This window comes from Xanthobacter sp. DMC47 (genome assembly GCF_056313845.1).
Genome location: NZ_JBQUZM010000004.1, coordinates 846,501 through 1,072,012 on the forward strand (window position 1 = coordinate 846,501; position 225,512 = coordinate 1,072,012).

At 68.7% G+C, this 225,512-nt stretch carries 206 protein-coding genes, 2 pseudogenes and 2 riboswitches (2 of these 210 cut by a window edge); of the genes and pseudogenes, 122 read left to right on the forward strand and 86 right to left on the reverse strand.

The annotated features are described in order from the left end of the window. The 5 genes and pseudogenes from ACT54R_RS15760 to ACT54R_RS15780 form a co-directional block, all read right to left on the reverse strand. Positions 1–515 (reverse strand): annotated as a pseudogene (locus tag ACT54R_RS15760) (SDR family NAD(P)-dependent oxidoreductase) (it extends 290 nt beyond the left edge of the window). A gap of 77 nt (positions 516–592) precedes the next feature. After that, positions 593–1,843, reverse strand: coding sequence for an MFS transporter (locus tag ACT54R_RS15765; protein ID WP_476327787.1), 1,251 nt, complete (start codon positions 1,841–1,843; stop codon positions 593–595). 74 nt (positions 1,844–1,917) lie between these two features. After that, positions 1,918–2,886 (reverse strand): GlxA family transcriptional regulator, encoded by a 969-nt coding sequence (locus ACT54R_RS15770; protein ID WP_476327789.1) that lies wholly within the window; start codon positions 2,884–2,886, stop codon positions 1,918–1,920. A gap of 155 nt (positions 2,887–3,041) precedes the next feature. Continuing rightward, positions 3,042–5,279, reverse strand: a complete 2,238-nt coding sequence (locus ACT54R_RS15775; protein WP_476327791.1) for a xanthine dehydrogenase family protein molybdopterin-binding subunit — start codon at positions 5,277–5,279, stop codon at positions 3,042–3,044. 4 nt (positions 5,280–5,283) lie between these two features. After that, a complete protein-coding gene (locus tag ACT54R_RS15780) occupies positions 5,284–5,730 on the reverse strand; it encodes a (2Fe-2S)-binding protein (RefSeq protein WP_476327793.1) in 447 nt (148 codons plus the stop codon). Positions 5,731–5,895: 165 nt separating this feature from the next. Between ACT54R_RS15780 and ACT54R_RS15785 the strand changes: the two genes are divergently transcribed. From ACT54R_RS15785 to ACT54R_RS15810, 6 genes are all read left to right on the forward strand, one after another. Beyond that, positions 5,896–6,297, forward strand: a complete 402-nt coding sequence (locus ACT54R_RS15785; protein WP_476327795.1) for a MarR family winged helix-turn-helix transcriptional regulator — start codon at positions 5,896–5,898, stop codon at positions 6,295–6,297. A 107-nt stretch (positions 6,298–6,404) separates the two neighbouring features. Further along, positions 6,405–7,433: an aldo/keto reductase gene (locus tag ACT54R_RS15790; RefSeq protein WP_476327797.1), complete on the forward strand. Its 1,029-nt coding sequence runs from the start codon at positions 6,405–6,407 to the stop codon at positions 7,431–7,433. A gap of 46 nt (positions 7,434–7,479) precedes the next feature. Next, positions 7,480–8,661 carry a thiolase family protein gene (locus ACT54R_RS15795; protein WP_476327799.1) on the forward strand — a complete coding sequence of 394 codons (1,182 nt, stop codon included), beginning with the start codon at positions 7,480–7,482 and terminating at the stop codon, positions 8,659–8,661. A gap of 357 nt (positions 8,662–9,018) precedes the next feature. Then, complete coding sequence (locus ACT54R_RS15800; RefSeq protein ID WP_476327801.1) at positions 9,019–11,157, forward strand: acetate--CoA ligase family protein; 2,139 nt, start codon at positions 9,019–9,021, stop codon at positions 11,155–11,157. Positions 11,158–11,209: 52 nt separating this feature from the next. Further along, positions 11,210–11,995, forward strand: coding sequence for a crotonase/enoyl-CoA hydratase family protein (locus tag ACT54R_RS15805; RefSeq protein WP_476327803.1), 786 nt, complete (start codon positions 11,210–11,212; stop codon positions 11,993–11,995). A 49-nt stretch (positions 11,996–12,044) separates the two neighbouring features. Further along, positions 12,045–13,043 carry an ABC transporter substrate-binding protein gene (locus ACT54R_RS15810; RefSeq protein ID WP_476327805.1) on the forward strand — a complete coding sequence of 333 codons (999 nt, stop codon included), beginning with the start codon at positions 12,045–12,047 and terminating at the stop codon, positions 13,041–13,043. Here ACT54R_RS15810 and ACT54R_RS15815 read toward each other — a convergent pair. Continuing rightward, a complete protein-coding gene (locus ACT54R_RS15815; protein ID WP_476327807.1) occupies positions 13,030–14,001 on the reverse strand; it encodes a LysR family transcriptional regulator in 972 nt (323 codons plus the stop codon). The two genes, ACT54R_RS15810 and ACT54R_RS15815, sit on opposite strands and share 14 nt — an antisense overlap. 222 nt (positions 14,002–14,223) lie before the next feature. Here ACT54R_RS15815 and ACT54R_RS15820 point away from each other — a divergent pair, with 222 nt between their 5' ends. From ACT54R_RS15820 to ACT54R_RS15845, 6 genes are all read left to right on the forward strand, one after another. Beyond that, complete coding sequence (locus ACT54R_RS15820; RefSeq protein ID WP_476327809.1) at positions 14,224–15,051, forward strand: ABC transporter permease; 828 nt, start codon at positions 14,224–14,226, stop codon at positions 15,049–15,051. After that, complete coding sequence (locus tag ACT54R_RS15825; protein WP_476327811.1) at positions 15,024–15,845, forward strand: ABC transporter ATP-binding protein; 822 nt, start codon at positions 15,024–15,026, stop codon at positions 15,843–15,845. Before ACT54R_RS15820 ends, ACT54R_RS15825 begins: the two co-directional genes overlap by 28 nt. A 104-nt stretch (positions 15,846–15,949) precedes the next feature. Beyond that, positions 15,950–17,116 (forward strand): thiolase family protein, encoded by a 1,167-nt coding sequence (locus ACT54R_RS15830; RefSeq protein ID WP_476327813.1) that lies wholly within the window; start codon positions 15,950–15,952, stop codon positions 17,114–17,116. Between the two features lies 1 nt (position 17,117). Then, on the forward strand, positions 17,118–17,558 hold the full coding sequence (locus tag ACT54R_RS15835; protein WP_476327815.1) for a Zn-ribbon domain-containing OB-fold protein: 441 nt from the start codon (positions 17,118–17,120) through the stop codon (positions 17,556–17,558). Beyond that, complete coding sequence (locus tag ACT54R_RS15840; protein ID WP_476327817.1) at positions 17,545–18,699, forward strand: acyl-CoA dehydrogenase family protein; 1,155 nt, start codon at positions 17,545–17,547, stop codon at positions 18,697–18,699. Before ACT54R_RS15835 ends, ACT54R_RS15840 begins: the two co-directional genes overlap by 14 nt. Beyond that, positions 18,696–19,733, forward strand: coding sequence for an acyl-CoA dehydrogenase family protein (locus ACT54R_RS15845; protein WP_476327819.1), 1,038 nt, complete (start codon positions 18,696–18,698; stop codon positions 19,731–19,733). The genes ACT54R_RS15840 and ACT54R_RS15845 overlap by 4 nt, the downstream gene beginning before the upstream one ends. Before the next feature lie 109 nt (positions 19,734–19,842). Here the strand turns inward: ACT54R_RS15845 and ACT54R_RS15850 are convergent, their stop codons facing one another. After that, a complete protein-coding gene (locus ACT54R_RS15850; RefSeq protein ID WP_476327821.1) occupies positions 19,843–20,598 on the reverse strand; it encodes an SDR family NAD(P)-dependent oxidoreductase in 756 nt (251 codons plus the stop codon). 211 nt (positions 20,599–20,809) lie between these two features. On the opposite strand from ACT54R_RS15850, the gene ACT54R_RS15855 reads away from it, so the two are divergent. Next, complete coding sequence (locus ACT54R_RS15855; RefSeq protein ID WP_476327823.1) at positions 20,810–22,255, forward strand: MFS transporter; 1,446 nt, start codon at positions 20,810–20,812, stop codon at positions 22,253–22,255. 266 nt (positions 22,256–22,521) lie between these two features. Here ACT54R_RS15855 and ACT54R_RS15860 read toward each other — a convergent pair whose 3' ends face one another. Next, positions 22,522–23,757 carry a S1C family serine protease gene (locus ACT54R_RS15860; RefSeq protein WP_476327825.1) on the reverse strand — a complete coding sequence of 412 codons (1,236 nt, stop codon included), beginning with the start codon at positions 23,755–23,757 and terminating at the stop codon, positions 22,522–22,524. Between the two features lie 712 nt (positions 23,758–24,469). On the opposite strand from ACT54R_RS15860, the gene ACT54R_RS15865 reads away from it, so the two are divergent. Beyond that, positions 24,470–25,864 carry a cytochrome ubiquinol oxidase subunit I gene (locus ACT54R_RS15865; protein WP_476327827.1) on the forward strand — a complete coding sequence of 465 codons (1,395 nt, stop codon included), beginning with the start codon at positions 24,470–24,472 and terminating at the stop codon, positions 25,862–25,864. A gap of 27 nt (positions 25,865–25,891) precedes the next feature. Then, a complete protein-coding gene (cydB, locus tag ACT54R_RS15870; RefSeq protein ID WP_476327829.1) occupies positions 25,892–26,896 on the forward strand; it encodes a cytochrome d ubiquinol oxidase subunit II in 1,005 nt (334 codons plus the stop codon). Between the two features lie 21 nt (positions 26,897–26,917). On the opposite strand, the gene ACT54R_RS15875 is transcribed toward cydB, so the two are convergent. Next, positions 26,918–27,673, reverse strand: coding sequence for a ribonuclease HII (locus ACT54R_RS15875; RefSeq protein WP_476327831.1), 756 nt, complete (start codon positions 27,671–27,673; stop codon positions 26,918–26,920). A gap of 175 nt (positions 27,674–27,848) precedes the next feature. On the opposite strand from ACT54R_RS15875, the gene ypfJ reads away from it, so the two are divergent. From ypfJ to ACT54R_RS15955, 16 genes are all read left to right on the forward strand, one after another. Beyond that, positions 27,849–28,742 (forward strand): KPN_02809 family neutral zinc metallopeptidase, encoded by an 894-nt coding sequence (ypfJ, locus tag ACT54R_RS15880; RefSeq protein ID WP_168458864.1) that lies wholly within the window; start codon positions 27,849–27,851, stop codon positions 28,740–28,742. Between the two features lie 441 nt (positions 28,743–29,183). Beyond that, positions 29,184–29,465: an acyl carrier protein gene (locus tag ACT54R_RS15885; protein ID WP_012113283.1), complete on the forward strand. Its 282-nt coding sequence runs from the start codon at positions 29,184–29,186 to the stop codon at positions 29,463–29,465. A 15-nt stretch (positions 29,466–29,480) separates the two neighbouring features. Beyond that, positions 29,481–29,954 (forward strand): 3-hydroxyacyl-ACP dehydratase FabZ family protein, encoded by a 474-nt coding sequence (locus ACT54R_RS15890; RefSeq protein WP_168458865.1) that lies wholly within the window; start codon positions 29,481–29,483, stop codon positions 29,952–29,954. Continuing rightward, positions 29,947–31,140, forward strand: coding sequence for a beta-ketoacyl-ACP synthase (locus ACT54R_RS15895; RefSeq protein WP_476327833.1), 1,194 nt, complete (start codon positions 29,947–29,949; stop codon positions 31,138–31,140). The genes ACT54R_RS15890 and ACT54R_RS15895 overlap by 8 nt, the downstream gene beginning before the upstream one ends. A gap of 179 nt (positions 31,141–31,319) precedes the next feature. Further along, positions 31,320–32,603, forward strand: a complete 1,284-nt coding sequence (locus tag ACT54R_RS15900) for a beta-ketoacyl-ACP synthase (RefSeq protein ID WP_476327835.1) — start codon at positions 31,320–31,322, stop codon at positions 32,601–32,603. Between the two features lie 30 nt (positions 32,604–32,633). Further along, positions 32,634–33,386: an SDR family NAD(P)-dependent oxidoreductase gene (locus ACT54R_RS15905; RefSeq protein WP_476327837.1), complete on the forward strand. Its 753-nt coding sequence runs from the start codon at positions 32,634–32,636 to the stop codon at positions 33,384–33,386. Between the two features lie 21 nt (positions 33,387–33,407). After that, on the forward strand, positions 33,408–34,430 hold the full coding sequence (locus ACT54R_RS15910; RefSeq protein WP_168458869.1) for a zinc-binding dehydrogenase: 1,023 nt from the start codon (positions 33,408–33,410) through the stop codon (positions 34,428–34,430). A 22-nt stretch (positions 34,431–34,452) separates the two neighbouring features. After that, a complete protein-coding gene (locus tag ACT54R_RS15915) occupies positions 34,453–35,388 on the forward strand; it encodes a lipid A biosynthesis lauroyl acyltransferase (protein WP_476327839.1) in 936 nt (311 codons plus the stop codon). 78 nt (positions 35,389–35,466) lie between these two features. Beyond that, positions 35,467–35,949 carry a 5-(carboxyamino)imidazole ribonucleotide mutase gene (purE, locus tag ACT54R_RS15920; protein ID WP_476327841.1) on the forward strand — a complete coding sequence of 161 codons (483 nt, stop codon included), beginning with the start codon at positions 35,467–35,469 and terminating at the stop codon, positions 35,947–35,949. A gap of 2 nt (positions 35,950–35,951) precedes the next feature. Continuing rightward, entirely contained in the window at positions 35,952–37,064 is a 1,113-nt protein-coding gene (locus ACT54R_RS15925; protein ID WP_476329201.1) for a 5-(carboxyamino)imidazole ribonucleotide synthase, read from the forward strand. Between the two features lie 135 nt (positions 37,065–37,199). Continuing rightward, positions 37,200–37,475, forward strand: a complete 276-nt coding sequence (locus ACT54R_RS15930) for a hypothetical protein (protein WP_476327843.1) — start codon at positions 37,200–37,202, stop codon at positions 37,473–37,475. A 232-nt stretch (positions 37,476–37,707) separates the two neighbouring features. Next, positions 37,708–37,938, forward strand: a complete 231-nt coding sequence (gene rpsU / locus ACT54R_RS15935; protein ID WP_012113273.1) for a 30S ribosomal protein S21 — start codon at positions 37,708–37,710, stop codon at positions 37,936–37,938. Between the two features lie 361 nt (positions 37,939–38,299). Next, positions 38,300–39,775 (forward strand): glucose-6-phosphate dehydrogenase, encoded by a 1,476-nt coding sequence (gene zwf / locus ACT54R_RS15940; RefSeq protein ID WP_476327845.1) that lies wholly within the window; start codon positions 38,300–38,302, stop codon positions 39,773–39,775. Positions 39,776–39,783: 8 nt separating this feature from the next. Next, entirely contained in the window at positions 39,784–40,494 is a 711-nt protein-coding gene (gene pgl, locus ACT54R_RS15945; RefSeq protein ID WP_476327847.1) for a 6-phosphogluconolactonase, read from the forward strand. Positions 40,495–40,511: 17 nt separating this feature from the next. Next, positions 40,512–42,158 (forward strand): glucose-6-phosphate isomerase, encoded by a 1,647-nt coding sequence (pgi, locus tag ACT54R_RS15950; protein ID WP_476327849.1) that lies wholly within the window; start codon positions 40,512–40,514, stop codon positions 42,156–42,158. Between the two features lie 228 nt (positions 42,159–42,386). Continuing rightward, on the forward strand, positions 42,387–42,641 hold the full coding sequence (locus ACT54R_RS15955) for a hypothetical protein (protein ID WP_476327851.1): 255 nt from the start codon (positions 42,387–42,389) through the stop codon (positions 42,639–42,641). 75 nt (positions 42,642–42,716) lie between these two features. Here ACT54R_RS15955 and oxlT (ACT54R_RS15960) read toward each other — a convergent pair whose 3' ends face one another. From oxlT (ACT54R_RS15960) to ACT54R_RS15975, 4 genes are all read right to left on the reverse strand, one after another. Then, complete coding sequence (oxlT, locus tag ACT54R_RS15960) at positions 42,717–44,024, reverse strand: oxalate/formate MFS antiporter (protein ID WP_476327853.1); 1,308 nt, start codon at positions 44,022–44,024, stop codon at positions 42,717–42,719. A 653-nt stretch (positions 44,025–44,677) separates the two neighbouring features. After that, positions 44,678–45,976 carry an oxalate/formate MFS antiporter gene (oxlT, locus tag ACT54R_RS15965; RefSeq protein ID WP_476327855.1) on the reverse strand — a complete coding sequence of 433 codons (1,299 nt, stop codon included), beginning with the start codon at positions 45,974–45,976 and terminating at the stop codon, positions 44,678–44,680. Between the two features lie 112 nt (positions 45,977–46,088). Further along, a complete protein-coding gene (frc, locus tag ACT54R_RS15970) occupies positions 46,089–47,318 on the reverse strand; it encodes a formyl-CoA transferase (protein ID WP_476327857.1) in 1,230 nt (409 codons plus the stop codon). 247 nt (positions 47,319–47,565) lie between these two features. Beyond that, a complete protein-coding gene (locus tag ACT54R_RS15975) occupies positions 47,566–48,036 on the reverse strand; it encodes a CBS domain-containing protein (protein ID WP_476327859.1) in 471 nt (156 codons plus the stop codon). A 296-nt stretch (positions 48,037–48,332) separates the two neighbouring features. On the opposite strand from ACT54R_RS15975, the gene ACT54R_RS15980 reads away from it, so the two are divergent. Further along, the gene (locus ACT54R_RS15980; protein ID WP_168458880.1) at positions 48,333–49,022 is read left to right on the forward strand and encodes a GntR family transcriptional regulator; all 690 of its coding nucleotides are present in this window, start codon (positions 48,333–48,335) and stop codon (positions 49,020–49,022) included. Positions 49,023–49,101: 79 nt separating this feature from the next. Here the strand turns inward: ACT54R_RS15980 and carA are convergent, their stop codons facing one another. Beyond that, the gene (gene carA / locus ACT54R_RS15985) at positions 49,102–50,307 is read right to left on the reverse strand and encodes a glutamine-hydrolyzing carbamoyl-phosphate synthase small subunit (RefSeq protein ID WP_476327861.1); all 1,206 of its coding nucleotides are present in this window, start codon (positions 50,305–50,307) and stop codon (positions 49,102–49,104) included. Positions 50,308–50,444: 137 nt separating this feature from the next. On the opposite strand from carA, the gene ACT54R_RS15990 reads away from it, so the two are divergent. Further along, on the forward strand, positions 50,445–50,903 hold the full coding sequence (locus tag ACT54R_RS15990) for a GatB/YqeY domain-containing protein (protein WP_168459242.1): 459 nt from the start codon (positions 50,445–50,447) through the stop codon (positions 50,901–50,903). 114 nt (positions 50,904–51,017) lie between these two features. Here the strand turns inward: ACT54R_RS15990 and ACT54R_RS15995 are convergent, their stop codons facing one another. Beyond that, entirely contained in the window at positions 51,018–52,433 is a 1,416-nt protein-coding gene (locus ACT54R_RS15995; protein ID WP_476327864.1) for an alanine/glycine:cation symporter family protein, read from the reverse strand. A 534-nt stretch (positions 52,434–52,967) separates the two neighbouring features. Continuing rightward, positions 52,968–53,258, reverse strand: a complete 291-nt coding sequence (locus ACT54R_RS16000) for a GIY-YIG nuclease family protein (protein ID WP_476327866.1) — start codon at positions 53,256–53,258, stop codon at positions 52,968–52,970. A 397-nt stretch (positions 53,259–53,655) separates the two neighbouring features. Here ACT54R_RS16000 and dnaG point away from each other — a divergent pair, with 397 nt between their 5' ends. Next, on the forward strand, positions 53,656–55,599 hold the full coding sequence (gene dnaG / locus ACT54R_RS16005; protein ID WP_476327868.1) for a DNA primase: 1,944 nt from the start codon (positions 53,656–53,658) through the stop codon (positions 55,597–55,599). A 260-nt stretch (positions 55,600–55,859) separates the two neighbouring features. Then, positions 55,860–57,860 (forward strand): RNA polymerase sigma factor RpoD, encoded by a 2,001-nt coding sequence (rpoD, locus tag ACT54R_RS16010; protein WP_168458885.1) that lies wholly within the window; start codon positions 55,860–55,862, stop codon positions 57,858–57,860. Positions 57,861–57,918: 58 nt separating this feature from the next. Here rpoD and ACT54R_RS16015 read toward each other — a convergent pair whose 3' ends face one another. Beyond that, positions 57,919–58,191, reverse strand: coding sequence for a DUF2798 domain-containing protein (locus ACT54R_RS16015; protein WP_168458886.1), 273 nt, complete (start codon positions 58,189–58,191; stop codon positions 57,919–57,921). A 299-nt stretch (positions 58,192–58,490) separates the two neighbouring features. Here ACT54R_RS16015 and ACT54R_RS16020 point away from each other — a divergent pair, with 299 nt between their 5' ends. From ACT54R_RS16020 to ACT54R_RS16075, 12 genes are all read left to right on the forward strand, one after another. After that, positions 58,491–59,054: a type 1 glutamine amidotransferase domain-containing protein gene (locus tag ACT54R_RS16020; protein WP_476327870.1), complete on the forward strand. Its 564-nt coding sequence runs from the start codon at positions 58,491–58,493 to the stop codon at positions 59,052–59,054. A 133-nt stretch (positions 59,055–59,187) separates the two neighbouring features. After that, entirely contained in the window at positions 59,188–59,661 is a 474-nt protein-coding gene (locus ACT54R_RS16025; RefSeq protein ID WP_168458888.1) for a DUF2948 family protein, read from the forward strand. Between the two features lie 255 nt (positions 59,662–59,916). Further along, positions 59,917–61,434 carry a putative bifunctional diguanylate cyclase/phosphodiesterase gene (locus tag ACT54R_RS16030; RefSeq protein WP_476327873.1) on the forward strand — a complete coding sequence of 506 codons (1,518 nt, stop codon included), beginning with the start codon at positions 59,917–59,919 and terminating at the stop codon, positions 61,432–61,434. Between the two features lie 107 nt (positions 61,435–61,541). Next, positions 61,542–62,834 (forward strand): histidinol dehydrogenase, encoded by a 1,293-nt coding sequence (gene hisD / locus ACT54R_RS16035; RefSeq protein ID WP_476327875.1) that lies wholly within the window; start codon positions 61,542–61,544, stop codon positions 62,832–62,834. Between the two features lie 12 nt (positions 62,835–62,846). Next, positions 62,847–63,344, forward strand: a complete 498-nt coding sequence (locus ACT54R_RS16040) for a UPF0262 family protein (protein ID WP_168458891.1) — start codon at positions 62,847–62,849, stop codon at positions 63,342–63,344. A gap of 6 nt (positions 63,345–63,350) precedes the next feature. Next, a complete protein-coding gene (locus ACT54R_RS16045) occupies positions 63,351–63,812 on the forward strand; it encodes an arsenate reductase ArsC (protein ID WP_168458892.1) in 462 nt (153 codons plus the stop codon). 351 nt (positions 63,813–64,163) lie between these two features. Beyond that, complete coding sequence (locus ACT54R_RS16050) at positions 64,164–65,336, forward strand: ABC transporter substrate-binding protein (RefSeq protein WP_476327877.1); 1,173 nt, start codon at positions 64,164–64,166, stop codon at positions 65,334–65,336. A gap of 404 nt (positions 65,337–65,740) precedes the next feature. Beyond that, positions 65,741–66,661 carry a branched-chain amino acid ABC transporter permease gene (locus ACT54R_RS16055; RefSeq protein ID WP_476329203.1) on the forward strand — a complete coding sequence of 307 codons (921 nt, stop codon included), beginning with the start codon at positions 65,741–65,743 and terminating at the stop codon, positions 66,659–66,661. Beyond that, positions 66,658–67,575 carry a branched-chain amino acid ABC transporter permease gene (locus tag ACT54R_RS16060; RefSeq protein WP_476327879.1) on the forward strand — a complete coding sequence of 306 codons (918 nt, stop codon included), beginning with the start codon at positions 66,658–66,660 and terminating at the stop codon, positions 67,573–67,575. The genes ACT54R_RS16055 and ACT54R_RS16060 overlap by 4 nt, the downstream gene beginning before the upstream one ends. Next, on the forward strand, positions 67,568–68,317 hold the full coding sequence (locus ACT54R_RS16065) for an ABC transporter ATP-binding protein (RefSeq protein WP_476327881.1): 750 nt from the start codon (positions 67,568–67,570) through the stop codon (positions 68,315–68,317). Before ACT54R_RS16060 ends, ACT54R_RS16065 begins: the two co-directional genes overlap by 8 nt. Next, a complete protein-coding gene (locus tag ACT54R_RS16070; RefSeq protein WP_476327883.1) occupies positions 68,314–69,027 on the forward strand; it encodes an ABC transporter ATP-binding protein in 714 nt (237 codons plus the stop codon). Before ACT54R_RS16065 ends, ACT54R_RS16070 begins: the two co-directional genes overlap by 4 nt. A gap of 70 nt (positions 69,028–69,097) precedes the next feature. Next, entirely contained in the window at positions 69,098–70,579 is a 1,482-nt protein-coding gene (locus ACT54R_RS16075) for an alpha/beta fold hydrolase (RefSeq protein ID WP_168458897.1), read from the forward strand. 189 nt (positions 70,580–70,768) lie between these two features. Here the strand turns inward: ACT54R_RS16075 and ACT54R_RS16080 are convergent, their stop codons facing one another. Both ACT54R_RS16080 and ACT54R_RS16085 read right to left on the reverse strand, forming a co-directional pair. Continuing rightward, positions 70,769–71,803 carry an AI-2E family transporter gene (locus ACT54R_RS16080; RefSeq protein ID WP_476327885.1) on the reverse strand — a complete coding sequence of 345 codons (1,035 nt, stop codon included), beginning with the start codon at positions 71,801–71,803 and terminating at the stop codon, positions 70,769–70,771. Between the two features lie 54 nt (positions 71,804–71,857). Further along, positions 71,858–73,018 (reverse strand): serine hydrolase domain-containing protein, encoded by a 1,161-nt coding sequence (locus ACT54R_RS16085; RefSeq protein WP_476327887.1) that lies wholly within the window; start codon positions 73,016–73,018, stop codon positions 71,858–71,860. Positions 73,019–73,226: 208 nt separating this feature from the next. Next, positions 73,227–73,336: riboswitch (guanidine-I (ykkC/yxkD leader) on the forward strand. Positions 73,337–73,405: 69 nt separating this feature from the next. Between ACT54R_RS16085 and ACT54R_RS16090 the strand changes: the two genes are divergently transcribed. From ACT54R_RS16090 to sciP, 8 genes and pseudogenes are all read left to right on the forward strand, one after another. After that, entirely contained in the window at positions 73,406–74,509 is a 1,104-nt protein-coding gene (locus ACT54R_RS16090; RefSeq protein ID WP_476327889.1) for a putative urea ABC transporter substrate-binding protein, read from the forward strand. 258 nt (positions 74,510–74,767) lie between these two features. Next, positions 74,768–75,580, forward strand: coding sequence for an ABC transporter permease (locus tag ACT54R_RS16095; protein ID WP_476327891.1), 813 nt, complete (start codon positions 74,768–74,770; stop codon positions 75,578–75,580). Continuing rightward, a complete protein-coding gene (locus ACT54R_RS16100; RefSeq protein ID WP_476327893.1) occupies positions 75,577–76,401 on the forward strand; it encodes an ABC transporter ATP-binding protein in 825 nt (274 codons plus the stop codon). Before ACT54R_RS16095 ends, ACT54R_RS16100 begins: the two co-directional genes overlap by 4 nt. Before the next feature lie 10 nt (positions 76,402–76,411). Next, positions 76,412–77,224, forward strand: a complete 813-nt coding sequence (locus ACT54R_RS16105) for an urea amidolyase associated protein UAAP1 (RefSeq protein WP_476327895.1) — start codon at positions 76,412–76,414, stop codon at positions 77,222–77,224. A gap of 11 nt (positions 77,225–77,235) precedes the next feature. Next, positions 77,236–77,883: an urea amidolyase associated protein UAAP2 gene (locus ACT54R_RS16110; RefSeq protein WP_476327897.1), complete on the forward strand. Its 648-nt coding sequence runs from the start codon at positions 77,236–77,238 to the stop codon at positions 77,881–77,883. Between the two features lies 1 nt (position 77,884). Next, a complete protein-coding gene (gene uca, locus ACT54R_RS16115; RefSeq protein ID WP_476327899.1) occupies positions 77,885–81,427 on the forward strand; it encodes an urea carboxylase in 3,543 nt (1,180 codons plus the stop codon). Between the two features lie 62 nt (positions 81,428–81,489). After that, positions 81,490–81,891: pseudogene (locus ACT54R_RS16120) on the forward strand (allophanate hydrolase-related protein); the annotation flags it as partial. Positions 81,892–82,709: 818 nt separating this feature from the next. Continuing rightward, positions 82,710–82,985: a CtrA inhibitor SciP gene (gene sciP / locus ACT54R_RS16125; RefSeq protein ID WP_012113328.1), complete on the forward strand. Its 276-nt coding sequence runs from the start codon at positions 82,710–82,712 to the stop codon at positions 82,983–82,985. A gap of 78 nt (positions 82,986–83,063) precedes the next feature. Here sciP and ACT54R_RS16130 read toward each other — a convergent pair whose 3' ends face one another. The 3 genes from ACT54R_RS16130 to ACT54R_RS16140 form a co-directional block, all read right to left on the reverse strand. Further along, positions 83,064–83,993 (reverse strand): histone deacetylase family protein, encoded by a 930-nt coding sequence (locus ACT54R_RS16130; protein WP_476327901.1) that lies wholly within the window; start codon positions 83,991–83,993, stop codon positions 83,064–83,066. A 161-nt stretch (positions 83,994–84,154) separates the two neighbouring features. Beyond that, on the reverse strand, positions 84,155–84,607 hold the full coding sequence (locus tag ACT54R_RS16135; protein ID WP_476327903.1) for a GNAT family acetyltransferase: 453 nt from the start codon (positions 84,605–84,607) through the stop codon (positions 84,155–84,157). Further along, on the reverse strand, positions 84,604–85,623 hold the full coding sequence (locus tag ACT54R_RS16140; protein WP_476327905.1) for an L-threonylcarbamoyladenylate synthase: 1,020 nt from the start codon (positions 85,621–85,623) through the stop codon (positions 84,604–84,606). The genes ACT54R_RS16135 and ACT54R_RS16140 overlap by 4 nt, the downstream gene beginning before the upstream one ends. A 155-nt stretch (positions 85,624–85,778) precedes the next feature. Here ACT54R_RS16140 and ACT54R_RS16145 point away from each other — a divergent pair, with 155 nt between their 5' ends. Next, positions 85,779–87,569, forward strand: a complete 1,791-nt coding sequence (locus ACT54R_RS16145; RefSeq protein ID WP_476327907.1) for an acyl-CoA dehydrogenase — start codon at positions 85,779–85,781, stop codon at positions 87,567–87,569. Positions 87,570–87,586: 17 nt separating this feature from the next. On the opposite strand, the gene ACT54R_RS16150 is transcribed toward ACT54R_RS16145, so the two are convergent. Together ACT54R_RS16150 and ACT54R_RS16155 are read right to left on the reverse strand one after the other, a co-directional pair. Next, the gene (locus tag ACT54R_RS16150) at positions 87,587–89,530 is read right to left on the reverse strand and encodes a diguanylate cyclase domain-containing protein (RefSeq protein WP_476327909.1); all 1,944 of its coding nucleotides are present in this window, start codon (positions 89,528–89,530) and stop codon (positions 87,587–87,589) included. A gap of 285 nt (positions 89,531–89,815) precedes the next feature. Next, complete coding sequence (locus ACT54R_RS16155) at positions 89,816–90,907, reverse strand: hypothetical protein (RefSeq protein WP_476327911.1); 1,092 nt, start codon at positions 90,905–90,907, stop codon at positions 89,816–89,818. Between the two features lie 258 nt (positions 90,908–91,165). Here ACT54R_RS16155 and ACT54R_RS16160 point away from each other — a divergent pair, with 258 nt between their 5' ends. From ACT54R_RS16160 to ACT54R_RS16175, 4 genes are all read left to right on the forward strand, one after another. Next, a complete protein-coding gene (locus ACT54R_RS16160; protein ID WP_476327913.1) occupies positions 91,166–92,191 on the forward strand; it encodes a Tim44 domain-containing protein in 1,026 nt (341 codons plus the stop codon). A gap of 99 nt (positions 92,192–92,290) precedes the next feature. Further along, complete coding sequence (locus ACT54R_RS16165) at positions 92,291–93,247, forward strand: ABC transporter ATP-binding protein (protein WP_168458912.1); 957 nt, start codon at positions 92,291–92,293, stop codon at positions 93,245–93,247. After that, positions 93,244–94,005 (forward strand): ABC transporter permease, encoded by a 762-nt coding sequence (locus ACT54R_RS16170; protein WP_029557637.1) that lies wholly within the window; start codon positions 93,244–93,246, stop codon positions 94,003–94,005. Before ACT54R_RS16165 ends, ACT54R_RS16170 begins: the two co-directional genes overlap by 4 nt. Positions 94,006–94,021: 16 nt before the next feature. Continuing rightward, positions 94,022–94,474 carry a carboxymuconolactone decarboxylase family protein gene (locus tag ACT54R_RS16175; RefSeq protein WP_476327915.1) on the forward strand — a complete coding sequence of 151 codons (453 nt, stop codon included), beginning with the start codon at positions 94,022–94,024 and terminating at the stop codon, positions 94,472–94,474. 168 nt (positions 94,475–94,642) lie between these two features. Here the strand turns inward: ACT54R_RS16175 and ACT54R_RS16180 are convergent, their stop codons facing one another. Together ACT54R_RS16180 and ACT54R_RS16185 are read right to left on the reverse strand one after the other, a co-directional pair. Continuing rightward, positions 94,643–96,121 (reverse strand): NAD-dependent succinate-semialdehyde dehydrogenase, encoded by a 1,479-nt coding sequence (locus ACT54R_RS16180; protein WP_476327917.1) that lies wholly within the window; start codon positions 96,119–96,121, stop codon positions 94,643–94,645. Positions 96,122–96,275: 154 nt separating this feature from the next. Further along, entirely contained in the window at positions 96,276–96,497 is a 222-nt protein-coding gene (locus ACT54R_RS16185; protein ID WP_168458914.1) for a hypothetical protein, read from the reverse strand. 199 nt (positions 96,498–96,696) lie between these two features. On the opposite strand from ACT54R_RS16185, the gene ACT54R_RS16190 reads away from it, so the two are divergent. Both ACT54R_RS16190 and ACT54R_RS16195 read left to right on the forward strand, forming a co-directional pair. After that, positions 96,697–96,903, forward strand: coding sequence for a hypothetical protein (locus tag ACT54R_RS16190; RefSeq protein WP_476327919.1), 207 nt, complete (start codon positions 96,697–96,699; stop codon positions 96,901–96,903). Positions 96,904–97,050: 147 nt separating this feature from the next. Continuing rightward, entirely contained in the window at positions 97,051–97,677 is a 627-nt protein-coding gene (locus ACT54R_RS16195; RefSeq protein WP_476329205.1) for a LysE family translocator, read from the forward strand. A 3-nt stretch (positions 97,678–97,680) separates the two neighbouring features. On the opposite strand, the gene ACT54R_RS16200 is transcribed toward ACT54R_RS16195, so the two are convergent. Continuing rightward, a complete protein-coding gene (locus ACT54R_RS16200) occupies positions 97,681–99,015 on the reverse strand; it encodes a cobyrinate a,c-diamide synthase (protein ID WP_476327921.1) in 1,335 nt (444 codons plus the stop codon). Positions 99,016–99,062: 47 nt separating this feature from the next. On the opposite strand from ACT54R_RS16200, the gene ACT54R_RS16205 reads away from it, so the two are divergent. Continuing rightward, a complete protein-coding gene (locus ACT54R_RS16205) occupies positions 99,063–100,184 on the forward strand; it encodes a cobalt-precorrin-5B (C(1))-methyltransferase (RefSeq protein ID WP_476327923.1) in 1,122 nt (373 codons plus the stop codon). Positions 100,185–100,192: 8 nt separating this feature from the next. Here ACT54R_RS16205 and cobM read toward each other — a convergent pair whose 3' ends face one another. The 3 genes from cobM to cbiE are packed head-to-tail and all read right to left on the reverse strand — an operon-like array spanning position 100,193 to position 102,608. After that, positions 100,193–100,954, reverse strand: coding sequence for a precorrin-4 C(11)-methyltransferase (gene cobM, locus ACT54R_RS16210; RefSeq protein WP_476327925.1), 762 nt, complete (start codon positions 100,952–100,954; stop codon positions 100,193–100,195). Beyond that, on the reverse strand, positions 100,951–101,337 hold the full coding sequence (locus tag ACT54R_RS16215) for a cobalamin biosynthesis protein (protein WP_476327927.1): 387 nt from the start codon (positions 101,335–101,337) through the stop codon (positions 100,951–100,953). Before ACT54R_RS16215 ends, cobM begins: the two co-directional genes overlap by 4 nt. Then, on the reverse strand, positions 101,334–102,608 hold the full coding sequence (gene cbiE, locus ACT54R_RS16220; RefSeq protein WP_476327929.1) for a precorrin-6y C5,15-methyltransferase (decarboxylating) subunit CbiE: 1,275 nt from the start codon (positions 102,606–102,608) through the stop codon (positions 101,334–101,336). Before cbiE ends, ACT54R_RS16215 begins: the two co-directional genes overlap by 4 nt. On the opposite strand from cbiE, the gene ACT54R_RS16225 reads away from it, so the two are divergent. Then, positions 102,607–103,380 carry a cobalt-precorrin-6A reductase gene (locus tag ACT54R_RS16225; RefSeq protein WP_476327931.1) on the forward strand — a complete coding sequence of 258 codons (774 nt, stop codon included), beginning with the start codon at positions 102,607–102,609 and terminating at the stop codon, positions 103,378–103,380. The two genes, cbiE and ACT54R_RS16225, sit on opposite strands and share 2 nt — an antisense overlap. Here the strand turns inward: ACT54R_RS16225 and ACT54R_RS16230 are convergent. The 11 genes from ACT54R_RS16230 to ACT54R_RS16280 all read right to left on the reverse strand — a co-directional run bounded on the left by ACT54R_RS16230 (position 103,350) and on the right by ACT54R_RS16280 (position 118,103). Continuing rightward, positions 103,350–104,108 carry a precorrin-3B C(17)-methyltransferase gene (locus ACT54R_RS16230; protein WP_476327933.1) on the reverse strand — a complete coding sequence of 253 codons (759 nt, stop codon included), beginning with the start codon at positions 104,106–104,108 and terminating at the stop codon, positions 103,350–103,352. The two genes, ACT54R_RS16225 and ACT54R_RS16230, sit on opposite strands and share 31 nt — an antisense overlap. After that, entirely contained in the window at positions 104,105–104,830 is a 726-nt protein-coding gene (locus ACT54R_RS16235; RefSeq protein ID WP_476327935.1) for a precorrin-2 C(20)-methyltransferase, read from the reverse strand. Before ACT54R_RS16235 ends, ACT54R_RS16230 begins: the two co-directional genes overlap by 4 nt. Then, a complete protein-coding gene (locus ACT54R_RS16240; protein ID WP_476327937.1) occupies positions 104,827–105,462 on the reverse strand; it encodes a precorrin-8X methylmutase in 636 nt (211 codons plus the stop codon). Before ACT54R_RS16240 ends, ACT54R_RS16235 begins: the two co-directional genes overlap by 4 nt. Next, the gene (gene cobG, locus ACT54R_RS16245) at positions 105,459–106,772 is read right to left on the reverse strand and encodes a precorrin-3B synthase (protein WP_476327939.1); all 1,314 of its coding nucleotides are present in this window, start codon (positions 106,770–106,772) and stop codon (positions 105,459–105,461) included. The genes ACT54R_RS16240 and cobG overlap by 4 nt, the downstream gene beginning before the upstream one ends. Further along, positions 106,769–110,101, reverse strand: a complete 3,333-nt coding sequence (gene cobN / locus ACT54R_RS16250) for a cobaltochelatase subunit CobN (protein ID WP_476327941.1) — start codon at positions 110,099–110,101, stop codon at positions 106,769–106,771. Before cobN ends, cobG begins: the two co-directional genes overlap by 4 nt. A gap of 3 nt (positions 110,102–110,104) precedes the next feature. Beyond that, positions 110,105–111,139 carry a cobalamin biosynthesis protein CobW gene (cobW, locus tag ACT54R_RS16255; protein WP_476327943.1) on the reverse strand — a complete coding sequence of 345 codons (1,035 nt, stop codon included), beginning with the start codon at positions 111,137–111,139 and terminating at the stop codon, positions 110,105–110,107. Next, complete coding sequence (locus ACT54R_RS16260; protein WP_476327945.1) at positions 111,136–111,615, reverse strand: DUF1636 family protein; 480 nt, start codon at positions 111,613–111,615, stop codon at positions 111,136–111,138. Before ACT54R_RS16260 ends, cobW begins: the two co-directional genes overlap by 4 nt. Before the next feature lie 59 nt (positions 111,616–111,674). After that, positions 111,675–111,870: riboswitch (cobalamin riboswitch) on the reverse strand. A 285-nt stretch (positions 111,871–112,155) separates the two neighbouring features. Beyond that, positions 112,156–114,345, reverse strand: coding sequence for a glycine--tRNA ligase subunit beta (gene glyS / locus ACT54R_RS16265; RefSeq protein WP_476327947.1), 2,190 nt, complete (start codon positions 114,343–114,345; stop codon positions 112,156–112,158). Between the two features lie 107 nt (positions 114,346–114,452). Beyond that, entirely contained in the window at positions 114,453–115,760 is a 1,308-nt protein-coding gene (locus tag ACT54R_RS16270; protein WP_476327950.1) for an MFS transporter, read from the reverse strand. A 33-nt stretch (positions 115,761–115,793) separates the two neighbouring features. Then, positions 115,794–117,116: an MFS transporter gene (locus ACT54R_RS16275; RefSeq protein WP_476327952.1), complete on the reverse strand. Its 1,323-nt coding sequence runs from the start codon at positions 117,114–117,116 to the stop codon at positions 115,794–115,796. Positions 117,117–117,197: 81 nt separating this feature from the next. Continuing rightward, on the reverse strand, positions 117,198–118,103 hold the full coding sequence (locus tag ACT54R_RS16280; RefSeq protein WP_210254527.1) for a glycine--tRNA ligase subunit alpha: 906 nt from the start codon (positions 118,101–118,103) through the stop codon (positions 117,198–117,200). 236 nt (positions 118,104–118,339) lie between these two features. On the opposite strand from ACT54R_RS16280, the gene ACT54R_RS16285 reads away from it, so the two are divergent. Next, the gene (locus tag ACT54R_RS16285) at positions 118,340–118,762 is read left to right on the forward strand and encodes a hypothetical protein (RefSeq protein WP_476327955.1); all 423 of its coding nucleotides are present in this window, start codon (positions 118,340–118,342) and stop codon (positions 118,760–118,762) included. Positions 118,763–118,837: 75 nt separating this feature from the next. Here ACT54R_RS16285 and ACT54R_RS16290 read toward each other — a convergent pair whose 3' ends face one another. Both ACT54R_RS16290 and ACT54R_RS16295 read right to left on the reverse strand, forming a co-directional pair. Continuing rightward, positions 118,838–119,929 carry a TRAP transporter substrate-binding protein gene (locus ACT54R_RS16290; RefSeq protein ID WP_168458933.1) on the reverse strand — a complete coding sequence of 364 codons (1,092 nt, stop codon included), beginning with the start codon at positions 119,927–119,929 and terminating at the stop codon, positions 118,838–118,840. A 180-nt stretch (positions 119,930–120,109) separates the two neighbouring features. Further along, a complete protein-coding gene (locus ACT54R_RS16295; protein ID WP_476327957.1) occupies positions 120,110–121,267 on the reverse strand; it encodes an Mrp/NBP35 family ATP-binding protein in 1,158 nt (385 codons plus the stop codon). 231 nt (positions 121,268–121,498) lie between these two features. Here ACT54R_RS16295 and ACT54R_RS16300 point away from each other — a divergent pair, with 231 nt between their 5' ends. From ACT54R_RS16300 to ACT54R_RS16315, 4 genes are all read left to right on the forward strand, one after another. Continuing rightward, on the forward strand, positions 121,499–121,861 hold the full coding sequence (locus tag ACT54R_RS16300; protein ID WP_476327959.1) for an ArsR/SmtB family transcription factor: 363 nt from the start codon (positions 121,499–121,501) through the stop codon (positions 121,859–121,861). Next, positions 121,858–122,577 carry an MIP/aquaporin family protein gene (locus ACT54R_RS16305; protein ID WP_476327961.1) on the forward strand — a complete coding sequence of 240 codons (720 nt, stop codon included), beginning with the start codon at positions 121,858–121,860 and terminating at the stop codon, positions 122,575–122,577. The genes ACT54R_RS16300 and ACT54R_RS16305 overlap by 4 nt, the downstream gene beginning before the upstream one ends. After that, entirely contained in the window at positions 122,574–122,987 is a 414-nt protein-coding gene (gene arsC / locus ACT54R_RS16310) for an arsenate reductase (glutaredoxin) (RefSeq protein WP_476327963.1), read from the forward strand. Before ACT54R_RS16305 ends, arsC begins: the two co-directional genes overlap by 4 nt. A 76-nt stretch (positions 122,988–123,063) precedes the next feature. Beyond that, positions 123,064–123,600 (forward strand): hypothetical protein, encoded by a 537-nt coding sequence (locus ACT54R_RS16315; RefSeq protein WP_476327965.1) that lies wholly within the window; start codon positions 123,064–123,066, stop codon positions 123,598–123,600. On the opposite strand, the gene ACT54R_RS16320 is transcribed toward ACT54R_RS16315, so the two are convergent. Together ACT54R_RS16320 and ACT54R_RS16325 are read right to left on the reverse strand one after the other, a co-directional pair. Then, the gene (locus tag ACT54R_RS16320; protein ID WP_476327967.1) at positions 123,566–124,900 is read right to left on the reverse strand and encodes an MFS transporter; all 1,335 of its coding nucleotides are present in this window, start codon (positions 124,898–124,900) and stop codon (positions 123,566–123,568) included. The two genes, ACT54R_RS16315 and ACT54R_RS16320, sit on opposite strands and share 35 nt — an antisense overlap. Positions 124,901–124,924: 24 nt before the next feature. Then, positions 124,925–125,608, reverse strand: a complete 684-nt coding sequence (locus tag ACT54R_RS16325) for a PRC-barrel domain-containing protein (protein WP_476327969.1) — start codon at positions 125,606–125,608, stop codon at positions 124,925–124,927. A 290-nt stretch (positions 125,609–125,898) separates the two neighbouring features. Between ACT54R_RS16325 and ACT54R_RS16330 the strand changes: the two genes are divergently transcribed. After that, a complete protein-coding gene (locus ACT54R_RS16330; RefSeq protein WP_476329207.1) occupies positions 125,899–127,665 on the forward strand; it encodes an ABC transporter ATP-binding protein in 1,767 nt (588 codons plus the stop codon). A gap of 13 nt (positions 127,666–127,678) precedes the next feature. On the opposite strand, the gene ACT54R_RS16335 is transcribed toward ACT54R_RS16330, so the two are convergent. Next, a complete protein-coding gene (locus ACT54R_RS16335; protein ID WP_476327971.1) occupies positions 127,679–128,068 on the reverse strand; it encodes a hypothetical protein in 390 nt (129 codons plus the stop codon). Between the two features lie 528 nt (positions 128,069–128,596). Here ACT54R_RS16335 and ACT54R_RS16340 point away from each other — a divergent pair. Further along, on the forward strand, positions 128,597–130,459 hold the full coding sequence (locus tag ACT54R_RS16340; RefSeq protein ID WP_476327973.1) for a TRAP transporter large permease: 1,863 nt from the start codon (positions 128,597–128,599) through the stop codon (positions 130,457–130,459). 12 nt (positions 130,460–130,471) lie between these two features. On the opposite strand, the gene ACT54R_RS16345 is transcribed toward ACT54R_RS16340, so the two are convergent. The 5 genes from ACT54R_RS16345 to ACT54R_RS16365 all read right to left on the reverse strand — a co-directional run bounded on the left by ACT54R_RS16345 (position 130,472) and on the right by ACT54R_RS16365 (position 135,726). Continuing rightward, complete coding sequence (locus ACT54R_RS16345) at positions 130,472–131,611, reverse strand: mandelate racemase/muconate lactonizing enzyme family protein (RefSeq protein ID WP_476327975.1); 1,140 nt, start codon at positions 131,609–131,611, stop codon at positions 130,472–130,474. 33 nt (positions 131,612–131,644) lie between these two features. Then, entirely contained in the window at positions 131,645–132,613 is a 969-nt protein-coding gene (locus ACT54R_RS16350) for a hydroxyacid dehydrogenase (RefSeq protein ID WP_476327977.1), read from the reverse strand. After that, positions 132,603–133,505: a fumarylacetoacetate hydrolase family protein gene (locus ACT54R_RS16355; RefSeq protein ID WP_476327979.1), complete on the reverse strand. Its 903-nt coding sequence runs from the start codon at positions 133,503–133,505 to the stop codon at positions 132,603–132,605. The genes ACT54R_RS16350 and ACT54R_RS16355 overlap by 11 nt, the downstream gene beginning before the upstream one ends. A 3-nt stretch (positions 133,506–133,508) precedes the next feature. Beyond that, the gene (locus ACT54R_RS16360) at positions 133,509–134,651 is read right to left on the reverse strand and encodes a mandelate racemase/muconate lactonizing enzyme family protein (RefSeq protein WP_476327981.1); all 1,143 of its coding nucleotides are present in this window, start codon (positions 134,649–134,651) and stop codon (positions 133,509–133,511) included. Positions 134,652–134,724: 73 nt separating this feature from the next. Further along, positions 134,725–135,726, reverse strand: a complete 1,002-nt coding sequence (locus ACT54R_RS16365; RefSeq protein ID WP_476327983.1) for a Bug family tripartite tricarboxylate transporter substrate binding protein — start codon at positions 135,724–135,726, stop codon at positions 134,725–134,727. Between the two features lie 85 nt (positions 135,727–135,811). On the opposite strand from ACT54R_RS16365, the gene ACT54R_RS16370 reads away from it, so the two are divergent. After that, entirely contained in the window at positions 135,812–136,525 is a 714-nt protein-coding gene (locus tag ACT54R_RS16370) for a GntR family transcriptional regulator (RefSeq protein WP_476327985.1), read from the forward strand. 72 nt (positions 136,526–136,597) lie between these two features. On the opposite strand, the gene ACT54R_RS16375 is transcribed toward ACT54R_RS16370, so the two are convergent. Further along, a complete protein-coding gene (locus tag ACT54R_RS16375; protein ID WP_476327987.1) occupies positions 136,598–137,827 on the reverse strand; it encodes an ABC transporter substrate-binding protein in 1,230 nt (409 codons plus the stop codon). Between the two features lie 47 nt (positions 137,828–137,874). Next, on the reverse strand, positions 137,875–139,158 hold the full coding sequence (locus ACT54R_RS16380) for a hydroxymethylglutaryl-CoA reductase, degradative (RefSeq protein WP_476327989.1): 1,284 nt from the start codon (positions 139,156–139,158) through the stop codon (positions 137,875–137,877). Positions 139,159–139,378: 220 nt separating this feature from the next. On the opposite strand from ACT54R_RS16380, the gene ACT54R_RS16385 reads away from it, so the two are divergent. Beyond that, a complete protein-coding gene (locus ACT54R_RS16385; protein WP_476327991.1) occupies positions 139,379–140,788 on the forward strand; it encodes an aminotransferase-like domain-containing protein in 1,410 nt (469 codons plus the stop codon). 2 nt (positions 140,789–140,790) lie between these two features. Here ACT54R_RS16385 and ACT54R_RS16390 read toward each other — a convergent pair whose 3' ends face one another. After that, on the reverse strand, positions 140,791–141,666 hold the full coding sequence (locus ACT54R_RS16390) for an amidohydrolase family protein (RefSeq protein ID WP_476327993.1): 876 nt from the start codon (positions 141,664–141,666) through the stop codon (positions 140,791–140,793). A gap of 11 nt (positions 141,667–141,677) precedes the next feature. Next, positions 141,678–143,375, reverse strand: coding sequence for an IlvD/Edd family dehydratase (locus ACT54R_RS16395; RefSeq protein WP_476327995.1), 1,698 nt, complete (start codon positions 143,373–143,375; stop codon positions 141,678–141,680). Positions 143,376–143,641: 266 nt separating this feature from the next. Here ACT54R_RS16395 and ACT54R_RS16400 point away from each other — a divergent pair, with 266 nt between their 5' ends. From ACT54R_RS16400 to ACT54R_RS16435, 8 genes are read left to right on the forward strand one after another with little or no spacing between them, the layout of a single operon-like run. Beyond that, positions 143,642–144,883 (forward strand): ABC transporter substrate-binding protein, encoded by a 1,242-nt coding sequence (locus ACT54R_RS16400; protein WP_476327997.1) that lies wholly within the window; start codon positions 143,642–143,644, stop codon positions 144,881–144,883. A 3-nt stretch (positions 144,884–144,886) separates the two neighbouring features. Beyond that, the gene (locus ACT54R_RS16405) at positions 144,887–145,846 is read left to right on the forward strand and encodes a carbohydrate ABC transporter permease (protein ID WP_168458953.1); all 960 of its coding nucleotides are present in this window, start codon (positions 144,887–144,889) and stop codon (positions 145,844–145,846) included. 1 nt (position 145,847) lies between these two features. Beyond that, the gene (locus tag ACT54R_RS16410) at positions 145,848–146,708 is read left to right on the forward strand and encodes a carbohydrate ABC transporter permease (RefSeq protein WP_476327999.1); all 861 of its coding nucleotides are present in this window, start codon (positions 145,848–145,850) and stop codon (positions 146,706–146,708) included. A 7-nt stretch (positions 146,709–146,715) separates the two neighbouring features. Beyond that, positions 146,716–147,873 (forward strand): ABC transporter ATP-binding protein, encoded by a 1,158-nt coding sequence (locus ACT54R_RS16415; protein WP_476328001.1) that lies wholly within the window; start codon positions 146,716–146,718, stop codon positions 147,871–147,873. Next, the gene (locus tag ACT54R_RS16420; protein ID WP_476328003.1) at positions 147,873–148,892 is read left to right on the forward strand and encodes a Gfo/Idh/MocA family protein; all 1,020 of its coding nucleotides are present in this window, start codon (positions 147,873–147,875) and stop codon (positions 148,890–148,892) included. The genes ACT54R_RS16415 and ACT54R_RS16420 overlap by 1 nt, the downstream gene beginning before the upstream one ends. Beyond that, entirely contained in the window at positions 148,889–149,596 is a 708-nt protein-coding gene (locus ACT54R_RS16425) for a GntR family transcriptional regulator (RefSeq protein WP_476328005.1), read from the forward strand. The genes ACT54R_RS16420 and ACT54R_RS16425 overlap by 4 nt, the downstream gene beginning before the upstream one ends. A gap of 34 nt (positions 149,597–149,630) precedes the next feature. Beyond that, complete coding sequence (locus ACT54R_RS16430; protein ID WP_209488515.1) at positions 149,631–150,416, forward strand: SDR family oxidoreductase; 786 nt, start codon at positions 149,631–149,633, stop codon at positions 150,414–150,416. 11 nt (positions 150,417–150,427) lie between these two features. Beyond that, positions 150,428–151,357, forward strand: a complete 930-nt coding sequence (locus ACT54R_RS16435; RefSeq protein WP_168458959.1) for a dihydrodipicolinate synthase family protein — start codon at positions 150,428–150,430, stop codon at positions 151,355–151,357. Between the two features lie 70 nt (positions 151,358–151,427). Here the strand turns inward: ACT54R_RS16435 and ACT54R_RS16440 are convergent, their stop codons facing one another. After that, positions 151,428–152,201 carry an IclR family transcriptional regulator gene (locus ACT54R_RS16440; protein ID WP_476328008.1) on the reverse strand — a complete coding sequence of 258 codons (774 nt, stop codon included), beginning with the start codon at positions 152,199–152,201 and terminating at the stop codon, positions 151,428–151,430. A 140-nt stretch (positions 152,202–152,341) separates the two neighbouring features. Between ACT54R_RS16440 and ACT54R_RS16445 the strand changes: the two genes are divergently transcribed. From ACT54R_RS16445 to ACT54R_RS16465, 5 genes are all read left to right on the forward strand, one after another. Continuing rightward, positions 152,342–153,316, forward strand: coding sequence for an ABC transporter substrate-binding protein (locus ACT54R_RS16445; protein ID WP_476328010.1), 975 nt, complete (start codon positions 152,342–152,344; stop codon positions 153,314–153,316). Between the two features lie 26 nt (positions 153,317–153,342). Next, on the forward strand, positions 153,343–154,371 hold the full coding sequence (locus ACT54R_RS16450; protein WP_476328012.1) for a CobW family GTP-binding protein: 1,029 nt from the start codon (positions 153,343–153,345) through the stop codon (positions 154,369–154,371). Between the two features lie 61 nt (positions 154,372–154,432). Continuing rightward, positions 154,433–155,839: a dihydroorotase gene (locus ACT54R_RS16455; protein WP_476328014.1), complete on the forward strand. Its 1,407-nt coding sequence runs from the start codon at positions 154,433–154,435 to the stop codon at positions 155,837–155,839. Continuing rightward, a complete protein-coding gene (locus tag ACT54R_RS16460; RefSeq protein WP_168458965.1) occupies positions 155,836–156,642 on the forward strand; it encodes an ABC transporter permease in 807 nt (268 codons plus the stop codon). Before ACT54R_RS16455 ends, ACT54R_RS16460 begins: the two co-directional genes overlap by 4 nt. A 5-nt stretch (positions 156,643–156,647) precedes the next feature. After that, the gene (locus tag ACT54R_RS16465) at positions 156,648–157,439 is read left to right on the forward strand and encodes an ABC transporter ATP-binding protein (RefSeq protein ID WP_250166791.1); all 792 of its coding nucleotides are present in this window, start codon (positions 156,648–156,650) and stop codon (positions 157,437–157,439) included. Between the two features lie 20 nt (positions 157,440–157,459). Here ACT54R_RS16465 and ACT54R_RS16470 read toward each other — a convergent pair whose 3' ends face one another. From ACT54R_RS16470 to ACT54R_RS16480, 3 genes are read right to left on the reverse strand one after another with little or no spacing between them, the layout of a single operon-like run. Continuing rightward, positions 157,460–158,491, reverse strand: a complete 1,032-nt coding sequence (locus tag ACT54R_RS16470; RefSeq protein ID WP_476328016.1) for a CobW family GTP-binding protein — start codon at positions 158,489–158,491, stop codon at positions 157,460–157,462. Continuing rightward, entirely contained in the window at positions 158,484–158,819 is a 336-nt protein-coding gene (locus ACT54R_RS16475; protein ID WP_476328018.1) for a hypothetical protein, read from the reverse strand. The genes ACT54R_RS16470 and ACT54R_RS16475 overlap by 8 nt, the downstream gene beginning before the upstream one ends. Before the next feature lie 21 nt (positions 158,820–158,840). Further along, positions 158,841–159,578 (reverse strand): GntR family transcriptional regulator, encoded by a 738-nt coding sequence (locus ACT54R_RS16480; RefSeq protein ID WP_476328020.1) that lies wholly within the window; start codon positions 159,576–159,578, stop codon positions 158,841–158,843. Positions 159,579–159,746: 168 nt separating this feature from the next. On the opposite strand from ACT54R_RS16480, the gene ACT54R_RS16485 reads away from it, so the two are divergent. The 7 genes from ACT54R_RS16485 to ACT54R_RS16515 are packed head-to-tail and all read left to right on the forward strand — an operon-like array spanning position 159,747 to position 166,694. Further along, the gene (locus tag ACT54R_RS16485) at positions 159,747–160,619 is read left to right on the forward strand and encodes a branched-chain amino acid ABC transporter permease (RefSeq protein ID WP_476328022.1); all 873 of its coding nucleotides are present in this window, start codon (positions 159,747–159,749) and stop codon (positions 160,617–160,619) included. Further along, on the forward strand, positions 160,616–161,596 hold the full coding sequence (locus tag ACT54R_RS16490) for a branched-chain amino acid ABC transporter permease (RefSeq protein WP_476328024.1): 981 nt from the start codon (positions 160,616–160,618) through the stop codon (positions 161,594–161,596). Before ACT54R_RS16485 ends, ACT54R_RS16490 begins: the two co-directional genes overlap by 4 nt. Beyond that, complete coding sequence (locus ACT54R_RS16495; protein WP_476328026.1) at positions 161,583–162,341, forward strand: ABC transporter ATP-binding protein; 759 nt, start codon at positions 161,583–161,585, stop codon at positions 162,339–162,341. The genes ACT54R_RS16490 and ACT54R_RS16495 overlap by 14 nt, the downstream gene beginning before the upstream one ends. Beyond that, positions 162,338–163,054, forward strand: coding sequence for an ABC transporter ATP-binding protein (locus ACT54R_RS16500; protein WP_476328028.1), 717 nt, complete (start codon positions 162,338–162,340; stop codon positions 163,052–163,054). The genes ACT54R_RS16495 and ACT54R_RS16500 overlap by 4 nt, the downstream gene beginning before the upstream one ends. 19 nt (positions 163,055–163,073) lie before the next feature. Further along, positions 163,074–164,465, forward strand: coding sequence for a dihydroorotase (locus tag ACT54R_RS16505; RefSeq protein WP_476328030.1), 1,392 nt, complete (start codon positions 163,074–163,076; stop codon positions 164,463–164,465). 46 nt (positions 164,466–164,511) lie between these two features. After that, positions 164,512–165,723, forward strand: a complete 1,212-nt coding sequence (locus ACT54R_RS16510; RefSeq protein ID WP_476328032.1) for an amino acid ABC transporter substrate-binding protein — start codon at positions 164,512–164,514, stop codon at positions 165,721–165,723. Then, on the forward strand, positions 165,720–166,694 hold the full coding sequence (locus ACT54R_RS16515) for an amidohydrolase family protein (protein WP_476328034.1): 975 nt from the start codon (positions 165,720–165,722) through the stop codon (positions 166,692–166,694). The genes ACT54R_RS16510 and ACT54R_RS16515 overlap by 4 nt, the downstream gene beginning before the upstream one ends. An 11-nt stretch (positions 166,695–166,705) precedes the next feature. On the opposite strand, the gene ACT54R_RS16520 is transcribed toward ACT54R_RS16515, so the two are convergent. Genes ACT54R_RS16520 through ACT54R_RS16535 form a run of 4 tightly spaced genes read right to left on the reverse strand, consistent with a single transcriptional unit; the run spans position 166,706 to position 170,328 of the window. Next, complete coding sequence (locus tag ACT54R_RS16520) at positions 166,706–167,671, reverse strand: DMT family transporter (protein WP_476328036.1); 966 nt, start codon at positions 167,669–167,671, stop codon at positions 166,706–166,708. Next, positions 167,652–168,515 carry an ABC transporter permease gene (locus tag ACT54R_RS16525; RefSeq protein WP_476328038.1) on the reverse strand — a complete coding sequence of 288 codons (864 nt, stop codon included), beginning with the start codon at positions 168,513–168,515 and terminating at the stop codon, positions 167,652–167,654. Before ACT54R_RS16525 ends, ACT54R_RS16520 begins: the two co-directional genes overlap by 20 nt. Further along, positions 168,512–169,291, reverse strand: coding sequence for an ABC transporter ATP-binding protein (locus tag ACT54R_RS16530; RefSeq protein WP_476328040.1), 780 nt, complete (start codon positions 169,289–169,291; stop codon positions 168,512–168,514). Before ACT54R_RS16530 ends, ACT54R_RS16525 begins: the two co-directional genes overlap by 4 nt. A gap of 35 nt (positions 169,292–169,326) precedes the next feature. Further along, the gene (locus ACT54R_RS16535) at positions 169,327–170,328 is read right to left on the reverse strand and encodes an ABC transporter substrate-binding protein (RefSeq protein WP_476328042.1); all 1,002 of its coding nucleotides are present in this window, start codon (positions 170,326–170,328) and stop codon (positions 169,327–169,329) included. Between the two features lie 162 nt (positions 170,329–170,490). Between ACT54R_RS16535 and ACT54R_RS16540 the strand changes: the two genes are divergently transcribed. From ACT54R_RS16540 to ACT54R_RS16565, 6 genes are read left to right on the forward strand one after another with little or no spacing between them, the layout of a single operon-like run. Continuing rightward, a complete protein-coding gene (locus ACT54R_RS16540; protein WP_476328044.1) occupies positions 170,491–172,584 on the forward strand; it encodes a hydantoinase/oxoprolinase family protein in 2,094 nt (697 codons plus the stop codon). A 12-nt stretch (positions 172,585–172,596) separates the two neighbouring features. Then, the gene (locus ACT54R_RS16545; RefSeq protein WP_476328046.1) at positions 172,597–174,339 is read left to right on the forward strand and encodes a hydantoinase B/oxoprolinase family protein; all 1,743 of its coding nucleotides are present in this window, start codon (positions 172,597–172,599) and stop codon (positions 174,337–174,339) included. Beyond that, positions 174,336–175,199, forward strand: coding sequence for a sugar phosphate isomerase/epimerase family protein (locus tag ACT54R_RS16550; RefSeq protein ID WP_476328048.1), 864 nt, complete (start codon positions 174,336–174,338; stop codon positions 175,197–175,199). The genes ACT54R_RS16545 and ACT54R_RS16550 overlap by 4 nt, the downstream gene beginning before the upstream one ends. A 55-nt stretch (positions 175,200–175,254) precedes the next feature. Beyond that, entirely contained in the window at positions 175,255–175,989 is a 735-nt protein-coding gene (locus tag ACT54R_RS16555) for a TetR family transcriptional regulator (protein WP_476328050.1), read from the forward strand. A 54-nt stretch (positions 175,990–176,043) separates the two neighbouring features. Continuing rightward, entirely contained in the window at positions 176,044–177,129 is a 1,086-nt protein-coding gene (locus ACT54R_RS16560; RefSeq protein WP_476328052.1) for a phosphotransferase, read from the forward strand. 15 nt (positions 177,130–177,144) lie between these two features. Beyond that, entirely contained in the window at positions 177,145–178,491 is a 1,347-nt protein-coding gene (locus ACT54R_RS16565; RefSeq protein WP_476328054.1) for an aspartate aminotransferase family protein, read from the forward strand. 45 nt (positions 178,492–178,536) lie between these two features. On the opposite strand, the gene aptA is transcribed toward ACT54R_RS16565, so the two are convergent. Continuing rightward, positions 178,537–179,871, reverse strand: a complete 1,335-nt coding sequence (gene aptA, locus ACT54R_RS16570; RefSeq protein WP_476328056.1) for an omega-aminotransferase AptA — start codon at positions 179,869–179,871, stop codon at positions 178,537–178,539. Between the two features lie 96 nt (positions 179,872–179,967). On the opposite strand from aptA, the gene ACT54R_RS16575 reads away from it, so the two are divergent. Next, on the forward strand, positions 179,968–180,558 hold the full coding sequence (locus tag ACT54R_RS16575; protein WP_476328058.1) for a cupin domain-containing protein: 591 nt from the start codon (positions 179,968–179,970) through the stop codon (positions 180,556–180,558). Positions 180,559–180,568: 10 nt separating this feature from the next. On the opposite strand, the gene ACT54R_RS16580 is transcribed toward ACT54R_RS16575, so the two are convergent. The 3 genes from ACT54R_RS16580 to ACT54R_RS16590 all read right to left on the reverse strand — a co-directional run bounded on the left by ACT54R_RS16580 (position 180,569) and on the right by ACT54R_RS16590 (position 183,104). Beyond that, the gene (locus ACT54R_RS16580; protein WP_210254496.1) at positions 180,569–181,228 is read right to left on the reverse strand and encodes a MarC family protein; all 660 of its coding nucleotides are present in this window, start codon (positions 181,226–181,228) and stop codon (positions 180,569–180,571) included. A gap of 104 nt (positions 181,229–181,332) precedes the next feature. Further along, complete coding sequence (gene acuI, locus ACT54R_RS16585) at positions 181,333–182,319, reverse strand: acrylyl-CoA reductase (NADPH) (protein WP_476328060.1); 987 nt, start codon at positions 182,317–182,319, stop codon at positions 181,333–181,335. 44 nt (positions 182,320–182,363) lie between these two features. Beyond that, complete coding sequence (locus ACT54R_RS16590; RefSeq protein WP_476328062.1) at positions 182,364–183,104, reverse strand: FadR/GntR family transcriptional regulator; 741 nt, start codon at positions 183,102–183,104, stop codon at positions 182,364–182,366. Between the two features lie 168 nt (positions 183,105–183,272). On the opposite strand from ACT54R_RS16590, the gene ACT54R_RS16595 reads away from it, so the two are divergent. From ACT54R_RS16595 to ACT54R_RS16655, 13 genes are all read left to right on the forward strand, one after another. Continuing rightward, positions 183,273–184,523 carry an ABC transporter substrate-binding protein gene (locus tag ACT54R_RS16595; protein ID WP_476328064.1) on the forward strand — a complete coding sequence of 417 codons (1,251 nt, stop codon included), beginning with the start codon at positions 183,273–183,275 and terminating at the stop codon, positions 184,521–184,523. 1 nt (position 184,524) lies between these two features. Beyond that, positions 184,525–185,754 carry an MFS transporter gene (locus tag ACT54R_RS16600; RefSeq protein WP_476328066.1) on the forward strand — a complete coding sequence of 410 codons (1,230 nt, stop codon included), beginning with the start codon at positions 184,525–184,527 and terminating at the stop codon, positions 185,752–185,754. Between the two features lie 20 nt (positions 185,755–185,774). Further along, positions 185,775–186,596 carry an enoyl-CoA hydratase/isomerase family protein gene (locus ACT54R_RS16605; protein ID WP_476328068.1) on the forward strand — a complete coding sequence of 274 codons (822 nt, stop codon included), beginning with the start codon at positions 185,775–185,777 and terminating at the stop codon, positions 186,594–186,596. Positions 186,597–186,606: 10 nt separating this feature from the next. Continuing rightward, positions 186,607–188,028: a class I adenylate-forming enzyme family protein gene (locus ACT54R_RS16610; RefSeq protein ID WP_476328070.1), complete on the forward strand. Its 1,422-nt coding sequence runs from the start codon at positions 186,607–186,609 to the stop codon at positions 188,026–188,028. A 143-nt stretch (positions 188,029–188,171) separates the two neighbouring features. Continuing rightward, complete coding sequence (locus ACT54R_RS16615) at positions 188,172–189,662, forward strand: glucan biosynthesis protein G (protein ID WP_476328072.1); 1,491 nt, start codon at positions 188,172–188,174, stop codon at positions 189,660–189,662. Continuing rightward, positions 189,650–191,785, forward strand: coding sequence for a glucans biosynthesis glucosyltransferase MdoH (mdoH, locus tag ACT54R_RS16620; protein ID WP_476328074.1), 2,136 nt, complete (start codon positions 189,650–189,652; stop codon positions 191,783–191,785). The genes ACT54R_RS16615 and mdoH overlap by 13 nt, the downstream gene beginning before the upstream one ends. 474 nt (positions 191,786–192,259) lie before the next feature. After that, on the forward strand, positions 192,260–193,564 hold the full coding sequence (locus tag ACT54R_RS16625) for an MFS transporter (protein ID WP_476328076.1): 1,305 nt from the start codon (positions 192,260–192,262) through the stop codon (positions 193,562–193,564). A gap of 47 nt (positions 193,565–193,611) precedes the next feature. Then, positions 193,612–194,580 (forward strand): VOC family protein, encoded by a 969-nt coding sequence (locus ACT54R_RS16630; RefSeq protein ID WP_476328078.1) that lies wholly within the window; start codon positions 193,612–193,614, stop codon positions 194,578–194,580. Between the two features lie 105 nt (positions 194,581–194,685). After that, complete coding sequence (mhpA, locus tag ACT54R_RS16635) at positions 194,686–196,215, forward strand: bifunctional 3-(3-hydroxy-phenyl)propionate/3-hydroxycinnamic acid hydroxylase MhpA (RefSeq protein ID WP_476328080.1); 1,530 nt, start codon at positions 194,686–194,688, stop codon at positions 196,213–196,215. Positions 196,216–196,257: 42 nt separating this feature from the next. After that, on the forward strand, positions 196,258–197,103 hold the full coding sequence (locus ACT54R_RS16640) for a fumarylacetoacetate hydrolase family protein (RefSeq protein ID WP_476328082.1): 846 nt from the start codon (positions 196,258–196,260) through the stop codon (positions 197,101–197,103). Between the two features lie 174 nt (positions 197,104–197,277). Beyond that, the gene (locus ACT54R_RS16645; protein WP_476328084.1) at positions 197,278–198,105 is read left to right on the forward strand and encodes a DNA-binding transcriptional regulator; all 828 of its coding nucleotides are present in this window, start codon (positions 197,278–197,280) and stop codon (positions 198,103–198,105) included. A gap of 91 nt (positions 198,106–198,196) precedes the next feature. Beyond that, a complete protein-coding gene (locus tag ACT54R_RS16650) occupies positions 198,197–198,670 on the forward strand; it encodes a MarR family winged helix-turn-helix transcriptional regulator (protein WP_476328086.1) in 474 nt (157 codons plus the stop codon). After that, entirely contained in the window at positions 198,667–199,794 is a 1,128-nt protein-coding gene (locus tag ACT54R_RS16655) for an FUSC family protein (RefSeq protein WP_476328088.1), read from the forward strand. The genes ACT54R_RS16650 and ACT54R_RS16655 overlap by 4 nt, the downstream gene beginning before the upstream one ends. Here the strand turns inward: ACT54R_RS16655 and ACT54R_RS16660 are convergent. The 6 genes from ACT54R_RS16660 to ACT54R_RS16685 all read right to left on the reverse strand — a co-directional run bounded on the left by ACT54R_RS16660 (position 199,770) and on the right by ACT54R_RS16685 (position 205,930). Beyond that, positions 199,770–200,759, reverse strand: a complete 990-nt coding sequence (locus ACT54R_RS16660; RefSeq protein ID WP_476328090.1) for an FAD:protein FMN transferase — start codon at positions 200,757–200,759, stop codon at positions 199,770–199,772. The genes ACT54R_RS16655 and ACT54R_RS16660 overlap by 25 nt on opposite strands. Continuing rightward, positions 200,740–202,947: a PepSY domain-containing protein gene (locus ACT54R_RS16665; protein WP_476328092.1), complete on the reverse strand. Its 2,208-nt coding sequence runs from the start codon at positions 202,945–202,947 to the stop codon at positions 200,740–200,742. Before ACT54R_RS16665 ends, ACT54R_RS16660 begins: the two co-directional genes overlap by 20 nt. 21 nt (positions 202,948–202,968) lie before the next feature. Beyond that, on the reverse strand, positions 202,969–203,439 hold the full coding sequence (locus ACT54R_RS16670) for a DUF2271 domain-containing protein (RefSeq protein ID WP_476328094.1): 471 nt from the start codon (positions 203,437–203,439) through the stop codon (positions 202,969–202,971). A gap of 42 nt (positions 203,440–203,481) precedes the next feature. Next, positions 203,482–203,832, reverse strand: a complete 351-nt coding sequence (locus tag ACT54R_RS16675; RefSeq protein ID WP_476328096.1) for a hypothetical protein — start codon at positions 203,830–203,832, stop codon at positions 203,482–203,484. Between the two features lie 80 nt (positions 203,833–203,912). Further along, complete coding sequence (locus tag ACT54R_RS16680; RefSeq protein WP_476328098.1) at positions 203,913–205,262, reverse strand: ATP-binding protein; 1,350 nt, start codon at positions 205,260–205,262, stop codon at positions 203,913–203,915. Continuing rightward, a complete protein-coding gene (locus tag ACT54R_RS16685; protein ID WP_168459005.1) occupies positions 205,259–205,930 on the reverse strand; it encodes a response regulator transcription factor in 672 nt (223 codons plus the stop codon). The genes ACT54R_RS16680 and ACT54R_RS16685 overlap by 4 nt, the downstream gene beginning before the upstream one ends. A gap of 133 nt (positions 205,931–206,063) precedes the next feature. Here ACT54R_RS16685 and ACT54R_RS16690 point away from each other — a divergent pair, with 133 nt between their 5' ends. The 7 genes from ACT54R_RS16690 to ACT54R_RS16720 all read left to right on the forward strand — a co-directional run bounded on the left by ACT54R_RS16690 (position 206,064) and on the right by ACT54R_RS16720 (position 211,509). Continuing rightward, positions 206,064–206,354, forward strand: a complete 291-nt coding sequence (locus ACT54R_RS16690) for a PepSY domain-containing protein (RefSeq protein ID WP_476328100.1) — start codon at positions 206,064–206,066, stop codon at positions 206,352–206,354. 246 nt (positions 206,355–206,600) lie between these two features. After that, positions 206,601–207,218, forward strand: a complete 618-nt coding sequence (locus ACT54R_RS16695) for a thermostable hemolysin (RefSeq protein WP_476328102.1) — start codon at positions 206,601–206,603, stop codon at positions 207,216–207,218. Then, the gene (locus tag ACT54R_RS16700) at positions 207,202–208,653 is read left to right on the forward strand and encodes an AMP-binding protein (RefSeq protein WP_476328104.1); all 1,452 of its coding nucleotides are present in this window, start codon (positions 207,202–207,204) and stop codon (positions 208,651–208,653) included. Before ACT54R_RS16695 ends, ACT54R_RS16700 begins: the two co-directional genes overlap by 17 nt. 37 nt (positions 208,654–208,690) lie before the next feature. Beyond that, positions 208,691–209,359, forward strand: a complete 669-nt coding sequence (locus ACT54R_RS16705) for a TenA family transcriptional regulator (RefSeq protein ID WP_476328106.1) — start codon at positions 208,691–208,693, stop codon at positions 209,357–209,359. Further along, complete coding sequence (locus ACT54R_RS16710; protein ID WP_476328108.1) at positions 209,349–210,131, forward strand: SDR family NAD(P)-dependent oxidoreductase; 783 nt, start codon at positions 209,349–209,351, stop codon at positions 210,129–210,131. The genes ACT54R_RS16705 and ACT54R_RS16710 overlap by 11 nt, the downstream gene beginning before the upstream one ends. Positions 210,132–210,163: 32 nt before the next feature. Then, the gene (locus tag ACT54R_RS16715; RefSeq protein WP_476328110.1) at positions 210,164–210,820 is read left to right on the forward strand and encodes a tetratricopeptide repeat protein; all 657 of its coding nucleotides are present in this window, start codon (positions 210,164–210,166) and stop codon (positions 210,818–210,820) included. Further along, a complete protein-coding gene (locus tag ACT54R_RS16720) occupies positions 210,820–211,509 on the forward strand; it encodes a class I SAM-dependent methyltransferase (RefSeq protein WP_476328112.1) in 690 nt (229 codons plus the stop codon). Before ACT54R_RS16715 ends, ACT54R_RS16720 begins: the two co-directional genes overlap by 1 nt. Positions 211,510–211,513: 4 nt before the next feature. On the opposite strand, the gene ACT54R_RS16725 is transcribed toward ACT54R_RS16720, so the two are convergent. The 11 genes from ACT54R_RS16725 to ACT54R_RS16775 form a co-directional block, all read right to left on the reverse strand. After that, positions 211,514–212,866, reverse strand: a complete 1,353-nt coding sequence (locus ACT54R_RS16725; RefSeq protein WP_476328114.1) for a sensor histidine kinase — start codon at positions 212,864–212,866, stop codon at positions 211,514–211,516. Then, on the reverse strand, positions 212,863–213,540 hold the full coding sequence (locus ACT54R_RS16730; RefSeq protein ID WP_168459013.1) for a response regulator transcription factor: 678 nt from the start codon (positions 213,538–213,540) through the stop codon (positions 212,863–212,865). The genes ACT54R_RS16725 and ACT54R_RS16730 overlap by 4 nt, the downstream gene beginning before the upstream one ends. 339 nt (positions 213,541–213,879) lie before the next feature. Beyond that, entirely contained in the window at positions 213,880–214,728 is an 849-nt protein-coding gene (locus ACT54R_RS16735) for a fumarylacetoacetate hydrolase family protein (RefSeq protein WP_476328116.1), read from the reverse strand. Between the two features lie 78 nt (positions 214,729–214,806). Next, positions 214,807–216,009 (reverse strand): MFS transporter, encoded by a 1,203-nt coding sequence (locus ACT54R_RS16740; protein WP_476328118.1) that lies wholly within the window; start codon positions 216,007–216,009, stop codon positions 214,807–214,809. Between the two features lie 139 nt (positions 216,010–216,148). Next, positions 216,149–217,180 carry a 4-hydroxy-2-oxovalerate aldolase gene (dmpG, locus tag ACT54R_RS16745; protein ID WP_476328120.1) on the reverse strand — a complete coding sequence of 344 codons (1,032 nt, stop codon included), beginning with the start codon at positions 217,178–217,180 and terminating at the stop codon, positions 216,149–216,151. Continuing rightward, positions 217,180–218,127 (reverse strand): acetaldehyde dehydrogenase (acetylating), encoded by a 948-nt coding sequence (locus ACT54R_RS16750; protein WP_476328122.1) that lies wholly within the window; start codon positions 218,125–218,127, stop codon positions 217,180–217,182. The genes dmpG and ACT54R_RS16750 overlap by 1 nt, the downstream gene beginning before the upstream one ends. Further along, complete coding sequence (locus ACT54R_RS16755; protein WP_476328124.1) at positions 218,124–218,930, reverse strand: 2-keto-4-pentenoate hydratase; 807 nt, start codon at positions 218,928–218,930, stop codon at positions 218,124–218,126. Before ACT54R_RS16755 ends, ACT54R_RS16750 begins: the two co-directional genes overlap by 4 nt. A 6-nt stretch (positions 218,931–218,936) precedes the next feature. After that, complete coding sequence (locus ACT54R_RS16760; protein WP_476328126.1) at positions 218,937–219,803, reverse strand: alpha/beta fold hydrolase; 867 nt, start codon at positions 219,801–219,803, stop codon at positions 218,937–218,939. Positions 219,804–219,805: 2 nt separating this feature from the next. Then, complete coding sequence (locus ACT54R_RS16765; RefSeq protein ID WP_476328128.1) at positions 219,806–220,381, reverse strand: flavin reductase family protein; 576 nt, start codon at positions 220,379–220,381, stop codon at positions 219,806–219,808. 10 nt (positions 220,382–220,391) lie between these two features. Then, positions 220,392–221,585, reverse strand: coding sequence for an acyl-CoA dehydrogenase family protein (locus tag ACT54R_RS16770; RefSeq protein ID WP_476328130.1), 1,194 nt, complete (start codon positions 221,583–221,585; stop codon positions 220,392–220,394). 43 nt (positions 221,586–221,628) lie between these two features. Continuing rightward, on the reverse strand, positions 221,629–222,570 hold the full coding sequence (locus tag ACT54R_RS16775; protein ID WP_476328132.1) for a 3-carboxyethylcatechol 2,3-dioxygenase: 942 nt from the start codon (positions 222,568–222,570) through the stop codon (positions 221,629–221,631). 336 nt (positions 222,571–222,906) lie between these two features. On the opposite strand from ACT54R_RS16775, the gene ACT54R_RS16780 reads away from it, so the two are divergent. Next, positions 222,907–223,701 carry a DNA-binding transcriptional regulator gene (locus ACT54R_RS16780; protein ID WP_476328134.1) on the forward strand — a complete coding sequence of 265 codons (795 nt, stop codon included), beginning with the start codon at positions 222,907–222,909 and terminating at the stop codon, positions 223,699–223,701. Between the two features lie 46 nt (positions 223,702–223,747). Here ACT54R_RS16780 and ACT54R_RS16785 read toward each other — a convergent pair whose 3' ends face one another. After that, complete coding sequence (locus ACT54R_RS16785; RefSeq protein ID WP_476328136.1) at positions 223,748–224,275, reverse strand: MarR family winged helix-turn-helix transcriptional regulator; 528 nt, start codon at positions 224,273–224,275, stop codon at positions 223,748–223,750. A gap of 2 nt (positions 224,276–224,277) precedes the next feature. On the opposite strand from ACT54R_RS16785, the gene ACT54R_RS16790 reads away from it, so the two are divergent. Then, a complete protein-coding gene (locus ACT54R_RS16790) occupies positions 224,278–224,676 on the forward strand; it encodes an ester cyclase (RefSeq protein WP_476328138.1) in 399 nt (132 codons plus the stop codon). A gap of 203 nt (positions 224,677–224,879) precedes the next feature. On the opposite strand, the gene ACT54R_RS16795 is transcribed toward ACT54R_RS16790, so the two are convergent. After that, positions 224,880–225,512, reverse strand: partial view of a sigma-54 interaction domain-containing protein gene (locus tag ACT54R_RS16795; RefSeq protein WP_476328140.1) — the final stretch only. Its footprint extends 753 nt past the window's final position; 633 of the gene's 1,386 nt are visible here — the last part of the coding sequence; its start codon lies beyond the right edge, outside the window; it ends in the stop codon at positions 224,880–224,882.

A 225,512-nucleotide genomic window follows, 5' to 3' on the forward strand; every position in this document is an offset into this window, starting at 1 on the left:
GCTGGAGCGACTGGGTGAGCGCCAGCACATACGCCTTGCTCGCCCCATAGACCCCGTTCAGCACCTCCGGCGCCAGCGCCACGATGGAGGAGATGTTGACAATGGTGCCGCCGCCCCGCGCCACGAAGGCCGGCGCCGCCGCGTAGGTCAGGCGGGTCAGGGCCGTGACGTTGAGGGCGATCATTTCCTCCATGCGCGCGGACGTCGCTGTCGAGCAGCGGCGTCGCGGCGCCGAAGCCGGCATTGTTCACCAGCAGGGAAATACTGGCGTCCTCGCGCAGCAGCGCCTCGATGCGGCGGAGGTCGGCTGCATCGTTCAGATCGGCGGGCACCGTCTTCACCGCGCGTCCGGTGGCGGCCGTGATGCGGGCCGCCACCTCATCCAGCCGCGCCGCGTTGCGGGCGACGAGGATGAGGTCATAGCCGCGGCGCGCCAGCCGCTCCGCATAGATGGCGCCGATGCCGCCGGAGGCGCCGGTGACCAGCGCGATGCTCTTGTTCTGTTCCGTGTTCATGGCCGATCCCCGGTCGTTCGTCATGCGGGGAGACTAGGCGTGAGGCGACATGTCTTGAATGTCAAAGAAGCGGCAAATCAGGACATGAGCGCGCGACGTCGGTCGAGTACAAGGGCGATGATCTCGGACGCGGCGGCGACTGCGCCGATGGCCCAGATGAGACCACCGGCGACAAGGCCCGCGCCCAGCGCCGAGCCGAGGGAAAAGCCCAGGTACATGGTGGAGGTGTTGAGCGCGAGGGCAACGGGCGCCTGCGCCGCCGGCCCGGCCGCGATGAGCCGTGCGAGTTGCGCGGGATAGAAGGACCACACGCTGAAGCCCCATCCCACCACGCCGGCCAGCACTGGCGCGAGGGCGAGCGCGGGGGGAAGCCGAGTCGCCAGCGCGAGCGTCAGGAAGGACAAAGCGAGCACCGCAAGGGAGCCCATCACCACCCGACGCGAGCCGAGCCGATCGTTGAGGCTGCCACCCGCCGAGACGCCTACCGCCGCAGCAAGGCCCCAGGCCGATACGCTGGCACTGATGCCGGCGGGCCCGAAGCCCAGCACCTCGGCGAGATAGGGCGCGATGTAGGGATAGGCGACGAAGGCGCCCACCGACCAGAACAGCGTGACGCCGAGCAGGCCAAGCACTGCCGGCTGGCGCACCACGCCCAGCCGCTCCGACAGGCTCGCCACCGCCACCTGTGCGCCCGCATCGCGCCGGATGCCCAGCAATATGCCAATGATGGCGACGAGCCCCATCCCTGCAACGCCGAGGAACGTGGCGCGCCAGCCGAAGGCGTGCCCCGCCAGCGCGCCAAGGGGCAGCCCGAGGGCGATGGCGAGGGTCATCCCGCCGCTGACGATGGCGAGCGCCCGCCCGCGCTTCACCGGCGCCACGATCACGCCCGCCAGCGCGTTGGCGCCGGGCACATACAGGCCCGAGGCGATAGCCATGGCCATCCGTGCGATGAGCAGCGCTGCGAAGGAGGAGGAGAAAGCCGCCGCGAGGTTCGCGGCCGTGAACAGCCCCATGGCGAGCAGCAGCGCGCTCCGCCGCCCGAGGCCCGCCGTCGCCACCGTGGTTATGGGCGAGGACACGGCCATCATCAGGGTAAACACCACGACCAGGGTCGCGGTGGCCGACAGGCTCATGCCGAGGTCCGCCGCGATGGTCGGCAGGAGCGGCGCGATCATGAAGCCCTCGGTGCCGATGGCGGCCGTCCCCAAAGCGAGGAAAACCGCAGGCATCAGCGACGAACTGGCCGCGAGGGGAACTGCCGGCGCCTTGGCCGGCGCAAAGGCGGCGGAAGCCGCCGGGGTGTCTTCCGAAATGAGATTGGCCATCACGGCCTCCAGACGCATCGTGCGATGGCTGGACCCTAGGCGCGGTCGGTCATGTCTCAAATGACGTGCAAACGTCAATTTCCGCCACGCGCCGTCTCCTCCTTATCGCCCTCGATGTAGCGCAGGCTGCGGCGCAGGCTCTGGGGCGGATGGCCGAAGTGGCGCAGGAAGGCGCGGCGCATGCGGTCGCGGTCGTCGAAGCCGGTGTCGCGGGCCACCACATCCATGGCGTAACGCCCCTCCTCCAGCATGGCCTTCGCCGCCTCGAGGCGCAGCCGTTCCACCGCCTTGGCGGGAGATTCCCCCGTCTCCTCGCGGAACACCCGGCTGAACTGCCGTGGGCTCAGGCTCGCGGCCTCGGCCAGCTCTTCCACGGTGAGCGGGTTGCGCAGGTGCTCCTTGGCATAGGTCAGAGCGCGGCGGACCCGATCGGAGCGCGGCTCCAGCTCCAGGAGCGCGGAAAACTGCGACTGCCCGCCCGGCCGGCGATGATAGACCACCAGCTTGCGGGCGATGGACCGCGCCAGCGCGGCGTCGTGGTCGTCCTCGATCAAAGCGAGGGCGAGATCGATGCCCGCGCTCATGCCGGCGGAGGTCCAGACATTGCCGTCGCGGATGAAGATGCGGTCGTCCTCCACACGGATGGAGGGATAGCGCTCCTGCAGGGCGCGGGCGTGCGCCCAATGAGTGGTCGCGGCCCTGCCCTCCAGCAAGCCGGCCTCGGCGAGGCGGAAGGCTCCGGTGCAGATGCCGGCGACACGACGCGACCGCTCGCCCGCTTGTGCGATGTAGGCGCGCAATGCCTCCGGCGTGGGGCCGGGCACCAGTTCCCCCAGCACCACCAGCGTGTCGGGATAGGCGCCGAGGGGCTGGGTGGTCACCGAGACCCCGAGGGACGAGGAGATGCCCCCGCCCTTTTGCGACATCAGCGTGAGGGAATAGCCCGGCTGCTCCAGCACCGTATTGGCAAGCTCGAAGGCCGAGACCGCAGCGAGCCCCATCATCTGGAACCCATCCTCGACCATGAAGCCGATGTGCCGCATGTCCCGCTCCGATGTCCTGTTTCGCCGCTTAAGGCAATCTGGGACATAGTATCGAGAATGCAAGCCACCCTGCCCCGTCGCAGTGGGCCAGACGGGGCCGATGACCGGAATCGCCGCGTTTTCGTCCGTCTGCGCGGGGTATCAAGCCCCGAGCCTCAGGCGCCGAGCTTGGTCTTTGCCAGCGGCAACGTGCGGATGCGGCGCCCCGTGAGCGCCGCGACCGCGTTCACCACGGCCGGCGGCACGCCGGGCAGGCCCGGCTCGCCGACGCCGCCCATGGGCGCGCCGCTCTCGACGATCTCCACGTTCACCTTCGGCATGTTGGCGCGCGACAGGATGGGATAGTCGTCGAAATTATGCGATTGCCGCACACCATCCGTGTAGGCCAGTTCCTCGAACAAGGTGGCTGAGAGGCCCAGAGCGGCGGCCGATTCGACCTGTGCCTTCACGATGGCCGGATTGACCACGCTGCCGGGATCAAAGGCGATCCACAGCTCGTGCACCTTCACCTCCCCGCCCTCCAGCGACACCTCGGCAATGGTCGCCGTCTCCGATCCGAACGGGGAGGCCATGGCGACGCCCCGCGCGCGCTTGCCGCCCGGCGCCTCGAACGGCCCCCGCTTCCAGCCGCCAGTCATGGCGGCCACCGTCTCCAGGAGCTTCAGGTGGCGAGCCTTCTCCTTCAGCAGCGCGCGGCGCAGCTCGAAGGGGTCCTGCCCGCCGGCCATGGCCATCTCGTCGAAGAAGCCTTCGTAGAAGAAGTCGTTCATGGAGTGTCCCACCGACCGCCAGAAGGCGATGGTGACGGGATGGGCCACCTTGGCGTAGTCCATCCGGCGGTGGGGGATGGCGTAAGGCTTCTCGATGATGCCCTCCACCGCCGAGGGGTCCACCCCGCCATTGGCGCCGAAGCCAAAATAGCGGCCGAGCGGCCCCTCCCCTACCGTGCGTACCTCGATGGCCTGCGGCTTGCCATCCGCCCCGATGGCCGCGCGGAAACGGCTGTAGCTGAGCGGGCGCAGCGCATCCCGCTTGAACTCCTCCTCCCGCGACCACAGCACCTTCACCGGCCGCCCCGTCTCCTTCGCCAGGATGATCGCCTGCGGGAAGGGATTGCCCGGGCCGTACATGAAATGCCGGCCGAAGAAGCCGCCGAGGATGGGCGAATGGAGGATCACCTTCTCGGGCGGCAGGCCGGAGACCTTCGCGGCCACCTGCTGGAACACCTCGGGCATCTGGTTCGGTATCCATAGTTCCAGCGTGCCGGCCGCGTTGAAGCGCGCCATGGAGGAGGCCGGCTCCAGCTGGCCGTGGACCAGGTAGGGGGCGTCGTAGTCGGCCTCGATCACCTTGGCGGCGGTGGCGAAAGCCGCCTCGGCCGTGCCGTCCTGCTCGGCCGGCACGGCAGGCGCCTTGCTCGCCTTCAGGACATCGAGGAAGCCGGCGGAGGAGAAATCCGCCGCCACCGCATCGAACCCCGTCGCTGGCGGGGCGGACCACGAGACCTCGGCCGCCTCCACCGCCTTCCGGGCGCGATACCAGCTGTCCGCCGTAACGGCGACGGCGCCGGGTAGGCGATGGATGCCATGAACGCCCGGCATCGCCTTCAGCGCGGCTTCGTTGGCGATGGCGGTGGGCTCGGTGCCAAGATGCGGGGCGTGCTGGACGGCGGCGTAGAGCATGCCGTCGAGCTTTTGGTCGATGGCATAGACCGCCTTGCCGGTGGACTTCGCCCGCACATCGATGCGCGGCACGGCCTTGCCGAGCCAGCGGAAGGTGGCCGGATCGCGCAGCTTCACCTCGGCCGGCGGATCGAGGGCCAGCGCCTCGCTGGCGAGCGCGCCGTAGGGAATGCGCCGGCCGGTGGCGGCGTGGATCACCTCGCCGTCACGGGTGGTGAGGCTGTCCGCCTTCACGCCCAGACGGGTCGCGGCGACGCGGATCAGCATTTCCCGCGCGCTCGCGCCCAGCCGGCGCATGACGGTGTAGCTGGAGCGGGTAGAGAAGCTTCCGCCGGTCATGCGCAGCCCGTCGATCACCGCATAGTCCGGACCGGGCGGGGCGCACTCCACCGTGAAGCGGGCGGGGTCCACGTCCAGCTCCTCGCCGATGGTCTGGGCGATGCCGGTGCTGATCCCTTGCCCGCCCTCGACGAAGGGGCTCAGGATCTTGAAGCTGTTGTCCGGGCCGATGACGAGGAACGCGGGCACGCGGGTGCCGGGCTTGATGGCGGCCGGCGCCTGCGCCCGGGCTGGCAGCGCCGGCATCAGCACGCCGAGTATCAGCGCGGCGCCGCCGAGGCCGAGCACGCCACGGCGGGACAGGTTGGCGATGCCCTCTGAGGGCATCAGCGGCACGGCGTCAGCCGGTCGGATTTTCGTCAGCGCTTCCATGGCCTCACCCCGCCGCCTGATGGATGGCCGCCGCAATGCGGTTGTAGGTGCCGCACCGGCAGAGATTGGTCATGGCGTCGCGAATGTCGGCGTCGGTGGGCCTCGGCGTCTGCTTGAGAAGTGCGGTCGCCGCCATCACCTGCCCGGACTGGCAGTAGCCGCATTGCGGCACCTGCTGCGCCACCCACGCCTCCACCACCTTCTGGCCAACGGCATCCTCGCCGATGGACTCGATGGTGCGGATGTCGGCGGTGCCGATGCTCTCCAGCGGCATCTGGCAGGAGCGCACGGCCTGCCCGTCCATCAGCACCGTGCAGGCGCCGCACTGGGCAATGCCGCAGCCGTATTTCGTGCCGGTGAGGCCGAGCGTGTCGCGCAGCACCCACAGGAGCGGGGTGTCCGGCTCGGCATCGACCCGGTGGGCCATGCCGTTGACGGTGATGGAGGTCATGCGCTGGTTCCGTGTGAAGGGGGTTCGCCCGAGCCTAGGGCGCCAGGCCGCCCCGCCGCAGGACGAAGACGAGGCGATTCCGGACAAGTTGCCGGCGATGCGCCGGGCCCGGGCCCCGTGCAGCGGAGGATGGACGGCGGTCAGTTACGGGTATATACACGAATTATGGATACCCCCTGCCACTCTGCTCAGCTGCGCCGGGCGACGCGCCGGATCAGCGCTATCTATGACGAGGGTTTCGTCCCACTCGGGATCAACGTCGCGCAGTATTCTCTGCTGCGCACCGTGCGGGACAAGGGCGAGGTCAGCATGACCGAGCTGGGCCGGATGCTCGAGCTCGACCGCTCCACCATCGGCCGGAACGTGCGCGTCCTGTCGAAGCACGGACTGCTGGAGACGCGGCGCGGCAAGGACGACCAGCGCGCGTCCTGCATCGCCCTCACCCCGCAGGGCACCGAACTCCTCAAGACCGCCGCCGTGGCCTGGAACCGGGGCCAGAAGACGATGGAGGAGCGGCTGGGCAAGGAAAGGCTCGAACAACTGCGGGATCTCCTCGCCGCCCTCTGAGGCTGAGGATGAACCTACAAATATATTCGCCTCATACGGGCATATGCCCGTAATTTACGATCGAAGGCGGCCGGACCTTTGCCGCCGCCCCAGAAGGAGTTGACCCGATGAAGTATCGACTGCTCGGCCGCACCGGCCTCAGGGTTTCCGAACTCGCCCTCGGCACCGCCAATTTCGGCGGACGCTGGGGCCATGGCGCGGATACGGACGAGAGCGCCACCATCTTCAACGCCTATGCCGAGGCCGGCGGCAATTTCATCGACACCGCCGACATCTACCAGTTCGGCCAGTCCGAGGAATTCCTGGCGCCCCTGCTGGACGGCCGGCGCGAGGATTTCCTCCTCGCCACCAAGTTCACCAACGGCGCCGCGCCCAACGCCAACCGCCTCGTCACCGGCAACAGCCGAAAGGCCATGGTGGCCTCGCTGGAGGCGAGCCTGAAGCGCCTGAAGACGGACCGCATCGATCTCTACTGGGTGCACCATCCAGATGACGTGACGCCGGCCGAGGAGATCGTGCGCGGCCTCGACGATCTCGCCCGCGCCGGCAAGATCCTCTATGCGGGCCTGTCCAACTTCCCGGCCTGGCGCCTCGCCCGCGCCGTCACGCTGGCGGAACTGACCCGCGCGGTGCCCATCGCCGCCGCGCAGTTCGAATACAGCCTGGTGCGCCGGGAGCCGGAAGGCGACCTATTGCCGGCCTGCGCGGCGCTGGGCCTCGGCGCCGTCACCTGGTCGCCCCTCGGCGGCGGCATGCTCACGGGCAAGTATCGCGGGGGTGAAAAGGGGCGCGCCGAGGCCTTGGGCGGCCGCGTGTTCCAGCCCGAGAATTCCCCCCGGCGCAGCGCCACGCTTGATGCCGTGCTCGCGGTAGCGGCCGAGCAGGGCGCGAGCCCCGATCAGGTGGCCATCGCCTGGGCAAAGCGGGACCGGGCCGGCAGCGCCGGCGCCATCCCCCTCATCGGCCCGCGCTCGCTCGCCCAGCTCACCAGCAATCTCGGTGCCGCCGCGCTGGTGCTGTCGCCCGACCAGATTGCCAGCCTTGATGCGGCCAGCGCGGAGGAAAAGGCCTCCACCGCTCCGGCCGTGGCGCAGACGGCGGGCGACACCGAACGCCCGGCCCTGCCGGTCGCCTGACATTCCCCGATGCCGGCCGCCGCATCGTCCGATTAAGGAGATCCTCATGACCACAGACATCATCATCGCCCATCCGGTGCGTACTGCCATCGGCACCTATAACGGCACGCTGAAGGGCACCCCGGCCACCGAACTCGGCGCCATCGCCGTGCGCGAGACCCTGCGCCGCTCCGGGCTCGATCCCGCCTCCATCGGCAGCGTGGTGATGGGCAACGTCATCCAGGCCGGAAACCGCATGAACCCGGCGCGGCAGGCGGCGATCCATGGCGGCCTGCCGGTGGAGGTGCCCGCCATGACCGTCAACCGCGTCTGCGGCTCCGGCGCGCAGGCGGTCGTCACCGCGGCGCTGGAGATCGCCGCCGGCGTCCACGACGTCGCCATCGCCGGCGGCATGGAGAACATGGACCGTGCGCCCTACCTGATGGATGGCGGGCGCTGGGGTTATCGCATGGGTCCGGCGCAGATCCTCGACAGCATGCTGACCGACGGGCTCGACGACGCGTTCTCCGGCAAGCATTCCGGCTGGCACACGGAAGATCTCGTCGAAAAGCTCCAGATCACCCGCGCCGAGCAGGACGCCTTCGCCGCCCGCTCCCAGCAGCGCTTTGCCGCCGCACAGGCGGACGGCCATTTCGTGGAGGAGATCATTCCGGTGGAGGTGAAGGGCAAGAAGGGGGTCGAATCCTTCTCAACCGATGAGGCGCCCCGCCCCGACACCACGGTGGAGACGCTGGCGAAGCTGCGCCCCGCCTTCCGGCCCGAAGGCACCATCACGGCCGGCAACGCGCCGGGGCTCAACAGCGCGGCCGCCGCCATGATCGTTGCCGAGCGTTCGTTCGCCGAGACGAAGGGCATCGCGCCCCTCGGCCGGCTCGCCGGCTTCGGCATCGCCGGGGTTGAACCGGGCCTGTTCGGCCTCGGCCCGGTGCCGGCCGTGCGCAAGGCGCTGGGGCGCGCCGGCTGGTCCCTCGGCGACATTGAGCGCATCGAGATCAACGAGGCGTTTGCCGCCGTGCCGATCGCCGTCGCGCGCGAACTGGGCCTGCCGGAGGACATCGTGAACGTGGAGGGCGGAGCGGTGGCGCATGGCCATCCCATCGGCGCCACCGGAGCCATCCTCATCACCCGCCTGCTCCACGCCATGCGGCGCGACGGGCTGAAGCGCGGCATGGTCACCCTTTGCATCGGCGGCGGACAGGGCATCGCCCTCGCGCTCGAAGCGATCTGAGGGCCGGGGTGGTCCTCGCCGTCGTGGGCTACCTGTTCATCGACCTACGCTGACCCTGATGCAGGCCGCTCGGGGTCGGCCAGGAGCGCCCTGCGCGGATCGAGGCCGACCCCACCGCATTTCCGTCGGCATCGACATGGAGCGTCGCAGGCGATAGCGCAGGCGCGACAGCGAGACCGGCCGGGCGGCCGGTTTTCCTCTCGGGCCATCGTCTCAATTTTGGAACGCGGCGGGCAGTCAATGCGCGCTTTCCGCTGACCGCGCCGGCTGATACCCCACCTCTGAGAACTGCCAAAACAGCCAATTGGCAGCCGGACTCTCCCACCTGTGGCGGGGTTTCCGACGGCGGAGGAACACATGGGAATGCCGATCAAGCTGGCGACCGAGGCGAAGCGAACCCACGGCCTGGACCGCCTGCTCGACGCGAAGTCGGTCGCCATCATCGGGATGTCCGCCAAGCCTCAGTCGGCGGGCCAGATCGTGCTGAGAAACTTGCGCGAGAACGGCTTTGCCGGGGCGATCCATCTCGTGGGGCGCACCCCCGGCCTCATCGACGGCCTCACCGTCATCACCGACATGGCCGAGCTGCCGCTCGGCGTGGACCTCGCCGTGCTGACCGTCCCGGCGGCGAGCGTCGAGGCGACACTGGAAGCGTGCATGGGGCGGCAGGTGGGCTCCGCCATCGTCTTCGCCTCGGGCTTTGCCGAGACGGGCGAGGAGGGGCGGCGGGAGCAGGAGCGCATCGGCGCCCGGGTGCGCTCGGGGGGCATGGTCGTCGTCGGACCGAACTGCCTCGGTTTCACCAACTACGCGGCCGGTTTCAGCATCACCTTCGTCGGCGTCAACAAGGTCCCGGTGATGCCGGAGGGGACGCGCGATGCGGTCGCGATCGTCTCCCAGTCCGGCGGTCTCGCCAATCACCTGCGGCACGGTCTGAACTCCCGCGGCGTGGCGGTTTCCTACAACATTTCCACGGGCAACGAGATGGATCTCGGCCTCGGCGATTTCGTCGATCATCTGGTGGGCGATCCGGCGACGCGGGTCATCATGATCTATGCGGAGGATATCCGGCGGCCGGACGTGTTCCTGGCCGCCGCGTCCCGCGCCCGCGCCATGGGCAAGCCGCTGGTGATGTTGTTTCCCGGCCGCAGCCCCCATGCGCAGGAGGCCGCCAAGTCGCACACCGGCGCGCTGGCCGGCGACTATGCGGTGATGAAGGCCATGGTGGAGCGCGCCGGCGTCCATCTGGTGGAGACCCTCGACGAATTCATGGACGTTGCCGAGATTCTCTCGCGCTATCCGGCGCCTTCGCGCGGTGGGCTCGGCATCCTCACCTTCTCCGGCGCCTTCTGCGGCATCGCCCATGATTTCTGCGCCGATATCGGCGTGGACATTCCGGCTCTCTCGCCGGCCACCGAAGCCGAGCTGAAGGCGTTGCTGCCAGCGTTCATCTCGCCGAAAAATCCCATCGATCTCGGCACCGAGGCGGTGTGGCGGCCGGAACTGGTGGGCGCGGGCGTCGCGGCGCTGCTGAAGGAGCCGGCCATCGGCGCCGTCGCCATCTCCATCCCAATTGTGTCTCCTGCTCATGCCAAGGCCTATGTGGAGCAAGTAGTCGAGGCGCGGGGCCAGAGCACGAAGCCGGTGGCGATGGCCATGCTGGGCGATCAACTGCCCCTGCCGCCCGAGTTTCTGGAGATCGCCCGCGCAAGCAAGGTGATCGTCTCCCGCTCGTCGGATAGGGTGCTGAAGGCGCTGGCCCGGATCGTCCGCCAGCCCGATCCGCGCCCGGCGCCCGCTGCCGCAGCATCGATCCGGGCGCGCGACCTGCCCAAGGGCACCCTGCCGGAATGGCTGGGCAAAAGTCTGCTGCAAGGCGAAGGCATAGCAATTCCCGGCGGGCGCCTCGTGCGGACCCTGGATGAGGCGCATGCGGCGGCCGAGGCCATCGGCTATCCCATCGTCATCAAGGCACAGGCCGGCGCGCTGGCCCACAAGACGGAGGCGGGCGGCGTCATCCTCAACCTCTCCGATGCCGATGCGCTCGCCGCCGCCTGGGCCACATTGCACGCGAACATCGCCCGCGCCCAGCCCGGCCTCGCGCTGGACGGGGTGCTGGTGGAGAAGATGTCGGCGAAGGGCCTGGAACTGGTGGTCGGCGGCCGGCGTGATCCGCGCTGGGGCCCGGTGGTGCTCATCGGCCTCGGCGGCATCATGATCGAGGCGCTGGGCGATGTCCGGCTCGTCGCGGCGGACGCCAGCCGCGAGGAGTTCGTGGCCGAGTTCGGCAAGCTGAAGGCGTCGAAGATGCTCTACGGCTTCCGCAACCAGCCGTCCGTCGATGTGGAGGCGGCAGCCGACGTGGCAGTCGCCATCGGCCGCCTTCTGCTCGCGACGCCTGAGATCACCGACGTCGAGATTAACCCGCTCATGGTCTACGAGCGCGGTCGCGGCGCCGTCGCGCTCGACGCTCTCATCATCAGCACCGGCAGCTAGAGCTTCCGGCGAAAGCAAAGCGACAGTAACGCACCAAGTATCGGAGCCTGACATGCCCGCGCTCGTGACCTACGAGGTCGAGGACAATATCGCGCTGATCGGCCTCAACCGGCCGGACAAGCGCAACGCCATGAACGACGCGCTGCTGATGGAGCTTCGCGACGTGCTCAACGACGCGGGCGACAAGATCGACGCCGCCGTGCTGTTCGGCCATGGTCAGAATTTCTCCGCCGGACTCGATCTCTCCGAACTGTCGAAGCGCCTGACGCCCGAGGGGCAGGCCCCGCGCAAGCGCAGGCCGCGCCACCTGTGGCACTCGACCTTCGACCTCCTCGCGCGGGGCAACTTTCCCGTGGTTTGCGCGCTCCATGGCGCCACCATAGGCGGCGGACTGGAGCTTGCCTCGGCCGCGCACATCCGCGTCGCCGACGAGACCACCTTCTTCGGCCTGCCCGAGGGCCAGCGCGGCATCTTCGTGGGCGGCGGCGGCAGCGTGCGCACCCAGCGCATCATCGGCTATCCTATGATGGCCGACATGATGCTGACCGGCCGCCTCCTCACCGCCGAGGAGGGTAGCCGCTGCGGCCTCGCGCAATATGTGGTGCCGGCCGGAGAAGCGCTGGCCAAGGCCAAGGCACTCGCCCGCGTCATCGCCTCCAACGTGCCCCAGACCAACTGGATGATCACTAACGTCCTGCCGCGCATCAACGACCTGTCGCACGACGACGGGCTGTTCATGGAATATCTCAACACGTCCATGACGCGGCCGCCCGAGGCCCTGAAGCGCCTGGAAGACTTCCTTGAAAAGCGCGCCCCCGCCCTCGCGCGGCCCGAATAGAGAAGAACCTGCAAATACAAATCAGCATCATAAAAACAGGGAGGACGAAATGGGCCGTCTCGTCGATCGGCGGACACTGCTGCGGGCTGGCCTCGGTGCCGGCGCGGGGGCTCTGGCGGGCTTCCCCATGCGGGGAGCATGGGCGCAGGGCGATGCCGTGCGCTGGGCCTATCTTGTGCCCGGCTTCACCGTGCTCATCGCACGCTACATGCAGCAGAAGAAGCTCGGCGACGCGCCCGGCGTCGGCCTCGCCGCACCGAGCGAATACGCCACCGTCTCCACGTATTACAACGATTTCGCCGCCGGCAATTACGATGTCTGCATCGGCAGCTGGGACGTCTTCGCCCAGCGCTTCGAGGCGGGCGTGCCCATCCGCATGCTGTGCACCATCACCACCGCGAGCATGATCTCCATCCTCACCGGCGAGCCGTCCATCAAGGGCATCCCGGAGCTGAAGGGCAAGACGCTGGCGGCGCCGCAATCCACCGGCACGTTCCGCATGGTGTCGAGCCTTATCAAGGAGCGCTACGGCCTGGAGCTGGGGCGTGACATCAATATCCAGGGCGTCGACAATCCGGCCTCGTCCATGACCATGGTTCTCGCCAACCGGGCGGACGCCGGCCTCTCCTGGGAGCCGAACATCAGCTCGGCGCTGGCGCGGCGGAAGGACCTCTCGCTCATCTTCAATGCCGGAAACGCCTATCGCGAGATCAGCGGCGGCGCGGAGCTGCCCTATTTCGGCATCGCGGTGCGGCGCGAGCTGGCGGAACGCGATCCCGAGCGGGTGCGCCGCATCCGCGCAGCGTTCGAGGCCGCCATCAACGGCATCATCGCCGATCCGAAGGAAGCGGTGAGCCTTGTCGCGGACTCGGCCGGCGCGCCGGCGCCCGTGCTTCTCGATGCGCTGACCTCAAAGCGGCTGAGCTTCCGCTTCGGCTCCATGGCCTCGGCGGAGGAGCGCGCCCAGATGACAAAGGCCGGCGACTTCCTGAAGCGGAACGGCCTGCTGAAGCAGTCCATCGATCCCGGCTTCTTCATCGCATCCTGACGTTCGCGGGGTCCTTGCGCGCGTCGCCCGCAGGGCGGCGGCGCACCGGTTCGGCCTGGTCACGCCGGTCGAGACGCGCCGGCCCGTCGGCGGCCAGGAAGGCCTCCACGTGGTCGAGAAAAACGCGGGTGCGCTGCGGCACGTGGCGGCCCGCAAAATAGGTTGCCGTTGCCTGGAGCGCCGGGATTTCCTCCTCCATCTCGAGCCGCACCAGACGGCCGTTGGCCACGTCGCCCCGGCACATCACATTGGGCAGCACGCCCGCGCCCAGGCCCGCGATCACCAGTTCGCGCGCGACGCCGATATTGTTGACGCGCACCGTTCCGTGGCGATCCGCCTCTCCGCGCGCCTCCTCCTGCCAGATCCCCTCTGCCACCTGCTGCTCCGTGAGCACGCCCTTGACGTCGGCAAGGCGTCGGGGTGCTGCGGCGAGCCGGGCCAGATATTTCGGGCTGGCGTAAATCCCGCGCGTGAGCGCCGTCAGCCGGCGCGACGGGACGCCCGGATTGACGTGGCTGCCGAGCTGGATGGCGATGTCGTAGGTCTCCTCCGTCACATCCACCCACCGGCCGTTGACGTGCACGTCAAGGTCGATCATCGCGTACTTTTCGGCGAAGGACGCGATGGCGCTGCTGATCCAGCCGGTGCCGAAATCGATGGGCATGCTCACCCTCAACTTGCCGCGCAGGCTGGTGCGCCGCTGCGTGGTCTGCAACCCCGCGCTCTCCAGCTCCGCGGCAATGCGGGAGCAGTGGTCGTGCAGGCGGCGCCTCTCGTCGGTGACCAGAATGCGCCGGCTGGTGCGCTTGAGCAGGGCCGCGCCGACCTGATCTTCCAGATGCTTGATCTTCCGGCTGACGGTCGACTTGGGCTGGCCAAGTAACCGCGCAGCTCGAGTAATGTTTTCTTGGTTGACCACCTCGAAAAACACCACCAGCGCGTTAAGGTCGAAGTTCATCTCTTCCTCCCGGGCGATGGTTTCTAGCATTGTCCCAATTTTGGAACAACGCGCTGTGCAAATCCGCGCTTTGTGCCGCTGGCGGGGGTGCTATGGTCCCCTCCAACGAAGGTGCTTCGGCCCCGGGCGCTCGGCGCCAAGGGCCGCAACGGCGCCAATCCGCCGGTCCCGCGCCCATGTGCGCGACCCGAAGGCGGGCAATGCGGGAGGAAAAGGCACACGATGAGCGACAACCTTGTTGCGACAGGGCGGCCGCCCCTGCGGCCTGCGCCCGCCCGCAAGGCTTCGAGGCGTGGCTCGGGACAAAGCGACGTCATAGCGACGCTGGTCGTGGTCGCGGCCATGGTCATCGCGATGCAGATCGCCAGCGGCCACGTCCCCGATTACATCATGCCCTCGCCAATGAGCGTGCTCCACGCCACCGGCGACATCCTCTTCGGCGACCGCATGCACGTGCTGGTGACACTGGCGCGCCTCGCCGCGGCGCTGGCCTTCTCGCTGGTCGCGGGGGTGATCGTCGGCGCCATCATGGGCATGGTGCCGCTGGTGCGCCCCTTCCTGCGCGCCATCATCGTCATCGACACCGGCATTCCGGCGCTGTCCTGGATGCTGATCGCAGTGTTCTGGTTCAAGGACACCGAGACGCGGATCTTCTTTATCCTCACGGTGATCCTGCTGCCCTTCTACGCCATGAACGTCTACGAGGGCATCCGCGCGCTTCCGAAGGATCTCGTGGACATGGTGGAGAGCTTCCGCCCGAGCCGCTGGCAGATGCTGCGCTACATGATCATGCCGCACATCGTCCCCTACATCTTCATCACCACCAAGTCGGTCGTGGGCTACGCCATCCGCATGGCGGTGTTCGCCGAGCTGGTCGCCTCGGCCATCGGCATCGGCTCGCGCATGAGCCTTGCCCAGTCGAGCTTCCGCATCGATCAGGTCTTCGCCTGGACCTTCCTGCTGGTCATCCTCAACATCGCCTTGCAGTGGGGCGTCTCGGCCATAGAGAAGCTGTTCCTGAAATGGCGGCCGGAAGTGGCGGTGCGGTGATGGGCACCATCGATCCGGTCATCGAGATCCGCAACATCCACAAGAGCTTCGGCGGCTTCGTCGCGGTGGACGACTTCAGCCTGCGCGTGGAGCCCGGCGAGATCGTCGCGCTCTTGGGACGCACCGGCGCCGGCAAGAGCACCGTGCTCAATCTGGTCATGGGCACCATCGGCCCCGATCAGGGCACGATCCGCGTCGCCGGCTTCGATCCCCATGCCCAGTTCCGCGAGCTGAAGGGGCGGATCGCCGTCTCCTTCCAGACCGACCGCCTGCTGCCGTGGCGCACGGCGGTGGAGAATGCCGAGCTCGGCCTCCTCATCCTCGGCGTGCCGAAGGCCGAAGCCCGCACGCGGGCGCTGGCCTGGCTGGAGCGGGTGAACCTCAAGGGTGCGCAGGACAAATATGTCCACGAGCTGTCCGGCGGCATGCGCCAGCGCGTGTCGCTGGCCCGCGCGCTCGCTGTGGACCCGGCCATCGTCTTCCTCGATGAATCCTTCAGCCAGCTCGATCACGCGACGGCGGGCAAGCTGCGGCGCGATTTCCATCGCATCGCCAAGGAGTTCGGCAAGACCTGCCTGTTCGTGACCCACCGCATCGAGGATGCCATCGAGATCGCGGACAGGGCCATCGTACTCAATCCGGGCGCACGCATCGTGCTGGCCGAGGAGATCACGCCGGAGCTCCGCGCCGATCCGGTCCGCGTACGCGCCTGCCACGCCCGCATCGCCGAAGCCATGGGCGGCGAGGGCGAGGCGGACGACGAGGAAAGCCTCGCCCCCCTCCCCGCCGGCTGATCCGCCTGCGCGTCACGCTTTCAGCATCGGCTGCCGCATCCTGCCGGTGATCGGTCGGCCATGCCCTGGCGCCGACCCCCGCTTCATCATCCGGAGGTGCCAGAATGGCACGGACAGACGTGGTCATCGCCGGCTATGCCGAGACCAAGGTGGTCTACCAGAGCGGCCGCTCGGCCTATGATTTCGCCGGGCTCGCGCTCAGCGAACTGCTTGAGAAGACCGGCATCGCCAAGGACGAGATCGACGGCCTCTCGGTAACCTTGGCCCTGAGCGAGGGCACCAACCCATTTTTCGCCGTCTACATGGCGGATGCCCTCGGCCTCACTCCCACCTGGCTGAATGCCGGCGGCATCGGCGGCTGCTCGGCCGCGGGCGGCGTTGCGCGGGCCATGTGGGCCATTCGCGAGGGCGCGTGCCGCATTGCGGTCGTCCTCTCCGCCGACGCGCCGAGTACGGCCTTCCGAGCGAACTACGGGGCCTACCGGCCGGAATTCCAGGACCCGCAGGGCGTGCAGGGGCCACCGGCCACCTTCGGCCTGCTCATGAGCCGCTACGATCACCAGTACGGGATCGATGCCCGTGCGCTCGGCAAGATCGCGATCACCCAGCGCGAGCACGCGCTGCGCAATCCCAACGCCCTCGACAAGTTCCGCAAGCCGCTGACGATGGACGATTATCTGGATTCGCGCCCGATCGCCGATCCGCTGCGTGTGCTCGATTGCGTGATGTATTGCGACGGCGCCAATGCCTTCCTCGTCATGAGCGAAGAGGAGGCCCGCGCCCGCGGCATCAAGAAGGTGGCCCATCCCACCGCCTATGCCGAGGTGACCAACCACAACGGCGCCGATCCGCTGGCGGACATCACCGACAGCGGCTTCTATCGCATCGCGCCGAAGGTCTTCGCCAAGGCTGGCCTCACCCCGGCCGGCGTCGGCACGTTCCAGCCCTATGACGACTTCACCATCGCCGTGCTGATGCAGCTCGAGGCATTCGGCTTCTGCGCCCCCGGCGAGGGCTCGGCTTTCGTGCGCGACACCGATCTCTCCTTCACCGGCACGCTGCCGCTCAACACCGGCGGCGGCCAGATCTCGGCCGGCCAGCCGGGCCTCGCCAGCGGCGGGCTGAACCTGGCCGAAGCCGTGCGCCAGCTCTTCGGCGAGGGCGGCGAACGGCAGGTGCCGGGCGTGCGCAACGCGCTGGTCACGGGCATCGGCGTCATCCCCTACGGCCGCAACTGGGGTTGCAGCGCCGCGATGATCCTGGAGGTGTGAGATGGCCGAAACCGAAGCAAGGCCGGTGCCGGCCGCCAACCGCTACGTGCAATCACAGCCGTTCTGGGACGGCGCCCGCGAGGGGCGGCTGATGCTGCAGATGTGCCTCGACACGGGCCGCTTCCAGCATCCGCCCCATCCGCTCAGTCTCTACACCGGCAGCCAGAATGTCGCGTGGCGACAAGTGAGCGGCCTCGGCATCATCTACGCCGTGACGGTGGTGCGCGTGCCGGGGCCGGGCCTTGCCGGCCGGCTGCCGCTGACCGTGGCCACGGTGGAACTGGCCGAGGGCGTTCGCCTCATCGCCAACATCATCGATAGCCCGCCCGAGCGCGCGTGCATCGGCGCCGCGGTGGAGCTGACATGGGACCATCTCGGCGACGGCACGCCCTACCCCGCCTTCCGGACGCTGGCGCAGGGGGCGGCCGATGCTCAGGATTGAGACCGAGGCAGAGCAGGCCTTCCGCCGCGAGGTGCGCGACTGGTACGCGGCCGAGCTTCCCCGTGACCTGCGCGACCTCACCTTCCGGCCCGAGCCGGCGCAGGCGCTTTCCTGGTATCGCCGCCTGTCACAGCGCGGATGGATCGCACCCCATTGGCCGAAGGCGTTCGGCGGCATGGGCGCCTCGCCGGTGGAGCAGGTGATCCTGATGGAGGAGGCCGCGCGCATCGGTGCGCCGGAGCTCCCCACCCAAGGCCTCAACCAGATCGGCCCCATCCTCCAGCGCTTCGGTACGCCGGAGCAGCAGGCGCGGCACCTGCCCGCGATCCTCAACGGGGATGTCATCTGGTGCCAGGGCTATTCGGAGCCCGGCGCAGGCTCCGACCTCGCGTCGCTTCGGACGCGCGGGCGCGTGGAAGGCGAAGAGATTGTCGTCACCGGCCACAAGATCTGGACCACCTGGGGCCATCATGCGGACTGGATCTACGCCCTCGTACGCACCAACGAGGAATTGCCGCGCCGACAGGGCATCACCTTCCTACTCATCGATCTGAAGTCGCCCGGCATCTCCCGCCGCCCCATCCGCACCCTCGCCGATGAGTGCGAGTTCTGCGAGGTGTTCTTCGATGAAGTTCGGGTACCCCGCGCGGACGTGGTGGGTCCGCTCGACGGCGGCTGGAACATTGTCACTGCACTTCTCGACGAGGAGCGCATCCAGCTCGGCGCACCCTCCCATGCCTTGCGAGCGCTGGAGCGCGTGCGCCGCATGGCGCGGGCCCTGGGGCCGGCGCTCGGGGAACACGGGCAGCTCAAGGTCGCGGAGGCGGAGATGGAGGTGGCGGCGCTGACTGCGGCCTTTCTCCAGATCCTGACCGCCGCCGCCAGTGGCAAAGCGGGGGATCCCTCCGGCCTCAAGATTCTCTCCACGGAGACAACCCAGCGCGTGCTCGACATCGCCCAGGAGCTGGCCGGCTCAGCCGCACCGTTGAAGCTGCCCGAGATGGTGGCCGGTGCCGTGATCGATTTCAGCGAGCTGTTCCTCCAGTCCCGCCGCCTGTCCATCTACGGGGGCACCAACGAGATCCAGCGCGGCCTCATTGCCGACCGCGTGCTGAAACTTCCAAAGGGGAAGCGGCCATGATCGAGCCCACGCCCGAGCAGGTTCTGATGCGCGACAGCCTGGTCCAGCTCCTCGGCGACGGGGTGGCGCGGACCCGCGCTGCCGGCGATGCGTGGCCACGCATCGACCGCGCCCGATGGGCGCAGATCAGTGGTGCCGGGTGGCCGGGCCTCCTCGTTCCGGAGGCTTCCGGCGGATGGGGCGGCACGGCCCTCGACATGGTGATGCTGCTCGAGGGCGCCGCCGCGACGCTGGCGCCCGAGCCGTTGCCGGCCGTATTGGCCATCGCGCCGCTTCTGGCCGATTGCAAAAGCGCGGCGGCGGCGGCTCTCCTGCGGCAGATGCTCGACGGAGAGGCGATCGTCCTGCTGGCGGAACCCGGCGCCTTCCCCATGTCGCCCGGGGCGGACCTGGTGCTGTTCGACGCGCATTGGGCCGACGAGATCATCTGCGCGGACGGCGAGGGCCAGTCCTTCCGGATCACCGCCATACGGACCGCCGAACTCGAAGTCGTACCGCTGCGCCGGACCATCGACGGCAGCGGGCAACGCGTCTTTTCCCTGCCGCGTGGCGCCGGCCGCGAACTGGCGCAAGGGCCCTGCGCGATGGCGGCGTTCAACATGGCCGTAGACCGGCTGCGCCTCGGCGCGGCCGCGAGCCTGATGGGGCTCGTGCGCAGCGCGCTCGCCCTCACGATGGACTATCTCCGCGTCCGCACCCAATTCGGCCAACCCATCGGCGCTTTCCAGGCGCTGCAACACCGGGCGGCATCGCTGCATGTCGCCCATATGGCGGCCTGGGCACTCGTCTGCGAGGCCGCCCTGAGCGTCGGCGGCGAGACGGAGCGCATGGCCTGCGCGATGGCAAAAACGAAGGCTTCGACGACCGCGCGCATGGTGCTGAAGGACTGCGTGCAGATGCACGGGGCCATCGGCTTCTCGGATGAATACGTTCTCGCCCCACTCTTCCGCCGGGTGGCGACCCTCGCCTCCACCTGCGGCACGCCGCAAACTTGCCTTGGCGAGGTCGCCAAGCTTGCCCGTCACAACGCCTGAATCCCAGCGAGAGGCCGAAACGCGCATCGTCGACGGGAGCCACCGGTATGGACCCCAGGGGCAGGCCGCCGAGACCGGACAACTGGTTCATGGCGAAGAATCCGCCCCCTCACTGCGCCAGGAAACCTCCGTCCACTGCCAGCACGTGGCCCGTCACCATGGCCGCCATGGGGCTCGCGAGGAACAGGATGGCGTCCGCCACCTCCTCCGGCTCGGCGATGCGGCCGAGCGGCATCAGCCTCTCGATGGCGGCGAGCTTGTCCGGATCGCGCATCAGGGGATCGATGAAGGGCGTGCGCACCCAGGTGGGCGCAACCGCATTGACGCGGATCTTCACCGGCGCCAGTTCAATGGCCAGCGCACGGGTGAAATTCACCACCGCGCCCTTGCTCGCCTGATAGGCCGGGTTGGGATAAGGCCCCCCGCCGCTCAGCCCCATGATGGACGTAACGTTCACGATGGCACCGCCGCCCCGGGCCGTCATCGATGGCACCGCAGCGCGCGCGCAGAGGAAGCCGCCGGTGACGTTCACCGCGAACACCTTCTCCCAGTCAGCGAGGTCCAGCTCCGTCAGCCCCTTGCGGATGGAGAGGCCGGCATTGTTCACGAGGATGTCGAGGCCGCCATGGCCGGCCACCACCTGCGCGAACGCAGCGGAGACCGCCGCCTCGTCGGTAACGTCGAGCGCGAGCGCTTCGGCGCCAGGGATGCCCGCCGCGGCGCGTCTGGCCGCGTCCCCGTCACGGTCGGCGAGGATGACGCGCGCGCCGGCCTCGGCCATGGCCGTTGCAGCAGCAAGGCCGATGCCGCTCGCCCCGCCCGTCACCACCGCCACCCGTCCCGTCAGATCGAGCCTTCGCGCCATATGCCGTCCCCGATTGCGCCGCGCCGTCCCGGCGGCAGAGTGGAGCGGTGATAGAAGATCGCCCGACCGATCTCCAGCACTGCGCAGCTCCCCCGCCCGCATGACAAGCCCCGCCGCCATCGACTAAAACATCCCCGGACACAGCGACGACGGATCGATGGACCAGAGATTTCCAGGCGGCTCCGCACCGGACGGGCCCGGGCGCAGTCCATTGAGGGCCCGCCTCACGCACGAACCGGCGCCCCTCGCAGCTCTTGAAACCCTGCCGTGGCATTCCTGGATCGTCGTCGGCCTCGTCTGCATCGGTGCCTTCGTCGGCCAGCTTGACGCGACCATCGTCCAGCTCGCGCTCCCGACGCTCGCAACCACGTTCGATGCCGGGCTGCATGCGGTGAGCTGGGTGTCGCTGGGTTATCTCGTCGCCTTCGCGTCCTTCCTGCCCATCTTCGGGCGCCTGTGCCAGATGTATGGCCGCAAGACGCTCTATCTCGTCGGCTATCTCATCTTCGTCGCGGCGAGCGCCCTGTGCGCGCTGGCGCCGGACCTGCCATCGCTGGTGGTGGCGCGGGTGGTGCAGGGCATAGGCGGGGCGCTGCTCGGCGCCAACAGCATCGCCATCCTCGTCGCCGCCGTGCCGGAGGAGAAGCGCGGCCGGGCGCTGGGCGTCTTCGCCGCGGCGCAGGCCATCGGCATGAGCGCGGGGCCGGCTGTCGGCGGCATCGTCCTCGGCGCGCTGGGATGGCCCTGGATCTTCTGGCTGACGGTTCCGTTCGGGCTACTCGCCGCCATCGCCGGCTGGATCGCCCTGCCCCGTTCCTCCGGCGCCCGGCCCGATGCGCGGTTCGACTGGGCAGGCGCGGTTCTCCTCGCGCCTGCGCTGGTCATTCTGGTGCGGGCGCTGAACCACGCGGCGGGCTGGGGACTGACATCACCGCAGACCATCGGCAGCGCCCTGCTCGCCGCGGGGCTGCTCTGGCTGCTCGTTCGGCAGGAACGGCGCACGGCGTTTCCGCTGGTGGACCTCAAGCTGTTCGCGAGCCCCGGATTCGCTCTCGGAGCGGTCGCCGTGGTCCTCGGCTACGCCATGCTCTACGCCATGTTCTTCCTGATGTCGTTCCTTCTGGAGCACGGCTATGGGGAGCAGGCGTGGGAGGCGGGGCTGCGCCTTGCCGTCATCCCGGTGATTCTCGGGCTGGTCGCGCCGTTCAGTGGCGGCCTTGCCGATCGCATGGGCATCCGCCGGCTCGGCGCCGGCGGCATGGGCATCTGCCTCCTCGGCCTGCTGCTCCTCGGCATCGGCACCGACGACCCGGCCGCGAGCCAGCTGATGAGCTTCATCGCCTTCGTGCTGTTCGGGGCCGGCCTCGGCCTGTTCATCGCCCCCAACAACCACGCCACCCTCAAGGCCGCGCCCGCGGACCTGGCGACGCAGGCCGGCGCCCTGCTCAACCTCATGCGCGTGCTGGGCACCAGCCTCGGCGTCGCGGGGGCGACGTCCACGCTGTCCCTCGGCCTGAAACAGGCGGGAGGGATGACGGACCGGATGAGGGATGTATCGGGTCCCGCGCTAATCAATGCCGTGGAATGGGGCATCATCCTGGTCGCCATCATGGCGCTCATTGCCGCACTCCTCTGCGTCCTGCGGCCGCGCTCCTAGCGGCTTTTGAACGGGGGTGCGGCATCCGGGCATCGGACCGGACGGGCATCGGGCTTCGATACACACATGCGCCAGACGACGGGCGTGCCCGCCGTCTGGCGCCACTCCAGCTCGACCTGGCCGGCATCGCCAAGGCCTTCGGTGTGTATGAGTTGGCCCGCGAGATTGTTCACCGCCGCCGTCTTCTTGCCTCGTAGGCCGGGTTGCGGACAGGGCCACCAACCGCTCGGCATCATGATGGACACGCCCTCGCGAGGGCGCCCGACTCAGCGGCATTGCACGAAAACGGTAAAGGCCCTCGCGCGTTCGGCGATGGCAGCGGGATCGAGCGGCGTGGTGGCCGCTGCCGGTCCGGGGGGTACCGAATTGCTGTCTAGAAAGGTGGTGGCAACGGATGCCTTAATGGCAAAGTTGACGTTCTGCGCGAGATCCTTGGTGACGGCCGCAATTCGCAGCGCGTTTAGCTTCGACACGACGACGCCCGCGATATTTCCGTATTGATCCATCAGCGGTCCCCCGCTGTTGCCTGGCTGCACCGGCGCCGAAACTTGGTATTCGCGGCTATCGTCATTGAGGCCGGATGTGGCGGTCACATTACCGACAGTGAAGTTGCCCGAGCTTGCCAGCAATCCCGCCAGCGGAAAGCCGTACACATAGACGCTATCGCCGATACGCGCGCGTGTCGACAGAGATGGAACGTTCGCAGGGGCCGCCCCTCCCGCCTTCAGCAAAGCGAGGTCGTTGGTGGGATCCCGGGCGATGACCTGCACCGGTTCGGGTACCGATCCGGCACGGGTGATCTGCACCGTTTTGCAACCTTCGACCACGTGATGGTTTGTAAGCAGGTGGCCGGCGGCGCTCACGAAAAAGGCGGTTCCGGAACTGCCGCCATCTCCATCCTTGCCCTTGCCGTCCCCCCCCTTGCTACCCGCGGTAGCGGGCGGTCGGCGGTCGCCCCTGCTCCCCAGATCCTTCTGGCAGTCCAGAACTGCGGTCAGTGCCGCCATGGAGCCTGAGAGTGATAACCGGGCTATAGTCTTGTCCTGATAGCGCACCTCGATGCCGCCGGCACGCGCGATGTCCACCATGAACGATTCCTTCAGGCTGGTCGCAAGAAGGGAATGTTCGTCGCCCACTGATCCGCCGCTGAACGTGCCGCGCCACCGTCCCGCGCCACGGGCGAGCAGGTTCAGCTCATAGGATTTGCCCTCTTCGAGGGAGCGCCAACGGGCATTTGACAAGGCGAAAAACCCCTTGCCGTTTTCACCGAAGCCCAACCAAACGGTGGTGCGGTCCTCGTAGCGGGCTTTGGCAATGCAACTGCCAGCATCCGTGTTGATGCCGATATCCCAGCCCCGAACCTGCCCCAGTTCCTGGTCCATAGCGAGCAGGCCTTCTGCCGCCGCCGCGCGCAGCGATCCGAAAGCAGCGATGCCGAGCAGCAATAGTGCGCCAGCACGTCGTAGCGCGCGCATCATCCCTAACAAGGCTCCGTCGCTCATAGGCGGGACTCCGACGCTCAGCTCAGGGCTTGGAGGAAACGGGCCGCGCCTCGCCAGAGGGTCCGGCAAACGGGTCGTCATTCGCGGCACTGGCAGATCCGCTATCTTGTTTCGGCGTCGAATTCTTCTTTGATGTCTTACGCGTTGCCGAAGACTTCGGTGCGCCGGCCCTCGGCGCAGCATGCGACTTCGCCATCGCCCCGAGTACAGCAGCCCCCAGCACGGCTCCCGCGACGACTCCGAGCGCCGCGCGGGAACCAGCCCATGCGGGCTGCGGAACCAACAATAGACCGGCGAGAATAACGACAGCAGGCGCCGATGGGCGCTCAAGTGAAGGTTGCTTCCCCATTATTCCCCCTGACCCGCAGCAGCCGGATACGGACCATCAACGGTTGCAAGCCCATGTACAGGTTACCTTTCGCAACCGTGGCGTTCAAGCATCACAACTGTCCAGGTTGCGACGGGCATTGTGCTGCGACACCCTGCAGCTGCGTCAACGCGGCACCGCCCGCGCAGGGCTTGGATGCGGTTGCGCGTATCGACGGGGCTGTGGTGTTTGGTTATTGTCCCGCCATCCTCTGGGGATTGCCTCTGGTCGACCTCCGGCCCCGCCGGCGTAAGTAGGTCGTCCGGAGCGCGGCTCGGCCGCAGCGACGGCCGCGTTCTCCGACCGGACGGTCGCGGCCGATACGGATGACAAGGAGCGGACGCCATGGATTTCGATCCCGTCACCCTCGCGCGGATGCAATTTGCCTTCACGGTCTCCTTTCACGTCATCTTTCCCGCCTTCACCATCGGCCTGTCCGCCTTCATCGCGACGCTGGAGCTGATCTGGCTGAAGACCGGCAAGGACGTGTTCCATCGCCTCGCGCGCTTCTGGACCAAGATCTTCGCCGTCTCCTTCGCCATGGGCGTGGTGTCGGGCATCGTCCTGTCCTACCAGTTCGGCACCAACTGGAGCCGCTATGCCGAGTTCGTCGGCTCGGTGATTGCGCCGCTCATCGGCTTCGAGGTGCTCACCGCCTTCTTCCTGGAGGCGACCTTCCTCGGCATCATGCTGTTCGGATGGAACCGGGTGCCGCCGTGGCTCCACGTTCTGTCCTGCTGCGTGGTGGCGTTCGGCACCTTCATGTCGGCCTTCTGGATCCTCGCCGCCAACAGCTGGATGCAGACGCCGGCCGGCTACGAAATCCGCAACGGCGTCGGCTATCCGCTCGACTGGCTTCAGATCATCTTCAACCCGAGCTTCCACTGGCGCCTGCCGCACATGCTGCTCGCGGCCTACCTCACCACCTCGCTGGTGGTGCTCTCGGTGGGCGCGCGCTACCTGCTCGCCGGCAAGTTCAAGGACGAATCGAAGGTGATGATGGTGATGGGCATCGGCATGCTCGCCATCGTCGGCCCCATCCAGGCCTTCGTCGGCGACAGCCACGGCCTCAACACCGCGCACTACCAGCCGGCCAAGATCGCTGCGGTGGAGGCGCACTGGGACAGCACGAAGCCCGCCCCTCTCGTGCTGTTCGCGTGGCCGGACGAGAAGGCCGAGAAGAACCTGTTCGAGATCTCGATCCCGCACGGCGCCTCGCTGATGATCACCCACAGCCTCGACGGCCTCTTCCCGGGCCTCAAGGACTTCCCGCCGCAGGATCGCCCGCCGGTGTTGGGCCCCTTCTTCGGCTTCCGCGCCATGGTGGGCGTGGGCGTCATCATGATCCTTCTCGGCTGGATCGGTGCATGGCTGATCTACAAGGGTCGTGAGACCACCACCCGCTGGTATCTGATCGTCACCTCCTGGGCATGGCCGCTGGGCTTCATCGCCATCCTCTCCGGCTGGATCGTCACCGAGCAGGGCCGCCAGCCCTGGGTGGTGGAGGGACTGCTGCGCACCGAGGATGCCATGTCGCCCCTCGCGGGCTGGACCGTGGGGCTGTCGCTGACGCTGTTCGTCATCATCTACGCGGTGATCTTCGCCACCGGCATTCACTTCATGAACCGCCTGATCGTGCGCGGCCCGGATCAATCCATGATCCAGCCGCCCGCTCGCGAGCGGCCCACGCGCCCCATCGCCGCCGCCCATGGCGAAGGCCAGATGACGCCCGGAACCTGACCCGCCGACGCGCAGGAGGACATGACCATGGAATGGTATCTCCCCGTCATCTGGGGGCTCATCATCGGCGTCGCGGTCATCATGTATGTGGTGCTCGACGGCTTCGACCTCGGCATCGGCATCCTCTTCCCCTTCGCCAAGGAGGAGAAGGAACGCGATGTCATGATGAACACCGTCGCCCCGTTCTGGGACGGCAACGAGACCTGGCTCATCCTCGGTGGCGGTGGCCTGTGGGTGGCCTTCCCCAAGGCTTATGCCGTGGTGATGCCCGCCCTCTACCTGCCGGTCATCATCATGCTGCTGGCTCTGGTGTTCCGAGGCGTCGCCTTCGAGTTCCGCTGGGTGGCGGCGTCCAGCCGGCGGCTGTGGAACTTCGCGTTCTCTGCCGGCTCGCTGGTGGCGGCCTTCTTCCAGGGCATCATCCTCGGCGGTCTGGTGCAGGGCATCACCGTGAAGGACGGCGCCTTCGCCGGGGGCCCGCTCGACTGGGCGACGCCGTTCGCTTTGCTATGCGGCATCGGCGTGGTCGTGGGCTATGCGCTGCTCGGCGCCACCTGGCTGCTGGTGAAGACCGAGGGCACCATCGCCGACCGCGCCCGCAGCCACGCCATCCCGCTGCTGATCGGCGTGATCGTGCTCATGGGCCTCGTGAGCCTGTGGACGCCGCTGGCGTTCGATCGCATCGCCACGCGCTGGTTCTCGCGGCCCAACATCTTTTTCCTGGCGCCCGTGCCTATCGTCACCGCCGTGCTCACCTATCTTGTCTGGCACTGGCTGAAGACGGGGCGGGAGATGCTGCCCTTTTTCGGCACCATCGGGCTGTTCGTGCTCGGCTTCGTAGGCCTCGCGATCTCCACCTTCCCCTACCTTGTGCCGCCGAGCCTCACCGTGTGGCAGACGGCCGCCGCCCCGCCCAGCCAAATCCTGATGCTGTTCGGCGTCATCTTCCTGCTGCCGGTGGTGCTGGGCTACATCGTCTTCGTCTACTGGATCTTCCGCGGCAAGGTGCGGGAAGGCGAAGGCTACCACTGAGCCGCCGAGACGCGACTGGCACTATTCCGCCGCATCCGGAACCGGTCCGCCGCCGAACAGGCCGAGCTGCTGCTCCCGCACCGGCGCGAAGGAGCGGCGGTGATGCAGGCAGGGGCCGTGGGTGACGAGCGCGGTGCTGTGCTCCGCCGTCGCATAGCCCATGTGCCGCTCGAAGCCATAGGCGGGAAAGGCGGCGCCCACCCCGGCCATCAGCCGGTCCCGGACCACCTTGGCGACGATGGAAGCCGCGGCGATGGAGGCGATGAGCCCGTCACCGCCGATGATCGCCTCGACCGCGCAGGGCACCTTGGGCGGGTCGTTGCCATCCACCAGCAGGAAGGCCGGCCGGCACGGCAACCCGCGCACCGCCTGCGCGAGCGCCCAAAGGGTCGCCTGCCGGATGTTGTCGCGGTCGATGCGCTCCGGCGGCGCCATGGCCACCGCCACCTCGGCCGTGGCGCAGATTTCCAGATAGAGCGCCTCGCGCTTGGCGCGCGTCAGCCGCTTGGAATCATCGAGGCCCTTGGGCACCCGTTCCGGATCGAGCACGACGGCGGCGGCAACCACCGGCCCGGCCAGCGGCCCGCGCCCCACCTCGTCGGCACCGGCGATGGGGGCATGCCCTTGGGCGTAGAGGCCGCGCTCCCGCGCGAAGTCGAGACCGGCCCACGCATCGGCGACAGGCACAGCGACCTTAGGCGGCCGGCCGCGCCGGCGCGCGGAGGGCTGCGGCTCAATGGCGATGCGGCTGGGGTTCGGCTCTCGGCGCGGCGGCATCGGTCCGGCGTGCGCCCGATGAGGCCCCGGCGACAGGCAGGCCGAGCGATTCGGCCACGCCGTCGTTGATAGCATGGAACCGGGGCGGGGGCCGGGGATTGCTCCTTGTGCCGTGTCAGCCCATGTTCAAGCTCAGGGTTCAGGCTGCCGGCGTTGGCGTCCGCGGGAGAAGAGCATGCGGTGGGAGGATTTCCGCTCCAGCGACAATGTGGAAGACCGGCGCGGCGATGGCGGTGGCGGCTTCCAGATGCCCGGCGGCCGCGGCGGCCTCGGCATCGGCACTATCATTGTCGTGGGGTTGATCGGCTGGGCGCTGGGAATCAATCCGGCGGTTCTGATCGGCGGGCTGGAAGCCATCAATGGCGGCGGATCGCCCCAGCAGGCTGCGCCCGCCCCGCAGCGCGGCCGGCCGACGGCCCCGCCCACCGACCAGCTCGGCCGTTTCGCCGCGAATGTGCTCGCCCAGACAGAAGACGTGTGGACCGAGCTGTTCCGCGCCGACGGCAAGACGTATCAGGATCCAAAGCTGGTGCTGTTCTCCGGCTCCACACGCTCGGCCTGCGGCGGCGCCCAGTCCGCCATGGGGCCGTTCTATTGCCCGCTGGACCAGAAGGTCTATCTCGATCTGACCTTCTTCCAGGAGATGAAGAACCGCTTCAAGGCGGGCGGCGATTTCGCTCAGGCCTATGTGATCGCCCACGAGGTCGGCCATCATGTGGAAAACCTCATCGGCATCCTGCCCAAGGTGCAGCAGGCCCAGGCCCGCGCCTCGTCCCGCGCGGAGGCCAACAACCTTTCCGTCCGTGTCGAACTGATGGCCGATTGCCTCGCCGGCGTATGGGCCTACCACGCCAATGCCCGCTATCGCATTCTGGAGCCCGGCGATGTGGAGCAGGCGCTCACCGCCGCCAGCGCCATCGGCGACGACACGCTTCAGAAACGCTCGCAGGGCTATGCAGTGCCGGACAGCTTCACCCACGGCACGTCCCAGCAGCGGGTGAACTGGTTTACCCGCGGGCTGAAGAGCGGCTCCATGCAGCAGTGCAATACCTTCTCCGGCGCGATCTGACGGAAAGCCAGGCATTAGCCCAAGCGAATCGCCATCTGCCGCTAGGGAACGACGTCGTCTGACGCAACGGATGCCTCCCTCCCGGGCGGGCAGCCGCACATCGCAGACTGGCGAAACGCCTGCCCGCGCCGGTTGCGTCGGCGAGTCGGGGCGCGGCTTGGGCGTGGCTTTGGCGCCCCCCGGCGGCCTCCCCCCCTTGCCTCCGGGCGGCTGGCGTGCGAAGCAGCATCAACGCACGGCGCCGCCGCGGGAGACCTCTCGCGCGGACCGTTCGGCGTCGGCCATTGAAACCTCTTGCAGCCTTCGCTATAGGGGCCGACAACTCATTCCGAAGGGGCCATGCGGCCATCCCTCGGCCCCGGTCGGTGCCTTGCACCATGCCTGCGCGCCACGCGGGCGGGCCGCGACCGCAAGGGCCGAGCATACGAGAGGCGTCAGTCCATGTCTTCGACGTTCGACACGGTGGCCAACATCATCGCGGAAACCTGCGACATTCCGCGCGACACCATCACGCCGGACAGCCACGCCATCGACGATCTTGGCATCGACAGCCTCGACTTCCTCGACATCGCGTTCGCCATCGACAAGGCGTTCGGCATCAAGCTTCCGCTGGAGCAGTGGACGCAGGAAGTGAACGACGGCAAGGCCACGACCGAGCAGTATTTCGTGCTCAAGAACCTCTGCGCCCGCATCGACGAGTTGGTCGCTGCGAAAGCCGCCTGAGGCCGGACGGGATAGATGCGTCCTGAAGTCTTCAAGATGATCGATCGGGTCGTCGCCATCGACCCGTCGCTGGAAAAGATCCACTGCCAGGGCATGGTGCCCGAGGAAAGCTCCATCTTCGAGGGGCACTTTCCCGGCTATCCCATCATGCCCGGCGTGCTGCTCATCGAGGCCATGGCCCAGACCACCGGCTGGCTGGTCCTGGCCCGCAACCGCTTCGACCGGATGCCCTTCCTCGCGACCGTAAAGGAAGCGAAACTGCGCACCTTCGTGCTGCCCGGGCAGAATCTCGATCTCTACTCGGAAATCCTGCACGAGGGCTCCGGCTTCGTCGTCGCCAAGACGAACGCCACTCTGGAGGGCAAGCCCATCTGCAGCGCCGAACTCACCTTCCGCGTGCTGCCCTGGCCCGAGGGCAAGATGAAGCCGGTGGTGATGAAGGTGGCCGAGTACGTCTCCTTCCCCCTTTCGGAATTTGCCGATGCCTGACGTGACTGAAGGCCGGAGCCGGAACCAGCGCGACGTCTGGATTACCGGCATCGGCCTCGTCTCCTCCCTTGGGGAGGGGCTCGATGCCCACTGGCAGGCGCTCACCGCCGGCACCGGTCCGGTGACGGACAGCACCACCTTCGCCCCCTACGTGGTTCATCCGCTGGTGAAGGTGAATTTCGACAGCCAGATCCCCAAGAAGGGCGACCAGCGGCAGATGGAGCCCTGGCAGCGCATAGGCACCTATGCGGCCGGCCTTGCGCTCGACGCCGCGGGCATCGCTAAGAATGCCGAGATCCTGTCGAACACCGACATGGTGGTCGCGGCGGGTGGTGGCGAGCGCGATTTCCAGGTGGATGCGGCGATCCTGAACGATCTTTCCGCCTCCAATGATGCCGGCCGGCTCCTGAACGAGCGCCTGCTGTCGGACCTGCGGCCGACCCTTTCGCTGGCCCAGCTCTCGAATCTGCTCGCCGGCAACATCTCCATCGTCCACGGCGTCACCGGCTCTTCCCGGACCTTCATGGGGGAGGAAAGCTCAGGCGTTGATGCTGCGCGCATCGCCTATGCGCGCATCGCGGCGGGTCAGAGCGAGATCGGCCTCGTGGGCGGCGCCTACAATGCCGAGCGCGAGGACACGCTGCTCCTCAACGATCTCGACGCCTTCTGCATGAAGGGCGAATTCAGCCCGGCCTTCACCGCTCCCGGCATCGCCTCCGGCTCCATGGGCGCCTTCCTGGTGCTCGAATCGCCGGAGCATGCCAAGGCGCGTGGCGCAACGCCCATCGCCAAGCTGTCGGGCGTCTGGTCGGAGCGCGCCAAGCGCGCCGTGGCGGGGGCCGTGACCGCCAAAGTGAAGGCGCTTCTGGACAAGGCCGGCACCGCGCCGGGCACCGCCGTCATCTCCGGCGTCACCGGCGCCCGCGAGGCGACCGAGGCCGAGGCCGAGGCGCTGGCCGCGAGCGGCCTGCCCGTGCGCGCTGTCGCGAACCGCATCGGCCACGGCTTCGAAGCCCAGTTCATCGCCGCCCTCGCCCTCGCGGCACTGGCGGTGTCCAAGGGCACCCTGTTCCCGCCGCTCGCCAGCGACCCGCTTGAAAAGGCGGCGGACGGCATCTCCCGCGCGATCGTGACCCAGGTGGGCCACTGGCGGGGCGAAGGCGCCGGCCTGGTGGAGAAGGCCTGACGGGCCTCCTCCCGCTCCCGCCAACGGAGACGAGGACAGGCGAGACGAGGCCGATTGTCCTTCGCGCCGGCTTCGGCGTATTTTCCGGCGCGAGTGCCGGGCCCTCCTACAGCGCGGGTCCCGGCGCGCCCTTCGAGCAGCGCCGGGGCGGGCGCGCTTCAACGACAGGAGCCGCGATCATGACGCAGGCGCATCTCGACAAGTTCGGCCGCCCCATCGTGGTGGTGACGGGTATCGGCGTCGTCACCTCCCTCGGCCAAGGCAAGGACGACAACTGGCGCCGCCTCACCGCGGGTGAATCCGGCATCCACACCATCACGCGCTTCCCCATCGAGGGCATGCGCACCACCATCGCCGGTACGGTGGACTTCCTGTTCGATGGCCGCGTGGCTGCGCCCAACCTCTCCGAGAAGCTGGCGACCCTCGCCGCCGAGGAAGCCATCGCCGAGTCCGGCATCGGCACCCCGGGCGAGTTCCCCGGCCCCCTGTTCGCTGCTGTTCCGCCGGTGGAGCTGGAGTGGCCTGAGCGCCAGCAGATAGCCGATGCGGTGGGCCACTACCCCATCGTCTATCACGACCTGCTCGGCGCCGCCGCGTCCGGCAAGTTCCGTCCGTGGCACGAGCGCTTCCTGTTCGGCTCGGTGGCGGATCGCCTCGCCGACAAGTTCGGCACGCAGGGCCAGCCCATTTCCCTGTCTACCGCCTGCGCCTCCGGCGCGACCGCCATCCAGCTCGGCGTCGAGGCGATCCGCCGCGGTGAGACCGAGGTGGCCCTGTCGCTCGGCACGGACGGTTCGGTGCATCCGGAAGCCCTCATCCGCTTCTCGCTGCTCTCCGCCCTCACCACCGCCAACGACAAGCCGGAGGAGGCCGCCCGCCCCTTCGCCAAGAACCGCGACGGCTTCGTCATGGCCGAAGGCGCCGCTGCGCTGGTGCTGGAAAGCTACGCCCACGCGGTCGCGCGCGGCGCGAAGATCCTCGGCGTGCTGGAAGGCTGCGGCGAGATGGCGGACAACTTCCACCGCACCCGTTCCAGCCCGGACGGCCGTCCCATCGTCGGCTGCATGAAGAATGCGCTGGCCGATGCCGGGGTGACGCCGGATGACGTGGACTACATCAACGCCCACGGCACCTCGACGCCCGAGAACGACCGCATGGAATATGTGGGCCTCAAGGGCGTGTTCAGCGAGGAGAAGCTGGCGGCGACGCCCATCTCCTCCAACAAGTCCATGATCGGCCACACGCTGACGGCGGCCGGCGCCATCGAGGCGGCCGTGTCGCTGCTCACCATCCTGAATGGCCGTATCCCGCCGACCATCAACTACAACATCCCCGATCCTGCCATTCCGCTGGACGTGGTGCCGAACGTCGCCCGCGACGCGCAGGTGAAGCGGGTGATTTCCAACTCGTTCGGCTTCGGCGGTCAGAACGTCTGCCTCGTGCTCGCGGCGGAGCCGGCGTGAGCGGGCTCACACCGGGACAGGCCTGATCCGATGACCGCTCCCATCCTCGTCACCGGCGGCGGCCGCGGGTTGGGCGCCGCCATCGTGCGGCGTCTGGCCGAAGCCGGCCACCCCGTCGTCTTCACCTATCGCTCGGCGGTCGCCGAGGCGGAAGCGCTGATCGCCGACATCCGCGCGCCAAAGCCGGACGCGGTCGTTTCCGCCCGACCCCTCGACCTTGCCGACCGCGCAGCGGTGGAGGCGTTCGCCGAGGAGCTGGAGGCCGGGGAAACCTTCTTCGGCTTCTGCCACAACGCGGGCGCCTCCTACGACACGCTCGCCGCCATGATCGACCAGGACAAGGCCGAGGAGGTGATGCAGGTGAACCACTTTGCCTTCGTCCGCCTGACCCGCGCGCTGGTGCGGCCGATGACCCGCGCACGGGCGGGGCGCATCGTCGCCATCGGCTCGGTGGCGGCGCTTCAGGCGAACCAGGGCAATGCTGCCTACGCCGCCTCCAAGGCAGCCCTGCTCGCCCACGTGCGCGGCCTCGCCATCGAGACGGCGCGGCGTGGCGTGACGGTGAATTATGTCGCCCCCGGCTTCATCGATACCGCCATGCTGGAGAAGTTCGCGGACTATCGGGCGAAGATGGAGGCGCAGATCCCCGCCGGCCGCTTCGCGACCCCCGACGACGTGGCGCAGGTGGTGGCCTTTCTCTTCTCCCCCGGCGCGGGCTATATGACCGGCGCCATTCTGCCGGTGGATGGCGGGCTCTCCGCCTCGCTCGCCGCCCACCGCTGACATCCATTCAAGAGAACAACAATGCGTGGCCTCCAGCTCGTCTCCGACCGCAAGCTCGAACTCGTCGAACTCCCCGAGGCGGAAGCCCCGGGCGCCGGAGAGGTGCAGATCCGCGTAAAGGCGCTGGCGCTCAACCACATCGACGTATGGGGCTGGCGCGGCATGGCCTTCGCCAAGCGCAAGATGCCCCTCGTGGTGGGCGCCGAGGCCGCCGGCGAGATCGTGGCGCTGGGCGCCGACGTGCGGGGCCTCAAGGTGGGGCAGACGGTCGCCATGTATGGCGCCATGACCTGCGGCCACTGCGCCAACTGCCTGAAGGGCCGCGACAACCTCTGCCAGAACGTGGGCGGCGTGCTCGGCTTCCACATCGACGGCTTCGCCCGCGACGTGCTGAACATGCCCGAGCGGCTGGTGATCCCCGCCCCCGAGGGCGTCTCCTTCGAGGAAGCGGCCTGCGCCGGCATCACCTTCTCTACCGTTGAGCACATGCTGTTCGACAATGCGAAGCTGGAAAAGGGCGAAACCGTGCTCGTCCATGCGGGCGGCTCGGGCATCGGCTCCGCCGCCATCCGCCTCGCCAAGGATGTGGGCGCCACCGTCATCACCACCGTGGGCGATGACGAAAAGATGGAAAAGGCGAAGGCGTTGGGCGCCGACCACGTCATCAATTATCGCAAGGACCGCTTCGAGCACGAGGTCCGCAAGATCACCAAGAAGGTGGGCGTGGACGTGGTGTTCGAGCATGTGGGCGCGGACACCTGGAACGCCTCGCTGCTTTCCATGAAGCCCGGCGCGCGCCTCGTCACCTGCGGCTCCACCTCGGGCGTCTCGGTCCAGATGAATCTGATGCAGCTGTTCCAACGCCAGTACAAGATCTTCGGCTCGTTCGGCGCCACCATCCGCAACGTGGCGGACGGCCTTGAGAAGATGGGCCGGGGCGTCATGCCGGTGATCGACACCGTGGTGCCCCTCGAAAACTTCAACGAGGGCCTGGAGCGGCTGGAAAGCCGCAAGGTGTTCGGCAAGATCGTGGTGAAGTTCTGAGGCGGGGGCGGCGCACGCGACCGTGGCCCGGCTCCCCCTCCCCGTCCGCAAGGCCATCCACCGGCTGAAGCTGGCGCTCGCGCCCGCCGTCGAGGTGCTAGTCGCGGGCTATGTGCGCTTTTCCGTCTGGTGGCTGCGCCTGTGGCCGCTGTGGCTCTCGGCGGGCGGTATGGCTTTCTGGGCCAAGTTGCTCGGGCCGTTCTTCGCGGTCAGCAAGGTGGCGCGACGCAATCTCGCCGCGGCGTACCCCGAGAAGAGCCAAGCGGAGATCAACGCCCTCGTCCGCGGCATCTGGGCCAACATGGGGCGCCTCGCCGCCGAGTTCGCCCAGCAGGATCGCCTGTGGGACTATGATCCCGCGCATCCGGACGCGGGCCGGATCGAGGTAAAGGGCGCGGAAATCTTTCAGCGCCTGCGTGACGACGGCCGCCCGGCGCTGTTCTTCACCGCTCACACCGGAAACTGGGAATTGTGCGCCATCGCCGGCGCCGCCTTCGACGTGCCCGGCGGCGTGCTCTATCGCGCGCCCAACAACAAGCGCGCCGCCGAGCTGATCGAGGAGATGCGCTCCGGTACCATGCCGGGCCTCATCCGCGCCGGTCGGGATGCGGGGCGCCAGATGGCGCGCATGCTGGCGGAGGGGCAGCATCTCGGCATGCTGGTGGACCAGTATTGGACCGGCGGCCCGGAGGTGATGTTCTTCGGCCGCCCCTGCGCTACCAACCCGACGCTCACCCGCCTTGCCCGCCAGTTCGATTGCCCGGTGCATGGCATGCGCGTCATCCGCCTGCCCGGGGCCCGCTTCCGGGTGGAGATAACCGAGGAAATCGCCCTCCCCCGAGATGCCGAGGGCAAGATCGATGTGGTTGGCGGCATGCAGGCCGTCACCTCGGTCATCGAGGGCTGGGTGCGCGAACATCCCGAACAATGGCTCTGGCTGCACCGCCGCTGGCGGTGAGGATTTCTTCCTCCCCCTTGCCGCGCCCCCGCCATTCCTATAAAGCCCGCGCTTTCCGTTTTCGCGAAGGTTCGAGGGATGAGCACGGCCGACGTTGCCGTCATCATGGGCAGCCAGTCCGATTGGGAGACCATGCGTCATGCGGCCGAGACGCTGGAGGCGCTCGGGATCACGCACGACTGCCGCATCGTCTCCGCCCACCGCACGCCCGACCGCATGTATGCCTTTGCCAAGAACGCGAAGGCGGACGGCTTCAAGGTCATCATCGCCGGTGCCGGCGGCGCGGCGCATCTGCCGGGCATGGTGGCGGCGCTGACGCCCCTGCCCGTGTTCGGGGTGCCGGTGCAGTCCAAGGCGCTCTCCGGCCTCGATAGTCTCTATTCCATCGTGCAGATGCCCGCCGGAATCCCGGTCGGTACGCTGGCCATTGGCGTCGCGGGGGCCACCAATGCGGCGCTGCTCGCCGCGGCCGTCCTCGCCATCTCCGATACCGCCCTCGCCGAACGGCTCGACGCCTGGCGCGCCGCGCGCACCGGAGCGGTGGCGGAACGGCCCGTGTGACCATGCTTCGTCCCGGCAGCGTCATTGGCATTCTCGGCGGCGGCCAGCTCGGTCGCATGATCGCACTCGCCGCGGCAGAACTCGGCCTGAAGGCGCATGTGCTGTGTCCGGACAAGGACAGTCCCGCCTTTCATGTGAGCGCCGCGCATGTCTGCGCCGCCTATGACGATTTCGACGCGCTGGAGACGTTTGCCGCGGGCGTCGACGTGGTGACCTACGAGTTCGAGAACGTGCCGCTGGCCACCGCCGAATTCCTCGCCGCGCGCGTGCCGCTGCGGCCCGGCGCCAAGGCGCTCGCCATCACGCAGGACCGACTTGCCGAGAAGAGCTTCGTGCGCGACCTCGGCATCGAGACCGCGCCCTTCGCGCCGGTGGACAGCCTCGCCGATCTCGAAGCCGCGGTTGCACAGCTTGGCCTTCCCGCCGTGCTGAAGACCCGCCGCTTCGGCTATGACGGCAAGGGGCAGGTGATGATCCGCCCCGGCGAGGATCTCACCGCCGCGTGGCATGCGCTCGGGCGGCAGAGCGCCATCCTCGAAGGCTTCGTCAGCTTCTCCCGCGAGGTCTCCGTGGTGGCGGCGCGGCGCGGCGATGGTGCCTTCTGCGCCTATGACGTGACCGAGAACGTCCATCGCGAGCACATCCTGCACACCTCCACGGTCCCCGCGACCCTCACCGCCGAGGCGGCGCGCAAGGCCCGGGCTATCGCCCGGGACATCGGCGACGCGCTCGATTACGAGGGGGTGTTCGCGGTCGAGCTGTTCGTGGTGTGCCAGGGCTCGAATGAGCGGGTGATCGTCAACGAGATCGCCCCCCGCGTGCACAATAGCGGGCACTGGACCCAGGACGGCGCCGTCACCTCCCAGTTTGAGCAGCACGTGCGGGCCATCGCCGGCTGGCCGCTCGGCGAGGTGTCCCGCGTCGGCCGGGCGCAGATGACCAACCTCATCGGTGCCGACGTGCATGACTGGCACGCCTTGCTCGCAGAGCCCGGCACGCACGTCCACTTGTACGGCAAGGAAGAGGCCCGCGCCGGTCGCAAGATGGGCCATATCGTGCGTGTCCAACGCGATCCCGAAGCCTGCGCCAACCTGCCCGATGGCGACGGCTGCTGAATTGTGAGCCGGCTCTTCCGCTAGGGACTGAGACGAATCGCCCTGATGACGCACCGCCGCGTTTGACGCATGACTCGGGCGTTCGCGGCGGTTTTTTTGTACCGTCGAAGCCATGACCCGAATTTGTGGTGGCAGATGTCTTTGTCCGACGATCGCATCAAGGACCGCTTCTCCGAATGGCTGCGCGACCTTGCACGGCACATGGCCCGGTCCGGCCGCTATTGCAGCTGGCGGGTGATCCAGATCGAGCTGCGCTTCATGCAGGGCATTCGCGAGGCAGCGACCTGCTTCTCCGACGCGGCCATCCGCAGCGAACTCGACGCCCTTTGCCGCGAGGCGCAGAAGCGTGGCGGGCCGATCTTCATTGTGCCGGCCAAGAGCGAATCCAGCCTCCCGGCCACCGGCTGCTGAGACTGGCGGGTCGCACCGCCGACTGCTGCCGGCACGCCGGAAAGTGAGCCGGCGCAAGGCGCCGCCTCCCGTTTCGACCGCAGCAAGGCGTGTGGACAAGCTCCCCCTCTTCTGGTAAGAGAGCGCTTCCTTCGGACAGGTCGAGGACAGGCGTACGCGCCATCTTCTGCGGTCCGGCGTTTCAGATCAGGTAAGGCTCCGGCTCGGCGCAACAGCTCGAAGAGGTAAACACGTGCAAGTTCTCGTCCGCGATAACAATGTCGATCAGGCCCTCAAGGCGCTCAAGAAGAAGATGCAGCGCGAGGGGATCTTCCGCGAGATGAAGCTGCGTGGCCACTACGAGAAGCCGTCCGAGAAGCGCGCCCGCGAGGAGGCCGAGGCCATCCGTCGCGCCCGCAAGCTGGCGCGCAAGCGCGCCCAGCGCGAAGGCCTGATCCCGTCCAAGCCGCGCCCCACCCGCTGAGACGCGAAGGTCGCTGAGGTCCGCAACGCCGGGCATTCGAGCTGACCGTCGAAAGCGCCCCCTCAGTCGGTTTTGAAGCTTTTCCATCCGCGCGACCCCGGTCGCGCGGATTTGCTTTTGTCCGGTCCGCGCTTCGCGTGCACCGCTTTTTTGCGTGCTCCGCCTGGCGCCGCCTCTCGCATGTCGCGCGCCTGTCTCCAAAGCCGTGGGAAGAGAAGATGTTGTTCGATCAGATTGCGGTGCAATCCGGTCGACGCCTGCTCTAGACTGCCGTTGCGCCGGCATGCCGGGCCTTGATCCGGCTGCGGGTCGGACGGCCGGCGCAGGGGGCGGAAGGCCCCCGACAAGGGAGAAAGGCCGAATGGTCGCACGCGTGGTCACTGTCGAGCCCTTCGATATCGTCGTCTTCGGCGCCACCGGCGATCTCGCCCGCCGCAAACTCCTCCCGGCGCTGTTCGAGCGCGACCTCGCCGGCCAGATGCCGGACGATGCGCGCATCATCGGCACCTCCCGCCGCCCCCTGCCCGATGAAGACTTCCGCGCTTTCGGACGCGATGCGCTCGGCGTGGCGGATGGCGTCGAGGACGTGGACCAGGCGGTGCTGGCCCGCTTCCTGAACCGGCTGACCTATGTGGCGGTCGATGCCCTCTCGGACGAGGGCTGGCCCGATCTCGCGGCGACCCTGAAGACGGGAGAAGATCGCGTTCGCGTCTTCTATCTGGCCGTTGGGCCTGACCTCTTCGATCCCATCTGCGCGCGTATCGGCGCGTTCGGTCTCGTCACCGACCTGTCCCGCGTGGTGGTGGAAAAGCCGGTCGGCAAGGACCTCGCCTCGGCCCAGAAGGTGAATGCCGCGGTCGGTCGCGTCTTCCGCGAGGAGGCGGTGTTCCGCATCGACCACTATCTCGGCAAGGAGACGGTGCAGAACCTGATGGCGCTGAGATTCGCCAACGCCTTGTTCGAGCCCGTGTGGAACAACGCGCACATCGACCATGTGCAGATCACCGTGGCCGAGAGCATCGGCACCGCCGGCCGCGCCGGCTATTACGACACGGCCGGCGCGCTGCGCGACATGGTGCAGAACCATATCCTTCAGCTCCTCTGCCTCGTCGCCATGGAGCCGCCAGTCTCGCTCGATGCGGACGCGGTGCGCGACGAGAAGCTGAAGGTGCTCAAGGCGCTGGAGCCCATCAACGAGAGCAATTTCGCGCAGATGACGGTGCGCGGCCAGTATCGTGCCGGAGCCTCGGCCGGCGGGGCAGTGCCCGGCTATCTGGAGGAACTCGGCTCCGGCGAGAGCAGCACCGAGACCTTCGTCGCCATCAAGGCGGAGATCGGCAACTGGCGCTGGTCCGGCGTGCCGTTCTATCTGCGCACGGGCAAGCGCCTCGCCTCGCGCGTCTCCGAGATCGTGGTGGCGTTCCGGCCTATTCCCCATTCGGTGTTCGACGATCACGCGGGCCCTATCATGGCGAACCGCCTCGTGATCCGACTGCAGCCGGACGAGGGCGTGAAGCTGTGGCTGATGATCAAGGACCCCGGCCCCGGCGGCATGCGTCTGCAGCATGTGCCGCTCGACATGAGCTTCGCCTCCGTGTTCGGGGTGCGGAACCCGGATGCCTACGAGCGGCTTATCATGGACGTGGTGCGTGGCAACCAAACCCTGTTCATGCGTCGCGACGAGGTGGAAGCCGCCTGGCGCTGGGTGGATCCCATCCTCGACGCCTGGCGGGCCTCGCGTGACCAGCCCAAGCCCTACACGGCCGGGACATGGGGGCCTTCCGCCGCCATCGCCCTGATCGAACGGGACGGGCGCACCTGGACCGATGACGCCTGAGGCTGCCCGTGACCCCGCCGACAACACCCATCGCCCTCAACGCCTATGACGATTCGGCCGGCCTCGCCCGGGCGCTGGCCGCCCATGTGGCCGAGGCCCTCCGCCGCCGCATCGCCCAGAACGGCACAGCGAGCCTCGCCGTGTCGGGCGGGCGCACTCCGGTCTCCTTTTTCGAGATCCTGTCCGGCGCGCCGATCGACTGGTCCCGCGTGGCGGTGACGCTGGTGGATGAGCGTTGGGTGCCGGAGACGTCGGACCGCTCCAACGCCGCCCTTGTCAGGCGTCACCTGCTCAAGGGACCGGCTGCCGCCGCCCGCTTCCTTCCGCTGTATACCGGTGCGCCGACACCGGAGGAGGGATTAGCGGAGGTTGCCGGGCGCGTCGCTGCCCTCCCCTCCCCCTTCGCCGCCGTAGTGCTGGGAATGGGAGACGACGGGCATACCGCCTCCTTCTTCCCCGGCGCCGAGACGCTTGCCGCAGCCATCGATCCGACGACGCCGGAAGCCCTCATGGCCGTGCACGCTGACGCGGCAGGAGAGCCGCGCATCACCTTCACCCTGCCCCGGCTGGTTTCGGCCGACACGCTCGTGCTCCACATCGAGGGCATGACCAAGCGCGCCGTGCTGGAGCGCGCCTGTGCCGGCGGCCCTGTCGATGAGTTGCCCGTCCGCTCCGTCCTCCGGGCGCGTGCGCCCCTCGACGTGATGTGGTGCCCCTGAGAAAAGAGGTCCGAGCCATGACTGATGACCAGCCGCGCGCGACCGACGCTGCCTTCGCCGCCCTCGATGCAGCCTGGAAAGGCCGGACCGGACGCATCGCCGAGCTGTTCTCGGCCTCTGACCGCTTCGAGCGATTCTCCACCAGCTACGGCGACCTGCTGCTCGATTTCTCCAAGACCGCGATGACCGAGGAGACTTTGGCGCGGCTGCTGGATCTCGCCCGGGCCGCGGGCGTGGAACAGCTGCGGGACGCCATGTTTGCTGGCGACCACATCAATCTCACCGAGGACCGAGCGGTGCTGCACACGGCGCTCCGCAACCGCTCGGACGAGAGCATCCCGGTCGACGGCATCGACGTGAAGACCGGGGTAGACGAGACCCTGCGCAATCTCGCCAGCTTCGCCTATGCGGTGCGCGAGGGGCGGATCGCCGGAGCGCGGGGCAATGCCTTCACCGACGTGGTGAACATCGGCATCGGGGGATCGGACCTCGGCCCGGCCATGGTGACCGGCGCACTCGCGCCCTATCACGACGGGCCACGCTGCCACTTCGTCTCCAACGTGGACGGCGCTCACATCGCTGACACCATCAAGGGGCTCAATCCCGCGACGACGCTGTTCATCGTCGCCTCCAAGACCTTCACCACCGTCGAGACCATGTGCAACGCGGGCACCGCCCGCGCCTTCATCGCGGATGCGCTGGGCGAAGCGGCGGTCGGCGACCATTTCGCCGCCGTCTCCACTGCGCTTGACCGGGTGGAAGCCTTCGGCATTTCGCGCGAGCGGACTTTCGGCTTCTGGGACTGGGTGGGTGGTCGCTATTCGGTTTGGTCCGCCATCGGCCTTCCGGTGATGATCGCCATCGGCCCGGACCGGTTCAGTGAGTTCCTCGCCGGCGCCGCGGCCATGGACGAGCATTTCCGCTCGGCGCCGCTGGACCAGAACATGCCGGTGCTGCTGGGCCTCGTCGGGATCTGGCACCGCAACGTCTGCGGCTTTCCCAGCCGCGCCATCATTCCCTACGACCAGCGGCTCGCGCGCCTGCCGGCCTATCTCCAGCAGCTCGACATGGAGAGCAACGGCAAGAGCGTCACGCGCGACGGCCGGCCGGCGGCCCGTGGGACGGGACCCCTCGTCTGGGGCGAGCCGGGCACCAATGCCCAGCACGCTTTTTTCCAGCTGCTGCACCAAGGCACCGATACCGTGCCGGTTGAGTTCCTGATTGCGGCTCAGGGGCACGAGGCGAATCTGACGAATCACCAGAAACTCCTGGTGGCCAATTGCCTCGCCCAGGCGGAGGCGCTGATGCGCGGCCGCACGCTGGAGGAGGCCGCGGCTCAGCTGGTGGAGAAGGGTTTCGATGCCGACAAGGTGGCGGCCATTGCGCCCCATCGCGTTTTTCCCGGAGACCGCCCGTCCGTCACCATCGCCTATGCCGAGCTGGACCCGTTCTCGCTCGGCCGCATCATCGCGCTCTATGAGCACCGCGTGTTCGTCGAGGCGGCGGTATGGGGAATCAACGCCTTCGACCAATGGGGCGTGGAACTGGGCAAGGAACTGGCGACCCAGTTCCTTCCGGCGGTCCAGGGCGGGCCGCTTCCCGCGGGTGCATCGGGCTCGACGGCGGGACTGCTCGCCCATCTCGGCGCGCTCCGACAGGGCTGAAACGCCTGTTCTTCTCCTAATCGCCCTGCGCGCTTGTGCGCGCTTGCCGACGGAAGCGGGCAATGCTGCTATGCAGCATTGCGGGTCTGCCTCTGCGTATTTTGTATACCACGAGTTTGGGCAAGCGCGGTACAAGGTGAGCGTACCGGGACGCGGAGGCGTCGGGCGAATTGGATCGAGCCCGACGAAACGCGCCGCATCCCTTCGGCATCATGCCGGGAGAGAGTTATGAACGCGCTTGAGCTTACGGCTTTCGGCCTTTTCGGGATCGTCCTCACCTTCGCCGCCAACGGCCTCACGGCCCAGAAGCCGTACATGACGGTTGCCGGCGGCCCTGGCATTCCGATCGAGGATGTCCTGCTGCAGACGCCCGAGCCTCGCTTTGCCCGCGTTGCCCCCTCCGCGGACTCCAAGGGCACCGCCTCGAACCTCGTCATGGTCCATGCGGGTCCCTTCACACCTTCGGCCCCGCGCGGCAACTGACCAAAAAGAAGGGAGCGGCAAGCCGCTCCCTCAGTTGGGCCCGGGGTAGGTGGGCCGAAAGTTTGAGGCAGAGCCTCAGCCGGTGACCTTGGCGCTCGCCGGCTGGGCAGCAGCCTCGGCGGCAGCGCCGGCGACGAAGCGGCTGCGCATCGGCTTCAGGACGAAGATGGCCATGAGGGCGGCGATCGCATTGACCGCAGCGGTAATCATGAACACCAGGTCCCAGTTGCCGAGGCTCGCCACAGCCACCGAGGCCATCGGCACCACCAGCGAGGCCGTGCCCTTGGCGGTGTAGAGAAGGCCGGCATTGGTGGTGGCGAACTTGCCGCCGAAGGTGTCGCCGCAAGTGGCGGGGAAAAGCGAGTAGATCTCACCCCAGGCGAAGAACACGAGGCCGGTGAGGATCACGAACAGCACCGGGTTGGAGCCGAAGTGCGCCAGGGCTAGCACGCCGACCGCCTCAAGGGCGAAGGCGATGAACATGGTGTTCTCACGGCCGATGTTGTCCGACACCCAGCCGAAGAAGGGACGGGTCAGGCCGTTCAGCACGCGGTCGATGGACAGCGCGAAGGTCAGCGCCGGCATCGTCAGGCCGAGGATGGAGACCGGCACGTCGGCGATCTTGAAGTCCTTGGCGATGGAGCCGAGCTGCGCGGTCGCCATGAGGCCACCAGCCGCCACCAGCACGAACATCAGGTACATCACCCAGAACACGGGGGCCTTTACCATTTCGCCGGGGCCGTAATTGCGACGGCTCTGGGTGGCCGAAGCCTTGACCGGGGGAAGCTGGCCTTCCTTCGGGGCCTGGAGCAGCAGCGAGAGCACCATCACCACGATGCCCTGGAGCAGGCCGAAGAAGAGAAAGGTGTGCTCATAGCCCTGCGACTTGATCATGGCCGCGATGGGCACGATCGTGAGGGCGGAGCCGGCGCCGAAGCCCGCAGCGGTGATGCCCGCGGCCAGACCGCGGCGATCGGGGAACCACTTCAGCGCGGAGCCGACGCAGGTACCATAGACCGCGCCCGCGCCGGTGCCACCGAGGGCTGCCGAGACATAGAGCATGGCGAGGCTGTCGGCCCGCGAATTGAGGAACCAGGACAGGGCGCACAGGATACCGCCGATGAACACGACGATCCGCGGGCCGAACTTGTCCACGAACCAGCCCTCAACGGGGACCAGCCAGGTTTCGAACAGCACGAAGATGGTGAAAGCGACCTGGATGGAGGCACGGCCCCACTGGTGCTTCTCGTTCATGGGCTCGACGAACAGCGTCCACCCATACTGAAGATTGGCGATCATCGACATGCAGATGACGCCGATGAGCAGTTGCAGCCAACGCCCTCCAATCGGGCCGCCGACAGGCGCTGCGGAGTTCTGAGCCATTTCCTTCCCTTTCTCACTGGGGATCATCGAGTGCGATGAACGGCCCGTGACGGTCGCCATTCTTGTTCGGGTCATTCATCGACCCGTTCGCGAACCACGACGGAAGATGCGGAAGGAATCTGGTATACAGAATGCCGTTACGGCTATGTAACTGTTACTTTCCCATGAAAACCAGACGTTAAAGGGCTATTTTGACAGGCCGGCACCAGAACCCGCCCACGAAAAGGGCGGGCCTACCAAGTTCCACATTGCGATCTCAGCAATCCAATGCAGAAGAGGGCTACGTATTCATCTTCTCATCTACTCGAGACATATGAACATGAGCCGAATCATTTTCCTTTTCTACATTGATGCGATGGCCCAGCCAAGCCCCGCCATTTAAGCAAGGCGATCCATTGGGCGGGGCCAGATTCGCCATCACCGGCACCAATTCGCCCTGCCATCTGCGGCTCAAACGAAAAAAACCCCGGCCGAAGCCGGGGCTTGAGGGACCGCCAGATGGCGGTGGAGGGACCCGTTGGCGCGCGCGCAGGTCGCGCGGATCGAGGTGTGACGTTCTTGGACGGGGCCTCGCCCCATTCTCGAACACCAGCGCCGTCCAAGCGGCGCGCGACATGTCGATCCGGGCGGCTTTTACCGCCCGGATCGGGGACTCAGGCCGTCGCCTGGCGCGTGGCCGTTGCCGCCGCAGCCGCCGCCTCGGCATTGAGCCGGTGATGGCGGGCGAGCATGGGCCGCAGGACGAACAGGGCGGCGAAGGCGGCGGTCAGATCCATGGCGGCGACCGTGTAGAGCACCGTGCTCCAGCTGCCGGTCGCTTCCATCAGCAGGTTGGCCAGCGGCACCAGCAGGGCGGCGAAGCCCTTCGCGGTGTAGAGCATGCCGTAGATCTTGCCGATGTGCTTGGAACCGAAGGTATCCGCCGCCGTGGCCGAGAACAGGGAGTAGACTTCACCCCAGGCCAGGAAGACGACGCCCGACAGGATCACGAACGCCCAGGGGTTTGTCCCGAACGTGCCCAGCGCCACGATGCCGATACCTTCCATGGCGAAGGCGAAGAACATGGTCTTCTCACGGCCGATATGGTCGGAGATCCAGCCGAAGAAGGGACGCGAGAAGCCGTTCAGGATGCGGTCCAGCATCAGGGCGAACGGCAGCGCGGCCATGGTGAAGAAGTACAGGTTCACGTCGATGTGCTTGACGCCAAGGTCTTCGGCGATCACGCCCAGCTGCGCCACCGCCATCAGGCCGCCCGAGACGGTGAGGACGAACATGGTCAGCATCACGTAGAACACCGGGGTGCGCAGGGCCTCACCGAGAGTGTAGTCCCGCCGGGACTGGGCCACCGTCGAGGAGAACGTCACCTCGCTCTTGCCCGGCGCCCGAAGGAAGCCGGCGGCGAGCATGATGACGGCGCCCTGCACGAGGCCGAAGGTGAAGAAGGTTTCCTGGTAGCCGCTCGACTTGATCATCGCGGCGATGGGCAGAATGGTCAGCACCGTGCCCGAGCCATAGCCGGCGGCGGTAAGGCCGACCGCGAGACCGCGGCGATCCGGAAACCACTTCAGCGCGGCATTCACGCAGGTGGCGTAGACGCAGCCGACGCCGATGCCGCCGATGGCCGCCGCCACGTAGAGGGCTGTGAGCGAACCGGCATAGGAGTTCATCACCCAGCTGAGGCCGGTGAAGAAGCCGCCGACCAGCACCATCACGCGCGGGCCGTACTTGTCGATGAAGTAGCCCTCGATGGGCGTGAGCCAGGTCTGCACCACGACGAACACGGTGAAAGCCACCTGGACGGATGCGCGGGTCCAACCGTGCGCCGAAACGATCTCGGGGACAAACAGCGTCCACGAATACTGGATGTTTGCTGCGGCCACCATGCAAACGACGCCGGCGACCAACTGGAGCCAGCGATTTGTCGCTGGCGCCTTCACTGCCATTTCGCTCATTTTTCCTACCCCTTAGACCATTTTTATATTTTTGATCTGATTGACCGCCCCACCCTCTTATTGTCCCTCGTGGCGCGGCGTTTCGTTTTTCGGACGGTTCGTTCCCTCCCCGTCAGACAGCACCGGCGGCACGCATGCCGGCGATCTCTTCGGCCGAGAAGCCCACGCTGGCGAGAACTTCCTCGGTATGCTCGCCGAGGAGCGGCGCACGCTCCACCGGCACGTGATTGGCGGACAGGCTGATGGGCGAGCCGACCGTCACATAGGTTCCACGCTCGGGGTGCGGCACCTCCACGAGGAAGCCGCGATCGTAGAGCGCGCGGTCCTCCATGATGTCCTTGGTGGAGAGCACCGGGCCGCAGGGCACATCGATGGCGTTGAGCGCCTCCATCACCTCGAACTTGGTGCGGCGTGCGGTCCAGCGCTCGATGATCTCAAAGCACTGATCCAGCCGTTGGGCGCGGGCCTCGTGGGAGGCGAATTTGGGGTCGTCGATCAGGTCCTTGCGGCCCACGAGGCGCATCAGCGGCGCCCAACCCTGGGGCTGGATGATGACGTAGCAATAATCGTTCTCGCCGCCGGGAGCGCATCGCAGCGCCGCGCCGGGCTGGCCGCCGCCGGAGCAGTTCCCGGCCCGCGGCACGCATTCGCCGGACGGGGCGCCGGGATATTCACCGAGCGCGCCCGCGTCGAGGCGCTGCTGGTCGCGCAGCTTCACCCGGAGCAGGTTGACCACGCAGTCCTGCATGGCCACGTCCACCTTCTGGCCCTCGCCCGTCACGGTGCGCTGGAACAGAGCGGCGAGGATGCCGGCGACGCAATGGATGCCGGTGCCGGTGTCGCCGATCTGGGCGCTGGAGGCCGTCGGCGGTCCGGAACGCCAGCCGGTCGTGCTCATGGCCCCGCCCATCGCCTGGGCAATGGTCTCGTAGGCCTTGGCGTCGACGCCCGAGGCTTCGGCGAAGCCACGGATGGAGGCATAGATCAGCCGCGGGTTGCGGACGCGCACCTGCTCATAGCCGAAGCCCTGGCGGTCGAGCACGCCAGGGCCAAAGTTCTCGACCAGCACATCGCAGGCTTCCACGAGGCGGTTCAGTACCTCCTGGCCGGCGGGGGTCTTGATGTTGAGAGTGACGCTCTTCTTGTTGGCGTTGAGCATGGTGAAATAGAGACTGTCCACGTTGGACTTGTCCCTGAGCTGCGACCGGGTGATATCCCCACGCCGCGGCATTTCCACCTTGATGACATCCGCGCCCAGCCACGCAAGAAGCTGCGTCGCCGAGGGGCCGGACTGAACGTGCGTCATGTCCAGGACGCGCACGCCGTCAAGCGCCTTGCCCATGCACCCACTCCCGGAAATTCCTGCCCTGTTTCGGTGCCGGTCTGCGCCGGCTTGGACGTGCCCCCAGAGATACGATCGGAGGGAACATTCCCTGGCATTTCAAGTTTTGAATTACGTATGCCAGATACAGAACTGTAACACTGCGTTCGCCCGTTCGCAAACGGGTTTTGAGTCATTCTTAGACCAAAGTCGGAAAAAACGTCGGGGCCGCAGCGGGATACAGGCGGCCCCGATGGCTGCCAGCACCTCAGCGCAGGGCGGCGAGGCCGGCTTCGATACCGCCCGAAACGGCCTCAAGTGCCGGCTGGGCCTCGGATTCCTTAAGGTAATGCCGCATGAGGTCGGTCGCGCTGATGACGCCGACCAGGGCGTAGCTCTCGATCACCGGCAGATGGCGCACCTGATGCTCCACCATCAGCCGGAGCACCGTCTCTATGGTGTCTTCAAGGGTGCAGGAGATGACCTCTCGCTTGAGCAGCGAGGCCAGCACCACCCTCGGCGTGTTGGCGCCATGCTCCAGAACCGCGCGGGTCACGTCCCGCTCGGAGAAGACGCCCACCACCGTGTTGCCCTCGGTGCGGCAGACGTCCTTGATGATGACGGAAGAAATGTTCTCCCGCTTCATCACGAGCACGGCGTCGGCCACCGTCTCGTGCATGCGCAGAGTGATGATGCGGGTGTCACGTTTTTCCCGCAGGATATCGTCCACGGTAATCATTCGCGTGTCCTCCCCTGGCGAATGCTCGCCCAATGCCACGGCGAAGTGCCGTCGGCAGGGTGGGGCATTGTTCGCCCATCTCCCCCGATCATCGTGGTATTCAAAATACATCCTGTCAACGCAAGAAGCGTCCCGCATCTGCGCAGAAGATGCTGCGTTGCCAAAAGACTAGGGAGAGGCTGCGGCATCGCTTGCCAGCGCGCTCTTCCTCGCATGTGATATGATGTATTTGGTGCGCAAGACGGGAATCACTTCAGGCCCGCCGGAACGCCGCAAGCCTAAGGCGAAGGGGTGCGATGACGTACCAGGATATCAACGTGAAGCCGATCGAGACGGAATCGAGCTTCCGGATGAAGGCCTACAAGGCGCTGAAGGCGGCCATCATGGAGATGGACATCTACAGCCACCCCGAGGAAATCCGCCTCGAAGAGCGCCAGCTTTCGGAGAAGCTCGGGGTGTCGCGCACCCCCATCCGCGAGGCAATGACCCTTCTTGAGCAGGAGGGCTTCGTGCGCTCCGTGCCGCGCCGGGGCATCTTCGTGGTGCGCAAGACCAAGCAGGAAATCATCGAGATGATTACCGTCTGGGCGGCTCTGGAGAGCATGGCGGCGCGGCTCGCCTGCGAGCGCGCCACCGAGGCGGAGATCCGCCAGTTGCGCGAGAACGTCCGCGCCTTCGCAAACCGGAACCCCGAGGAGTTCGTCTCCGAATATTCGGAAGCCAACCTCGCCTTCCACAAGCTCATCATCCGCATGTCCGGCTGCGCCCTGATCGCGGAGACGACGGAAAACCTGTTTCCCCACATGCGCGGCGTCCGGAAGGTCACCATCGGCCAGGCGCACCGGGCCCAGCGGTCCATCGTCGACCACACCCACATCGTCGAGGCCATCGAAAAGCGCGACCCGGACCTCGCCGAGCGTCTTGTCCGCGAACACACCCTCGGCCTCGCCAAGCACGTGGCGGAGCATGGCGAGTTCCTGAACTAGCCTTCTCCTTGCACGAACCGACAAAAGAAAAGGGCCGGCACCCGCGTGCCGGCCCTTCCTATTTACGCGCACAGACGGCTCAGGCCGCCTTATGCTTCTCGATCATCGTGACGAAGCGGTCGAACAGGTAGTGGCTGTCCTGGGGGCCGGGGCTCGCCTCGGGGTGGTACTGCACCGAGAACACCGGCTTGTCGGCCAGCGCAATGCCGGCGTTGGAGCCGTCGAACAGGGACACGTGGGTCTCCACCGCGTTCGTCGGCAGGCTGTCCCGATCCACGGCAAAGCCATGGTTCATGGAGGTGATCTCCACCTTGCCGGTGGTGAGGTCCTTCACCGGGTGGTTCGCGCCGTGATGGCCCTGGTGCATCTTCACCGTGCGGCCGCCGACGGCGAGGCCGATCATCTGGTGGCCGAGGCAGATGCCGAAGGTGGGCACGCCCTTCTCAATCACCTTCTGGATGACCGGCACCGCATATTCCCCCGTGGCCGCGGGATCGCCGGGGCCGTTGGACAGGAACACGCCGTCCGGCTGGAGCGCGAGGATGTCCTCGGCCGAGGTGGTGGCGGGCACCACGGTGACCTTGCAGCCGGCGCGGGCGAGCAGGCGCAGGATGTTGCGCTTCACGCCGTAGTCGATGGCGACCACATGATGACGCGGGGCCTCCTGCCGACCGTAGCCGGTCTCGGCGTCCCAGGTTGTCTCGTCCCAGCCGAACCGCTGCGCGGAGGTCACGCCGGGCACGAGGTCCATGCCGACGAGGCCGGGCCAGGCGCGGGCTTCCGCCTTCAGCGCCTCGATGTCGAACACGCCATCGGGGGCATGGGCGATGACCGCATTGGGCATGCCCGCCTCACGGATGAGGGCGGTGAGCGCGCGGGTGTCGATGCCGGTGATTCCCGGGATGCCGCGGGCCTTCAGCCAGTCGTCGAAATGACGCGTTGCGCGATAGTTGGACGGGTCCGTCACCGCGGTGCGCAGCACCACCCCGCGCACGCCGGAGGCCGAGGCCATGGACACCGTCTCGATGTCCTCCTCGTTGGTGCCGACGTTGCCGATGTGCGGGAAGGTGAAGGTGATGATCTGCCCGGCGTAGGATGGATCCGTGAGGATTTCCTCATAGCCGGTGATGGCGGTGTTGAAGCACACTTCGCCGGCGAGGTGGCCGGTGGCGCCGATGCCGAAGCCTTCGAGCACCGTTCCGTCGGCGAGCACGAGAAGGGCTGTGGGCCGGGGCTCGGCCCAGCCCTCGGTGGCGTTGGGGGCGTGGTCTTGTTCGCTGGTCATGGATCGCCTAGATAGAGGCTCGCGCGCCGCGTTTCCAGCGCCTCTCGCAGGAATTTGTGCGCCCTCAGCGCCGCCGGCCGGATGGCCGCGCGAACCTGCTGCCGGAACTGGCGCCACCCAACACAGGACGGACGATCGTGCTTCGCGACGACATCAACGCGGCTCTGAAAGAGGCGCTAAAGGCCCAGGATAAAAAGAGAACCGGGACGCTCCGCCTCATCAATGCGGCGCTCAAGGACCGGGATATCGAACAGCGGGGACATGGCAAGGACCCGCTCAATGACGACGAATTGCGCGCCTTGCTCGCCAAGATGGTGAAGCAGCGAGAAGAGAGCGCCAAGATCTATGACGAGGGCGGCCGCCCGGAGCTTGCCGCGCAGGAGCGCGAGGAAATTACCTACATCCAGGCCTTTCTGCCCAAACAGCTTTCCGAGGCCGACACGCGCGCCGCCATCGCCGCGGTGATCGCCGAGATCGATGCCAAGGGCATCAAGGATATGGGCCGCACCATGGCCGTCCTGAAGGAGCGCCACGCCGGCGCGCTGGATTTCGGCAAGGCGTCCGGCTGGGTCAAGGAAGCGCTGACAGCGGCCTGACCGGGCCGGTTCACACCGGGTTTCCGGGTGAGGTTCAGGGGCGGAATCGGTGACGTTCGGCAGATGCCGGTCCCGACTCCGCCCCTTTTTCGTCTGGCCGGCCCGGCACGCCCCTCATTTCCGGCTCCAGATCTGCCGGTCGACGCCGGGGGGCAGATCGGCCATCTCGTCGGCGACGAACACCGGCTCCTTCCCCGACTTCCGCTGCGTAAGATAGTCCTTCGTCAGCCGCACCACCGTGCCCGAGAGCAGGACGATGGCGACGAGGTTGATGGAGGCCATCAGACCCATGGAGGCGTCCGCCGCGTTGAACACGGTGGCGACGCTCTGCAGTGATCCCCACACCACCATGGCCAGCAACGCAAGGCGCAGGATGATGACGCCTGAGACATGGCCATGGCCGAGGAAGACCAGCGCATTCTCGGCATAGGAATAATTGCCGATGATGGAGGTGAAGGCGAAGAAGAAGATGGCGATGGCGATGAAGTAGCGCCCGAGATCGCCCACATGGACCTGCAGCGCGGCCTGGGTGAGCTGGGTTCCGGTGAGCTGGGCCGAGGGCTCCACCTCCGACAGGAGAATGAGCAGCGCGGTGGCGGTGCAGATGACGATGGTGTCGATGAACACGCCCAGCGACTGCACGAAGCCCTGGCTCACCGGATGGTGAGGGTCGGGGGTCGCCACGGCGGCAATGTTGGGGGCGCTGCCCATGCCCGCCTCGTTGGAGAAGAGGCCGCGCTTCACCCCGTTCATCATGGCCGCCGCCACCGAGCCGGCGACGCCCCCCGCCGCCGCGCCGACGCCGAAGGCGCTGCCGACGATATGGGCGAGCACGCTCGGCACCAGAGTGATGTGGGTGGCGAGCGCATAGACGGCGAGGGCCACATAGGCGAGGGCCATGAAGGGCACCACCAGCTCGGCGGTGCGGGCGATGGCGGCAATGCCGCCGAAGATGATGACGCCGGAGAGCACGGCGATCACCAGCCCGGTGCCGAGCTTCGGCACGCCGAAGGCGCCCTGCACCGCATCGGCGATGGAATTGGCCTGCACCGCATTGAACACCAGCCCGAACGACAGGATGAGGCAGACCGAGAACAGTCCGCCCGCCCAGGAGGCCTTGAGGCCATGGGCGATGTAGAAGGCCGGGCCGCCGCGATAGCGGCCCTCGTCGTCCTTCACCTTGTAGAGCTGGGCGAGCGTGCTCTCGGCGAAGGCGGTGGCCATGCCCAGCGCCGCCACCACCCACATCCAGAAGATGGCCCCCGGCCCGCCGAGGGTCAGCGCCACGGCGACGCCGGCGATGTTGCCGGTGCCGACGCGCGAGGCGAGCGAGGTACACAGGGCCTGGAACGGGGTGATGCCCGACTTGTCGGTGTCGTTGGAGCGCAGCACCGAGCGCAGCATCTCGGGGAAATGGACGATCTGCACGAAGCCCAGCCGCAGCGTGAAATACACGCCCACCGCCAGCAACCCGTAGATCAGGATGTAGCCCCAGAAGATGGTGTTGAGGAAATCGATCACCGCATCCATGTCAGCCAGCCCCCCGCTGAATGGCCAAGCTTATCAGCGTGACCTTGGCGGTCCATCCCTTCCGGCACCCCTCGCGCCACTTTCCGGACACATTTCGGCGACGGCGGAAGGGTGTGGATAAGGGGGATTGCGGGGGCGGACGCGTCCTCGCGCCCCGGACGCATGCAGCGACAGCGGAATGCGAGCCGGGGCCCAGCGCAACGCACCGCCGAAGGCGCTTCCGAAACCTAGCGCTCTGGGGCTTTGACCCGCTGCGCGGGCACTTTTGCGCTGGACCCCGGATCAGCGCTCCGGCTTTCGCCGTCGCTTGTCCGGGGAACGAGGCTTGCTCTGCACCGCCGCTTGCCCGGGTAACAGCTCTCGCGCCCCGGACGCATGCAGCGAAGCGGAATGCGAGCCGGGGCCCAGCGCAACAATCCGCCGGAGGCGCTTCCGAACCCCACCGCTCTCGGGCTTTGTCCCGCTGCGGGGGAGGTCTTGCGCCGGACCCCGGATCGGCGCTCCGGCTGCGCCGTCTCTTGTCCGGGGAACGGGTCAGGACAGCCAGTCTTCGGCAAGGTCACGCCACTCGCGATTGGTGCGTTCGATGAGCGCCAGCTTCCAATCCCGGTGCCATCTCTTCAACCGTCGCTCGTGAGCGCGGGCGGCCTCCAGTTCGTCGAACAGATCCACATGCACGAGGAGGTAGACGGCATATTTGCGGGTGAAGCCCGGGAGAGCGCCGGAGCGGTGCTCGAACATCCGTCGGGTCAGGTCGTTCGTGACGCCCACATAAAGCGTCCCATTGCGGGCACTCGCGAGGATGTAGACGGCGAAGCTTGGCATTTGCCCGAAGGTAACAGGATTTGGTCCGCTGCGCGGGACTCGTGCGCTGGGCCCCGGATCGGCGCTCCGGCGTTCGCCCTCGCTTGTCCGGGGAGCAAGTCTCGCGCCCCGGACGCATGCAGCGCAGCGGAATGCGAGCCGGGGCCCAGCGCAAGAGTTCGCCGCAGGCGCTTCAATGCCCCACCGCACCAAAGTTTTGCCCCGCTGCGCGGCACTTTTGCGCTGGACCCCGGATCAGCGCTCCGGCATTCGCCGTCGCTTGTCCGGGGAGCGAAGGCGGCTTTAGCTAAGCCATTGTTGGAGCCCCCTCCCCCCTCCCCCCATTCCCGGCTATACTGAAGGGCTGATCTTCCGGCGCCTGCCCGCGCCCCTAACAGACTGCCGGCCCCAATCGCCCATGCGCTTTTCGCCCGCCTTTCTTGACGAGATCCGCGCCCGGCTGCCGGTGTCGGAGGTGGTCGGCCGTCGGGTGAAGCTGAAGAAGCAGGGGCGCGAGTTTGCCGGGCTGTCGCCCTTCAATGCGGAGAAGTCGCCGTCCTTCTTCGTCAACGACCAGAAGGGCTTCTACCACTGCTTCTCCTCCGGCAAGCACGGCGACGTGTTCGATTTCCTGATGGAGACCGAGGGGGCTTCCTTCGGCGAGGCGGTGGAGCGGCTTGCCGCCATGGCCGGGCTGTCGCTGCCGCAGGAGACGCCGGAGGCTGCCGCCAAGGAGCAGCGGCGGCGCACGCTCCATGAGGTGATGACGCTGGCGGCCAGGCATTTCGAGGCCAATCTGCAATCGCGCCTCGGCGCCAAGGCGCGCGGCTATCTGGCGGACCGGGAGATCGGCCCCGCCACGCAGAAGAAATTCGGCCTCGGCTATGCGGCGGGCGAGCGCTTCAACCTGAAGGAGGCGCTTGGCAAGGAGGGCGTCTCCGTCGCCGACATGGTGGAGGCGGGCCTGCTGATCGCCGGGGAGGACATTCCCGTCCCCTACGACCGCTTCCGCGACCGGGTGATGTTTCCCATCACCGATCTCAAGGGCCGGGTGGTGGCCTTCGGCGGACGGGCGCTGGAGAAGGACGTTCCGGCGAAATACCTCAATTCCCCGGAGACCCCGCTCTTTCACAAGGGCTCCCTGCTTTATAATGGGTTTGCCGCCCGCGCCGCCGCCCAGTCCGGCGCCCGCGTCATCGCCGTGGAAGGCTATGTGGACGTGATCGCCATGGTGGAGGCGGGCTTTGGCGGTGCTGTGGCACCGCTCGGCACCGCCTTGACCGAGGACCAGCTGCAATTGCTCTGGCGCATGTCGGAGGAGCCGCTGCTGCTGTTCGACGGCGACAAGGCCGGCCGGCGGGCCGCCCACCGCGCCATCGACCTCGCGCTGCCGCATCTGAAGGCCGGGCGCAGCCTCTCCTTCGCCACCCTGCCCGACGGGCAGGACCCCGACGACCTGATTCGCCGCTCCGGCCGCGAGGCCATGGAGCAGGTGCTGGCGCAGGCGCGGCCTCTCGCTACGGAACTCTGGGCGCGCGAGAGCGAAAATGCCTCCCTCGAAACGCCCGAGCGTCGCGCGGGGCTGGAGGGCCGGCTGAACGAGGTGGTGAACGCCATCGGCGACGAGACGGTGCGCAAGCACTACCGAGCTGATTTGATGGGGCGGTTCAACGCCCTTGTCGCCCCCGCCGAGCGCGCGCGGGGCACCGGCCGCGGCGGCGGCAGCCGGGAAGGCTGGTCGCCGGGTTTCACCCCCGGACGGGGGCGCGGCGGCAAGTTTCCCGGGAAGCCCTCCGCCCCGCCATTGGCCCCGCGTGGACAGGAGATTGCAAGGAGCGCATTGGTGCGCGGGCCCATGGCCGCCCTGCCCCGCAACGAGGCGCTGCTGCTGTTCTGCCTCATCAACCACCCCTTCCTTCTGGACGAAGCGGGCGAGGAGGTTTCGAGCCTGCCCTTCGCCAATCCGGAGGCCGACCGGCTGCGCCGCGCCCTCATCGAGGCGCATCTGGAAGGGCTGGATGCGGACGCCCTCGCCGAGCATCTCGGCCGCTCCGATCTCGACGCCCTGACCCGCCGGGTAAAGGCCCTCGCCAACCCCCGGCACGACTGGCCAGCTTATTCAGATACCGCAGAAGCCGATGTCCGGCTCTGGTGGCATCAGCGCACGGCCTTGCATCGCAAGGCTCACGCGCTATCTAGAGAGTTGAAGGAAGCCGAGCGCACGCTGGGGGAGGACCCGAGCGAAGCCAATTTCGCCTGGCTCAGGGATGTCCGCGAGCGCCTGTCGGCGATCGACGGAACCGAGGCGCTGGTGGAAGGGTTCGGTGCATCTTCGGGCCGCTCGGCGGTCCGGTCGCTGTAGGAATTTGAAGCCGAAGCGGCACAATTTGGCCAAGAGCCTCTGGCATGGCCCGCGTGGCGGGTGCATGCGGAACGCTCCGGCCCACGGGACGGAAGGCAGCCTGCCGCCGACGACCATAGGGGTTGGAAGCGCGTTCAGGCTGGTTTAACGGGATGGCGTCAAAAAGGCCGCTCCCGGGTTCAAGGGCAAAAGGTGGCGAGGCCGAGGAGCCGCGCCGCCGTTCTGCTGTTGGAAATCGGCGGGATCAGCAGGAGAAGTCGATGGCGAAGCAATCTTCCGAAGCCACAGAGGCCCCGGAAAAGGAGACCGACGCCCCCGACGGGCCGTTGCTCGACCTGTCCGACGCCGCTGTGCGGAAGATGATCAAGAACGCCAAGCGGCGCGGGTACGTGACCTACGAGCAGCTCAACGAGGTGATGCCTTCCGAGGAAGTCACCTCCGAGCAGATCGAGGACACCCTCGCGATGCTCAACGACATGGGCATCAACGTCATCGAGGCCGAGGAAGCCGAGGCCGAAGAGGGCGCCGAGGAAACCGAGACGCCGGACGAGCCGGAAGAGGCCGAAGGCGGCGAGCTGACGGAGGCCGCCCCGCGCGCCGTCGCCCGCGCCGAGACCAAGTCCGAGCCCGCCGAGCGGACCGACGACCCGGTGCGCATGTACCTGCGCGAGATGGGCTCGGTGGAGCTGCTCTCCCGCGAGGGCGAAATTGCCATCGCCAAGCGCATCGAGGCGGGCCGCGAGGCCATGATCGCCGGCCTGTGCGAGAGCCCCCTCACCTTCCAGGCCATCATCATCTGGCGCGACGAGCTGACCGAAGGCCGCGTGCTGCTGCGCGACATCATCGATCTCGAAGCGACTTACGCCGGCCCCGAAGGCAAGAACCCGCCCGCCGCCCTCGGCGAGGAGGCGGCGCTCGCCCCCGAGGCGGGCGAGGACGGCCTGCTCGGCGACGGCGCCGGCCCCGAGGGCGAAGAGGACGACATGGAGAATTCCATGTCCCTCGCCGCCATGGAGGCGGAGATCAAGCCGAAGGTGGTGGAGACCTTCGACCGCATCCATTCCAGCTACACCAAGCTGCGCCGGCTGCAGGACCAGAACGTCGAGTCCAAGCTCAAGAACGAGACCCTCTCGCCCGCGCAGGAGCGCAAGGCGAAGAAGCTCAAGGAAGAGCTGGTCGGCGACGTGAAGAGCCTGTCGCTCAACCAGGCGCGCATCGACGCGCTGGTGGAGCAGCTCTACGAGATCAACAAGCGCCTCGTGGGCTACGAGGGCCGCCTGCTGCGTCTCGCCGACAGCTACGGCGTCTCCCGCGACGACTTCCTGAAGAACTACATGGGCGCGGAGCTGGACCCGAAATGGGTGCTGCGCGTCTCCAAGCTCGGCACCAAGGGCTGGAAGGGCTTCGTCGCCCACGAGAAGGACACCATCCACGAACTGCGCGGCGACATCCACGCGCTGGCCACCGAGACGGGGCTGGAGATCGCCGAGTTCCGCAAGATCGTGCAGATGGTGCAGAAGGGCGAGAAGGAAGCCCGCCAGGCGAAGAAGGAAATGGTGGAGGCGAACCTGCGCCTCGTCATCTCCATCGCCAAGAAGTACACCAACCGCGGCCTGCAGTTCCTGGACCTCATCCAGGAGGGTAACATCGGCCTGATGAAGGCGGTGGACAAGTTCGAGTACCGCCGCGGCTACAAGTTCTCCACCTACGCCACGTGGTGGATCCGGCAGGCCATCACCCGCTCGATCGCCGACCAGGCGCGGACCATCCGCATCCCGGTCCACATGATCGAGACGATCAACAAGATCGTCCGCACCTCGCGGCAGATGCTGCACGAGATCGGCCGCGAGCCCACCCCCGAGGAGCTGGCCGAGAAGCTCGGCATGCCCCTCGAGAAGGTGCGCAAGGTGCTGAAGATCGCCAAGGAGCCCATCTCCCTCGAAACGCCCATCGGCGACGAGGAGGATTCGCACCTCGGAGACTTCATCGAGGACAAGAACGCCATCCTGCCCATCGACGCCGCGATCCAGAGCAATCTGCGCGAGACGACGACCCGGGTTCTGGCCTCCCTCACCCCCCGCGAGGAGCGCGTGCTGCGCATGCGCTTCGGCATCGGCATGAACACGGACCACACGCTGGAGGAAGTCGGCCAGCAGTTCTCCGTGACGCGCGAGCGTATCCGCCAGATCGAGGCGAAGGCGCTGCGCAAGCTCAAGCACCCGAGCCGGTCGCGCAAGCTGCGCTCCTTCCTCGACAACTGAGCGGCGCTCATTCCCAACGAACAGACGGCAGGCCTCGGCCTGCCGTTTTCGTTTGGGCCTACCGCGCCGGCGCCTCCACCAGGAGCCCGACGATGCGCCGGACCACGGGCAGGACGAGCAGCAGGGTGGGGAACGCCACGAGCCAGGAGAGGCCCCACGCCACCGGCCAAGTGGCGAGGAAGTCCGGGCCGAAGCCGAGGCTGCGCCCGGTGGCGATGGCGGAGACCACGAAGGTCATCAGCACCGACAGCACCAGCGGCATGACGAAGCCGGCATAGCGCGCCGGCAGCTTGCGGAGAAATTTGCAGGAAGCAGGTTTTGAAGAGGCCATCGGGCCATCCTTCTTCGGATGGTCCCGGAGGTCCGGATCGCAACGCGCATCCGACCGGCCGGGACCGGGGTTGGATGCGTTGCCTGACGTCGGACGCTTACGGCGCAGCAGAAGCCGCACAGGCGGATAAAGCGCCGAACGGCCCGTGCCGTCAAGGGCGTGAAGGGCACCGCAGGCCGCAACCCGGAACGATCCCCCTCTCCCGTCATTGTCCCTGTAGCCGGCCCGCACGCAGCGCGCCGGAATCGCGGGCATGGGCCATGGGCCGCCCGCACCGATCACACATCATGGAGGCTCACATGCCCGGTCCTCTGGACGGCAAGCGCATTCTCATCCTCGCCACCAACGGCTTCGAGCAGTCCGAGCTGGAGGTGCCCCGCGACCGGCTCAAGGAGGCCGGCGCGCAGGTTCACGTCGTTTCGCCCGAGCGCGGCGAAATCAAGGGCTGGGACAAGAAGGACTGGGGCCGCGCGGTGCCCGTGGACAAGACCCTCGCCGAGGTGCGGGAGAGCGACTACGACGCCATCGTCCTGCCCGGCGGCCAGATCAATCCGGACCTGCTGCGGGTGGACCCGGCGGCCATCGGCCTCATCAAGTCCTTCTACGATGCCGGCAAGACGGTGGCCGCCATCTGCCACGCCCCGTGGCTGCTGGTGGAGGCGGGCCTGGTCAAGGGCAAGCGCATGACCTCCTACAAATCCATCCGCACGGACGTGGAGAATGCCGGCGCGCGCTGGGAGGATGCCTCCGTCGTCACCGACAATGGCCTCATCACCTCCCGCAACCCCGGCGATCTTGAAGATTTCAGCCGCAAGATCATCGAGGAAGTGCGCGAAGGCAGGCACGACCGCCGCGCGGCGTAGGCGCTGGCGCCGGCCGCGGCTCGAAACGCGGCCGGCGCACAACCGCCCTGCGCGTGCGCCCCTTGCGGCAGACGGGTGGCGTCGCTATCTGCGGTTCACGCCCCAAAGAGGCTGCCCAAGAGGCTGCGTTGCCATGGAAAACCTGAAACTCATCGCCCTCGACGAGGAAGACCTCGCCATTTTCTCCGCCCATCTTCAGGATGCGGTGGTGAAGACGGTGGACATGGGTTTCCTGCCCCGGCTCCAGCGCTTTGCCCTAGTGCTGAACCGCTTCGACTGGGACCAGAAGGTGCTCGCCAACGAGACGGTGCGGCGCCGCACCGGCCTGCATTTCGAGCGGGTGCGGGACGTGAAGTGCCGCGGCATGGAAGAGGCCCGGCGCACCGGCGTGCTCAATCTCCTCGCCGTCACCTTCATGGCCGGCGATGCGCCCTCGGGCTTCGTCTACCTCACCTTCTCCGGCGGTGCCGAAGTGCGGCTCGAAGTGGAGTGCATCGAGGCCGGCCTCAGGGATCTCGGTCCCGCCTGGGGCTGCACCCATGCGCCCAAGCATCCCGAGGTCGCCACACCTGCGGCCGGCGTCGGCGGTAGCACGGGACAGGGTTGAGCAGCGGTATTCCCCGCCTCCCGACACTGGAAGACGCAGGTGATCCGGCGACGGATCTCCGCCGTAAGCTGTTAAACAAGCAGCTGATGAGGCTTGCGAATTGCGACGCCAAGGCTAAGCTTGCTGAGACCTGCCCGCCGCGTGATGGAGTTCGGCTCCTGGCCTTCGATGGCAGGCCGGATACTGGCAGAGGATCGCATTCGCAGAACCATGTCCCCCCTGCCTCCAGACTCTCCATCCCGTCGTCGTTGGTTTTTGATCTACGGCAGCATCCTTCTCGCATCGATCGCGGCCTATCTTGTCCTCCTGCGCGCGCACCTCGTCCATTCCCTGTTCACCATGGGCGAGGCGCACGAAGAGTGGCATCTGGATGCGGTTTTCGCTGGCTGGACCGTGGCGACCCTCGCGCTCATCGCAATCCTGATCATTCGCGAGCACCAGTTGCGCCGGCTGGTGCTCCAGCAGCGGGAAACGCAGAAGCAGGCCGATGACGCCTCCGCGTTCGACAGCCTCACCGGCATCGCCAACCGCATTCAGTTCGAAGCGGATTTCAGCCGCGAGCTGAAGGACGCCCATGCCGGGGGCACGCGCCTCGCCCTCCTCGTGGTCGATGTGGACCTGCTGCGTTCGGTCAACGAGGCACACGGGCATGGTGCCGGCGATGATGTCCTGCGCCAGCTGGCGACGCGCCTCGTCTCGGTGCCCCACCGCAGCGGCATGGTCGCGCGCTTGGGCAGCGGCGAGTTTGCCGTCCTCTTTCCCATGGGCGCGGACGAGACCGACGAGTTGTTCCGCCTCGCAAGCCGCATCCTGTCGCGCCTGCGCGAGCCGTTCGATTGCAACGGCGCGCGTGTCGACATCACGGCGAGCATCGGCATCAGCAAATACCCGCGCGACGGGTCGTCGGTGACGGTGCTGCTGCAGGCGGCGGAGAAGGCCCTGCGGCAGGCCAAGGCTGCGGGCAAGGATTGCTACGCGCTCTATGATTCAAGCCTCGATGCCCGCGGCCGCGAGCGCCGGCTTCTGGAGATGGATTTCCGCCGCGCGCTGGAGACCGGCGAGATCGTGGCGCAATACCAGCCGGTGGTCGACCTGAAGAGCGGCGAGACGGTGGGGTGCGAGGCGCTGGCCCGCTGGCAGCACCCCAAGCGCGGCCTTCTCTCCCCCGCCGAGTTCATTCCCATCGCCGAGGACGAAGGCCTGATCGACCCTTTGTTCACCGCAATGCTCCGCCGGGTGGGGGAGGATATCGCGGCGTGCGGCACCGCCTTGCCGGTGGCGGTCAACCTCTCACCCGTCCAGCTCGTGGACCCGCACCTGCCGCGGCGCATCCTCGATCTGCTGAAGCAGCTGAACATACCTCCGGAGCAGATCGAACTCGAAATCACCGAGACGGGCCTGCTCCTGGACTTCCAGACCGCGCGCCGCTCGCTGGCCGCCCTCAAGGCCGCGGGGGTACGCATTTCCCTCGACGATTTCGGCACCGGCTTTTCCAGCCTGCGCCACCTCAACGAGCTGCCGATCGACAAGATCAAGATCGACCGCTCCTTCACGCGACGCATCGCCACAGAGGCGCAGAGCTGCAAGATCATCGCCGCCATCATCAGCCTCGGGCGCACGCTGGGCCTGATCACCGTCGCCGAGGGCGTGGAGACCGAGGCGGAGGCCGATTTCCTGCGCGGGCAGGGCTGCCAGCTCGGGCAGGGCTATCTGTTTTCCCGTCCGCTCTGGCCGAAGGATGCCTTCGCCACCGCGAGCCCCGCCCCGCACTGACGCCGACGCCGCGCGGATGGGCTCTTCGGCGCGGCACGGTTGCGCCGCCGGGCCTGCCGCACCGCTTGGGGCTTCCCTCGCGCGCGAACCTGCTCTAGCAAGGCGGCATGCCGATCCGCCTGACCATCAGCCAGCCTGATTTCCCCGAGCGTTTCATCGATTTCCTCGGCTCCAAGCGCGAGGCGTCCGTGGACGTGCAGGACAAGGTGTCCGCCATCATCGCCGACGTCCGCGCCCGCGGCGACCGGGCGCTGGTGGACCTCTCGCGCACCTTCGACCGGGTGGACCTCGACGCCCTCGGCATCAGGGTGAGCGACGCCGAGCTGGACGCGGCCCTCGCCTCCATCCCCGAAGAGACCCGCGCGGCGCTGGACTTCGCCAAGGCGCGCATCGAGGCGCACCACGCCCGCCAGAAGCCGGCGGACGAGACCTATGTGGACGCGGCCGGCGTCACCCTCGGCCATCGCTGGACCAGCGTGGATGCAGTCGGCCTCTACGTGCCCGGCGGCACCGCGGCCTATCCCTCCTCCGTGCTGATGAATGCGGTGCCCGCGCAGGTGGCCGGCGTGCCGCGCATCGTCATGGTGGTGCCCGCGCCCGACGGCGTGATCGCGCCTCTGGTGCTCGCGGCCGCGCGCCTTGCGGGCGTGCATGAGGTCTATCGCGTGGGCGGGGCGCAGGCGGTGGCCGCGCTGGCCTATGGCACGGAAACCATCCGCCCGGTGGACAAGATCGTCGGCCCGGGCAACGCCTTCGTCGCGGCGGCCAAGCGCCAGGTGTTCGGCAAGGTCGGCATCGACATGGTGGCCGGCCCCTCCGAGGTGCTGATCCTCGCCGATGGCGATGCGAGCGCGGACTTCATCGCCGCCGACCTCCTCGCCCAGGCGGAGCACGACACCGCCGCCCAGTCCATCCTCATCACCTCCTCGCCGGAGCTGGCGGATCGGGTGGAAAAGGCGGTGGAGGGCATGCTCGCCACCCTGCCGCGCGCGGAGATCGCCTCCGCCTCCTGGCGCGACCACGGCGCCATCTTCCTGGTGAACAGCCTCGCCGACGCCATCCCGCTGGTGGACCGCATCGCCCCCGAGCATCTGGAGATCCACGCGGCGGATGCCGACGCGCTCGCCGCGAAGGTGCGGCACGCGGGTGCCATCTTCATCGGCGCCTGGACCCCGGAGGCCATCGGCGACTATGTGGGCGGCACCAACCACGTGCTCCCCACCGCCCGCTCGGCCCGCTTCTCCTCCGGCCTCGGCGTGCTGGACTTCATGAAGCGCACGTCCATCCTCAAGCTCGATGCCGACGCGCTGGAAAAGCTCGGGCCGGCCGCCGTGCGCCTCGCCGCCGTGGAACGGCTGGACGCGCACGGGCGGTCGGTCTCCATCCGCAGCAACAGATGACGGGGGAATAGGATGAGCGACAAGCCGGAGAGGAGCCCCACGGCCCGCCTCTGCGCCGTGACCCTCGACGACGCCTCCATCGGCCACGCCGGCAGCCCGGACATCGAGCACGAGCGCGCCACCGCCATCTGGGACCTCATCGAGGACAACAGCTTCCTGCCCTGCGGCGATCCCGGCGAGGGGCCCTACCAGCTTCTCATCTCGCTCGCCGACAACCGCCTCGTGCTGGACATCAAGCGCGAGAGCGGCGACCAGGTGGTGCAGCACCACCTCTCGCTCACCCCCTTCCGCAAGGTGGTGAAGGACTATTTCCTGATCTGCGAGAGCTATTACAACGCCATCCGCACCGCCTCCCCGAGCCAGATCGAGGCCATCGACATGGGCCGGCGCGGCCTCCACAACGAGGGATCGACGCTGCTGCAGGAACGCCTCGACGGCAAGGTGGTGGTGGATTTCGACACCGCCCGCCGCCTGTTCACGCTCATCTGCGCCCTGCACTGGAAAGGCTGAGCGACGATGGAGCCCCCTGCGGCGCCCCAGCGCTCAGCGCGGCCGCAATCGGTTCTCTTCATGTGCGGACAGAACGTGGTGCGCTCGGTGATGGCGTCCGCGCTCGCCCGGCATTTGTTCGGCAAGTCCATCTATGTGGGCTCGGCCGGCGTGATCGCCGGTGATCCTGACCCCTTCGTCACGGCGGTGATGGAGGAGATCGGCCTCGACGTGAAGAAGCACCGGCCGCAGAGCGTCGAGGACCTCGAGGAATATGAGGGGCTGAACTTCGACCTCGCCATCTCGCTTTCGCCCGATGCCCACCACCGCGCGCTGGAGCTGACCCGCACCAACGCCCTCAAGGTGGAATACTGGCCCACCCCCGACCCTACCGGCGAAGGCGGCAACCGCGAGCAGCGGCTCGACGCCTATCGCGAGGTGCGCGACGAGCTGGAACGGCGGATCAGGGCAAGGTTCCGGCAGGCGTAGGAGACGTGCGGGGCCGTCGCCCGCCCGAGAACCGCCCTCGCGCCCCGGACGCGTGCAGCGCCAGCGGAATGCGAGCCAAATCCAGTTGAAGCACCAGCCGTGCTCCCTCTCCCCTTGCGGGAGAGGGCTGGGGTGAGGGGTGTTTCCCCTTTTGCCTGTGTGGCCGGGGATTGCGGCGCCAGCCCCCTCACCCCCAACCCCTCTCCCGCAAGGGGAGAGGGGAGGCCCGGCGTCCGATCCCGGAGAGCCCCCCACTCCCACATCCCGGCTTGTCTGCCGCGCGCGGCTCTGCAAGGGTGCCGCCACGTCAGACCAACGACGTCAGACCGAACGACTGGGGACTTCACCGCCATGGGTTTCAAGGGACTTCTCGCCTCCACCGCGCTCCTCGGCACCCTCGCATTGTCCGGCGCGGCCGCCGCCGATCCGGTGAAGGTGGGGCTGGTCTCGACCCTTTCCGGGCCGTCCGCCGTGCTCGGCCAGCACATGCGCGACGGCTTCCTGCTGGCGGTGAAGGAGCTTGGCGGCAAGCTCGGCGGGCAGGAGACCGAGGTGGTGGTGGTCGATGACGAGCTGAAGCCCGACATCGCCGTGCAGAAGGTGAAGGGCCTTCTGGAGCGCGACAAGGTGGACTTCGTGGCCGGCGTGGTCTTCTCCAACGTGATGGGCGCGGTGGCCAAGCCCGTGACGGCGAACGAGACCTTCCTCATCTCCGGCAATGCCGGCCCCTCCACCATCGCCGGCGCCGGCTGCAGCCCCTTCTTCTTCTCCGCCTCCTACCAGAACGACCAGAACCACGAGGTTCTCGGCAAGTATGCGCAGGACAAGGGATTCAAGAAGGTGGTGCTGATCGCCCCCAATTATCAGGCGGGCAAGGATTCGCTGGCCGGCTTCAAGCGCTATTACAAGGGCGAGGTGGCGGACGAGATCTACACCCAGCTCGGCCAGCTCGATTTCTCCGCCGAGCTCGCCAAGATCGCCGCCGCCAAGCCCGACGCCGTCTTCACCTTCATGCCCGGCGGCATGGGCGTGAACCTCGTGAAGCAGTACCGGCAGGCGGGCCTCGCCGACACCACGCCCTTCCTCTCCGCCTTCACCGTGGACGAGACGACGCTCCCCGCCACCGGCGAGGCGGCGCTGGGCTTCTTCTCCGGCGCGGCCTGGGCGCCGGACCTCGACACCCCCGCCAACAAGGCCTTCGTCGCCGCCTTCGAGAAGGAATATGGCTACATCCCCGCGCTCTATGCCGCGCAGGGCTATGATGCGGCCAAGCTCATCGACAGCGCCCTGAAGGCCACCAGCGGCAAGACCGCCGACAAGGCCGCCGTGCGCGCGGCGCTGAAGAAGGCCGACTTCCAAAGCGTGCGCGGCAACTTCAAGTTCAACACCAACCAGTTCCCCATCCAGGACTTCTACCTCGTGAAGGTGGGCAAGCGGCCGGACGGGAAGGTGGAGACCATGGTGCAGGAGAAGGTCTTCTCCAACTATGGCGACGCCTATGCGGAAAAGTGCGAGATGAAGTGAGGCCTCGCCTCCCTTCATCTCGCACCCCGGCCGAAGGTTGGTGGGTGCCCGGTTCCCCGGACGCATGCAGCGCCAGCGGAATGCGAGCCGGGGTCCAGCGCAAAGGTTCGCCGCAGGCGGCGTGACCTGACGCTGCGGGGGCTTTCGCAGGCTTCGCCGGCTTCTCTCCTGGACCCGGGATCAGCGCTGCACCTGCGGTGTCGCTTGTCCGGGGGACCGCCTCCTGATTAATAGCTGTCATGCCCCGGCTCGTCCGGGGCATCCACGCCACCGCTTCTCCGCTGCAAGCCAGCAGGGTCACCTGCCCGGCCGTGCCGTGGATCCCCCGGACAAGCCGGGGGATGACGGTCCTGAAGCGGTGGCGCATCCTCCTTGAGCCGTCCCGGTCCAGCCTCGCCCCGCTCATGACCCTCACCCTCTTCCTCGTCCAGATGCTCAACGGGCTCCAGCTCGGCATCCTGCTGTTCCTCGTGGCGGCGGGGCTGACGCTGGTGTTCGGGGTGATGGACGTCATCAATCTCGCCCACGGCGTGCAATACATGCTGGGCGCCTATCTGATGGTGACGATGACCGCGCTCACCGGCAGCTTCTGGCTGGGCCTGCCGCTGGCGCTCGCCGTCGCGCTGGTGCTGGGGCTGCTGCTGGAGCGCCTCGTCATCCGCCAGCTCTATGGGCGGGATCATCTGGACCAGGTGCTGGCCACATTCGGCATCATCCTGTTCGTGAGCGAGGCGGTGCGCATGGTGTGGGGCTCGGCGCCCCTCGCCATTCCCATGCCGGAGGCGCTGTCGGGCTCGGTGCGGCTGATGGATGGGCTGAACTATCCCGTCTACCGCCTCGTCCTCATCGGCGCGGGGCTCGGCGTGGCGGGGCTGCTCTATGTGCTCGTCACCCGCACCCGCGCGGGCATGCTGCTGCGGGCCGGGGCCACCAACGCGCCCATGGTCTCGGCGCTGGGGGTGGACATCAATGCCCTGTTCGCCCGCATCTTCGCCTTCGGCGCCATGCTCGCCGCTTTCGCCGGGGCCATGGCGGGGCCGATCCTCTCGGTGGAGCCGGGCATGGGGGACAATCTCCTCATCCTCGCCTTCGTGGTCATCGTCATCGGCGGCATCGGCTCCATGCGCGGGGCGTTCGTGGCGGCGCTGCTGGTTGGGCTCATCGACACGCTCGGCCGCTCCTTCCTCACTGATATCCTCAAGCTCGTCCTGTCCGCCTCTGCCGCCAGCGCGGCTGGGCCGGCGCTCGCCTCCATGAGCGTCTATGTGCTGATGGCGGCCATCCTCTTCTTCCGCCCGCGCGGCCTCTTCCCGGCGCCGGCATGACGCGCGCCCTCCTCGCCCTCGCATTGTTCGCGGCCCTCGCCGCCGTGCCGGCCTTCGCCGATACCGCGATGCTGACGCTGGTGGCGCGCGCCATGATCTTCGCGCTCGCCGCCACCAGCCTCGGCTTCATCCTCGGGCAGGGCGGGCTCGTCTCGTTCGGCCATGCGGCGACCATGGGCATCGGCGCCTATGCGGTCGGCATATTGATGGAGGAGGGCGTGCGCGACGCCCTCGTCGCCTTCCCCATGGCCATGGCGGCGGCGGGGCTGTTCGCGCTCGTCACCGGGGCGATCTCGCTGCGCACGCGTGGCGTCTATTTCATCATGATTACGCTGGCCTTCGGGCAGATGGCTTTCTTCGTCACCCAGAGCCTCTCGGCCTATGGCGGCGACGATGGCCTGACTTTGGCCGCCCGCTCCACCGTGGCGGGGGCGCGCTGGCTGAAGGACCCGAAGACCTTCCATTACGTGGTGCTGGGCCTCCTCGCGCTCACCGTGCTCGTTTCGACTGTGCTGGCGCGCTCCCCCTTCGGCCGGGTGCTGGCGGCAGGGCGGGACAATGAGCGGCGGCTGCGCGCGCTGGGGGTGGACCCCTATGCCTATCGGCTCGTCGCCTATGTCATCGCCGGCGCTTTCGCCGGGCTCGCGGGGGCGCTCTACGCCAATCTCACCGAGTTCGTGAGCCCCGCCTATCTCTCCTGGCACCGCTCGGCGGAATTCATCGTCATGGTGGTGGCGGGCGGGCCTTTGAGCGCCCTCGGCCCGGCGCTTGGCGCGCTGGGCGTGGTGCTGCTGGAGGATGGGCTCGCCCACCTCACCGAACACTGGCGCATCATCTTCGGCCCGCTCCTCGTGCTGCTGGTGCTGGCGCGGGGCGGGCTCAAAACCCTGCTCGGGGGGCGGCGCGATGGCTGAGCCGCTGCTCCACATCGCCGGCCTCGCCAAGGCCTATGGCGCGCTCCATGTGACGGCCGGGGTGGACCTCGCGGTCCTGCCCGGCGAGATCCACGCCCTCATCGGCCCCAACGGCGCCGGCAAGACCACCCTCGTCGGCCAGATCGCCGGGGAGGTGATGCCCGATGCCGGCACCATCCGCTTCGACGGCGCGGACATCACCCGCCTGCCCGTCCATCGCCGCGCCCGGCTCGGACTTGCTCGGGCGTTCCAGATCACCTCCATCTTCCCCCGCTTCACCGCGCTGGAGCACGCGGCCCTCGCCGTGATGGCGGCGCGCGGGCGCACCTTCCGCCTGCTGCGTCCCGCCGCCTCCGATCGCGCCGCGCGGGAGGAGGCAGCCGGGCTGCTCGATGAAGTGGGCCTCGCCGCCCGCGCCGAGGTGGCGGCATCCGCCCTCAGCCATGGCGAGAAGCGGGCGCTGGAGCTGGCCATGGCCCTCGCCGCCCGCCCGCGCCTGATGCTGCTGGACGAGCCCATGGCCGGCACGGGGCCAGCCGAATCCGCCGCCATGGTGGCGCTGCTCACCCGCCTCAAGGGCCGCTGCGCCATCCTGCTGGTGGAGCACGACATGGATGCGGTGTTCCGCCTCGCTGACCGCATCAGCGTGCTCGTCGCCGGGCGCATCATCGCCTGCGGCACGCCGGACGCTGTGCGCGCCGACGCCGCCGTCCGCGCCGCCTATCTCGGAGACGGCGCATGACCGCGCCGCTGCTCACCATCACCGGCCTCACCGCCGGCTATGGCGGCACGCCGGCTCTGTTCGGCGTGGACCTCACGGTGCCGCTGAGCGGCGCGCTGGCGCTGGTGGGGCGCAACGGCATGGGCAAGACCACCACCATCCGCGCCCTCATGGGGCTGCTTCCGCCCACCGGCGGCACGCTCACCTTCGACGGCGTGTCCCTGCGCGGGCTGAAGCCGCACAGGATCGCCCGCCTCGGCCTCGGCCTCGTGCCCGAGGGGCGGCAGATCTTCCCCACGCTCACGGTGGAGGAAAACCTCGTCGCCACCGCCGCCCCCGGCCGCTCCGGCCTGCCGCCGTGGACGCTGGAGCGCGCCTACGCCCTCTTCCCGCGCCTCGCCGAGCGGCGGCGCAACTACGGCAACCGCCTTTCCGGCGGCGAGCAGCAGATGCTCGCCATCGGCCGCGCGCTGATGACCAATCCGCGCCTGCTCATTCTGGATGAAGCCACCGAAGGCCTCGCCCCGCTCATCCGCGCGGAGATCTGGTCGGTGCTCTCCGTGCTGAAGGGCGAGGGCCTGTCGCTCATCGTCATCGACAAGCACGTCCCGGCGCTGGCGCAGGTGTGCGACCGGGTGGCGGTGATGGAAAAGGGGCGCGTGGTGCATTCCGGCCCGGCCGCGGACTTCGCGGGCGACGCGGCGCTGGTGGGCCGCTATCTCGGCGTCTGAAGGACGCCTGTTCCCCGGCGCCTGCGGCCTGTAGGGTCGCCGGGCCTGCGGCAAATGGGGGACGGAGCGGATGGGGGCATTCGGGCTGATGTGGCGGGGCGCGAAGCGCACGGCGAAGATTGTCGCGCTGCTCGTCTTCGCCGTGGTCGCCACGATCTTCGTGGTGCGGGCGGTGGATTCCCAGCGCGGCCCGCCGCTCGATGCCTGGCACACCTACCATCCGCCGGAGATGAGCCGCAGCGTCATGGCCACCGCGAACCTCGCCGCCTACATGGCCGCCGAGGACAAGGCCTTCGCCGGCGTGAAGGCCAACGTGACCGACAAGGTGGACCCGGAGGACCGCGTCCGCTTCAACCGCTATTTCGCCGCGAGCCCCATCTACCCGCCCCGCTTCGCGCAGGACTTCAACCGCACCTACGTGCTCCAGCCCAAGGGGGAGCCGGCGGGGGCGGCGGTGTTCCTGCACGGGCTCACGGATTCGCCCTACAGCCACCGCCATCTGGCGCAGCTTTACGCGGACCATGGCTTCATCGCCATCGTGCTACGCCTGCCCGGCCACGGCACGGTGCCGGGATCGCTGACTGAGATCGACCACGAGGATTGGATCGCCGCCACGCGCCTCGCCATGCGGGAGGCCCGCGCGCGGGTGGGGGCGGGCAAGCCGGTGCATATCGTCGGCTATTCCAACGGCGGCGCGCTGGCGCTGATGCACGCGCTCGACGCGCTGGACGACCCCGCCCTCGTGCGGCCGGACCGCATCGTGCTGATGTCGCCCATGGTCGGGGTGACCGAATTTGCCCGCTTCGCCGGCCTCGCCGGCCTGCCGGCCATCTTCCCGGCCTTCGCCAAGGCCGCGTGGCTGAACATCGTGCCCGAGTTCAACCCCTTCAAGTACAATTCATTCCCGGTCCATGCCGCGCGCCAGTCCTTCCTGCTCACGCAGGCGCTGCAGGCGAACATCGAGCGCCACGCCCGCTCCGGCCGCCTCACCGGCCTCGCGCCGGTGCTCACCTTCCAGTCGGTGCTGGACCACACGGTGAGCGCACGGGCGGTGATCGAGCAGTTGCACGCGCGGCTGGACGACAATGGCAGCGAGCTGGTGCTCATCGACATCAACCGGTCGGGCCAGTTCGAGGACCTGCTGACGCGCCAGTCCGACACCGCCATTACCTCTTTGCTGCCGCCGGCCCCCCGCCGCTTCCGCACCGCCGTCATCGGCAATTCGGCGCCCGGCTCGGCGGCGACCGTGGTGCGCGAGACCGCGGCCGGGGCCACCGAGGAAACGGTGCGGCCGCTCACCGCCATCTATCCGGACGATGTCTATTCCCTCTCCCACGTGGCGGTGCCCTTCCCCCTGACGGACGGGCTCTACGGGCTCGCGCCCGACCCGGCGGAAAAGTTCGGCATCCGCCTCGGCGACATCGCGGCGCGCGGGGAATATGGGGCGCTGGTGGTGGGCGTGGACATGCTGGTGCGCATGTCCTCCAATCCCTTCTTTCCGTATGTGGAGGAACGCGTCGCCGCGGGCCTGCCGCCGGCAAGTGGGAATTAGGGGACAGATCGGCCCTTGCGCCGCCCCGTCCGCGAACACCGTCATGCCCCGGCTTGTCCGGGGCATCCACTTCACCGCCGTGGCGGTGCCCGGAATCCCAAAGAGCCGCCGGGCGGAGGGGTGGATCCCCCGGACGCGCCGGGGGATGACAGAGAACAGCGGCTGCGCGTCATGCCCGAAGGCATGCGTTCACGACGCGGCCTTCTCCCCCTCCTCCGTCGCCACCCGGCCGGAGAACAGCTCCGCCACGAAGCGCGTGTCCGGGTGGTGGGCGCACAGGGTGAGCGCGGCGATCAGGATCGGCACTCCGATGAAGGCGCCCGCGATGCCCCACAGAAAGGCGAAGAAGAACACCGCCAGCAGCACCAGCACCGGCGACACCGCCAGCGCCTTGCCGGCGAGGCGCGGCTCCAGATAGCTGCCCGACAGGAACTGGATGATGTTGAGGCTCACGAACACGAACACCGCCATCTCCCAGCTCTCGAACTGGGCGAGGGCGAAGAGCGTGGGCAGCAGCGTCGCCACGAACGGGCCGATGAAGGGGATGTAGTTCAGCGCGAAGGCGATTGCGCCCCAGGCGAGGGCCAGCTCCAGCCCGGCGGTGAGGGTGAAGGCCCACACCACCGCGCCGGTGGCGATGCTCATGAGCGTGCGCACCGCCATGTAGGTCTGCATCTTGCGGGCGATGTCGGCGAGCGCGGGGGCGAGGAAGGGCGCCCGGCCGGAGCGGGAGAGCCGCTTGACCTGGCTCTTCATCGCCTCCACTTCCAGCAGGCCCAGCAGCACGTAGATGAAGGTGAAGACAAGGAAGCTCGCCATGCCCTGCAGGCGGCCGGAGAGATCCTGGAAGACGCGCAGCAGCCAGCGCACGTCGAAATGCTCGGCCCACAGGCCGGCGAGCACGAAGCCATGGCCCTCCAGCCACACCGCCGCCTCGCCATAGAGGCGCTGGAAGCGGGAGGCGTTCTGGAACACCCAGGTCGCCACATGGCTGAAGCCCCACACCACCACCGAGGACACCGCCCCCACCACCGCCAGCGTGATGAGGAGCGTGCCGAGCACGGCCACCATCTTCGGCAGCTTCGCCTCCAGCCGCGCCAGCAGCGGATGCACCACGGCGATGACGAACAGGGCGAACACCACGGGCGCCAGCAGCGCGTCCGTCACGTAGAGCGCCGCGAACACGACCACCGCCGCCGCCAGCCCCACCAATCCCCGCATCATTCCGCCTCCGGTTTCCCTGTGGCGATTACCTGAGGTGGAGCCGATTGGCGAGGCTTACGCGGACAAGATGCGCCGCATGGCCCTGAGCCCGAGGCCGGCGGCGCCCGGCCCGTTCACCAGCGCGAACACGCCGTAGGGCGAAGGCGCGCCCGTGCCCTGCCACGCGAGGAAGCCCATCCAGGCCGTGAAGCCCGCCACCGCGCCATCCTTGGTGACGAGGGCGACCGGGCCGGAGGCGTCGGCCACATCGTGCAGGATCCAGCCATAGGCGGTGCGCGGCGCCTTCCCGCCGCCGCAGCGGGGAGAGGCGAAGATGTTGCCCTGCTGATAGGCGAGCGCCGCATTCTCCATGCCGCCGTCGCCATGGCCCATGCTGCTCCTCAGGAAGGCCAGCATGTCGGTACCGGTGGAGACGATGCCGCCCGCGCCGACGCCGGTGAGGCGGGTGGGCGCATAGTCGGCGCGGGGCGGCAAGGGCTGCCAGTTTTTGCGATAGCCGATGGGCAGGCGCAGCTTCATCTGCGGCCGGAAGATCCCGGTGGCGGACATGCCCATGCCGGCGGCGTAGGCCTTCAGCGCACGGTCATAGCGCTCGGCCGCCTCCCCCATGCTGCCCTTCGCCGCGCCGGAGCCGGCCAGCGCCAGCAGCGACCAGCTGAGGTTGGAATAGGAATAGCAGGTGCCCGGCGGGAACGGCGGCTGGAGCGTCGCGAGATAGGGGAACAGGGTCTGGAAGCTCGCCATCACGCCGGGCGGATGCACCCCGCCCTGATTGTCCTGCGCCATGCCGGACTGGTAGCGCGCGAGATCCGCGAGGGGGATGCGCGCGAGCCCCGGCGACAGAGTGCGCGGCGCGAGCCAGTCGCCAAGATTGCCCTTGAAGGGCCCATGCGCCTGATAATGCAGGCAGGCGGTGAACACCTTGGAGATGGAGCCGATGGCGAAGGGCGTGCCGCCATCGAGCGTCAGGGGCCGCCCGCCGGGATGGGTGAGGTCCGGCGCCTGGGCGAGGAAGAGCTGCCCGTTGCCGCGCGGGTTCACCACCCCCAGGACCACCGCGAGTCGCGCCCCATGCGCGCGGGCGTTCGCCACCTCCGCGTCCGCCATCTGCTGCAATTCCTCGAACGGCAGGCGCGGATAGCCCGCGGCGAAGGCCGGGCGGGCGAGCAGCCCCGCCGCAAGGGCCCCCTTCAGAAATGCGCGCCGGTCGATCATCGTCCTGTCTCCTGCCCCTCAGAATGGCGCGGGGCGCAGTGGATGGCGAGGCCCGCCCATGTATGCAATGCACACCCAATCCGCCGCTTCTGCACAATATTTGGCCCATTGCTGCCCAGCCGAGGCGCAGGCGTTTCGCGAGCGCGTCCGTCAAGCCGTTGAAAACACACGAACCGCCTCTTGGCACGTCCGTTGCTTTTAACGATGTCGAGTTGGTGGCTAGGGTTCCGGCATCAAAGCGATGCGCTGGTCCGAGAGCTGCCACCGCGACGGGAGACATCCGGCGCGGGTGCACGGCGGGATAAAAGCCCGGGAGACCTCAGTGGCCAAGGAATTGGCGGCACTGGTCTCGCCAATTCCCAATCGTCGAAGCGAAGGGGAATTTGAATGCGCACTCCGGTTTCGTCCAAACTTCACCGTCTGAAATCCGCGCTTGCGGGCGCCCTCGGCCTCGCCGCGGTCGCCGGCCTCGCGCTCGGCGCCGGCCCGGCCGAGGCCGCGCCGAAGAAGGACTTCAAGGTCGCCTGGTCGATCTATGTGGGCTGGATGCCCTGGGGCTATGCCAACGACACCGGCATCGTGAAGAAGTGGGCCGACAAGTACGGCATCAAGATCGATGTGGTGCAGTTCAACGATTATGTGGAGAGCATCAACCAGTACACGGCCGGCGCCTTCGACGCCCTCACCGTGACCAATATGGATGCCCTCTCCGTGCCCGCCGCCGGCGGCGTGGACACCACCGCCGTCATCGTCGGCGACTTCTCCAACGGCAATGACGCCGTGATCCTGAAGGGCAAGAAGGACCTCGCCGCCATCAAGGGGCAGAAGGTCAACCTCGTCGAGTTCTCCGTCTCCCACTATCTGCTCGCCCGCGCGCTTGAGAGCATCAAGCTGAAGGAGCGCGACGTGAAGGTGGTGAACACCTCGGACGCCGACATGGTCGCCGCCTACAAGACCAAGGCGGTCACCGCGGTCGTCACCTGGAACCCGCTGGTGTCGGAAATCCTCACCGACAAGAACGCCCACGCGGTGTTCGATTCGTCCAAGATCCCCGGCGAGATCATGGACCTCCTCGTCGCCAACACCGCCGTGCTGAAGGACAACCCGGACTTCGCCAAGGCGCTGGTGGGCATCTGGTACGAGACGACCGCCCTCTTCACCGCCGACACTCCGGAAGGCAAGGCGGCGCGCGAGGCCATGGGCAAGGCCTCCGGCACCGACCTCGCCGGCTTCGACAGCCAGCTCGCCGCCACCAAGCTGTTCGCCAAGGCGCCCGATGCGGTGGCCTTCGTGCGCTCGCCGGATGTGGGCACCACCATGGACCGCGTGCGCAAGTTCCTGTTCGAGAAGGAACTGCTCGGCTCCGGCGCCAAGTCCGCCGACGCCATCGGCATCGAGCTGCCCGGCGGCAAGGTGCTCGGCGACGCCAAGAACGTGAAGCTGCGCTTCACCGACACCTGGATGGCGCTGGTCGCCGACGGAAAGCTGTGAGGGGCTCCCTCGTATCCCGGACAAGCGAAGGCGCAGCCTGAGCGCTGATCCGGGATCCAGGAGAAAGCCCTGCGCAGCAGGCGATACCCTGCCAGCGCGGCTGGCAGGAGCCGCCTTCGGCGAACCCGTGCGCTGGGCCCCGGCTCTCCTTGCGCTGGCGCTCCAGTCGGCCGGGGCGCGAGGCGCCTCTCCTTCATCACCGTCAAGGCCGGGCGGCCATCCCCGCCCGCCTCTTTCCACCCTCCAGGAGCAGCGCTGATGCGCCTCGTCAATGTCAGGCCGGATCGGGGAACGGCGCTGTTCCTTGCCGTCCTCCCGTTCGCCCTCGTCGTCCTCGCCTACATCCTCGGCTCGGCGCAGCGCCTTGCGGAGAACCCGGACGACAAGTTGCTGCCGAGCCTGCCCTCCCTCGGCAATGCCATCGTGAAGATGGCCTTCACCGCCGATGCGCGCACCGGCGACTACCTCTTGTGGACCGACACCTTCGCCAGCATGGAGCGGCTGCTCTCGGCGCTGGCCATCGCCACCGTCATCGCCCTCATCGTCGGCGTGCTGGTGGGCATGCTGCCCATCGTGCGGTCGCTGCTGGCGCCGTTCGTCGCCATGGTGTCCATGGTGCCGCCGCTGGCGCTGCTGCCCATCCTGTTCATCGTCATGGGGCTGGGCGAGGAATCCAAGATCGCCCTCATCACCATCGGCATCGCGCCCTACCTCATCCGCGACCTCGCCATGCGGGTGGAGGAACTTCCGCGCGAGCAGATGATCAAGGCGCAGACGCTCGGCGCCTCCACCTGGCAGATGATGGTCCGCGTGGTGCTGCCGCAGATATTGCCCCGCCTGATGGACGGGCTGCGCCTGTCGCTGGGCCCGGCCTTCCTCTTCCTCATCGCGGCGGAAGCCATCGCTTCGGATTCTGGCCTCGGCTATCGCATCTTCCTCGTGCGGCGCTATCTCGCCATGGATGTGATCCTGCCCTACGTGGCGTGGATCACCCTCATCGCAGTGGCCATGGATTTCGGCCTCGCCCGCGCCCGCCGCACCCTCTTCCCCTGGTTCGGAGGCGCGAAATGACCGCCATTTCCGTGCGCCATCTCTGGAAGGAATATGGCGAGCAGATCGTGCTTGAGGACATCTGCCTCGAATTCGCGCCGCGCTCCTTCATCGCCCTCGTCGGACCCTCCGGCTGCGGCAAGACCACCTTCCTGCGCATTCTCCTCTCCGAGGAGACCGCGACACGCGGCGAGGTGCTGATCGAGGGCCGGCCCATCGCCCCCGAGCCGGGCGCCGACCGGGGCGTCGTCTTCCAACGCTATTCGGTGTTCCCGCATCTGACCGTGCTGGGCAACGTGCTGCTCTCCGCCGAGATCGCCGAAGCCCCCCTCACCGGCCGGCTGTTCGGCGCCCGCCGCCGGCAGGCGCAGGACGAGGCCCGCGCCCTCATCGAGGAAGTCGGCCTCAAGGGCGCAGAGGACAAGTATCCCGCCGCGCTTTCCGGCGGCATGCAGCAGCGCCTCGCGCTGGCGCAGGCGATCATGAGGAAGCCCAAGATCCTGCTGCTGGACGAGCCCTTTGGCGCGCTCGATCCCGGCATCCGCGCCGACATCCACCAGCTGATGCTGAAGCTGTGGAACGAGTGCGAGATGACCGTGGTGATGGTGACGCACGACCTGAAGGAAGCCTTCACCCTCGCCACCCGCATCATCGCCTTCGAGCGCCGCCGCAACCGGCCGGAGGAAAAGGCCCGCTACGGCGCCACCATCGCCAAGGACATCGAGGTCTGGCCCAAGAGGATCGCGGGCCAGCTCAAGTTGAAATCCACCGCCCCCGGCCGGGACGACCCGGCCACTCCCTCGGGCACCGGCCGGGACGACCCGGCGCTGAAGACGGCTTGAGGAGACAGCCATGACCGTCAGCGTCGAAACCCAGAAGTTCATCGAAGAGAACCGCCGCCGCTACGAGGAATTGAAGGCGGCAGGCCAGCAGCATGCGCCCAAGGCCCTGCCCGGCCCCACCCTGCGCGGCTCGGCTTCCATCATGCCCGGCGCGGTGCTGCACACGGAGACCATCCCCGGCGGCTGGTACTGGTCCACGCCGCTGAAGGCGGGCGAGGCGCTGCGCATCCATCTGGCGCATGGGCCGGCCGCGGTCTCCATGATCGCCTGGTCGGCGGCGGACGCGTCCGAGCGGCTGAACTATGCCGATACGGTGAAGGTGCAGTGGACGTCCGCGCTGGGCAAGGGCCGCGTGCTGTTCTCCGACATGGGGCGGGTGATGTTCTCCCTCATCGAGGACACCACCGGCATGCACGACGCGCTGGTGGGCGGCTCCACCCCCGCCTCCAACCGCGCCCGCTATGGCGAGAAAGTGCTGCGCAACACGCGCGACAACTTCATTCTTGAAGCGCTGAAACTCGGCCTCGACAAGCGGGACATTCCCCCCGCTTTGACCTTCTTCGCCCCCGTGCGCACGGACGCGGAGGGCAACTTCCGCTGGATCGACGACGCCCGCCAGCAGGGCGATTTCGTGGACCTGCGCGCGGAGATGGACCTCATCGTCGCCCTCTCCAACTGCCCGCACCCCATGGACCCGGCGCCGGACTACGCCCCGCCCCCGGTGGAGGCCATCCGCCACCAGCCGCCCGCTCCCGCCGCAGACGATCTCTGCCGCACCGCCACCATCGAAGCCGTCCGCGGCTTCGAGAACACCACGCGCTGAGGGAGGCATCCATGAGCCAGTTCTTCGCCACCCCCGTGCGTGATGCGTCCTCCGCTTTGCGCGATTACTTCGTGCCCGCCAACGCGCCCTTCTCCTGCCTCGTGAAGAAGGGCGAGAGCGTGCGCATCGTCGATCTCGAAGGCCAGCAGGCGGTGGATACGCTGTTCTACAAGGCCGATGACTTCGCGGAGCGCTATTCCTCGCAGGATACGCTGCGCGTGCAGGGCTCGGCCTATGTCTCCACCGGCACCAAGCTGATCTCCACCGAAGGCAATGTGATGCTGACGGTGACCGCCGACACCTGCGGCCGGCACGACACCTCGGCGGGCGCCTGCTCGTGCGAGGCGAATACGGTGCGCTTCGGCCATCAGGTGAAGTATCTGCACGCCTGTCGCGAGAATTTCGTCATCGAAGTGGCGAAGCACGGCATGACGAAGCGGGACATCGTGCCCAACATCAACTTCTTCATGAACGTGCCGGTGGAGCCCACCGGGGAACTCGCCATCGTGGACGGCATATCCGCCCCCGGCGATTATGTGGAGCTGCGCGCGGAGATGGACGTGCTCCTCGTCATCTCCAACTGCCCGCAGATCAACAATCCCTGCAACGGCTTCAACCCGACGCCCATTCAGGTGCTCGTGTTCGGCGCGGAGGATTGAGATGTTCTCGAAAATCCTCATCGCCAACCGCGGCGAGATCGCGCGGCGGGTGATCCGCACCGCGCGAGCCATGGGCATCAGGTCCGTCGCCGTGCATTCGGATGCCGACCGCTTCACCCGCGGCGTGCTGGAGGCGGACGAGGCCGTGCGCCTCGGCCCGGCGCCCGCCGCCGAGAGCTATCTGAACGTCGATGCCGTAATCGCCGCCTGCAAGGCGACGGGGGCTGAGGCGGTGCATCCCGGCTACGGCTTCCTGTCCGAGAACGTGCGCTTCGCCCGGCGGCTGGCGGAAGAAGGCATCGCCTTCATCGGCCCGAAGCCGGAGCATCTGGAAGCCTTCGGCCTGAAGCACACGGCGCGCGAGCTGGCGAAAGCCTCCGGCGTGCCGCTGCTGCCGGGCACCGACCTCCTCGACAGCGCCGAGGAGGCGCTCAAGGCGGCGGAGGCCATCACCTTTCCGGTGATGCTGAAATCCACCGCCGGCGGCGGCGGCATCGGCATGCAGCTCTGCCACACGCCGGACGAGTTGCGTGACGTGTTCGAGCGCGTGCAGCGCACGGCCCGCGCCTCCTTCGGCGATGCCCGCGTCTATCTGGAGCGCTTCGTTTCCGAAGCCCGCCATGTGGAGGTGCAGATCTTCGGCGACGGCAAGGGCAAGGTCGTGGCGCTGGGCGAACGCGACTGCTCGCTCCAGCGGCGGAACCAGAAGGTGGTGGAGGAGACCCCCGCCCCCCTCCTCTCCGACGCCGTGCGCGCCCGCCTCCACGCTGCCGCCGTGCAACTCGGCGAGAGCGTGAAGTATGAGAGCGCCGGCACCGTGGAGTTCATCTACGACCCGGCGCGGCAGGAGTTCTACTTTCTCGAAGTGAACACCCGCCTGCAGGTGGAGCATCCCGTCACCGAGGCGGTGTTCGGCATCGACCTCGTGGAATGGATGATCCGGCAGGCGGCGGGCGAGGACCCCATCGGCACCGCCGGCCCGCTCACGCCGAAGGGCGCGGCCATGGAGGTGCGCGTCTATGCGGAAATCCCCCACGCCAATTTCCAGCCCTCCGCCGGCCTGCTGACGGAAGTGAAATTCCCCGCGTGGGCGCGCATCGACGGCTGGATCGAGACCGGCACGGAGGTGACGCCCTATTACGATCCCATGCTCGCCAAGGTGATCGTTAAGGCCGACGACCGGCCGGGCGCCATCGCCGCCTTGCAGAAGGCGCTCAGCGAGACCTCCATCTGCGGCATCGAGACGAACCTTCAGTATCTCTCCGCCATCGCCGCGTCCGACCTCCTCGCCTCCGGCAAGGTGGCGACCACCGCGCTGAAGGATTTCGCCTTCCGGCCCACCAGCGTGGAAGTGGTCGTCCCGGGCGCGCAATCCAGCCTTCAGGAGCTGCCCGGGCGGCTGAATTTGTGGCACGTGGGCGTGCCCCCGTCCGGCCCCATGGACGAACACTCCTTCCGCCGCGCCAATGCCCTCGTGGGCAATCCCGAGACCGCGTGCGCGCTGGAAATGACCGTCAACGGCCCCACCCTGCGCTTCCACGACGATGGGGTGGTGGCGATCTCCGGCGCCCATATGCCGGCGAAGCTCGATGGTGTGGCCGTGCCGCATGATGAAGCCTTCGCGGTGAAGGCGGGGCAGATGCTCGCCATCGGCACCATCGAGGGCGCCGGACAGCGGGCCTATCTGGCGGTGGCCGGGGCGTTCCAGGCGCCGGAAGTGCTGGGCTCGCGGGCGACCTTCGCCCTCGGCCAGTTCGGCGGCCATGCCACCGGCACGCTGAAGGCGGGCGATGCCCTCCACCTCGCCCCCGCATCCGCGCGTCCGACCACGCCGGCCGCCACGGTGCCCGCCCCCGCCCCGCTGACGCGGGATTGGGAGATCGGCGTGCTCTACGGCCCCCATGGCGCGCCGGACTTCTTCCAGCCGGACGACATCGCCGACCTGTTCTCGGCCACCTACGAGGTGCATTTCAACAGCGCCCGCACCGGCGTCCGCCTGATGGGGCCGACGCCCCGCTGGGCGCGCACGGACGGCGGGGAGGCGGGGCTCCACCCCTCCAACCTCCACGACAACGCCTATGCCATCGGCGCCATCGACTTCACCGGCGACATGCCCATCATCCTCGGCCCGGACGGCCCCTCACTCGGCGGCTTCGTCTGCCCGGCGGTGATCGCCCGGGACGAGCAATGGAAGATGGGACAGTTGAAGCCCGGCGACCGCGTGCGCTTCACCCCCCTGCCCAGGCCGGAAGACCCCATCGCCGGCCCGGCCATCGTCGGCGCGCCGGAGGAGACCTCCTCCCCCATCCTCGCCATCCATGAGGACGGCCCGGTGCGCGTGGTCTACCGCCGGCAGGGCGACGACAATCTCCTCGTCGAATTCGGCGACATGCACCTCGACGTGGCGCTGCGCCTGCGCGCGCATCTCATGGCCGAGGCGGTGCAACAGGCCAGGCTGCCGGGCCTCATCGACCTCACCCCCGCCATCCGCTCGCTCCAGATCCATTATGACGGCGCGAGCCTGCCCCGCACCAAGCTGCTCGACGCCCTCGCGGAGATCGAAAAGGGCCTCCCCGCAGCCGAGGACGTGGTGGTGCCGAGCCGCATCGTCCACCTGCCCCTTTCCTGGAACGACCCGCAGGCGCAGCTCGCCATGCGCAAGTATCAGGAGCTGGTGCGGGCGAACGCGCCGTGGTGCCCGGACAACATCGAGTTCATCCGCCGCATCAATGGGCTCGAGGACGAGCAGGCGGTGAAGGACATCATCTTCGGCGCCAGCTATCAGGTGCTGGGGCTGGGCGATGTCTATCTCGGCGCGCCGGTGGCGACCCCCATCGACCCGCGCCACCGCCTCGTCACCACCAAATACAACCCGGCCCGAACCTGGACGCCGGAGAACGCGGTGGGCATCGGCGGCGCCTACATGTGCATCTATGGCATGGAGGGGCCGGGCGGCTACCAGCTGTTCGGCCGCACCATCCAGATGTGGAACACGTGGCGGCGCACGCCTGCCTTCAAAGACAACCCGTGGCTGCTGCGCTTCTTCGACGAGATCCGCTTCTTCCCCGTCTCCCATCAGGAGCTGATGGAGGCGCGCGAGGCGTTTCCCCACGGCGCCTATCCGGTGCGCATCGAGGAGAGCCGCTTCTCCTATGCGGACTATGCCGCGAACCTCTCCGCCAATGCCGGTGCCATCGCCGCCGGCAAGGCCCGCCAGCAGGCGGCCTTCGAGGCCGAGCGCGCGCGCTGGAAGGCGGAGGGGCTGGACAGCTTCGTCGTCGAGGACGGCGCCGGGATGCTCGGCGAGGGCGAGATGCCGGACGGCTGCTTCGGCGTTTCCGCCAACGTGCCGGGCAATGTCTGGAAGGTGCTGGTGGAAGAGGAAGCGGTGGTCGCCGCAGGCGACACCATCGCCATCATCGAGAGCATGAAGATGGAGATTTCCATCACCGCCCACGCCGCCGGCCGCGTCCGCGAGATCCGCGCCGCCCCGGGCCGCACCGTCCGCTCGGGCGATGTGGTGGCCGTGCTCGAAACCGTGTGAGGACCAAGATGACCAACGAGACCCCGCTCAGCGGCCCTCGCGCCTCTCTCCCGCCGGATGCCGTGCCCATCGCCGTGGTGGGCGCGCATCTTTCGGGCATGCCCCTCAACGGCGAACTGACCGGCGCCGGCGGCGTGCTGGTGAAAAGCTGCCGCACCGCGCCCGACTATCGCCTCTTCGTCCTGCCCGACACCACGCCCCGCAAGCCCGGCGTGGTGCGCGCCCCCGGCTTCACCGGACCGGGGCTGGAGGTGGAGGTGTGGGCGCTGGCCCCCGCCGCCTTCGGCCGCTTCGTCGCCGCCATTCCCGCGCCGCTGGGCGTGGGCAAGCTCAGGCTGGAGGACGGCTCGGAAGTGCCCGGCTTCCTCTGCGAGGCCCATGCGGTGGAAGAGGCGGAGGAAATCACCGCGCTCGGCGGCTGGCGCGCCTATGTGACGGGCGGGAGGAGCGTGGCCCAGTCATAGGAGCGATAGGGCGGCCTTCACCGCCCTCGCGCCCCGGACGCATGCAGCGCCAGCGGAATGCGAGCCGGGGCCCGGCGCAATAGTCCGCCGCAGGCGCTTCCCGATCCCAACGCTCCCAGGTTTTGCCCCGCTTCGCGAGAACTCTTGCGCTGGACCCCGGCTCGGCGCTCCGGCTGTCGCCGTCGCTGGTCCGGGGAACCGACCGCCCCCAACCACCGTCATGGCCGGGCTTGTCCCGGCCATCCACACCTCTCACCACCGTCATGGCCGGGCTTGTCCCGGCCATCCACGTGGATCGGCCGGGAATCAGTCTCCGCCCACCGTCCCATCGGCCGGACGTGGATGCCCTGCACCCGCGTGTTCGCGGGTTCCGTTCTCGGGAGCGGAAGTCGGCAACAGCCGACTTCCGGCACAAGCCCGGGCATGACGGCGGTGAAAGAAAAGCGATGCCCCGAACCCGCCCGGCACACGCCAGGCCCACAAAACGCATATTGCAGCGCACGCGGCGCCCTCGCCCAGCGCCAATCATTACTTCGTGATCCATTAATAGAGCTGAACAAGTGCTGAATCCCCGGGCGCTCCGCGCGCCCGCGCAGCACCACGGCACCGCCCAAGCCGCCTTTCTTTTCAACATGCTGACCGGAAAACTTGGCCCCTTCGCAAATTGCGAAAGCGTGGCCGCGTGTTTACGCTTCGGGAAGAACCTGTTCAGCCCCCATTAAGACAAGTAAAAATCCTTTTATTTCCGTGCTTTAGCAAAGTCTTCATCGGCACCTGCCATCTTCATCGAAGTTGGTTTGAGTAACAGGTGCGTAGACATGACGGATGCCTATCGTCCGAGGGTCAAATATGTGATCGGGCCGGACGGGGGACCGCTGACCATCGCCGACCTGCCGCCGCCCGATACGCGGCGCTGGGTCATCCGCCGCAAGGCGGAGGTGGTGGCAGCCGTGCGCGGCGGGCTTCTCTCCCTTGAAGAGGCCTGCAAGCGCTACACCCTCACCGTGGACGAATTCCTCTCGTGGCAGGCCTCCATCGACCGCCACGGCCTGCCCGGCCTGCGCACCACGCGCATCCAGCACTACAGGCAATAGTTTTCAGCTTTGACCAAAGGCCCGCGAGCAAGTCTCCCGGGCCTTTGTCATGCGCCCCACAACTGGGACGCCCCGGCGTCAGCCGTGCATCAGCGCGGTGACGTGGGCGGCGGCGGAGGTGGCGAGGCCTTCGAGGTCGTAGCCGCCTTCGAGCAGCGAGACCACGCGGCCCTCGCACTTCTGGTCGGCGATCTCCATCAGCCGGCGCGTGATCCAGCCGAAATCCGTGTCCACGAGGCGCAGCGAGGCGAGCGGATCGCGCACGTGCGCGTCGAACCCGGCCGAGATCAGGATCAGGTCCGGCGCAAACGAGGTGATGCGCGGCAGGATGCGCGTCTCCATCGCCTCCTTGAACACCGTGCCGTCGTCGCCCGAGCGCAGCGGGGCGTTGACGATGGTGTTCACCGCCCCCGTCTCGCCCTGCGCCCCGGTGCCGGGATAGAGCGGCATCTCGTGGGTGGAGCAGTAGAGCACGCTGTCGTCGGCCCAGAAGATCTCCTGCGTGCCGTTTCCGTGGTGGACGTCGAAATCCACGATGGCGACGCGCTGGAGGCCGTATTTCGCCTGCGCGTGGCGCGCCGCGATGGCCACCTGGTTCATCAGGCAGAAGCCCATGGGCTTGCGCGTCTCGCAATGGTGGCCCGGCGGGCGCATGGCGACGAAAGCGTTGGAGACCTTGCCCTCCATCACCTCGTCCACCGCGAAGCAGGCGCCCCCCACCGCGCGCAGGGCCGCTTCCCAGCTGCCCGGCGAGAGGATGGTGTCGGAATCGATGCGCACCAGCCCGTCCTGCGGCACGGCCTCGCCCATGGCGTCCACGAAGTCCGCGGGATGCACGCGGATGATGTCCTCCCGCTCCCCGCGCGGCGCGAGATCGCGCACGAGATGGGAGAACTTCTCCTGCTCGAAGATGCGATCCAGCACGCGGAGCCGGTCGGCGCGCTCGGGATGACCGGCGGGCGTCGCGTGGCTGAGACCGGCGGGATGGGTGACGAGCAGCGTGGACATGGACAGGAACGCCCTCCCTTGGCGTAATCTTTACGTTCTTTATTGTGCCATACCATATTCCAGCAGCACCGGGAGGATGTTGCGCCGGATCAAGACTATTGCCGCCGAAGGCCCCAATGGCCTCATCCCTTTGGGTGCGGCAGCCCCAAAAACACCTTCGCTCAATTCCCGTCCAGGCGGCGGGAAAAGACGATGCGCGGCTCTTCCACATAGCCCTCGGCGGCATAGAAGCCGCGCACCTTCTCGTTGTCCGGGCGCACGAGCAGCATGAGCTTGGGGATGGCGCGGGCGCGCAGCCAGTCCTCCACCGCGCGCAGCAGCGCCCGGCCGAGGCCCCGGCCCTGCAGATCCGGCTCCACCGCGAGGTAATAGACCCAGCCCCGATGCCCGTCGTGGCCCACCATGGCCGAGCCCAGAATGCGCCCGCCCTCCCGCGCCACGAGGATGGTGGAATGCGGCCCGCGCCGGGCGAGGGCGATGTCGGCGTGGGGATCGTTCCACGGCCGGGTCAGCCCCGCCCGCTCCCACAGCGCGGCCAGCGCCTCGGTGTCGGCGTCGGAGGCGTGGCCGATGGCGATGGTGAGGCCGTCGACATCGAGCGTCTGGGTGGTCATTGCGGCAACTCGCTCTGGGAGGGTCGGGGTGCGGCGGCGCGGGCGAGGCGGTCGGCGATGGCTTCGCCGAGTCCTTCCCGCGGCAGGGGAACGACGGCGATGGCGGGAACGCCCGCCGCATCGAGGGCGCGCAGGGCGCCATAGAGCCGGGCGGCCGCCTCGGTGAGGCTGCCTGAGGGGCTGAGGTCGAGGGCGGTCGACGCCCCTTCGCTGCCCGGCGGCCGGGCGCCGGCGAAGGTCAGCAGCGCCTCGCCGGGCATCACCGCAACCGCATCGAGCCGCAGCGCGGCGCGGGGCGCGTAATGGGAGGCGAGACGGCCGGGCGCCAAGGGCGCGGCGTCGCTCTCCGAGACAGGCAGCCGCAGAGGCCGGCCCAGCGCCGCCTCGATCTCCTCCCGCGCGAGCCCGCCGGGGCGCAGAAGCACGGGATCGGCGCCGGTGCAGTCCACGATGGTCGATTCGACGCCCACCGGCGTCGGTCCGCCGTCCAGCACCGCATCGATGCGGCCGGAGAGGTCGTCCATCACATGGCCCGCCTCGGTGGGCGAGACATGGCCCGAGCGGTTGGCGCTGGGCGCCACCACCGCCCCGCCGAACGCCGCGAGCAGCGCCCGGGCATGGGGATCGGACGGCACCCGCAGGCCCACCGTGTCGAGCCCCGCGCGGGCGAGGTCGCACACGCCGTCGCCGCCGATGAACGGCACGATCAGCGTCAGCGGCCCCGGCCAGAAGCGCTGGGCCAGAAGCGCCGCATCCGCGTTGAAGGTGCCGAGGCGGCGGGTAGCGGCAGCATCCGCGGTATGGGCGATGAGCGGGTTGAAGGCCGGGCGGCCCTTGGCGGCATAGAGGGCGGCCACCGCATCCGGGTTCGCGGCATCGGCGCCGAGGCCGTAGACCGTCTCGGTCGGGAAAGCCACCAGCCCGCCCGCCGCCAACAGCTGCGCGGCCTCATCCACCGCGCCCGGCGCATGGGCGTCGAGGAGCCTCGTGGGGCGATCGGGAGCGGTCACGGCCATGGCTTGGAACCCGCGCCCCCCGACCAAAGGGTCAGGGCGCGCCTCTTGACGTCAGCGGCCGGCGCCGCGATGTGGGAGACCGGCAATCGCCGTGCTTAGAGCGTGCCCGTCGGGAGCGGTCAAGCCGGCGCCCCCAAACCTTAAGGGAGGGTTCCGTGAGCTATCGCGCGCCGGTGGAAGAGATCTCCTATTTCCTCAAGACCTCCACCTCACTCCCCGAGCTGATGGCCCAGGGCCTCGTCGATCTCTCCTTCGACGTGGTGGACCCCGTGCTGGAGGAAGCCGGCAAGTTCGCTGCCTCCGTCGTCGCCCCCTTCGATCGGGTGGCCGACAAGCAGGGCTGCACCATCAAGGACGGCGCGGTGACGACGCCGGAGGGCATGCGCGCCGCCTATGAGGCCTGGAGCGAGGCCGGCTGGAGCGGCGTCGCGGCGGAGGAGGAGTTCGGCGGCCAGAACCTGCCCACCTCGGTCACCTCGGCGCTCACCGAATTCTGGAATTCCGCCTCCCCGGCCTTCGGCATCTGCGGGGTGCTGACGCTCGGCGCCGTCGAGGCGCTCACCGCCCACGGCACGGCCGCGCTCCAGCACACCTTCCTGCCCAAGATGGTGGCCGGCACCTGGACCGGCACCATGAACCTCACCGAGCCGCAGGCCGGCTCGGACCTCGCCGCTTTGCGGGCCAAGGCGGTGAAGCAGGCGGACGGCACCTATCGCATCTTCGGCACCAAGATCTTCATCACCTACGGCGAGCACGACATCGCCGAGAACATCGTCCACCTCGTGCTCGCCCGCCTGCCGGACGCGCCCGCCGGCACCAAGGGCATTTCCCTCTTCGTGGTGCCGAAGTTCCTCGTCAACGAGGACGGCAGCCTCGGCGCGCGCAACGACGTGGTCTGCGCCGGCATCGAGCACAAGCTGGGCCTCCACGGCTCGCCCACCTGCACCATGGCGTTCGGCGAGAAGGGCGAGGGCGCCGTCGGCTACCTCGTGGGCGAGGAAAATCGCGGCCTCGCCTGCATGTTCACCATGATGAACAACGCCCGCCTCGCGGTGGGCGTGCAGGGCGTGGCGGTGGCCGAGCGCGCCACCCAGCGCGCCTTCGCCTATGCCCGCGACCGCAAGCAGGGCAAGGCGCCGGGGGTGGAGGGCTCCGCCCCCATCATCGCCCATCCGGACGTGAAGCGCATGCTGCTCACCATGCGCGCCGAGACCGACGCCGCCCGTGCGCTGTGCCTGAAGACCGCCGACGCGCTGGACCGCTCGCGCCTTCTGCCTGATCCCATCGCCCGCGCCGCCGCGCTGGCCGAGGCAAGCCTGCTGACCCCGGTGGCCAAGGCCTTCTCCACCGATGCCGGCATCGAGGTGTCGTCGCTGGGCATCCAGGTGCATGGCGGCATGGGCTATGTGGAGGAGACGGGCGCGGCCCAGCACCTGCGCGATGCCCGCATCTTCGCCATCTACGAGGGCACCAACGGCATCCAGGCCATCGATCTCGTCACCCGCAAGCTCACGCAGGAAGACGGCGACGTGGTGAACGCGCTCATCGCCGACTATCGCGAGACGGCGGAGGAGGTCTCCGCCCTCAACGCGCCGGACTTCGGCCATGCCGGCCTGCGCCTCGCGGAGGCGGTGGACGCCCTCGCCCGGGCGACGCGGGTGATGCTGGACCGGGTGGCGGACGAGCCGGCCAAGGCGCTCGCCGCCGCCACGCCCTATCTGCGCCTCTACGCCCGCGCGGCCGGCGGCGCCTTCCTCGCCCGCACGGCGCTTGCCGCCTATGCGGAGCGGGCGGGCGGGGCGACGGACCCGCGCCTTGCCGCCCGCATCGCCGTGGCCCGCTTCTTCGCGGAAAACCTCGCGGTGGAGGCGAAGGGGCTGGAGGAAGTCGTGACCGGCGGCGCCGGCGGCGTGCTGGACGCCGAGGCGGTGATGGCGATCGGCTGAGCGCGTAACGCCGCTCGCTATTGCGGCGGGCGGCGGTCGACGCGCAGGCCGGACTGGGGGGACCTCGCGCGGCGCGGGGTCTCGTGGGCGGCTTCCTCCGCGGTGCGGGCGGCAATGCCCACCGCGCGCCAGGTGCCACGGCCGGCATCCTTCGCCGCATAAAGGGCCGTGTCGGCCTCGGCGATGAGCGCGGCCGCATCCAGCGTCCGGTCGTCCGCCACCGCCATGCCGAGGGAGAAGGAGGACGGCAGCACCAGCCCCTCCACCTCCACCGGCCGCGACAGGTGCCGGTGCAGGCGCTCGGCCATGGCGGCGAACTCCTCCCGGCTCTTGCCGGCGGCGATGATGGCGAACTCATCGCCGCCATAGCGCGCCACGAGGTCGCCAGCACGGATCGCCGACTGCAGCCGCCGCGCGGCGGTGGTCAGCAGCAGATCGCCGGCCATGTGGCCGTGCTGGTCGTTGACCGACTTGAAATAATCGATGTCGATGAGCACCACCGCGAACAGCGCGCCGTCGCGCACGAGGCGGCGGCGCGCCTGCTCCAGCGCCCGGTCGAAGCCGGCCCGGTTGGAGAGGCCGGTGAGCGGGTCGTGGGAGGCGGCGTGCTCCAGCGCGGCTTCCAGATGCTTGCGCTGGGAGATGTCGGTGACGGTGCCCACCGCCCGGGTCGGCCGCCCCACCGGATCACGCTCGACGATCTTGCCGCGCACCAGCACCCACAGCCAGCTGCCGTTGCGATGCCGCGCCCGCATCTCCGCCTGGAACAGCAGGTGCCGGCCTTCCGCATGATCCTTCAGCGACTTGGCGACGGCGGGAAGATCCTCGGGGTGGATCATCTGTCCGTAATCGGAGAGCCGCTTCCGGGCATCGTCGGGCTCGAGGCCGAGCATCCGGTGGGCGCGGGCGCTGAAGAACACCGCGTCGGACGGCAGGTGCCAGTCCCAGATGCCGTCGTTGGCGCCTTCCAGCGCGTAGGCGAGGCGGCGGCGGTCTTCCTGCACCTCACGCTGCTGCCGACTGCGCTGGGCCATGATGGCGGCGATGAGCAGCGCCGGCATCATCGCCAGCACGAGGCGCGCCTGCAGGCGCAGCATGGCGGCGACGAGATCGGGAGCATCCTGCCCCCACGATTGCTGCGGCCACGCCTGGGCCATGCCCAGCCCCAGCACCACCAGCGCATAGACGCACGAGGCGACCGCCGTGGCGAACAGGCCCAGGCGGAAGGCGAACCACAGCAGGATGGCGCCGCCGAGGTCGCGCAGCAGCGGCTCGCCATAATAGGCGCTGGCCGCCAGCGTCGTGGCCAGCGCGAGGCTGGCGAAGCCCAGTTCCTCCTCTCGGGAGAATTTCGGGCGCACGCCCTCGGTGCCGCGCGTGGTGAGGTCTTCCTTGCGTCCGTGCCACAGCAGGAAGGGCGGCAGCAGCAGCACCACGCTCGCCATTTCCGGAATCCACCAGCGCAGCAGCAGCGGGACGAACGTGCCGTTGTTCTCGATGAACTGGACGAAGGCGGTGATGACCGCTCCCGGCAGGGTGCCCGCCACCGCGACCACGCCGAGGCTGACCACCATGGGCACGCTGCGCAGCGCGCCCCGCTCCATGCCGGCGCGCACGCAGCCCCAGCCCACCAGCGCGAAGGTCAGCCCGTTGGCGCAGCCGGCGGCCAGCGCCGAGCCGATGTCCTGTCCCAGCGCCGCCAGCTGGACAACGATGGAGACGAGGGCGACGACGGCGGACAGCCGCCCCACCGCATCCCGGAACATGAGGAAATAGACGCCCACCGCCAGCGCATTGGTGGGCCAGATCGCCGGATAGACCCCGAGGCGCCGCCCCATCTCGGTGAAGGCGATGACGACGCCGCCATAGAACAGGGCGAACAGGAGGAGATCGGCCAGAACGGAGACGGCGGAACCGCGCGGCGCGGTCGCCGCCGGCGGCACAGCGATCTCCTGCGGCACGGACGCGACGTCCGGTCCGGCGGGGCTGTCCTGTTGGGCCCCGGGGACCGGCGGCATCACCGTCGGCGGCCCCGCGGGCTGCATCGTGTGCGGGCGCATCTCACCTGCATGAGGGCCGGCCGCTCCCTGCCGGGACCGGCGCGCTGAACCGCGGCGGAAGATCCCTCCCATCCTCGCCACGGACGCGACTTACGCGTGAGCCGCCATGCCATTCAAGTTGCATCGCGCGTTATGGTTTTCGCATGAATCGCAAATTGCGACAAACCACGGTATCATAAGGTAGATTCAGCGTCCCGCAAAGCCGTCGAAGATGAAATCCGGCGCGCTGGTGTTGTGGCGCGAGGGCACGAGGCGGCCCGCCCACAGCATGGAGACGTTCTGCGCATCGGCGAAGGACAGCACCGGCGCCTCGCCCATGGTGCCGCCCGCTCCGTTCTTGCCGCTGCCGAGGCTGCGCCAGCTGACGCGGGCCACGTCGGCATTCCCCTCCGTCACATACATGGAGCGCAAGGCGGCGAAGGTGCCGGGCGGGGTGCCGTCGAGCTGCACCTCGAGGCGCACCTCGTCGGAACCCGCCTTGACCACCTGCATCCGCGCCTTGCCGCCGGCGGCAAAATGGAGGGTGAAGGTGCGGGTCTGCGGGGCGAAGTCCACCTCCTTCAGCCGCACGATGGGGCGTTCCGCCTGCTCCACCGGGCCTACGAGGAAGGACGAGCCATAGGCGGTATCGCGCATGTGCGCCGGCGACATGGGACGGGCGCGCATGTATCCGTCCGGCGGATAGATCACCAGCACCTCCTCGGCCTTGCCTTCCGCGCGCACCCAGAGCTGAATCATGTGCAGGCCCTGCGTGACGTCCCCGCCGATGCGGACCGGCACGGTCGCCGCCCGCCAGAAGGTGGGGAAGACGAAGCCGGTGACCCACATGTCCGGCGTCTCGAAGATGGTGATGCGCTTCGGCGCGGCGGTGGGCGGCTGCGGCGCCTTGGGATCGGCCGGTACGATGGGGTCGCCGGACATGTCGCAGGTTTCCCAATCCGGATCGGTATTGTCCACCAGCAGCATGCCGAGATAGGCCGGGTGCCGGACGCTGATGTTGAATTTCTGCACCTTGTCCGACACCAGCTTCAGCGTCACGTTGTCGGTCTCGGCGCAGGTGGCGTTGACGCTCTCGTTGCGCACGGTGACGCCCAGCGGCTCCGCCTTCGCGGGACGCGCGGCGAGGACGGTGCCAGCCAGAAGGGGAATGGCCAGCAGGGGAATGGCGAACAGCGCGGCGGCGAGGCTGTGACGGGCGCCGGGGCGCGAGACGCGCGATTCGCGGGCAGGCATCTCCGAGGCACGCTTCTCCGAGGCACGCATCTCCAAGGCAGGCATCACGATCTCCGCAACTCGGTCGTCCGGGGGCGGGCGGACCTTAGCAGTGCGATCCACCGGCGGGAAAGCACGACCTCACGCCGCGGCAGCATCGTCGCGGTCGGCAGGACGGGCGATATGACGTAAGGGAAATTCTCTCGCCGTCCCCCCTCGCAAATCCCCGCGCGGCTCCCTATCTCCGTCGGGAAACGCAGCGGTGCGGAAGTCGCCGCGCGGGAGGATCGAGGTCAGATGTCCAGCAACAGCAAGGGGTCTTGGATGGGTTCGCGCAAGGTTTCCGGGATTGCGGCGGTGGCGGTCGCGCTGGCCCTGAGCCTCGTCGTCGCCGATCAGGCGGATGCCCGTCAGGGCGGCTCCTTCGGCAGCCGCGGCACCCGGACTTACACGACCCCGGCGCCGACCCAGACCGCTCCGAGCACCGCCGCGCCCATCCAGCGCTCCACCACGCCGCAGCCCGGCCCGCAGGCGACCAATCCGGGCGCCCGGCCGCAGACGGCGGCGCGTCCCTCCATGTTCGGCAACGGCTTCGGCGGCGCGCTGATGCGCGGCCTGCTCATCGGCGGCCTCGTGGGCATGCTCTTCGGCGGCGGCCTCGGCGGCATGGCCGGCCTTCTGGGCCTGCTGCTGCAGGTGGCCCTCATCGCCGGCGTGATCTTCCTGGTGATGCGCCTGCTGCGCGGCCGGAACCCCACCCCCGCCGCCGCCGGCTACGGTCGCTCCATGGCGGGCGGCCCCACTCCCGGTGGTTCGATGAACAACGGCCCGATGCCCGGCTACGGCATGGGTGGCGGATTGGGTGGCGGGATGGCCGGCGGCTCGGTGCCGCCCCAGCCGTCCGCCGCGCCTCCGGCCCGTGGCGGCAAGACCGATGAGATCGGCGTGCTCCCCGCCGACCTCGACACGTTCGAGCGCCTGCTCTCCACCATCCAGACCGCCTTCTCCCGCGAGGATCAGGGCGAGCTGAAGGCCAACACCACGCCGGAAATGTTCGGCTTCCTGGGCGACGAGTTGCGCGCCAATGCGGAGAAGGGCCTGCGCAATCAGGTCTCCGACGTGAAGCTGCTGCAGGGCGACGTGGCCGAGGCCTGGCGCGAGGGCATGCGCGACTACGCCACCGTGGCCATGCGCTACGCCATCAAGGACCAGATGGTGGACCGCGCCACCGGCCGCGTCGTCTCCGGCAATCCCGGCGTCGGCGAGACCACGGAGATCTGGACCTTCGTGCGCGAGCGCGGTCCCTTCGGCGCCGGCCCGTGGCTGCTCAGCGCCATTCAGGAGACCTGAGCCGAGCCGTTTCACCGGAGCCGTTTCGGACGTCCCCGTGAATTTAGAATTTACATCCGCCCGGGTCCCCGCCCGGGCGGAACGCGCTATAAGGCGCCCATGCCGAACGCCATCCCCGTCTCAGACGTCATCAGCGTCTCAGGGCTCAGCAAGACCTACGCCACCGGCCACACGGCCCTCAACAATGTCTCGCTGGATATCCGGCGGGGCGAGATCTTCGCCCTTCTCGGCCCCAACGGGGCGGGCAAGACCACCCTCATCTCCATCGTCTGCGGCCTCGTGAAGCCCACCGCCGGCACGGTCACCGTCTCCGGCTTCGACATCGTCTCCCAGTATCGCGAGACCCGCTCGCGCATCGGCCTCGTGCCGCAGGAGCTGACCGCCGAGGCCTTCGAGAGCGTGTGGGCGACGGTGAGCTTCTCCCGCGGCCTGTTCGGCAAGAAGCCGGACCCCGCCTATGTGGAGAAGGTCATCCGCAGCCTGTCTCTCTGGGAGAAGCGCGATTCCCGCATCATGACCCTCTCGGGCGGCATGAAGCGGCGCGTGCTCATCGCCAAGGCGCTGGCCCACGAGCCGGAGGTACTGTTCCTCGACGAGCCCTCCGCCGGCGTGGACGTGGAGCTGCGCCGCGACATGTGGCGCCTCGTGCGCGAGCTGCGCGATTCCGGCGTCACCATCATCCTCACCACCCACTATCTGGAAGAGGCCGAGGAGATGGCCGACCGGGTGGGTGTCATCAATCGCGGCGAGCTGATCCTCGTGGAGGAGAAGGCCGCGCTGATGAAGACGCTCGGCAAGAAGAAGCTTTCCGTGGAATTGGCCGCGCCGCTGGCCACGATCCCGGAGCGCCTTGCCCCGTTCAACCTCACGCTGTCCGATGGCGGCGCCTGCCTGACGTACAGCTATGCGGCCAGCGTCGAGGGTACCGAGGATCGCGACCACGGCATCGCCGACCTTCTGGAAGCGCTGGCCGCCGAGGGCATCGCCTTCCGCGACCTGCACACGGAGCAAAGCTCGCTCGAGGACATCTTCGTCAGCCTGGTGAGGCGCTCGTGAACCTGCAAGCCATCCGCGCCATCTACACCTACGAGATGAACCGCACGCGCCGCACCATCGGCCAGAGCATCGTCTCGCCCGTGCTGTCCACCTCGCTTTATTTCGTCGTGTTCGGCTCGGCCATCGGCTCGCGCATGTCGGAGGTGGGGGGCGTGCCCTACGGCGCCTTCATCGTGCCCGGCCTGATGATGCTGACGCTGCTGACCCAATCCATCAGCAACGCGGCCTTCGCCATCTATTTCCCGCGCTTCACCGGCACCATCTACGAGCTGCTGTCGGCCCCGGTCTCGCCGTTCGAGATCGTCGCGGGCTATGTGGGGGCGGCGGCGACGAAATCGGTGCTGCTCGGGCTCATCATCCTCGCCACGGCCGCGCTGTTCGTGCCCATGGAGGTGCGGCACCCGTTCTGGATGCTCACCTTCCTGGTGCTCACCGCCGTCACCTTCTCGCTGTTCGGCTTCATCATCGGCATCTGGGCGGACGGGTTCGAGCGGCTGCAGCTCATCCCCATGCTGGTCATCACGCCCCTGACGTTCCTCGGTGGTACCTTCTATTCGCTGGAGATGCTGCCGCCGGTGTGGCGCACAATCACGTTGTTCAACCCGGTCGTCTATCTCGTCGCCGGCTTCCGCTGGAGCTTCTTCGGCACGTCCGACGTGCGGGTGGAGGTGAGCGCGGCCATGACCCTCGCCTTCCTCATCGCCTGCCTCCTCATCGTGCGCTGGATGTTCCGCACCGGCTACCGGCTCAAGAGCTGATCCCCAAGAGGTTCCCATGTCCGACGATTTCGCCCGCCCCACCTACAAGGCGTTCACCGAGCGCGCGCCGGATATCTATGCCGGCCTTGCCGCCCTCACCAAGGGCGTGGACGCCACCGGCCTCGACAAGGGGCTGACCGAGCTGGTGAAGGTGCGCGCCTCGCAGATCAACGGCTGCGCCTTCTGCCTGAAGTTCCATCTCGGCGTCGCCCGCAAGGCCGGCGTGGCGCAGGAGAAGCTGGACCTGCTCGCAGCGTGGGAGGAGGCCTCCGCCTTCTCCGAGCGGGAAAAGGCGGCGCTGGCCTGGACCGAGGAACTGACGCTGCTCGGCACCGGCGCGGCCTCGCAGGACGCCTGGGAGGCGGTGCTGGAGGAATTCTCGGCGGACGAGGCCCTGTTCCTCACCGTCGCGGTCGCCACCATCAACGCCTGGAACCGGATCGGCATCGCCTTCAATTTCGAGGCGTGAGGACACTTCTAAAAGCTGTCATGCCCCGGCTCGTCCGGGGCATCCACTACGCCGAACGTGGTGTATTGAAGGACCGACACCGACCCAGCCTCACCGTGGATCCCCCGGACAAGCCGGGGGATGACGGTTCCTTGCTGCTGCGAGCGCTGTTGCCGTAACTCTCCCCCCTCACACCCCGCCCATGCAGACGTACTTGATGTTCAGGTAGTCGTCGCAGCCGTACTTGGAGCCCTCGCGGCCGACGCCGCTCTCCTTGACGCCGCCGAAGGGCGCGACCTCGGTGGTGATGACGCCGGCATTCACGCCCACCTGCCCGTACTGCAGCTGCTCGGAGACGCGGAAGGCGCGGCCGAGGTCCTTGGTGAAGAAGTAGCAGGCGAGGCCGTATTCGGTGGCGTTGGCGTAGGAGACGGCCTCCTCCTCTGTCTCGAACTTGAACAGCGGCGCCAGCGGGCCGAAGATCTCGTCGCGAGCGAAGGCCATGTCCTGCGTGGCGTTGGCGAGCACGGTGGGCTCGAAGAAGGTGCCGCCCAGCGCCGGCTGCTTGCCGCCGGTGAGCACGGTGGCGCCCTTGTCCAGCGCGTCCTTCAGCAGCCGCTCCACCTTGGCCAGCGCCCGTTCGTCGATCAGCGGACCGGCGACCACGCCCGCGTCCACGCCGTTGCCCACCTTCAGCTTCTTGGACGCCTCGGCGAACTTCGCGGCAAAGGCGTCATAGATTCCCGCCTGCACATAGAAGCGGTTGGCGCAGACGCAGGTCTGGCCCACGTTGCGATACTTGGAGGCGATGGCCTGCTCCACGGCGAGGTCGAGGTCGGCATCGTCGAACACGAGGAAGGGCGCGTTGCCGCCCAGCTCCAGCGAGATCTTCTTCATGGTGTCGGCGGACTGCTTCATCAGCAGCTTGCCCACGGGGGTCGAGCCGGTGAACGTCACCTTCTTCACCGCCGGGTTGGAGGTCATCTCCCCGCCGATGGCCGGGGCATCGCCCACCACGATGTTGACGACGCCGGCCGGAATGCCCGCCATCTCCGCCAGCACGCCCCAGGCGAGGCCGGAATAGGGGGTCAGCTCGGAGGGCTTGCACACCACGGTGCAGCCGGCCGCCAAAGCCGCGCCGATCTTGCGCGAGAGCATGGAGGAGGGGAAATTCCACGGCGTCACCGCCGCGCACACGCCCACCGGCTCCTTGGTCACCAGGATGCGGCGGTTGGGCCACGGCGAGGGGATGACGTCGCCATAGAGCCGGCGGGCTTCCTCGGCGAACCAGCGCACATAGGCGGCGGAACCGCCCACCTCGCCCTTGGCCTCCGCCAGCGGCTTGCCCTGCTCGGTGGTGAGGATGAGCGCCAGCTCGTCGGCATTGGCGAGGATCAGGTCGGCGAGCTTGTGCAGCTTGGCCGCGCGCTCGGCCGCGGTGGTGGCGCGCCAGGTCTTGAAGGCCTCGGCGGCGGCCTCGATGGCGCGGCGCGTCTCGGCGGCGCCGGCCTTCGGAATGGTGCCGATGATTTCGCCGGTGGCCGGATTGTTGACCTCGATGGTCTCGCCGCCGTCGGCATCCACCCACGCCCCGCCGATCAGCATCTTGTCGCGTAGCAGGGTGAAGCGGTGGGGCTCGGAGGTGAAGGCGGGCTGGGTGGCGGCCATGGCGTGCTCCTTGGATCTCGTTCCTCCGGCCGTGGCAGGCCGAAGGGCGCGCGCTCGTGACGGGCGCGGCGGCGCCCGTGGGATATACGATCAGCCGTATCCGGGCCAGTGCCGAGGTATCAGCGCACGCAGAGGGCTCAGCGCACGCAAAAATTCAACGCACGCAAGTGATGGAGTGGAAGGGCACGATCTGCTCCTTCTGCCCGATTCCCGCCGCCACCTGGCAGCGCAGATAGTCCTTGCCGACGCTCAGGGGGGCAAAGCCGGTGATGGTGTTGCCGCCCACCACCTGGATGATGATGGCCTGGCCTTCCTTGTGGCCGACGATGTCGAGCACGGCCTGGCGGAAATCGTCTTCCTTGTTCTGGCACTGCATCGCGTCCCTCCCGTGGGGAACCGGGCGTGCTTGCGGCCCGGCGGACCGGCGCGCCTCTGGAGACTATAACGCTGCTTCGGCCAATCCGGTCATGCTCTGAACGCATGCGATATTCACCGGCCATCTTCTGTTGATCGGCATCAAAGGCGCCGCTGGGGAAGGGGCTAGAACTTGAGCGTCTGCCCGCGGGAGCTTTGTCATGCTCAAGATCGCGATTCTCGTCTGGCTCATGCTCGCGACCGTGTTTGCGGGTGCCGCGATTCTGGCCGTCCTGGCCCTTCCCTCTCTGGCCGGGCAGGACATGCGCCTCATCCCCATCGCCGCCGGTGTCGGCGCGGTCGTGGCCATCCCGTTCGCGGTGCTCGTCGCCAAGCGCATCCTGGCGCTGACCGCCAAGGGGGCGTAAGGCTCCGGAGCGCCGGAAGGCCATAAGCTCGGAGCCCCGCCCGGGGCCTGTTTCGAGCTGCGGAGGCGACGGTTGACCGTCGCCTTGCGCCCCGTTCATCCTTTGCGCCTCAGTCGCAGCGGAAGGGAGCGGGCCATGAGCCTTGATATGGCATTGGAAACGTGGACGGCCTTCGCCGCGGCGTCGGCCGTGCTCCTCGTCATCCCCGGCCCCACCGTGCTGCTGGTGGTGTCCTACGCCCTCGGGCAGGGATGGCGAACGGCCCTGCCCATGGCGGTGGGCGTCGCGCTCGGCGATTTCACGGCCATGACCCTCTCCATGCTGGGCGTAGGCGCGCTCTTGTCCGCTTCGGCGAGCCTGTTTCTCGCGGTGAAATGGGCGGGCGCAGCCTATCTCGTCTATCTCGGCCTCAAGCTGTGGCGCGCCGGCGGGACGCTGGATGCGGCGCCACGCACCGAACGCTCCGCGCCCGTCAAGATGATGGCCCATGCCTGGCTGGTCACGGCGCTGAACCCCAAGGGCATCACCTTCTTCGTGGCCTTCCTGCCCCAGTTCCTCGACCCCAGGGCGGACTTCCTGCCGCAATTGCTGCTGTTCCAGGCGACCTTCCTGACCCTCGCCTTCCTGAATGCGCTCGGCTATGCGCTCGCGGCCTCCCGCGCCCGCCGGGCGGTGCGCAGCCCGCGCGTCATCGGCGCCATCAACAAGGCGGGCGGCTCGCTGCTCATCGGGGCGGGCATCGCCACCGTGGCCGTGCGCACCGGCAATTCCTGAGCCTCACCCCCGCGCGATGGCGTGGAAGAAGCTGCCGGTGATGCTGCCCCGGCGGCTGCCCGCCGGGCCGAGGGGACGGCCTTCGGCATCCGAAAGGTCCGCCAGCGGCTGGTCGGAACCGCGATCGAGGACGGTCGCGTAATGAAATTCGTGGCCGCGCACCAAGGCGCCCTCCGGCCCCAGCGGCGACGGCGCGAGGAGGCGCGCCTGCCGGTAGCCGAGATTCATGCGGCGCTTGGCGAAGCTGGTTTCCAGCGCCAGCAGGCCGAGCATGGCATGGCGCACGCCCTCCGCATCCACCAGCCCGGCGCCCAGCGCCATATAGCCCCCGCACTCCCCATGCACCGGCTTGCCCGCCGCCACGAAGGTATGGACCCCGGCGCGGAAGCGCTCCGCCGCCGCAAGGCGACCCGCATGCAACTCCGGATAGCCTCCGGGCAGCCAGAGTGCGTCGCAGCTTGCATCCGGCGCCTCGTCCGCCAGCGGCGAGAAGGGCACGATCTCCGCCCCCTGCCCCCTCCAGCCGGCCAGCATGTGGGCATAGACGAAGCCGAAGGCCGCATCCTGCGCCAGCGCGATCCGCTGCCCCGGCGGCGGCAGCAGCGCCTTGCTGTTCCCTTGCCCCTCCCCCGTCCCGGCCTGAAGCGGCGCGGCGGCGGCGATGATGCCATCGAGGTCGAGATGCGCTTCCGCGAGATCGGCCAGCGCGGCGAGGCGGCCGGGCAGATCGTCGGTCTCCCCCGCCTGCACGAGGCCGAGATGGCGCTCCGGCAGCACGATGTCCGCGGTGCGCGGCAGCGTGCCGAGCACCGGCACGCCCAGCGGCGCCACCGCCTCCCGGATCATCCGCTCATGCCGCTCGCTGCCCAATTTGTTCAGCACAACACCTGCGACGCGCACGGCCGGATCATGCCCGATGAAGCCGCGCAGCACCGCCGCCGCCGTCTGCGACTGGCCGGAAACATCCAGCACCAGCAGCACCGGCAGGCCGAGCCGCGCCGCCACATCCGCCCCCGCGCCGGTGCGACCCTTTTCCACCGCCACCCCGTCGAACAGGCCCATGGCCCCTTCGCCGATGACGATCTCGGCCCCCTCCCCCGCCAGCGCGGCGAGATGATCCAGCAGCGCCGGGGGCATGGCCCAGCTGTCGAGGTTCAGCCCCGGCTGGCCGGTGGCAGCGGCATGGAAGGCGGGGTCGATATAATCCGGCCCGGACTTGATGGCCCGCACCGCCGTGCCGCGTCGCCGCAGCGCGGCGAGGAGGGCGAGCGTCACCGTCGTCTTGCCCGAGCCCGAGCGCGGAGCGGCGACGAGCAGGCCGCAGGCGGTGTTGCTCATGACGCGCACACTTCCTTGCCGGCACCGAGCCCGCTATCACCAACCCCATGAGCACGGGCGACACCGCCGAAGACGCACCCGACCGGCCGCTGAAGCGCGGCTGGACCACCGGCACCTGCGCGGCCGGCGCGGCCAAGGCGGCGTTCGCGGCGCTGGTCACGGGCGTCTTTCCCGATCCGATAGAGGTGGAGCTGCCCTCCGGCGCACGGCCCGCCTTCGCCCTCGCCGTTCACGAACGTGACGCGGAGAGCGCCACCGCCGGCATCGTGAAGGATGCGGGCGACGATCCGGATGTGACCCATGGCGCCCTCGTCCGCGCCACCGTGCGGCGCGGCGCGGCGGGTGCGGGCATCACCTTCAGGGCGGGCGAAGGCGTCGGCACGGTGACGCGGCCGGGCCTGCCCATCCCGCCCGGCGAACCGGCCATCAATCCCGTGCCCCGCCGCATGATCGCCGCCGGCATCGCCGAGGTGGCCGCGGCTTATGGCATAGCCGCCGATGCGGAGGTGGAGATTTCCATCGAGGATGGCGCGGCGCTGGCGCTGAAGACGCTCAACCCCCGCCTCGGCATCGTCGGCGGCCTGTCGGTGCTGGGCACCACGGGCATCGTCGTGCCCTATTCCTGCGCGGCGTGGATCCACTCCATCCATCGCGGCATCGATGTGGCGCGCGCCATGGGGCTCGACCACGTGGCCGGCGCCACCGGCTCCGCCTCCGAGGCGGCGGTGGCGAAGCTGCACGGGCTCGACGAGGTGGCGCTCATCGACATGGGCGATTTCGTCGGCGGCATGCTGAAATATCTGCACGCCCACCCCGTGCCCAAGGTGACGGTGGCCGGCGGCGTGGCCAAGATGACAAAGCTCGCGCAGGGCTTCCTCGACCTGCACTCCAAGCGCGGCAGCGCCGACCTTCCCGCTCTCGCCCGCCTCGCCGCCGAGGCCGGCGCGGAGGCCGATCTCTGCACCCGCATCGCCGGGGCGAACATGGTGGCGGAAGCCTTCCAGATAGCAACAGCGGCGGGTTTCCCGCTGGGCGATTGCGTCGCCGGCGCCGCCTGGGCCACCGCCGCCCGCGCCCTCGACCGGGCGGATGTCCTGCTGGAAATCACCGTCTTCGACCGCGACGGCACCCTCATGGGCCGCGCACCGCTGTCTCCCGCGCAACGCTGAGCGGCGGTTCATTCACCGCCCCCGCGAAAGCGGCGGACATATTGGGTGTCGTAGAGCGCGCTCTCGCGGAAATCTTCCGCAGCCAGCGCCCGCCCCACGAGGATCAGCGCCGTGCGCGGGATGGGATCGGCGGCGAGCATCCCGGCGATTTCGCCGAGCGTGCCCCTCACCACCCGTTCGTTGGGCCACGTCGCCCGCGCCACCACCGCCACCGGGCAGTCGGCGCCCAGCACGGGCGCCAGCTCCGCCACCACCTGATCCAGCGCATGGATGGCGAGATGGATGGCGAGGGTTGCGCCCGTGGCCGCGAACGCCGCCAGCTTCTCCGCCTCCGGCATGGCCGAGGCGCGGCCGGAGACGCGGGTGATGACGAGGCTCTGCGCCACCTCCGGCACGGTGAGTTCCTGCCCCAACACGGACGCCGCCGCCGCGAAGGCCGGCACGCCGGGCGTCAACGTGTAGGGAATGCCGCGCCGCTCCAGCCGGCGCACCTGCTCGGCCACCGCGCTGTAGACGGAGAGGTCGCCCGAATGGAGCCGCGCCACATCCTCGCCGGCCTCGAAGGCGCGGACATATTCCGCTTCGATCCGGTCGAGGTCGAGCGGCGCGGTATCCACGATGCGCGCGCCCGGCGGGCACCAGCCGAGCATTTCCGCCGGCACGATGGAGCCGGCATAGAGGCACACCGGGCAGCGGGCGATGAGATCGCGCCCGCGCACGGTGATGAGGTCCGCCGCGCCGGGACCGGCGCCGATGAAATGGACGGTCACACAACGCCCTCCCGCCGCGCCAGCGCGCAGGTGACGGGGCCGAGGGCGAGGCGCGGGCCGATGAGCCGGCCGTTGGCTCCCGCCGCGGCGAGCGCGGCGGTTTCGGCGGCGGACGGCACGCGCAGCAGCGCCACCACCCGCTCGGAATGAGTCTTGGCGCGGCTGGAGGCGGCTTCCAGCTGGCTCTGCGGCACCAGCACCAGCGGCAGGCCGAGCAGCGCCGCCGCCTCGCTGATGCCCGCCTCCCCGCCCTTGATCGCCGGGGTGGCGACGAGGGACACGTCGTCCCGCCCAAGCTCGGCGCGCACTAGGGCGGCGTCGAAGGCGGCGATCACCTCCTCCACCGACACCCCCCGCTTCGAGCCGATGCCGGCCACGATCATGCGCCCTCTCCCGCGTCCGGCGTCTCACCGGGCTTCACCCAGCACCATTGCGTCACCGGCATCGCCGGCCGCCAGCCGGTCATGCCCTTCACCGCCACCGACCGCGCGAGCGAAACGCGGGTAAGCTTCCCGCCGAGGCGGGCATGGGCGGCGATCAGCAGGGCCTCGGTCTCCAAGGTCACCGCATTGGCCACCATCCGCCCGCCCGGCTTCAGCGCCGCCAGAGCCGTGTCGAACACGCCGGGCTCGCTGGCGCCGCCGCCGATGAAGATCACATCCGGCATGGGCAATCCCGCAAGGGCGCCCGGTGCCGCACCCTCTATGACTTTCAGGTGCGGGACGCCAAGACGCGATGCATTGCGGCCGATGCGGACCGCCCGCTCGGCATTCCCCTCGATGGCGATGGCCGAGAGGGAGGGATGCGCCAGCAGCCATTCGATGGCGATGGAGCCCGCACCTGCGCCGATGTCCCACAGCAATTCCCCCCGCCGCGGCGCGAGGGAGGAGAGGGTGAGCGCGCGCACCTCGCGCTTGGTGATCTGCCCGTCATGCTCGAACAGGTCATCCGCGAGGCCGGTGGCGAGCGGGAGGACGGGCGCGTCGGGCTCGGCCTTGACCTCCAGCGCCACCACATTGAGGGCGGCCACGTCTTCGAGGTCGAAGCCTTCGGCCGTGGCGCTGCGGATGCGCTCCGCCGGCCCGCCCAAGGCTTCCAGAACCGTGAGACGGGAGGCGCCGCAGCCATGGGCCGTGGCGAAGGCGGCCACCTGCGCCGACCCCTCCCCGTCCGAGGTCAGCAGCAGCAGCTTTGCGCCGTCCTGCAGGAAGGGCCGCAGCCGCGCCAGCGGGCGGCCGTGGAGGGAGATCATGTCCACCTCCTGCTGCGCCCAGCCCAGCCGCGCGGCGGCGAGCGCGAAGGCGGAAGGGGCGGGAAAGGCAGCCATCTCGTCCGCAGGCACATGGCGGGCGAGACTCGCGCCGACGCCGTAGAGGAACGGATCGCCCGAGGCGAGCACGCACACCCGCTGCCCGCGCGCGGCCAGCACGCCGTCGAGGCTGAAGGGGCTCGGCCACACCCGCGCCTCGCCTTTCACAAGATCGCCGGCCAGCGCCAGATGGCGCGCCCCACCGAACACAATGGCGGCGGACGAGATGGCGGCGCGGGCGGCGGAAGAGAGGCCCTGCGCCCCATCCTCGCCGATGCCGACGATGGACAGCCAGCGCCCGGCCGGGGCAGTGTCGGCGGCGATGGAAACCCCTGCCTCAGCCATGAAACCCCACATCCTTCTCCTCGGCGGCACGGGCGATGCCCGCGCGCTGGCGACCCGCCTCGCGCCGCGCGCCGATATCCGCGCGACCCTCTCGCTGGCCGGCCGCACCGAAAATCCGGCGCCGCAGCCGGTGCCGGTGCGCGTCGGCGGCTTCGGCGGGCCGTCCGGGCTGGAAGATTATCTCAAGGCGGAAGCCATCGCCGCCGTCATCGACGCGACGCATCCCTATGCGGCGCGCATGTCCTTCAACGCCGCGCTGGCCTGCGCTTCGGCCGGCGTGCCCCTCCTCGCGCTGCGCCGCGCGCCGTGGCAGGCGCAGAAGGGCGACCGCTGGCGCGAAGTGGCGGACGTTCCCGCCGCCGTGACGGCGCTGGGGGAGGCCCCCCGCCGGGTCTTCCTCGCCCTCGGCCGCAACGAGGTGCGTGCCTTCGAGGCGGCGCCGCAGCACGCCTATCTCGTGCGCAGCGTCGATCCCGTCACGCCGCCGCTCGCCGTGCCGCAGGCGGACTATGTGCTCGGGCGCGGGCCATTCGGCGAACAGGAGGACCATGCCCTGCTCAAGGCCCACGGCATCGACGCCATCGTCGCCAAGAACAGCGGCGGCAGCGCCACCTATGGCAAGATGGCGGCGGCGCGGGCGCTGGGGATCGAGGTGATCCTGATCGCCCGCCCCCCCGTGCCGGACGTGACCGCCGTGGAGCGACCGGCCGACGCCGAGGCGTGGCTCGACGGCATCCTCGCTCACGGCGCGGGCGCCGAGCGGGGCGCATAGACGAGGGGCGACTTGCCTTCACGCGGCACGATGCGGGTCTCGGCGGTGCCGATGATCACGCAGGTCGCCATGTCCGCCCGCGCGGGATCGGCGTCCGCCAGCGTCGAAAGCGCGATGCGCTCGTCGTCCCGCCCCGCCGCCCGGCCGAACACCACCGGCACGCTTCCCGGCAGCGTCTCCCGCAGCAGCTCGAACGCGCGGCCGAGCTGCCAGGGCCGCGCCTTGCTGATGGGATTGTAGAGGGCGATCACGAAGCCGGCCTCGGCGGCGAGCGCGAGGCGCTTTTCCACCAGCGGCCAGGGCTTCAGATTGTCCGAAAGGGAAATGGCGCAGAAATCATGCCCCAAAGGCGCGCCGCAGCGGGCGGCCACCGCCAGCATGGCGGTGACGCCGGGCACGATCTCGACATCCAGCGCCCGCCATTCCGCCGGGCCCTGCTCGATGGCCTCGCACACCGCCGCCGCCATGGCGAAGACGCCGGGATCGCCGCCCGAGACCATCGCCACCTTCGCCCCGGCCACGGCCGCGTCAAGGGCAGCGGACGCGCGGGCGATCTCCTCGCGATTGTCCGAGGCGCGCCGCTCCTGACCCGGCCGTTCCGGCAGACGGGCGAGATAGGGCATGTATCCGAACAGGATATCCGCCGCCGCCACCGCCTCGGCGGCCTCGGGCGTCATCTGCCGCGCAGCGCCGGGACCGAGGCCGACCACGGTGAGCCGCCCGCTCACGCCGCGCGCTCCCAGCCGGGCACCAGCACGATGGCGAAATAGGGCGCGCGCTCGTCCGCCCGCTCGGCGAGGGGAATGAGCGCGCAATCGGCCATGGTGCCGCGCTCCACATAGACGGCCCGCTCGAGCCGGCCGGCGGCGGCGAGCGCGCGGCGGATCTTCGGCAGGTTGCGCCCCACCTTCATGATGACCGCCGCATCCGCATCCGCGAGACGCCGCGCGAGTTCGGCCTCGTCCAGCGTGCCGGGCAGCACCATCAGCACGTCGTCGCCCTGTGCGATGGGGGCGCCGGCCTCCGACCAGCAGCCGGACATGCCTGTGACGCCGGGGATCACCTGCGTCTGGAACCGGCTGGCGAGGCGCACATGGATGTGCATGTAGGAGCCATAGAAGAGCGGGTCGCCCTCGCTCAGCACCGCCACCGTGCGCCCGGCCATGAGATGCTCCGCGACGGCAGCGGCGGAGGCGTCGTAGAAGGCGCCGATGGCCGTGCGATAGGCATCGTCATGCCGATGGATCTCGGTGGTGACGGGATAGAGCAGCGGCAGTTCCACCGCGCCCTCAGGGAAGTGCGCGGCGGCGACCGTGCGGGCGTGGCTGACATTTCCCGCCTTGGCGAAATAGCCCACCACGTCCGCGCTCTGCAGAGCTTTCACCGCCTTGAGGGTGAGGAGATCGGGATCGCCCGGGCCGACGCCCACGCCGATGAGATGTCCCTTCACAGCCCGGCCCTCGCAAGCGCGTTCACAGCGGCGGAGGTGATGGCGCTGCCACCGAGGCGCCCGCGCACGATGGCGAAGGGCACGCCGCGCGGATCATCCGCGAGCGCATCCTTGGATTCCGCCGCCCCCACGAAGCCCACCGGCATGCCGAGGATGGCCGCCGGCTTGGGCGCGCCGCGATCCAGCATCTCCAGCAGATGAAAGAGCGCGGTCGGCGCATTGCCGATGGCGACGACCGATCCGGCCAATTGGTCACCCCACAATTCCAGCGCGGCGGCGGAGCGGGTGGTGCCGAGCTTTTCCGCCAGCGCCGGCACCGCCGGATCGCGCAGGGTGCAGACGACCTCGTTGCCGGCGGGCAGCCGCGCGCGGGTGATGCCGTGGGCCACCATCTGCGCATCGCACAGGATGGGCGCGCCCGCCTGAAGCGCGGCGCGCGCGGCGGCAACCGCGCCGGGGCCGAACACGAAGTCCCGCGCCGCCTCCACGAGGCCGCAGGCGTGGATCATGCGCACCGCCACGTCCTCCTCCTCCGCCGAGAAGCGGGAGAGGTCCGCTTCCGCGCGGATGATGGCGAAGGAGCGTTCGTAGATGGCCGTGCCGTCGCGCACGTAATCGAGGGGAAGGGTCATTCTGCGCGGCTCGTCACGTCGTCTGTTCTGTTCGTTGCCGCGCCCGCCCACAGGCCCGCCAGATCGAGGCGGGCGAGGAGCGCGCGGGTGGTTTCGCCCGGCGCGCGCCGGGCCGCCAGCGTCGCGGCGAGGGAGGCGACGGCGGCGGGAAAGTCCGCCGCCGGCCGCACCGGGCGCGCCGCACCGGAGGCCGGGCCGTCATGCACCAGCGCGACGCCCGCGTCCATGCCCGCATCCATGCCCACGAAGGCGAGGCTCGCCGGCGCCGGGTGGGCGCAGCCCTTGGTGCAGGCGGAAAGGTGGAGCGACACCGTGCCGTCCAGCAGCGGCGCGAACGCCTCCGCCAGAACCGGCGCCAGCGCGCGGGCCGGGATGTGGGCCGAGGCGCAGGCCGGCGCCCCGGCGCAGGCGGCGACGCGGGCGCGCGGATCGCCCGGAACGGTGATGCAGCCGAGGGCGGCGATCCGCGCCGCGAAGGCGTCGGCGGCGCCGTCCGCAAGCCCGGTGGCGATGAGGGTGCGCTCCGGCGCGGGCCGAAGATCGCGCGCGCCGGCCGCGTCCACCGCATCGGCGATGGCCTCGAACTGCGCGGCATCGCCGGCCCCGAACGGCAGGCCGAAGCCGAAGGCCAGCGTGCCGTCGGCGAGCGGAATGCGCCCCAGCGGCGCCTTGGCTTCGGCAAGGCGCGCCCGGCCGCCGCAGCCCGGCAAATCGGCGGCGCGGGCGGCGCGGCCGAGATCGGCGATGGCGGAAAGGGCAGCCAGTGCCTCGGTCGCGGCCTCCGCCTCGGGCAGCGTACGCGCCGGACCATTGCCGATGGTCAGCGCCCAGTGCCCCTGTTCGCTTGCGACAAGACGCACATCGGCCTTCTGCCCGGCAAGGCTGACGGCGCCGCCGCCCTCCACCACCACCGACACCTTCGGCCCCAATTTCCCCGCCAGCGGCTGCGCCCCGGCGATGATTTCCGCGGCGAGCTTATGTCCGTCCGCAATCTCTGACGGGTCGAGCCCGCCCAGCGGCGAGACATCCACCGCCAGCCCGATGCGCGGGGTGATGCCGAGGGCGACCACCGCCACCTGCAGGGGGCCGACCGTCTCTCCCGTCAGCCCGCGCACCTGGAGGCTGCCGCGCGCCGTCACCTCCATCATCCCGTTGCCGAAGCGGCGGGCGGCGTCCGCGAGACCACGCAGTTGCGCCGCCGAGAGCCGGCCATCGGACGGGACGAGGCGCAGGATGAGCCCGTCCCCGGTCTCCATGGGGGCGAGGAAGGCCGGGCAGGCACCGCGACGGGTGGGGGGGATCGGCGTCATTCCGCGGCCTCCCGGCCCGCTTCGGCGCGGAGCGCGTCAAGATCGCTATCGAGGTCGTTGCGCCGCGCATGCCACAGGCCCCGCCGCCGGGCATCAGCGAAGCGGCGGGCGATGGCGCGGGCGGCATCGGGGTTCTGCGCAAGCAGGAAGGCGCGCACCGCCGGATCGCCCAGATAGGCCGCATGGAGACGGTCGAGCAGCGCGGCGGGCACCTGCTCCGTGGTTTCGGCGAAGGCGACGAGGCGGTCCACCGTCTCCGCCAGTTCCGATGCGCCGCGCGGGCCGTGGCGCATCTGGCCGGCGATGAAGCGGGCCGAGACGCGCCCGTGGACAAGCCGCGCCAGCGCCTCCTTCAGCGGCCGGGCGCGGGGACGGTCGGGGTCGGTGGTGTCGAGCACCACGAGATGGGCCGAGCGCCCCAGCGCGGCACCCGCCGCCGCGAAGCCGCCCATGAACGCGGCATCCTCGCTGCCATCGAGCAGGTCGCGGGCGGCATCGTCCGCGCCATGCACCAGCGCATCCGCCTCGGCGAGCCGCGCCGCGAAGAGGCCGGGCGCCGGGCGCGCCGTTCCATCCGCGCCGCCATAGGCGTGGGAGGCGGCGGCGAGATAGGCGGCGCCCAGCTCCTCCCGCGTCTCGAACGCGCCGCGCTGCAATTGCGCCTCGATGCCCGCGCCATAGGCGCCGGGGGCCGAGCCGAACAGGCGGGCGAGGTCCTCGCCCTTGCGCCGGGCCTCAGCGAGGGGGTTTTCGCTCCCCTCCTCGTCGCGCGCCGCCACCGCGCGCACGGCGGCATCGAGGAGCGCGATCTGGGCGGGGAAGATGTCGCGGAACAGGCCGGAGATGCGGAAGGTCACGTCGATGCGCGGACGGCCGAGCACGGCGGGGGGCAGCACCTCCACCCCCGTGACGCGGCCGGTCGCCGCCTCCCACACCGGCCGGCAGCCGAGGAAGGCGAGCCCCTGCGCGATCTCCTCACCCCCGGTCCGCAGGCTGGCGCTGCCCCACAGGTCCAGCATCAACGCGCGGGGCCAGTCGCCCTGCTCCTGCAGGATGAGGCGCAGCGCCTCGTCCGCCGCCTTGCGGGCGAGGTCGCAGGCGGTGGGGGTCGGCAGGGTACGCGGATCGGCGGTGAACAGATTGCGCCCGGTGGGCAGCACATCTCGCCGCCCCCGTGCCGGGGCACCGGCCGGGCCGGCGGGCACGAAGCGGCCATCGAGGGCGGTGAGGAGCGCGCGGGTTTCGGCCTCCGCCGAGGCGGCGCGCAGCGGGTCGGCCTCGCCTTCGGGCGCGGCGCCGAAGATGTGCAGGCCATCCTTCACCGCGAGGTCCTTCAGGTCGCACAGCCAGGCATCGATGCGGCGCAGGGCCTCGTCGGGGTCGGTCGCGGCGGAGACGCCGGCAGTGGCGGCAAGGCCGGTCTCAGCGGCAGTCTCCACGATGAGGCCGGCGAGGCGTTCGCGGCGGCGGCGGTCGAGGCCGTCGGCCTGCGCATATTCATCCACCAGCCGCTCCAGCCGCTGCTCGGCCGCGCTGAGGCCGGCGCTGGCGAGGGGCGGCGGCAGGTGGCCGATGGTGACGGCGGCGAGCCGCCGCTTCGCCTGCGCCGCCTCGCCGGGATTGGAGACGATGAAGGGATAGACCACCGGCAGCGCCCCCATCACCACCTGCGGGAAGCAGGCCGGCGTGAGCGCCACCGCCTTGCCCGGCAGCCATTCCAGCGTGCCATGGGCGCCGAGATGGACCACCGCATGGGCATCGAGCCCTTTTCGCAGCCACAGGCCGAAGGCGAGCAGCCCATGGCGCGGCGGCAGGCTGGCATCGTGATAGTCCCCCCGCCGGTCGAGGCTCGCGCCGCGATCCGGCGCGAAGGCCAGCGTGATGTTTCCGGACCGGGTGAGGCGGAAGCGGAAGGCGCCGTCGGCCACATCCGCGTCGTCCTCCGGCGCGCCCCAGGCGGCGGTGACGGCCGCCTGCGCGGCTTCTGGCAGGGTGGCGAAGAGTTGGCGATAGGTGTCGAGCGCCAGCGCCGGTTCGGGGCGGATGGCAGCAAGCAGCGCCTTGGCATCGTCCGGGACGGGACCGGTGCCGTAGCCGGCTGCCGAGAGCGTTCCGAGCATCCGCCGCGCGCTCTCGGGCACGTCGAGGCCAACCGCATAGCCCGAGCGCCCCTCGGCGCCGGGATAGTCCGGCAGGATGAGCGCGAGGCGCCGCTCCGCGCGGGGCGTGGCGGCGAGGCGGACCAGCGCCGCCGCGCGGTCGGCCACATGGGCCACCGCCTCCGGCTCCGGCCGGTTGAGGGCGGCGGTGAAGGCGAGGTCGTCGTCGGGCGGGGCGAAATCCTTGAAGGAGAGGGCGCCGGCCAACACGCGCCCATCCAGCTCCGGCAACACCACATGCATGGCGAGGTCCGCCGCCGAGAAGCCGCGCGGGCTGCCCGCCCACGCCTCGCGCGCCGTGGTGGCTGGGGCGGCCTGAAGAACGGGCGGGCCGCCTTCGGGGAAGAGTTCGGCCGCCTCCCCCGCTGCGAAGGCGGTGGTGGTGAGGAGGATGGCGGTATCGAGCGCCGCCGTCGCGGCACGCACGGCGGCGCGCGCCTCCGGCGCCTTCAGGCTGGGGACGAACAGGCTATGCGCCGCGATGCCCCGCGCCTCCAGCGCTGCCGCCAGCGCATCCACGGCGGCGGTATCGGCGGCGAGCCATTGGGAGCGGTAGAAAAGGATGAGCGCATTCGGCCGCGGCGCCCCGCGCACCTCCTCCAGCGTCGCGAGGCCGGCGCCGGGGCGGTGGAAGGCGGTAGAAGGCACGGGGCGGGGCGCGGGGACGGCCTCGGGCGCGGCGAAGCCCGCCGCCTCGCCCATGTCCGCCAGCAGCGCCGCCATGTTCTGCGGCCCGCCCGCGCGGAAATAGCCGAGCCAGCGGGCGAGCGTCTCCTGCGGCAGCGTGGAGAGGGCGGCGAGGCGCGGGTCGTCCTGATCCTCGCCGGGCAGCAAGGCGAGGGCGATGCTGCGGGCGCGGGCCATGGTCGCCAATTGCTCTGCGCCGTAGCGCCACCAGTCGAGGCCGCCGAGCTGGCGCACCAGCACCACCTTCGCCTTGGCCGCGACCTTCTCCACCCACAGATCCACCGACATGGGGTGGCGCAAATCCTTCAGCCGCGCGAGGCGCAGGCTGGGTCCCTGCCCGCCACGCGCGCGCCATGCGGCGGAGAGGCCGATGAGGTCGCTGTCGGTGAAGGAGAGCGCCACCATGTCGCCGGGCGGCTGGGCGAGGTCGACCGGCTCGGCCAACGCCTCCAGGCTCGTCGATGTGGTGGCGAGGATATGCATGGGCTAGCCGAGGATGGCCTGTTCCACCGCCGCGCGGTCGAAGCCCTTGAGGCCGATGACCACCAGCGCCCCACGCCGCGCCTCGCCCGCACCCCACGCGCGATCGAAATGGTGCGACACGCGCGGGCCGACACCCTGCACCAGCAAGCGCAGTGGCTTGCCTTCCACGGCGGCGAAGCCCTTCACGCGCAGCACGTCCGGCGTCTCCGCCGCCTTCACCACGCGGGCCGCCAGCGCGGCGGGATCGGCGATCTCGGGAAGGGGCAGGACGATGCTCTCGAACTCGTCGTGGTCGTGGTCTTCCTCGTCGTCGTGATGGGTGCGGCGGGCGTCGATGACGTCCTCCGCGCCGACGCCGAGGCCGAGCAGCACCGCCGGGTCCACCTTGCCGCCCGAGGCGCGCACCAGCTTCACCGCGCGCGGCAAAGCGCCGGCCACCGCCTGCTCCGCCGTGGCGAAGCCGGCCGCATCGAGCAGATCGGACTTGGAGAGGACGACGAGATCGGCGCAGGCGATCTGGTCCTCGAACACCTCTTCCACCGGGTCGTCATGGTCGAGGCTCTCGTCCCCGGCACGCTGCGCATCGAGCGCGGCGAGATCGGGCGCGACGCGCCCCTCGGCCAGCGCCGGGCCGTCCACCACGGCGATCACGCCATCCACCGTCACCCGGCCCTTGATGGCCGGCCACTGGAAGGCCTGCACCAGGGGCTTCGGCAGCGCGAGGCCGGAGGTCTCGATGAGGATGTGGTCCACCTTCGGCGCGCGGGCGAGGATCTGGTCCAGCGCCGGCACGAAATCATCCGCCACGGTGCAGCACAGGCAGCCATTGGCGAGTTCCACGATGCTGGTCTCGTCGCAGCTCTCGATGCCGCAGCCCTTCAGGATCTCGCCATCGATGCCCACGTCGCCGAACTCGTTGACGATGACCGCGAGGCGCTTGCCGCCGGCATTCTCCAGCACATGGCGGATCAGCGTCGTCTTCCCGGCGCCGAGGAAGCCGGTGACGATGGTGCAGGGCACGCGGGCGAGCGAGGTCATCGGGTCTCCTTGCGGGTGAGCGGGGGAATGCGCGCGACCATGCCGCGCTTGAGCACGTCCGGCCGGCCGCGCCAGGGCATCAGGCCATCTTCCGAGCCGGCGAGAAGCGCGGCGCCAGTGAGGAGATCGGCGGCGCTGTCCGGGGCGAGGTCGCCGAACACATAGGTCCAGCCGTCGCGGCGGACCATGGCGGCGGAGAGCGCGCGCTTGCAATTGGCGAGGCAAGAAACGCCCTCAACTGCAACGCCTTCGGGGACGGACGTGGCGCAGGCGGAGGCAAGAAGGCGCGCGCCGTCGCGCTCGGCATCCGACGGGGCGTCATTGCCGGGGGCACGGCAGGTGGTGCAGATGAAGAGGGTGACGGCGGGGGCGGGTTCGCGCGCGGCTTCTGGCGCGCAGCCGGCGTCCGGGCTTTCGGCGCCAGGCTCAGGGCCAGTGCTGTCGGGAATCGCGCCGCGCTCCACCGAAACGTCCACGGGTGCGAGCGCCCGCGCGTACGGGCTCGAAGGGACGCAATACCGGAGCACCCCGCCCGGCGCGGACCTCGTCGAAGGCAGGTCTCCTGGCTCGCGGATCACCGCCCCTGCCGCCTTCCCGGATTGCTCCAGTGGCGTCTGGCAGGGGCTCACCGCCGACAGTTGCGGGGGCAGCCGCGGCATTGGGGGTTTCCCCGCACCGCATTCCCTTTTTCGCCCGTGTGGGACCACGGGACCTTCGACGCCGCCACTAAAGGCAGGGCGGGCGGGATTGTCAAATGAGGGGCGTGGAAACGCTCTCGTGCCCCGGACCAGCGACGGCGCAGCCGGAGCGCCGAGCCGGGGTCCAAGAGCCGTACGTAGGGCAAGAACCGGCCGAACTCCCTCTCCCCTTGCGGGAGAGGGCGGGGGTGAGGGGTCAGCGGCGGCTTCGCAAGGGAAGACGACCGACTGGAAAGCGGCGATATTTACCCCTCGCCCTAACCCTCTCCCGCAAGGGGAGAGGGAACCCGCTTACGATTGGGGAAAGCGCCCCCTGCCCTACCCTTCGATGCGGTCGAAATCGGCGATGCCGCGGGTGGCGGCGCGGATTTCATCGAGCAGCTTCAGGCGGTTCTCGCGCAGCGCGGGATCGGCGTCGTTCACCGTCACAGCGTCGAAGAAGGCGTCCACCGGCTGGCGCAGGTCGGACAGCGCGGTCATGGCGGCCTCGAAATCCTCGGCGGCGACAGCCTTGGAGACGCGGGCCTTCACATCGTCGATGGCGGCGGCGAGGTGCTCCTCCGCCGGCTCCTTGAGCAAAGCGGCGACGGTGGGGCCGGCGAAGGCGCGGCCATCCTTCTTCTCCTCGATGCGCAGGATGTTCACCGCGCGGCGGTAGCCGGCGAGGAGGTTCTTCCCGTCCTCGGTGGCGAGGAAGGCCGCGAGCGCCTCCACCCGGCGGACGACGAGAAGGAGATCGTCCTGCCCTTCGAGGGCGAAGACGGCATCGACGAGATCGTGCCGGGCGCCGCGATCACGCAGGTAGACTTTCAGGCGGTCGGCGAAGAAGGCGAGGAGGTCGATAAGGGTCTTCGTCTTATCGAAATTCAGGCCAGCCACACGATGCGACTGCAAAACGTCATCGATGACTTCAGCTGTTCCCTTTGGGGAATATTTTCCGTCCGACAGGCTGACACTAGCCAAGGCCGAAAGGTCGGCTTTTCCGCCGGCCGCAAAACTAAACACCGAGAGCAGCGGCGCCCGCAGCCCATTCTCTAGCACAATCCTAATCACCCCCAGCGCCGCCCGGCGCAGCGCATAGGGATCCTTGCTCCCGGTCGGCTTCTCATCGATCGCCCAAAAGCCCACCAGCGTGTCGATCTTGTCCGCCAGCGCCACGGCCACAGAGACCGGCGCGGTCGGCACGCGGTCGTTCGGACCCTGCGGCTTGTAATGTTCCTCGCAGGCGGCGGCGACCTCAGCCGGCAGGTTCTCACCCTGCGCGTAGTAGCGGCCCATGAGGCCCTGCAGCTCGGGGAACTCGCCCACCACCTCGGTGAGCAGGTCCGCCTTCGCCACCAGCGCGGCCTCCTCGGCCAGCGCCACCGGCGCGCCGACCTTGGGGGCCAATTCCTTCGCGAGGCGGACGATGCGCTCGATGCGCTCGGCCTGCGAGCCGAGCTTCTCGTGGAAGGTGATGGACTGGAACTTGGGCATGCGGCTCGCGAGGCCGTTCAGCCGGTCCGTATCCCAGAAGAATTTCGCGTCCGACAGGCGGGCGCGGATGACGCGCTCGTTGCCGGCGACGATGGCCGCGCCGCCGTCCGAAGCAACGAGGTTGGAGATGAGGATGAAGCGGTTGGCGAGGCGCCCGGTCCTCGGGTCCTTCAGCACGAAGCACTTCTGGTTGGCGCGGATGGTGGCGCGGATCACCTCGTCGGGAATGTCGAGGAAGCGCTCCTCGAACGATCCCATGAGCACCACGGGCCATTCCACGAGCCCGCACACCTCGTCCAGCAGCCCCTCGTCCTCCACCAGCTCAAGGCCGGCGGCGAGGGCCAGGTCCTTGGCGTCGTTGAGGATGATTTCCTTGCGGCGGTCGCGGTCGGCTACCACCTTGGCGGCCTCCAGCTTCGCCATCCAGTCGTCCAGCCGCTTCACGGTGAAGGGCTCGGGCGCCAGGAAGCGGTGGCCGCGGGTGACGTTGGAGGCCTCGATGCCGTCCACGGAGAAATGCACCACCTCCGGCTCGTCCCCCTCCGCCCCGAAGGTGGCGACGATGGAATGGAGCGGGCGCACCCAGCGCAGCGTGCCGGTTCCCCAGCGCATGGACTTCGGCCAGGGAAACTTGCGGATGATGTCGGGCACGATCTCGGCCACCACCTCGGTGGTGGCGCGGCCGGGCTTTTCCACCACGGCCACGTAGAAATCACCCTTCTTGGGGTCGGACTGGATGGTCGCCTGATCGAGGGAGGCGAGGCCCGCGCTTTTGAGGAAGCCGGCCACCGCCTGGTCGGGCGCGCCCACGCGCGGGCCCTTCTTCTCTTCCTTCTGGTCCGCCTGACGGCCGGGCAGGCCGTGCACCGCGAGCGCGAGGCGGCGCGGCGTCACGAAGGCCTTCGCGCCCTCATAGAGCAGGCCGCGCTCCACCAGAGCGTCGGTGACGAGCTTCTTCAGCGCGTCGGCCGCCTGGGCCTGCATGCGGGCGGGGATTTCCTCGGAGAAGAGTTCGAGCAGAAGATCAGGCATCGGTTCGGGCTCGTCCTCCCCATGCGGGGAGGCTGGCGCTTGCGCGCGGCGGGTGAATTTCGGGGCCTGTGCTAGTTCGTTTCGGCCGCCGCGTCGAGGGGGCGGGCTCAGTCGAGGGACCGGCCGCGCATCTCCTTGAGCCCCAGCGCGGCGAGGAAGGCCACGATGCCGCCGCCGATCATGTAGAAGGCCGGGGCCATGGCATCGCCGGTGAGACTCACCAGCAGCACCGCCACCATGGGCGCCGTACCGCCGCCGAGGCCGAGGCCGAGATTCCAGCTCAGCCCCACCGCCGTGCAGCGGGTGTGGCGGGGAAACATCTCCACCAGCGCCACCGCGATGGGCCCGCCATAGATGGAGACGATCACCGCGAAGCCGAGCTGTCCCAAAAGCGCCAGCCCCGTCGAGCCGGACTGCAGCAACAGGAACAGCGGCCACGTGAAGACGGCAAGGCACAGAAATCCGCCGACGATCAGCGGCTTCCTGCCGATGCGGTCGGAGAGCGCGGCAAAGCCGAGGCAGCCGGCCATCACCACCGCCATGCTCACGGCGTTCAGCTCCAGCGCCACATGGGGCGTGAAATGCTCCTGCTGCTGGAGCCATGTGGCGAGATAGACGAAGGAGAGGTAATAGGCGATGCCCAGCACGATGTTGATGAGCGTCGCCCGCAGGATGCTGCCGCCGTTCTCGCGGAAGGCTTCCACCACCGGCAGGGTGGGCCGATGCACCGGCTTCACGTCCCGCGCCACCGTCCGGCGCAGGATCAGCGCGAAGCCGCCGAGCAGGCAGCCGAGCAGGAAGGGGATGCGCCAGCCCCAGGCGGCAAGGTCGTCCGCCGACATGAGGCCGGAGACCAGCGCCCCCACCGCCGAGCCCAGCAGCATCCCGCCGTTGCAGCCGACGATGACCAGCGAGGTCACCGCCCCGCGCCAGCGCACCTGCGCATTCTCGGCCAGGAACACGGCGGAGGTCATGTATTCCCCGCCCACCGAGAGCCCCTGCGCGAGGCGCAGCACCAGAAGCAGCACGGCGGAGAGCACCCCGGCCGTCTCATAGGTGGGCAGAAGCCCGACGCAGAAGGTGGAGATGCTCATGAGCGCGGCGGAGGACATGAGCGCCGCGCGCCGCCCCATCCGGTCGCCGATATGGCCGAACAGCACCGAGCCAAGCGGCCGCATCAGGAAGGAGGCGGCGAACACGCCGAACACCGACAGCATGGCCGCCGTGGGGCTCGTCTCGGGGAAGAAGTTGCGGGCGAAGATGCTGGCGAGGAAGCCGTAGACGGCGAAATCATACCATTCCAGCACATTGCCGAGCATTCCGGCCGCCATCAGCCGCCGGGAGAGAACGGGCGCGCCCTGCGGGGCCAAGCCCCCGGAAAAGTCGTCCGCCTGCGTGTGCGCTATGCTGCTCATGGATTCCGCCCCCGCTCAGCTCAAGCGTTAGGTCTATTCGGAAGGCGCGTCCAGCACCCGGCCGCGCCGTTCGGTCAGCGCTGCGACGCCCACCAGCGCGACGGCCGCCAGCAGCATCAGGTGGACCGCCGGGGCCATGGTGAGCCCGAGCCCCTTCACGAAATAGGTGGCGAGCATGGGCGCGAAACCGCCCGAGACGCCGATGCCGAGATTCCAGGCAAAACCCATGGCGCTGCAGCGCACCGGCGTCTCGAACAATTCCACCAGCAGCGCCGGCAGCGGGCTCGTCACCGCCGCGGCCAGCACCGAGAAGACGATCTGAGCGGCCAGCACCTCCGGCGGGCTGCCGCCGCGCAGCAGCAGGAACAGCGGCCAGGACAGAAGGACAAAGCCGGACAGCCCCGCCGCCACGATGCGCCGGCGGCCGATACGATCCGAAAGGGCGCCGAACAGCAGGCAGCAGGTGACCGACACGATGAGCGCGAGGGTGGTGAAGGCCAATGCGGTCGCGGGGGCGAGGCCGGCCTCCTGCTCCATATAGGTCGGCAGGTAGACGAAGAGGAGATAGGTGTCGGCGCCGACGAAGAGCGTCACCAGCATGGCGGCGAGGATGGCGCCGCCGGCCTCGCGGAAGGCCCGCTTCAGCGGCAGCCCCTTGGCCTTGCTGCCGCCGCGGTCGCCGGGCCGGGGCCGGCGCAGCAGCAGCGCGATGATGCCGAGCACCGCTCCCAGCAGGAACGGCACACGCCAGCCGAAGGCCTGCATCGCCTCAGCCGAGAGAACCGCGCTCAGCACCGCGCACACGCCAGAGCCCAGCAGCGTCCCCGTCTGCCCGCCCGCCGTGGAGAAGGCCGCCGTGAGGCCGCGATGGCGGGGCACGGCGTGCTCGGCGAGATAGATGGAGGAGGTGGTGTATTCCCCGCCGATGGACAGGCCCTGCAGCAGCCTCAGGATGAGGAGCAGCAAAGGGGCGAGAAAGCCGGCCGTTGCGTAAGTGGGCAACAGGCCGATGCCCACCGTGGCGCAGCTCATCACCGACACCGAGGCGATGAGGGCGATGCGGGGGCCAAACCGGTCGCCCACATGACCGAACAGGACCGCCCCCAGCGGGCGCATCAGGAAGGCCGCGCCGAACAGGCCGAAAGCGGAGATGAGCCCCACCAGCGCATCCTCGGCGGGAAAGAAGGTGCGGGCGAAGATGGGCGCGAGGAAGCCGTAGGAGGCGAAGTCGTACCATTCCAGCAGATTGCCGATGCCCCCCGCCGCAAGCAGGCGCGGCGACGCCCCCGCTGGCCCCGCCTCCTCGGGCGGCGTGAGGCCGGGCAGGTCGCGTCTCCCGGCATCGGTGGCGGTCATGGCGTGTCCGGACGGGCGGTTGCGGCTCCGCTTGAGCTAGCACCCGCGCGACGGTCGGGGCAATCCCTTACCGTTCAGCCCTCAGGCCGCGGCGCCGCCGCCGGCCGTCTTCAGCCAGGCCGCGCCGCAGGCCTTGGCCAGTTCGCGCACGCGCAGGATGTAGCTCTGCCGCTCGGTCACGGAGATCACGCCGCGCGCGTCGAGCAGGTTGAAGACATGGGAGGCCTTGATGCACTGGTCGTAGGCCGGCAGCGCCATCTCGTGGGTCTCGCCCTTGTCGCCGAACGCCAGATACTTGTGGCAGGCCGCCTCGGCCATGCGGAACTGCTCGAACAGCATGGCGGTGTCGGCGGCCTCGAAATTGTGCCGGGAATATTCCTGCTCGGCCTGGAGGAAGACGTCGCCGTAGGTGGTCTTCTCGGCGCCTTCGCGGCCGTTGAAATTCAGGTCGTAGACGTTCTCCACGCCCTGCACATACATGGCGAGGCGTTCGAGGCCGTAGGTCAGCTCGCCGGAGACCGGCGAACACTCGAAGCCGGCCACCTGCTGGAAGTAGGTGAATTGCGACACCTCCATGCCGTCGCACCAGCATTCCCAGCCGAGGCCCCAGGCGCCCAGCGTCGGGCTCTCCCAGTCGTCCTCCACGAAGCGCACATCGTGCAGCTTCAGGTCCACTCCGATGGCCGCCAGCGATTGCAGGTACAGCTCCTGCAGGTTCTCCGGCGAAGGCTTCAGGATGACCTGGAACTGGTAATAATGCTGGAGCCGGTTGGGGTTCTCGCCATAGCGGCCGTCCTTGGGGCGGCGCGAGGGCTGCACATAGGCGGCCTTCCAGTGCTTCGGTCCCAGCGCACGCAGTGTCGTCGCCGGGTGAAAGGTGCCGGCGCCCACTTCCATGTCGTAGGGCTGGAGCACGACGCAGCCCTGGTCCGCCCAGAATCGCTGAAGGGTCAGGAGCAGCGCCTGGAACGAACGGTCGGGGCGCATGTGGGCGGGAAGGCTCGGGTCGATCATTTCAAGAAAGCTCGCAGCAACGTGACCCCGGCGTGCCCTCCCCGGCGGCGCGGGACGAGGGGGGCGGGAGGCGCGCGGACACTAGGCAGAGGGCGGCGCGAATGCAACGTGGCCGCGGCAACTTCGCCTTCGCCGGCTCAAAATCGACTGAACCGAAATGCGGTTTCCGCGGTTGTCATGCCGTGCAGTCAATTGGAGGGAGACCCCGCATGAGCATCGCGAAGTACGCCATCCCCGTCGCCGCCGCTGCCTTCATCGCCATGACCGGCGCCGCGGGCGCCCAGTCCGGCACCGCGCCCGGCAAGAACACGCAGAGCGGCCCGGCGCAGGAAGGCGGCCGCACCCAGGCCACCCCCGGCCCGAGCGGCAGCGGCATGACCGCCCCGACCCCCGGCGTGCCGTCCACCCCGCGCTCGGGCATGTCCGCCGGCCAAGATACCCACAAGGGTCCGGCGCAGGAGGCCGGCCGCACGCAGGCCACGCCGGGCGCCTCGTCCACCGGCAACGGCCCCGCCATGGACACCACCGGAACCGTCGCGCCGCGCTCGGGCATGGCGCCCGGCCAGGATCCGCACAAGGGCCCGGCGCAGGAAGGCGGCCGCACCCAGGCGACGCCCGGCGGCACGCGTTGATCTAACACCAAATGAAAAAGCCCCGGAGCGTCGCTCCGGGGCTTTGCCTTGTCTGGAAATCGACCGCAGTTCGCGTCAGCCGCGGGTGCGGGCGCGCACCATGAAGTCGTCATACGTGAACTCGACGATCTGCCACCACAGATAGGCGTTGTTGCGGAACGTCTTCATGTCCTCGTAGATCTTCTTGAAGTCCTCGTTCTTGCCGCCGATTTCCTCATAGAGCTGCTGGGAGGCCTTGTAGGCGGCGTCCATCACGTCGCTGGGATAGCGGCGCAGCTGGGTGCCGGCCTTCACGAGGCTCTGCACCGATACCGGGTTCTTGGCATCGTAGCTCGCGAGCATGCTCTCGTTGGCCTGCGCCATGGCGGCGGTGAGGATCGACTTGTAGTTCTTCGGCAACTCGGCGAGCTTGTCCTGGTTGACGAAGAAGTTGAGGGCGGCGGAGCCCTCCCACCAGCCGGGGAAGTAGTAATACTGCGCGACCTTGTAGAGGCCGAGCTTCTCGTCGTCATACGGGCCGACCCACTCGGCCGCGTCGATGGTGCCCTTTTCCAGCGCGGGATAGATGTCGCCGCCGGCGAGCTGCTGCGGCACCACGCCGAGCTTGGCGAGCACCTGGCCGCCGATGCCGGCGATGCGCATCTTGAGGCCCTTGAGGTCCTCGACCGTCTTGATTTCCTTGCGGAACCAGCCGCCCATCTGGCCGCCGGTGTTGCCGCCCGGGAACATGACGACGCCGTACTTCTTGTAGAATTCGTTCAACAGGTTCATGCCGTTGCCGAACAGGAACCAGGCGTTGATCTGGCGGGCGTTGAGGCCGAACGGCACGGCGGTGCCGAGGCCGAAGGTCGGGTCCTTGCCCACGTAGTAATAAGACGCCGAGTGGCACATCTCGACGGTCTTGTTGGTGGTCGCGTCGAGGGCCTGCAGGCCGGGGACGATTTCGCCCGCCGCGAACACCTGAATCTGGAACTTGCCGTCGGTCGCGTCAGCCACCTGCTTCGCCATCAGTTCGGCGGCGCCGTAGATGGTGTCGAGGGACTTGGGGAAGGACGAGGTGCAGCGCCACTTCACTTCCGGCGCCGACTGCGCGATCGCCGGCATGGCCACGGCTGCGGAAGCGGCGACACCCGCGCTGGCGGCGGTGAGGAACTCACGGCGTTTCATGGAGAACTCCCTGGGGCTCTTTCAACGCAGCGCCGCTTCTGGGGCGGGCCGTCGTACCGCTTTTAGAGCAGCCGCCCCTCCGGCTCAACGCAGAGGAAGGGATGAAACGCAGCCCGCCGGGGAAAAAATGCCCCGGCGGCTCAAAATCACGGCACCGCACCGGTCGGCGCCGATGGCGCGTCACTCGATGACGATACGCGGCGCCTGCCGGGTCTGGGCGGCGGCCTTGTCGAGGGCCGCCTTCACGCCGGTCGCCACGTGCCGGTAGGCGTCCGCCTGCGGGCTGTCGGGATCGGAGACGAGGATCGGCAGGCCGGCGTCCGACATTTCCCGGATGCGCATGTGGAGCGGGATCTCGCCGAGGAACGGCACGCCCATCTTGTCCGCCTCCGCATGGGCGCCGCCATGGCCGAAGATGTCGGACCGTCCGCCGCAATGGGGGCAGACGAAGTGCGACATATTCTCGACCACACCGAGGATGGGCACGTTCACCCGCTCGAACATGGCGACGCCGCGCCGCGCATCGATGAGCGCCAGATCCTGCGGGGTGGAGACGATGACCGCGCCGGCAAGGTTCACCTGCTGCGCCATGGTGAGCTGTGCGTCGCCGGTGCCGGGGGGCATGTCCACCACAAGCACGTCGAGCGGACCCCACTTCACGTCCTTCAGCATCTGGGAGATGGCGGACATGACCATGGGGCCGCGCCAGATCATCGGCGTGTCTTCCTCCACGAGGAAGCCGATGGACATCAGCTGAAGGCCGAAATTCTCCAGCGGCAGCATGGTCTTGCCGTCCGCCGTGGTCTCCGGCTTCTGGGCGACGCCGGTGAGGCGCGGCACCGAGGGGCCGTAGATGTCGGCGTCGAGCAGGCCGACCTTCAGGCCGAGATCGCGCAGCGCGAGCGCGAGGTTGATGGAGGTGGTGGACTTGCCCACGCCCCCCTTGCCCGAGGCCACGGCGATGATGGAGGCAACGCCCGGCACGGCGATGCCGCGCGGCGCAGGGGCTCCTCCATGGGCTCCACCATGGGCGTGCCCGTGACCGTGGCTGTGCGCGGCCGGGGCCGCCGGCGCCTGCTTGCGCTCGGCCGTGAGGGTGACGAGGGCCGAGGCAACGCCCGGCAGCGCCTTCACCGCGTTCTCGGCGGCGATGCGCACATCCTCCCACGCCCGCGCCTGGGCCGGATCGATGTTGATGGAGAGATACACCTTGCCCGACGTGACCACGACGCCGGACAAGGCCGGCGAGACGGACAGCGCCACGCCCTCGGGCGTGCGCACCTTGGCCAAAGTGGAACGGACGGTGTCCTCGGAAAGCTCGGCCGTGTGGCTCATCATGTCACTCAACTCCCCGGCCGGGCGACGCGCATGTGGGGCAGGCGCGGAGGCCGGACTGGAATGATTTGAAATCATCTTCTGATTCGCACGAGAGCCGACGACTGCAAAGCCCGACATATGAGCGCTGATTAAACGCTAGGCAGCACAGCCTTCGTCTCCCAGCCTTCGTCTCTCGAGGTTTCTTTTAGTCCGGCTGTTGCGGAAGGGCCAGACTTCCATTATTCATGAAATATGGAATTAAAGCAGGCCGTCCCGGTCTTCTCCGCCCTTGCCCATGAGGGTCGCCTCAGTGCGCTGCGCCTCCTCGTGGAGGCGGGGCCGGCGGGGCTTGCGGCCGGCGAGATGGCCCGGCGGCTCGGCATTCCCCCGAATACGCTTTCGGCCAGCCTTTCCGTGCTCGCCCATGCCGGGCTCGTGTCGTCGCGCCGCGACGGCCGTTCGATCATCTATGCGGCGCAGTTCGAGACGGTGGGCGATCTCATCGCCTTTCTCACCGACAAGTGCTGCGGCGGCCGGCCCGAGCTGTGCGCGCCCTCCACCAGCGAAGCCGGCGCCTGTGCCCCGAAGCTGCCCGCGGGACCACAGGCCTCATGAACCAGATCACCCCGCCCGCCAGTGCTTTCGCCCGCGAAGCCGCACCCGCCTTCGATCTGCCCCGTCGCCTCGCGGCGGAAACGCTCGGAACGGCGCTTTTGCTCGCCATCGTCATCGGTTCGGGCATCATGGGCGAGCGGCTGGCGGGCGGAAACACGGCCATCGCCCTCCTCGGCAATACCCTCGCCACCGGCGCCGGGCTCGTGGTGCTGATCACCGCCTTCGGCCCGGTCTCCGGCGCGCATTTCAATCCGGCGGTGACGCTGGTGTTCGCGCTCCGGCGGGAAATCGGGTGGGGCGCGGCCGGCGCTTATGTCGCGGCGCAGCTGGCCGGGGCGGTTTTGGGCGTGCTCGCCGCCCACGCCATGTTCGCCGAGCCCATGGTGCAGATCTCTGGCAAGCTTCGCGACGGCGCGGCGCAGGGCTTGTCGGAGGCGATCGCGACCTTCGGCCTCGTCACGGCGATCCTCGCCACCGCGCGGGCGCGGCCGCAGATGGTGCCGGCGGTGGTCGGGCTCTACATCACCTCGGCCTATTGGTTCACGGCGTCCACCTCGTTCGCCAACCCGGCGGTGACGCTGGCGCGCAGCCTCAGCGATACGTTCGCCGGCATCGCGCCGCAGTCCGTTCCCCTCTTCCTGCTCGCCCAACTGGCGGGCGCTCTCGCCGCCGCGGCCCTGTGCGGCTGGCTTTTCCGCGAAAGATCAAGCCGATGAGCGATTTTCCGATCACCATCTATCACAACCCGCGCTGCGGCACCTCGCGCAACACCCTCGCCATGATCCGCGCCGCCGGCGTCGAGCCGACGGTGGTCGAGTATCTGAAGACGGGATGGACCAGGGCGCAGCTCACGGACCTCGCCACCGCCACCGGCGCGCCCCTGCGCGACCTGCTGCGGGCCAAGGAACCCCTCGTCGCCGAGCTGAAGCTGTCCGAGCCCGGCGTGACGGACGCGCAATTGCTCGACGCCATGGTCGAACACCCCATCCTCGTCAATCGTCCCATCGTGGTGACGCCCAAGGGCACGCGCCTGTGCCGCCCGTCGGAACTTGTGCTCGACCTTCTGGAGACGCCGCCGGAAAGCTTCACCAAGGAAGACGGCGAAGTGGTGCAGCGCGCCCGCTAGGCGGACGGCAGGCGGGGCTGCGATTGGTACGGGAAATGCTTGGCTCACGTCCCTTGTCGTGAAACCGCCCATAACCATGACGCCCGCCCACGAGATCCCCATCGGTATCCGCCGCAAGGCCATCGCGGTCCATGAGGCGGGGCATGCGCTGGTGGCCATCCTCCTCAAGCGGGACGTGACGGAGGCGCTGCTGCGCCCGCCGGACGGGCTGAGCGGGGAAACGCGCTTTGCCGACGCGGAAAGCTTGCCCCTCGACCTCTCGCTCGAGGCCGACCGGCGGCGGGTGGCCGAAGCCATCGTCGTGCTCATGGCCGGGCAGGTGGCGGAGGCGGAATACTGGCGGCGGCACGCCTCGCTCTATGCGCCGAAGGTGAATTCCCACCGCAGCGACGCGGCGGAGGTCCGCACGCTCAAGGCGGGCCTTGCCCTTAGCCCCGAGCAGGACGCGCTGTTCACCGGCTACTGCATCGAGAAGGCGAAGAAGCTGGTGCTGCAGGATCCCGCGCAGGCGGCCATCCAGGAGATGGCCATGCGGCTGTCCGAGACCATGGGCATCCTGCGGGCGGAGATGAACGAGATCATGTCCCGCCACCGGGTGGGGCTTCGGAAATAAGCTCCCCCGCCCGCCCCCGGGTCTCCGGCATGGCGAGAAGCACCGCGAGGAAGCCGAGCGCGGCCAGGACGGCCAGCGTCTCGAAGGCGGCGAAGCTGCCGAAGCGGTCGGCGACGATGCCCGCCAGCAGCGTGCTAATGGACGCGCCGATGCCCATGGCGCAGCCCACCGCGCCCTGTGCCAGGTTGAAGTGGCCGCTCTTGTGGGCGACATCGAACACAACCAGCGGCACCAGCACGCCGAACACCGCCGCCGACAGGCCGTCCAGAAGCTGGATCGCCACCAGCCCCACCGGCTCCGTGACGGTGGCGAACAAGAGCCCCCGCACCACCAGCGCGCCAAACCCCGCAAGCAGCAGCGGCCGCCGCCCAAGGCTCTGGGCGAGGCGCCCCGCCAGCGGCGACAGGACGGTGACGGTGAATTGCGGCACCACCATCGCAGCCGCCACCATGACGGTGGCGGCCTCGCTGGAGCGCATGGTGAGCATGCTCGCGGCGAGCGGCAGCATGGCCGCATTGGCGAGGTGGAACGCCATGACGCAGCCGGCGAAGATCACCAGCCGGCGATTTCGCGCGAGGGCGAGAAGGCCGGCGCCGAGGCCGCCGGTGCGGGCGTCCCGCACGTCCTCCCCCTCCGGTCGGGGCGGAGCCGCCACCTCCTCGGCGCGGATGCGCGAGAGGGCAAGCAGCGCCGGGATGACCATGAGCGCGGTGAGATAGAACACCGCGTGGCTCGACACATAGTAGCCCACCGCCCCCATGGCGGCGGCGGCGATGCCGGTTCCGGCCGAGGCGAAGGCGGCGTTGCGTCCAAGCCGCTCCCCCACCTGCCCCGGCGCCGCGAGCCGCACGCTCATCGCCACCAGCGCCAGCCCGGCGACGCAACTGGCGGCGGCGTGGACCACCCGCGAGGCCGCCACCACCGCGAACACCGGCCACAGCGCAAAGGCCAGCGCCGCCCCGCCGATCAGAATCAGGGAGACAGCAATCGCCGCGCGCAGCGCCTTCAGCCGGTCCACGAACGCCCCGAGGGGGATCTGCCCCCCGAGGCTCACCAGCGAGCCGATGGTGAGGACGAGGCCGATATCCGCTTGCGTCCATTTCTGCGTGGTGAGGAAGACGGCGATGAATGGCCCGAAGCCGGTCTGCACATCGGCGATGAAGAACACCAGCCCGTCCAGCCCGTGCCGGCTCCGCGCCGTGGCGGGCGGCGGTGGTTGCGGGGCGCGCGCCGGCTGCACGGATGGGTGCGAGGCCGCGTCGTCCCGCTGGCTGAGCTGCCTGTCGATCACGTCGGCCATGCCGCTGCGTTCCCCACTCGACGTCTACGGCTTCGCGGCGGCGTCAGCGGGTGGCGGCGGGCCAAGGGAAGGCGCAGGCACCGGATTCGGAGGCGGCGGGCTCGGAGGTGACGGGCGGGGCGCGGCCGCCGGCGTGGGGTCGGCCCGGCCGACGATCACCACCGGCTCACCGGGCTTGTAGACCGGCGCGGTCCGCAGCTGGTCGCGGGAGAGATCGGCGCCGATGGCCTCCATGGCCCCGGAGGCGGGGAAGTGCAGCACCCGCCAGTCCACGGCGATCTTGCGCGTGCCCACCCCGAGGAACCCGCCGAAATCGATGATCGCGGCGCGGATGGTCCCGGCGCGATCCACCATCACGTCCACCACGCGCCCCATGTCATCGCCACTGGCGCCCTTCACCGGCTTGCCGAGGAGTGTTTCGGCCACGCTCCCATCGAGCACCACGGCGGGCGTCTCCACTGTCGGCCGCGCCGGCGCGGCGGGGGGTGGCGCAGGGGGGACAGGTGCGGGGGTCGGGGATGCGGAGGGGGCAGGCTCGGCCGGCACCGCCGGTTGCGCCAGCGCCGGACCCGGAAGGAGGAGGGCTGCAAGGGCAAGATGCCGCAGCCACCCTTGCATGGCCCGGGCGGCATCGCGACCCGGCCGCGCGCCCGTATCTCCGATGAACTGCGTCAGCGCAGGCCCCTGCTGCCGCTCGTGGTTTTCCATGCCTGCCCTCCTGACGCGCCGCGCGCGAAAGCGGCGCCGTGCCCACGCCGGATGGCGCAGTGCAGCGAATTCGTCACCGGTGGGAAACGAACACGGCCCCGCAGCGTTCCGGGTTCGTGCGTCAAGAGCGCCAGAACCTTCCGGACCCATTGTCCCGAACCGCGCGAGGGCCTGTGACCACATTGCAATCCGAGGGGCAGGCCTGCCCCACGCCGCCCCATCTGCTGGGTTCGTCCTGGCTCCGCCGCCGTGGCGCGCAGACGGGCTCAAGCCGCGCTCAAGCCGCGCCGGTGGACCTCTGCCGCTACGCGCAAAGGCCCCTCGCCTTCCTCGGGCGTTATGTGGCGCGACACCGGGTGCTGCATGCCGTGATCCTGATCGCGGTGCTCGGCGCGGTCGCGGCTTCCGTCAGCACGCAATATGGCGTGAAGCTGCTGGTGGACGCGCTCTCCACCTCCCCCGCCCCCGGCGCCGTCGCTCCGTGGACCGCCTTCGCCGTACTGGTCGGCTTCATCGCGACCGATACCCTGCTCTGGCGCGTGGCGAGCCTGTGCGCCGCCTATGCCTTCGTGGCGGTGACGGGCGATCTGAGGTCGGACCTGTTCCGCCACCTCACCGGCCATGCCCCCGGCTATTTCACCGAGCGCCTTCCGGGCGTGCTGACCAGCCGCGTGACGGCCACGTCCAACGCCGTGTTCCAGATCGAGAACATGTTCGTGTGGAACGTGCTGCCGCCCTGCGTCGCCACCTTCGGCGCCATCCTCTTCCTCTCCCTCGTCAGCGTGGAGATGGCGGCGGTGCTGGTAGCGGTGGCGGGGCTCGTGATGTTCGTCATGTTCCGCATCGCCGCCGCCGGCAAGCCGCTTCACCATTCCTTCGCCGACAAGGCGGCGGCGGTGGACGGGGAAATGGTGGACGTGGTGGGCAACATGGCGCTGGTGCGCGCCTTCGGCGCCATCTCGCGCGAGCATCGCCGGTTCGACGCGACGGTGGCAGAGGAGATGACCGCCCGCCGCCGCAGCCTCATCTATCTGGAGCGCCTGCGCCTGCTCCATGCCGGCGTGGTGGTGGTGATGACCATCGGCCTCCTCGCCTGGGCCATCACCCTCTGGCAGAGCGGGCGGGCCAGCGCCGGCGACGTGGTGCTGGTGTGTACCCTCGGCATCTCGGTGCTCAGCGCCACCCGCGATCTCGCCGTCGCGCTGGTGGACGTGACGCAGCACCTCGCCCGCCTGTCCGAGGCTCTGTCCACCCTGCTTTCCCCGCACGAGATGCGCGACCATCCGGAGGCATCCGCCCTGGTGCCCGCCGGGGCTCGCGTCAGCTTCGAGAACATCTCCTTCGGTTTTCCCAACGGCCGGCGGGTGTTCGAGAATTTCAGCGCCGAGATCGAGGCTGGGCAGCGCGTGGGGCTGGTGGGCCCCTCCGGCGGCGGCAAGTCCACCCTGGTCGCTTTGCTCCAGCGCTTCTACGCGCTCGACGGCGGCCGCATCCTCATCGACGGGCAGGACATCGCGCGGAGCACCGAAGCGAGCCTGCGCCAGACCATCGCGCTGGTGCCGCAGGACACGGCCCTGCTCAACCGCAGCCTGCGCGAGAACATCCGCTACGGCCGGCCCGAGGCGGACGACGACGAGGTGTGGGAGGCGGCGGTGGCCGCGCGCTGCCTGCCCTTCATCGAGGAGATGCCGCAGGGGCTCGACACCATCGTCGGCGACCGTGGCGTGAAGCTCTCCGGCGGGCAGCGCCAGCGCATCGCCATCGCCCGCGCCTTCCTCAAGAACGCGCCCATCCTCATCCTCGACGAAGCCACTTCGGCGCTCGATACCGAGGCCGAGGAGGCGATCCGTGCCGCGCTCGAGCGGCTGATGACCGGCCGCACCGTCATCACCATCGCCCACCGCCTCTCCACCCTGCGCAAGTTCGACCGCATCCTGGTGCTGCGCGGCGGCCGGCTGGTGGAGAGCGGCCCGCCCGAGGAGCTGATGCGCCGGCCGGGGGTCTACCGCGATCTCGTCTCACGCGAACTGGGCCGGCTCTCCGAGCAGGCGGTATGACCGTTAAGCCCCATCACAGGCTCTTCCGGCAGGCGCCCTCGGATGTGATGCGGACATCGCGGACGGTGGTCTCGCGCCTGAAGGCGCCGTCGGCCCGATGGATGGTGATCGATTGATATTGCGCCGCACCCGGATTCTCGTCCCGGCAGGTGATGATATCCGGACCGACCGCGCACCGGCCGGCAGCGACGAAGACGTCGCGCGCTCCATCGAACGCAAAGACCTCACCCGCCTTCGGATCGACCCTATAGGCCTTGGAAAAGCTGAAGGTGTCCGAGGACGGCGCCGCGGGACCGGCACACCGCAGGAAAAGCACCTCATCCCCGGACGGCGCCTGCGCGCCACGCTCGGCGGCCTTCCCACAATCCATCAAGATCGGAAATGCCAGCAGGGCGCAGGCCATGGCGACTGCACAATGACGCATAGGGCACCAGAATTACGAACCTCCGCCCCAGTGCCAAACATACCTGCCTCATAGTCTCCGCCGAAGTCGGTGCATGTCAGTAAGTGTAAATCAACATGCACGCCGCATCGCCGATCAGACGGCGCAGATGAGCGAATTCTTGTGATTTCCCGTTTTTACAGACCCCGACAGGCCGAACGTTCATTTCTTCTTGTTTCCCTGTGTTTCCACGCGCTCCCACCCGCACCCGTCGCCGCCGCATCTTCCCTCGCGACGCCACCGATGACGCGCGAGGATGACGCCATGCTGCAGTGCGAGCTTTGCGTGCGATTGCAGCACGAACACCTTCCCTTGGGGCCGGAACGCAAAAAATGCCGGGGGCAAGCCCCCTAGATCGGTGCGGCGCAGGCTGATCGCGCGCTTACCCTCTTGAGCCCGCATCGATCTTCGGGGACGGTTCAGCGCATCGTCTTGAGTCGGCACTCCGGACGTGGACGCGAAAAGCCTGCACCGTGCCAAGGGGTTTCCATGTCGCTACACACCCATGACCATTCGGACGTCACCGGACGCGTGTGGGCGGTCAAGGCCAGCGCCATCCTCGGCTGGCTGACGGAGATTCCCGCCGCGGTGCTGGTGGTGGCGGAAATCCTCGTGCTACTGGCAGGCGTCATCTTCCGCTATGCCCTGCACAAGCCGCTCATCTGGTCGGATGAGCTGGCCTCTATGCTCTTCCTCTGGCTCTCCCTGTTCGGCTCGGTGATCGCGCTGAACCGCGGCGAGCACATGCGCATGACGGCCATCGTCGGCATGATGCAGCCGCGCGCCCGTGCCTTCTTCGACATGATCGCCATTGCCGCAGCCGTCGCCTTCCTGCTGATGATCCTCCACCCGGCCATCGAGTATGCGCAGGAGGAAGCCTATGTGGTGATGCCGGCGCTGGAGATTCCCAACACCTGGCGCGCCGCCGCCATTCCGGTGGGCACGGCGCTTATGCTGATGGTGGGTCTGCTCAAGCTCGCCCAGCACGCCACGGGGCGCGATGCGGTGATCGCCATCCTCGTGGTCGCCGCCATCGTCGGCGGCTTCTATGCCCTCGGTCCGGTGTTCCGGACGCTGGGCAACTACAACCTCTTGATCTTCTTCCTGTTCGGCGTGGGCGTCATGGTGCTGATGGCGGTGCCCATCGCCTTCTCCTTCGGCCTTGCCACCTTCGCCTACATCTCGCTCTCCACCCACACGCCGAGCATGGTGGTGATCGGCCGCTTCGACGAGGGCATGGGTCACCTCATCCTGCTCGCCGTGCCGCTGTTCGTGTTCCTCGGCCAGCTCATCGAGATGACCGGCATGGCCAAGGCCATGGTGGCCTTCCTCGCCAGCCTGCTCGGCCATGTGCGCGGCGGCCTGCATTATGTGCTGGTGGGCGCCATGTATCTCGTCTCGGGCATCTCCGGCTCCAAGGCCGCCGACATGGCCGCCGTCGCCCCGGTGCTGTTTCCGGAAATGACCAAGCGCGGTGCCAAGCCGGGCGACCTCGTGGCGCTGCTCTCGGCGACCGGTGCGCAGACCGAGACCATCCCCCCCTCCATCGTGCTCATCACCATCGGCTCGGTCACGGGCGTGTCCATCGCCGCTTTGTTCACGGGCGGCCTGCTGCCGGCGCTGGTGCTCGCCGTTGCCCTGTGCTCGGTGGTGTGGTGGCGCTATCGCGACGAGGATCTCAGCGGCGTCGCCAAGGCGAGCTGGGGCGAGGTGGGGCGCGCCTTCATCATCTCCGTGCCTGCCATCGCCTTGCCCTTCGTCATCCGCGCGGCGGTGATCGAGGGCGTCGCCACCGCCACGGAGGTCTCCACCATCGGCATCGTCTATTCGGTGGTGGCGGGCCTGCTCATCTATCGCCGTTTCGATTTCCGCCGCCTGTTCCCCATGCTGGTGGATACGGCAGCGCTCTCCGGCGCCATCCTGTTCATCATCGGCGCCGCCACGGGCATGGCGTGGGCGCTGACCCAGTCCGGCTTCTCCAACGCACTGGCCGAGGCCATGCGTGCCCTGCCGGGCGGGGCGGCGAGCTTCCTCGCGGTTTCCATCGTGGCGTTCGTCGTGCTGGGCTCGGTGCTGGAGGGCATCCCCGCCATCGTGCTGTTCGGCCCCCTCCTCTTCCCCATCGCCAAGCAGGTGGGGGTGAACGAGGTGCACTATTCCATGGTGGTGATCCTCGCCATGGGCATGGGCCTGTTCGCGCCGCCCTTCGGCGTCGGCTATTACGCCGCCTGCGCCATCAGCCGCATCAGCCCGGATGCGGGCATGAAGCCCATCGTGGGGTACATGATCGCGCTGCTCATCGGCCTCATCATCGTCGCCGCCGTGCCGTGGATCTCCACCGGCTTCCTGTGAGGCGAGAAGCGATCACACGTAGCACGGGCCTTCGATGAGGGGGTGGGCGGCGAGGAAGGCCTCGTCCACCTCGATGCCGAGGCCTGGCCCCTCGCGGCAGGTGACGGTGCCGTCCGGCGAGAGCTGGTACGGCAGGCCGCACACCTCGTCGCGGAACGGGTTGTGGTGGGCGACGTCGCCCTCGAAATAGCCGGGGTTGTCCACCGCGCACATCAAATGCAGCGTCGCCACCATGTTGATGCCGGTGGCGGAGGTGTGCGGGTTCACCGACATCTTCCAGGCGGAGGCGAGCACCGCGATGCGGTGGCATTCGGTGATGCCGCCGGCCTTGGAGAGGTCCGGCTGCGCGAAGGAAACGGCGCCGTCCGCGATCAGCCGGGTGAACTCGAAGCGGGTGTAGTGGTTCTCCCCCGCCGCCAGCGGCACGGTGCCGAGCTTCGCGGCGTCCTGATAGCTGCGGTAATCGTGCGGCGGGAACGGCTCCTCGAACCAGCCCACCTTCGCCGCCTCATAGGCCGGCATCACCCGGCGCACGTCGTCCAGAGAGCAGCCGGTGTTGCCATCGACGAGAATGTCGATCTCGTCTCCCACCGCAGCGCGCACCGCCTCCACCCGCGCAATGTCGCGCCGGGGCGCGTCACCCACGCGCAGCTTCAGGGCGCGATAGCCCTGCGCCACGTAGGATTGCGCCTCCTCGGCAAGCGCGGAAGGCTCCTGCCAGCCGAGCGAGATGCCGCCGGCATAGGCCTTGATCTTCTTCGGCGCCCCGCCCAGCAGGCGATGGATAGGCGCATTCATCGCCTTGCCGCGGATGTCCCATAAGGCGATGTCGAGCCCGCTCAGGGCCAGCGCCGCCGCCGCGCCCATGCCGTGGCTGGCGAGTTGCATGCGGTAGACCTTCTGCCACACGCCCACCACGTCCAGCGCATCCATGCCCAGCACCAGCTCGGACAAGGTGGTGTCGATGAGCTTCGCCACCGCGCCCGGGCAGCGGCCGTGATGGGCCTCGCCCCAGCCGACGATGCCTTCGTCCGTCTCCACCCGCACGAGCACGGAATCGCGCTTCACCGCCCGGCCGATGCCCAGCGTGACGTTCTTGCCCTCGGGCACGCGGAAGGAGACGGGGACGGCACGGATGGAGGCGATGCGCATGAGGCTCTCTCGGGTTCTGGCTCTGTAGCGCGGTCAGCCGCGCGCGGCGCGATAGTCGGGATTGACGAGGTTCTGCGGCTCCCCGCCCCTCAGGATACGCAGCACCTCCTCGGCGGCGCCGATGCTCATGGCCCGCATGGAGGTGGCGGTGATGCCGGCGAGGTGGGGTGTCATCAGCAGGTTCGGCAGGTCGAAGAGCGGGCTGTCCGGCGGCACCGGGTGAGCGTCATAGACATCGGTCGCCGCCCCCGCGATCCATCCCGCCTTGAGGGCGGTGAGGAGCGCCTGCGTATCCACGATGGGGCCGCGCGCCGGATTGATGAGCAAAGCGGACGGCTTCATGCGGGCGAGCAGCCGCCCGTCCACGAGGCCCTTGGTCTGCGGCGTCAGCGGGCAGGCGATAACCACCGCGTCGCTCTGGGCGAACAGGGCCTCCAGATCGACGCTCTCGATGCCCTCCACAGCCCCGCCGGAGCGGGACGCGCCGATGACGCGCATGCCGAACCCGGCCCGCGCGATGGCCGCGACCCGCTGGCCGATGGCGCCGAGCCCGATGATGCCGAGGGTCGAGCCCGCGATCTCGCTGGTGCCGTCCCCCAGCCCGCGAGCCGGATTCCAGCCCTCCGCGCGCAGGCGCGCATCGATCCGCGCCAGCGGCCGGCGCAGATGGAAGAGGGCGGAGAACACGTATTCCGCCACGGTCTGCGTGTTGCTGCCCGGCAGGTTGGCCACCGGGATGCCCCGGGCGGTCGCCGCTGCGACGGGAATGAAATCAAGCCCCACCCCGTGGCGCACCACACCCCTGACGCGCTCCGCGCCCTCGAACACGTCGTCCGGGAGCTTGGCCCGCACGATCACCACATCGGCCTCGCGGGTGAGGCGGCGCAGGGTGTCATCGGAGGTGTCGGCGCCGACGACGATTTCGGCAACGCCCTCCAGCAGCGCCGCGCCGTCCGGATGCAGCGCATTGGTAGCGAAGACGATCGGCCGCTCACGGACCATAAGGCGCACCTTCCACGATGGGATTGACCAGAGTGCCGAGCCCTTCCACGCGGGCGCGCACCACGGAGCCGGGCCGGAGCCAGGCCGGCGGCTTGCGCATGCCCGCGACACCGGCCGGCGTGCCGGTGGCGATCACGTCGCCCGGCTCCAGCGTGTGGGCCTGCGAAAGGCGCGAGACCAGATCGGCGATGTCGAACACGAGGTCGGACGAGATGCCTTCCTGCAGCCGGTTGCCGTCAACGTCGAGGGAGAGCGCAAGCGCGTGCGGATCGGCGATCTCGTCGGCGCTGGCGAGGAAGGGGCCGAGGGGGCCGAAGGTCGGCAGATTCTTGCCGCGGGTGAAGCCGCCGTCGCGCTTGATCATCTCGCTGGCGCTGATGTCGTTGAACACGGCGTAGGCGACGACGTGGGAGAGCGCCTCCTCGCGCGTCACCCTCTCCGCCCGCCGGCCGATGACGGCGGCGATCTCCACCTCATAGGTACAGCCGCCGACGTCCGGCGGCAGCAGGATCGGCGCGCCCGGCCCGACCACGGTGGAGGCCTGCTTCATGAACAGCACCGGCTCGGCCGGAGCCGCCATGCCCCGCTCGGCCAGCGCATCGCGATAATTGAAGGCGAGCGCGTAGATGCGCGGCGGCACATAGGGCGCCAGCAGGTCCACCTCGCTCGCCGGGAGCCGAGCGGCCCCGGCAAGGCCGTGGGCAGCGATGCGCTCAACCATCGCCGGCAGGCCGGCGAGGATCAGCGCATGGACATGCGGCGCGACACCGCCGAGGGCATCGGCCATGGCCGGATGGGCGAGGTCGAACACCACGTCATCGGCGCCCGCGCCATCGCCTTCAAGGACGCCGGCACGGTCCTCGCCGGCGTGGCGGAAGCTCACGAAGCGCATGGCTCAACCCACCCGATAGCGGTCGATGACCGAGCGGTCGATCTCGATACCGAGGCCCGGACCGGTGGGGATCTTCACCCGTCCGCGCTCCTGCACGATGGGCTCCTTGGCGAGGTGGTCGCGGAACGGGTTCTCGCACTGCTCGAACTCCAGCAGCGGCTCGAAAGGGAACAGGCTCGGCGGCTGGTCGGCGAGGGAGCCGAGGAAGTGGAGCGTCGCGGCGATGCCCACCGCCGAGCCCCATGCGTGGGGCACGCACTCGACGCCATGGGTGGAGGCGAGCGTGGCGATCTTCTTGCACTCGGAGAGGCCGCCCGCGGCGCACACGTCCGGCTGCACGATGTCCATGGCCTTGCGCACGATGGCGTCGCGGAAGCCCCAGCGGGTGAACTCGTTCTCGCCGCCGGCCACCGCCATGTCGAGGGCGCGGGCGACCTCCACATAACCATCAATGTCCTCCGGCGAGATGGGCTCCTCGAACCACTCCACGTCCAGCTCTTCCAGCTTGCGGCCGAGGCGGATGGCGACGGGCACGGAGAAGGCGTGGTTGGCATCCACCATGAGGCGGATGTTGGGGCCGATCGCGTCGCGCACCGCCTTCACGCGCTCGTAGTCCTTGGCGATGTTGCCAAGGCCGATCTTCATCTTGATGGCCTTGAAGCCTTCATCCACGTAGCCGGTGGCTTCCTCCACCGCCTCGCCCACCAGATTGTCGAAATCGATGAAATAGAGGCCGGTGGCGTAGCAATCCACCTCGGTGCGGAAGGCGCCGCCGAGGAGCTTGTGCACCGGCTTGCCGCAGCTCTTGCCGATGATGTCCCACAGGGCGATGTCGATGCCGCTGATGGCGGCGATGGACATGCCCTTGTTGCCGTAATCCTTGATGCGGTTGTAGAGGTCTTCCCAGATCACCTCCACGTCGAACGGGTCGCGGCCGAGGATGCGCGGGCCGAACTGGGTCTCGATGAAGGCCTTTGCGACGGCGGAGGGGCCGTAGCACTCGCCCCAGCCGACGATGCCGTCGGCCGTCTCGATCTCCACCAGGCAGGTGCCGCGCGTCTTGTAGAGCCAGCCCCGCGACGAGGTGAACGGCTTCTCGACGGGCGCCGCCATCACGTGGGCCCGGACACTCTTGATGACGCTCACGTCGCGCCCTTTCTTATGGATCGGGAAGGAAAGAAGGGCGCGGGCGATGCGAGGCCCGCGCCGCTGCCGGGCGTTATTCCGCGCCCTTGAACACTTGGGTGGCGACCGCGTTCAGCGACTTCTGCACGGCGTTCACCTCCGCATCGAGGGCATCGCCGGTGAGGTCGTCCACCAGCACGCCGTTCTCCGCCGCGAAGGTCTTGAAGCGCGGGTCCTGGATGGACTTGCGGAAGGCCTCGACCAGCGTCTTGCGCACCTCCGGCGGCATCTTCGCCGGGCCGACGATATAGGCCATCTGCACCACCGGGCCATAGGGGAAGACGTCGAAGCCCTTCTCCTTCATGGTCGGCACGTCGGGGAAGACGGTGAGGCGCTGGTTGTCGAAGATGGCGATGGGCTTCACCTGCCCCGCCTTGATCTGCGCGATGCTCTCGGAGGGCTTCAGCACCGCCGCGTCGATCTGGCCGCCGGCAAGGTCGGTGATGACCTTGGCGCCGCCCGGATAGGGCACGTTCACATAATCGACGCCCGCCGCCTTGGCGGTCATGGTCGCGAAGATGTGGTTGATGTTGTAGCTGCCCGGCGTGCCGATGGTGATCTTGCCGGGATTGGCCTTCATCTGGGCGACGAAGGCGTCCACGTCCTTCGCCCCGTCCGTCTTCACCAACAGCATCAGCGGGTCGCTGGACACGCGGGCGATGCCGGCGAACTGGTCGTTGCGCAGCGGCGTCTTGTTCTGGGCGATCATGGACAGGGTGGACGAGGTGCCCATGCCAATGGTGTAGCCATCCGGGTTGGCGCTGGCGACGCGACCCATGCCTATGGTTCCGGTGCCGCCGGGCACATTGTCCACGATGATGCGCACGCCGTTCTCGGCGAGGATCGGCGCCAGCACGCGCGCGGCGATGTCGTTGGAACCGCCCGCGTTCCACGGAACGATGAGGCGCACCTCGCGGCTCGGGAACTTGTCCTGGGCAGTGGCGCTCCCGGCTGACGCGAGGAGGACCGTCCCCACAGTCGCTCCGAGGGCCAGAGCCGGGGCAAAGCCCCGGGCGAGGGCAAGGCTGTGCTTCATTGGCGCGTCTCCCTTTTGTTGTTTGTTATAACAAACGACATATAAGCTGCTTGTCAACGCGCTTTTCCAGTGCTCCCCTTGGAAGATGGACACGCAAGCCACCGTCGCCGACCGCAACCTCTCCCGGCTCTCCCGCGAGCCCCTGTGGGATCGCGCCCATGCGCAGCTGCGGGAGGCGCTTCTGGCCGGGCGGTTCGAGCCGGGCAGCGCGCTGGTGCTGCGCCAGCTGGCGGAGACGTTCGGCACGTCCATCACCCCCGTGCGCGATGCCATCGCCCGGCTCGTCGCGCAGGGGGTGCTGGAACAGGGGCCGCGGAATTCCGCGCTGGTGCCGGACCTGCGCAGGAGCGCACTGGTGGACATCACCATGGTCCGCTGCGAGCTGGAAGGCCGCGCCACCCGCGAGGCGGCCGCGAAGGCGAGCCCGGCCGACATCGACGCGCTGGACGCCTTGCTCGTGGACATGCGGGGCATGATCGCCCGGCGGGCACTTGAGGCCTATCTCGACGTCCACCGCCGCTTCCATTTCGGCATCTATGCGCTAGCCGGCATCCCCATCCTCGACGAGATGATCGAGAATCTCTGGCTGCGCTGCGGGCCGATCCTGTCCTTCGTGGTGCCCGAATATGTGGTGCTGCTGAAAGGCACGGACCATCACCAGGCCGCCCTCGACGCGCTGCGCCGCCGCGACGGCGCCGCGGCCGAGGCGGAGATCGTGGCCGACATCGAGGAGGCCGGGCGCTATCTCCTCGGCCTCGCCGATCCGACCGGCCGCATCCGCCGCCGCACGCCGGCCTGACCGACACAAAAAACCCCGGCCTGGAGGACAGGCCGGGGCGCGATCTTAGGCGGATGCGCGGAGCGCGCTGGCTCAGCCCTTCACCATCGGGCAGTTGCCTTCGGCGATGGGGCGGAAGGCGTCCTTGGCGGGGATGGTCTCGACGAGGTTGTAATAGTCCCACGGCCCCTTGGACTGGTCCGGCGTCTTCACCTGGAACAGGTACATGTTGTGGATGTGCCGGCCGTCGGCGCGCACCTGGCCCTTGCCGAACAGCGGATCGTCGGAGGGCATCTCCTTCATCTTCGCCACCACCTTCTGGCCCTCGGTGGTGTTGGCCGCGGCGGCGGCGCGCAGATAGTGGAGCGCGCCGGAATAGACGCCCGCCTGGTTTGCGGTGGGCCGGCGCCCGTTCATCTGCGCCGCGAAGCGGTCCGCATAGGCGCGGGTGCCGTCATTCATGTTCCAGTAGAAGCCTTCGGTGAGGAACAGGCCCTTGGCCACCGGCAGGCCGAGGGAATGCACGTCAGTTAGCTGCATGAGAAGGGCGGCGAGGCTCTGCTTCTGGGTGAGGCCGAACTCGGCCGCCGCCTTCACCGAATTGATGGTGTCGCCCACCGCATTGGCGAGGGCCACCACCTGCGCGCCGCTCGCCTGCGCCTGAAGGATGAAGGAGGAGAAGTCCGAAGCGTTCGTCGGATGCCGCACGGCGCCGAGAATCTTGCCGTTCTCCGCCTTCACCACCGCCATGGCGTCGGCCTCCAGCGCATGGCCGAAGGCGTAGTCGGCAGTGACGAAGAACCAGGTGTCCTTCTTCGCCTTCAGCAGCGCCAGCGCGGTGCCGTGGGCCAGCGCCCAGGTGTCGTAGGTCCAATGCACCGTATTGGGCGAGCACTTCTCGCCCGTGAGCAGGGCAGTTCCGGGGCCGGAAGCGATGAAGGCTACGTTCGAGCCGCGCGCCGCCTCCTGCACCGCCAGCGCGACGGAGGAGAAGGGCACGTCGAGGATCGCGTCCACCGTGCCGTCGGCGATCCACTTGCGGGTCGTTGCCGAGCCGATGTCCGGCTTGTTCTGATGATCGACGGAGATCACCTCCACCTCGATGCCGGGATGCTCCTTCTTGAAGTCCTCAGCCGCGAGGCGCGCCGAGACCACCGAGCCCATGCCGGTGGAATCGGAGGCAAAGCCCGACAGATCGGTCAGCACGCCGAGACGGATCTTGTTGCCGGGGATTTCCGCGCGGGCGGGCGTCGGCGCGGCGAGATGCGCCGCGGCGAGGAAGGCGGCGCCCGCGGCGAGCGCGAGCCGGGTTGTCCTGAGCATGGTTTTCTCCCTGTGTGTTCTTTTGACTGTTCTTGAAACCCGCGCGGTCAGCCGCCGCGCACCTCTTCGAGCACCTTCTGCGCCACGTCCATGCGCACGCTGGCCCGCTCCACGAGAAGGCGGGCCACGCGGTCGATCTCCTCGCCCACGGCACCGGCCATCATCGCGATGTTCTGGGCATGCAGCGCCATGTGGCCCTTCTGGATGCCGGTGGTGGCGAGGGCCTTCAGTGCCGAAAAGTTCTGCGCCAGCCCCACCGCCGTGATGATGCGGGCCAGCCGTTCGGCGGTGGTGACACCGAGGATGGCGAGGCACGCGCGCGCCGTGGGATGTACCTTGGTGGCGCCGCCGATGAGGCCCACCGCCAGCGGCAACTCGATGGAGGCGGAAAGGTTGCCGTCCTTGTCCACCTCATAGGTGGTGAGCGAGGTGTAGCGGCCCGAGCGGGCGGCGTAGGCGTGGGCGCCAGCCTCCACCGCGCGGGTGTCGTTGCCGGTGGCGAGCACCACGGCGGAAATGCCGTTCATGATGCCCTTGTTGTGGGTCGCGGCGCGGTAGGGATCGGCGGCGGCGAACTCATAGGCGGAAACGATGCCGTCGCGCACGGCCTCGCCGCCGATGTCGGCGGCCTTCCACACCGCCCGGGCGCGGGCGAGGCGGCGGTCGGCGAGGTTGGAGAGGATGCGCAGATAGACCCGCCCGCCGCTCCACGCGGCGATAGAGGGCGCGAGCTTCTCCGCCATGGTGTTCACCGCGTTGGCGCCCATGGCGTCGCGCGTGTCGACGATGAGATGGGTGACCACCATGGTGCCCGACGGCGTGTCCAGCAGGCGCACCTCAAGGTCGCGGAAGCCGCCGCCCAGCGACACCAGCACCGGATCGCACGCATCGCACGCGGCCTTGATCTCATCCCGCTTCTCCAGAATGCGGATGCGCGCGCCGGCCGGGTCCGCCACGTCGACCGCCTGAACCTGCGCGATCATCAGATTGCCGGAGACCGAGGTGAAGAAGCCCGTCTCGTAATTCTGCTTCGCCGCATTGCAGACGGCGGCGACCACGGAGGATTCCTCCGTCGCCATGGGGATCAGCACGTCCTCGCCGTCGATCTTCATGTTGGTGGCGACGCCCACCGGAATGTTCATGGTGCCGATGACGTTCTCGATCAGCTTGTCGGCGAGCACCGGATCGAGATTGCCCATGTTGGCGAGGTGCGCGACCTGTGCCTCGTCCAGCCCCGCGAAGCCGGCGACGAGATCGAGCCGGTCGCGCGGGCTCAATTTGTGGAATCCGGCAATGCGGGAGGAACGGTTGGTGCCGGCGGCGCTGGTCATCTTCGGGCCTTCCTGTGGTCGCGCGGCAGCGCCGGGCGGCGGACGCGAGGCAGGCGCGAAGGCAAGGCCCGCCCCAGAGGTGGCGCGGCAACCGGCGTTTCCGTCCCTGTCTCTTGTCGGCCGCGCGTGGCGTGCCTGTTGGGGCGGACTTTCCGCTGCGGCGAAGGGTACGGCAAGGAACACTTTGCGTTGGAAACGATGCAGCCGTACCCTTCATTTCATGGGTACGATCGAGCAACTCCTCCAGGAGGATGAGAGCCTGACGCGGGTGGACGCGGTGGTCCGCCTCCTGTCGCGCCGCATCGATGCCGGCCAGTTGCGGCCGGGGGAGAAGCTGCCCTCCATCCGCGCCGCCTTCGCGGCCTATGGCGTGTCGCGCAACACGCTGGTCGAAGCCTATGAGCGGCTCGCCGCCTCCGGGCGGATAGAGGCGCGGCCGGGCTCCGGCTTCTATGTGATGCGCACCCGCGCCGCCCCGGTGCACCCGCCAGCCGTGCCCGCCGTCATCGAGGCGGTGGACAGCGTGTGGCTGCTGCGCGAGCAGCTGGAGCAGCATTACGACGTGCGCGTCGGCGACGGCCGCCCGCCCCCCTCATGGATGGAGGGCTCGGAGGTGGGGCGCTATCTCAAGCCCATCAACCGTCCCGGACGCCGCCCCTTTCCGGCAAGCTACGGCAGCCCCTTCGGCTTTCCCCTGCTGCGCGAGGCCATCGCCGGTTTGCTCGCCGAGCGGGCCATCGCCGCCGATCCCGGGCGGGTGCTGCTGACACAGGGCGCGAATCACGCGCTGGACCTGATCGTACGCATGCTGGTGGAGCCGGGCGACACCGTGCTGGTGGATTCGCCCGGCTATTATCCCCTCTTCGGCAAGCTGCGCCTCGCCAAGGCGCGCACCCTCGGCGTCCGCCGCACGCCCGAGGGGCCGGACGTGGCGGACCTCGCGGAGAAGGCCGCGCAGTCCGGCGCCAAGCTGTTCTTCACCCAGTCGCTGGCGCACAACCCGACCGGCTCGTCCCTGACGCCGGCGGTGGCCTATCGCCTGCTGCAGGTGGCCACGCGCCACGGATTGCTCGTGGTGGAGAGCGACCCGTTCGCGGACCTCCTCCCCGCCTCCCACCCGCGCCTCGCCTCGCTGGACCAATTGGAGCGGGTGATCCATGTGGGCACCTTCGCGAAAACCCTCTCGGCGAGTCTGCGCTGCGGCTATGTGGTGGCCTCCGCCGACCTCATCGAGCGCTTGGGGGCGCTCAAGATGGTGACGAGCGTGAACTCCTCCGGCTATGTGGAGCGCATCGTCCACGATCTCATCACCTCCGGCCAGTATCGCCGCCATCTCAAGCGCCTGCGCGGCCGCGTTTCGGCGGCGACCGATCAGGCGCAGGCGACGCTGGGTCGGCTCGGCCTGCCCATCTTCGGGCCGCCCGGCGGCGGCTTCTATCTGTGGTGCGAACTGCCGGAGGGGCTGGACGACAGCGCCCTCTCCCGCCGCGCCGCCGAGCGCGGCATCCTTCTGGCGCCGGGCGCGGTGTTCCATCCCGACGCGGAGCCGCGCCGGCCGTCTTTGCGCATCAATGTCGCCTATGCGGACGATCCGCGCTTCGAGAAATTCATGGGCGAGATCTTGGGCTGATCTCAATCGAAGCCGTAGAGGGCGGCCGGATTGTCGATGAAGATGCGGCGGCGGATTTCCGCATCGGCACGGTCGAGGCCCAGCATGAGGGCGGGGTCGAGGTCGTCGGGCATCGCCTCGAACAGCTCGGTGTGCGGCCAGTCGCTGGCCCAGAGCATCCGGTCGCTGCGACAGGCGATCAGCGCCGATACATAGGGCGCGAGCGCGCCGTAGCCGTCCGGCCCGCGCAGGCACAGGCGGTAGGGCGCGGAGAGCTTCACCCAGAGATTGCCTTCGGCGACCAGCTCCAGCACTTCGCCAAACGGGCCGCCCGCGAGCGGCAGGCCGGGCGCGAGGAAGCCCATATGGTCGAGCACCACCGGCACCGGACAGGCCCGCACGACGGGCGCGAGGCTGAAGCCTTCGCCGATCACCGCCTGAAGCTGGATGTGCCAGCCGAACGCCCCGATCCGCCCGGCGAGGCGCGCCAGATCCTCCAGCGAGAGCCCGCCGGGATTGCGCCGGTTGACCCTGATGCCGCGCACGCCCGACGCGTGGAGCGCGGCCAGCTCCGCGTCGCTCACCTCCGGCGCCACCACGACCACCCCGCGCAGGCGTTCCGGATCAAGCCGCAGCGTGTCGAGCAAAGCGGAATTATCCGTGCCATAGACGCTCGGCTGCACCAGCACCGCGCGGTCGATGCCAAGCGCCGCCATCACCGGCCGGTAGGCGTCGAACGTCACCGGCTGCGGCGTGTAGTTGCGCCCGGCGACCAGCGGATAGCGCTCGGGCGGGTCGAACACGTGCATGTGCGTGTCGCAGGTTCCGGGCGGCAGCACGCGCACGGCGGGCGCCGCCGAAATGGGGCGCGGCGGCAGGCAGAGCGGGGCGTCCCTCATGATCGCGCGCCTCAGCGCGGGACCATGAAGTCGAAATCGCAGCCCTCGTCCGCCTGCAGCACGCTTTGCTGGAACAGGCGGGCGTAGCCCCGCTCCGGCAGCGGCCGCTCCGGCACATCCGCGAGGGCGGCGCGGCGGCGGGCGAGCTCGTCTTCCGCCACCAGAAGGTCGATGCGCCGACCCTCTACGTCGAGACGGATCATGTCGCCGCTCTGAACCAATGCCAGCGGCCCGCCCACCGCCGATTCCGGCGTGATGTGCAGCACGATGGTGCCGAAGGCCGTGCCGCTCATGCGCGCGTCGGAGATGCGCACCATGTCCTTCACGCCCTGCCGCCCGAGCTTCTTGGGGATGGGCAGATAGCCCGCCTCCGGCATGCCCGGCGCGCCCTTGGGGCCGGTGTTGCGCAGCACCAGCACATCCTCGGCGGTGACGTCGAGGTCGGGATCATCGATGCGCGCGGCCATGTCGGCCACCGAATCGAACACCACGGCCCGGCCCGTGTGCTGGAGCAGCCGCTCGCTCGCCGCCGCCTGCTTCAGCACGGCGCCGCCAGGGGCGAGATTGCCGCGTAGCACCACCATGGAGCCCTGCGCCTTGATGGGGTTGGAGCGGGGCCGGATCACATCCTGTCCGGGAACCTCCTCGGCGTTCGCGACCATCTCGCGCAGGGTGCCGCCATGCACAGTGGGGGCATCGAGATCGATGAGATCACCGAGCTGCTTCAGCAGCTTGGGCACGCCGCCGGCATGGTGGAAATGCTCCATGTAATGGGCGCCGGAGGGCTTGAGATCCACAAGCACCGGCACGTCGCGGCCAATGGCGTCCAGCGTCTCCAGCTCCAGCTTCACGCCGGCGCGGTTGGCGATGGCGGTGAGGTGGATGATGCCGTTGGTGGAACCGCCGATGGCCTGCATCACCACCAGCGCATTGTGGAAGGCCGCGGGGGTGAGCAGTTCGCTCGGCTTCGGCCCGCCTTCCACCGCGAGTCGCGCGGCAACCTTGCCGCTCTGTTCGGCGAGCCGCACGCGCTCGGCATGGGGGGCGGGAATGGACGCGCTCATGGGCAAGGAGAGGCCGAGCGTCTCGGTGATGCAGGCCATGGTGGAGGCCGTGCCCATGACCATGCAGGTGCCCACCGACGGCGCGAGACGCCCGTTCACCGTATCGATCTCCACTTCGTCGATCTCGCCGGCCCGGTGCGCGCTCCACAGGCGCCGGCAATCAGTGCAGGCGCCCAGCACCTCGCCGCGATGATGCCCCACCACCATGGGGCCGACCGGGACCACCACGGTCGGCAGGTCCACGCTCGCCGCCGCCATGATCTGCGCCGGCAGGGTCTTGTCGCAGCCACCGATCACCACCACCGAATCCATGGGCTGGGCGCGGATCATCTCCTCCGTGTCCATGGCCATCAGGTTGCGCAGGAACATGGAGGTGGGATGGGCGAAGCTCTCGTGGATGGAGATGGTGGGAAACACCATGGGCATGGCCCCGGCCAGCATCACGCCGCGCTTCACCGCCTCGATGAGCTGGGGCGCGTTGCCGTGGCAGGGGTTGTAGTCGCTGTAGGTGTTGGTGATGCCGACGATGGGACGGTCCAGCGCATCGTCCGAATAGCCCATGGCCTTGATGAAGGCCTTGCGCAGGAACAGCGCGAACCCGTCGTCGCCGTAGCTCGTCAATCCTTTTCGCAGTCCCCGCGCCATCCTCGCCTTCCTCGTGCCGATCATCGCCGACCTGAATGCGGACAATTTCCCCCTCTCGCATGATTGTCAATAATATAAGCCTCCATACGCGCCATGAGGCGAAAATTGCGCCGATCTTCGGAATCATTATTGACAATAATCCGACCGCCGCCCAGTCTCCCCGCAAACCCGGGGCATAACGGGACTTAGCGGGAGGAACGTGGATGACGGACATTCGAGGCGCTGGAAAAACGTCGTGGGGTCGCGGACTGTGCGCGGCGATCGCCATGACCGCGGCGATGGGCGGAGGCCACGCCTTCGCGCAGACCGAGATCACCATGTGGAGCAACTGGCCCGACGAGCCCGCCAAGAAAGAGTGGGTGACGGCGCGGGTGAAGGAGTTCGAGGCCGCCAACAAGCAATGCACGGTGAAGCTCAGCTTCATCCCCAAGGCGGACATCTACACCCAGGCGAAGTCAGCCGTGCGCACCGGCCAGGCCCCGGACATCTTCTACATGGAGCCGGACCAGCCCGAATTCCTCGCCGGCGGCTTCCTGGAGCCCCTCGACGGCTATATCGACCTCAACGGCCTCGAAGACTGGGCCAAGCCCGCCTGGACTTCCAAGGGCAAGGTCTATGGCGTGCCGGTGGAGGCCTATACGGTCGAGCTCTACTACAACAAGGACCTCGTGAAGAAGGTCGGCGTAGACGTGCCCGCCTCCTTCCAGCTCACGCAGGCGCAGTTCACCGACCTGGTGAAGAAGGGCGTCGCCGCCGGCATCACGCCGGTGTCGCAGGGCGTGGGCGACCGGCCCTTCCCCGGCGGCCAGCTGCTGTTTGAATCGCTGCTGCGCAAGCTCGGGCCGGATGACTACATGAAGCTCCTCAACGGCGAGCTGTCCTTCAAGGACCCGCGCGTGCAGGAGGTGATGACCTGGGTGAAGGAGCTGGTGGATGCCGGCGCCTATCCCAGGAGCTTCTCCACCCTGAAGCTCGGCGAGTCCCACTTCTACTTCTACAATTCTCCGGGCTCCCTCACCTTCCCCGATCCCAGCTGGTTCACCGGCCGTGCCTTCGCCGCGCCGGAAAAGGGCGGCATGCCGGCGAACTTCCCGCTGGGCATCATGAAGTTCCCGGCCATGGACAAGGGCGCCTGCCCGAACTGCAAGACGCTGGCGGTGGCGGGCAGCTTCGTCATGTATTCCAAGGGCAAGAACAAGGATTGTGCCGGCGCGCTGCTGAAATCCATGGCCAATGCCGAGAACGGCACCAAATGGATCAGCGAAGTGTCGCTTCAGAGCGGGCTCAAGTCCGATCCGGCCAAGATCGTCAGCCCGCACAAGGCGTATTTTGACGAGCTGAATGCCCGGAACAAGGACGTGACCTATTTCTTCGGCACGCCCCTGCTCTACTACCGGGCCAAGTGCGCCGAGACCTACATCCAGGTCATGAACAACGCCTTCCCCGCCGGCCTCATCAGCGTTGCCGATGCGGCGGAGAAGATGGATGCCGCCTGCCTGAAGAAGTGAGCGATGCCCGACGCCATTTCCATCCGAACCGCGGCCAAGAGCGGGGAGGCGAAAGCCTCCTCGCGGGCCACCCTCGCCGACCCCAGGCGCGCCACGCGGCTGGTCCTCGCCATCTTTCTCGGGCCGGCGCTGCTGGTCTATTGCGGGCTCACGGCCTATCCGGCCTTCCGCACCATCTTTGACAGCTTCTTCACCATCGAGGGCATGGACGCGACCTTCGTCGGCCTCGCCAACTATCGCGAGCTGATGGGCGACGAGACCTTCTGGGTCGCCGTGCGCAACACCTTCATCTGGTCCTTCGTCGCCCCCGTCATCGATGTCGCCACCGGCCTTCTCCTCGCCCTCGCGCTCTATGCCGGGGTGCCGTTCGCGCGCTTCCTGCGCGTTGCCTGGTTCACGCCGGTGCTGCTCTCCTACGTGGTCGTCGCGATCCTGTGGATGTGGATCTACAATTACGACTGGGGCGTGCTGAACGTGATGCTGCGGGCCATCGGCCTCGGCGATCTCGCTTCCTCCTGGCTCGGCGATCCCAACCTCGCGCTTGCCGCCGTCATCGTCACCCACGCCTGGAAGTGGGCCGGCTTCAACATGGTGGTGTGCCTCGCGGCCATCCATTCCCTGCCCAAGGAAGTACTTGAGGCCTCGGACCTCGACAATTGCGGTTGGGGCGCCAAGCTGCGCTACATCATCATCCCCATGCTGCGGCCTACATTGCTGTCGCTCTACATCCTGTCCTTCATCGGCAAGATGAAAGTCTTCGATCTCGTCTGGATCATGACCCAGGGCGGGCCTTTGTGGGCGACGGAGACGGTCTCCACCTACGTCTACAAGCGCGCCTTCAACTGGAACACCTTCGACCTCGGCTATCCCTCCGCCATCGCCACCGTGTGGTTCCTGGTGGTGTGCGCCGCGGTCATCATCCTCAACCGCGTGCTCGGCTCGCGCGAGCGGCTGGAGTATTAAGATGGCCGCAACCCTCGCAGCCAACCCCAGCCGCGCGCCGCTGCCGCGCCTGTTCTCGCGGGGCATCCTCGCGCTGGTTCTGGGCGTCTACACCATCTACCAGCTCGGGCCGTTCCTGTGGCTCGCCACCATGTCGGTGCGCACCACGGCGGAAATCAGCGCCGATCCCTATGCCTGGCCGAGCCCATTGCACCTCGACCAGTTCCGCAGCGCCTGGGTGGATTCCGACTTCGCCACCTATTTCTGGAACTCCACCCTCGTGGTGGTGGGCGCGGTGGCGGTGCTCACGATCATCGGCGCGGCGGCGGCCCATGCGCTGGCGCGCTACCGCTTCCGCGGCAACCGGATCATCTACGGCATCCTGTTCTCGTCCATCATCTTCCCCCCGCAGATCACCCTGATCTCGCTGTATCAGATCCTGGTGGACTACCATCTCTACAACAGCCTGTTCGGGCTGGCGCTGGTCTATATCTCGCTCCAGCTGCCGTTGACCGTGTATCTGCTGGAAGGCTTCTTCGCCCGCATCCCGCAGGACCTGTTCGACGCGGCCAAGATGGACGGCTACGGCGATCTCGAAATCTTCTGGCGCATCGTGCTGCCGGTGGGCATGCCGGCCATCGCCACCACGCTGATCCTGAACTTCATCCAGCTCTGGAACGAGTTCCTGTTCGCCGTGGTGCTCATCACCGATCCCGAGAAGCGCACCCTGCCCATCGGCATCCGCGCCTTCATGGGCGACCATTTCCAGGACATCGGCATGATCGCCACCGGCGTCATGATCTCGGTCATCCCGGTCATCGTCGTTTACGTCTTCTTCTCCGAAAAACTGATCCGCGGCATGACCGCCGGCGCGATCAAGTGAGGCTGCCATGGCAGTGGTGAAACTCGACAAGATCGTGAAGCGCTATGGCGGCGGCGGCCCCGTCGTAGTGGAGGACGTGGACCTCACCATCGACGACGGCGAGTTCATGGTGCTGCTCGGCCCCTCGGGCTGCGGCAAGTCCACGACGCTGCGCATGATCGCAGGGCTGGAGACCATCTCCGGCGGCACGCTCTCCATCGACGGGCGGGTGGTGAACGACGTACCTGCCAAGGACCGCGACATCGCCATGGTGTTCCAGTCCTACGCGCTCTATCCGCACATGAGCGTCGCCGACAACCTCGCCTTCGGCCTGCGCCGTCGCGCCATTCCCGGCCCCGAGATCGAGCGGCGGGTGAAGGAGGTGGCGGCGCTCCTCGGCCTCGCGCCGCTGCTGACGCGCAAGCCCAGCGCGCTCTCCGGCGGCCAGCGCCAGCGCGTCGCGCTGGGGCGGGCCATGGTGCGCGAGCCGCAGGTGTTCCTGTTCGACGAGCCGCTGTCGAACCTCGATGCGGCGCTACGCGTGAATACCCGCAGCGAGATCATCAAGCAGCACCACCGCCTCGGCTCCACCATGATCTACGTCACCCACGATCAGGTGGAGGCGATGACCATGGGCACGCGCATCTGCGTGATGAACGCCGGCAAGGTGGCGCAGATCGGCGCGCCGCTCGATGTCTATTGGCAGCCGGCCAATACCTTCGTCGCCCGCTTCCTCGGCTCGCCGCCCATGAACCTCATGGACGCCACGCTCTCCGCCGCCACCCGCCGCGCGTCGAGCCCGGCCCTCGATGCGCCGCTCGCCCGCTGGAGCGACGGCGTGCTCCAGGCGCGGGACGGGCGCAAGGTGACGCTCGGCGTGCGTGCGGAAGACATGGCCATCGATCCCGCCGCCCTCGACGGCGCACCGGGCGGACGCGTCACCGGCCGCACCATCGCGGTGGAGCCGCTGGGCGCGGAGACGCTGCTGCTGCTGGAACTGCCCGGCGGCGGGGAGATCACCGCCCGCCTGCCCCGCCACGTCACCGCCGCGCCGGAAGAGACGGTGGAGCTCTTCTTCCGGGCCGACGCCACCTATCTGTTCGACGCCGAGACGGGCGATGCCATCACCCCGCTGGAGACCGGCACCGCCGCCGTGCGCGCCGCCGTGCAGCGGAGGACACACTGATGGCTGCGCCGCTCCGCGTCGGGCTCATCGGCGCCGGCTGGGTCACCCAGCATCACCTCAGGGGCTGGGCTGCGCTGGGCGACGCCGCAAAGGTGGTGGCCATCGCCGACCCGTCCGCCGAGCGCGCCGCCGAGCGGGCGGGCGCCTTCGGCATACCCGCCGTCTTCACCGGCGCCGAGGCGATGCTGTCGGCCGGCGGCCTCGATGCGGTGGACATCGCCGCGCCCCGTGCCGTCCATGCCGAGCTGGCCCGCCTCGCCGCGCGGCATGGCCTGCCCATCCTGTGCCAGAAGCCCCTGGCCCCCACCCTGCCGGAGGCGGAGCAACTGCTTGCGGACATCGGCGGGCGGGTGCGCCTGATGGTGCATGAGAACTGGCGCTTCCGCGCCTATTACCGGCAGGCCGCCGAATGGCTCCGCGCGGGCCCCATCGGCACGGTGCGCGCCGCCCATCTCTCCCTCGTCACCTCCGGCACGGTGCCGGATGCGGAGGGGCGGTTCCAGGCGCTGGAGCGCCAGCCCTTCATGCGCGAGGAACGGCGCATGCTGGTGGCGGAGGTGCTCATCCATCATCTCGACACGCTGCGCATGCTGCTCGGCCCGCTCAAGGTGGAGGCCGCCGCCCTCAGCCGCACCTGCACCGCCATGCGGGGCGAGGACGGCGCCGTCATCCAGCTCTCCACCGCGAATGGAGCCGGCGTCTCCATCTTCGCGAGCTTCGCCGCCTATGGCGTGCCAGCGCAGCAGGCGGACCGGCTGACCATCCTCGGTGATGCCGGCACGCTCCGGCTGGACGGAAACAGCCTCTCCCTCGCTGGCCCGGCGCCGGAGCGGCTGGACTACGACCCCGAGGCGACCTATCTCGGCTCCTATGCGGCGACGATCGCCCATTTCGTCGCGTGTCTTCAAAGCGGCGCCCCCTTCGAGACGTCGCCAGAGGACAATCTGGAGACCTTGCGGCTGGTGGAAGACTGCTACACGCTTTCCGGATTCGAGACGGCGAACAGGAGCGCCGCATGAGCGAAGCGTCCCTTCCCGCGTCCATGCCCGCATCCCGCGCCGACGAGCAGGCAGAAGTCCAGCGCCGGCTGGAGGATGACATCATCTTCGGCCGTTTCGCCCCCGGCTCGCGGCTGGTGGAAGACACGCTGATGGCGCGCTACGGCGCCTCGCGCCACTACATCCGCCAGGCGCTGGTGCAGTTGGAGCGCACCGGCGTCGTGCGGCGCGAGAAGAACGTGGGCGCCACCGTGTGCTCCTATTCGGCGCAGGAGGTGCAGCAGATCTACGCGGTGCGCGAGATGCTCACCCGGCAGGCGGCTCTGATGATCCCCCTGCCCGCCCCGCCGGAGCTGATCGCCCGCCTCAAGGAGATCCAGGCCGATTATTGCCGCAACGCCGACGCCGGCAACCTGCGCGGCATCCATGAGACCAACGACCTGTTCCACCTGACGCTGTTCTCGGGCTGCGGAAATCCCTATCTCGTGCGCACGCTGCAGGACTACATGGGCTATACCCTGCCCATGCGCGCCAAGAATCTCGCGGACCATGCCGGACTCCAGCTCTCCCGCCGCCAGCACGACATCATGATCGAGCTGTTGCAGGGCACGGACAGCTGGGCGCTGGCGCAGCTCTGCGTCGATCACATGCAGTACAGCAAGGCCGACTACCTCGCGCGCACCGCCGGCACGGCGGCCTCGGGCCGGCTGGCCATCGCCGACTGACCTCCCCGCGCTCCGACAATACGAAGGAAGACCCATGGATCTCGGACTGAAAGGCAAGACGGCCCTCGTGCTCGGCGCGGGCGGCGGGCTCGGCAGCGCCATCGCGGCGACGCTGGCGGCCGAAGGCGCGAAGGTGGCGCTGGGCGACATCGATCTCGCCGCCGCCGGTGCGGTGGCGGAGCGCATCGCGGCCGTGGGCGGCGAGGCGATGGCGCTGAAGTTCGACCTTTCCGACCTCGCCGGCATCGATGCGCGCATCGCCGAGATCGAGGCGAAGCTCGGCCCGGTGGACGTGCTGGTCAACAACACCGGCGGCCCGCCCCCCACCCCCGCCGCTGGGCAGGACCCGGCGCTTTGGGCCAAGAGCTTCAACGACATGGTGCTCTCGGTGATCGCCATCGCCGACCGGGTGCTGCCCGGCATGCGCGCGCGCAAATGGGGTCGCATCATCACCTCCACCTCGTCCGGCGTGGTGGCGCCCATTCCCAACCTCGCCATCTCCAACGCGCTGCGCCTGTCGCTGGTGGGCTGGTCCAAGACGCTCTCCCGCGAGGTGGCGCGCGACGGCATCACCGCCAACATCATCCTGCCCGGCCGCATCGCCACCGACCGCATCAAGTTCCTCGATGCCAAGAAGGCCGAGCGCGAGAACCGCTCCGTGGAGGAAGTGTCCGCGGAAAGCACGGCCTCCATCCCCGTCGGCCGCTACGGCGACCCGCAGGAATATGCCAACGTGGTGGCCTTCCTCGCCGGCACGCCCTCGTCCTATGTCAACGGCTCGGTCATCCGCGTGGATGGCGGCCTCATCGCCAGCATCTGATCGGTTTCATCATGCTTCTCGACGCCAGCGCCTCCGGCCTGTTCCCCATCGCCCCCACCCCGTTCACGCCGGACGGGAAGATCGACGAGGGCTCCCTCGACACCCTCATCGCGCGCTATCTCGCCGCCGGCGCCACCGGCGTGACGGTGCTCGGCATCATGGGCGAGGCGCCCAAGCTGGAGCCGGAGGAATCCCTCGCTGTCACCGCGCGCTTCATCGCCGGCTTCGGCCAGCTGCCGGTCATCGTCGGCGTCTCGGCGCCGGGCCTTGCCGCCATGCGCTGGCTGGCGCGGGCCGCCATGGACAAGGGCGCGGCGGGCGTCATGATCGCCCCGCCGCCGAGCCTGCGCACGGACGACCAGATCACCGGCTATTACCGGCAGGCCATCGAGGCCATCGGCGACGATATCCCCTTCGTCATCCAGGATTATCCGCTCACCCTCACCGTGCAGATGACGCCCAAGGTCATCCGCCAGATCGTTCAGGAGAACCCCTCCTGCGTGATGCTGAAGCACGAGGACTGGCCGGGGCTGGAGAAGATCTCGGCGCTGCGCGCCTTCCAGAAGGAAGGTTCCATGCGCCCGATCTCCATCCTCACCGGCAACGGCGCGCTGTTCCTCGATTTCGAGATGGAGCGCGGGGCGGACGGCGCCATGACCGGCTACGCCTTCCCCGAGATGCTGGGCGATGTGGTGAAGCTGCAGAAGGCCGGCGAGCGGGAGGCGGCGCATGACTTGTTCGACGCGCACCTGCCGCTGCTGCGCTACGAGCAGCAGCAGGGCGTCGGCCTCGCGGTGCGCAAATATGTGATGATGAAGCGCGGCTTCATCGCCTCCGACGCCCAGCGCAAGCCCGGCTCATCCCTCTCCGCCACCGCGCGGGCAGAAGTGGACTACCTGCTCTCCCGCCTCGCCCGGCACGATCCCCGCGCGCTGGTCTGAGCGCCGAGGTTTGAAGTTCGACTGGGGCGGCTCCAGCGACGGAGCCGCCCCGTTCTGTTTTAAGGCCGATCTAGCGCGCCACCCACGTGCCGCTGCCGGCGATCTCCTCGGAAATCCGCCGTCCCGCATCGATGACGGCGGCACGGACAGCCTGGGACGCGCCAGCGAGATCCTCGGCCGCGAGCACGAGGCTGACGCCCGCGATGACCTGCTTGTTGACGAGGACCGGCGCCGCAATGCCCGCGCGCCCCTCGGCGACCTCCGAGACCGTCTCCACCACGCCGTCGCGCCGGATGGCCCGCACCTCGGCCTTGAAGGCTTTCCAGTCGCCGTGCCCGAGACGGGCGCGGATGGTGTCCTCGTTGTCGAGATAGATGCGCTTCAGCGAGCGGTCGTCGAGATGAGCCAGCACCACCTTGGATGACGCGCCGGCGAAGAGCGGCATGGCGACGCCGCGCTCGTAGGTGGTGATGGGATGGGGCGCGGTGCCATGCTCCTGATGCACGCACATCACCGTGTCGCGGTAGCGCCGGCAGAGGATGGCCGTCGCGCGCTGGGTGGTCTGGTCGAGCAGGTCGCGCATGACCCGCGAGGCGATGGGGATCAGCGTGTCCCCCTGCCGCAGCAGGCGATCGTACTCGATGAAGGCGGGGCCGAGCACATAGCCGGCGCCGATGACGGGATCGAGAAAGCCGGCCCGGCAAAGCTCCTGCACGTCGCGATAGGCGGAACTCTGGGACACGCCCGTCTCCTGGGCGATCTCCTCCACCGTCAGCGGCCAGGGGCGCCCGCGAAACAAACCCATGACCTGAAGAATCCTGCTGGCCAAACCCGCCCTCCCCAAGAATGATATTTTATATCATTCAGTAGGAATTTCTCAAAATTCCTACCTGTTGCGAATTATGCTTGAAGGAGATGAAAAGTTCGAGCACTCTTTCGGCAGATGACGCGCGGCAAGACGCGTCCCCCTTCCGGAGAGAGATGATGAAGCGCGTCCTTCCCCGCCTCGTTGCCGCTGCCCTCGCCCTCAGCATTCCTCTCGCCGGGGCCCATGCTCAGGCGCCGAAGACCGAAGTGAAGCTCGCCGTCCTGGCCCCGAGCGCGCTGCTGTGGCTGCACGCCATCGCCATGGACAAGGGCTTCTACGACAAGCGGAACATCACCGTGCGCGAGCTGCGCGCATCGGACAGCCCGGCGCTGCTGCAGGCGGTGGCGTCCGGCAGCGCGGATGCGGGCATCGCCCTTGGCGACCTCGCGGTGCGCGCCATCGACAAGGGTGCCCCGGTCATCATCGCCGGTGCGGTGCTCGACAAGACGATCCTGCGCCTCTACGGCGCCAAGGGCACGGCTTCGGTGAAGGATCTCGCCGGCAAGCCGCTGACCGCCGGCGCGGTCAAGGGCGGCACGGCCAACCTGCTGAAGTATCAGCTGAAGCAGGCGGGCGTGGACCCGGCTGGGGTGCAGATGGTCTCCATCGCCAATTCCCGCGACCGCATCATCGCCATGGGCAATGGCCAAGTCGCCGGCGCCCTGCTGATCGCCCCCTTCGACACCCTGGCCGGGCGCGATGGCGCCGTGCTGCTCGACGTCTATCGCGAGCCTTACGTCCAGACGCCGCTAGTGCTGAACAAGGCCTGGGGCGAGGCGCCCGCCACGCGCCCCGCCGCCATCGCGGTGACACAGGCGCTGAAGGAGGCGGCCGCCTTCATCGACGACCCGGCCAACAGGGACGCGGCCATCGACGTGCTCGCCGCCTACACCAAGACGCCGCGCGACGTGGTGGAAGATTCCTACGCCTTTATCGTGAAGGAGCAGAAGGCCGTTCCCGCCGATCTCTCCGTCCCGGCCGCCGGCCTTGACAACCTCTACAAGATCGACGCTGCGGTGGGTGGCGATCCCCAGACCCAGGCCTTCGACCTCAAGCGCTACTACGACCCCAGCTACATCGCGGGCAAGTGAGGCGACAGGCGCGAGGAGCCGACACCATGGCCCATTTTCGCGACATGCGGACGCCGGTGACGCTGCTCACCGGCTTCCTCGGATCGGGCAAAACCACCCTGCTCAACGGGTGGCTGCGCGATCCCGCGCTGAGCGACGCGGCCGTCATCGTCAACGAGTTCGGCGAGATCGGCATCGACCATGCGCTGATCGCTGCCAGCTCGGACAACACAATCGAGCTGTCCACCGGCTGCCTGTGCTGCACGGTGAAGGGCGACCTCGTGGAGACGCTGCGCGACCTCACCGAGAAGCGCGCGCGCGGCGAGGTGAAGGCCTTCGCGCGGGTCGTCATCGAAACCACCGGCATGGCCGATCCTGGCCCGGTCATCCAGGCCCTCATTACCTTCCCGGTGGCGCGCACCTATCGCCTCGGGCGGGTGGTGACGGCGGTGGATGCGGTGCAGGGCATGGGCACGCTCGACCGCCACGCGGAGGCGCGCAAGCAGGTGGGCGTCGCCGACGAGGTGGTGCTCACCAAGGCCGACCTCGCGGGAACCGATCTGGCGCCGCTGGAAGACCGTATCACCGGCCTGTCCCCCGGCGCGCGGCTGCATCGCTCCTCACTCACGCATCTCGCCCAGCCGACCCTGCTCGACGGCATCGACCCTGCCGATCCCAACACCCGCCCCAGCGAAGTGCGCGCCTGGCTGCGCGCGGAAGCCTTCGAGGCGGCGGACCCGGTGACGCACCGGGAGGACATTGGCTCCTTCTGCCTCGCCTTCGACGAGCCCCTGCACTGGGAGCACGTCTCGGCGTGGCTTGACGCGCTGGTCATCGCCCATGGCGACGACCTGCTGCGGGTGAAGGGCATCCTCGCCATCACCGGCCGCCCCAAGCCGGTGGTGGTGCAGGCCGTGCAGCGGCTGTTCTCGCCGCCGGTGGAGCTTTCCGCCTGGCCGGAGGGGATGGCGGGCTCGCGCATCGTCTTCATCACCCGCGGCCTTTCGCAGGCCTACGTGACCGAGGTGCTGGACGTGATCCGCACCCGCCCCGTGGCGCTCGACCTCGCGTCCTGACGCGCCGCCGGACCTTCGCTTTCCAATCGGCCCGCGCGGGCCTCGTCCTCGGGAGAGTAGTGTGGACACCATCATCAAGAACGGCCTCGTCGTGACCGCCGACGGCCGCTTCGAGGCCTCCATCGGCATCAAGGACGGGGCCATCGCCGGCATCTTCGAGCCGGGGCTGGAGCCGGCCGCCGCCGAGATCATCGACGCGAAGGGCCTCGCCATCCTGCCCGGTGTCATCGACATGCACTCGCATCACCGCGAAGGCTCGCTGCCCGGTTTTGAATACAAGGACACGATCTACACCTCGACGCTCCAGTGCGCCGCGGGCGGCGTGACCACCTCGGTCGCCATGCCCAACGTGACCCCGCCGCCCAACACCCTGGACCTGCTGGAGAAGCAGTTCGCCATCTATGAGCGCGACGCGGTGGTGGACTGGAACTTCAACCCCGCCCCCACCATCCTTGAGGAAGTCCCGGGGATGGCGCAGACGGGCATCGCCGCCTTCAAGTTCTTCATGGTGGTGGATACCGGCCGCTCCTATCCGCACATGCCGGGCATCGGCGTGCACGACCATGGCAAGATCCTGGAGATCATGAAGGCCGCCGCCGCCCACGACGTGCCGCTCATGATCCATCCCCACGATCAGGCGCTGATGGACGTGATCGAGCAGGAATTCTGGGCCCGTGGGGAGCGCGACGCCCTCGCCTACGCCAAGGCCTATGCCGCCCATGACGGGGTGATCTGGGAGACCGCCATCGCCACCCTGTTGCGCCTGCAGAAGGCGGCGGGCTGCCATCTCCATATCCTGCACACCCAGACCGCCGGCTCGGTCCAGCTCATCCGCGAGGCCAAGGCGCGCGGGCAGAAGGTGACGTGCGAGCTGAACCCGTGGGCGCTGTTCCTCGGCTGCGAGTGGGCGGCGATCCAGCGCCTCGGCTCCTACGCGCTCTCCTATTGGGTGCCGGAGAAGAACGTGCCTGGCCTGTGGGAGGGCGTGCGCGACGGCACCATCGACATCATCGCCACCGACCACGCCCCGCACACCCGCGAGGAAAAGGAAATCGGCTGGACCGACGGCTGGAAGGCCCACACCGGCACGCCCTCGACCCAGTTCTACCTCTCCATGTTCCTCACCGCCGCCACCGAGGGCAAGCTGCCGCTGGAGCGCGTGGTGGAGGCCACCTCCACCCGCCCGGCGCGCCTGTTCCGTCTCGACCGCAAGGGCGAGATCAAGCCCGGCTTCGACGCAGACCTCGTGCTGGTGGACCTCGACACCGAATATGAGGTGCGTGACGAGGACGTGCTCTCCCTCGTCGGCTGGAGCCCCTATGCCGGCCGCCGCTTCAAGGGCAAGCCGGTGCGCACCATCCTGCGCGGCCGCACCATCTATGTGGACGGCAAGGTGGTGGGCGAGAAGGGCTACGGCAGGCAGGCCGTCTCCACCGCCCGCCACGCGCACAAGGCCGCGGCGGAATGACCGCAGCCGCCCCCTTCTGGCGCAGCGTCTACGATTTCCTCGAAGGGCGCTCGCGTGCCGCAGGCCTTCTGCGGATGCTCATCTCGCTCGCCTTCGTGCTGGCGGTCTGGCAGGTGCTGGCGACCTATGTGGTCACCAACAAGCTGCTGCTTGTGCCGCCGGCCGAGGTGTTCCGCGCCCTCGCCAAGGAGAGCGCCAACGGTGCGCTGTGGACCAACGCGCTCGCCACCGTGAGCGCGGTGGCGGCGTCCTTCCCGGTGGCGGTGCTGATCGGCGTCGCCATCGGCCTCGCGCTGGCGTCGAGCCGGCTGCTCGCGCTCACCGCCGGGCCGATGCTGACGGCGCTGAACTCGGTGCCGCTGGTGGCGCTGGCGCCGCTCTTCATCGCGTGGCTGGGGCTGGGCTTCGCGTCCAAGTTCGTGCTCGTCACCATCTTCACCATCTTCCCGGTGCTGGTGACGACGGAGACCGGCCTCAAGGCCACCGACAGGAATCTCATCGAGGCGGCGCGCTCCTTCAACGCCTCGCGCTGGCAGGTGTTCACCACGGTGACGCTGCCCTTCGCGGTGCCGTTCATCGTCTCCGGCATTCGCGTCGCCTGGGCGCGGGCGCTGGTGGCCATCATCATCGCCGAATTCTTCGGCTCGTTCGCCGGCTTCGGCTTCGCGATCCTCGCCGCCGGGCAGAGCTTCGACACCGCGACGCTGCTCGCCTACGTCATCATGCTCGGTCTGCTGGGCCTCATGGGCAGCATCTTCTTCGAGTGGCTGGAACGCCGGCTCGCGCCGTGGCGACAGGAGTGAACCGGATGGCACAGGCTCTCTCCATCGAAGGCATCAACAAGGTCTTCGAGCGCACCGGCAAGCCCTCCGTGGAGGCGCTGCGCGACATCAACCTCACCATCCGGGAAGGCGAGTTCGTCTCCATCGTGGGGGCGAGCGGATCGGGCAAGTCGACGCTGCTGCGCATCATCGATGGCCTGCTGCCGGCGTCCTCCGGCGTGGTGAAGGTCTCCGGCCACACGGTGACGCGTCCGGGCGCCGACAGGGCCATGGTGTTCCAGCAGGATGCGCTGCTGCCGTGGAAGCCGGTGATCGACAATGTCGCCTACGGCCTCACCATCGCCGGCACGCCCAAGCGCGACGCCCATGCCACTGCCCAGCGCTTCATCGACATGGCGGGACTGAAGGGCTTCGAGCAGCACTATCCGCACCAGCTCTCCGGCGGCATGCGCCAGCGCGTGAACGTCGCCCGCGCGCTGGCGGTGAACCCGAAGATCCTGCTGCTCGACGAGCCCTTCGCCGCGCTCGATGCCCAGACGCGGGAGATCATGCAGACGGAGCTGCTCAACATCTGGCAGAAGAGCGGCACCACCGTGCTGCTCATCACCCACCAGATCGACGAAGCCGTGTTCCTCTCCGACCGCGTGATCGTCTTCTCCGCCCGGCCCGGCTCGGTCCGCGAGGAAATCCCGATCCCGCTGCCGCGCCCGCGCGCGCTGGAGGTGAAGCGCCACGAGGCGTTCGGCGCGCTGGTGGACCGCATCTGGCACCTCATCGAGCATGAGGTGCGGAGCGCGGTCGCCGACAACCGCGCCTGAGGATGGCCGGCCCCGGCTGCCTACGCGGCCGGGGCGGCGCCTGCGCGGAAGGCCGCCGCCTGCCGCGCGGGGGCGTCGGTGCCAATGGCGCACAGTTCGAGGCCGCGGGCGAGGCTGCGCTCGATCTCGGCCTTGCGGATGCCCCGCGCGATGAACACGAGGAAGGACGGCCCGCCGTCGTCCACGCTCAGATGCGTCGGCGGGTGCATCACATGCTGCACGCCGTGGATGGCCAGCGGCCGGTCCGATGAGGTGGTCCGCAGCAGCCCCTTCACCCGCAGGATGCGGTCGCCATGGGCATGGAGCAGCGCCGACAGCCAGAGCGTGAAGGCCGGCCAGTCCAGCGCGCCCGCGATGGGCAGCGTGAAGGAGGAGACTTCGGAATCATGCTCCGGCGCGTCGGCCAGGAATGGCGACGGCGGGGCATGCAGGCTTTCGCGCCCGGCGAGCACATCGCCCAGCCGGAACGTCTCGTCCTGAATGTCGAGAATGCGCGCGTCGGGGGAGATGGCACGCACCGCGGCGGCGAGGCGAGCCGCCGGCTCGGCGGCGCGCATGTCGCCCTTGGTGATGACCACCGTATCGGCGATGGCCACCTGGCGGCGCGCCTCCGGACGCTTTTCCAGATTGCGCAGGCCCGCCACCGCATCCACCACCGCCACGACGGAGGCGAGGCGCACATGCGCCTTCAGCCAGGGGTCGCGGGCGAGGGTCGCGATGACCGGCGCAGGATCGGCCAGCCCCGACGTTTCGAGGATGGCGCGGCGAAAGCCGCCGCCGGCCCGGGAGCTGTCCTTGGCCATGCGCACCAGATCGTGCATCGCCTTGGCGACATCGGAGCGGCGCGCGCAGCACAGGCAACCGCCGTCGATCAACTCCACCGCCTCGCTGGCATGCACCAGCAGGCGATGATCGACGCCCGCCTCGCCGAACTCGTTGACCATGAGGCCGGAATCGCCGCCCTCCGGGGTCTCGATGAAGCGGCGGATGAGCGTGGTCTTGCCGGAGCCGAGGAAGCCGGTCACGACAATCAGGGGCAGGCGTTCATCCATGGGCTGGCGTCTCCCGCGCGGGCGCGATGAAATCCTCGGCAAGGGGATCGATGCCGCGGCCCGACAGGCTCTCCGCGATTGGCCAGACATCGCCCAGCGTCGGCGCGATCTTCGTGCGGCCGCGCGCATCGGTGAGCGCCAGCGCCTCCCCGTCCCAATCCTCGCAGACGAGACCGAGCGGGCCGACCAGCGCATTCAGCATGGCGATGCGCCGCCGGCGCTCCGCGCGATAATGCAGGATGTCCTCGAATGGAAAGCGATCGTCCCGCTGCCGGGCGAAATCGCTCCAATGCTCTCCCGCGCCGAAGATGGCGCACACCTCGCACATGCCGGCTTCTCCTTCTCGCGTTCAGGCGGGGCTGTCCGGCGCGCCGCCGAGCGGCAGCTCCATGTCGGACAGCATGCTCTGGGTGAGGCATTCGGAAACGCGCTTGCGGGCGAGCCCGGCGTGGGAGCTGCCGAGCGTGTCCGCCCGGTCCGCGTCGCGGGCGCGGATCGCCTCCACCATCTCGCGGTGCTCGCGGATGATGTTGCCGATGTGCGCGTCATACGCCTCCTCGGTCGCGAAACAGTCGTAGGTCATGGCGAGGCGGGAGATGCGCAGATTGGTGGTGAGCAGCTGGAGATAGAAACGCTCCACCACGCCATTGCGGCAGCAGGCGGCGATGGCGGCGTGGAAGCGCCAGTTGATCTCCAGCATGGCCTCGGAATCCCGCCGCGCCGTCGCCGCCTCGAAGGCCTCGCGCTGGGCATCGATGGCGACGATCTGCGCCTCCGTCCGCCGCAGCGCCGCCCACCGGGTGACGAGGCGCTGGGAGAGGTCGAACGCCTCCAGATGCTCGCGAATGTCGTTCCAGCCCATGGGCGCGACGCGCGTGCCGCGATTGGGCAGGATCTGCACCAGCCCCTCGCCGGCGAGGCGCACAAGCGCCTCGCGCAGCGGCGTGCGGGAGAGGCCGAGGCGGCTCACGAGCGCCGCCTCGTCGAGGTCAGAGCCGGGGGCCAGCGCCAGCGAGACGATCTCGGCGCGGATCACCTGATAGGCGAACTCGCTCGATCCCCCCTTGGAGATTCCCGCCTTTGCCACGGGAGGCAGGACGCGACTGCCGCGTCCTGCGGCAGGGGTGCGATTTCTTTGTGCGCTGCGTTCAGACATCGTAGTTGCATGACTCAATTTATTTTGCATAAGATATGTATAAATAAGCCTTCCGTCAAGCATAAAATATATCAATATCAACGGTTTGGAGGGGTAACGGTGCTTTGGCAAGCCACCGCCAACGGGCTGCTGCTCGGCGGCCTCTACGGCATCGCCACCATCGGTTTTTCGATGGTCTGGGGCGTCATGGGGGTCATCAACCTGGCCCACACCGGCTTCATCATGCTGGGGGCCTACATCACCTACGGCCTGTTCCGCTTCGCGGGGCTCGATCCGATCGCCTCCATCCCGGTGTCCATGATCGCCATGTTCGCGCTGGGCTACGCGCTGCAGGTGCTGGTGCTGAACCGCATCATCCGCACCAGCCTGCTGCTCTCGCTGGTGGTGACCTTCGGCATCGAGCTGGTGATGGTGGACGCGGTCTCCATCGCCTTCACATCGGACGTGCGCTCCGTGAACTCGTCCTATGCGGCCAGCTCCATCGAGATCTTCGGCATCCTCGTGCCGGTGGTGCGCCTCATCGCGGCGGGCTTTTCCATCGCCCTCGGCATCGCCTTCTTCGCCTTCCTGCGCTTCACCCGCGCCGGGCAGATGATCCTCGCCACCGCGCTCGACCGGGAGGTCTCGTCCCTGATGGGCATCAACCCGGAACGGATCTACGCGCTCACGGCGGGCGCCGGGGCGGCGCTGGCGGGGGCAACCGGCTCGCTCGCCTCCATGCTGTTTCCGGTGATGCCCGGCATGGGCGTCACTTTCCTGAGCGCGGTCTTCGTCATCACGGTGCTGGGCGGCATCGGCTCGGTGGAAGGCTGCATCGTCGCCGGCTTCATCTATGGGCTGGTGCAGGCCTGGGCCGGCTATTTCCTCGGCGCCAATTATCAGGAGATCGTCGGCTTCGGCCTGTTCCTGCTGGTGCTGGCGCTGCGTCCGCAGGGCCTGTTCGGCCGCGCCTTCTTCGGGGAGCACGCATGATCTCCCCGTCTTCCCCCTCGGGCGCGCGGCGCCGCGCGCTTCTCTTCTGGGCCTTCTTCGCCGCCGGCGCGGTCGTCCTCGCGCTCGCGCCCCTCGCCCTCAACAATTACTGGCTGCGCGTGCTGACCACGGTGTTCATGTACGCCACGGTCACGCAGGGACTGAACGTCATCGTCGGCCTCACCGGCTATCACGCCTTCGGCAATGCCGTGTTCTTCGGCTTCGGCGCCTATGCCTCGGGCGTGGCGATGACGCTCGGGGCACCCTTTCCCGTCGCGCTGGTCGCGGCGGTCGCCTTCTCGGCGCTGGTGGCGGGCATCATCGGCTGGCCGATCCTGCGGCTCAGGGGGCACTATTTCGCCATCGCCACGGTGGCGCTGAATCTCGCCGCCATCCAGCTGGTCATCCAGGTGGGCGGCGTCACCGGCGGAGCGGAAGGCCTGCCGTTGCCGCTGTCAGACCTGCCGCCGGGGCCGCTCTACCGCGCCATCTATCTGGTGATGCTGGCGGGCATGATCGTCTCGACGCTGCTGGTGGCCTTCATCCTCACCCGCCCCTTCGGCTACGCGCTGCGCGCCATCCGCGACGGCGAGCGCGCGGCGGGGGTGATGGGAATCGACACCACCGCCACCAAGGTCGCGGCATGGGCCATCTCCGCCGGCATCACCGGCTTTGCCGGCGGCGTGTGGGCCTATTGGATCACCTTCATCGAGCCGGCCAGCGCGTTCGATCCCGCCATCGGCGTGAAGGCCTACATGATGCTCATCCTCGGCGGCATGGGCACGGTGATCGGCCCGGTGCTGGGGGCATTCGTGCTGGAATTCCTCTCCACCCTCGTGTGGGGCGGCTTCCTGCAGGCGCACCAGATCGTGTTCGGCGTGCTTATCGTCGTCATCTGCCTCGTCGCCCCCAACGGGATGCTGGTGGCCGGGCGCTCCCTGATCCAGCGGTGGAGGTCGCGCCATGGCGCTGCTTGAGGCGAACGACCTCGAAATCCGCTTCGGCGGGGTGAAGGCGCTGGCCGGTGTCTCCTTCCGGGTGGAGGAGGGCGAAGTGTTCGGCGTCATCGGCCCCAACGGCGCCGGCAAGACGACGCTGCTGAACGCCATCTCGGCCGTCTACAAGCTCAACGGCGGCTCGATCCGCTTCGCCGGGGAGGACGTGACCGGCCTGCCGCCGCATCGCCTTTCCCGTCTCGGCATCGCCCGCACTTTCCAGATCGTGCAGCCGTTCAAGGCCATGAGCGTGCGGGAGAATGTCGCCATCGGCGCCATGTTCGGCCATGCGCGGCTGCGCACCCGCGAGGCCTGGCTCGCGGCGGCGGACGCCGCGCTGGAGCGCACCGGCCTTGCGCCCAAGGCGGAGTTCATGCCGCCGCAGCTCACCCTCGCCGACCGCAAGCGGCTGGAGGTGGCGCGCGCCCTCGCCATGGGGCCGCGCATCATCCTCTTCGACGAGGTGATGGCGGGCCTCAACCACACGGAGATCGAACGCATGATCGACCTCGTGAAGAGCCTCAAGCAGGCCGGCCTCACCGTGGTCGTCATCGAGCATGTGATGAAGGCGGTGCTGGCGCTCTGCGACCGCATCATGGTGCTGAATTTCGGCGCCAAGCTCGCGGAGGGCGTGCCGGACGACGTGGTGTCCGACCCCAAGGTGGTGGAGGCGTATCTCGGCCAGCGCTTCGCCAAGGCCCACGCGGCAGCGGGAGGGGCGCGATGAGCCTCCTTTCCGTGGAACGCCTCGCGGTGGCCTATGGCGACAGCCGCGTGCTGTGGGATGTCGGCTTCGACATGGCCGAGGGCGAGATCGTTGCCCTGGTGGGCGCCAACGGTGCCGGCAAGACGACGCTGCTGCGCGCCCTCACCGGCCTCGTGCCGGTGCGCGCAGGCCAGATGCGCTTCGCCGGTACGGACCTCAACCCGCTGAAGCCTTATGAGCGCGCCCGGCGCGGCATCGCCATGGTGCCGGAAGGCCGGCGCCTGTTCGCCGGCCTCACCGTGCGCCAGAACCTCAAGCTCGGCGCCACCGCGCGCCCAAGCCGCGAGGGCGAGGACGACGACCTCGCCTTCATCTTCAAGCTGTTTCCGGAACTGGTGCGGCTGGAAGGCCGGCTCGCCGGCCTCATGTCCGGCGGCGAGCAGCAGATGTGCGCCATCGGGCGCGCGCTGATGGCGCGGCCGAGCCTGCTGCTCATCGACGAGATGTCGCTGGGCCTCGCCCCAGTCATCGTCGATCGCATCGCGGACGCGGTGCGCCAGGTCAACCGCGAGCGCGGCATCACCGTGCTGCTGGTGGAGCAGGACGTGGGCCTCGCGCTGGAGATCGCCACCCGCGGCTACGTGCTGGACACCGGGCGCATCACCATCGACGGCCCGGCGGAAGACCTCCTGCGGCGCGAGGACATCCGCGCCGCCTATCTCGGCCTCAACTGACCTGTTCGGAGAGCGTGACGTGTCCCGACCCTATGACCTCGTGATCGAAAACGGCACGATCCACACCCCGACCTCCTCCTTCAAGGCGGACATTGCCGTCCTCGACGGCAAGATTTCCGCCATGGGGGGACCCTTCACGGAGGCGGCGAAGCGCGTGGATGCCAAGGGGCTCGCCGTTCTGCCGGGCCTGTGGCACGTCCACTGCCACTTCCGCGAGCCAGGCCACACCTACAAGGAAGATTTCCAGACCGGCTCCGCGGCGGCGGCGGTCGGCGGCGTGACCATGTGCATCGACATGACCAACAACACGCCCCACCCGACCACGCTCGAAGACTACGAGATGAAGAAGGCGCTGGTCGCGCCCAAGGCCCATGTGGACTACGCCCTCTATGGCGGCGGGCTCTATCCGCGCACGGTGGAGGCGCTGGCCAAGGCGGGCGCCATCGGCATCAAGATCTTCAACACCCGCCACATCAAGGAAGTCTACCCCTACATCTCGGAACTCGGCGTGCTCGACCACGGCATCCTGTTCGAGCTCTACGAGGCGACGCGGGACATGGGGCTCGTCGCCTCGGTGCATCACGACGATCCCGAGTGGTGCAAGCGGCTGACCTTCCGCGATTACATCGACAAGGGCCGCACCGATGCCATGGCCTATCACGAGAGCTTCTCGAAGGGCTACATGTACGGCCACGGCATGGTCGCGGGCCTCGCGGCCTCGCTCTATTACGCCCGCATCTGCGGGGTGAAGCTGCACGTGCTGCATCTCGGCGTCATGCCCAAGGGCGCCAACGAGATGATCCACCACGCCAAGTATGATCTCGGCCAGGACGTGTCGTGCGAGCTGGAGCTCGGCACCATGTTCATGAACCGCGCGCAGATGGAGAAGGTGGGGCCGCGCACCTACAATTGGGCTTACGACCCCGAGGCCGGCTGGGATGCCATCAAGGACGGCACCGCCGACATGATCGTGCTGGAGCACGCCCCCCATTCCAAGGACGACGTGGACCCGGGCTGGAAGGACCTGTTCTCGGTGCCGCTCGGCGTCACCGGCGCGCAGGAATACATCCCGCTTCTGATGAACGCGGTGAACGAGGGGCGCCTGACACTCAACGACGTGGCGCGCCTCGCCGCCGAGGCCCCGGCCCGGCGCTTCGGCATCTTCCCGAAGAAGGGCGTGATCCAGCCCGGCGCGGATGCCGACTTCACCATCGTCGACATGAGCCGCGAAGGCATCTTCCGCAACGAGGACATGCTCTCGCGCACCGGCTTCTCCAGCTGGGAGGGCATGGCCACGAAGGGCGCGGCCACCCACACCATCGTGCGCGGCACCATCGTCGCGCAGGACGGCAAGCTCGTCGGCGCGCCGGGCTTCGGGCGCTTCGTGCCCGGCACCGCCGCATCCGCCTGAGATAACTGAATAAAACCAACCTTCCGGGACCAGCAGGAGCGAGATGATGCACAGACGAACTCTGGTGAAGAGTGTGGCCGCCCTCGGCCTCGCCACCCTTCTGGGCGCGGGCACGGCCGCGGCACAGGAAAAGATCAAGATCGGCGCCGCCGTCAGCCTCACCGGCAACTTCGCCCGCGAGGGGCATTTGCTGAAGAACGGCTACGCCTATTGGGAAAAGCTGGTGAATGACGCCGGCGGCATCAAGGTCGGCGACAAGAAGATGCCCGTCGAGGTCATCTATTACGACGACGAGAGCAAGCCGCAGACCTCGGCCCGCCTCACCGAGAAGCTCATAACCGAGGACGGTGTGGGCTTCATCCTCGGCCCCTACTCCTCCGGCATCGCCACCGCCACGGCGGCGATCAGCGAGAAGTACAAGGTCATCACCATGACCCCCATGGCGACGGCCGACAGCCTCTACCAGCGCGGCTACAAATACATCTTCTGTCCCGCGCCTCTGGCCTCGACCACGCTCGACCCCATGCTGGCGCTGCTGAAGACGGTGAAGGACCCGCCCAAGACCATCGCCATCGCTGGCCCCGACGACCTCTTCCCCAACGTGTTCGCCGGCGCCGCGCAGAAGAAGGCCGAGGCCGAGGGCCTGAAGGTGGTCTATTCCACCAAGTATCCCAAGGGCTCGGCCGACCTCTCCTCCGTCGCCACGGCGCTGAAGGAGAGCAATCCTGACGTGCTGATCCTCACCGGATACGTCCAGGATTCCATCCTGCTCATCAAGACGCTGCAGACGCTGAAGGTGAACCCGAAGCTCATCGGCTTCGCCTTCGCGGTGGGCATCCCGGACTTCCTCAACGCCCTCGGCCCGGCGGCGGAAGACCTCTTCGGCGTGCAGATCTGGGATCCGGCCCTCACCTACAAGGGCCCGGTGGTCGCCGACAGCGCGGCCTATGTGGAGGGCTTCAAGAAGCAGTTCGGCGGCGAGGTGCCCACCTACATCACCGCCGCCGGCACGGCGGGCGCGCTGTCGCTCCAGCTCGCCATCGAGAAGGCCGGCAGCATCGATCCGGTGAAGGTGCGCGAGGCCATGCTCCAGCTCGATACCGACACCTTCTTCGGCCCGGTGAAGTACAACGACGCCGGCGTGGACGTGAAGGCCTCAGCCGTGGTCGCGCAGGTGCAGGGCGGCAAGGCGGTGCCGGTCTATCCCGCGGCCATCGCGGCGGCCCCCGTCGTTTATCCGCGCAAGCCCTTCCCGTGATCGTCGACGTCCACGCCCATGCCCTCTCGCGCGATTTCCTCGGCGAACTCGCGCGGGAGGGCGCCTTCGGCATGGAGACCTGCCCCGAAGGCTACCGCTTCGCCGGCTACGGCCCCCTCGATCCGCTGCTGTTCGACACGGCCGGACGGCTCGAAAGCCTGACGCGACGCGACATCGGCCTCCAGCTCGTCTCGCCCCCGCCGCGCGTGGTCTCCCACGCCGGATGGGCGGCGGACGGCGCGTTCGCGCGGCGGCTCAATGCGCAGACGCTCGCCGCCGCGCAGGCGGGCGGGAAGCGGCTCGGCGGCCTCGCCGTGCCGCCCATCGCCGAGCCGGAGCAGTGCGCGGACGCCATCCGCCGCGCGCTGGATGACGGCCATGTGGGCGTCGCGCTGCCGACCTCGGCGGCGGGGCGCCCGTTGGACGATCCAGCGTTTGAGGCCATGTGGGCGGAGTGCGCGCGGCAGGGCTGCATCGTGTTCATGCACCCCACCTCCGGCGTGGACCGGCCGGCGTTCGGCAGCTTCACCATGCTCCAGCTCGTGGGCTGGCCCTCCGAGACCGCGCTGTGCGTGGCCCGCCTCATCTTTTCCGGGGTACTGGAGCGCCATCCGGGATTGAAGCTCGTGCTGGCCCATGGCGGCGGAACGCTGCCCATGCTCGCGGGCCGGCTGGACCTTGCCTATGAGGCGCCGCTCTATGAGGCGAACCCGGCCTGCCGGGCGCACATCAGCCGGCCGCCGTCGCATTATCTCGGCCAGCTCTATTACGACACGGTGGTGGCGCACCCGACCGTGCTGGACTTCCTTCTGAATCTGGTCGGACCGGAACAGGTGGTCTTCGGCACCGACTTCCCGTTCGAGATCGGCGATGCGGAAGGCGCGAAAGCCCTCGCCGCGCTGGACCGGCAAAGCGCGGATGTCCGCGACCGCGTGCTCTCCAATGGCGCACGTCTCATGGGTCTCGCATAAGGTCGCCGGGCCTACGAGCCAGGCGCCGCCTTCGCGGGTCCCGCCCCCGCCTGGGTGGAGATCCAGAGACCGGCGAGGATGGCTGCGCCGCCGACCACCTGCAGCGGCGTGATCGTCTCGCCCAGGAGCGTCGCGGAGAGCGCGACCGTTGCGAGCGGCGAGAAATAGAGGAACGGGCCGGCGCGTGCCGCGCCCACCCGGGCGGCGCCGTAGATCCAGAACAGATTGCCGAGCAGCGTCGGGCCGGCCGCGATGTAGAGCACCGTCAAGGTCACGGGCTCCACCTTGAGCCCGCTGGTGAAGGGATCCTGCCCGCCGAGGCAGAGGAACACCGCGTAGACGGGGCAGAAGACCAGCACGAAGCCGGCGAGCGCGGTCAGCGCCGTGAGGCTCAGGGCCGAGATGCCGATGGGGTTCTGCCCGAGGCTGTAGGTGTAGAAGGCGAACAGCACCGCCGCCGCGATCGAGCAGAGATTTCCCGCGCCGAAATGAAAGCCCGCGAAACCCGCGGGCAGCCCCTTCATCAGCACGAGCGTGACCCCCGCCATCGCGATGAGGATGCCGGCGATCTGTGCGAGGCGGGGCCGCGCGCGCCCGACGAAGGTGGCGATCAAAAGCACCCAGATGGGTGTCGTGGCATTCAGCAGGCCGACCTCCAGCGCCGGGCTGAGATAGGCGCCGGCATAGAGGCCCACCGAGAAGAGGCCGACGCCCACCAGCCCCAGCAGCGCGATGCGCCCGGCGTTCCGGCGGATCGCGTGGCGCTCGCGCAGCAGACCGGGCAGCGCGATGGGCAGCAGCAGGACGAGCGCGATCGCCCAGCGCCAGAACACGAGCGAGGGCAGCGGCAGGGCGTCATGTATCGCCCGCGCCGCCGCGTGGTTGCTGCCCCACAGGAGGGCCGTGGCCAGAAGGGCGAGGATGGCGGAAAGGGGTGCCTTTCCCTGCGCCCCCACCTCAGTGACCGGAGCCGCCACCGCCGCGCTGCGACACGTGCCAGGGCAGCAGCAGGCGCTCGCATGCCTCGACCACGAAGAACAGCGCCGTGCCCAAGAGGCCGAGCAGCATGAGGCAGACGAACACGCGCGGCGTGTCGAACTGCCCCTGCGCGGTGAGGATGGCGAAGCCCAGGCCTTCGGAGCCGGCCACGAACTCGCCCACGATGGCGCCCACCAGCGCGAAGGAGATCGCCACCTTCAAGCCCGCGAAGATGCTCGGCAGGGCATTGGGAAAGCGGATCTTGCGCAGGATGTCGAAGGACGAGGCGCGGCTGGCGCGGGCCAGGTTCACCATGTCCGGATCGACCGACCTGAGGCCCAGCACCGCATCGATGACGACGGAGAAGAGCGCGAGCATGAGCGCGATGGCGATCTTGGGCTCGACGCCGGTGCCCATCCAGATCACGAACAGCGGCGCCAGCGCCACCTTCGGCACGCTGTTGAGCGCAACGAGGAGCGTATAGACCGTGCGCTCGATGAATTTGGAATGGACGATGCCCACCGCCAGCGCCAGCCCCAGCACCACGGCAAGGCCGAAGCCCGCGAGGGTGGTGTAGAGCGTGAAGGCCGACATCTGGAGGAAATAGCCCGGCGAGAGCAGGAACTCCTGCCAGATCACGCTCGGTGCCGGCAGGATGATGGGCGCCGGCTTGAAGACATAGACCGCCGCCTCCCACGCGATGAGCACGGCGACGAGCAGGCCCACCACCATGCCCGCCTCCACCAGCGAGGTGGGCAGGCGCTGGGGCATGGGCGGATCGAGGGTCTCGGTGGCGCTGCTGGAGGCGCCGTTCCCGGAGGTGCCGTTCCCGGAGGCGATCATGGGGCATCGTCCTTCAGCACGCCGAGGCTGGCGAAGAGGTGGCGGACATGGGCGACATAACGGCCGAACTCGGCGCTCTCGCGCATGGCGAGATGCCGGGGCCGGGGCAGGTCGATGTCGATGATCTCGACGATCCGGCCCGGGTTGCGGTCCATCATGACCACCCGGTCGGAGAGGAAGATGGCTTCCGTAATGCCATGGGTCACGAACACCACGGTCTTGCGCGTGTCCTGCCAGATGCGCGCAAGTTCGAGATTGAGATCGTCGCGCGTCATGGCGTCGAGCGCGCCGAACGGCTCGTCCATGAGCAGGAGCTTGGGGTCGCAGAGCAAGGCCCGGCAGATGGCCGCCCGCTGGCGCATGCCGCCGGAGAGTTCCCAGGGATGGCGGCTCTCGAATCCGCCGAGTCCGAAGCGCCCGAGCAGCGCCAGCGCGCGCTCCCGCACCGCCGGGCCCTTGAGCCCGGCGAACTCTGCGGTGATGAGCACGTTGTCGAGAATGGTGCGCCAGTCCAGCAGCACGTCGCGCTGGAAGACGATGCCCATGTTCTGGGGCGGCCCCTTGAGGGCTTGGCCGTCCACGGAGATCGTCCCGGCGCTCGCGTCTTCCAGCCCCGCGATGCACTTGAGCAGCGTGGACTTCCCGCAGCCGCTCGGCCCGAGGATGGAGACGAACTCCCCCTCCTTGACCTCAAGGCCGATGCCTTTCAGCGCAGTGACCGGTCCGCGGGGCGAGCCGTACGTCTTGCGGACGCCGGAGATCGAGAGATAGGCCATCGTCGTGGCATCCGTCCTCGAGGCGACGTGGGCGTTCACTGAATGAACTCGTTGGTGAAGTAGGTGGCGGGGTCCGTGCCGGGCTTGATCGCGCCCGCGTCCACCGCCGACTTCGCCGCCTTAGCCCAGTCTTCCGGCGACTGGTAGCCGATGGGCTTGCCCTTGGTGTTGGGCGTATCGAAGAAGTCGATGGTGAGCTTGATCTGGTCGGCCAGCACCTTCTTGTCCAGCTTGGCGTTGGGGCGCTGCTTGATGATGGCGTCCGCCGCCTCGTCGATGTGGCCGTCGCGGATGTAGGCCCACGCCTTCTGCTGCACCTCGACCAGCTTCTTCAGCGCCTCCTTGCGGCCTTCGATGGTCTTCTCGGTGGCGATGAGGCCGTAGCTCGGGAAGGTGATGCCCACATCTTCGGCAAGGATCGCCTTGGAAGGACGGTTCGCGGCGGCGACTGGAATGGCGGAGGGCTCGGTGGACATGAGGCCATCGGCCCGCTTGGCGGTGTAGGTGCCCCACACGGCGGCCGGGTCCACGAACATCACGTTGACCGTGGAGCGGTCGAGGCCGCCCTGCTTCAGCCAGTAGTCGATGAACGGCGCCCACGGGCTCGCGGCGAAGACCACGAGGCTCTTGCCCTTGAAGTCGGCGACCTTGGCGATGGGCGAATCCTGGTCGACGAGGACCGCGAGGTCGGTCCTCTTGTCGAAGCCGGCGAACGCCTTGGCGGTGGAGCCGTTCTCGCGCGCCTGCGGCAGGAGGCCGACCTGGATCTGGCCGACGTCCACCTGCCCGGCATTCACCAATTGGAGCGTGTTGCCGGAGCCGCGGCCGTCCTGGATGTCCACGTCGAGGCCGGCATCCTTGAACCACCCCTTTTCCTTGGCGAGATGCATGCCCGCATGCACGCCCCAGGGCGAGAAATCGAGACGGATCGTCATCTTCTCCTCCGCCGCGGCGGGGCCGGCGGCGAGCGGGCCTGCCAGCAGAGCGGCGGCGGCGACGGCCCGGACGAGGCGGGCGGCGATGGACGTCGTTTTCATTATTGCGATCCCCTCTTCGGCATCGAAATGAGACTATATGGTCCAATACGTCATGCAAGAGGATTTATGCACCAGTCGCAGCAAATGGTTTGTGCAGTTCGTGTCTTGACGGGGGTATCGATCATAACTAACCATTCAGTCCAATAACTCAGGAGATATGTCGTGGGGACACTCACCGGCCTGGAGCGCGCCGCGACTGGCGCGCGCATCGGCGTCGACATCGGCGGCACTTTCACGGACCTCGTGCTCGCCGACGGGCGCGGCGCGGTATTCCATCGCAAGGTCGCCTCAACCCCCGCGGCACCCGAGGAAGCGGTTCTGGAGGGCGTCGCCGCCATCATCGCCGATGCCCGGCTGACGCCGGGCGACGTGGCGGAGGTGGTGCACGGCACCACCGTCGGCTCCAACACTTTGCTGCAGAAGGTGGGAGCGCCCACCGGCCTCATCACCACCAAGGGTTTTCGCGACGTGCTGGAGATCGGCCGGCTGCGCACCCCGTCCATGTTTGATCTGCAATGGGAAAAGCCGGTCCCGCTGGTCGCCCGCCGCTACCGCAAGGAAGTGGCCGAGCGCATCGCCGCCGATGGCACCATCCTCGTGCCGCTCGATGAGGCGGCGGTGCTGGAAGCCGCGCAGGAGCTGGTGGATGCGGGCATCACGTCCTTCGCCGTCTGTTTCCTCAACAGCTATCGCAATCCCGCGCACGAGCAGCGCGCCGCGACCCTGATCGCCGGGCATTTCCCGCAGGTGCGCGTCACAAGCTCCATCTCGGTGCTGCCCGAGGCGAAGGAATATGAGCGCACCAGCACCACCGTGGTGAACGCCTATGTGCGGCCGGTGCTCGAAGCCTATCTCACGCGGCTGGAGCGCGGCCTTGCCGATGCCGGCATCGAGGCGCCGCTCCTCGTCTGCAATTCCAACGGCGCCCTCGCCTCGTCAGGCACGGCGCGGGAAAAGCCGGTCTTCTTCATCTCCTCCGGCCGGGCCGCCGGTGTCGTGGGCGGCTCGCGCCTCGGCGAAGCGCTGGATATCAAGGATCTCGTGGTGTTCGACATGGGCGGCACCACCGCCTCCGCCTCGCTCGTCCAGAACGGCGAGCTGACGCGGGTGAGCGAGTACGAGTTCCGCGCCGGCATCTCCACGCCCAGCCGCTTCATCAAGGCGGGCGGCTACATGATGAGCGTGCCCACGGTGGACGTGGCCGAGGTGGGCTCGGGCGCCGGCTCCATCGCCTATGTGGACCAGGGCGGGCTGATGCGCGTCGGCCCGGTCTCCGCCGGCGCCGATCCCGGCCCCGCCTGCTACGGCATCGGCGGCTCGCGGCCCACGGTGACGGACGCCAACCTTCTGCTCGGATACCTGCCCGCCCAGCTTGCCGGCGGCTCCCGCGCGCTCTCGGTGGAAGCGGCCCGCGCCGCCATTGCCCGCGATCTCGCCGACCCGTTCGGCCTGACGCCCGAAGATGCCGCCTGCGGCGTGCGCGACGTGGTGAACGCCAACATGGCCCGCGCCATCCGCGCGGTGACGGTGGAGCGCGGCGTTGATCCGCGCGACTTCACGCTGGTGGCCATCGGCGGCTCCGGCCCGGTGCATGCGGCGGACATCGCCCGCCTCCTCTCCATGCCGCGCGTGCTGGTGCCGGCCTCGCCGGGCGTGTTCACTGCCATGGGCATGCTGGCGGGGGATGTGGAGCGCTATTTCATCCGCCCCTTCGCGGTGAAGCTCGCCGATTTCCAGCCGTCCGAGGCAGAAACGGCCTTCGCCGCGCTGGAGGCCGATGCCCGCGCCGCCCTCGCCGGCGAGGATGTCGCCGAGCACCTGATGAGCGTGACGCGCGAGGTGGACATGCGCTTCCGCGGCCAGGAAATGTCGCTCTCCGTGCCCTATCTGGCGGACCGGGATGCGCTGCACGCGGCGTTCAAGGCGGCCTATGAGGCCATCTACAGCTACTCTTCCTCCGACACCATCGAGGTGGTGAGCCTGAGGGTGATCGGACGCGGCCTCCGGCCCGGCAAGATCGACTTCCGCGCCGCCCATGCCCGTGGCGAGGGTTCGGGCGCGCCGGAGAGCATTCGCAAGGTTTATTACGGCGCGGAGCAGGGCCACATCGAGACGCCGGTCTATGTGCGCACGCGCTGCCCGGCGCGCATCGTCGGCCCCGCCGTCATCGAGGGGGCGGACAGCACCGTCGTGGTGCCCCCCGGCGCCACCGCCGAGGCCGACGCCCACGCCAATCTCCTGATCACCCTCGCCTGACGGGATCGCGCCATGCTCGACCAGACCGACAAGACCATCGATCCCGTCACCTTCGCGGTGCTCAAGAGCGCGTTTGAATCCATCGTGGACGACATGGCCTACACGGTCATGCGCACCGCCCGCTCCCCCATCGTGCGCGACGTGCTCGATTATTCCGCCACCATGTGCGACGCCAAGGGGCGCATCCTCGCCCAGGCGAAGACGGTGGCGCTGCATCTCGGCGCCGTGCCGGACGCCATGGAGGCGATCCAGCGCCACTATGGCGACGACCTCAACCCCGGCGACGTCATCATCCTCAACGACCCCTATGACGGCGGAATGCACCTGCCGGATATCTTCATGTTCAAGCCCATCTTCGATGGCGCGCAGCACATCGGCTTCTCCGTCGTGATCTGCCACCATTGCGACGTGGGCGGCCGCGTGCCGGGCTCGAACGCCTCGGATTCCACCGAGATCTTCCAGGAAGGCCTGCGCATTCCGCCCCTGAAGCTGTTCGACAAGGGCGTGCGCAACAAGACCCTGTTCGACATCATCGCGAAGAACGTGCGCCTGCCCGATCTGGTCATCGGCGACCTTGAGGCGCAGCTCGCCACCTGTGCCCTTGGTGAGCGCGAGTTCCTGCGCCTCACCGAGAAGTACGGCATTCCGCTGGTGGAGAAATTCCTCGCCGAGTTCCTCGATTACGGCGAGCGCCTCGTGCGCAAGGCCTTCGCCACCTGGCCGGACGGCAGCTATGCCTTCACCGACTACATCGACGGCGACGGCTTCGACGAGAGCGAGATCCCGATCCATGTGACCATCACGGTCAAGGGTGACCACATCGGCGTGGATTTCGAGGGCTCGGCGCCGCAGGTGAAGGGGGCGATCAATTCCACGCTCTCCTTCGTCAAGTCGGCCACCTACCTCGCCGTGCGCTGCGTGCTGGACCCCGATGTGCCGAACAATGCCGGGCTCTATCGCTGCGTCGATGTGAGCGCGCCGAAGGGCAGCGTGCTCAATCCCGAATTCCCCGCCCCCGTCGCCGCTCGCGCCCTCACCGGCTACCGGGTGGTGGACACCGTGCTCGGCGCCCTCGCCGCCATCGTGCCCGAGCGGGTGTGCGCGGCCGGCGAAGGCGGCAACACGGTGGTCTGCCTCGGCGGCTACGACACCGAGACGCGCGAGCCCTTCATCGTGGTGGACATGATCAACGGCGCGCTCGGCGCGCGGGCGACGCGGGACGGCATCGATGCGGTGACGAACCCCTCGCAGAACATGTCGAACATGCCGGTGGAGATCATGGAGGCGACCTATCCGCTCATGATCGAGGAATATGCCCTGCGCGACGATTCGTGCGGCGCCGGCAGGACGCGGGGCGGCCTCGGCGTGGTCCGCCAGTACCGGCTCCTCGCCGACGAGGCGGTGATGCAGCTGCGCGCGGACCGTTATGCCCATGCCCCCTACGGCCTGTTCGGGGGCAAGCCCGGCGCGCTCTCGCGGAACCTCCTGTCCGAGGCCGGCAATTTCGAGCTGCTGGCCAGCAAGGTCACCCGCAACGTGAGCAAGGGAACGGTCATCCGCCACGAGCAGGCTGGCGGCGGCGGCTATGGCGATCCGCTGACACGCCCGCCGGAAGCCGTGCTGGAGGATGTGCTGGACGGCAAGATCAGCCCCGCCTATGCCCGCGACGGCTTCGGCGTGCTGGTGGTGAACGGCGCCGTCGATGCCCACGCGACAGCGGCGCTGCGCAGCGCCATGGCGGGGAACGGATCATGAGCATTGTGCCCGGCGATTTCTCCCGCTTTGCCATCAACCAGATCACCACCCCGTCCCTCTCCCTCGCCGAGGCGGTAGACACCTATGCGCGCCATGGCGCGCGCGGCATCGGGGTCTGGAACCAGTATCTGGAAGGCATCGCGCCGGCCGCGGCCGGGCGGATGATCCGTGACGCGGGCCTGTTCGTGCCGTGCCTGTGCACGACGGCGTGGGTGAACCTCGCCGATCCCCTCGCCCGCGCCGCGGCCATCGACGAGAACCGTCGGCGGCTCGATGCCGCGCACGATCTGGGCGCAGCATGCCTCGTCGTGGTGCCCGGCGGCCTCGCCACTGGCGAGAAGGACATCGGCGCCGCCCGCAACCGGGTGGCGGATGCGCTGGCCGAGCTTCTGCCCCATGCCCGGGCGGCGGGCGTCGCCCTCGGTCTCGAACCGCTGCATCCCATGTTCGCGGCCGACCGCTCCTGCCTCAACACCTTTCGCCACTGCCTTGATCTGGTCGAGGCGATGGGTGCCGGCACGGGCATCGTGGCCGACGTGTACCATTGCTGGTGGGATCCGGACTTCGCGGCGGACCTGAAGGCGGCTGGAGCGGCGCGCATCCTCACCTTCCATCTGTGCGACTGGCTGGTGCCGACACGCGATGTCTATCAGGACCGGGGCATGGTGGGCGACGGCGTCATCGACACCGCCTTCTATCGCCGTCTCCTGGACGAGATCGCATATGACGGCCCATTCGAGATCGAGATCTTCTCGAAGCTCGACTGGTGGACCCGCGACGCCGCCGAGACGACGCGCATCAGCCTGGAACGGTGCGAGCCCTTCGTCGCACCGCGCCCTGGCGCCACAGTTTGCGGTTGACGGAAGCGGTGCCGCGCATCCTCATGGGATCATGGTCGAAAAGGACGTATCGGTTGTGAGCGAGAAACCCCGCAAACGCGATTCCATCGGCACGCAGGACAAGATCCTCGCGGCTGCGCAGATGGAGTTTGCCCGGCGGGGGTACGATGGCGCCCGGGTGGATGCCATCATCGCCCGCGCGAAGATCAGCAAGAACCTGCTCTACCACCACTTCACCTCCAAGGAAGAGCTGTATGTGAAGGTGCTGGAGCGCACCTACGAGGCCATGCGCCGCCGGCAGGAGGAAATCCCCCTCACCGGCCTCGAGCCCGTGGCGGCGATCCGCCGCCTGTGTGATGCGACCTTCCAGACCTTTATCGAGGAGCCCGAGGTCATCGTGATGATGAACTCGGAAAACATCCATCGCGGGCGCCATGTGGCCAAGTCGCCGATCATCCGCCAGCTCTACAGCCGCCTCGCCGGCACCGTGGACGCCATCCTGCGGGAGGGCGAGCGCAAGGGCGTGTTCCGGCCGGGCGTGGACGCCATTGACCTTTACATCTCCATCTCGGCGATGGGCTATTTCTACATCTCCAACCGCTTCACCCTGTCGATGATCTTCGATCGCGACCTGATGCGCCCGGATTTTCTGGAGCAGCACCGGGCGACCATCATCGACATGACCCTCGCCTATCTCACCGAGGGCGCGCCCAATCGGGAAGCGGCCCGCGCCGAGGCTCCGGAACGCACGTCGCCCGATGCGGAACCTGCCGCTCCCGGCCGAAGGAAGCGCGTGATCGCCAAGGTCTGACATCGCCCTGCCGATGCGGCCGCGCGCCCTCCTGTCCCCAGGAAGAGACACCGAATGCCGACCCCGCCTGTCCCCGCATCCACCTCCCTCCTCATGGCCGGAGGGCTGGCCACCGCCTTCCGCTCCATTCCGCCGGACGAGGCGGTCGCGGTGCTCACCCGTCATTTCGGCCTGTCGGGGACTTTGACGCGGCTCGACACGGAGAAGGACGACACCTTCCTGGTCAGCGGTGCGCAGGGCCGCCACATCGCCAAATTCTCCAATCCCGACGAAGACCCGCGCGAGATCTCGCTGCAGGCCGAACTGCTGGACCACGTGGCGAAGGCCGATCCCCTGCTGCCGGTGCCCCGGGTGGTGCGGACGGTCCAGGGCGACGCATTCCTCTCCCACGAGGACAGCCATGGGCAGGTGCGGCTCGTGCGGGTGCTGACCTATCTCGACGGCACGCCGCTCGACCGGATCGAGGCGACGGGCGAGGAGCGCGAGAAGCTGGGGGCGAGCCTCGCCCGCCTGCGGCTGGCCATGGCCCGCTTCTCCCACCCCCACGACACCCGCGAAATCGCCTGGGACGTGCAGCACCTGCCCAAGCTCGCCTTCCTCATGGAGCGCATCGCGGACAGGGACCGCCGCCGCCAGCTCGAACGCGGGCTCGATCGCTTTCGCGCGCTGCAAGGCCGGCTTGCGGCCTGCCGCACGCAGGTGCTGCACAACGATTTCAGCCGCTCCAACGTGGTGGTGGATCGCGCGCGGCCGCAATTCATCTCCGGCATCATCGATTTCGGCGACGTGGTGCGCACCGCCATCGTCATCGACCTGTCGACCGCCCTTCTCAACCAGCTGAGCCCGGTGGGATCGGATGCGATGTTCGATGCCGGGCGCGACCTGCTGCGCGGCTACCTTAGCGTCGCCGACCTGACGCAGGATGAACTGCTGCTTCTGCCGCACATGGTCATGGCCCGCGTCATCGCCCGCGCCCTCATCACCACATGGCGGGCGGAACAGTTCCCCGACAATGCGACCTACATCCTGCGCAACACGCACCAGAGCTGGTCGCAGCTCGACCATTTCCTCAGCCGCTCCGTCGAGGAGGTCAGCGAGACCTTCCTCGCCGTCCGTCCGCGCTTTCAGTCCGCCCTGTGAAGGAGGCGTTTCGTCATGACCGAGGTGAAGGAACGCAAGATCAACGTCGGGATGGTCAATGGCTTCGATCCGGCCAACCTCTCCGCCCTCGACCCCGCGACGCAGGACAGGATCGTGCGCCGGCAGGCGCTGCTCGGGCCGGCCTACCGCCTCATGTACGCCCACCCGGTGGAGATCAGCCGCGCCAAGGGCACCCACCTGTGGGACAGCGCCGGCAACGAATATCTCGACGCCTACAACAACGTCGTATCCGTGGGCCACTGCCACCCGCGCGTGGTCGAGGCGGTCCATGAGCAGATGCAGACGCTGTGTACCCACACGCGCTATCTGCAGGATGGGATTCTCGATTTCGCGGAAGAGATCGTCCCGACCTTCGGCGATCCCATCCGCCACATCATGTTCACCTGCACCGGGTCCGAGGCCAACGACCTCGCGCTCCGCATCGCCATGCACCACACCGGTCGCAAGGGCATCGTCATCACGTCCGAGGCCTATACCGGCAATTCCTTCCTCACCGCCGGGCTGTCGCCGTCGCTCGGGAAGAAGTCGCCGCTGGGTGAATGGGTGCGGCGGATTCCGGGGCCGGACTCCTACCGCATGGCCCCTGCGGAGATCGCGGCGACGCTCATCCGCCAGTTGAAATACGAGATCGAGGAGCTGGAACGACGCGGCGAGGGGCTGGCCGCCTTCATCGCCGATTCCCTGTTCTCCTCGGACGGCATCTATGCCAATCCCACCGACATTCTCGGCCCAATCGCGGAGGTGGTGCGGGCGGCGGGCGGCGTGGTGATCGCCGATGAGGTGCAGGCTGGCTTCGGCCGGTCCGGCGACCGGCTCTGGGGCTTCCAGCGCCACGGCCTTCAGCCGGATATCGTCACCATGGGCAAGCCCATGGGCAACGGCTTCCCCGTCGCCGCCGTGGCCGTTGCACCCCACGTCATCGAGCGCTTCGGCAACGAGATGCGCTATTTCAACACCTTCGGCGGCAACACGGTGGCCATCGCCGCCGCGCGGGCGACCTTCGATGTGCTGATGTCGGAAGGGTTGCAGGAGAATGCCGCCCGCATTGGCCGGATGATCCAGGATGGCATCCGGGAGATCGCAGAGTCCGACGCGCGGATCGGCGACGTCCGGGGGGCGGGGCTCTATATCGGCGTGGAATTCGTGAAGGACCGCGCGACCAAGGAGCCGGATTCCGCCACCGCCCTCGCCGTGGTGGACGGGCTGCGCCAGCGCCGGGTGCTGATCTCGGCGACCGGATATCACGCCAACACGCTGAAGATCCGCCCGCCGCTCGTCTTCTCGGCGGCGGATGCGGACCGCCTTCTCACCACCCTGGCGGAGACGCTGAAGGCCGTTTGACCGGGCCAGCCGCCGCAAGGGTCTTGCGGCGGCTGCCTTCCAGCATCAAGCGGTGGTTTTCAGCGCGTCGGCGATCATCGAGACGAGGGTGTCAATCTGCTCCTTCTCGATGATCAGAGGCGGCGACAGGGCGATGATGTCGCCGGTGACGCGGATGAGGAGCCCCTTGCGGAAGCACTCGACAAAGACGTCATAGGCCCGTGCGCCCGGTGCGCCGTCGCGCGAGCGAAGCTCGATGGCGCCGACGAGGCCGAGGTTGCGGATATCCGCCACGTGCGGCAGCCCCTTGAGGCCGTGCAGCGCTTCCTGCCAGTAGTCCGCAAGCTCCGCCCCGCGGGTCAGGAGCCCCTCCTCCGCATAGATACCCAGCGTCGCAAGGCCCGCCGCACAGGCCACCGGGTGGCCCGAATAGGTGTAGCCGTGGAACAGCTCGATCTGGTTCTCCGGGCCGGTCATGAGGCCGTCGTGAACCTTGCGCGAGGCGAAGACGGCGCCCATGGGGATGGCACCGTTGGTGAGGCCCTTGGCGGTGGTCACGATATCGGGCGTGACGCCGAAATAGTCGGTCGCGAACGGCGTGCCGAGGCGGCCGAAGCCGGTGATGACCTCATCGAAGATCAGCAGGATGCCGTACTTGTCGGCAATGGCCCGCAGGCGCTCCAGATATCCCTTCGGCGGCAGGATGACGCCGGCCGAGCCGGCCATGGGCTCCACGATGACCGCGGCGATGGTCTCGGCGCCATGCAGGGCGACGAGCCGCTCCAGATCCTCCGCCAGCTCGATGCCATGGGTCGGCAGGCCCTTGGAAAAGGCGTTGCGCTCGGTGTCGAGCGTATGGCGCATGTGGTCGGCGGGGATCTGCGGGAAAACCCTGCGATTGTTGACGAGGCCGCCCACCGAGATGCCGCCGAACCCGACGCCGTGATAGCCCTTCTCCCGGCCGATGACGCGGGTGCGCGTGCCCTGCCCGATCGCCCGCTGATAGGCGATGGCGATCTTCAGCGCCGTATCCACCGATTCAGAACCGGACCCGGTGAAGAACACCCGGTCGAGACCGCCGTCCTTCCCGCCCGGCGCAATGGCGGCGAGCTTCTCGGCGAACTGGAAGACGACGGGGTGGCCCATCTGGAAGGTGGGCGCGAAATCGAGTTCGCCCAGCTGGCGCGCGACGGCCTCCGTGATCTCGGTGCGGCCGTGGCCGGCATTGACGCACCAGAGCCCGGACGTGCCGTCCAGAACCGTGTTGCCGTCGATGTCGGTGTAATACATGCCCTTCGCACCCGACAGGAGCCGGGGGGCGGCCTTGAACTGGCGGTTCGCGGTGAACGGCATCCAGAAATTGTCGAGACTGGGCTGGTTGGACCGAACGTGAAGGGTCATGCCGCTCTCCTTTGGCTGCCCTCCCATCGGCCAATTGGAGAGGCTGAACAAGTCGTTTTCTGAAAGCTACTATCTCGTTGAAAATGCTGACCACGAATGGCAGTAATTTCGGTATTCGCAACACCTGCAACAGGGGCTTCCGCCATGGACATCGGGGACCGGCTGCGCCAGTTGCGGCTGCTGCACGGCATTTCCCAGCGCGAGCTGGCCAAGCGGACGGGCGTGACCAACTCGACCATCTCGCTGATCGAGTCCAACACGTCGAACCCCTCGGTCGGCGCCCTGAAGCGGATTCTGGAGGGCATCCCCATCGGCCTCGCGGAGTTCTTCGCGTTCGAGCCGGAGGCGCCGAAGCAGACGTTCTATGCCGCCGAGGAACTCACCGAGATCGGCAAGGGCGCCATCTCCTATCGCCAGGTGGGAGAGCGCCTGTTCGGCCGCAAGCTGCAGATTCTGAAGGAATGCTACCAGCCGGGGGCGGACACCGGCGTCGTCCCGCTCGTCCATGAGGGCGAGGAAGGCGGCATCGTTCTGTCCGGGCGGCTGGAGGTGACGGTCGACGATGTGCGGCGCATCCTCGGCCCCGGCGACGCCTATTATTTCGAGAGCCGCCGCCCGCATCGCTTCCGCTGCATCGGCCCCAATCCCTGCGAGGTCATCAGCGCCTGCACCCCGCCGAGCTTCTGAGCGCGCTGCCTCAGCCGGCGTGCGCGACCCAGGCTGGGAAGAGGTGGCCCAGCGCGTCGCTCAGCATCTCCATGGCGATGGCCGCCAGCACGATGCCCATCAGGCGCTTGGAGATGCTCAGCGCGGTCGGCGAGAGGATGGAGGAGAGGGCCGGTGCCACGGCCATCGCAATGCCGAAAAACACCACATAGCCGATGAGCCCGAGATAGAACCCCGCCGCGCCGCCCGCGGTGGCGCTGGAGCCCGAGAAGATGATGATGGTGGTCATCGTGCCCGGGCCGATGGAAAGCGGAATGCCCAGCGGGTAGACACCCATGCTGGAGGCCGAGCTGAAGGTCTTCTTCTCCGCCTCCGTGCCGGCGTGCGCGCTGTGCTCCTCGCCGCTGAGCATGGAGAGCGCGAGGAGCAGCACGATGAGCCCGCCCGCCAGCTGGAAGTGGGTGACATCGATGCCGAACATGCCCAGCACGAAGCGTCCGCCCAGCGCGCAGACGAGGCAACCCAGCGCCACCGTCGCGTTCAGCACCAGCATGGTGCTGCGCCGCTCCGCCGGGGAGCGGTCCGCCGTCAGGCTCAGGAACACCGGGATGATCGTCAGCGGGTTCATGATGGCGAACAGCGCCGCGAACAGCTTGGCGGACAGCGTCAGATCGATACCGGCGAGATTCACGTCGCAAGCCCCCTGCGGCGGACGATTCAGGAGACCTGACCCTAGTGCAGGGGACCCTCGGGCTCAATGCGGGCGCGTCGCAGCGGCGCGCCCGCTTTGCCCGCTCAGATGCGCACCACCGTGCGCCCGCGCACGCCGCCGGCGATGATGTCGTCCGCCACCTGCGGCAGGTCCTCCAGCGCGACCTCGCGGGTGACGAGATCGAAATCGGCCTCGGTGAGGAGTTCGCCCAGCCGCGTCCAGGCGGCGAGGCGGCGCGGGGTCGGGCAGTTGACGGAATCAACGCCCAGCAGCGCCACGTTGCGCAGGATGAAAGGGAAGACGGTGGTCGGCAGGTCGGTGGCCGCCGCGAGGCCGCAGGCTGCGACAGCGCCACCGTAGCGGGTGGCGGCGAGCACGTTGGCGAGGATGGTGCCGCCCACGGTGTCCACCGCGCCGTGCCAGCGCTCGCCGGCCAAAGGCTTGCCCGCTGCCGCATAGGTGGCGCGGTCCACGATGTCGGTGGCGCCGAGGCTTTTCAGGAAGTCCGCCTCGGCCGGACGGCCGGTCAGCGCGCTCACCTTGTAGCCAAGGCGCGAGAGCAGGCGCACCGCGACGCTGCCCACGCCGCCGGCGGCGCCCGTCACCAGCACATCACCGCCCGCCGCAATGCCATAGCGCTCCAGCGCATCCACGCACAGCATGGCGGTGAGGCCGGCGGTGCCGATGGCCATGGCCTGGCGCGGGGTGAGGCTTTCGGGCAGCTTCACCAGCCACTCGCCCTTCACCTTGGCCCGCTCGGCGAAGCCGCCGGACCAGTTCTCGCCGACGCCCCAGCCGGTCAGCACCACCTTGTCGCCCGGCGCGAAGCCCGGATTGTCGCTGGCCCGCACCGTGCCGGCGAAGTCGATGCCCGGCACCATGGGCAGCGCGCGCAGGATGCGGCTCATGCCCTTCAGGGCAAGGCCGTCCTTGTAGTTGAAGGAGGAATATTCGACATCCACCGTCACGTCGCCGGCCGGCAGATCAGCCTCGGTGATGGTCTCGATGGCGATGGCCTGCCCGGCGTCGGTCTTGCGCGCCATGAGGGCGCGGAAGGTCTCGGTGCTCATTGGACGTTTCCCTGTGATGTGCGTGGACCGCGCAGGCGGCGTGCTCAGGGCCTTGCGGCCTTGCGGGCCTCTTCGGCCTTCTCGTACTGGGCGCGGATGTAGCGCACGAGCCCGCCGAGGGCGGCCACCGCCGCCTCGCCATCGCGGTCGCGCAGGGCCGCAAGCAGGGTCTCGTGATGGGCGACGATCTCCTTCCGGTCGCGGACACGGAAGATGATCATGTTGCTCACCGGCATGAGCGCTTCCACCACCGCGTTCATCAGGAAGCGCAGCAGAGCATTGCCCGCCGCGTCCACGATGGTGCGATGGAAGCGCACGTCGGAGGCGCAGAAATCCTGATCCGAAAGGCTCGCGGTGCGCTGCAGGGCGATCTCCGCCTCCAGCGCCGCAAGGTGGGCTTCTGTGCGGTTGAGCGCGGCGAGGCGGCAGCAGACCGCCTCCATCTCCAGCCGCGCGGTCGCCATTTCCTCCAGCGAGACGCCGCCGGTGGCGACGAGAAGGGTCACGGACGTGCCGAGGCTGGTGGCGAGTTCCTCTGGCGACGGACCGGTCACGAAGGTGCCCCCGGTCGGCCCGCGCCGCGAGCGGATGAGATGGCGCGCGGCGAGACGCTTCAGGGCCTCGCGCACGGTGGGGCGCGAGACGCCGAACTGAGCGGCCAGTTCCTCCTCGGTGGGCAGGCGCTCATCCACCTTCAGCCGGCCGTCCATGATGGCCTGCTGGAGCTGATCGGCGATCTGGCTCGCCGCGCTGGTGGTGACGATCTGGCCGTAGGTCGGTTCCATCTGATCCGTTCCGGGACGCCTTGGTCGTCCCTTGGTCTCAGATCGGTGACCTCAAATCAACCAAAAATTATTCGTTTGACAAATCTTCAAATGAGCCTTTGGTTCTACAGATCGCGGACGGAGATGCCGCGTCAAAAAGAAGACACAGGAAACGCCGGGAGAGAAGAAATGCGCGCTGCCCTCGTTGCGGCGACCGTGCTGTCGTGCGCCGTCGCCGTCCCGATCACGACCGCCCAGAGGGCTTCGGCCCAGATGGCCTCCGCTCAGGAAATGCCGACCTTCCGCATCGGCGTCATGAACGACCAGTCGAGCCTTTATTCCGACATCGCCGGCCCCGGCTCCGTGACCGCCGCGCAGATGGCGGTCGCGGACTTCAATCCGGAAAAGCACGGCTTCAAGGTGGAGGTGGTCTCCGCCGATCACCAGAACAAGGCGGACATCGGCTCCTCCATCGCGCGGCGTTGGTACGACCTCGACAAGGTGGACGCCATCGTCGACGTGCCCACCTCCTCGGTGGCCCTCGCCGTCGCTGACATCAGCCGCGACAAGAACAAGGTCTTCCTGGTGGCGAGCGCCGGCACGTCCGACCTCACCGCCAAGGCCTGCACGCCCAACACCGTCCACTGGACCTACGACACCTGGGCGCTCGCCAACGGCACCGCCCGTGCCATGATCAAGCAGGGCGGCGATTCCTGGTACTTTCTCACGGCCGACTATGCCTTCGGCCATGCGCTGGAGCGCGACGCGGCCGAGGTGGTGAAGGCCAACGGCGGCAAGGTGATGGGCCGCGCGCTGGCGCCGTTCCAGAGTTCCGACTTCTCCTCCTTCATCCTGCAGGCGCAGGGCTCTGGCGCGAAGGTGGTGGCGCTGGCCAATTCCGGCGGCGACACCATCAATTCGGTGAAGCAGGCGGCGGAGTTCGGCCTGTCGCAGAAGCAGAAGCTGGTCAGCCTGCTCATCTTCCTGTCCGACATCCATTCTCTGGGCCTGAAGACGGCGCAGGGCCTCATGCTCACCAACGCCTTCTACTGGGACCTGAACGACGGCACCCGCGCCTTCGGCAAGGCGTTCGGCGCGCGCAACAACGGCCGCATGCCGACCATGAACCAGGCCGGTACCTATGCCGCCACGCTGCACTGGATGAAGGCCATCGCCGCCATGGACAAGGCGAAGGCCCATGACGGCGCCGCCGTGGTCGCGCAGATGAAGGCCATGCCCACCGACGATCCCCTGTTCGGCAAGGGCCACATCCGCGCCGACGGCCGCACCATCCACGACATGTACCTGTGGCAGGTGAAGACGCCCGAGGAGTCCAAGGGTCCCTACGACTATCTGAAGCTGGTTGCGACCATCCCCGGCGACGAGGCCTTCCGGCCCATGTCGCCCGAGGCCTGCCCGATGCTGAAGAAGGCCGGCTGAAGTGACGGCGCCGGCGACAGCCGCCCGCACGGACGGCAAGGCCTTTTCCCTCGCGATCCTCGTGGTCGCGGAAGTGGCGGCGATGGCGACATGGTTCGCCACCACCGCCTCTTTGGGGGCGATCCGGGCGCAGTGGAGCCTGTCGCCCTTTCAGGAGGCCTTGCTCACCAGTTCCGTGCAGGCGGGCTTCGTCGCCGGCACCCTCCTCAGCGCCCTGCTCTCTCTGGCGGACCGCGCGGACTTGCGGACGCTCTTCTCCATCTCGGCCCTTGTCGCGGCGCTAGCCAACGGCGCCATCCTCCTGTTCGAGCCCACCCATCCTGCGGTGCCGCTGCTGCGGTTTATGACCGGCATGTGCATGGCGGGGGTCTATCCCGTGGGCATGAAGCTCGCGGCCACCTGGGCGAAGGGCGATCTCGGCCTGCTCATCGGCATGCTGGTGGCGGCCCTCACCCTGGGCTCGGCCTCGCCCCATGCCATGGCGGCGGTGGGCGGGCTGGATTGGCGCGCACCGGTGGCGGGCGCGGCGGCGAGCGCGCTGGTAGCCGCCCTCCTCATCCGCTTCGCCAAACTCGGCCCCAACCATGCGAAGGCGCCGCCGCTGCGGCTCTCCAATGCCCTCGATGCATTCCGGCGCCCGGCGCTGCGGCTCGCCAATCTCGGCTATTTCGGCCACATGTGGGAGCTGTACGCCATGTGGGCGTGGATCGGCGCCTTCTTCGCCGCCAGCTTCGCCGCCCGCTATGGCGATGCCCCGCCCCTCGACCCGCGCCTCGCCACCTTCTGCGTGGTCGCCATCGGCGCCGTGGGCGCGCTGGGCGGCGGCTTCGCGGCCGACCGGCTGGGGCGTACCTTCGTCACGGCTTTGTCCATGGCGGTGAGCGGCCTGTGCGCGGCGGGCATCGGCTTCCTGTTCGGCGCCTCGATCTGGCTGGTGCTGCCGCTGGCGCTGGTGTGGGGGGTGTCGGTGATCTCCGATTCCGCGCAATTCTCCGCCGCCGTGACGGAGCTGTCCGACCGCAGCCTCATCGGCACCATGCTGACAGTGCAGACCTGCGTCGGCTTCCTCATCACGCTGGTGAGCATCCACCTCCTGCCCTATGCGGTGGATGCGTTCGGCTGGCGTTTCGCCTTCCTCATCCTTGCCATCGGCCCCTTCCTCGGCGTCCTCGCCATGCTGCGCCTGCGCCTGCGGCCCGAGGCGGCGAGCATGGCTGGCGGCCGCCGCTGACCCCTCTCCACGAGGCTTCCATGACCTTCACCAAGATCGCTTACGAAACCCGCGACGGCATTGCCCTTCTCACCCTCAACCGGCCCGAGCGCACCAATGCGCTGGACCAGGAGATGCTCGGCGAGATCAACGCCGCCATGGACCGCGCCGAGGCGGATGCGGACGTGAAGGCGGTGATCGTGCGCGGCGCCGGCAATGCCTTCTCCTCCGGCTTCGATCTCAAGGCGCAGATGGAGGCGCGCCCGGTGGGCGTCGATGCGTGGCGGCCCGTGCTGCGCAAGGATTTCGACACGGTGATGCGCTTCTGGCACTGCCCCAAGCCCACCATCGCCATGGTGCGCGGCGCCTGCCTTGCCGGCGCCTGCGAACTGGCCCTCGCCTGCGACATGACTATCGCATCCGACGACGCCTTCTTCGGCGAGCCGGAGCTGAAGTTTGGCGCCGGCATCGTGGTGATGCTGCTGCCGTGGATCGTCGGGCCGAAGATCGCCAAGGAGATCATCCTGCTCGGCGAGGACCGTGTGAGCGCGCAACGCGCGGCCGAGATCGGGATGATAAATCGGGTCGTGCCCGCCGACCGGCTGGAGGCCGAGGCGATGCGGGTGGCCCGGCACATCGGCGCCATCGACCCCGGCCTCGTGAAGGAAACAAAGCGCGCGCTCAATCGCGCGCTGGAGACGCAGGGCATGTTGCAGGCGCTGGAAAGCGCGCTGGAGATCGACCTTTCCATCGAGGGCGCGGGCTCGGCCGACAAGATTGCCTTCTTCGACGTCGCCCGCCGCGAAGGGCTGCGCGCCGCCATCGCCTGGCGCGATGCGCGCTTCCCGGCGCGCGAAGGCTGAGGGGGCCGTGATGGGCGCGCTCTGCCGCATCCTGGATGACGCGGCCGGCACCGTGGCCGAGGACGGCGGCGCGACGCACAACGCCGACATCCTCCGCACGGAAGCCGCCACCCTCGCCGCACGCCTGCGGGCGGAAGGGCTCGGCGCCGACGAGCCGGTGGTGGTCCGCGTCGCCAATCGCGCAACCGACCTCGCCGCTTTCTTTGCCGTCTGGCAGGCGGGCGGCGTCGCGGTGCCGCTCCATTCCGGGGCGGCGGAGATGACCCGCGCCGCCATCATCGAGCAGACCGGCGCCCGGTTTCTCGTCTGCGACGGCACCGTGTCGCGCCTGGCAGAGGCTGTCCCGCCGGCCCGGCCCCTGCTCCATGGCGCCGCGCTCATCGTCTTCACCTCCGGCTCCACCGGCAAGCCCAAGGGCGTGGTGCTCGGCCACGACCGCTTCGCCGGAAAGCTCGACGCGCTTCAGGCCCTGCTCGCCCTCGGCCCCGGCGACAGGGTGGTGCTGCCGCTCCAGCTCATCTTCATCTTCGGCCTGTGGGTGGCCCTGCTCTCCTTGAAGACCGGCGCGCGTCTCGAACTGGTGGGCAAGTTCACGCCCGCCGGCCTCAAGGCGCGCCTGCCCGAGGCTACCGTCCTCGCCACCGTCCCCTCCATGCTGCGCACCTTGTTCGGGGAGGGCGAGGTGGCGGCACCGCGCCTGCGGGCCATCCTGACCGGCGGCGAAGGGCTGGGGACGCATCTCGCCGGAACCATCGCGGCGCAGCTGCCGGATGCCGGCGTGTTCGACCTCTATGGCCTCACCGAGACGGGTTCCTGCGACTTCTGCCTGACACCGGCGGAGGCGGTGACCGGGCGCGGCTCGATCGGCCGCCCAACGCAGGGGGTCGCCTATCTCATCTCGGATGATCCCGCCGCCGGCGCCACGGGGTCGGGGCCGGACGCGGCGGGCGAACTGCTCATCCGCACCCCCTTCGGCATGCTCGGCTATCTCGACAATCCGGACCTCACGCAGGCCGCCTTCCGCGACGGCTATTTCCGCACCGGCGACGTGGCGCGGCGACGCGCGGATGGCTCGGTGGAGATCGTCGGCCGCATCAAGGAGATCGTCTCGCGCGGCGGCAACAAGATCGCGCCGGCCGAGATCGAGACGGTGCTGTGCGCCCATCCCGCCGTCGCCCAGGCCCTCGCCGCCGGCGTGCCCGACCCCCGCCTCGGCGAGGCGCTCCACGCGGCGGTGGTGCTGCGAGCGGGCAACTCGGCCTCTGCCGACGACTTGCGCGCATGGTGCGCGGCGCGCATCGAGCGGTTCAAGGTGCCGGACGCCATCCATGTGGTGGCCGCGCTCCCGACAGGCCCCACGGGAAAGGCCTACCGGCCGGGCATCCGCACCCTCGCCGACGCCGCCGCGCAGGGCCCCTCGCGAGGGGAGTGACCCGCGTTCTCCGAGCGCGAGACCCAATGTCGCGCTCCCGCCGGGGAACCCGGACCCGCCTTCGCGGCTTCCTCTCCTGATGCCGCCGAGGCATGTCCGAACATCCGGGCGGAGGGGACGTATTGCTCGACCGCAGGTCATTCATGCTGGGCGCGGCCGCGCTTTCGGCGCTTCAGGCCGCCGCGGCGCATCCGGCGCAGGCCCAGGAGGGCGAGCGGTTCGATGCCGACACGGTGCGCAACATGGCGCGCCAGCTCGCGGCGAAGCCTTACAAGCAGGGCAACCAGTCCCTGCCCGCCGCGCTCGACAAGCTCAGCTATGACGATTACCGCAACATCCGCTTCAATGCCGACCGCTCGGTGTGGCGCGGCCAGCGCCTGCCGTTCGAGATGCAGCTCCTCCACCGGGGCTTCCTGTTCCGCGATCAGGTGGATGTCTTCGTTGTGGCCGAGGGACGCGCCCGGCGCATCGCCTACGATCCCGGGCTGTTCCGCTTCGAGCATGGGCTGAAGGCGCCCGATCCGGGTGCCGATCTGGGCTTCTCCGGCTTCCGCCTGCACGGCCCGCTCAACCGGCCCGATTATCTCGACGAGATCGCGGTCTTCCAGGGCGCGAGCTATTTCCGCGCCGTCGCCAAGGGGCAAGGCTACGGCACCTCCGCCCGCGGGCTCGCGGTGAAGACGGCTTCGGCCTCGGGCGAGGAATTCCCGGTGTTCAAGGCCTTCTATGTGGAGCAGCCGCGGCCGGACGTGCCTTCCATCGTCGTTCACGCGCTGCTCGACAGCCCGAGCGCCACGGCGGCCCACCGCTTCACCATCCGCCCCGGAGATGCCACCGTGATGACGGTGGAAATGGCCCTCTACCCCCGCGCGGACCTCACGGAAGCGGGCATGGCGCCGCTCACCAGCATGTTCCTGTTCGGGCCCGCCGACCATGCCGGCTTCGACGATTTCCGGCCCGCCGTCCGCGATGCGGAGGGGCTTGCCATCACCGACGGCACGGGCGAGCAGCTCTGGCGCCCCCTGGCCAATCCTGGGCGCTTGCAGATCAGCGTGTTCTCCGGCTCGAACGTGCGCGGCTTCGGCCTGATGCAGCGCCAGCGCTCCTTCTTCGACTACCAGGACCTGGAAGCGCGCTACGAGAAGCGGCCGAGCGTGTGGGTCGAGCCCATCGGCGACTGGGGCGAAGGCGCCGTGCATCTGGTGGAAATCCCCACCCCGCAGGAGGTCCACGACAATATCGTCGCCTTCTGGCGTCCCAAGGACACCCTGCGCAAGGGCAGCGAATACAATTATACCTATCGCCTGCACTGGACCTGGGACATGCCCACCCCGCCCGGCCTCGGTCGCGTGGGCGGCTTCCGCACAGGCGGAAGCGACGAGCGGCGGCTGTTCGTCATCGATCTCGTGGACGGCCCCATGGCGGGGCTGGCGTTGGACGGTGTGCGCGTGGACGTCTCCGCCAGCGCCGGCGAGCTGCGCGATGTGGTGCTCCAGCCCAATCCGGAAATATCCGGGGCGCGCCTGTCCTTCGCCTTCGAGCCGAAGGGCGCGGGCCTGTCGGAACTGAGGGCGCGTCTCATGAAGGGCGACGTGCCCCTCACGGAAACCTGGCTCTACCGATGGACGCCCTGACGGACGCCCGGCCGGATGTGCGCCAGGCGCCGGAGGGCGCCCTTCCCCCGGAAGCGCCGCTCGCCATGCCGGCGCAGGATTTTCGCCGCAGGCCGGAGCAGGTCGGTTCCGGCACGCGGCTCGGCGCGTCCCTCGTCGCCCGCCGCGCCTTCGTGTTCGGCGGCGCCATCGCGCTGACGGGACTTGCCGCCTTCGAGATGTACAAGGTGCTCGATGTGGGCGGCCTCACAGCGCTCGAATGCGTTGTGCTGGTGCTGTTCGTCGTCCTGTTCGCGTGGATCGCCCTTGCCTTCACCAATGCGCTCGGCGGCGCCATCAGCCTTCTCTCCGGCCGCAAGGCGCTCGGCATCGATCCCGACGCGCCCCTACCCTCCCCGGCGATCCGTACCGCCCTCCTCATGCCCTGCTACAACGAGGAGCCGCACCGCGTGTTCGCCGGGCTGGAGGCCACATGGCGCTCGCTGGAGGCGACCGGGCGGGCCGACCTGTTCGATGTCTTCATCCTCAGCGATACCACCGACGCGGACGTGTGGGTGGCCGAGGAGGCCGCCTTCCTGGCCTTGCGCCACCGCACCGGCGGGCGCTTCTTCTATCGCCGCCGCGCGCAGAACACGGATCGCAAGGCGGGCAACATCGCGGACTGGGTCACTCGCTTCGGCGCGGCCTACGAGGCCATGCTCATCCTCGACGCCGACAGCGTGATGACCGGCGATTGCATCGTCCGCCTCGCCGACGCGCTGGAACGCACTCCCGACGCCGGGCTGATCCAGACGCTGCCGGTGATCGTCGGCGGACGAACCCTGTTTGCCCGGCTCCAGCAGTTTGCCGGACGTCTCTATGGCCCCCTCATCGCCCACGGCCTTGCCTGGTGGCATGGGCCGCAGAGCAATTACTGGGGCCACAACGCCATCATCCGCACCCGCGCCTTCGCCGGCGCGGCGGGCCTGCCACACCTCAAGGGCCGCAAGCCGTTCGGCGGGCATATCCTGAGCCACGATTTCGTGGAGGCGGCGCTGCTGGTGCGCGCGGGCTGGGGCGTCCACATGGTGGCGGGCCTGCCCGGCAGCTATGAGGAGGGGCCGCCCTCCCTCACCGATCTCGCCGTGCGCGACCGCCGCTGGTGCCAGGGCAATCTCCAGCACGCCGCCGTGCTGCCGGTGCGGGGGCTCAGCTTTGCCAGCCGCATCCATCTTCTCACCGGCATCGGCTCCTACGTCTCGGCACCGCTGTGGCTGATGATGCTGCTCGCGGGCCTTCTCACATCGCTCCAGGCGCGCTTTGTGCCGCCGGACTATTTCCCCTCCGGCTTCGCCCTGTTCCCCGTATGGCCGGCGCAGGACCCGGTGCGCGCGGCCTGGGTGTTCGGCGGCACCATGGCGGTGCTGCTTCTGCCGAAGTTCATCGCCTTCGCCCTGATGCTCGGCGACGGCGCGGCGCGACGCGGCTTCGGCGGCGCCGGGCGGACCTTCCTTGGCATGATGGGCGAAATCCTGCTCTCCGGCCTCATGGCGCCGGTGACCATGGTGTCCCAGTCCTTCGCGGTGGTCAGCATCCTCATGGGACGGGACGGCGGCTGGACTCCGCAGCGGCGCGACGACGGCAGCCTCGGCTGGGGCGAGGCGTTGCGGCACTTCTGGCCCCATACGTTCCTCGGCCTCGGCTTCGCGGCCGCGACCGCCGCCATCGCGTGGCCGCTGATGGCGTGGATGTCGCCGGTGATCGTCGGGCTTCTCGCCGCTGTGCCGCTCGCGGTGTGGACGAGCCGGCCGCGGCGGCCCGGCGGACTTCTGGAAACCCCGGAGGCGCAGCAACTGCCGCCGGTGCTGCGCGCGGCCACGGACCTGCGCGCCGCGCTCGCCGGGACCGATGGCCCGGCGGAGGCCGTGGCGCGCCTTGCCCGCGATGCCGATCTTCTCGCCTTCCATCGCAAGGCCCTGCCCGCGCAGGGCAAGCGCCTGCCCGGTGACGTCCGGCCCGATCGCCTCGTCGCACGCGCCAGGATCGAGGATGCCAGCTCCCGCGAGGAGGCGCTGGCGCTGCTCTCGACGAGGGAGAAGGCCGCCGCCCTCGCTGATGACCAGGCCCTCGCGCGCCTGATCGCCCTGCCGGCCAAGGGGGCCTGAGGCTCTCGCCACGCCCGCCGTTACGGTAGCCCCGGGGCCGCCAAGCGGCATGTCCGGCCTGCGGACATTCGGGACAATCCTCTGTTGCCAAGCCTCCCGGGGTCCTAACCAGGATCCAAGAAAAATATCGGGAGGATGACATGAACGACGACAGCGGCGCCCCGCCCTTGCCCCTGAGACCCGCAGCCCTTCAACGCCAGAGCATGCGCCGATCGGCTTGCGTCGCACGCTGACCGGATCACGCGTCCTCTATTCTCAAACAGAACCCGCCGGGAACGCTGGCGGCACGGGTCGGCGCTCCGGCGCTGCCATCCCGCGCGCGACCGATGGAATGCCCTGCGGGATTAAGACCCGGCATCGCTCCGGCCCGCGCCGGCGCCGCCCTTGATCGACCGCGCACGGCGGGAGCCGTGGCAGTCGCACGCCGTGTTGCCAAATCACAGCCAAAAACAAATACGGAGGCCCAGAGGACCCATGACACACGCCACCTATCCCCTGTCGGGACAAGCCGCGCCGAGCCTCAGCAAGGGGCAGTGGCGGATCATCTTCCTGGCGAGCCTCGGCGGCTCCCTCGAATTCTATGATTTCATCATCTACGGCATCTTCGTTCAGTATATCTCGGCACAATTCTTTCCGACGGAAGACCCTTATGTCTCGCTGATCCTCTCCTTCTCCGTTCTGGCCCTCGGCTTCCTGGCGCGGCCATTCGGCGGCGCGGTGCTGGGCGTTCTGGGCGACCGCTATGGCCGCAGGCCGGTCTTCGTCGCCTCGCTGGGCCTCACCACGCTTGCCACCATCGCCATCGGCCTTCTGCCGAACTACCAGTCCTGGGGCATCGCGGCGCCGTTGCTGCTGGTGGCCTTCCGCCTCGTGCAGGGCATCTGCCTCGGCGGCGAGCTGCCCGGCGCGGTGACCTATGCGGTGGAGGCGGCGCCCAGGCGAGCGGGTCTCGCGTGCGGCTTCATCATCTTCTGCGTCAATGTGGGCGTGCTCATCGCGACGCTGGTCAACCTCGGCATCCAGTATGCGCTGCCGCCCCAGGACGTGGCGGACTATGGCTGGCGCATCGCCTTCCTGCTGGGCGGGGTCATCGGCCTCGTCAGCTTCGCCCTGCGCCGCAAGCTCGAGGAATCTCCCGAGTTCGTGAACCTCCACGGCAAGGCGACGCGTCATCCCCTGCGCGAGCTGATGCGCCATCACGGCCGCTCGGTGCTGGTCGCGGCGGGCATCGCCGCCATCATCGCCGGCTTCAACGGCATGCTGTACGGCTTCGTGCCCGCCTTCCTCGTGAAGACGCTGCATTATCCCGCCCCCGACGTGGCGCTGGCCATGACGGTGGCGCTGGTGGTCAGCTCCGTCGGCCTCATCCTCGCCGGCTGGGCCGGGGACTACGTGCCCGGACGCCTCATCCTGCGGGCCGGATCGCTGGGCATGGTGGTCGTGGTGATCCCGCTGTTCGCGCTGATGGCGAACCACGGTGCCAGCATCGTCCTGGTGCTGAGCCTGCTGTCGCTGGTGTTCTCGCTGGCGAGCGGCATCTGGCCGAGCATCCTCGCCGGGCTGTTCCCCACGCAGGTGCGGTTCACCGGCCTCGCTCTGTCCTACAACGTGAGTGTCACGCTGCTGTCCGGCTTCGCGCCGCTGGCCGCCACCGCGCTCATCGCGCAGACCGGGATGAATGCGGCCCCCGCGCTCTACATCGCGGCGTCCGCGGCGCTGACCTTCTGGTGCAGCTTCCTCATCCCCGCCCGTCCGGCCTCGGCGCTGCCGCCGGCCTGAGGCCGCGCCCCGCCGCCACCGGAACCCACCCCCAGGAGGACCACCCCATGGGCGTCATCGCGCTCGGTTATCTCGGCATCCGCTCGGACCGGATGGACGACTGGAACGCCTTCGCCTCGGGCCTCCTCGCCATGCAGGCGGTGGACGCGACGCGGACCCAGACGACCTTCCGCATGGACGACCAGCGCCAGCGGCTGTTCGTGGTGAACGAGCCGGGCCCGCTCATCGCCGCCATCGGCTGGGAGGTGGAGGAGAAGGCGGACCTCGACCGTTTCGCCGCGCGGCTCGAAGCCGCCGGCGTCGCGGTGGCGCGCGGCACCCGCGCGCTCGCCGACCGGCGCTTCGTCGAGGACCTCATCACCTTCGCCGACCCCGACGGCAACAGCGTGGAGCTGTTCTTCAACCCCATGCGGGCGAGCGATCCCTTCGTGCCCGGCCGCCCCATCTCGGGCTTTCGCACCGGCCCGTTCGGCATGGGGCACGCCGTGCTGCACGCGGTGCGGATCGATGCGTTGCTGCCCTTCTATCGCGACCTGCTCGACTTCCACATCAGCGATTACGGGCTCACCCCCTATCCGCTCTATTTCTTCCACGTGAACGGGCGCCACCACAGCCTCGCCATGGTGGGCTCCGGGCAGACCGGTTTTCACCACTTCATGATCGAGTTCAACAATCTCGACGACGTGGGCCAGGGCTACGACCTCGCCGAGCTGCAGGAGGGGCGCCTCGCCTACACGCTGGGGCGCCACACCAACGATTTCATGACCTCCTTCTACGCCCACTCGCCCTCCGGCTTCTTCGTGGAGAACGGCTGGGGCGGGCGGGTGATCGATCCCGCCACATGGGAGCCGCACGAGACCTTCGCCGGTCCGAGCTTCTGGGGGCACGAGCGCCTCTATCTGCCCGAGGAGCCGCGCGCGCGGCTGCGCAACATGCGCCTCGCGGCGGCCGCCAACGGCCTCAGGTCTCCGGACGTGGTGGACTGCCCCTGGCTCTACAGCCGGCTGGCGGGCTGACCGCCGGCCCTTCCGAACCCGCCCCGCGACGCAGGCGTCGAGGCGCGCGGACTCTCTTCATCGCATCGGATCTGCGCGCAGGCGGACCACAACACGGGGAAAACCATGCCCGAGGCAAACGGCAGCACGCCGGATCGTTTCGACGTCGTCATCATCGGCCTCGGCCCGGTTGGCGCGACCCTCGCCAACCTGCTGGGCCTTCAGGGCGTCTCCACCCTCGTGCTCGAACGCGAGACCGAGGCCTACCACCTGCCGCGCGCCGTGCATTTCGACGACGAGGTGATGCGCGTGTTCCAGACCATCGGCCTCGCCGATGAGATCGTCCCGTCGCTCAGGGTCAACCCGGGCATGCGCTTCATCGACGTGAACGGCGCGCTCTTGATGGACTGGCCGCGCCCGCAGGAGGTGAGCGAATTCGGCTGGCACGCCAGCTACCGCTTCCACCAGCCGGATCTGGAGCGGACCCTGCGCGACGGCCTGCGGCGCTTCGCCAGCGTGCGGGTGCGCACGCGCTGCGACGCCTTCGCCTTCGTCGAGGAGGCCGAAGGGGTGAGCGTCCGCTATGAGGACCTCGCCACCGGCCGCCTGCAGCAGGCCCGCGCCCGCTATGTGGTGGGCTGCGACGGCGCCCGCTCGCTGGTCCGCCGCTTCATCGGCTCGTCCATGGACGACCTCGGCTTCCACGAGCGCTGGCTGGTGGTGGACGCGGTGCTCCGGCGGCCGAAGCCGGAGCTGGGCGACCACACCATCCAGTATTGCGACCCCGCGCGGCCCGCCACCTATGTACGCGGCCCCGGCGACCGCCGCCGCTGGGAGATCACCGTGCTGCCGCATGAGGACGGCCGCGCCATGGTGCACCCCGAGACCGTCTGGTCGCTGCTGGCCCCATGGCTCCGGCCCGACGAGGCGGAGCTGGAGCGGGCGGCGGTCTATACCTTCCATTCGGCGGTGGCGCAGCGCTGGCGCGGCGGCCGGCTGCTGCTGGCGGGCGACGCGGCCCACCAGACCCCTCCGTTCATGGGCCAGGGCATGTGCTCCGGCATCCGCGACGTGGCGAACCTCGCCTGGAAGCTCGAGGCGGTGGTGAAGGGGCAGGCGAAGGACAGCCTGCTCGACACCTACCAGAGCGAGCGGGCGCCCGATGCCCACGCCTATATCGAGACCGCGGTGCGGCTCGGCGGCCTCATCAACACCTGCGGTACCGAAGCCGCCCTCAACGCCGCCTTCCGCGACGCGGACGGCGTGGTGCGCCTGCGCAGCCGGGTGCCCCAGCTGGGACCGGGCGTCGTCCTCGGCCGCGCGGACATCGCCGGCAGCCGTTTCGCCCAGCCGCGCCTCGGCGACGGGCGCCGGCTGGATGACACGGTGGGCTATCGCTTCGCCTTGCTGTGCCGCGACGAACTCTGGGGCAATGCCGCCGAGGGGGTGCGACAGCGCTTCGAGGCGGCCGGCATCGCCATCGTCACCACCGCCGACTGTCCCGACCTCGGCCCGCTGCTGGATACGGCCGGCGCGGCGGCGGTGCTCGTCCGCCCGGATCGCTACGTGGCCGGCAGCGCGGCCGACGCGGCGGACCTCGCCGCCATGGCCGATGCGCTGGCGCCCGCCGTCCCGGCGCAGGCCTCCGCCGCCTGATCTCTCTCACATCCCGAAACGTTCAAGGAAAAGGCTTGCCCCATGAAGTTCGCGTCCTTCACCCGCGCCGGCAAGGCCGGCTACGGCCTCGTGACCAGCGGCGGGATCATTGATCTCGCCCGTCGCTTTCCCGAGGCGCCGACGCTGCGCACCTTCATCGCCGGCGGGCTTGATCGCGCTGCCGCCCTTGTGGGCGCGCCGGCGGATTTCGCCCTCGCCGACGTGACGCTGGCGCCGGTCATTCCCGACCCGGACAAGATCGTCTGCGTGGGCCTCAACTACCACGACCACGTGGTGGAGACGGGCCGCACCGTCACCCCCAATCCCATGCTGTTCGCGCGCTATGCCGGCAGCCAGGTGGGGGACGGCGAAGCGCTGGTGAAGCCGCTGGAATCCGACGAGTTCGACTACGAGGGCGAACTCGCCGTCATCATCGGAAAGCCCGGCCGGCGAATCTGCGAGGCCGACGCGCTGTCCCATGTGGCGGGCTATGCCTGCTACAACGATGCCAGCGTGCGCGACTGGCAGCGCCACACCTCGCAGTTCATGCCCGGCAAGACCTTCGCCGCCACCGGCGGCTTCGGCCCTTGGATGGTGAGCGCCGACGAGATCGGCGATCCGACCCGCCTCAGCCTCGTCACCCGCCTCAACGGGACCGAGGTGCAGCGCACCACCGTGGACCTGATGATCACGCCCATCCCCACGCTGATCGCCTACACCTCCACCATCCTGCCCCTCGAGCCCGGCGATGTGATCGTCTCCGGCACGCCGGGCGGAGTCGGCGCGCGGCGCACGCCCAAGCTGTTCATGAAGGATGGCGATGTGGTGGAGGTGGAGGTGAGCGGCATCGGCGTGCTGCGCAACCCCGTCGTCGCCGAGCGGGCCTGAGGCCCGAACAGGCCGGCCCGGCACTCCGCGGGGCCGGCACTTGCTTGGCGCTGCACGTGCTGGGCGCGGCGCTTGCTGGGCACGGCATGGCGATCGCGTATAGCATGGGGGTAGACCGGCGCGTCCGGCTGGACGGACGCCGGGGAAGAGGCCGGGCCATGAGCGAGACGGGCCATGAGCGAGAGACCGGCTGACGAGCGGACGGCGGCGCAGGACCGCACCGACAGCGTGCGCGCGCTGCGCCGCGGGCTCGCCGTGCTGCGGCACATCAATGCGGTGGGCAGCACCAGCGCAACCGCCATCGCCCGCGCCCTCGACATCCCGCGCCCCACCGTCTACCGGCTGCTGCAGACGCTGGAGGAGGAGGGCTACGTCGCCTTTTCCGCCTCCTCGGCACAGGTCCGGGTCACGCGTCTTTCCGCCAGCCTCGGCGATGGCTATGCGGCGCACTCCCGCGTGTGCCAGGCGGCGGGGCCGGTGTTTGGCGAGCACGGGCCGCGTCTCGTCTGGCCGCTCGACCTGACGGTCTACGAGAACGCCGCCATGGTGATCCACGAGACCACCCACACGCGCAGCCCGCTCTCCATCGACCGGGGCATGATCGGCTATCGCCTGCCCATGCTGCGCACCTCGGCCGGCCGGGCCTATCTGGCCTTCTGCCGGGAGGAGGAGCGGGCGATGATCCTCGATCACCTGCGCCGCATTCCCGATCCCGAGGATCGCCCGTTCCTCGACGAGGCGTGGCTGAGGCGGATGATCGAGGACACGCGCCGCCGCGCCGTCGCCGTGCGCGACGGCGGCGAATTCCGGCCGAAGACCTCCAGCATCGCCGTTCCGGTCATGGTCGATGACCGCGTGGAGGCGGTGGTCTCGATGATCTGGATCCGCTCCGCCCTTTCCCTCGACGAAGCCCTTTCCGCCCATGCGGAGGCCCTGCGCGGCATCGCAGCCGCCATCGCGCGGGCGGTCCGTGGCCAGCAGGCGGCCGGGGACGGGGAATAGCCCGCCGACCCCAGCCGGAACCCTCACCTGGCAGCCACGGCTCAATTTAATTTGCATTGCAATGCAAATTAAATTCTGCTTCTGATGCGGCATGACCCCGGCTTCCGCCTCACCGCGCGCCCGCTTCGGCGTGCGCTTCGCGCTGCTTGCCCGTCGCTGGCGGCGGGCCCTCGATGCCCGTCTCGCCGAGGCGGGGCTGTCGGATGCCACCTGGGTGCCGCTGGTCCATCTGCAGGAGTCCGGGGACGGCATCACGCAGAAGGAGCTCGCGGCGCTGGTGGGTATCGATGGGTCGAGCCTCGTGCGCCTGCTCGATATCCTGTGCCGGCAGGGCCTCGTGGAACGGCGGGTCGACGCCTCGGACGGCCGCGCCCGGCTGGTCCATCTGACCGAAGCAGGCCGGGTGCGGGTCGCCGAGATCCGCCGCGAACTGGCCAAGGGGGAAGCGGAGATGCTGGCGGACCTGTCCGACGCCGAGATCGCGACCATGCTCCGGCATTTCGAGCGGATCGAGCAGCGGCTCCAAAGCCTTCAGGTCCAGCGTCGGGAGACGACCGCCCCATGAGCCCGCCCGAACCCGCGCCCGCGACGCTCGCGACCCGCCGGCTCGATGCCGCGCGCCATCTGCTGAAGCCGCATCAGATCCGCGAGAGCTTGGCCCTCGCGGCCCAGCCGTGGCAGCGCAATGCGGCACTGGCCGGCCTTCAGGCGTCGCTGGCGGCGGCGATCGCCCTGCCCCTGGCCCTCCTCTCGCCCTGGCCGCATCTCGTCGGCTTCGCCTCGCTGGGAACGCTCGCAGCCCTGTTCGGCCGCTTCGCCCCGCAGGCCGGACGCAGCCGCATCGTCCTGTTCTGCGCCCTGTGGCTGACCTTCTCGGTGTTCGCCATGTCGGCGGCAGCCTGGCTCGGCGCGCCCTATCCCCTCCAGTTGGGCCTTCTGGCGCTGGCCTGCGGGTTCTTCTTCTTCGTTGCCAACACCGGACAATATGGCCCGCCCGGCGCGTTGATCTTCGTGTTCGCGGCCGGTGCCGCCATGGGCCATGTGGCCTCCTGGCAGGAGGTGGTGGAGCGCGCTGCGGCCACTGCGCTCGCGGCGGGGCTGACGTGGCTGATCTGCGCGGGGACGGAAGCGCTGCGCCAGCAGGCGACGCCCGAGGCACCTTTTCCCGCAGAGCCGGTCCGCCCCCTCGACCACCGCCTCATCGCCGCCGCGCGCATCACCCTCGGCTCGGCGATCGCGGCCTTCGCCGCCTATCTCGCCGGCGCCGCCCATCCCGCCTGGGCCGCCATGGGTACCGTGGCGGTGATGCAGGGCACGCACCTGCACATCAGCATGAGCCGCGCTATGCAGCGCATGGCCGGCACCGTGGTCGGCGCGGGGCTGGTCTGGCTGATCCTCTCCCAGGAGCCGTCGGTGTGGAGCGTGGTCGCCCTGCTGGTCTTCCTGCAATTCGCCACCGAGATGATCATCGGCGCGAACTACGCCCTCGGGCAGATCCTGGTCACGCCCATGGCGCTGCTGATGAGCTACCTCGCGGCCCCCGGCGCGGCGGGCACGGCCATGGCGCCGGAACGGGTGTTCGACACGCTGGTCGGCGCGATCATCGGCATCGTCCTGGCGGTGGCCTGCTCGACGCTGGACGACCGCATCCACCTCGCACGGCATCACGCGGCACGCACCGGGAGGTGAGCCTCGCCGCCGGGGGCGAACGTCTCCTCCACCGTGCCGTCGGCACGCACGAACAGCGCCGCAAGGCCGAGGCGGCGGGCGAGGGCCGGGCCTTCGCCTGCCCCCCGCACCAGCAGCGCGGTCGCCCAGGCGTCGGCCGCCATGCAGGTCTCGCCGAGCACGGTGACGGCGCAAAGGTCGTTCTCCAGCGGCGCGCCGCGCGACGGGTCCATGGTGTGGGAGAGCACGCGGCCTCCCATCTCCACCCGATGGCGATAATTGCCCGAGGTGGCGACGGCGGCGCCGGAGAGTTCCAGCACGCCGAGAATGTCCCGCTCCCCGGCAGACGGCCGCTCATGGGCCACCGTCCATGGCCGCCCGTCCGGCTTCAGGCCTTCGGCGCGCATCTCGCCGTCGATGCCCACCAGCCAGGACGTGACGCCCGCCGCGCGCACCTCGCGCGCCAGCTCATCCACGCCGAAGCCCTTGGCGATGCCCGCAAGGTCCAGCCGCAGCGGCGCAAGCCGGCGGGCGCGGCAGCGGGCCGGATCGAGCTGCAGGGTCTTGGGCGGCTCGAAGGAGGGCCGGCCGGCGAGCGCCGCGATGCGTCCGTTATCTGGTCCCGGCGATGCGCCGAAGCCCCAGGCCTTCACCAGATCGCCCACCCCGATGTCGAACGCCCCGCCCGAGAGGCGGCCGATCTCGAGGGCGGTCGAGAGGACGTGCATCAGCGCGCGGGGGATGGACCTCCACGCCCCGATGGGCGCGGCGTTCAGCCGTTCGAGATCGGAGTCCGGCCGGAAGGTGGACATCTGCTGTTCCACCCGCTCCACCGCGCTCTGGAGGCGGCGGGCAAGCGCAGCTTCGTCGAAGCCGTCGGCGGCGAAGAAGGTGGCGGACCAGCGCGCGCCCATGGCCGGCCCGCTCAGGGCGCGGCGGCGGAGCGCCGTCGCATCCCGACCCGTATCAATAGACATCTTCGACATAGCGTCCGCTCGACTTGAGGGTGGGAAGGTCGAGGCCCAGCGGGCGCACCACCGGCTCCAGCGCGCGGGTCACGGCCTCGGCCATGTCGCGGCCGCCGCAGACGAGGATCTGCGCGCCCTGTTTCACCAGTTCCCGCAGGCGCGGGGCATCGGCGGCGATGCGGTCCTGCACATAGGCGCTCTCATCCGCGTCCCGCGAGAAGGCGGTGCGCAGGCTCGTCAGCCGCCGTTCGGCGAGGTGCTGGGCCAGCTCATGCTCATAGAGGAAGTCGGACGCCGCGCTCCGGCCGCCCCAATAGAGATGCACCGGCCGTCCCGCCGCATTGGCCCGCACGAAGCCAGCCAGCGGCCCGATGCCCGCCCCAGCGCCGATGAGGATGAGCGGCCCGCGTCCCTTGGCCGGACGGAAGGTGGGATTCTCGCGGATGAAGGCATCGATGCCCTCGCCGGGCTGAAGAGCGTGCAGGAAGGTGGAGCACAGGCCGCCTTCGCGCAGCCGCACGCAGATTTCCAGCACACCGTCGCGGGTGGAGGAGGCCAACGAATAGAAGCGCGGCATGGCCTCGCCGGGCTTCTCATTCACAGGCGGCACGATGCCCACGAGGTCGCCGGCCTCGAAGGCGGGCAGAAGGCCGGGTGCGCGGGTGCGCGGGTCCACGGGCGCCTGAAAGCGCAGGATCGCCACGGGCGCACCCACCGCCTCGCCGTAAAGTTCGCGCCCGGCCAGCACCAGCCGGGTGGTCTTCGGCGGCTCCGCCACATGGGTGAGCGTGAGGTCGTGCCCCAGCACATCGCCGAGATCGTGGCCCCACTGGGCGAATTCCTGAGGCGAGCGGCGATCCACCCGTTTCATGGGCAGGAGCTGCGGACAGCCGCGCGCATCCAGCGCATCGGCGACGTCACGCGCGAACCGGCAGAAATGGGGGAAGCTGCGATCGCCGAAGCCCAGCACCGCCACTGCCGGCTGCCCCGGCAGATTGGCGAAGCGGGACAGGAAGTGCCTGGCCGATTGGGGCGCGGCGCCCTCGCCATAGGTGGCCGCGAGCACCAGCAGGCGCGGGGCGGCCATGTGCGCCGCGCTCACATCGTTCATGGCGGCGGTGTGGACCTTGTGGCCGGCGGCGGCGAGGGCCGCGTGCAGGGTGCCCGCGAAGCCCCAGGTGGAATTGCCCTCGCTGCCCACGAGGATCACCGTATCCGCCGCCCGCGCCGGGACATTGGCGCCGATGCGCGGCCGCGCCGCCCGCCGCCGCAGCCACAGGACGAGACCCGTTCCGCCGAGCACCGGGACCATGGCCGAGGCGAGGCCGAGCAGAAGGCCGAGCACCCACGCGCCGCGCCCGGTGTGCAGCGTGCGCACGAGGTCGTTCACCCGCTCCAGCGCGGTCGCGGGGGTGAGCGCGAGGGTGGTGCCGGTGGCGGCGTCCACCAGCCGCTCGCCATCAGCGGTGGTGAGGGTGAAGACGTCGGAGGGGTCGGCGGGATCTGGGAAGGTGAGTTCCCGCAGATCCCGGAGCTTCACGGTCTTCAGGCCGGCAAGCGTCCCGACGGGCGCCGCCGCGCCGCCGCTGGCGGTGACGGCGGGGGTCATCGCTCCCGTTTCGGGCAATAGCCCGAAGGTGCCGGCCGACATCCACAGGCCGGTGAGCGAGGACAGGAGCAGCCCCACCGCCGCGAGCCGGCCGAGTTCGCCATGCCAGCGCTGCGCCGGGGTGCCGCGGATGGGCCGCAGCAGCGCCCCCATGCCGCCGAGCCGGCGGGCCAGCAGGAGGAGACCGGAGACGGAGAGCCCCAGCATCGCCAGCGCGCCGATGGCCGCACCCACGCGCCCCGCATCGCCCATCAGGAAGGCGCGGTGGAGATTGGTGAGGAAGCGGGCGGTGTCCGACACCGCATAAGGCCCCAGCCCCGCGCCGGTGGCGGGGTCGATGCGCTCCACCCCGCGCGTGCCGCCCTCATCGAAGGCCGCCGTGAGGCTGCCGTCCGCCCGCAGCCGGATGGCGCTGATGCCGGGATGGCGCGCGGCCACCTCAGCCGCGACGTCTGCGACGCTGGCGGACGCCGGGATCGCGGGGGCGGCAACGTGGTTCAGCGCCGGCTGCACGGAGAGGACCGTGCCGGACAGGGCGGTGACGGAAAGGGCGAGCGCCAGCACGATGCCGGGCAGGCCATGGAGGCGGCGAAGCATTTGGGGATGTCCGAAGGGAGATCAGAAGGTGACGGTGAAGGACTTCACGTAGCCCTTGCCGGCCACGGGCTTGCCGGACGCGCTTGCGCCCAAGGGGGCGACAACCTCGGAGGGATTGTCCATCCCGTCCTCCACCGCCGTGTCCACATGGACCTGGTAGCCGGCATCAATCATGGCATCGGCGAGATCGAGGGTGATCTTCAGCGTCTTGCCGGAGCCGACGCTGGCGCCGGTGATGCCGTCGATCTCCGCCGGCCGTCCGCCGGAGGCCCGCTGCCAGTCGGAGAGGTGGCGGTAGTATTTCGCCTTGCCTCCGGCCATCCACAGCGTGCCCTTGTAGGCGCCGGCTGCATCGGTGACGTAAAGCACCACATAGGCGCCGTTGCCGCCATAAGGCTTCAGGGTGGTCTCGAAGGTGACCTGCCGCGCCTCGGCCAGCACCGGCGAAAGCAACGTGGCGGTGGCGGCCACAGCGGGAAGAACGAATTTCATCTGATTAGTCCTTTGAGGAGGTTGCCCGGGATCGGCTGAGGGTCACTGCACCTCGACCTTGGGCCGGGCCTTGCCCTGGAACAGGCCGTTGTCCGGCACCGGCGCCGCCGGATCGGCCGGGCCGTTCTGCGGAGTGGCACCGGGCCGGGCGCCCGGGCGGCCGTCATCGTCGTCGTCATCATCATCGTCGTGATGGCGGCCGTGATGGCGCTCCTTGCCCTCGCGCCGGTGGTCATTGTCGGCGAGACGGAGGGGGCGGGCGTCGGCGCGGGGGGCGTCGTCACGGCTGTGGACGGGGAGATCGAGATGGTCGATCTGGGTCGCCGCCAGCGCCACGCCGAGGCCGGCGGTGGAGAGGAGGAGGGCGGTGCCGATCAGGGTGCGCGTCTTCATGGAGGGACTCCGGCGTTCGATGACGCTGACACCCTCCCGAACCAACCTGACAGCCGCCTGAACCCCCTCTCGAATCGCGTTCAGCTTGCTGTCAGGTTCTCAGGTTCGGTAAAGCGCACGACGGCGCTGAAGCCCTCCGTCTCCCCCGGGATGGGCGAGGCAATCTCCAGCACCAGCCCCGCCCCGCGGCAGATGGCGGCGGCGATGGCGAGGCCGAGCCCGGAGCCCTCCGCCCCCGTCGGCCCCCGCTCGAACGGCCGCAGCAGCAGGGCCATCCGGTCCGCCGGAACGACGGCGCCGGGGTTGGAAATGTCCAGCCGGTCGGCGGTGAGGCGGACCCGGACCGGGGTGTCGGGTGCGCCGTGTTTCAGTGCGTTTTCAATGAGATTGCGTGCCAGAACCGCGAAGGCGTCGGGGTCGAGGTCACTCACCAGTCCCCCCTCCGCCGCGATGCTCAGCTCGATGTCCGCCGCGCGCCCGGACTGGCGCTCAAGGTCGGCGATCACATGGCGCAGCACGGGCGCGAGCGGTGCCGGGGCCTCCGCGACCAGGCCGGCGCCTTCCGCCTTGGCGAGCTGCAGCAGCTTTTCGGACAGGCGCGAAAGACGGCGCAGCGCGCCCGCGATCGTGCGCGCCCGCTCCTGCGCCGGCCCTTCCGGCAGTTCGGCCACGAGCCGCTGGGTCTGCGCCAGAGCGGCGGCGATGGGGGTGCGCAGCTCATGGGCGCTGTTGGCGGCAAAGCCCCGCTCCGCCTCCAGCGCCCCGCGCAGGCGCTCCATGAGGGCGTTCACGGCGCCTGCGACGGGTGCCATCTCCTCGGGCAGCCCCTGCTCCGGCACCGGCGCGAGGTTGCCCCGCCCGCGCGCGGCGATGGCATGGCGGAATGCGAGCACCGGCCTCAATGTGAGGCGAAGCGTGAGCCACACACCGGCGAGCGCGATGGGCACGAGGGCGACAAGCGGCCAGATCAGCGCCATGACCGCCCGCCACACCGCGGCGGCGCGATGGTCCAGCTCCTCCGCCGTCGTGACAATGACGGTGCCCCGCACCGCCGCTTCCGTGTAGGTGCGCAGGCGGGCGGTGCTCTGAAAGCCGGGGGCGAGGCCTGCGGGTATCGCCATCTGCTCCGCGTCGCTGGATTGGAGCAGCACGCGGCCTTCGGCATCGCGGACGACGTAGGTGATGAATTCCCGATGCGGCCCCACGGGCGGCATATGTTGCGTACCGGCCCCGTCCTCGCGCGCGAGCAGCTCGGAATAGGCGAGCGGCAGCACCCTTTGCGCCACCTCCTGCAACGCGCTGTCGAAGACCTCGTCGATCTCGTGCCGCAGCACCAGCCCCGCAACCGTCGCCGCCGCAAGCCACAGCGCGGCGATTGACACAGCGAGCCACAGGCCGAGGCGCCGCCGCAGGCTCCAGCCTCCCCTCACGCGCCGCCTCCCGGCGTGCCGAGGCGATAGCCCATGCCGCGCACGGTCTCGATGACGTCGGCACCCAGCTTCTTGCGCAGGCGGGCCACATAGACCTCGATGGTGTTGCTCTCCACTTCCGCATCGAACGAGTAGAGCCGTTCCTCCAGCTGCGGCTTCGACATGAGCTGGTGCGGCCGTTGCACGAAGGCCTCGAAAAGCGCCCATTCCCGCGCCGTCAGCGCGATGGCCTGCCCCGCGCGGCGCACAGAGCGGGCGGCGAGGTCCACCTCGATGTCGCCGAGCGTGACAAGCGGGTTGGGATTTCCGGCATAGCGCCGGCCCACGGCGCGGATGCGCGCCGACAGCTCGAACAGGTCGAACGGCTTGACCAGATAGTCGTCGGCCCCCGCATCCAAAGCGGCGATGCGGTCAGAGATCTGGTCGCGGGCGGTGAGCACCATCACCGGTGTCGCGTCGCCCGAGCTGCGCAGACGCTTGAGGAAGTCCGAGCCGCGCCCGTCGGGCAGCATCAGGTCGAGGAGGATCAGGTCGAAGGCCGCGGCATGGACGGCGTGCTCGGCATCGGCGAGGCGCGTTGCCCAATCGGCACCGTGCCCGTCCGCGACGATCTGGTCGCGCACGGCCATGCCCAGGACGGGATCGTCTTCGATCAGGAGGATACGCATCTGTCACCTCGGCGGGGCGCATGGCAATCTAGCGCGGCCGGAGGACGATGGGGCGAGAGAATATTCCTGCGCGTTCAGGTGGGTGTCAGCTTGGCGTGCTTTTCATCGGGCCTCGCCGAAAGGAGTTTGCACGGTGAATCGCTCGGGGCTCGCATTGCGGAATGTCTTGGCCGGCGTGGCCCTTGCCTGCCTCGCCGCCACGCCGGCGGCCGCCGATCGCGATTGCAACGTGCCTCTGGCCGACTGGCAGCCGCGTGAGGCGCTGCAGAAGAAGCTGGAGGCCGAGGGCTGGACGGTGCTCTCCATCCGTTCGGACGACGGCTGCTACAAGGTGCGCGCGACAAATGCGCAGGGCGCCCGGCTGAAGGCGAAGTTCAATCCGGCACGGCTCGAACAGGTGCCCGGGCACGGCGACGATGACTGATCGGGTGCTTCGGATCTTTTGCCCATTGCGCTCCTGAGTGGCCCCCGGCAAGAGCCGACCCTGATTTTCCGGCGCCGGATGGGTCGATGACCCTCTGCAGATCGGGCGGAGGTCACGGGCTCAGCGGCCGCCGGCTCGCGCCCCAGAAGCGCCTCAAATTCTCCCCGCCCTCACCGTTCACCTGTAAGCGAGGCGTAAGCTCAGCCTTGCAACGTCCGTGACAGTTTCAAACACGGACGAGCGGACATGGGATTTGCACAGATTGTTGAACCCGGCGACGCCGAACGCGCCGAGGTCGAGGCTTTCATCCGATCCGTCTATGCCCGCGAATATGGCGCCCACGTTGGGGCGTTCGCGCGGCGCCTCCTGTGCCGGCGGAACGCGGCGGGCGACATCCTTTGCGCCGCCGGCCTGCGTCTCGCCGAGGAGGGTTTTTTCTCCGAGCTTTATCTGGACAAGCCGGTCGAGGCCGCGCTCTCCGGCGCCACCGGGCGCAGGCTCCGCCGTGCGGATGTCTATGAGGTCACGACGCTCGCCAGCGGCGCGCCGCATGACCTCGTGCCGTTCATCGCCGATATCGTGGCCTTCGGCGGCGACCACGGCCTGTCCTGGTGCTTCTTCACCCTCACCCGTCGCCTCAGCCTTCTGGTGCGGCGGCGGGGCCTGTCCCCCATCTATCTCGGCGATGCCGATCCCGCTCGGGTCCCCCATCCCGATGCCTGGGGGCGCTACTACGAGACCGAGCCCAAGGTCTTCGGCGTGTGTGGCGTGGACATGCTCGCCGCCTATCGCCGGGCGCAGGCGGCTTCCGTCCGCCTCCCGTCTGCGGCCAGCCGGGTGATGCACCATGCGGACGTTCTTTGAGTCTGTGGCGGGCCACGCCCGCCGGGCACCGGACCGCACCGCCTTCAGCGATCCGGATGGCGCCATCACCCGCTCCGGATTGCTGGCCGACGCGGCGCGGCTTGTCGCTGCGCTTCCTCCAACTGCGCGGGTCGTCGGGCTGCTGCTGCCCAACGGGCGAGCCTATGCCGTGGCCCAGATGGCGCTGGTGGCCGCGGGGCGCATCGCCGTGCCGCTCCCCGGCTTCTTCAGCCCGGCCCAGATCGCCCATGTGGTGCGCGATGCGGGCATCGAGCTGATCCTCGTCGCACCGGGCGGGGAGAAGGCCGTTCCCGAAGGCATCGCCCGTCAGGCGGTGCCTGTGACCGGCACGCCCGGCGCCCTGCCGGCCTTCCGCGAGGGCTACGGCACGCTCATCTACACCTCCGGCAGCACCGGCGCCCCCAAGGGCGTGCGGCACGAAAGCGGCCAGGTGGGGTGGTCCGCCACCGCCCTGGCGGACGCGATCGGCGCGCGGGAAGACGACACCTATCTCTCCGTGCTGCCGCTCTCCCTGCTGCTGGAGAGCATCTGCGCGCTGTTCATTCCGTCTCTCGTGGGAGGCAGCGTGCATTTCGACACCGCCGTCTCGGAGCGGATCGGCAGCGGCGCGGTCTCCGGCATCGCCGCGACGTTCGCCCGGCATCGGCCGACCACCGGCGTGCTGGTGCCGGAACTGCTCCGGCTCTGGGTGGCGGAGCTTGCCGCCGCACGGGCCCGCGCCCCGGACAGCCTGCGCTTCGTCGCCGTCGGCGGTGCCGCCGTTCCGCCTCAGGTGGCGGAGGCCGCGTGGAACCTCGGCATTCCCGTCCACGAGGGCTACGGCCTGTCCGAATGCTGCTCGGTGGTGGCGGTGAACCGGCCCGGCCGGCGCGTGGCCGGCACGGTCGGCGAGCCGCTGCCGGGCCTGACGCTCACCGTGGAGGATGGCGAACTCCACGTGGATGGTCCGTGCGTCACCGACGGCTATCTGCGTGGTGCGCCCGCCGCCCGGCCATGGCCGACCGGCGATCTGGCGGCGCTGGATTCCGACGGCCGGCTCACGATCTCCGGCCGCAAGGACAATCTCATTGTCACCCCGCTCGGGCGCAATGTCAGTCCCGAGTGGGTGGAGACCGCGCTCTTGGCCGATCCCTACATCGCCGCCTGCGCCGTCGCGGCGGCCCCGGAGGGGCTCGCGGCCCTTGTGGTGCCGGTTCCCCCCGCCGCCGAATGGTTCGCGCATGCGGGCCGCGCGGCGGTGGAGGCCCGCGTCGCGGCGACGTGCGCGGGTCTGCCGGCCTATGCGCGGCCGGCGCGCGTGCGCGTCATCGATGTGCCGGCGGCCAAGGCCGCCGGCCTCTTCACCGACAACGGACGCATCCGCCGGCGCGTCGCGCACGACCTGCTCGCCGCCGACTTGGCCGCAGCCGTCTGACAACCTCTTCCCAACCATCATCAGAAAGGCATCGGCCATGAGCTTCCATGACCGCCTGACCCGCGAGACCGCGGCCGCGCGCGAAAGCTTCCTCGCCATCCCCCTCGTCGCCAACGCGCCGCGCACGGGGGGCCCGCGTGAACTCTACCTGGCCTTCCTCACCGAGGCCTACCACCAAGTGAAGCATACCTTTCCGCTGCTCGCGCTCGCGGCTTCGCGGACGCAGGACGAGCGCTATCAGGAGGCCCTCCTCGAATACATGGAGGAGGAGCGCGGGCACGAGAAGTGGATCCTCGACGACATTCGCGCCATGGGCGGAGATGCCGAGGCGGTGCGCACCGGACAACCGGGGCAGGCCTGCCGGGTGATGGTGGGCTTCTCTTATTACGCCATCGAGCATGTGAGCCCCTACGCCATGCTCGGCAGCGTGCATGTGCTGGAAAGCATGTCGGTTCTGCTCGCCGATCAGCTCGCGGCGACCCTGGCGCGGACGTTCGGGAGCGTGGGCGGCGCCGGCTTCTCCTACCTGACCTCCCACGGCAGCCTCGACCAGGAGCACGTGGCCTTCTTCCGCTCGCTGGTGGACGGCATCGAGGACCCGTCCGTCCAGGACATCATCATCGACCATTCGCGAATGTTCTATCGCCTCTACGGCGACATCTTCCGCGAGCTCGGCGCCCGCGCGGAGCTGAGCCATGCGGCCTGAGCGATTTCCGCGTGATGTGAAGTGCGTGCTCGTCACCGGCGGCGGCTCCGGCATCGGCCGGGCGCTGGCGCTGGAGGCCGGTCGGCGCGGCATGGTCGTGGCGGTGTGTGGCCGCCGCGCGGCGGCGCTGGAGGAGACGGCGGCGGCGCTGCCGTCTTCGGCCCGCCCCCTCGTCATCCCGGCCGATCTCACTCGGCTGGAAGACCGCGCCCGCATCGCAGCCGGGCTGAAGCAGGCGTGGGGGCGGCTCGACCTCCTGTTCAACAATGCCGGCCGCGTCGATGGCGGTGATGTGGAGGAGATGGGCGACGGGGCGCTGGAAGATCTCTTCCGCACAAATGTCGTCGCGCCCATGGCGCTGACGCGGGACCTCGCCCCGCTGCTCGCCGCCGCGCGGCCGGCGCGGGTGGTGAACGTGGGCTCGGTGTTCGGCGACATCGCCTATCCGGGCTTTGCTGCCTATTCGGCCTCCAAGTTCGCCTTGCGCGGCTATTCCAGCGCACTCCGGCGGGAGTGGAAGGGGCGCGGCATTGCCGTCACCTATGCCGCGCCGCGCGCAACGCAGACCGATGCGGCGGCGGCCTTCACCGATCTCATCGCCAAGACCGGCATGCGGCTCGACACGCCGGAGAAGGTCGCCGCACACATCTGGCGGGCGGTGGACGCTGGCCGCGATGCCGCCTACCCCGCCGGTCCCGAGCGCCTGTTCGTGCTCCTCCAGCGCCTCTTCCCCAAGCTCATCGACCGCTCCCTCGCGCGCCCCGGCGCCTGAGCCCCCTACATCCGAACCATAAGGATAAAACCATGCGCGCAACCCTCTTCCTTGGCGCCCTGCTCTCCGCCGCCTTCACCGTTTCCGCCGGCGCCGCACCCGCCGACGACCCCGTCCTCGGGCAGGTGAAGCAGATCCAGACCCGCTGGGAGACCATCAAGTTCACGGTGCCGGAAGGCGACAAGCAGACCGACCAGATGACCGTCCTCGGCGCCGATGCCGATAGCCTCGCCGCCAAATATCCTGACCGGGTTGAGGTCCTGATCTGGGACGGCATCGTCACCAGCGAGCGCGCCTCTTTGGTCAATCCCATCTCGGCGCTGTCGCTCGCCACCCGCGCCCGTGACACGCTGGAGAAGGCGTACAAGATGAACCCGACCGTGCTCGATGCCGGCGCGCCGACCAGCCTGGGCGTGCTGTACTATCGGGTGCCAGGCTTCCCGGTGGCGTTCGGCGACAAGGCGAAGGCGCGCCAACTGCTGGAGCAGGCCACCAAGACCGCGCCCGACGGCCTCGACGCCTGGTATTTCTATGGCGATTTCCTGATGACCCAGGGCGAGTATGCCAAGGCCCGCGAGGCATTCACCCACGCGCTCGCCATTCCCGTGCGCGCCGACCGGGCGCTGTGGGACGAAAATCGCCGGCTGGTCATCACCGAGAAGCTTGAGCAGATCAAGGCCAAGCACTGATGGCGAAGGACGCGCGGCCGCTCACAGGCGCGGCGCCGGGGGCGGCGCCGCTTTCCGGCCTTTGGCACTGGCTCGGCCACCAGCTCGCCCGTCCCGAAGGGGGCGGGGGCGCGCAGGTGGGGCGGGCGATGTCACTCGCAAATCGCGAGCCCTACCGGCTGGCGATCGAAGCCCTTGGCCCAGCCCAGAGGCACCGCGTGCTGGAAATCGGCTTCGGGCCGGGGGCGGGCATCGCGGAGCTGGCCGAGCGCGTTCCGGGCGGTCTCGTGGCAGGCATCGAGGGCTCGCCGGCCATGCTCCGGCTGGCGGCGGCCCGCAACCGCGATGCCATCGCGGGCGGCCAGGTGGAACTGGTGGACGGCGATTTCCGCGATCTGCCGTGGACCGACGGGAGCTTCGACAGGGTGCTCGCCGTCAACGTCGCCTATTTCTTCGATGCGGCGGGCATGGCGGCGTCCGAGATGCGGCGGGTGCTGAAGCCCGGCGGACTTGCGGTTCTCTATGTGACGGATCGATCCACCATGGCGCGCTGGCCGTTTGCCGGGGAAGACACCCACCGGACCTATGACGCGCCCGGGCTGCGGCGCCTCCTTATCGACGGGGGGTTCGGCGATGCCGACATCCGCATCGTGGGGCACCGCCTGCCATTCGGCGTCGATGGGCTGATCGCCGTCGCGCGGGCGGCGTGAGCGCTCACGCCGCCGGCAGCCAGCCGGCGTCAGGGAAGCGCATGGTCGCGGACCCGCCCGCTCCGGGATCGTTGGACAGGGTGAGATCGCCGCCGTGCGCCATCATGGTGCGCTCCACGATGGAGAGGCCGAGGCCAACCCCCTCCCGGCGCTCGCTGCGCACCCGCCCGCTGCGGCGGGCCTCGCGGTCCAGCACCTGCTCGGGAAATCCGGGCCCCTGATCGCGAACGACGATGGACGGCGCGGCGGTGATCTCCACCGAGATCAGCCCCCTGTCCGGCGTATGCTCAAGGGCATTCTCGACCAGATTGCGCACCGCCCGGAACACGTCGTCCCGGCCACCGGCCACGAGGACGGGGATATCCGGCGCGATCACCTCGATCATCCTGCCCCGGCCGACGATGCGGGGCGCCAGGAAGGCCGAGGCTTCGCGCGCTACTTCCCTTAGGTCCACGATCTTGCCCACCTCGAGATTGAAGCGTCCGACCCGCGCGCGATCCAGCAGTTGCTCCACCAGCCGGGCCATGACGCCGAGGTCGTGCTCCAGGATGCGGGCGTGCGGGTCCTTCATGGTCGCAAGCTCGGCCTTCATCACCGCGAGCGGGGTGCGCAGCTCGTGCGCCATGTCGGCAACGAACTCCTCCTGCAGGCGATGGGCTTCCCGCAGGCGATCGAAGGCGGCATTCACCGTGCGCACGAGGGCGAGCAGGTCGTCTGGCAGGCCCTTCTCGGTCAGCGCTGCGGCACCACCCGGCTGGATGGCCCGCGCCTCCTCCACCGTCTGCGAGAGGGGCGCGAGGGCGATGCGCACGACGATGACGTTGACCGCAAGGATCGCGAGCAGGAAAGGCAGCCAGATCCAGGCGATGTCCTTCATGAACTCGTGCAGCACCGATTCAAAGATGATGTGTCCCTTGGGAAACATCAGCTGCACATAGACCGGGACGGGCATATCGGGGATGCGCGCGGACAGTCCGTAATATTCCCCCTCCTCCGCCTGTCTGGGGATCCAGAAATAGAGGGGGCGGTCGGTGCGGAACGAGGTGAAGCGTTCCGTCACCCCGGGGGAGGCGGCAACAATTCGCCCCTTGTCGTCGAGCACGACGTAGCGACCGGATTCGTCGGCAATGCGCTGGCGCGTCGTTGCATCCACATCGGCTGTGAGCTTGCCATCGACCAGATGGATATCGTCCGCAATGTCGCCGATGAAGGCCTGCAGCGTGCCCTCGAAGAACAGCGAATGGGTGTTGTGAAAGCGGGTGTAGAGGTAGAAGGCGCCAACCGCGACGGCAACGAGGCTCACGCTGACGAGGCCCAGCACGAGCCGGCCGAAGACGTCGCGGGGCCAAATCCTCACGGCCGAGCCTCCGCCAGCAGGTATCCGATGCCACGCAGGGTGACGATCTCCCGGTTGGCGCCGGCACCGGAAAGCTTCTTGCGCAGCCGGTGGACCAGCACCTCGATGGCATTGACGCTGACTTCCTCGTCATAGCCGTAAAGCGCTTCCTCCAGCGCGGACTTCTGCACCACGCGTCCGGAAGATCGCATCAGCATCTCCAGCGCGCCAACCTCGCGGCGGCTGAAGTCGATGGCCGTTCCGTCCACCATGGCCCGGCGCTCGGTGGGGTCGAGGGCGATGTTGCCTTCCGCAAGGACGGTCTGGAAGGCGGTGCCCGGCCGACGCAGCAGGGCCCGGATGCGGGCGATCAGCTCGTCCACGTCGAACGGCTTGCGCAGATAGTCGTCGGCGCCCCGGTTGAGGCCCTGGACCACGGAAGCCTTGTCGTCCCGTGCCGTCAGCAGCAGGACCGGCGTGGAGGAACCGCGGCGGCGCAGTGCCTCGAGGAGGTCCATGCCGTCGCCGTCGGGCAGGCCGAGGTCGAGCACGATGCAGTCATACCCGGTGGTCTGGATGGCGGCGCGGGCATCGGCGAGGGTTTCGAACGCGTCCGTGGCAAAGCCGGCGGCGCGCAGGGCACCGGCGGTCAGCCCGCGCAGGCGGGCATTGTCTTCAAGAATGAGAACGCGCATCACCGACCCAAGCAGTACCGCGCTCCGTTGCGCACGAATCCACCATGCTCCGCACTACGGCAATTCCGCGGCTGTATCGGCCACCCTCGGGATCTTACGGAGGACATCACGGTAGGTGAGGCGCGGCGATACGCGTCTTCAGCAGCTTGGATCCAGGGATTGGTCTCGGCGAAGGGGGCGGCCACCGAACCGGCCCATGGCCTGCGTCACGGCCGTGGGTGATGCGGGCGCCGGCCTCGAGAATCGGCAACATCGCGCCGTCGGCCGGACTTGCCGCTGCCGCACGCGCCTTTCCCTGCACGAACGCCCGCGCCATCGGCGTGGGCGCCCGATGAAGGGTCAGCGCCAGGCGCGCACCTGCTGCCGCTGCTGGCCGAGCTGGGAGATACCCAGCTCCATCACGTCGCCCGCCTTCAGGTAGATGGGCGCCGGCTTCTGCCCCATGCCCACGCCAGGCGGTGTTCCGGTCGTGACGACGTCACCGGGAAGGAGGGTCATGATGCGGCTGATGTAGCTGACGAGATGGGCCACGTCGAAAATCATGGTCCGGGTATTGCCGGTCTGCATGCGGCGGCCATTCACGTCGAGCCACAGGTCGAGCGCTTGGGGATCGGGAACCTCGTCGCGCGTCACGAGCCATGGACCGATGGGGCCGAAGGTGTCAAAGCTCTTGCCCTTGTCCCAGGTGCCGCCGCGTTCCAGCTGGTATTCGCGTTCTGACACGTCGTTCACGAGGCAATATCCTGCCACGTGCTCCAGCGCCCGCTCCTGCGGCACGTGGCGGGCAAGCGTGCCGATGACGATACCCAGTTCCACCTCCCAGTCGCCCTTGGTGGACGCGGGCGGCAAGACCACATCGTCGTTCGGCCCCACGATGCAGCTGGTGGCCTTGGAAAAGATGACCGGCTCGCTCGGCAGAGCCATGCCGGCCTCAGCCGCATGGTCCGCATAGTTCAGGCCGACGGCGATGAACTTGCCCACATGGGCAACGGGGCAGCCAAGACGCGGCGTCCCCTCCACGATCGGCAGAGCGGAATGGTCGAGCGCCGACAGGCGCGCGAGGCCGGCAGGCGAAAGCGCGTCGCCGGCGATCTCGCCGATTTCATGGGACAGATCGCGGATACGGCCACCGGCGTCGAGGAGGCCGGGCCTTTCCCGGCCTTCGGGTCCGAAGCGCAGCAATTTCATGGTGATCTCCTTTTCTTTGCCCGCCACCCTCGCGGTCGGCCTGCGCTCCCGGCGTCGCGGCAGCGCAGGCCCGCACCATCAGGCGAGGGCCGGGCGGAACCGGCGGGTCACCAGCGCGAGGGTGCCGAGACCGCAGACGAGGATGATGGGCACCAGCAGCAGCATCACATCCGCCGGCGTGCTGCCCTGCGCCACCAGGACTCCCGCCAGCAGGGGCCCCGCCATGGAGCCGAGGCGCCCGACGGCGACCACGACGCCCACGCCGGTGCCGCGGATTTCCGCCGGATAGCATTGGGGCGCGATGCCGTAGAGGATGGACTGCACGCAGAGCACGCCCACGCCAACCAGCGTCACAGTGAAGAGCATGGTGGCGAGCGCCGGCTGGAGCAGGCCAAGCATGGCGAGGGCGGCCGCCACGAAGGCGAAGCTCGCGGCGATGGCGATGCCACGCTGGCGCCCGTCCAGCACCCGCCCGCCGATGAGGCTGCCGACCGCCCCGCCGAGGCTGTAGAGGATGAGGGCGAGCGAGGCTTCGCTGCGCGTGAAACCCTGCGCCACCAAAAGCTGCGGCAGCCAGTTCATGAGCAGGTAGACCACCATGAGGCCGAGGAAGAAGGCGCTCCACAGCAGCAGGGTGGCGATCATCGCATCGGGCCGGAAGACCTCGGTCCACGGCGTCTTCTGCCCGGACGAGGCCGGCGCCATCTTCAGCGGCGGCAGGCCCATGTAGATGAAGGGCACCAGAAGCAGGGGCAGGATGCCGCCCACGAGGAAGATCGAGCGCCAGTCCCCGCCATGCAGATCGAGCAGGGCGACGAGGCTCGCCACTGCCGCGCCCAGCGGCATGCCCGCATACATGAGGGCGACTGCCCGTCCTTTCCGCTCCGGCCCGACCGCCTCGGAGGCGATGGACACGAGGTTCGGCAGCGCGCCACCCAGCCCGACGCCGGTGAGGAAACGCAGCACCACCAGTGCCTCCACGGAGGTGGCCAGGATGGTCGCGATGGAGGCAAATCCGAAGGCCACCAGCGCGATGAGGAGGCCCGCGCGCCGGCCCCAGCGGTCGGCGGTATAGCCACCGATCAAGGCACCGATCATCAGGCCGAGGGTAGCCGAGGAGAAGAACAGCCCCATCTGCTGGGGCGTCATGTGGAAGGCCGGCCCGATCTTGGGGGCGGCGATGCCCGCGGCCTGCAGATCGAAGCCTTCGATCACCGCGGCGAGCGAGACGTAAAGAAGCGCCCTGCTTCCGGCAGGGGTCGATTTCAGTTCGGTTGGCATTTGCTTTCCTCCCATCCGGTGCGGCCTGTTGCGGCCGTTGTCTTGTTCATCCGCCGATGGCCGGCAGGCCCCGCGGTTCGTCTGTGTGTGCTCCCGGTCCCGCGCGGGACCGGAAGCGGTGAACTTTCGTGAGGCCCCGTCAGGCGGCGGCCGAGGCCCGGGCGAGATCGAGCGCCACGTCGACGATCATGTCCTCCTGTCCTCCGACCATGCGGCGGCGGCCGAGTTCGGCGAGGATGTCGCGGGTGTCGACGCCGTAGGTCTTCGAGGCGGCCTCGGCGTGGCGCAGGAAGCTGGAATAGACCCCGGCGTAGCCCAGCGAGAGGCTTTCCCGGTCCACACGCACCGGGCGATCCTGCAGCGGTCGCACGAGGTCGTCGGCAGCGTCCATCAGGATGTTGAGGTCGCAGCCGGTGGCGATGCCCTTGCGGTTCAGCACCGCGATCAGCGCCTCCAGCGGCGCGTTGCCGGCACCCGCGCCCATGCCGGCGAGCGACGCATCCACCCGCACCGCGCCCGCCTCGATGCCCGCCACCGCGTTGGCGACGCCGAGGGTGAGGTTGTGGTGGGTGTGGACGCCGATCTCCGTCTCCGGCTTCAGCGCGTCGCGGAGCACCTTGACCCGCTCGGTATAGTCCTCCGGCAGCAGCGCCCCGGCGGAGTCGGTCACGTAGACGCATTCCGCGCCATAGCTCTCCATCAGCTTGGCCTGCTCGGCCAGTTGTTCGGCCGGGATCATGTGGGCCATCATCAGGAAGCTCGCGGCGTCCATGCCCAGCGCACGGGCCGCCTCGATGTGCTGGCGGGACACATCGGCCTCGGTGCAGTGGGTGCACACCCGCACGGAGCGGGCGCCGGCGTCGTAGGCGGCCTTCAGGTCATGCACCGTGCCGATGCCGGGGATGAGGAGGACGGTGACGACCGCCCGGCTGCATTCCTCCGCGACCGCGGCGATCCATTCCAGGTCGTCGTGGGCGCCGAAGCCGTAGTTGAAGGTGGCGCCGGTGAGGCCGTCACCGTGGCTGATCTCGATGGCGTCCACGCCGGCCCGGTCCAGCGCCCGGGCGATGGCGCGGGTGGTGTCGAGCGAGTACTGGTGGCGGACGGCATGCATGCCGTCGCGCAGGGTGACGTCCTGGATGTAGAGCTTGTCCGGGTTGGGGCGGGCCATCACGCGGCCTCCTTCGCGAGGAAACGGGCGGCCCAGCGGTCGGCGGAGACCAGGGCGGCCGAGGTCATGATGTCGAGGTTTCCGGCATAGGCCGGCAGATAGTGGGCGGCGCCCTCCACCTCGAGCAGGATGGTGGTCTTGAGGCCGGTGACCGGGCCGACGCCGGGGATGCGGACGGGCGCGTTGTTCCCGATCTCCTCGAATTGCACCTTCTGCTTCAGGCGATAGCCGGGCACGTAGGCCTTCACGGTCTCGACCATGTCGAGGACGGAGGCCTCGATGGCCTCGCGCGTGCCGCCCTGGGAGAGGGTGAACACGGTGTCGCGCATGATGAGCGGCGGGTCGGCCGGGTTGAGGATGATGATGGCCTTGCCGTGCTCGGCGCCGCCCAGCACCTTGATGGCCTTCGACGTGGTCTCGGTGAACTCGTCGATGTTGGCGCGGGTGCCGGGACCGGCGGACTTGGAGGAGATGGAAGCGACGATCTCGCCCCAGATCACGCGGTCGGTGGCGCGGCGCACGGCATGCACCATGGGGATGGTGGCCTGGCCGCCGCAGGTGACCATGTTGACGTTGGGCGCGTCGAGATTGGTCTCGCCGTTGATCGCGGGAATGGTGAAGGGGCCGATGGCGGCCGGGGTGAGGTCGATGACCTTCTTGCCGTCCTTCTGCAGCACCGCATCGTTGGCGATGTGGGCCTTGGCGGAGGTGGCGTCGAACACCACGCCGATCTCGGCGTAGTTGGGCAGGCGGGTGAGGCCTGCGATGCCCTCATGGGTCACCGGCACCCCGAGCCGCGCCGCGCGGGCGAGGCCGTCGGACGCGGGGTCGATCCCCACCATGGCGCCCATCTCCAGATGGCGCGACATGCGCATGATCTTGATCATAAGGTCGGTGCCGATATTGCCCGACCCGATGATCGCGGCCTTGATCTTGGGCGTGCTCATGCCTGCGTCTCCGTGGTGGCGGGGGCTCCGATGGCGACCTTCACTGTGCCGAGCCCCGCGATGCGCGCCTCCAGCACATCGCCGGGCGCGGCGGGGACCATGGGGCCGAGGGCGCCGCTGAGAACCACGTCTCCGGCCTTCAGCGGCGTTCCCAGCGTGGCGCAGGTGCGGGCGAGCCACAGCACCGCGGTGAGCGGATTGCCGAGGCAGGCCGCGCCACCACCGAAGGACGCAGCGGTGCCGTTGCGGTTGAGCACCATGCCTAGGCCGGCGAGGTCCGTGTCCTCCAGCCGGCGGATGGGAGCACCCATCACGTAGACGCCGCTGGAGGCGTTGTCGGCGATGGTGTCCGAGATGCGGATGTCCCAGTTCTTGACCCGGCTGCCGACGATCTCGATGGCGGGGGCCACATAATCGATGGCGCGGCACACTTCGGTGGGGGTGACGTCCGCCGCCGCGAGGTCCGCCTTCAGCACGAACGCGACTTCCGCCTCCGCCTTCGGCTGGACCAGGCGGGCGAAGGGCACCTCCTCGCCGTCGCAATATTCCATGTCGGCGAACAGCACGCCGAAGTCCGGCTGGCCGACGCCCAATTGCTGCTGGACGGCGCGCGAGGTGAGGCCGATCTTGCGGCCCACGAGCCGCCTCCCCTCCTCTACCGCCCGCTTGGTGTTCAGGAACTGGACCTCATAGGCGGCCTTCAGGTCGAGGCCGATTAGGTCCCGCACCGGCTCGCAGGGCGTCGCCGTGCGCGCCGCCTCGGCCAGCCTTTCGGCGGCCGCGATAATTGCTGCTGCGCTCATCTCAAATCACCTTGAAAGAAATTCGAGCACCAGCGCGTTGAACGCGTCCGCGTGCTCCCACTGGGCCCAGTGCCCGCAATTGCCGAACACATGGAGCTCCGCCTTCGAGATGCCGGCAAGGAGACGCAGCCCGGCATCCAGCGGAACGAAGCGGTCGTTGCGCCCCCAGATGACGAGGGTGGGGGCGGAGATCTCGCCGAGGCGGGGGCCGAAATCGGGGAACTGCTTGGGGTTCGCCTCAAGGCTTTTGACGAAATTATCCAGATGATCGCGGCGCTTCAGCATGTTCTCGAGGCGCGTGCGGTAGAGGTCTTCGGTCAGATCGTTGGGATCGAACACGAAAACCGCCATCATCGCCTTCAGGTTCTCGATGGTCGGCGTGCGATAAAGCGCATTCAGGAGCTTGATGCCCTCGGTGGGCATGGGCGCGAAGGCGCTTGCCCCGCCCGTACCGCCGCCCATCAGCACCAGCTTTCCCACCTTGCCCGGATGGTCGAGGGCGAAGGCGACGGCGCTGTGGCCGCCCATGGAATTGCCGAGGATATGGATGCGATCCAGCCCCAGCGCCGCCACCACGCCCGCCAGCACCCGCGCATTGAGGTTGGAGCGCGAGCCGGTGGAGACGATGGTGTCGCTCTTGCTCCAGCCGGGGCAATCCACCAGCAGCACGCGATAGCCCGCCTCCACCAGAGGCGCGATGTTGCGGTTGAAGTTGGCCCAACCCGACGCGCCTGGGCCGGAGCCATGCAGCATCACGACGGTCTCGCGGGCATTGCCCGGATCGCAGTCGTTGTAATGGATGGTGAGTTCGCCGCCAGCCTCGGGCACGCGGACGAAGCGGCTGGTGCCCGCTTCCGTGAAGGGTTCGCTCATGCTCAGGATTCCAGGGGGCTGACGCGGCAGAAGGCGCCGTTCACATAGATCAGGGGCTCGCCGCCCGGCGGCTCGGAGGCGTCCAGCACCTCGCACAGCAAAGCATGATGGGTGCTCTCGTCGAACACCTTGACCACCCGGCAGTCGAAGGTGGCGAGCGCCCCCTCCAGCACGGGGGCGCCGGAGACGCGGGTCTGCCAGGTGCCGTGCTCGAAGCGGGCGGGGCCGAACACGCCCTCCACCATCCCGGCGAACACCTTGGCGAGATGGGCCTGCCCGGCCGAGAGCACGTTGATGCACAGGGAGCCGCTGGCGAGGATCGCATCGGCGGCGGCCACCTTCTTGTTGACCAGCACCACCATGCGGGGCGGATCGACGGTGACGGAGCACACCGCCGTGGCGGTGAGCCCGATCTTGGCCTCGCCGTCACACGTGGTGATGATGGAGACGCCGGAAGCGAGGTGGCGCATGCCGGTGCGGTGATCGTCCGGGCTGGCAGTGGGCAGGTGGCGCAGGGTTTCGCTCGCCGCCCAGTCGAGGCGTTGGTTGATGTTCTTTGTGTTGGTGTTCTGTGTCATGGCCGGGGGCTCAGGCGCGCACGCCGAAGGGATTGGCGGCAGGCATGGGATTGCCGAGCAGCTGACCGCCGAGGAGGTCGCCGATATTGTCCTGGTTCTGAGTGATGTGGTTGGCACCGACCAGGATGTCGCGCAGCTGACGCTGCATGGGATTGTTGAGCCAGACGCCGCGCGTCGACGTCTTCTTGAAGATCATGTGCGCCGCTTCAAAGCATTCGCCGCCGGTGAACTGGTTGGTCGCGAAATGGCGGACGCGCACGTCAATGGGCACCAGCTCGCCACGCTCGGCATAGCTCCAGGCCTCGTCGGTGTTGTGCAGGATGCGGGTTTCCGCCCCCAGGATCTTCGCGGTGGCCTCCCCGAGCCGGGCCTTGATGAAGGGGTCGTTCACCGCGGCGCCGACGGCCTGGTTCAGGTTCTGGCGCGGGCGCATGTGCTCGATGTAGAGATCGGCCATGCCGCGCGCCATGCCGACGATGACGGACGACACCGCCGCGTAGAACACGTAGAAGAACGGCATCTTGTAGAGGTTTTCCACATGACCGTGGGTCGCCTCGCCATAGGCGGCGATGACGTGGCTGCGATAGGACGGCACGAACGCCTCGCGCACCACCAGCTTCTTGCTGCCGGTGCCGGCAAGACCCACGACGAACCAGTCGTCCACGATCTCGAAATCGGATTTCTGCACCCAGAAGGAGCGGAACACCTGCTCGCCATTCTCCATGACGCGGCCGCCGAGGAAGGCGCCGCCTTCGGCATGGTCGCAGCCGCTGGAGGTGAGCCATTCGCCCTTCAGCACATAGCCGCCCTCCACCGCCGTCACGGTGCCGAAGGGGGCATAGGAGGAGGAGACGAGCCGGGTCGGGTCCTCGCCCCACAATTCATCGCCGCAGCGCGGATCGAGCAGGCCCACCTCGAACGGGTGGACACCGAGGACCATGACGTTCCACGCGCTGGAGGGGCAGCCGCGGGCAAGCTCCATCAGCACCCGATTGAGCACGTTGGGGCTCATCTCGTAGCCGCCCCAGCGCCGCGGCTGGAGGATGCGGAAGAAGCCGGCATCCTGGAAGGCCTGGATGGTGGCGGCCGGCACCATGCGCGCCTTCTCCACCGCATCGGCCTGCTCGCGCAGCCAGGGGATCATGGCCGTCGCGCGGGCGACGATCTCGGTTTCGGTCGGGGTGCAGCTCGATCTGTCCAACATGCTGATTCTCCTGGCGTTCCTCGCTGGGGTCGCGTGCACGCTGTCAGCGTGGCTCGGCGCTCATGACGCCGTAGCCGGCGATCCACTCGTTGATCGGGCGGTAGTAGTCCTGGCGGGCGGTGTATCCGCCCCGCGCGGCGGCAAGGGCCGCGAAGGCGGCCACCCAGGTGCGCACCTCGTGGGTGGAGCGGCCGGCCTCGTGCGAGATGTCCTCAATGCTGAAGTCGTCCACGGCCTCGAGATTTCCGCCGAGCAGCAGATCCACGAAGGCCTGGTCCCATTCCGCGTTGAGCGGCGTCTGGGCGGAGAGTTCCGAGCCGTAAATCTTGCCTGCGGCGATGGTGCGTTCCTGCCGCGCCGCGCGCGCTTCCGGCGTGGGGTTGCGGCCGCAGATGAGGAATTCCTCGATGGCTTCCGGCGCGCCTTCGAGCAGCGGCACCGGCGGCTCGTGGGAGAGGCCGCCCGTACCGACGATGAGCACGCGCTTGTCGAGGGTCGCGATGAACTCGCCAACCACCTCGCCGAGGCGGCGTACCCGCCGATAGGGCGCAAAGGGCGGCGCCACAGAATTGATGATGATGGGGATGACCGGATAGCGGGTCAGGCTGCCGGTCAGTTCCTCCAGCGTCTGCGTGCAGCCGTGATCCACCTGAAGGCGGTGCGAGAGCGAGACGTCCACGTCATGGTCGAGGACGAAGCGGGTCAATTGGAGCGCGAGATCCCGCGCCACCGAGAGTGAACCCGGCAACGTCATGTAATCGGCCACCGATTCCGCCGCCGTTGCGATGACGAAGGGGGGCATGAGATCGTAGAAGAGGCCGTTATAGTGGTCCGGCGCGAAGATCACGATCAGCTCGGGATCGAATGCTTCCACTTCGGCGCGGGCGCGGGCCAGCACGGCATCGACTTCCGCAATCACCTCTGGCGCAGGATCGTTGAGGCCGCGCAGAGGCGTGTGCGAGAGGCACTTGAGCATGATGGTCATGATGGCTCCCTCGACCTTGGAAGCTGCGGGCCAACGACAGCGCGTGGCCAGCTCCCCCCTCCAGGTCGCGTTCTTCATTTTGAGTGGCTGCACTGTAGGGGCGGCCGAGGCGGAGACGGAACTTCAAACCACCCGAGTGTGCACCTGGTGCACATCGTTGATTTCAAATACCCTTCGGCGATAAATTGAAAGCCTCGGAGAGATGCGAGCGCCGCGAAGATTGAGGTTTTGCGCGCTTTTGCGTCCATCGCCGGGGGCGGCGTCGGGGCTTCGCTCGATCGCGCCGAGCGCTTTGCACCTGGACTGTGCTGGCGGGAAAGTCGGGAGCGAAACCAGATGGCGGAGGCAAGCCGCTACAAGAACGTCAGGGGCCTGAGCCGGGGGCTCGCGCTCCTTAATGCCCTCAATCGCACGGATGGGGGCGCGAACGTCACGCGCCTTGCCGAACTGACCAAATTGCATCGCACTACCGTGCAGCGGCTGCTTGAGACGATGCAGACGGAGGGGTACGTCCGGCGCAGCGAGTCCGATGATCGCTACTGCCTGAACCTCCGGGTGCGCGAACTGAGCGAGGGCTTTCGCGACGAGCATTGGATCTCCGCCCTCGCCTCGCCCTTGCTCGGGCAGTTGCTGCGGGAGGTCGGCTGGCCGACAGACCTCTGCACCTTCGACGTGGACGCCATGGTGGTGCGCGAGACCACCCACCGCTTCAGCAAGCTCTCCTTCCACCGCTCCATGATCGGCCGGCGCCTGCCGATGCTCCAGACGGCGAGCGGCACTGCCTATCTCGCCTTCTGTCCCGAAGATGAACGCGAACGCATCATCGATTTCCTCGCCCGACAGCCGCGGATGGAATGCCGGCTGGCCCGCGATCGGACGGCGGTGAACGATCTCCTCGCTCGGGTGACGCAGCAAGGCTATGGCCACAACCACATGAACTGGACGGAAGAACCGAAGATGGCCGGGATCGCGGTTCCGATCCGGGGGGCGCAAGGCCTTCTGGGCTGCCTCAGCGTCGTCTATATCGCGTCCGCGATGACGACTGCGGTCGCGGCCTCGCGCTATCTGGAATCGTTGCGCAAGGTCGTGAGATCACTCGAAGTCGAGACCATGAAGGCGGGCGGTGTGTAGGGGATTCTGACTGGCGATCCGACCAAGTGCGAACGTCAGCCCGAATTCAGTCCCCATTGCTTTCCAAGGCGGAGCCAAGCGCCGCCAGCAGGGCACGTGTCGTCTTTACATCTTCAGCCGGCATGGTGGCCGAAAGGGCATCGATCCACTTCGCCTGCGCCTTCATCAGCCTGCGATAAGCGTCAGCGCCTTGGGCGGTGGGGGCGAGCAGCTTGGCGCGGGCGTGCCGCGGATTGGGATGGTATGCCACGAGCCCGACGCGCACCATGTCATCAGCGAGCCGCTGGACGTTCTGCCGCGTCTGTGAGAGACGCCGCGCCACATCGGCGACGGTCGCAGGCTCCTGGACGATCACCCCCATCACCTGCCATCGCGCAGCCGTCAGACCGAAGGGCGCGCTGAGTCTGTTGCCGGCCTCCACCAGCCAGTTGCCGGCTTGGAGGATGTCCCAGACCAGGCGGCTCAGTTCTTCGTTCTTTCTGCGATCCAGGACGCCCTCCCCCATCACATATGCGAGTTGACAATAGGTTGTCATGTATGTGATTGACAATATGTTGTCAATGAGGGCCGCCATCCATGACTCCCGCCGAACTCGTGCGATCCCTCTATGAGAATTGCCTCAATCCGCGCCGCCTCGATCGCCTGTCGGAATATTTGTCGGACACCTTCGTGGGGTCCAATGGCGAACAGGGCCCGATCGAGTTTCGGCAGACCGTCGAACGGATGGTCGCAGCCTTTCCCGACCTACGCTTCGAAATCGAGGATCTGTTTGAAGCTGGCGAAAAGGCCTGCGTCCGCTGGCGTTTTGAGGCGGCGCAGCTTGGGCCGCTGTCCGGTTTCGCCCCGACCGGAAAGGTTGCGGTTCAGCAGGGCATTGCCATTTACGAGGCCAGCCAAGGCAAGCTCACGCGGGCATGGTTGCAGGTGGACCGGCTGGGCGTTCTCATGCAGATCGGGGCCGTGAAGCTCGGATGAAGCATGCGGCGGAGAATCCCCGCCCCTTGCTACGCCATCGTCTCCAGCCGCAGCCGCAGCAACGCGCCGGCGACTGCGACGCGCAGCCCTTCCACCTCGTCCGCGAGTTGGGCGTTCCGTTCCATGAGCCGGACCGTTTTCCCACGATCATCATCGCCGCCAACCCGTACGCAGGAACGGCGACAGCCAGCGTGTCGACGATGTCAGGAGGTCCCGTATTGCTTGATCTTTGCGTAGAGACTGCTGCGCGACAGACCCAAAAGTCTGGCCGCCTCCTGCTTGTTGCCGGCCGCCTGTTTTAGCGCGTCGGCAATCATGGAGCGCTCCAGCCTCGCGACGGCACCGGCGAGATCAAGCACCGGCGATGCCTCGCTCTCATCCGCGACGGATGGGAGAACGTCCGCGACGTGGCTGGCCTCGATCCGCGCGCCGTCGCTGCGGACATAGATCTGCTCGATGACGTTGGAGAGCTCGCGCACGTTGCCGGGCCAGTCATGGCGCGCCAGCCGCGCGACGGCGGCCGCAGTCAGCGGACGGACGGCCACGCCGAAGGCGGCGGCGGTCTGCTCGCTGAAGCGGGTGGCCAGCAGTTCCACGTCTCCGGACCGCTCGCGCAAGGGCGGCAGGTGGATGGGCAGCACGTTGAGCCGGTAATAGAGATCCTGCCGGAACGTCCCCGCACGCACCATGTCGGCAAGCGGGCGGCTGGTGGCGGCGATGATCCGCACGTCCACACGCGACGGCTGGTTGGAACCGACGGGCTCCACCTCTCCATCCTGCAGCGTGCGCAACAGCTTCGCCTGCAGGGCGAGCGGCATGTCGCCGATCTCATCGAG

Bases quoted from the DNA above. Each gene is read 5' to 3' on its own strand.
- ACT54R_RS15765 (WP_476327787.1), bottom strand. From the start codon at position 1,843: ATGGCCAATCTCATTTCGGAAGACACCCCGGCGGCTTCCGCCGCCTTT.
- ACT54R_RS15770 (WP_476327789.1), bottom strand. From the start codon at position 2,886: ATGCGGCACATCGGCTTCATGGTCGAGGATGGGTTCCAGATGATGGGG.
- ACT54R_RS15775 (WP_476327791.1), bottom strand. From the start codon at position 5,279: ATGGAAGCGCTGACGAAAATCCGACCGGCTGACGCCGTGCCGCTGATG.
- ACT54R_RS15780 (WP_476327793.1), bottom strand. From the start codon at position 5,730: ATGACCTCCATCACCGTCAACGGCATGGCCCACCGGGTCGATGCCGAG.
- ACT54R_RS15785 (WP_476327795.1), top strand. From the start codon at position 5,896: ATGGATACCCCCTGCCACTCTGCTCAGCTGCGCCGGGCGACGCGCCGG.
- ACT54R_RS15790 (WP_476327797.1), top strand. From the start codon at position 6,405: ATGAAGTATCGACTGCTCGGCCGCACCGGCCTCAGGGTTTCCGAACTC.
- ACT54R_RS15795 (WP_476327799.1), top strand. From the start codon at position 7,480: ATGACCACAGACATCATCATCGCCCATCCGGTGCGTACTGCCATCGGC.
- ACT54R_RS15800 (WP_476327801.1), top strand. From the start codon at position 9,019: ATGGGAATGCCGATCAAGCTGGCGACCGAGGCGAAGCGAACCCACGGC.
- ACT54R_RS15805 (WP_476327803.1), top strand. From the start codon at position 11,210: ATGCCCGCGCTCGTGACCTACGAGGTCGAGGACAATATCGCGCTGATC.
- ACT54R_RS15810 (WP_476327805.1), top strand. From the start codon at position 12,045: ATGGGCCGTCTCGTCGATCGGCGGACACTGCTGCGGGCTGGCCTCGGT.
- ACT54R_RS15815 (WP_476327807.1), bottom strand. From the start codon at position 14,001: ATGAACTTCGACCTTAACGCGCTGGTGGTGTTTTTCGAGGTGGTCAAC.
- ACT54R_RS15820 (WP_476327809.1), top strand. From the start codon at position 14,224: ATGAGCGACAACCTTGTTGCGACAGGGCGGCCGCCCCTGCGGCCTGCG.
- ACT54R_RS15825 (WP_476327811.1), top strand. From the start codon at position 15,024: ATGGCGGCCGGAAGTGGCGGTGCGGTGATGGGCACCATCGATCCGGTC.
- ACT54R_RS15830 (WP_476327813.1), top strand. From the start codon at position 15,950: ATGGCACGGACAGACGTGGTCATCGCCGGCTATGCCGAGACCAAGGTG.
- ACT54R_RS15835 (WP_476327815.1), top strand. From the start codon at position 17,118: ATGGCCGAAACCGAAGCAAGGCCGGTGCCGGCCGCCAACCGCTACGTG.
- ACT54R_RS15840 (WP_476327817.1), top strand. From the start codon at position 17,545: ATGCTCAGGATTGAGACCGAGGCAGAGCAGGCCTTCCGCCGCGAGGTG.
- ACT54R_RS15845 (WP_476327819.1), top strand. From the start codon at position 18,696: ATGATCGAGCCCACGCCCGAGCAGGTTCTGATGCGCGACAGCCTGGTC.
- ACT54R_RS15850 (WP_476327821.1), bottom strand. From the start codon at position 20,598: ATGGCGCGAAGGCTCGATCTGACGGGACGGGTGGCGGTGGTGACGGGC.
- ACT54R_RS15860 (WP_476327825.1), bottom strand. From the start codon at position 23,757: ATGAGCGACGGAGCCTTGTTAGGGATGATGCGCGCGCTACGACGTGCT.
- ACT54R_RS15865 (WP_476327827.1), top strand. From the start codon at position 24,470: ATGGATTTCGATCCCGTCACCCTCGCGCGGATGCAATTTGCCTTCACG.
- cydB (WP_476327829.1), top strand. From the start codon at position 25,892: ATGGAATGGTATCTCCCCGTCATCTGGGGGCTCATCATCGGCGTCGCG.
- ACT54R_RS15875 (WP_476327831.1), bottom strand. From the start codon at position 27,673: ATGCCGCCGCGCCGAGAGCCGAACCCCAGCCGCATCGCCATTGAGCCG.
- ypfJ (WP_168458864.1), top strand. From the start codon at position 27,849: ATGCGGTGGGAGGATTTCCGCTCCAGCGACAATGTGGAAGACCGGCGC.
- ACT54R_RS15885 (WP_012113283.1), top strand. From the start codon at position 29,184: ATGTCTTCGACGTTCGACACGGTGGCCAACATCATCGCGGAAACCTGC.
- ACT54R_RS15890 (WP_168458865.1), top strand. From the start codon at position 29,481: ATGCGTCCTGAAGTCTTCAAGATGATCGATCGGGTCGTCGCCATCGAC.
- ACT54R_RS15895 (WP_476327833.1), top strand. From the start codon at position 29,947: ATGCCTGACGTGACTGAAGGCCGGAGCCGGAACCAGCGCGACGTCTGG.
- ACT54R_RS15900 (WP_476327835.1), top strand. From the start codon at position 31,320: ATGACGCAGGCGCATCTCGACAAGTTCGGCCGCCCCATCGTGGTGGTG.
- ACT54R_RS15905 (WP_476327837.1), top strand. From the start codon at position 32,634: ATGACCGCTCCCATCCTCGTCACCGGCGGCGGCCGCGGGTTGGGCGCC.
- ACT54R_RS15910 (WP_168458869.1), top strand. From the start codon at position 33,408: ATGCGTGGCCTCCAGCTCGTCTCCGACCGCAAGCTCGAACTCGTCGAA.
- purE (WP_476327841.1), top strand. From the start codon at position 35,467: ATGAGCACGGCCGACGTTGCCGTCATCATGGGCAGCCAGTCCGATTGG.
- ACT54R_RS15925 (WP_476329201.1), top strand. From the start codon at position 35,952: ATGCTTCGTCCCGGCAGCGTCATTGGCATTCTCGGCGGCGGCCAGCTC.
- ACT54R_RS15930 (WP_476327843.1), top strand. From the start codon at position 37,200: ATGTCTTTGTCCGACGATCGCATCAAGGACCGCTTCTCCGAATGGCTG.
- zwf (WP_476327845.1), top strand. From the start codon at position 38,300: ATGGTCGCACGCGTGGTCACTGTCGAGCCCTTCGATATCGTCGTCTTC.
- pgi (WP_476327849.1), top strand. From the start codon at position 40,512: ATGACTGATGACCAGCCGCGCGCGACCGACGCTGCCTTCGCCGCCCTC.
- ACT54R_RS15955 (WP_476327851.1), top strand. From the start codon at position 42,387: ATGAACGCGCTTGAGCTTACGGCTTTCGGCCTTTTCGGGATCGTCCTC.
- oxlT (WP_476327853.1), bottom strand. From the start codon at position 44,024: ATGGCTCAGAACTCCGCAGCGCCTGTCGGCGGCCCGATTGGAGGGCGT.
- oxlT (WP_476327855.1), bottom strand. From the start codon at position 45,976: ATGAGCGAAATGGCAGTGAAGGCGCCAGCGACAAATCGCTGGCTCCAG.
- frc (WP_476327857.1), bottom strand. From the start codon at position 47,318: ATGGGCAAGGCGCTTGACGGCGTGCGCGTCCTGGACATGACGCACGTT.
- ACT54R_RS15975 (WP_476327859.1), bottom strand. From the start codon at position 48,036: ATGATTACCGTGGACGATATCCTGCGGGAAAAACGTGACACCCGCATC.
- ACT54R_RS15980 (WP_168458880.1), top strand. From the start codon at position 48,333: ATGACGTACCAGGATATCAACGTGAAGCCGATCGAGACGGAATCGAGC.
- carA (WP_476327861.1), bottom strand. From the start codon at position 50,307: ATGACCAGCGAACAAGACCACGCCCCCAACGCCACCGAGGGCTGGGCC.
- ACT54R_RS15995 (WP_476327864.1), bottom strand. From the start codon at position 52,433: ATGGATGCGGTGATCGATTTCCTCAACACCATCTTCTGGGGCTACATC.
- ACT54R_RS16000 (WP_476327866.1), bottom strand. From the start codon at position 53,258: ATGCCAAGCTTCGCCGTCTACATCCTCGCGAGTGCCCGCAATGGGACG.
- dnaG (WP_476327868.1), top strand. From the start codon at position 53,656: ATGCGCTTTTCGCCCGCCTTTCTTGACGAGATCCGCGCCCGGCTGCCG.
- rpoD (WP_168458885.1), top strand. From the start codon at position 55,860: ATGGCGAAGCAATCTTCCGAAGCCACAGAGGCCCCGGAAAAGGAGACC.
- ACT54R_RS16015 (WP_168458886.1), bottom strand. From the start codon at position 58,191: ATGGCCTCTTCAAAACCTGCTTCCTGCAAATTTCTCCGCAAGCTGCCG.
- ACT54R_RS16020 (WP_476327870.1), top strand. From the start codon at position 58,491: ATGCCCGGTCCTCTGGACGGCAAGCGCATTCTCATCCTCGCCACCAAC.
- ACT54R_RS16025 (WP_168458888.1), top strand. From the start codon at position 59,188: ATGGAAAACCTGAAACTCATCGCCCTCGACGAGGAAGACCTCGCCATT.
- hisD (WP_476327875.1), top strand. From the start codon at position 61,542: ATGCCGATCCGCCTGACCATCAGCCAGCCTGATTTCCCCGAGCGTTTC.
- ACT54R_RS16040 (WP_168458891.1), top strand. From the start codon at position 62,847: ATGAGCGACAAGCCGGAGAGGAGCCCCACGGCCCGCCTCTGCGCCGTG.
- ACT54R_RS16045 (WP_168458892.1), top strand. From the start codon at position 63,351: ATGGAGCCCCCTGCGGCGCCCCAGCGCTCAGCGCGGCCGCAATCGGTT.
- ACT54R_RS16050 (WP_476327877.1), top strand. From the start codon at position 64,164: ATGGGTTTCAAGGGACTTCTCGCCTCCACCGCGCTCCTCGGCACCCTC.
- ACT54R_RS16055 (WP_476329203.1), top strand. From the start codon at position 65,741: ATGACCCTCACCCTCTTCCTCGTCCAGATGCTCAACGGGCTCCAGCTC.
- ACT54R_RS16060 (WP_476327879.1), top strand. From the start codon at position 66,658: ATGACGCGCGCCCTCCTCGCCCTCGCATTGTTCGCGGCCCTCGCCGCC.
- ACT54R_RS16065 (WP_476327881.1), top strand. From the start codon at position 67,568: ATGGCTGAGCCGCTGCTCCACATCGCCGGCCTCGCCAAGGCCTATGGC.
- ACT54R_RS16070 (WP_476327883.1), top strand. From the start codon at position 68,314: ATGACCGCGCCGCTGCTCACCATCACCGGCCTCACCGCCGGCTATGGC.
- ACT54R_RS16075 (WP_168458897.1), top strand. From the start codon at position 69,098: ATGGGGGCATTCGGGCTGATGTGGCGGGGCGCGAAGCGCACGGCGAAG.
- ACT54R_RS16080 (WP_476327885.1), bottom strand. From the start codon at position 71,803: ATGATGCGGGGATTGGTGGGGCTGGCGGCGGCGGTGGTCGTGTTCGCG.
- ACT54R_RS16085 (WP_476327887.1), bottom strand. From the start codon at position 73,018: ATGATCGACCGGCGCGCATTTCTGAAGGGGGCCCTTGCGGCGGGGCTG.
- ACT54R_RS16090 (WP_476327889.1), top strand. From the start codon at position 73,406: ATGCGCACTCCGGTTTCGTCCAAACTTCACCGTCTGAAATCCGCGCTT.
- ACT54R_RS16095 (WP_476327891.1), top strand. From the start codon at position 74,768: ATGCGCCTCGTCAATGTCAGGCCGGATCGGGGAACGGCGCTGTTCCTT.
- ACT54R_RS16100 (WP_476327893.1), top strand. From the start codon at position 75,577: ATGACCGCCATTTCCGTGCGCCATCTCTGGAAGGAATATGGCGAGCAG.
- ACT54R_RS16105 (WP_476327895.1), top strand. From the start codon at position 76,412: ATGACCGTCAGCGTCGAAACCCAGAAGTTCATCGAAGAGAACCGCCGC.
- ACT54R_RS16110 (WP_476327897.1), top strand. From the start codon at position 77,236: ATGAGCCAGTTCTTCGCCACCCCCGTGCGTGATGCGTCCTCCGCTTTG.
- uca (WP_476327899.1), top strand. From the start codon at position 77,885: ATGTTCTCGAAAATCCTCATCGCCAACCGCGGCGAGATCGCGCGGCGG.
- sciP (WP_012113328.1), top strand. From the start codon at position 82,710: ATGACGGATGCCTATCGTCCGAGGGTCAAATATGTGATCGGGCCGGAC.
- ACT54R_RS16130 (WP_476327901.1), bottom strand. From the start codon at position 83,993: ATGTCCACGCTGCTCGTCACCCATCCCGCCGGTCTCAGCCACGCGACG.
- ACT54R_RS16135 (WP_476327903.1), bottom strand. From the start codon at position 84,607: ATGACCACCCAGACGCTCGATGTCGACGGCCTCACCATCGCCATCGGC.
- ACT54R_RS16140 (WP_476327905.1), bottom strand. From the start codon at position 85,623: ATGGCCGTGACCGCTCCCGATCGCCCCACGAGGCTCCTCGACGCCCAT.
- ACT54R_RS16155 (WP_476327911.1), bottom strand. From the start codon at position 90,907: ATGCCTGCCTTGGAGATGCGTGCCTCGGAGAAGCGTGCCTCGGAGATG.
- ACT54R_RS16160 (WP_476327913.1), top strand. From the start codon at position 91,166: ATGGGTTCGCGCAAGGTTTCCGGGATTGCGGCGGTGGCGGTCGCGCTG.
- ACT54R_RS16165 (WP_168458912.1), top strand. From the start codon at position 92,291: ATGCCGAACGCCATCCCCGTCTCAGACGTCATCAGCGTCTCAGGGCTC.
- ACT54R_RS16175 (WP_476327915.1), top strand. From the start codon at position 94,022: ATGTCCGACGATTTCGCCCGCCCCACCTACAAGGCGTTCACCGAGCGC.
- ACT54R_RS16180 (WP_476327917.1), bottom strand. From the start codon at position 96,121: ATGGCCGCCACCCAGCCCGCCTTCACCTCCGAGCCCCACCGCTTCACC.
- ACT54R_RS16185 (WP_168458914.1), bottom strand. From the start codon at position 96,497: ATGCAGTGCCAGAACAAGGAAGACGATTTCCGCCAGGCCGTGCTCGAC.
- ACT54R_RS16190 (WP_476327919.1), top strand. From the start codon at position 96,697: ATGCTCAAGATCGCGATTCTCGTCTGGCTCATGCTCGCGACCGTGTTT.
- ACT54R_RS16195 (WP_476329205.1), top strand. From the start codon at position 97,051: ATGGCATTGGAAACGTGGACGGCCTTCGCCGCGGCGTCGGCCGTGCTC.
- ACT54R_RS16200 (WP_476327921.1), bottom strand. From the start codon at position 99,015: ATGAGCAACACCGCCTGCGGCCTGCTCGTCGCCGCTCCGCGCTCGGGC.
- ACT54R_RS16205 (WP_476327923.1), top strand. From the start codon at position 99,063: ATGAGCACGGGCGACACCGCCGAAGACGCACCCGACCGGCCGCTGAAG.
- ACT54R_RS16215 (WP_476327927.1), bottom strand. From the start codon at position 101,337: ATGATCGTGGCCGGCATCGGCTCGAAGCGGGGGGTGTCGGTGGAGGAG.
- ACT54R_RS16225 (WP_476327931.1), top strand. From the start codon at position 102,607: ATGAAACCCCACATCCTTCTCCTCGGCGGCACGGGCGATGCCCGCGCG.
- cbiE (WP_476327929.1), bottom strand. From the start codon at position 102,608: ATGGCTGAGGCAGGGGTTTCCATCGCCGCCGACACTGCCCCGGCCGGG.
- ACT54R_RS16240 (WP_476327937.1), bottom strand. From the start codon at position 105,462: ATGACCCTTCCCCTCGATTACGTGCGCGACGGCACGGCCATCTACGAA.
- cobG (WP_476327939.1), bottom strand. From the start codon at position 106,772: ATGACGCCGATCCCCCCCACCCGTCGCGGTGCCTGCCCGGCCTTCCTC.
- cobN (WP_476327941.1), bottom strand. From the start codon at position 110,101: ATGCATATCCTCGCCACCACATCGACGAGCCTGGAGGCGTTGGCCGAG.
- cobW (WP_476327943.1), bottom strand. From the start codon at position 111,139: ATGACCTCGCTCGCCCGCGTGCCCTGCACCATCGTCACCGGCTTCCTC.
- glyS (WP_476327947.1), bottom strand. From the start codon at position 114,345: ATGCCTGATCTTCTGCTCGAACTCTTCTCCGAGGAAATCCCCGCCCGC.
- ACT54R_RS16270 (WP_476327950.1), bottom strand. From the start codon at position 115,760: ATGAGCAGCATAGCGCACACGCAGGCGGACGACTTTTCCGGGGGCTTG.
- ACT54R_RS16275 (WP_476327952.1), bottom strand. From the start codon at position 117,116: ATGACCGCCACCGATGCCGGGAGACGCGACCTGCCCGGCCTCACGCCG.
- ACT54R_RS16280 (WP_210254527.1), bottom strand. From the start codon at position 118,103: ATGCGCCCCGACCGTTCGTTCCAGGCGCTGCTCCTGACCCTTCAGCGA.
- ACT54R_RS16285 (WP_476327955.1), top strand. From the start codon at position 118,340: ATGAGCATCGCGAAGTACGCCATCCCCGTCGCCGCCGCTGCCTTCATC.
- ACT54R_RS16290 (WP_168458933.1), bottom strand. From the start codon at position 119,929: ATGAAACGCCGTGAGTTCCTCACCGCCGCCAGCGCGGGTGTCGCCGCT.
- ACT54R_RS16295 (WP_476327957.1), bottom strand. From the start codon at position 121,267: ATGATGAGCCACACGGCCGAGCTTTCCGAGGACACCGTCCGTTCCACT.
- ACT54R_RS16300 (WP_476327959.1), top strand. From the start codon at position 121,499: ATGGAATTAAAGCAGGCCGTCCCGGTCTTCTCCGCCCTTGCCCATGAG.
- ACT54R_RS16305 (WP_476327961.1), top strand. From the start codon at position 121,858: ATGAACCAGATCACCCCGCCCGCCAGTGCTTTCGCCCGCGAAGCCGCA.
- arsC (WP_476327963.1), top strand. From the start codon at position 122,574: ATGAGCGATTTTCCGATCACCATCTATCACAACCCGCGCTGCGGCACC.
- ACT54R_RS16315 (WP_476327965.1), top strand. From the start codon at position 123,064: ATGACGCCCGCCCACGAGATCCCCATCGGTATCCGCCGCAAGGCCATC.
- ACT54R_RS16320 (WP_476327967.1), bottom strand. From the start codon at position 124,900: ATGGCCGACGTGATCGACAGGCAGCTCAGCCAGCGGGACGACGCGGCC.
- ACT54R_RS16325 (WP_476327969.1), bottom strand. From the start codon at position 125,608: ATGGAAAACCACGAGCGGCAGCAGGGGCCTGCGCTGACGCAGTTCATC.
- ACT54R_RS16335 (WP_476327971.1), bottom strand. From the start codon at position 128,068: ATGGCCTGCGCCCTGCTGGCATTTCCGATCTTGATGGATTGTGGGAAG.
- ACT54R_RS16340 (WP_476327973.1), top strand. From the start codon at position 128,597: ATGTCGCTACACACCCATGACCATTCGGACGTCACCGGACGCGTGTGG.
- ACT54R_RS16345 (WP_476327975.1), bottom strand. From the start codon at position 131,611: ATGCGCATCGCCTCCATCCGTGCCGTCCCCGTCTCCTTCCGCGTGCCC.
- ACT54R_RS16350 (WP_476327977.1), bottom strand. From the start codon at position 132,613: ATGGTCCGTGAGCGGCCGATCGTCTTCGCTACCAATGCGCTGCATCCG.
- ACT54R_RS16355 (WP_476327979.1), bottom strand. From the start codon at position 133,505: ATGCGCTTCGTGAGCTTCCGCCACGCCGGCGAGGACCGTGCCGGCGTC.
- ACT54R_RS16365 (WP_476327983.1), bottom strand. From the start codon at position 135,726: ATGAAGCACAGCCTTGCCCTCGCCCGGGGCTTTGCCCCGGCTCTGGCC.
- ACT54R_RS16370 (WP_476327985.1), top strand. From the start codon at position 135,812: ATGGACACGCAAGCCACCGTCGCCGACCGCAACCTCTCCCGGCTCTCC.
- ACT54R_RS16375 (WP_476327987.1), bottom strand. From the start codon at position 137,827: ATGCTCAGGACAACCCGGCTCGCGCTCGCCGCGGGCGCCGCCTTCCTC.
- ACT54R_RS16380 (WP_476327989.1), bottom strand. From the start codon at position 139,158: ATGACCAGCGCCGCCGGCACCAACCGTTCCTCCCGCATTGCCGGATTC.
- ACT54R_RS16385 (WP_476327991.1), top strand. From the start codon at position 139,379: ATGGGTACGATCGAGCAACTCCTCCAGGAGGATGAGAGCCTGACGCGG.
- ACT54R_RS16390 (WP_476327993.1), bottom strand. From the start codon at position 141,666: ATGAGGGACGCCCCGCTCTGCCTGCCGCCGCGCCCCATTTCGGCGGCG.
- ACT54R_RS16395 (WP_476327995.1), bottom strand. From the start codon at position 143,375: ATGGCGCGGGGACTGCGAAAAGGATTGACGAGCTACGGCGACGACGGG.
- ACT54R_RS16400 (WP_476327997.1), top strand. From the start codon at position 143,642: ATGACCGCGGCGATGGGCGGAGGCCACGCCTTCGCGCAGACCGAGATC.
- ACT54R_RS16405 (WP_168458953.1), top strand. From the start codon at position 144,887: ATGCCCGACGCCATTTCCATCCGAACCGCGGCCAAGAGCGGGGAGGCG.
- ACT54R_RS16410 (WP_476327999.1), top strand. From the start codon at position 145,848: ATGGCCGCAACCCTCGCAGCCAACCCCAGCCGCGCGCCGCTGCCGCGC.
- ACT54R_RS16415 (WP_476328001.1), top strand. From the start codon at position 146,716: ATGGCAGTGGTGAAACTCGACAAGATCGTGAAGCGCTATGGCGGCGGC.
- ACT54R_RS16420 (WP_476328003.1), top strand. From the start codon at position 147,873: ATGGCTGCGCCGCTCCGCGTCGGGCTCATCGGCGCCGGCTGGGTCACC.
- ACT54R_RS16425 (WP_476328005.1), top strand. From the start codon at position 148,889: ATGAGCGAAGCGTCCCTTCCCGCGTCCATGCCCGCATCCCGCGCCGAC.
- ACT54R_RS16430 (WP_209488515.1), top strand. From the start codon at position 149,631: ATGGATCTCGGACTGAAAGGCAAGACGGCCCTCGTGCTCGGCGCGGGC.
- ACT54R_RS16435 (WP_168458959.1), top strand. From the start codon at position 150,428: ATGCTTCTCGACGCCAGCGCCTCCGGCCTGTTCCCCATCGCCCCCACC.
- ACT54R_RS16445 (WP_476328010.1), top strand. From the start codon at position 152,342: ATGAAGCGCGTCCTTCCCCGCCTCGTTGCCGCTGCCCTCGCCCTCAGC.
- ACT54R_RS16450 (WP_476328012.1), top strand. From the start codon at position 153,343: ATGGCCCATTTTCGCGACATGCGGACGCCGGTGACGCTGCTCACCGGC.
- ACT54R_RS16460 (WP_168458965.1), top strand. From the start codon at position 155,836: ATGACCGCAGCCGCCCCCTTCTGGCGCAGCGTCTACGATTTCCTCGAA.
- ACT54R_RS16465 (WP_250166791.1), top strand. From the start codon at position 156,648: ATGGCACAGGCTCTCTCCATCGAAGGCATCAACAAGGTCTTCGAGCGC.
- ACT54R_RS16470 (WP_476328016.1), bottom strand. From the start codon at position 158,491: ATGGATGAACGCCTGCCCCTGATTGTCGTGACCGGCTTCCTCGGCTCC.
- ACT54R_RS16475 (WP_476328018.1), bottom strand. From the start codon at position 158,819: ATGTGCGAGGTGTGCGCCATCTTCGGCGCGGGAGAGCATTGGAGCGAT.
- ACT54R_RS16490 (WP_476328024.1), top strand. From the start codon at position 160,616: ATGATCTCCCCGTCTTCCCCCTCGGGCGCGCGGCGCCGCGCGCTTCTC.
- ACT54R_RS16495 (WP_476328026.1), top strand. From the start codon at position 161,583: ATGGCGCTGCTTGAGGCGAACGACCTCGAAATCCGCTTCGGCGGGGTG.
- ACT54R_RS16500 (WP_476328028.1), top strand. From the start codon at position 162,338: ATGAGCCTCCTTTCCGTGGAACGCCTCGCGGTGGCCTATGGCGACAGC.
- ACT54R_RS16510 (WP_476328032.1), top strand. From the start codon at position 164,512: ATGCACAGACGAACTCTGGTGAAGAGTGTGGCCGCCCTCGGCCTCGCC.
- ACT54R_RS16525 (WP_476328038.1), bottom strand. From the start codon at position 168,515: ATGATCGCCTCCGGGAACGGCACCTCCGGGAACGGCGCCTCCAGCAGC.
- ACT54R_RS16530 (WP_476328040.1), bottom strand. From the start codon at position 169,291: ATGGCCTATCTCTCGATCTCCGGCGTCCGCAAGACGTACGGCTCGCCC.
- ACT54R_RS16535 (WP_476328042.1), bottom strand. From the start codon at position 170,328: ATGAAAACGACGTCCATCGCCGCCCGCCTCGTCCGGGCCGTCGCCGCC.
- ACT54R_RS16545 (WP_476328046.1), top strand. From the start codon at position 172,597: ATGCTCGACCAGACCGACAAGACCATCGATCCCGTCACCTTCGCGGTG.
- ACT54R_RS16550 (WP_476328048.1), top strand. From the start codon at position 174,336: ATGAGCATTGTGCCCGGCGATTTCTCCCGCTTTGCCATCAACCAGATC.
- ACT54R_RS16560 (WP_476328052.1), top strand. From the start codon at position 176,044: ATGCCGACCCCGCCTGTCCCCGCATCCACCTCCCTCCTCATGGCCGGA.
- ACT54R_RS16565 (WP_476328054.1), top strand. From the start codon at position 177,145: ATGACCGAGGTGAAGGAACGCAAGATCAACGTCGGGATGGTCAATGGC.
- aptA (WP_476328056.1), bottom strand. From the start codon at position 179,871: ATGACCCTTCACGTTCGGTCCAACCAGCCCAGTCTCGACAATTTCTGG.
- ACT54R_RS16575 (WP_476328058.1), top strand. From the start codon at position 179,968: ATGGCAGTAATTTCGGTATTCGCAACACCTGCAACAGGGGCTTCCGCC.
- acuI (WP_476328060.1), bottom strand. From the start codon at position 182,319: ATGAGCACCGAGACCTTCCGCGCCCTCATGGCGCGCAAGACCGACGCC.
- ACT54R_RS16590 (WP_476328062.1), bottom strand. From the start codon at position 183,104: ATGGAACCGACCTACGGCCAGATCGTCACCACCAGCGCGGCGAGCCAG.
- ACT54R_RS16595 (WP_476328064.1), top strand. From the start codon at position 183,273: ATGCGCGCTGCCCTCGTTGCGGCGACCGTGCTGTCGTGCGCCGTCGCC.
- ACT54R_RS16605 (WP_476328068.1), top strand. From the start codon at position 185,775: ATGACCTTCACCAAGATCGCTTACGAAACCCGCGACGGCATTGCCCTT.
- ACT54R_RS16610 (WP_476328070.1), top strand. From the start codon at position 186,607: ATGGGCGCGCTCTGCCGCATCCTGGATGACGCGGCCGGCACCGTGGCC.
- ACT54R_RS16615 (WP_476328072.1), top strand. From the start codon at position 188,172: ATGCTGGGCGCGGCCGCGCTTTCGGCGCTTCAGGCCGCCGCGGCGCAT.
- mdoH (WP_476328074.1), top strand. From the start codon at position 189,650: ATGGACGCCCTGACGGACGCCCGGCCGGATGTGCGCCAGGCGCCGGAG.
- ACT54R_RS16625 (WP_476328076.1), top strand. From the start codon at position 192,260: ATGACACACGCCACCTATCCCCTGTCGGGACAAGCCGCGCCGAGCCTC.
- ACT54R_RS16630 (WP_476328078.1), top strand. From the start codon at position 193,612: ATGGGCGTCATCGCGCTCGGTTATCTCGGCATCCGCTCGGACCGGATG.
- mhpA (WP_476328080.1), top strand. From the start codon at position 194,686: ATGCCCGAGGCAAACGGCAGCACGCCGGATCGTTTCGACGTCGTCATC.
- ACT54R_RS16640 (WP_476328082.1), top strand. From the start codon at position 196,258: ATGAAGTTCGCGTCCTTCACCCGCGCCGGCAAGGCCGGCTACGGCCTC.
- ACT54R_RS16645 (WP_476328084.1), top strand. From the start codon at position 197,278: ATGAGCGAGAGACCGGCTGACGAGCGGACGGCGGCGCAGGACCGCACC.
- ACT54R_RS16650 (WP_476328086.1), top strand. From the start codon at position 198,197: ATGACCCCGGCTTCCGCCTCACCGCGCGCCCGCTTCGGCGTGCGCTTC.
- ACT54R_RS16655 (WP_476328088.1), top strand. From the start codon at position 198,667: ATGAGCCCGCCCGAACCCGCGCCCGCGACGCTCGCGACCCGCCGGCTC.
- ACT54R_RS16660 (WP_476328090.1), bottom strand. From the start codon at position 200,759: ATGTCGAAGATGTCTATTGATACGGGTCGGGATGCGACGGCGCTCCGC.
- ACT54R_RS16665 (WP_476328092.1), bottom strand. From the start codon at position 202,947: ATGCTTCGCCGCCTCCATGGCCTGCCCGGCATCGTGCTGGCGCTCGCC.
- ACT54R_RS16670 (WP_476328094.1), bottom strand. From the start codon at position 203,439: ATGAAATTCGTTCTTCCCGCTGTGGCCGCCACCGCCACGTTGCTTTCG.
- ACT54R_RS16675 (WP_476328096.1), bottom strand. From the start codon at position 203,832: ATGAAGACGCGCACCCTGATCGGCACCGCCCTCCTCCTCTCCACCGCC.
- ACT54R_RS16685 (WP_168459005.1), bottom strand. From the start codon at position 205,930: ATGCGTATCCTCCTGATCGAAGACGATCCCGTCCTGGGCATGGCCGTG.
- ACT54R_RS16695 (WP_476328102.1), top strand. From the start codon at position 206,601: ATGGGATTTGCACAGATTGTTGAACCCGGCGACGCCGAACGCGCCGAG.
- ACT54R_RS16700 (WP_476328104.1), top strand. From the start codon at position 207,202: ATGCGGACGTTCTTTGAGTCTGTGGCGGGCCACGCCCGCCGGGCACCG.
- ACT54R_RS16705 (WP_476328106.1), top strand. From the start codon at position 208,691: ATGAGCTTCCATGACCGCCTGACCCGCGAGACCGCGGCCGCGCGCGAA.
- ACT54R_RS16710 (WP_476328108.1), top strand. From the start codon at position 209,349: ATGCGGCCTGAGCGATTTCCGCGTGATGTGAAGTGCGTGCTCGTCACC.
- ACT54R_RS16715 (WP_476328110.1), top strand. From the start codon at position 210,164: ATGCGCGCAACCCTCTTCCTTGGCGCCCTGCTCTCCGCCGCCTTCACC.
- ACT54R_RS16720 (WP_476328112.1), top strand. From the start codon at position 210,820: ATGGCGAAGGACGCGCGGCCGCTCACAGGCGCGGCGCCGGGGGCGGCG.
- ACT54R_RS16730 (WP_168459013.1), bottom strand. From the start codon at position 213,540: ATGCGCGTTCTCATTCTTGAAGACAATGCCCGCCTGCGCGGGCTGACC.
- ACT54R_RS16735 (WP_476328116.1), bottom strand. From the start codon at position 214,728: ATGAAATTGCTGCGCTTCGGACCCGAAGGCCGGGAAAGGCCCGGCCTC.
- ACT54R_RS16740 (WP_476328118.1), bottom strand. From the start codon at position 216,009: ATGCCAACCGAACTGAAATCGACCCCTGCCGGAAGCAGGGCGCTTCTT.
- dmpG (WP_476328120.1), bottom strand. From the start codon at position 217,180: ATGGCCCGCCCCAACCCGGACAAGCTCTACATCCAGGACGTCACCCTG.
- ACT54R_RS16750 (WP_476328122.1), bottom strand. From the start codon at position 218,127: ATGAGCACGCCCAAGATCAAGGCCGCGATCATCGGGTCGGGCAATATC.
- ACT54R_RS16755 (WP_476328124.1), bottom strand. From the start codon at position 218,930: ATGAGCGCAGCAGCAATTATCGCGGCCGCCGAAAGGCTGGCCGAGGCG.
- ACT54R_RS16760 (WP_476328126.1), bottom strand. From the start codon at position 219,803: ATGAGCGAACCCTTCACGGAAGCGGGCACCAGCCGCTTCGTCCGCGTG.
- ACT54R_RS16765 (WP_476328128.1), bottom strand. From the start codon at position 220,381: ATGACACAGAACACCAACACAAAGAACATCAACCAACGCCTCGACTGG.
- ACT54R_RS16770 (WP_476328130.1), bottom strand. From the start codon at position 221,585: ATGTTGGACAGATCGAGCTGCACCCCGACCGAAACCGAGATCGTCGCC.
- ACT54R_RS16775 (WP_476328132.1), bottom strand. From the start codon at position 222,570: ATGACCATCATGCTCAAGTGCCTCTCGCACACGCCTCTGCGCGGCCTC.
- ACT54R_RS16780 (WP_476328134.1), top strand. From the start codon at position 222,907: ATGGCGGAGGCAAGCCGCTACAAGAACGTCAGGGGCCTGAGCCGGGGG.
- ACT54R_RS16785 (WP_476328136.1), bottom strand. From the start codon at position 224,275: ATGGCGGCCCTCATTGACAACATATTGTCAATCACATACATGACAACC.
- ACT54R_RS16790 (WP_476328138.1), top strand. From the start codon at position 224,278: ATGACTCCCGCCGAACTCGTGCGATCCCTCTATGAGAATTGCCTCAAT.